At 61.5% G+C, this 228,851-nt stretch carries 204 protein-coding genes, 2 tRNA genes, 16 pseudogenes, 1 CRISPR repeat array and 2 riboswitches (2 of these 225 running past the window's edge); of the genes and pseudogenes, 107 read left to right on the forward strand and 115 right to left on the reverse strand.

The genetic code is table 11. From position 1 onward, the window contains the following. A protein-coding gene (locus MET49242_RS14395; RefSeq protein WP_144259633.1) for a lytic murein transglycosylase crosses the window boundary here: on the forward strand, positions 1–885 show its 3' portion. The gene continues 333 nt to the left of window position 1, outside the view; the window shows 885 of its 1,218 coding nt (coding positions 334–1,218); the start codon falls outside the window, past its left edge; the stop codon is at positions 883–885. A gap of 3 nt (positions 886–888) precedes the next feature. Here the strand turns inward: MET49242_RS14395 and MET49242_RS14400 are convergent, their stop codons facing one another. Further along, a complete protein-coding gene (locus MET49242_RS14400; protein WP_036283877.1) occupies positions 889–1,410 on the reverse strand; it encodes a GNAT family N-acetyltransferase in 522 nt (173 codons plus the stop codon). 416 nt (positions 1,411–1,826) lie between these two features. On the opposite strand from MET49242_RS14400, the gene MET49242_RS14405 reads away from it, so the two are divergent. Further along, positions 1,827–3,398, forward strand: a complete 1,572-nt coding sequence (locus tag MET49242_RS14405; protein ID WP_036288201.1) for a 2-isopropylmalate synthase — start codon at positions 1,827–1,829, stop codon at positions 3,396–3,398. Positions 3,399–3,602: 204 nt separating this feature from the next. Here the strand turns inward: MET49242_RS14405 and MET49242_RS25110 are convergent, their stop codons facing one another. Both MET49242_RS25110 and MET49242_RS24340 read right to left on the reverse strand, forming a co-directional pair. Continuing rightward, positions 3,603–3,845, reverse strand: coding sequence for a hypothetical protein (locus MET49242_RS25110; RefSeq protein WP_144259634.1), 243 nt, complete (start codon positions 3,843–3,845; stop codon positions 3,603–3,605). Continuing rightward, positions 3,827–4,889 (reverse strand): annotated as a pseudogene (locus MET49242_RS24340) (IS630 family transposase). The gene MET49242_RS25110 and the pseudogene MET49242_RS24340 overlap by 19 nt, the downstream one beginning before the upstream one ends. A 669-nt stretch (positions 4,890–5,558) precedes the next feature. Here MET49242_RS24340 and MET49242_RS25115 point away from each other — a divergent pair. Beyond that, on the forward strand, positions 5,559–6,344 hold the full coding sequence (locus tag MET49242_RS25115) for a DUF4339 domain-containing protein (protein ID WP_158497308.1): 786 nt from the start codon (positions 5,559–5,561) through the stop codon (positions 6,342–6,344). A 305-nt stretch (positions 6,345–6,649) separates the two neighbouring features. Here MET49242_RS25115 and MET49242_RS14425 read toward each other — a convergent pair whose 3' ends face one another. Together MET49242_RS14425 and MET49242_RS26400 are read right to left on the reverse strand one after the other, a co-directional pair. Further along, the gene (locus MET49242_RS14425; protein WP_036283880.1) at positions 6,650–7,207 is read right to left on the reverse strand and encodes a nitroreductase family protein; all 558 of its coding nucleotides are present in this window, start codon (positions 7,205–7,207) and stop codon (positions 6,650–6,652) included. 308 nt (positions 7,208–7,515) lie between these two features. Further along, the gene (locus MET49242_RS26400) at positions 7,516–7,638 is read right to left on the reverse strand and encodes a hypothetical protein (RefSeq protein WP_256378585.1); all 123 of its coding nucleotides are present in this window, start codon (positions 7,636–7,638) and stop codon (positions 7,516–7,518) included. Positions 7,639–7,686: 48 nt separating this feature from the next. Here MET49242_RS26400 and MET49242_RS24345 point away from each other — a divergent pair, with 48 nt between their 5' ends. Then, a complete protein-coding gene (locus tag MET49242_RS24345) occupies positions 7,687–8,013 on the forward strand; it encodes a hypothetical protein (protein WP_202804166.1) in 327 nt (108 codons plus the stop codon). Between the two features lie 396 nt (positions 8,014–8,409). On the opposite strand, the gene MET49242_RS14435 is transcribed toward MET49242_RS24345, so the two are convergent. The 7 genes and pseudogenes from MET49242_RS14435 to MET49242_RS26195 all read right to left on the reverse strand — a co-directional run bounded on the left by MET49242_RS14435 (position 8,410) and on the right by MET49242_RS26195 (position 14,680). Then, on the reverse strand, positions 8,410–9,222 hold the full coding sequence (locus MET49242_RS14435) for an IS5 family transposase (protein WP_036283884.1): 813 nt from the start codon (positions 9,220–9,222) through the stop codon (positions 8,410–8,412). A gap of 60 nt (positions 9,223–9,282) precedes the next feature. Next, a pseudogene (locus tag MET49242_RS26185) lies at positions 9,283–9,420 on the reverse strand (IS630 family transposase); the annotation flags it as partial. 51 nt (positions 9,421–9,471) lie between these two features. Continuing rightward, positions 9,472–10,173 (reverse strand): hypothetical protein, encoded by a 702-nt coding sequence (locus tag MET49242_RS14440; protein WP_036283887.1) that lies wholly within the window; start codon positions 10,171–10,173, stop codon positions 9,472–9,474. An 86-nt stretch (positions 10,174–10,259) separates the two neighbouring features. Then, positions 10,260–11,453, reverse strand: coding sequence for an HlyD family secretion protein (locus MET49242_RS14445; RefSeq protein ID WP_036283890.1), 1,194 nt, complete (start codon positions 11,451–11,453; stop codon positions 10,260–10,262). A gap of 55 nt (positions 11,454–11,508) precedes the next feature. Continuing rightward, complete coding sequence (locus MET49242_RS14450; RefSeq protein WP_036283893.1) at positions 11,509–13,098, reverse strand: efflux transporter outer membrane subunit; 1,590 nt, start codon at positions 13,096–13,098, stop codon at positions 11,509–11,511. Beyond that, a complete protein-coding gene (locus MET49242_RS26190; protein WP_144259636.1) occupies positions 13,098–14,081 on the reverse strand; it encodes a hypothetical protein in 984 nt (327 codons plus the stop codon). Before MET49242_RS26190 ends, MET49242_RS14450 begins: the two co-directional genes overlap by 1 nt. Further along, positions 14,045–14,680, reverse strand: coding sequence for an MFS transporter (locus MET49242_RS26195; protein ID WP_051134216.1), 636 nt, complete (start codon positions 14,678–14,680; stop codon positions 14,045–14,047). The genes MET49242_RS26190 and MET49242_RS26195 overlap by 37 nt, the downstream gene beginning before the upstream one ends. Before the next feature lie 462 nt (positions 14,681–15,142). Between MET49242_RS26195 and MET49242_RS14460 the strand changes: the two genes are divergently transcribed. Further along, complete coding sequence (locus tag MET49242_RS14460; protein WP_244430820.1) at positions 15,143–15,949, forward strand: LysR family transcriptional regulator; 807 nt, start codon at positions 15,143–15,145, stop codon at positions 15,947–15,949. An 846-nt stretch (positions 15,950–16,795) separates the two neighbouring features. On the opposite strand, the gene MET49242_RS14470 is transcribed toward MET49242_RS14460, so the two are convergent. Further along, the gene (locus tag MET49242_RS14470) at positions 16,796–17,707 is read right to left on the reverse strand and encodes a LysR family transcriptional regulator (protein WP_036283897.1); all 912 of its coding nucleotides are present in this window, start codon (positions 17,705–17,707) and stop codon (positions 16,796–16,798) included. Positions 17,708–17,998: 291 nt separating this feature from the next. Between MET49242_RS14470 and ccrA the strand changes: the two genes are divergently transcribed. From ccrA to MET49242_RS14500, 5 genes and pseudogenes are all read left to right on the forward strand, one after another. Further along, the gene (gene ccrA / locus MET49242_RS14475) at positions 17,999–19,276 is read left to right on the forward strand and encodes a crotonyl-CoA carboxylase/reductase (protein ID WP_051134218.1); all 1,278 of its coding nucleotides are present in this window, start codon (positions 17,999–18,001) and stop codon (positions 19,274–19,276) included. Positions 19,277–19,407: 131 nt separating this feature from the next. Next, positions 19,408–20,310: a sulfate adenylyltransferase subunit CysD gene (gene cysD, locus MET49242_RS14480; protein ID WP_036288209.1), complete on the forward strand. Its 903-nt coding sequence runs from the start codon at positions 19,408–19,410 to the stop codon at positions 20,308–20,310. Between the two features lie 42 nt (positions 20,311–20,352). Beyond that, positions 20,353–20,721 (forward strand): hypothetical protein, encoded by a 369-nt coding sequence (locus MET49242_RS14485; protein ID WP_144259637.1) that lies wholly within the window; start codon positions 20,353–20,355, stop codon positions 20,719–20,721. 404 nt (positions 20,722–21,125) lie between these two features. Next, positions 21,126–23,970: pseudogene (gene fdhF / locus MET49242_RS14495) on the forward strand (formate dehydrogenase subunit alpha). Beyond that, positions 23,967–24,260 carry a formate dehydrogenase subunit delta gene (locus tag MET49242_RS14500; protein WP_051134219.1) on the forward strand — a complete coding sequence of 98 codons (294 nt, stop codon included), beginning with the start codon at positions 23,967–23,969 and terminating at the stop codon, positions 24,258–24,260. Before fdhF ends, MET49242_RS14500 begins: the two are co-directional and overlap by 4 nt. A gap of 198 nt (positions 24,261–24,458) precedes the next feature. Here the strand turns inward: MET49242_RS14500 and MET49242_RS26200 are convergent. Then, a pseudogene (locus MET49242_RS26200) lies at positions 24,459–24,810 on the reverse strand (IS481 family transposase); the annotation flags it as partial. Positions 24,811–24,903: 93 nt separating this feature from the next. Here MET49242_RS26200 and MET49242_RS24350 point away from each other — a divergent pair. Next, positions 24,904–25,852, forward strand: a protein-coding gene (locus MET49242_RS24350) for an IS630 family transposase (protein ID WP_144259640.1) whose coding sequence is annotated in 2 segments (ribosomal slippage) — positions 24,904–25,239 and positions 25,241–25,852 — 948 coding nt in all. Because the reading frame shifts where the segments join, the coding sequence is not laid out codon by codon here. Here MET49242_RS24350 and MET49242_RS14520 read toward each other — a convergent pair. After that, positions 25,852–26,231: pseudogene (locus MET49242_RS14520) on the reverse strand (IS481 family transposase); the annotation flags it as partial. The gene MET49242_RS24350 and the pseudogene MET49242_RS14520 sit on opposite strands and share 1 nt — an antisense overlap. Positions 26,232–26,266: 35 nt before the next feature. On the opposite strand from MET49242_RS14520, the gene MET49242_RS14525 reads away from it, so the two are divergent. Further along, entirely contained in the window at positions 26,267–26,866 is a 600-nt protein-coding gene (locus MET49242_RS14525; RefSeq protein ID WP_256378619.1) for a 2-oxo acid dehydrogenase subunit E2, read from the forward strand. Positions 26,867–26,960: 94 nt separating this feature from the next. Here the strand turns inward: MET49242_RS14525 and MET49242_RS14530 are convergent, their stop codons facing one another. After that, on the reverse strand, positions 26,961–27,722 hold the full coding sequence (locus MET49242_RS14530) for a class I SAM-dependent methyltransferase (RefSeq protein WP_036283906.1): 762 nt from the start codon (positions 27,720–27,722) through the stop codon (positions 26,961–26,963). Positions 27,723–28,124: 402 nt separating this feature from the next. Between MET49242_RS14530 and MET49242_RS14535 the strand changes: the two genes are divergently transcribed. The 3 genes and pseudogenes from MET49242_RS14535 to add form a co-directional block, all read left to right on the forward strand. Next, positions 28,125–28,448 (forward strand): hypothetical protein, encoded by a 324-nt coding sequence (locus MET49242_RS14535; RefSeq protein ID WP_036283907.1) that lies wholly within the window; start codon positions 28,125–28,127, stop codon positions 28,446–28,448. Between the two features lie 66 nt (positions 28,449–28,514). Next, a protein-coding gene (locus tag MET49242_RS24355; protein WP_144259444.1) for an IS5 family transposase occupies positions 28,515–29,350 on the forward strand; the annotation gives its coding sequence in 2 pieces (ribosomal slippage) (positions 28,515–28,899 and positions 28,899–29,350; 837 coding nt in all). A gap of 27 nt (positions 29,351–29,377) precedes the next feature. Then, positions 29,378–30,088: pseudogene (gene add, locus MET49242_RS14550) on the forward strand (adenosine deaminase); the annotation flags it as partial. A 44-nt stretch (positions 30,089–30,132) separates the two neighbouring features. Here add and MET49242_RS14555 read toward each other — a convergent pair. Beyond that, positions 30,133–31,491: an MBL fold metallo-hydrolase RNA specificity domain-containing protein gene (locus MET49242_RS14555; RefSeq protein WP_036283908.1), complete on the reverse strand. Its 1,359-nt coding sequence runs from the start codon at positions 31,489–31,491 to the stop codon at positions 30,133–30,135. Between the two features lie 53 nt (positions 31,492–31,544). Beyond that, positions 31,545–32,705, reverse strand: coding sequence for a CapA family protein (locus MET49242_RS14560; RefSeq protein ID WP_036283909.1), 1,161 nt, complete (start codon positions 32,703–32,705; stop codon positions 31,545–31,547). A gap of 174 nt (positions 32,706–32,879) precedes the next feature. Between MET49242_RS14560 and MET49242_RS14565 the strand changes: the two genes are divergently transcribed. Continuing rightward, positions 32,880–33,890, forward strand: coding sequence for an MBL fold metallo-hydrolase (locus MET49242_RS14565; RefSeq protein ID WP_036283910.1), 1,011 nt, complete (start codon positions 32,880–32,882; stop codon positions 33,888–33,890). Positions 33,891–33,968: 78 nt separating this feature from the next. Here the strand turns inward: MET49242_RS14565 and MET49242_RS14570 are convergent, their stop codons facing one another. Beyond that, positions 33,969–34,790 carry a hypothetical protein gene (locus MET49242_RS14570; protein WP_036283911.1) on the reverse strand — a complete coding sequence of 274 codons (822 nt, stop codon included), beginning with the start codon at positions 34,788–34,790 and terminating at the stop codon, positions 33,969–33,971. A 221-nt stretch (positions 34,791–35,011) separates the two neighbouring features. Here MET49242_RS14570 and MET49242_RS14575 point away from each other — a divergent pair, with 221 nt between their 5' ends. Continuing rightward, positions 35,012–35,824, forward strand: coding sequence for an IS5 family transposase (locus MET49242_RS14575; protein WP_036279258.1), 813 nt, complete (start codon positions 35,012–35,014; stop codon positions 35,822–35,824). Positions 35,825–35,830: 6 nt separating this feature from the next. On the opposite strand, the gene MET49242_RS14580 is transcribed toward MET49242_RS14575, so the two are convergent. Then, positions 35,831–36,754: a diacylglycerol kinase family protein gene (locus MET49242_RS14580; protein WP_051134222.1), complete on the reverse strand. Its 924-nt coding sequence runs from the start codon at positions 36,752–36,754 to the stop codon at positions 35,831–35,833. A gap of 396 nt (positions 36,755–37,150) precedes the next feature. Here MET49242_RS14580 and MET49242_RS14585 point away from each other — a divergent pair, with 396 nt between their 5' ends. From MET49242_RS14585 to MET49242_RS26205, 22 genes are all read left to right on the forward strand, one after another. Further along, positions 37,151–37,588, forward strand: a complete 438-nt coding sequence (locus MET49242_RS14585; protein ID WP_036283912.1) for a hydrogenase accessory protein — start codon at positions 37,151–37,153, stop codon at positions 37,586–37,588. Between the two features lie 4 nt (positions 37,589–37,592). Next, entirely contained in the window at positions 37,593–38,456 is an 864-nt protein-coding gene (locus MET49242_RS14590) for a hydrogenase expression/formation protein (protein ID WP_036288222.1), read from the forward strand. Beyond that, positions 38,453–38,668 carry a rubredoxin gene (locus MET49242_RS14595; RefSeq protein ID WP_036283914.1) on the forward strand — a complete coding sequence of 72 codons (216 nt, stop codon included), beginning with the start codon at positions 38,453–38,455 and terminating at the stop codon, positions 38,666–38,668. The genes MET49242_RS14590 and MET49242_RS14595 overlap by 4 nt, the downstream gene beginning before the upstream one ends. Next, positions 38,652–39,161 (forward strand): [NiFe]-hydrogenase assembly chaperone HybE, encoded by a 510-nt coding sequence (gene hybE / locus MET49242_RS14600; RefSeq protein WP_036288225.1) that lies wholly within the window; start codon positions 38,652–38,654, stop codon positions 39,159–39,161. Before MET49242_RS14595 ends, hybE begins: the two co-directional genes overlap by 17 nt. After that, positions 39,158–40,255 (forward strand): nickel-dependent hydrogenase large subunit, encoded by a 1,098-nt coding sequence (locus MET49242_RS14605; protein WP_036283915.1) that lies wholly within the window; start codon positions 39,158–39,160, stop codon positions 40,253–40,255. The genes hybE and MET49242_RS14605 overlap by 4 nt, the downstream gene beginning before the upstream one ends. Continuing rightward, entirely contained in the window at positions 40,248–40,589 is a 342-nt protein-coding gene (gene hypA, locus MET49242_RS14610) for a hydrogenase maturation nickel metallochaperone HypA (RefSeq protein WP_036283916.1), read from the forward strand. Before MET49242_RS14605 ends, hypA begins: the two co-directional genes overlap by 8 nt. After that, the gene (gene hypB, locus MET49242_RS14615) at positions 40,589–41,473 is read left to right on the forward strand and encodes a hydrogenase nickel incorporation protein HypB (protein ID WP_036283917.1); all 885 of its coding nucleotides are present in this window, start codon (positions 40,589–40,591) and stop codon (positions 41,471–41,473) included. Before hypA ends, hypB begins: the two co-directional genes overlap by 1 nt. Before the next feature lie 5 nt (positions 41,474–41,478). Next, entirely contained in the window at positions 41,479–43,764 is a 2,286-nt protein-coding gene (gene hypF, locus MET49242_RS14620; protein WP_036288228.1) for a carbamoyltransferase HypF, read from the forward strand. Then, entirely contained in the window at positions 43,755–43,988 is a 234-nt protein-coding gene (locus tag MET49242_RS14625) for a HypC/HybG/HupF family hydrogenase formation chaperone (RefSeq protein WP_036283918.1), read from the forward strand. Before hypF ends, MET49242_RS14625 begins: the two co-directional genes overlap by 10 nt. Further along, positions 43,985–45,133 carry a hydrogenase formation protein HypD gene (hypD, locus tag MET49242_RS14630; RefSeq protein ID WP_036283919.1) on the forward strand — a complete coding sequence of 383 codons (1,149 nt, stop codon included), beginning with the start codon at positions 43,985–43,987 and terminating at the stop codon, positions 45,131–45,133. Before MET49242_RS14625 ends, hypD begins: the two co-directional genes overlap by 4 nt. Continuing rightward, complete coding sequence (hypE, locus tag MET49242_RS14635; protein ID WP_036283921.1) at positions 45,130–46,182, forward strand: hydrogenase expression/formation protein HypE; 1,053 nt, start codon at positions 45,130–45,132, stop codon at positions 46,180–46,182. The genes hypD and hypE overlap by 4 nt, the downstream gene beginning before the upstream one ends. Positions 46,183–46,233: 51 nt before the next feature. Then, a complete protein-coding gene (locus MET49242_RS14640; RefSeq protein WP_036283922.1) occupies positions 46,234–47,679 on the forward strand; it encodes a sigma-54 dependent transcriptional regulator in 1,446 nt (481 codons plus the stop codon). After that, on the forward strand, positions 47,669–49,030 hold the full coding sequence (locus MET49242_RS14645) for a sensor histidine kinase (RefSeq protein ID WP_036283924.1): 1,362 nt from the start codon (positions 47,669–47,671) through the stop codon (positions 49,028–49,030). The genes MET49242_RS14640 and MET49242_RS14645 overlap by 11 nt, the downstream gene beginning before the upstream one ends. After that, the gene (locus MET49242_RS14650) at positions 49,027–50,034 is read left to right on the forward strand and encodes a HupU protein (protein ID WP_036283925.1); all 1,008 of its coding nucleotides are present in this window, start codon (positions 49,027–49,029) and stop codon (positions 50,032–50,034) included. Before MET49242_RS14645 ends, MET49242_RS14650 begins: the two co-directional genes overlap by 4 nt. Further along, the gene (locus MET49242_RS14655) at positions 50,031–51,482 is read left to right on the forward strand and encodes a nickel-dependent hydrogenase large subunit (RefSeq protein WP_036283928.1); all 1,452 of its coding nucleotides are present in this window, start codon (positions 50,031–50,033) and stop codon (positions 51,480–51,482) included. The genes MET49242_RS14650 and MET49242_RS14655 overlap by 4 nt, the downstream gene beginning before the upstream one ends. 225 nt (positions 51,483–51,707) lie before the next feature. Continuing rightward, the gene (locus tag MET49242_RS14660; protein WP_036283931.1) at positions 51,708–52,790 is read left to right on the forward strand and encodes a hydrogenase small subunit; all 1,083 of its coding nucleotides are present in this window, start codon (positions 51,708–51,710) and stop codon (positions 52,788–52,790) included. 32 nt (positions 52,791–52,822) lie between these two features. Next, positions 52,823–54,619: a nickel-dependent hydrogenase large subunit gene (locus MET49242_RS14665; RefSeq protein ID WP_036283932.1), complete on the forward strand. Its 1,797-nt coding sequence runs from the start codon at positions 52,823–52,825 to the stop codon at positions 54,617–54,619. A gap of 13 nt (positions 54,620–54,632) precedes the next feature. Next, entirely contained in the window at positions 54,633–55,355 is a 723-nt protein-coding gene (gene cybH, locus MET49242_RS14670) for a Ni/Fe-hydrogenase, b-type cytochrome subunit (RefSeq protein WP_036283934.1), read from the forward strand. A gap of 2 nt (positions 55,356–55,357) precedes the next feature. Next, the gene (locus MET49242_RS14675; RefSeq protein ID WP_036283936.1) at positions 55,358–55,966 is read left to right on the forward strand and encodes a HyaD/HybD family hydrogenase maturation endopeptidase; all 609 of its coding nucleotides are present in this window, start codon (positions 55,358–55,360) and stop codon (positions 55,964–55,966) included. Positions 55,967–55,970: 4 nt separating this feature from the next. After that, positions 55,971–56,204 (forward strand): hypothetical protein, encoded by a 234-nt coding sequence (locus MET49242_RS14680; RefSeq protein ID WP_036283938.1) that lies wholly within the window; start codon positions 55,971–55,973, stop codon positions 56,202–56,204. 179 nt (positions 56,205–56,383) lie between these two features. Beyond that, positions 56,384–56,686, forward strand: coding sequence for a HypC/HybG/HupF family hydrogenase formation chaperone (locus tag MET49242_RS14685; protein ID WP_036283939.1), 303 nt, complete (start codon positions 56,384–56,386; stop codon positions 56,684–56,686). A 310-nt stretch (positions 56,687–56,996) separates the two neighbouring features. After that, a complete protein-coding gene (locus tag MET49242_RS26205) occupies positions 56,997–57,824 on the forward strand; it encodes a L,D-transpeptidase (RefSeq protein WP_244430822.1) in 828 nt (275 codons plus the stop codon). A gap of 34 nt (positions 57,825–57,858) precedes the next feature. On the opposite strand, the gene MET49242_RS14695 is transcribed toward MET49242_RS26205, so the two are convergent. Together MET49242_RS14695 and MET49242_RS14700 are read right to left on the reverse strand one after the other, a co-directional pair. After that, the gene (locus MET49242_RS14695) at positions 57,859–58,806 is read right to left on the reverse strand and encodes an IS630 family transposase (protein WP_036281214.1); all 948 of its coding nucleotides are present in this window, start codon (positions 58,804–58,806) and stop codon (positions 57,859–57,861) included. 89 nt (positions 58,807–58,895) lie between these two features. Continuing rightward, positions 58,896–59,228, reverse strand: coding sequence for a NepR family anti-sigma factor (locus MET49242_RS14700; RefSeq protein ID WP_144259641.1), 333 nt, complete (start codon positions 59,226–59,228; stop codon positions 58,896–58,898). 398 nt (positions 59,229–59,626) lie between these two features. Between MET49242_RS14700 and MET49242_RS14705 the strand changes: the two genes are divergently transcribed. From MET49242_RS14705 to MET49242_RS14720, 4 genes are all read left to right on the forward strand, one after another. Next, entirely contained in the window at positions 59,627–60,823 is a 1,197-nt protein-coding gene (locus MET49242_RS14705) for a site-specific integrase (protein WP_036283942.1), read from the forward strand. Beyond that, entirely contained in the window at positions 60,816–61,823 is a 1,008-nt protein-coding gene (locus tag MET49242_RS14710) for a hypothetical protein (RefSeq protein WP_144259642.1), read from the forward strand. Before MET49242_RS14705 ends, MET49242_RS14710 begins: the two co-directional genes overlap by 8 nt. A gap of 91 nt (positions 61,824–61,914) precedes the next feature. Further along, positions 61,915–62,385, forward strand: a complete 471-nt coding sequence (locus tag MET49242_RS26210) for a nucleoside monophosphate kinase (protein ID WP_084679122.1) — start codon at positions 61,915–61,917, stop codon at positions 62,383–62,385. Between the two features lie 2 nt (positions 62,386–62,387). Next, positions 62,388–63,212, forward strand: coding sequence for a hypothetical protein (locus tag MET49242_RS14720; protein ID WP_036283945.1), 825 nt, complete (start codon positions 62,388–62,390; stop codon positions 63,210–63,212). A gap of 50 nt (positions 63,213–63,262) precedes the next feature. On the opposite strand, the gene MET49242_RS25140 is transcribed toward MET49242_RS14720, so the two are convergent. Continuing rightward, positions 63,263–63,694, reverse strand: coding sequence for a hypothetical protein (locus MET49242_RS25140; protein WP_144259643.1), 432 nt, complete (start codon positions 63,692–63,694; stop codon positions 63,263–63,265). Between the two features lie 428 nt (positions 63,695–64,122). Here MET49242_RS25140 and MET49242_RS23440 point away from each other — a divergent pair, with 428 nt between their 5' ends. The 4 genes from MET49242_RS23440 to MET49242_RS14745 all read left to right on the forward strand — a co-directional run bounded on the left by MET49242_RS23440 (position 64,123) and on the right by MET49242_RS14745 (position 66,924). Next, positions 64,123–65,130, forward strand: a complete 1,008-nt coding sequence (locus MET49242_RS23440) for a hypothetical protein (RefSeq protein WP_051134224.1) — start codon at positions 64,123–64,125, stop codon at positions 65,128–65,130. A gap of 314 nt (positions 65,131–65,444) precedes the next feature. Then, on the forward strand, positions 65,445–66,038 hold the full coding sequence (locus MET49242_RS14735) for a hypothetical protein (RefSeq protein WP_036283948.1): 594 nt from the start codon (positions 65,445–65,447) through the stop codon (positions 66,036–66,038). Between the two features lie 82 nt (positions 66,039–66,120). Then, positions 66,121–66,462 (forward strand): hypothetical protein, encoded by a 342-nt coding sequence (locus MET49242_RS14740; RefSeq protein WP_036283949.1) that lies wholly within the window; start codon positions 66,121–66,123, stop codon positions 66,460–66,462. Positions 66,463–66,576: 114 nt separating this feature from the next. Next, entirely contained in the window at positions 66,577–66,924 is a 348-nt protein-coding gene (locus MET49242_RS14745; RefSeq protein ID WP_036283951.1) for a DUF3768 domain-containing protein, read from the forward strand. A 160-nt stretch (positions 66,925–67,084) separates the two neighbouring features. Next, positions 67,085–70,949: a CRISPR direct-repeat array (repeat unit 36 nt; unit sequence GCCGTGGCTTCCCTACCGATTTCCCCGTGGTAGGCT). Positions 70,950–71,006: 57 nt separating this feature from the next. On the opposite strand, the gene cas2 is transcribed toward MET49242_RS14745, so the two are convergent. The 12 genes and pseudogenes from cas2 to MET49242_RS26655 form a co-directional block, all read right to left on the reverse strand. Then, positions 71,007–71,312, reverse strand: coding sequence for a CRISPR-associated endonuclease Cas2 (cas2, locus tag MET49242_RS14750; protein WP_244430823.1), 306 nt, complete (start codon positions 71,310–71,312; stop codon positions 71,007–71,009). Positions 71,313–71,332: 20 nt separating this feature from the next. Next, positions 71,333–72,238 carry a type II CRISPR-associated endonuclease Cas1 gene (cas1, locus tag MET49242_RS14755; RefSeq protein ID WP_036283954.1) on the reverse strand — a complete coding sequence of 302 codons (906 nt, stop codon included), beginning with the start codon at positions 72,236–72,238 and terminating at the stop codon, positions 71,333–71,335. Then, on the reverse strand, positions 72,214–75,456 hold the full coding sequence (cas9, locus tag MET49242_RS14760; protein ID WP_036283956.1) for a type II CRISPR RNA-guided endonuclease Cas9: 3,243 nt from the start codon (positions 75,454–75,456) through the stop codon (positions 72,214–72,216). The genes cas1 and cas9 overlap by 25 nt, the downstream gene beginning before the upstream one ends. 242 nt (positions 75,457–75,698) lie before the next feature. Continuing rightward, entirely contained in the window at positions 75,699–76,289 is a 591-nt protein-coding gene (locus tag MET49242_RS24370; RefSeq protein ID WP_084679126.1) for a recombinase family protein, read from the reverse strand. Between the two features lie 313 nt (positions 76,290–76,602). Beyond that, positions 76,603–77,158, reverse strand: a pseudogene (locus MET49242_RS14775) (IS66 family transposase zinc-finger binding domain-containing protein); the annotation flags it as partial. Between the two features lie 72 nt (positions 77,159–77,230). After that, positions 77,231–77,443: an IS66 family insertion sequence element accessory protein TnpB gene (tnpB, locus tag MET49242_RS26640; protein WP_371212530.1), complete on the reverse strand. Its 213-nt coding sequence runs from the start codon at positions 77,441–77,443 to the stop codon at positions 77,231–77,233. Continuing rightward, positions 77,400–77,516: an IS66 family insertion sequence element accessory protein TnpB gene (gene tnpB, locus MET49242_RS26645; protein WP_371212531.1), complete on the reverse strand. Its 117-nt coding sequence runs from the start codon at positions 77,514–77,516 to the stop codon at positions 77,400–77,402. Before tnpB (MET49242_RS26645) ends, tnpB (MET49242_RS26640) begins: the two co-directional genes overlap by 44 nt. Before the next feature lie 61 nt (positions 77,517–77,577). Next, positions 77,578–77,943, reverse strand: coding sequence for a transposase (locus tag MET49242_RS14785; protein ID WP_036283963.1), 366 nt, complete (start codon positions 77,941–77,943; stop codon positions 77,578–77,580). Positions 77,944–78,255: 312 nt separating this feature from the next. Continuing rightward, positions 78,256–79,653 carry a bifunctional 2-polyprenyl-6-hydroxyphenol methylase/3-demethylubiquinol 3-O-methyltransferase UbiG gene (locus tag MET49242_RS24375; protein WP_084679128.1) on the reverse strand — a complete coding sequence of 466 codons (1,398 nt, stop codon included), beginning with the start codon at positions 79,651–79,653 and terminating at the stop codon, positions 78,256–78,258. Between the two features lie 44 nt (positions 79,654–79,697). Further along, positions 79,698–81,404 carry a GSCFA domain-containing protein gene (locus tag MET49242_RS23450; protein ID WP_158497309.1) on the reverse strand — a complete coding sequence of 569 codons (1,707 nt, stop codon included), beginning with the start codon at positions 81,402–81,404 and terminating at the stop codon, positions 79,698–79,700. A gap of 405 nt (positions 81,405–81,809) precedes the next feature. After that, positions 81,810–82,026 (reverse strand): annotated as a pseudogene (locus MET49242_RS26650) (integrase core domain-containing protein); the annotation flags it as partial. A 179-nt stretch (positions 82,027–82,205) separates the two neighbouring features. After that, positions 82,206–82,352: pseudogene (locus MET49242_RS26655) on the reverse strand (leucine zipper domain-containing protein); the annotation flags it as partial. A 195-nt stretch (positions 82,353–82,547) separates the two neighbouring features. Here MET49242_RS26655 and MET49242_RS25145 point away from each other — a divergent pair. Beyond that, positions 82,548–84,788, forward strand: a complete 2,241-nt coding sequence (locus tag MET49242_RS25145) for a hypothetical protein (protein ID WP_144259644.1) — start codon at positions 82,548–82,550, stop codon at positions 84,786–84,788. A 235-nt stretch (positions 84,789–85,023) separates the two neighbouring features. Here MET49242_RS25145 and MET49242_RS14815 read toward each other — a convergent pair. Next, positions 85,024–85,909, reverse strand: a protein-coding gene (locus MET49242_RS14815) for an IS630 family transposase (protein ID WP_144259645.1) whose coding sequence is annotated in 2 segments (ribosomal slippage) — positions 85,024–85,630 and positions 85,629–85,909 — 888 coding nt in all. Because the reading frame shifts where the segments join, the coding sequence is not laid out codon by codon here. 501 nt (positions 85,910–86,410) lie between these two features. On the opposite strand from MET49242_RS14815, the pseudogene MET49242_RS14820 reads away from it, so the two are divergent. Further along, positions 86,411–86,722, forward strand: a pseudogene (locus MET49242_RS14820) (transposase); the annotation flags it as partial. A gap of 253 nt (positions 86,723–86,975) precedes the next feature. Here the strand turns inward: MET49242_RS14820 and MET49242_RS14825 are convergent. Next, positions 86,976–87,065, reverse strand: a tRNA-Ser gene (locus tag MET49242_RS14825). 339 nt (positions 87,066–87,404) lie between these two features. Here MET49242_RS14825 and MET49242_RS14830 point away from each other — a divergent pair. Next, positions 87,405–87,494 (forward strand) — tRNA-Ser (locus MET49242_RS14830). A 576-nt stretch (positions 87,495–88,070) separates the two neighbouring features. Here the strand turns inward: MET49242_RS14830 and MET49242_RS26660 are convergent. From MET49242_RS26660 to MET49242_RS14850, 5 genes and pseudogenes are all read right to left on the reverse strand, one after another. Continuing rightward, positions 88,071–89,111 (reverse strand): annotated as a pseudogene (locus MET49242_RS26660) (recombinase family protein); the annotation flags it as partial. Further along, positions 89,108–89,497 carry a helix-turn-helix domain-containing protein gene (locus tag MET49242_RS14840; protein ID WP_036283971.1) on the reverse strand — a complete coding sequence of 130 codons (390 nt, stop codon included), beginning with the start codon at positions 89,495–89,497 and terminating at the stop codon, positions 89,108–89,110. The pseudogene MET49242_RS26660 and the gene MET49242_RS14840, both read right to left, overlap by 4 nt. Then, on the reverse strand, positions 89,494–89,847 hold the full coding sequence (locus MET49242_RS14845) for a DUF6516 family protein (RefSeq protein ID WP_036283973.1): 354 nt from the start codon (positions 89,845–89,847) through the stop codon (positions 89,494–89,496). Before MET49242_RS14845 ends, MET49242_RS14840 begins: the two co-directional genes overlap by 4 nt. Then, positions 89,847–90,164 carry a hypothetical protein gene (locus MET49242_RS23460; protein WP_051134230.1) on the reverse strand — a complete coding sequence of 106 codons (318 nt, stop codon included), beginning with the start codon at positions 90,162–90,164 and terminating at the stop codon, positions 89,847–89,849. The genes MET49242_RS14845 and MET49242_RS23460 overlap by 1 nt, the downstream gene beginning before the upstream one ends. A 201-nt stretch (positions 90,165–90,365) precedes the next feature. Further along, positions 90,366–91,133 (reverse strand): hypothetical protein, encoded by a 768-nt coding sequence (locus tag MET49242_RS14850; RefSeq protein ID WP_036283975.1) that lies wholly within the window; start codon positions 91,131–91,133, stop codon positions 90,366–90,368. Between the two features lie 168 nt (positions 91,134–91,301). On the opposite strand from MET49242_RS14850, the gene MET49242_RS14855 reads away from it, so the two are divergent. After that, positions 91,302–91,766 carry a hypothetical protein gene (locus MET49242_RS14855; protein WP_144259647.1) on the forward strand — a complete coding sequence of 155 codons (465 nt, stop codon included), beginning with the start codon at positions 91,302–91,304 and terminating at the stop codon, positions 91,764–91,766. Between the two features lie 35 nt (positions 91,767–91,801). Here MET49242_RS14855 and MET49242_RS14860 read toward each other — a convergent pair whose 3' ends face one another. Genes MET49242_RS14860 through trbB form a run of 11 tightly spaced genes read right to left on the reverse strand, consistent with a single transcriptional unit; the run spans position 91,802 to position 101,381 of the window. Continuing rightward, entirely contained in the window at positions 91,802–92,023 is a 222-nt protein-coding gene (locus MET49242_RS14860) for a DUF2274 domain-containing protein (RefSeq protein ID WP_036283977.1), read from the reverse strand. A gap of 2 nt (positions 92,024–92,025) precedes the next feature. Further along, the gene (locus MET49242_RS14865; protein WP_036283979.1) at positions 92,026–93,156 is read right to left on the reverse strand and encodes a TrbI/VirB10 family protein; all 1,131 of its coding nucleotides are present in this window, start codon (positions 93,154–93,156) and stop codon (positions 92,026–92,028) included. Beyond that, on the reverse strand, positions 93,153–94,148 hold the full coding sequence (gene trbG / locus MET49242_RS14870; protein ID WP_036283981.1) for a P-type conjugative transfer protein TrbG: 996 nt from the start codon (positions 94,146–94,148) through the stop codon (positions 93,153–93,155). The genes MET49242_RS14865 and trbG overlap by 4 nt, the downstream gene beginning before the upstream one ends. Next, on the reverse strand, positions 94,145–94,834 hold the full coding sequence (trbF, locus tag MET49242_RS14875; RefSeq protein WP_036283983.1) for a conjugal transfer protein TrbF: 690 nt from the start codon (positions 94,832–94,834) through the stop codon (positions 94,145–94,147). The genes trbG and trbF overlap by 4 nt, the downstream gene beginning before the upstream one ends. Beyond that, entirely contained in the window at positions 94,831–96,216 is a 1,386-nt protein-coding gene (trbL, locus tag MET49242_RS14880) for a P-type conjugative transfer protein TrbL (protein ID WP_036283985.1), read from the reverse strand. Before trbL ends, trbF begins: the two co-directional genes overlap by 4 nt. Before the next feature lie 2 nt (positions 96,217–96,218). Then, on the reverse strand, positions 96,219–96,506 hold the full coding sequence (trbK-alt, locus tag MET49242_RS14885) for a putative entry exclusion protein TrbK-alt (RefSeq protein WP_036283987.1): 288 nt from the start codon (positions 96,504–96,506) through the stop codon (positions 96,219–96,221). A gap of 14 nt (positions 96,507–96,520) precedes the next feature. After that, positions 96,521–97,285: a P-type conjugative transfer protein TrbJ gene (trbJ, locus tag MET49242_RS14890; protein WP_036283989.1), complete on the reverse strand. Its 765-nt coding sequence runs from the start codon at positions 97,283–97,285 to the stop codon at positions 96,521–96,523. Next, positions 97,282–99,774 (reverse strand): conjugal transfer protein TrbE, encoded by a 2,493-nt coding sequence (gene trbE, locus MET49242_RS14895; protein ID WP_036283990.1) that lies wholly within the window; start codon positions 99,772–99,774, stop codon positions 97,282–97,284. Before trbE ends, trbJ begins: the two co-directional genes overlap by 4 nt. A 13-nt stretch (positions 99,775–99,787) precedes the next feature. Continuing rightward, positions 99,788–100,069, reverse strand: a complete 282-nt coding sequence (locus tag MET49242_RS14900; RefSeq protein ID WP_036283992.1) for a VirB3 family type IV secretion system protein — start codon at positions 100,067–100,069, stop codon at positions 99,788–99,790. Further along, positions 100,069–100,401, reverse strand: coding sequence for a TrbC/VirB2 family protein (locus MET49242_RS14905; protein WP_036283994.1), 333 nt, complete (start codon positions 100,399–100,401; stop codon positions 100,069–100,071). Before MET49242_RS14905 ends, MET49242_RS14900 begins: the two co-directional genes overlap by 1 nt. Beyond that, the gene (gene trbB / locus MET49242_RS14910; protein WP_036283996.1) at positions 100,398–101,381 is read right to left on the reverse strand and encodes a P-type conjugative transfer ATPase TrbB; all 984 of its coding nucleotides are present in this window, start codon (positions 101,379–101,381) and stop codon (positions 100,398–100,400) included. Before trbB ends, MET49242_RS14905 begins: the two co-directional genes overlap by 4 nt. A 418-nt stretch (positions 101,382–101,799) precedes the next feature. Between trbB and MET49242_RS14915 the strand changes: the two genes are divergently transcribed. Continuing rightward, entirely contained in the window at positions 101,800–102,057 is a 258-nt protein-coding gene (locus tag MET49242_RS14915) for a YjhX family toxin (protein ID WP_036283998.1), read from the forward strand. 9 nt (positions 102,058–102,066) lie between these two features. Next, a complete protein-coding gene (locus MET49242_RS14920) occupies positions 102,067–102,567 on the forward strand; it encodes a GNAT family N-acetyltransferase (protein WP_036284000.1) in 501 nt (166 codons plus the stop codon). A gap of 56 nt (positions 102,568–102,623) precedes the next feature. Here MET49242_RS14920 and MET49242_RS14925 read toward each other — a convergent pair whose 3' ends face one another. The 6 genes and pseudogenes from MET49242_RS14925 to MET49242_RS26665 all read right to left on the reverse strand — a co-directional run. Beyond that, the gene (locus MET49242_RS14925) at positions 102,624–103,106 is read right to left on the reverse strand and encodes a hypothetical protein (protein ID WP_036284002.1); all 483 of its coding nucleotides are present in this window, start codon (positions 103,104–103,106) and stop codon (positions 102,624–102,626) included. A 10-nt stretch (positions 103,107–103,116) separates the two neighbouring features. Then, positions 103,117–105,105, reverse strand: coding sequence for a conjugal transfer protein TraG (locus MET49242_RS14930; RefSeq protein WP_036284004.1), 1,989 nt, complete (start codon positions 105,103–105,105; stop codon positions 103,117–103,119). Positions 105,106–105,211: 106 nt separating this feature from the next. Then, the gene (locus MET49242_RS14935) at positions 105,212–106,024 is read right to left on the reverse strand and encodes an IS5 family transposase (RefSeq protein ID WP_036279258.1); all 813 of its coding nucleotides are present in this window, start codon (positions 106,022–106,024) and stop codon (positions 105,212–105,214) included. Between the two features lie 98 nt (positions 106,025–106,122). Next, positions 106,123–107,040: a LysR family transcriptional regulator gene (locus MET49242_RS14940; RefSeq protein ID WP_051134232.1), complete on the reverse strand. Its 918-nt coding sequence runs from the start codon at positions 107,038–107,040 to the stop codon at positions 106,123–106,125. Positions 107,041–107,520: 480 nt separating this feature from the next. Next, a complete protein-coding gene (locus tag MET49242_RS26215; protein WP_371212554.1) occupies positions 107,521–108,753 on the reverse strand; it encodes a DUF3363 domain-containing protein in 1,233 nt (410 codons plus the stop codon). A gap of 174 nt (positions 108,754–108,927) precedes the next feature. After that, positions 108,928–109,428: pseudogene (locus tag MET49242_RS26665) on the reverse strand (relaxase/mobilization nuclease domain-containing protein); the annotation flags it as partial. A gap of 27 nt (positions 109,429–109,455) precedes the next feature. On the opposite strand from MET49242_RS26665, the gene MET49242_RS25790 reads away from it, so the two are divergent. Then, a complete protein-coding gene (locus MET49242_RS25790; RefSeq protein ID WP_192815633.1) occupies positions 109,456–109,845 on the forward strand; it encodes a hypothetical protein in 390 nt (129 codons plus the stop codon). 43 nt (positions 109,846–109,888) lie between these two features. On the opposite strand, the gene MET49242_RS14955 is transcribed toward MET49242_RS25790, so the two are convergent. The 6 genes from MET49242_RS14955 to MET49242_RS14980 form a co-directional block, all read right to left on the reverse strand. Beyond that, positions 109,889–110,821, reverse strand: a complete 933-nt coding sequence (locus tag MET49242_RS14955) for a lytic transglycosylase domain-containing protein (RefSeq protein ID WP_051134233.1) — start codon at positions 110,819–110,821, stop codon at positions 109,889–109,891. After that, complete coding sequence (locus MET49242_RS14960) at positions 110,818–111,210, reverse strand: DUF736 domain-containing protein (RefSeq protein WP_244430824.1); 393 nt, start codon at positions 111,208–111,210, stop codon at positions 110,818–110,820. Before MET49242_RS14960 ends, MET49242_RS14955 begins: the two co-directional genes overlap by 4 nt. Next, the gene (locus tag MET49242_RS14965; protein WP_036284011.1) at positions 111,189–111,734 is read right to left on the reverse strand and encodes a S26 family signal peptidase; all 546 of its coding nucleotides are present in this window, start codon (positions 111,732–111,734) and stop codon (positions 111,189–111,191) included. Before MET49242_RS14965 ends, MET49242_RS14960 begins: the two co-directional genes overlap by 22 nt. Then, positions 111,731–112,249 carry a DUF2840 domain-containing protein gene (locus MET49242_RS14970; RefSeq protein ID WP_036284013.1) on the reverse strand — a complete coding sequence of 173 codons (519 nt, stop codon included), beginning with the start codon at positions 112,247–112,249 and terminating at the stop codon, positions 111,731–111,733. The genes MET49242_RS14965 and MET49242_RS14970 overlap by 4 nt, the downstream gene beginning before the upstream one ends. Positions 112,250–112,310: 61 nt before the next feature. Next, positions 112,311–113,387 carry a replication initiator protein A gene (locus MET49242_RS14975; protein WP_036284015.1) on the reverse strand — a complete coding sequence of 359 codons (1,077 nt, stop codon included), beginning with the start codon at positions 113,385–113,387 and terminating at the stop codon, positions 112,311–112,313. Then, a complete protein-coding gene (locus MET49242_RS14980; RefSeq protein ID WP_036284017.1) occupies positions 113,388–113,657 on the reverse strand; it encodes an AlpA family transcriptional regulator in 270 nt (89 codons plus the stop codon). Positions 113,658–114,118: 461 nt separating this feature from the next. On the opposite strand from MET49242_RS14980, the gene MET49242_RS14985 reads away from it, so the two are divergent. Further along, on the forward strand, positions 114,119–114,406 hold the full coding sequence (locus MET49242_RS14985; protein WP_036284019.1) for a DNA -binding domain-containing protein: 288 nt from the start codon (positions 114,119–114,121) through the stop codon (positions 114,404–114,406). A gap of 108 nt (positions 114,407–114,514) precedes the next feature. Continuing rightward, positions 114,515–115,261: a cyclopropane-fatty-acyl-phospholipid synthase family protein gene (locus MET49242_RS14990; protein WP_036284021.1), complete on the forward strand. Its 747-nt coding sequence runs from the start codon at positions 114,515–114,517 to the stop codon at positions 115,259–115,261. A gap of 47 nt (positions 115,262–115,308) precedes the next feature. Here MET49242_RS14990 and MET49242_RS14995 read toward each other — a convergent pair whose 3' ends face one another. The 5 genes and pseudogenes from MET49242_RS14995 to MET49242_RS15015 form a co-directional block, all read right to left on the reverse strand. Continuing rightward, complete coding sequence (locus tag MET49242_RS14995; protein ID WP_036284023.1) at positions 115,309–115,830, reverse strand: DUF2285 domain-containing protein; 522 nt, start codon at positions 115,828–115,830, stop codon at positions 115,309–115,311. 46 nt (positions 115,831–115,876) lie between these two features. Beyond that, positions 115,877–116,092 (reverse strand): transcriptional regulator domain-containing protein, encoded by a 216-nt coding sequence (locus tag MET49242_RS15000; RefSeq protein ID WP_036284025.1) that lies wholly within the window; start codon positions 116,090–116,092, stop codon positions 115,877–115,879. 112 nt (positions 116,093–116,204) lie between these two features. Continuing rightward, entirely contained in the window at positions 116,205–117,017 is an 813-nt protein-coding gene (locus MET49242_RS15005; RefSeq protein ID WP_036279258.1) for an IS5 family transposase, read from the reverse strand. 160 nt (positions 117,018–117,177) lie between these two features. Then, a complete protein-coding gene (locus MET49242_RS15010) occupies positions 117,178–117,570 on the reverse strand; it encodes an antirestriction protein ArdA (RefSeq protein WP_084679132.1) in 393 nt (130 codons plus the stop codon). A 242-nt stretch (positions 117,571–117,812) separates the two neighbouring features. Beyond that, positions 117,813–118,133, reverse strand: a pseudogene (locus MET49242_RS15015) (IS21 family transposase); the annotation flags it as partial. A gap of 202 nt (positions 118,134–118,335) precedes the next feature. Between MET49242_RS15015 and MET49242_RS15020 the strand changes: the two are divergent. Further along, positions 118,336–119,448 carry an IS110 family transposase gene (locus MET49242_RS15020; RefSeq protein WP_036279363.1) on the forward strand — a complete coding sequence of 371 codons (1,113 nt, stop codon included), beginning with the start codon at positions 118,336–118,338 and terminating at the stop codon, positions 119,446–119,448. Positions 119,449–119,726: 278 nt separating this feature from the next. On the opposite strand, the pseudogene MET49242_RS24390 reads toward MET49242_RS15020, so the two are convergent. The 4 genes and pseudogenes from MET49242_RS24390 to MET49242_RS15040 form a co-directional block, all read right to left on the reverse strand. Then, positions 119,727–120,352: pseudogene (locus MET49242_RS24390) on the reverse strand (IS3 family transposase); the annotation flags it as partial. An 18-nt stretch (positions 120,353–120,370) separates the two neighbouring features. Beyond that, entirely contained in the window at positions 120,371–120,562 is a 192-nt protein-coding gene (locus tag MET49242_RS26220; RefSeq protein WP_084679133.1) for a transcriptional regulator domain-containing protein, read from the reverse strand. Positions 120,563–120,675: 113 nt separating this feature from the next. Further along, complete coding sequence (locus tag MET49242_RS15035) at positions 120,676–121,488, reverse strand: IS5 family transposase (RefSeq protein ID WP_036279258.1); 813 nt, start codon at positions 121,486–121,488, stop codon at positions 120,676–120,678. A 119-nt stretch (positions 121,489–121,607) separates the two neighbouring features. Continuing rightward, entirely contained in the window at positions 121,608–122,135 is a 528-nt protein-coding gene (locus MET49242_RS15040) for an antirestriction protein ArdA (RefSeq protein ID WP_036284029.1), read from the reverse strand. Positions 122,136–122,610: 475 nt separating this feature from the next. On the opposite strand from MET49242_RS15040, the gene MET49242_RS15045 reads away from it, so the two are divergent. Both MET49242_RS15045 and MET49242_RS15050 read left to right on the forward strand, forming a co-directional pair. Next, positions 122,611–123,945, forward strand: coding sequence for a DUF4365 domain-containing protein (locus MET49242_RS15045; protein WP_036284031.1), 1,335 nt, complete (start codon positions 122,611–122,613; stop codon positions 123,943–123,945). Continuing rightward, on the forward strand, positions 123,942–125,390 hold the full coding sequence (locus tag MET49242_RS15050; RefSeq protein ID WP_036284033.1) for a hypothetical protein: 1,449 nt from the start codon (positions 123,942–123,944) through the stop codon (positions 125,388–125,390). Before MET49242_RS15045 ends, MET49242_RS15050 begins: the two co-directional genes overlap by 4 nt. A 40-nt stretch (positions 125,391–125,430) precedes the next feature. On the opposite strand, the gene MET49242_RS15055 is transcribed toward MET49242_RS15050, so the two are convergent. Genes MET49242_RS15055 through MET49242_RS15070 form a run of 4 tightly spaced genes read right to left on the reverse strand, consistent with a single transcriptional unit; the run spans position 125,431 to position 132,752 of the window. Then, entirely contained in the window at positions 125,431–128,049 is a 2,619-nt protein-coding gene (locus MET49242_RS15055) for an AAA family ATPase (RefSeq protein ID WP_036284035.1), read from the reverse strand. After that, positions 128,046–130,199 carry an N-6 DNA methylase gene (locus tag MET49242_RS15060; RefSeq protein WP_244430825.1) on the reverse strand — a complete coding sequence of 718 codons (2,154 nt, stop codon included), beginning with the start codon at positions 130,197–130,199 and terminating at the stop codon, positions 128,046–128,048. The genes MET49242_RS15055 and MET49242_RS15060 overlap by 4 nt, the downstream gene beginning before the upstream one ends. Next, on the reverse strand, positions 130,186–132,558 hold the full coding sequence (gene hsdR / locus MET49242_RS15065; RefSeq protein WP_036284038.1) for an EcoAI/FtnUII family type I restriction enzme subunit R: 2,373 nt from the start codon (positions 132,556–132,558) through the stop codon (positions 130,186–130,188). The genes MET49242_RS15060 and hsdR overlap by 14 nt, the downstream gene beginning before the upstream one ends. Beyond that, positions 132,555–132,752: a helix-turn-helix domain-containing protein gene (locus tag MET49242_RS15070; RefSeq protein ID WP_026606172.1), complete on the reverse strand. Its 198-nt coding sequence runs from the start codon at positions 132,750–132,752 to the stop codon at positions 132,555–132,557. The genes hsdR and MET49242_RS15070 overlap by 4 nt, the downstream gene beginning before the upstream one ends. Before the next feature lie 722 nt (positions 132,753–133,474). Here MET49242_RS15070 and MET49242_RS15075 point away from each other — a divergent pair. From MET49242_RS15075 to MET49242_RS15085, 3 genes are all read left to right on the forward strand, one after another. Next, complete coding sequence (locus tag MET49242_RS15075) at positions 133,475–135,667, forward strand: ATP-binding protein (RefSeq protein WP_084679135.1); 2,193 nt, start codon at positions 133,475–133,477, stop codon at positions 135,665–135,667. Between the two features lie 23 nt (positions 135,668–135,690). Continuing rightward, on the forward strand, positions 135,691–137,283 hold the full coding sequence (locus tag MET49242_RS15080) for an RNA-directed DNA polymerase (protein WP_036284042.1): 1,593 nt from the start codon (positions 135,691–135,693) through the stop codon (positions 137,281–137,283). 226 nt (positions 137,284–137,509) lie between these two features. Further along, positions 137,510–138,244 carry a nucleotidyl transferase AbiEii/AbiGii toxin family protein gene (locus MET49242_RS15085; protein ID WP_036284043.1) on the forward strand — a complete coding sequence of 245 codons (735 nt, stop codon included), beginning with the start codon at positions 137,510–137,512 and terminating at the stop codon, positions 138,242–138,244. Between the two features lie 15 nt (positions 138,245–138,259). Here the strand turns inward: MET49242_RS15085 and MET49242_RS15090 are convergent. Next, a protein-coding gene (locus tag MET49242_RS15090; RefSeq protein ID WP_144259649.1) for an IS3 family transposase occupies positions 138,260–139,446 on the reverse strand; the annotation gives its coding sequence in 2 pieces (ribosomal slippage) (positions 138,260–139,194 and positions 139,194–139,446; 1,188 coding nt in all). A 52-nt stretch (positions 139,447–139,498) separates the two neighbouring features. On the opposite strand from MET49242_RS15090, the gene MET49242_RS25155 reads away from it, so the two are divergent. The 4 genes from MET49242_RS25155 (at position 139,499) to MET49242_RS15115 (ending at position 142,332) form a co-directional block, all read left to right on the forward strand. After that, positions 139,499–139,900 (forward strand): hypothetical protein, encoded by a 402-nt coding sequence (locus MET49242_RS25155; protein ID WP_144259650.1) that lies wholly within the window; start codon positions 139,499–139,501, stop codon positions 139,898–139,900. Positions 139,901–139,980: 80 nt separating this feature from the next. Further along, positions 139,981–140,424: a transposase gene (locus MET49242_RS15105; RefSeq protein ID WP_051134531.1), complete on the forward strand. Its 444-nt coding sequence runs from the start codon at positions 139,981–139,983 to the stop codon at positions 140,422–140,424. Further along, entirely contained in the window at positions 140,421–140,777 is a 357-nt protein-coding gene (tnpB, locus tag MET49242_RS15110; protein ID WP_036284049.1) for an IS66 family insertion sequence element accessory protein TnpB, read from the forward strand. Before MET49242_RS15105 ends, tnpB (MET49242_RS15110) begins: the two co-directional genes overlap by 4 nt. 31 nt (positions 140,778–140,808) lie before the next feature. Then, the gene (locus MET49242_RS15115) at positions 140,809–142,332 is read left to right on the forward strand and encodes an IS66 family transposase (protein WP_036284050.1); all 1,524 of its coding nucleotides are present in this window, start codon (positions 140,809–140,811) and stop codon (positions 142,330–142,332) included. A 907-nt stretch (positions 142,333–143,239) separates the two neighbouring features. On the opposite strand, the gene MET49242_RS25160 is transcribed toward MET49242_RS15115, so the two are convergent. Further along, entirely contained in the window at positions 143,240–143,500 is a 261-nt protein-coding gene (locus MET49242_RS25160; protein ID WP_144259651.1) for a hypothetical protein, read from the reverse strand. Between the two features lie 295 nt (positions 143,501–143,795). After that, positions 143,796–144,692 (reverse strand): hypothetical protein, encoded by an 897-nt coding sequence (locus tag MET49242_RS15125; RefSeq protein WP_244430826.1) that lies wholly within the window; start codon positions 144,690–144,692, stop codon positions 143,796–143,798. Positions 144,693–144,781: 89 nt separating this feature from the next. Between MET49242_RS15125 and MET49242_RS15130 the strand changes: the two genes are divergently transcribed. Beyond that, positions 144,782–145,594 carry an IS5 family transposase gene (locus MET49242_RS15130; RefSeq protein ID WP_036279258.1) on the forward strand — a complete coding sequence of 271 codons (813 nt, stop codon included), beginning with the start codon at positions 144,782–144,784 and terminating at the stop codon, positions 145,592–145,594. Here the strand turns inward: MET49242_RS15130 and MET49242_RS15135 are convergent. The 9 genes from MET49242_RS15135 to MET49242_RS15170 all read right to left on the reverse strand — a co-directional run bounded on the left by MET49242_RS15135 (position 145,575) and on the right by MET49242_RS15170 (position 153,608). Beyond that, a complete protein-coding gene (locus tag MET49242_RS15135) occupies positions 145,575–147,128 on the reverse strand; it encodes a DUF927 domain-containing protein (RefSeq protein WP_051134236.1) in 1,554 nt (517 codons plus the stop codon). The two genes, MET49242_RS15130 and MET49242_RS15135, sit on opposite strands and share 20 nt — an antisense overlap. Further along, on the reverse strand, positions 147,121–147,435 hold the full coding sequence (locus tag MET49242_RS15140; RefSeq protein ID WP_036284052.1) for a hypothetical protein: 315 nt from the start codon (positions 147,433–147,435) through the stop codon (positions 147,121–147,123). The genes MET49242_RS15135 and MET49242_RS15140 overlap by 8 nt, the downstream gene beginning before the upstream one ends. Next, positions 147,432–147,719 (reverse strand): hypothetical protein, encoded by a 288-nt coding sequence (locus tag MET49242_RS15145; RefSeq protein WP_036284053.1) that lies wholly within the window; start codon positions 147,717–147,719, stop codon positions 147,432–147,434. The genes MET49242_RS15140 and MET49242_RS15145 overlap by 4 nt, the downstream gene beginning before the upstream one ends. Continuing rightward, entirely contained in the window at positions 147,719–147,919 is a 201-nt protein-coding gene (locus MET49242_RS15150; RefSeq protein ID WP_036284054.1) for a hypothetical protein, read from the reverse strand. The genes MET49242_RS15145 and MET49242_RS15150 overlap by 1 nt, the downstream gene beginning before the upstream one ends. 54 nt (positions 147,920–147,973) lie before the next feature. Then, complete coding sequence (locus tag MET49242_RS15155; RefSeq protein ID WP_036284056.1) at positions 147,974–148,516, reverse strand: hypothetical protein; 543 nt, start codon at positions 148,514–148,516, stop codon at positions 147,974–147,976. 65 nt (positions 148,517–148,581) lie between these two features. Continuing rightward, the gene (locus MET49242_RS15160) at positions 148,582–149,394 is read right to left on the reverse strand and encodes an IS5 family transposase (protein WP_036279258.1); all 813 of its coding nucleotides are present in this window, start codon (positions 149,392–149,394) and stop codon (positions 148,582–148,584) included. A gap of 334 nt (positions 149,395–149,728) precedes the next feature. Then, on the reverse strand, positions 149,729–150,175 hold the full coding sequence (locus tag MET49242_RS25165; protein ID WP_144259653.1) for a hypothetical protein: 447 nt from the start codon (positions 150,173–150,175) through the stop codon (positions 149,729–149,731). Between the two features lie 37 nt (positions 150,176–150,212). Then, positions 150,213–151,433: a site-specific integrase gene (locus tag MET49242_RS15165; RefSeq protein WP_036284057.1), complete on the reverse strand. Its 1,221-nt coding sequence runs from the start codon at positions 151,431–151,433 to the stop codon at positions 150,213–150,215. Positions 151,434–151,883: 450 nt separating this feature from the next. After that, positions 151,884–153,608, reverse strand: coding sequence for a hypothetical protein (locus MET49242_RS15170; RefSeq protein WP_036284058.1), 1,725 nt, complete (start codon positions 153,606–153,608; stop codon positions 151,884–151,886). Positions 153,609–153,793: 185 nt separating this feature from the next. On the opposite strand from MET49242_RS15170, the gene istA reads away from it, so the two are divergent. Beyond that, positions 153,794–155,332, forward strand: a complete 1,539-nt coding sequence (gene istA / locus MET49242_RS15175; RefSeq protein WP_051134237.1) for an IS21 family transposase — start codon at positions 153,794–153,796, stop codon at positions 155,330–155,332. Further along, positions 155,329–156,170 (forward strand): annotated as a pseudogene (gene istB, locus MET49242_RS15180) (IS21-like element helper ATPase IstB). Before istA ends, istB begins: the two are co-directional and overlap by 4 nt. 463 nt (positions 156,171–156,633) lie before the next feature. On the opposite strand, the gene MET49242_RS15185 reads toward istB, so the two are convergent. Next, positions 156,634–157,497, reverse strand: a complete 864-nt coding sequence (locus MET49242_RS15185) for a hypothetical protein (protein WP_144259654.1) — start codon at positions 157,495–157,497, stop codon at positions 156,634–156,636. A gap of 605 nt (positions 157,498–158,102) precedes the next feature. Here MET49242_RS15185 and MET49242_RS15190 point away from each other — a divergent pair. The 3 genes from MET49242_RS15190 to MET49242_RS15200 all read left to right on the forward strand — a co-directional run bounded on the left by MET49242_RS15190 (position 158,103) and on the right by MET49242_RS15200 (position 162,843). Next, positions 158,103–159,278 carry an efflux RND transporter periplasmic adaptor subunit gene (locus MET49242_RS15190; protein WP_036288271.1) on the forward strand — a complete coding sequence of 392 codons (1,176 nt, stop codon included), beginning with the start codon at positions 158,103–158,105 and terminating at the stop codon, positions 159,276–159,278. 16 nt (positions 159,279–159,294) lie between these two features. Then, positions 159,295–162,438, forward strand: coding sequence for an efflux RND transporter permease subunit (locus MET49242_RS15195; protein ID WP_036284059.1), 3,144 nt, complete (start codon positions 159,295–159,297; stop codon positions 162,436–162,438). A gap of 96 nt (positions 162,439–162,534) precedes the next feature. After that, a complete protein-coding gene (locus tag MET49242_RS15200) occupies positions 162,535–162,843 on the forward strand; it encodes a DUF2513 domain-containing protein (RefSeq protein WP_036284060.1) in 309 nt (102 codons plus the stop codon). Here MET49242_RS15200 and MET49242_RS15205 read toward each other — a convergent pair. Both MET49242_RS15205 and MET49242_RS15210 read right to left on the reverse strand, forming a co-directional pair. Next, positions 162,819–163,811: a hypothetical protein gene (locus tag MET49242_RS15205; protein ID WP_036284061.1), complete on the reverse strand. Its 993-nt coding sequence runs from the start codon at positions 163,809–163,811 to the stop codon at positions 162,819–162,821. The two genes, MET49242_RS15200 and MET49242_RS15205, sit on opposite strands and share 25 nt — an antisense overlap. After that, positions 163,808–164,989, reverse strand: a complete 1,182-nt coding sequence (locus MET49242_RS15210) for a class I SAM-dependent methyltransferase (protein WP_084679138.1) — start codon at positions 164,987–164,989, stop codon at positions 163,808–163,810. Before MET49242_RS15210 ends, MET49242_RS15205 begins: the two co-directional genes overlap by 4 nt. Before the next feature lie 195 nt (positions 164,990–165,184). On the opposite strand from MET49242_RS15210, the gene MET49242_RS15215 reads away from it, so the two are divergent. From MET49242_RS15215 to MET49242_RS15225, 3 genes are read left to right on the forward strand one after another with little or no spacing between them, the layout of a single operon-like run. Continuing rightward, positions 165,185–165,451 carry a hypothetical protein gene (locus MET49242_RS15215; protein ID WP_036284062.1) on the forward strand — a complete coding sequence of 89 codons (267 nt, stop codon included), beginning with the start codon at positions 165,185–165,187 and terminating at the stop codon, positions 165,449–165,451. Next, a complete protein-coding gene (locus MET49242_RS15220; protein WP_036284063.1) occupies positions 165,448–166,200 on the forward strand; it encodes a hypothetical protein in 753 nt (250 codons plus the stop codon). The genes MET49242_RS15215 and MET49242_RS15220 overlap by 4 nt, the downstream gene beginning before the upstream one ends. A gap of 19 nt (positions 166,201–166,219) precedes the next feature. Further along, positions 166,220–167,389, forward strand: a complete 1,170-nt coding sequence (locus MET49242_RS15225; protein ID WP_051134239.1) for a GSCFA domain-containing protein — start codon at positions 166,220–166,222, stop codon at positions 167,387–167,389. A gap of 37 nt (positions 167,390–167,426) precedes the next feature. Here MET49242_RS15225 and MET49242_RS15230 read toward each other — a convergent pair whose 3' ends face one another. The 3 genes from MET49242_RS15230 to cysD (MET49242_RS15240) all read right to left on the reverse strand — a co-directional run bounded on the left by MET49242_RS15230 (position 167,427) and on the right by cysD (MET49242_RS15240) (position 171,129). Further along, positions 167,427–168,245 (reverse strand): ABC transporter permease, encoded by an 819-nt coding sequence (locus tag MET49242_RS15230; RefSeq protein WP_036284064.1) that lies wholly within the window; start codon positions 168,243–168,245, stop codon positions 167,427–167,429. A gap of 86 nt (positions 168,246–168,331) precedes the next feature. Next, entirely contained in the window at positions 168,332–170,227 is a 1,896-nt protein-coding gene (cysN, locus tag MET49242_RS15235) for a sulfate adenylyltransferase subunit CysN (protein WP_051134240.1), read from the reverse strand. Further along, complete coding sequence (gene cysD, locus MET49242_RS15240; protein WP_036288280.1) at positions 170,227–171,129, reverse strand: sulfate adenylyltransferase subunit CysD; 903 nt, start codon at positions 171,127–171,129, stop codon at positions 170,227–170,229. Before cysD (MET49242_RS15240) ends, cysN begins: the two co-directional genes overlap by 1 nt. 757 nt (positions 171,130–171,886) lie before the next feature. Here cysD (MET49242_RS15240) and MET49242_RS25565 point away from each other — a divergent pair. From MET49242_RS25565 to rfbA, 10 genes are all read left to right on the forward strand, one after another. Next, positions 171,887–173,227, forward strand: a complete 1,341-nt coding sequence (locus MET49242_RS25565; RefSeq protein ID WP_158497310.1) for a methyltransferase domain-containing protein — start codon at positions 171,887–171,889, stop codon at positions 173,225–173,227. Positions 173,228–173,598: 371 nt separating this feature from the next. Then, complete coding sequence (locus MET49242_RS15250) at positions 173,599–176,319, forward strand: glycosyltransferase (protein ID WP_051134242.1); 2,721 nt, start codon at positions 173,599–173,601, stop codon at positions 176,317–176,319. Positions 176,320–176,515: 196 nt separating this feature from the next. Further along, a complete protein-coding gene (locus tag MET49242_RS15255; protein ID WP_144259655.1) occupies positions 176,516–177,271 on the forward strand; it encodes a hypothetical protein in 756 nt (251 codons plus the stop codon). Then, the gene (locus MET49242_RS15260) at positions 177,268–178,005 is read left to right on the forward strand and encodes a class I SAM-dependent methyltransferase (protein WP_036284066.1); all 738 of its coding nucleotides are present in this window, start codon (positions 177,268–177,270) and stop codon (positions 178,003–178,005) included. The genes MET49242_RS15255 and MET49242_RS15260 overlap by 4 nt, the downstream gene beginning before the upstream one ends. Positions 178,006–178,041: 36 nt before the next feature. Next, complete coding sequence (locus tag MET49242_RS15265; protein WP_036284068.1) at positions 178,042–178,794, forward strand: bifunctional 2-polyprenyl-6-hydroxyphenol methylase/3-demethylubiquinol 3-O-methyltransferase UbiG; 753 nt, start codon at positions 178,042–178,044, stop codon at positions 178,792–178,794. A gap of 108 nt (positions 178,795–178,902) precedes the next feature. Next, on the forward strand, positions 178,903–179,637 hold the full coding sequence (locus MET49242_RS15270; protein ID WP_036284070.1) for a cyclopropane-fatty-acyl-phospholipid synthase family protein: 735 nt from the start codon (positions 178,903–178,905) through the stop codon (positions 179,635–179,637). A 929-nt stretch (positions 179,638–180,566) separates the two neighbouring features. Next, positions 180,567–181,613 (forward strand): dTDP-glucose 4,6-dehydratase, encoded by a 1,047-nt coding sequence (rfbB, locus tag MET49242_RS15275; protein WP_084679319.1) that lies wholly within the window; start codon positions 180,567–180,569, stop codon positions 181,611–181,613. 40 nt (positions 181,614–181,653) lie between these two features. Further along, on the forward strand, positions 181,654–182,205 hold the full coding sequence (gene rfbC / locus MET49242_RS15280; protein WP_036284072.1) for a dTDP-4-dehydrorhamnose 3,5-epimerase: 552 nt from the start codon (positions 181,654–181,656) through the stop codon (positions 182,203–182,205). Further along, on the forward strand, positions 182,202–183,101 hold the full coding sequence (gene rfbD, locus MET49242_RS15285; protein WP_036284073.1) for a dTDP-4-dehydrorhamnose reductase: 900 nt from the start codon (positions 182,202–182,204) through the stop codon (positions 183,099–183,101). The genes rfbC and rfbD overlap by 4 nt, the downstream gene beginning before the upstream one ends. Positions 183,102–183,110: 9 nt before the next feature. After that, positions 183,111–183,980 (forward strand): glucose-1-phosphate thymidylyltransferase RfbA, encoded by an 870-nt coding sequence (gene rfbA, locus MET49242_RS15290; protein ID WP_036284075.1) that lies wholly within the window; start codon positions 183,111–183,113, stop codon positions 183,978–183,980. A gap of 9 nt (positions 183,981–183,989) precedes the next feature. Here the strand turns inward: rfbA and MET49242_RS15295 are convergent, their stop codons facing one another. Beyond that, the gene (locus tag MET49242_RS15295; RefSeq protein ID WP_036284077.1) at positions 183,990–186,428 is read right to left on the reverse strand and encodes a rhamnan synthesis F family protein; all 2,439 of its coding nucleotides are present in this window, start codon (positions 186,426–186,428) and stop codon (positions 183,990–183,992) included. Between the two features lie 156 nt (positions 186,429–186,584). Here MET49242_RS15295 and MET49242_RS15300 point away from each other — a divergent pair, with 156 nt between their 5' ends. Together MET49242_RS15300 and MET49242_RS15305 are read left to right on the forward strand one after the other, a co-directional pair. Continuing rightward, positions 186,585–187,238: an ABC transporter ATP-binding protein gene (locus tag MET49242_RS15300; protein WP_036284079.1), complete on the forward strand. Its 654-nt coding sequence runs from the start codon at positions 186,585–186,587 to the stop codon at positions 187,236–187,238. After that, a complete protein-coding gene (locus tag MET49242_RS15305; RefSeq protein WP_036284080.1) occupies positions 187,231–188,523 on the forward strand; it encodes a hypothetical protein in 1,293 nt (430 codons plus the stop codon). Before MET49242_RS15300 ends, MET49242_RS15305 begins: the two co-directional genes overlap by 8 nt. A 264-nt stretch (positions 188,524–188,787) precedes the next feature. On the opposite strand, the gene MET49242_RS15310 is transcribed toward MET49242_RS15305, so the two are convergent. Further along, positions 188,788–190,056: a hypothetical protein gene (locus tag MET49242_RS15310; RefSeq protein ID WP_244430827.1), complete on the reverse strand. Its 1,269-nt coding sequence runs from the start codon at positions 190,054–190,056 to the stop codon at positions 188,788–188,790. 211 nt (positions 190,057–190,267) lie between these two features. Beyond that, entirely contained in the window at positions 190,268–192,286 is a 2,019-nt protein-coding gene (locus tag MET49242_RS15315; RefSeq protein ID WP_158497311.1) for a glycosyltransferase family 2 protein, read from the reverse strand. 616 nt (positions 192,287–192,902) lie between these two features. On the opposite strand from MET49242_RS15315, the gene MET49242_RS25180 reads away from it, so the two are divergent. The 3 genes from MET49242_RS25180 (at position 192,903) to MET49242_RS15330 (ending at position 194,820) form a co-directional block, all read left to right on the forward strand. Then, positions 192,903–193,238 (forward strand): hypothetical protein, encoded by a 336-nt coding sequence (locus tag MET49242_RS25180; RefSeq protein ID WP_144259656.1) that lies wholly within the window; start codon positions 192,903–192,905, stop codon positions 193,236–193,238. A gap of 208 nt (positions 193,239–193,446) precedes the next feature. Further along, complete coding sequence (locus MET49242_RS15325) at positions 193,447–193,704, forward strand: hypothetical protein (protein WP_036284085.1); 258 nt, start codon at positions 193,447–193,449, stop codon at positions 193,702–193,704. A gap of 483 nt (positions 193,705–194,187) precedes the next feature. Continuing rightward, on the forward strand, positions 194,188–194,820 hold the full coding sequence (locus MET49242_RS15330) for a PilZ domain-containing protein (protein WP_144259657.1): 633 nt from the start codon (positions 194,188–194,190) through the stop codon (positions 194,818–194,820). Between the two features lie 9 nt (positions 194,821–194,829). Here MET49242_RS15330 and MET49242_RS15335 read toward each other — a convergent pair whose 3' ends face one another. From MET49242_RS15335 to MET49242_RS15360, 6 genes and pseudogenes are all read right to left on the reverse strand, one after another. Beyond that, positions 194,830–195,237 (reverse strand): VOC family protein, encoded by a 408-nt coding sequence (locus MET49242_RS15335; protein ID WP_036284086.1) that lies wholly within the window; start codon positions 195,235–195,237, stop codon positions 194,830–194,832. Then, positions 195,227–196,159 carry an SDR family oxidoreductase gene (locus tag MET49242_RS15340; RefSeq protein WP_036284088.1) on the reverse strand — a complete coding sequence of 311 codons (933 nt, stop codon included), beginning with the start codon at positions 196,157–196,159 and terminating at the stop codon, positions 195,227–195,229. The genes MET49242_RS15335 and MET49242_RS15340 overlap by 11 nt, the downstream gene beginning before the upstream one ends. 9 nt (positions 196,160–196,168) lie before the next feature. Then, positions 196,169–197,533: a thiamine phosphate synthase gene (locus MET49242_RS26670; protein ID WP_036288296.1), complete on the reverse strand. Its 1,365-nt coding sequence runs from the start codon at positions 197,531–197,533 to the stop codon at positions 196,169–196,171. A gap of 58 nt (positions 197,534–197,591) precedes the next feature. Then, positions 197,592–198,386, reverse strand: coding sequence for a thiazole synthase (locus MET49242_RS15350; protein ID WP_036284089.1), 795 nt, complete (start codon positions 198,384–198,386; stop codon positions 197,592–197,594). Further along, positions 198,386–198,583: a sulfur carrier protein ThiS gene (thiS, locus tag MET49242_RS15355; RefSeq protein ID WP_036284091.1), complete on the reverse strand. Its 198-nt coding sequence runs from the start codon at positions 198,581–198,583 to the stop codon at positions 198,386–198,388. Before thiS ends, MET49242_RS15350 begins: the two co-directional genes overlap by 1 nt. After that, positions 198,576–199,562, reverse strand: a pseudogene (locus tag MET49242_RS15360) (FAD-dependent oxidoreductase); the annotation flags it as partial. The gene thiS and the pseudogene MET49242_RS15360, both read right to left, overlap by 8 nt. Before the next feature lie 16 nt (positions 199,563–199,578). After that, positions 199,579–199,732: riboswitch (TPP riboswitch) on the reverse strand. Between the two features lie 165 nt (positions 199,733–199,897). Between MET49242_RS15360 and MET49242_RS15365 the strand changes: the two are divergent. Continuing rightward, positions 199,898–200,482 (forward strand): hypothetical protein, encoded by a 585-nt coding sequence (locus MET49242_RS15365; protein WP_036288299.1) that lies wholly within the window; start codon positions 199,898–199,900, stop codon positions 200,480–200,482. 77 nt (positions 200,483–200,559) lie between these two features. On the opposite strand, the gene MET49242_RS15370 is transcribed toward MET49242_RS15365, so the two are convergent. Both MET49242_RS15370 and MET49242_RS15375 read right to left on the reverse strand, forming a co-directional pair. Continuing rightward, the gene (locus MET49242_RS15370; RefSeq protein WP_036284098.1) at positions 200,560–200,943 is read right to left on the reverse strand and encodes a cell division protein ZapA; all 384 of its coding nucleotides are present in this window, start codon (positions 200,941–200,943) and stop codon (positions 200,560–200,562) included. 1 nt (position 200,944) lies between these two features. Next, positions 200,945–201,229 (reverse strand): DUF4164 family protein, encoded by a 285-nt coding sequence (locus MET49242_RS15375; RefSeq protein WP_036284101.1) that lies wholly within the window; start codon positions 201,227–201,229, stop codon positions 200,945–200,947. A 236-nt stretch (positions 201,230–201,465) separates the two neighbouring features. Here MET49242_RS15375 and gap point away from each other — a divergent pair, with 236 nt between their 5' ends. The 3 genes from gap (at position 201,466) to hspQ (ending at position 204,197) form a co-directional block, all read left to right on the forward strand. Next, positions 201,466–202,473, forward strand: a complete 1,008-nt coding sequence (gap, locus tag MET49242_RS15380; protein WP_036284102.1) for a type I glyceraldehyde-3-phosphate dehydrogenase — start codon at positions 201,466–201,468, stop codon at positions 202,471–202,473. Between the two features lie 76 nt (positions 202,474–202,549). Continuing rightward, on the forward strand, positions 202,550–203,746 hold the full coding sequence (pgk, locus tag MET49242_RS15385) for a phosphoglycerate kinase (protein WP_036284104.1): 1,197 nt from the start codon (positions 202,550–202,552) through the stop codon (positions 203,744–203,746). Positions 203,747–203,864: 118 nt separating this feature from the next. After that, positions 203,865–204,197, forward strand: a complete 333-nt coding sequence (gene hspQ, locus MET49242_RS15390) for a heat shock protein HspQ (RefSeq protein WP_036284111.1) — start codon at positions 203,865–203,867, stop codon at positions 204,195–204,197. Positions 204,198–204,291: 94 nt separating this feature from the next. On the opposite strand, the gene MET49242_RS15395 is transcribed toward hspQ, so the two are convergent. Then, positions 204,292–205,008: an invasion associated locus B family protein gene (locus MET49242_RS15395; protein WP_036288301.1), complete on the reverse strand. Its 717-nt coding sequence runs from the start codon at positions 205,006–205,008 to the stop codon at positions 204,292–204,294. A 332-nt stretch (positions 205,009–205,340) separates the two neighbouring features. Here MET49242_RS15395 and MET49242_RS15400 point away from each other — a divergent pair, with 332 nt between their 5' ends. The 7 genes from MET49242_RS15400 to msrA all read left to right on the forward strand — a co-directional run bounded on the left by MET49242_RS15400 (position 205,341) and on the right by msrA (position 212,957). Next, positions 205,341–207,170: an extracellular solute-binding protein gene (locus tag MET49242_RS15400; protein ID WP_036288303.1), complete on the forward strand. Its 1,830-nt coding sequence runs from the start codon at positions 205,341–205,343 to the stop codon at positions 207,168–207,170. Continuing rightward, on the forward strand, positions 207,167–208,252 hold the full coding sequence (locus MET49242_RS15405) for an AMP-binding protein (RefSeq protein WP_051134246.1): 1,086 nt from the start codon (positions 207,167–207,169) through the stop codon (positions 208,250–208,252). The genes MET49242_RS15400 and MET49242_RS15405 overlap by 4 nt, the downstream gene beginning before the upstream one ends. Positions 208,253–208,317: 65 nt before the next feature. Continuing rightward, a complete protein-coding gene (locus tag MET49242_RS15410) occupies positions 208,318–209,310 on the forward strand; it encodes an SPFH domain-containing protein (RefSeq protein ID WP_036288308.1) in 993 nt (330 codons plus the stop codon). 15 nt (positions 209,311–209,325) lie between these two features. Continuing rightward, positions 209,326–209,790: an NfeD family protein gene (locus MET49242_RS15415; RefSeq protein WP_036284121.1), complete on the forward strand. Its 465-nt coding sequence runs from the start codon at positions 209,326–209,328 to the stop codon at positions 209,788–209,790. A gap of 56 nt (positions 209,791–209,846) precedes the next feature. Continuing rightward, positions 209,847–211,643, forward strand: coding sequence for a DNA mismatch repair endonuclease MutL (mutL, locus tag MET49242_RS15420; protein WP_036288311.1), 1,797 nt, complete (start codon positions 209,847–209,849; stop codon positions 211,641–211,643). Positions 211,644–211,743: 100 nt separating this feature from the next. After that, entirely contained in the window at positions 211,744–212,286 is a 543-nt protein-coding gene (msrB, locus tag MET49242_RS15425) for a peptide-methionine (R)-S-oxide reductase MsrB (protein WP_036284126.1), read from the forward strand. Then, positions 212,283–212,957 carry a peptide-methionine (S)-S-oxide reductase MsrA gene (gene msrA, locus MET49242_RS15430; RefSeq protein WP_036284128.1) on the forward strand — a complete coding sequence of 225 codons (675 nt, stop codon included), beginning with the start codon at positions 212,283–212,285 and terminating at the stop codon, positions 212,955–212,957. The genes msrB and msrA overlap by 4 nt, the downstream gene beginning before the upstream one ends. Here the strand turns inward: msrA and MET49242_RS15435 are convergent. Then, positions 212,954–215,041, reverse strand: a complete 2,088-nt coding sequence (locus MET49242_RS15435) for a hypothetical protein (RefSeq protein WP_084679142.1) — start codon at positions 215,039–215,041, stop codon at positions 212,954–212,956. The two genes, msrA and MET49242_RS15435, sit on opposite strands and share 4 nt — an antisense overlap. Before the next feature lie 105 nt (positions 215,042–215,146). Next, positions 215,147–215,237, forward strand: a riboswitch (glycine riboswitch). A 174-nt stretch (positions 215,238–215,411) separates the two neighbouring features. Between MET49242_RS15435 and gcvT the strand changes: the two genes are divergently transcribed. The 4 genes from gcvT to gcvPB are packed head-to-tail and all read left to right on the forward strand — an operon-like array spanning position 215,412 to position 219,821. Further along, the gene (gcvT, locus tag MET49242_RS15440) at positions 215,412–216,563 is read left to right on the forward strand and encodes a glycine cleavage system aminomethyltransferase GcvT (RefSeq protein WP_036284130.1); all 1,152 of its coding nucleotides are present in this window, start codon (positions 215,412–215,414) and stop codon (positions 216,561–216,563) included. Continuing rightward, positions 216,560–216,934 (forward strand): glycine cleavage system protein GcvH, encoded by a 375-nt coding sequence (gcvH, locus tag MET49242_RS15445; RefSeq protein WP_036284131.1) that lies wholly within the window; start codon positions 216,560–216,562, stop codon positions 216,932–216,934. Before gcvT ends, gcvH begins: the two co-directional genes overlap by 4 nt. A gap of 20 nt (positions 216,935–216,954) precedes the next feature. Then, positions 216,955–218,295: an aminomethyl-transferring glycine dehydrogenase subunit GcvPA gene (gene gcvPA, locus MET49242_RS15450; RefSeq protein WP_036284133.1), complete on the forward strand. Its 1,341-nt coding sequence runs from the start codon at positions 216,955–216,957 to the stop codon at positions 218,293–218,295. Continuing rightward, entirely contained in the window at positions 218,295–219,821 is a 1,527-nt protein-coding gene (gene gcvPB, locus MET49242_RS15455; protein WP_036284135.1) for an aminomethyl-transferring glycine dehydrogenase subunit GcvPB, read from the forward strand. Before gcvPA ends, gcvPB begins: the two co-directional genes overlap by 1 nt. A gap of 53 nt (positions 219,822–219,874) precedes the next feature. On the opposite strand, the gene MET49242_RS15460 is transcribed toward gcvPB, so the two are convergent. After that, positions 219,875–220,951, reverse strand: coding sequence for a cytochrome-c peroxidase (locus tag MET49242_RS15460; protein WP_036284136.1), 1,077 nt, complete (start codon positions 220,949–220,951; stop codon positions 219,875–219,877). Between the two features lie 90 nt (positions 220,952–221,041). Next, complete coding sequence (locus MET49242_RS15465; protein ID WP_036284137.1) at positions 221,042–221,683, reverse strand: helix-turn-helix transcriptional regulator; 642 nt, start codon at positions 221,681–221,683, stop codon at positions 221,042–221,044. A 292-nt stretch (positions 221,684–221,975) separates the two neighbouring features. Here MET49242_RS15465 and MET49242_RS15470 point away from each other — a divergent pair, with 292 nt between their 5' ends. Further along, complete coding sequence (locus MET49242_RS15470) at positions 221,976–223,175, forward strand: anion transporter (protein ID WP_036288317.1); 1,200 nt, start codon at positions 221,976–221,978, stop codon at positions 223,173–223,175. Here MET49242_RS15470 and MET49242_RS15475 read toward each other — a convergent pair. From MET49242_RS15475 to MET49242_RS15490, 4 genes are all read right to left on the reverse strand, one after another. Next, positions 223,172–225,034, reverse strand: coding sequence for a cation:proton antiporter (locus MET49242_RS15475; RefSeq protein ID WP_036288320.1), 1,863 nt, complete (start codon positions 225,032–225,034; stop codon positions 223,172–223,174). The genes MET49242_RS15470 and MET49242_RS15475 overlap by 4 nt on opposite strands. A 189-nt stretch (positions 225,035–225,223) precedes the next feature. Continuing rightward, on the reverse strand, positions 225,224–225,994 hold the full coding sequence (locus MET49242_RS15480; RefSeq protein ID WP_036284138.1) for a carbonic anhydrase: 771 nt from the start codon (positions 225,992–225,994) through the stop codon (positions 225,224–225,226). 157 nt (positions 225,995–226,151) lie between these two features. After that, entirely contained in the window at positions 226,152–226,673 is a 522-nt protein-coding gene (locus MET49242_RS23465) for a DUF2147 domain-containing protein (RefSeq protein ID WP_051134248.1), read from the reverse strand. 183 nt (positions 226,674–226,856) lie between these two features. Next, positions 226,857–228,059 carry a glycosyltransferase family 4 protein gene (locus MET49242_RS15490; RefSeq protein ID WP_036284139.1) on the reverse strand — a complete coding sequence of 401 codons (1,203 nt, stop codon included), beginning with the start codon at positions 228,057–228,059 and terminating at the stop codon, positions 226,857–226,859. 157 nt (positions 228,060–228,216) lie between these two features. On the opposite strand from MET49242_RS15490, the gene MET49242_RS15495 reads away from it, so the two are divergent. Next, a protein-coding gene (locus MET49242_RS15495; protein WP_036288326.1) for a carboxylesterase crosses the window boundary here: on the forward strand, positions 228,217–228,851 show its 5' portion. Its footprint extends 199 nt past the window's final position; the window shows 635 of its 834 coding nt (coding positions 1–635); it begins with the start codon at positions 228,217–228,219; its stop codon lies off the right edge, out of view.

The following is a 228,851-nucleotide window of genomic DNA, read 5'->3' on the forward strand; positions in this document are numbered from 1 at the left end:
GCCGGCCCCCTGCGCCGGGCCAGCGCCCGCCATGGCGTTCAGCCCGAGATCATCGTCGCGATACTTGGCGTCGAGAGCAATTTCGGGACGGCGACGGGCGCCGCCGACGCGCTGCGCGTGCTGGCGACGCTCGCCTGGAAGGGTCATCGCGCCGAAACCTTTATCGAGGAATTCGTCGCCGCGCTGGTGATGCTGGAGAAGGGCTACGCGACGCGCGGCCAGCTTCGCGGCTCCTGGGCGGGCGCGATGGGCCAGCCGCAGTTCATGCCCTCCGCCTATCTGAAATACGCCGAGAGCGACGACGGATCGAGCGCGCCGGACATCTGGCGCTCGCACGCCGACGCAGTCGCCTCCATCGCCAATTTTCTGGCGAAATCCGGCTGGGTCGCGGGACTCCCGGCGGTGGTGGAGGCGCGGTTGCCGGAGAATTTCGACTACGCGGCGTTCGATCTCGACTTCGGGCGCTGGCGGGCGTTGGGCGTCACCCGCGCCGACGGCGACGCGCTGCCCACCGGCGGCGCGGCCAGCCTTTACCTCCCCGCGGGCGCGGCCGGCCCCGCCTTTCTCATCAGCGACAATTTCGAGGCGATCAGGCAGTACAACACCTCCGACGCCTATGCCATGTCGGTGGCGCTGCTGGCCGAGCGCATCGCCGGACGGGAGATTCCGCTCACTCCCTGGCCAAAGGTCGCGCCGCTCTCGACCGCGGAAGTGAAGTCGATGCAACAGCTTCTCGCCCAGCGCGGGCTCTATCACGGGACGCTGGACGGCAAGCTGGGGCGCACGAGCCGCAACGCCGTGCACGCCTTCCAGCTCAGCGAAGGGATTCAGCCCGCCGACGGTTTTGCGACCAGGGAAGTGCTGGCTCGGCTGAAGGGGCGCTGAGTCTCAGCGAACCGGCGCCGAAACGAAGCCGAAGGCGACGCGGGTGAGCATGTCGGAGCCGAAACGCTCTTCGGCCCGCCGTACGGTCTGGCCGCCGAGACTGCGATAGAAATGGAGCGCCTTGTCATTATCGGCGAGCGCCCAGACGATCGTCGACAGATAGCCGTGTTCGGCAAGCTCCCGCCGCGCGGCGTTGAACAGCCGCCGTCCGAAACCGAGACCCTGGTGTTGAGGCGCGAGATAAAGCTCGAACACCTCGCCCGAATAGGGCATCGACGGCACGCGGTTGCGGCCATAGGTCGAATAGCCGACGATCTGGCTGTCGTAATCCAGCACCAGCAGGCCGGTGCCGCGCACGATCGCCGAATGCCACCAGCTCGGGCCGCGCCGCGCAATCATCCGCTCCAGCTCGACGCCGGGGATCACGCCGCGATAGGCGTCGCGCCAGGAAGCGTCGTGGACGCGCGCGATTTCCTCGGCGTCGCCGGGACGGGCGTGGCGAATGGAGACGGCGGTTTTGACCATGGGCGAATGTTAGGGCTCAATTCGCGGATTCGGCAAGAGGCGGATTTGGCCGGAAAGAAAAAAATAAGACCCCGCCGAGTGAACTTTTCTTAATCATTCGAAAGCACTGCCGATGTGACGACTGGTCCTTGCCACCTGCCGCCCATTTGCTTTATTCTGCGGCGTCTCGGCCGTGCGGCCGTCAATGCGAGGACAATCGCCCGTGGCCGTTATCGCCGCCACATATGGAGCCGGAACGACGCGCGCCAGAACGCGTGGCGCGATTTGCGTCGCCGCAGCCCCGCGCCGTCTCGCCGACCTGCTGCTTCTTCGTCGCCCCTGATCGCCCGCAGGGCTCCCGCCCAGGCTGTCAGGGGATGCGACGCGACCACGACAGGAGCCCGCAAACGGGCGCAGCAGAGCAGGAACTTATCGAGATGACCAATCAAAACGTCAAAGGCGCTCAGACTGGCGAGCGCGTCATGATTTTCGACACCACCCTGCGCGACGGCGAGCAGTCGCCCGGCGCCTCGATGACCTTCGAGGAGAAGCTGGAGGTCGCAGATCTGCTGGACCATCTGGGCGTCGACATTATCGAGGCCGGCTTTCCGATCGCCAGCCCGGGCGATTTCGACAGTGTGTGCGAAGTGGCGCGGCGCGTGAAGAACGCTTCCGTCGCGGGTCTGGCGCGCGCTTCCGAAAAAGACATCGACCGCTGCGCCGAGGCTCTGCGCGAGGCCAAGCGTCCACGCATCCACACCTTCATCTCCACCTCGCCCGTGCACATGAAATACAAGCTCCAGATGGAGCCCGAGCGGGTGCTGGAGCTGATCGCCTCGTCCGTGACCCGCGCGCGCAACCACGTGGCGGACGTCGAATGGTCGGCCGAGGACGGCACGCGCACGGAAATCGACTTCCTGTGCCGCTGCGTCGAAATCGCCATCAACGCCGGCGCGACGACGATCAATATTCCCGACACGGTAGGCTACATCACGCCGGCGGAATATGAGCAGCTGTTCCGCACCGTGCGGGAGCGCGTGCCCAATTCCGACAAGGCGATATTCTCGGTCCATTGCCACGACGATCTGGGTCTGGCGGTCGCGAATTCGCTGGCCGGCGTTCGCGGCGGCGCGCGGCAGATCGAATGCACGATCAACGGCATCGGCGAGCGCGCGGGCAACGCCGCGCTCGAGGAAGTCGTGATGGCGATGAAAACCCGCCACGACGCCCTGCCCTACTACACCAACATCGACGCGAAGCTGCTGACGCGCGCCGCGAAGCTGGTGTCGGCGGTCACGAGCTTCCCGGTGCAATACAACAAGGCGATCGTCGGCCGAAACGCCTTTGCGCATGAGAGCGGCATCCATCAGGACGGCATGCTCAAGAACGCGCACACCTATGAAATCATGACGCCAGAGAGCGTCGGCGTGTCCAAGACCTCGCTGGTAATGGGCAAGCATTCCGGCCGCCACGCCTTCCGCGAGAAGCTGAAGGAACTGGGCTATGATCTCGGCGAAAACGCCCTGCAAGATGCGTTCAACCGTTTCAAGGATTTGGCCGACCGCAAGAAATTCGTCTACGATGAAGACCTGATCGCGCTGGTCGACGACGAGATCGTCAACGCCCATGACCACATCAAGGTTCTGGCGTTGATGGTGATGGCAGGAACGCATGGTCCGCAGTCGGCGGCGCTGACGCTCGACATCGACGGCGACAAGGTCACGCATCAGGCGACCGGCAACGGCCCGGTGGACGCGATCTTCAACGCCATCAAGGCGCTGGCGCCGCATGAGGCGACGCTGGAGCTCTATCAGGTCCACGCCGTCACCGAAGGCACGGACGCACAGGCCGAGGTTTCGGTGCGGCTCTCCGAGGACGGCAAATCGGTGACCGGCCGCGGCGCGGACCCCGACACGCTGGTCGCCTCGGCCCGCGCCTATGTCTCCGCGCTCAACAAGCTGATGGTGAAGCGCGGTCGCGCGAAGCCGGAGGCGATGCAGGCCGTCTGAGGCCACTGCGTTACTTGAATTCGCAGACTATTTTAACTGAAAGCCCGGCCACGACGGTCGGGCTTTTTGCGTCGAAAGGCAATTGAAAGACGCAAAGTCCGGCGCGTCGCGGATCAGCGCCTGTCCGGCCCGCGCGCCCAGGAGAAAAAAGGCCGCTGACAATCAGCGGCCCAAGTCAAGGGAGGAATTGCCCAAGGAGAGCAATTATTCAAAGGGACGATCAATAAGTGGCGGAATTGTGATCCCGTGGCGGTATTTGGTCTTCAAACAACCAACCTGTCGCCTATATGCAACATCTTCTTCGATCTTCGCGCCATTATCGAAGAAGACGACATCGTTCTTGATCGCATCCATTTCTTGTTTTGCTTGGGACGGTTGACGCGCGATCTGGCTGACCGCGACAAACGAATGATACCAACCCGCACTGATCAGAACCGATATGCCCAATCACGCATGCCGATGGGCATGATGCGCCATGGCTGGTCGGTGAGATTTGTCCAAGCTGCGCAGCAGTGATCGACGATGTCGTCGTAGCCGGCGAACACACGGTTCGAGAGCCAATTGTCTCGCATGAACTGCCAGATGTTCTCCTGGGGGTTCAACTCTGGACATTTGGCCGGTAGCGGCAGGATCGTGACGTTGTGCGGAACGTCGAGCTTGTTCGTCATGTGCCATCCGGCCTGATCGAGCATCAGCACGGCATGGTTCCCGGGCGCGACGTGTCTGGCGATTTCGGCCAGGTGCAGGTTCATCGCATATGTGTCGCATTTGGGCAGGACGAGCGCCGCGCCCTTGCCCTCCTTCGGCGCGATCGCGGCGAAAATATAGGTCGACGCCGTGCGCTGATCTTTCGGGGCGCTGGGGCGCGAGCCGCGCTTCGCCCAGCGCCGCGTAATCTTGTTTTTCTGGCCGATGCGGGCTTCGTCGGCGAACCAGATTTCTATGCGGTCGGCGTCGACGCCTTTTTCGCGGCCGATCTCCTCCAGCCGCGCGGGGAAATTTTTTTGAACGCCTCGATCGCCCCGTCCTGTTGCGCGTGATGGCGCGGACGCGCCGAGAGCTTGCGATAACCCATTTTGCGCAGCTCGCGGCTCATGGTCGTTTCGGAGACAGACAGCCGGAACTCGTCGAACAGCCATTGGCAGAGATCGACGATCCGCCAGCGCACGACGCCATGGACAGCAGCGATCGGCCCGTCTTCGACGATGCGCGCCAGAGCGGTCCGGTGCGCGTCCTGCATCAGCGACGCCGGCCCCGGCGCCTTGCGGTCGAGGAGGCCATCCGGCCCATGGGCGTTGAAGCGCAAAACCCAGTCGCGCACGATTTGCAGCGTCACGCCGCCGATCCTGGCGGCTTCGCTGCGCGGCGCCCCTCGTAGATCGCCGCCAACGCCAGTAGCCGTCGCGCCTGCGGCCCGTCTTTCGCGCCGCGGGCCAGCGCCCGAAGCCGATTCGCATCGAAATCGCCCCGCAACCGCACCGCCGCAGCCATGACGAACCTCCATCGGTTCATCGCATGGATTCAGATATTTCCCGATTCGGGAACCCGCAGTGAGTCACGCCCCGCGCCGCTTGGTATGAATCTAACCACGCAAATTAGCGGACCCGCCGCCCGGACAGATCACGTTCGATCGAACCGAGCATGGCACCATCACAGCGGCGGGCAACCCCATCACCTTCTCGGCTCACTCCCCTCGTCAATAAGTGCGCAAATCCTTTTGTCGACATGGCGGCGTCACTTCAGCCCGCTCTGCACAGACCCGTACAGTTTTGCATTGGCATGACCTGAAGTCTCCGGATCAGAGATTTTTGAGGGCCGATTTACTCCCGGATGGCCTGCACAATTTTGCGACGCCGATCGTGCGGCCCCGCATCATCTGCGCTGACGGTTTTGCTGTCGGAGATTTTGCCGCGCCGGGAATGTGGCAAAGAAGGTCAACATGCGGCCATTGATCGAACTCGATCAATGACGCCCCGAACGCCCCGCCCCCGCGGCGACACGCGCCAGGGGATCGGCGGCGCGGCTTTGCCACATGACGCAAACAGAGTTAAGAATCGTTGCGCATTCTTTGACGCGACCAGGTCTGATGCGGTGCTAATTCCGGCCCGCGCCGCCCCGCGGGCCCCCAATACGTCTCGAGCCGCCACACGGAGCCGTACCATGCAGCATGAACAGCTAAAGCGTATTGGAGGTCGCGCGCTTGAAACCTCAAAGAAATTATTGGCGATAGCGTTATATATCTGGGTGTTGCTGACGCTTTTTGCTCTTCATAAAGCTCTCCTGCTTGGAGAGAGCAACCTTGGATATCATATCGGCTTCGCGTTCCTCAATGCGCTCGCTCTCGCGAAGGTCGTGTTTGTCGGACAGGAGTTGCGCATCGGCGATAAATTGAGAAACAGGCCGCTGATCGTGCCGATACTTTTCAAAGCCGCGATTTTTGCCGGGTTGCTATTTTTCTTTCGCGTCATCGAGGAAACCGTTCTAGACATGTGGCACGGCAAGAGCGCGGCGCAAGGCGTAGCCGCCTTCTTCTCGACGCTAGGGGGTGCAAAACTTACTGGCACCGTACTTGTTTGCACCATCATGTTTGTCGCATTGATCCCGTTTTTTGCCTATCTCGAAATAGAACAAGTCATAGGAGCACAAAAGCTGCGCTCGATCTTGTTCGGAGGCCAAAGAGAGAAACGCGCCCGGACACAGGATGAAGACGTCGCCGCCGCGCCGCTTTCCCAGCCGCACGAGGCAACGCCACAAGTCGAGGACGGCGCGTCTGCGGGCGTCTGGTATTATGAAAAAGCGGGTTCTGTCGTCGGTCCGATCACATGGCGCGAAATGCAGGCGCTCCTGAAATCGCGAGAGATCGACGGCGACACTCTCATTTACAATACATCGACAGGGGAGCAATGGCAGAGACTGCAGGACACATTTCTCGATCGCAGGGTCTGATATGCGCCACTGATCATTTAAAAGACGCGTGCAACGCAATCTGATGATGGCCTGTTAACGATCGTTCCGACAATCGCCGCCTTTTCCGGGACATTTCGGCCTTCTCTGTCGCCCCGACCATGTCCCACGTTGCGGAAGACAAGTGGCGCCCCTGCGTTAAATCGAATCTTTCGAGCCTGCGTCTTCAGGCATCGTTACCGGAAATCGTCATTTACTGACCAAAATATCGAAATAGGCTTTGATAACGGCCGTCTTATCAATCCTCATCCGCCTCTGAGGCCATGACCTTGGATGGGCAGGATTCACTATCCAATCCAGCGAAGCCGTGGCGGCTTGCGCGGCGGGTGGGGGGCAGACACGCGCGGGTAACCGACGACGATCGGCGCAAATGGCGTTTCAGTCTCGGGAAGACCAATCATCTGCTTTCCTTCCCGCGTCGAGAGAAAAGGTTGCGAAAGGCCGATCCAGCAAGTCCCCAGGCCACAAGCGTGCGCGGCAATCATGAGATTCTCCGCAGCAAGCGCGCAATCCTCTGCGATCCAGGGCCCCTTTGCTTCAGCCGCAACGACGATCAGCGCTGGCGCATGATAAAAAACATGGAAATTCGGATCGGCGAGCTTCTCGTATAGTTGCTCGGGTAGTTCAAGCGGCCGCGTGCTCGTCATGAACGCCTTGGCGCCGTCAGAGATCTTGTCGAGCAACGCGCGGTCTCGCACCACCAGAAACGACCAAGGTTGACGATTCACGGCGCTCGGCGCCTGGGTCGCGGCCTCTATGAGCGCCACGATCTTGTCCCTCGAAGGCGCCTCGGGCAAGAAATCTCGAATGGAGCGGCGGGTAGAGATTGCTTCGAGCACGTCCATGATCAACTCCTGAATCAACCTTTTGCAAGCGCCAGAGTAGCCGCGCGCGCCCGTACTCTGCAATGGATCGACGAGGGTGGAAGACCGGCTGTTCGAATTGTCGATCGGTGGAACCCCTGCTGAAGTCGCCAGCCGTCAATAAACCGCCAGCCATGCCTGTGGATGTGGCGTGGGCGACTGCCTTTTTCCATGCCGATCAACTCCACCCATTTTCAAACTGACCGTCTTTCCGGGCGGGATCATGAGCGAAAATCGCGCGCTGCCTGGCATGGATACTGGAGTCGCGCGACGGAAGGCCGTAGGCGCCGTCAATGATGCGCGGCTTTTTGCATGACGAGGCTCGCTACAGGAAATGCTGTCTCGGCGATCGTTACCTCACGGGTGATCTCGCGCGCCACGATAGCGACGGATATTTCTGGTTCGTCCGACACGCCCACTCCGTCATCAAATGATCAGGCCGTCTGATCGGCGCGTTCGAGGTGGAAAGCGCGCTGATAGAGCATCCCGCGGCGGCGGAGGTAGCCGTTATCGGCGAGCCGGACGCGATCGCCGGCGAGAGCGTCAACGCCTTCGTCGCCTTTGAGCTTGGTTTCGAAGCGGATGAAGCGATGCGCAAGACGCTGCTCGACCATGCACGCTGGTGTCTCGACGCCGTCGTCCAAGGAAACTGGGTTCCGCACAAATCTGTCCAATGTGCGCGAAGGCTTTCTGCCGGCGGGCGACATTTCGACACCGGAAAGCGACAAGCTATGAGCCAGAAGGTCCATCTCGATCAGCTCATTTGCTCTATCTACTGTGGGCGATGATCCACATCGGGCGATGCGAGGCGAATTGCTTCGCGTAGCATCAAGCGCAGTAGAAGCAAGGCTTCCGCCATCTCTGCGACGGCGAGGAGGCCGTTTCTGGGGTGTGCCGGAGACCTTGACGCCGAATGACGCCGTCGTCGAAAATCGAAAGAACGCGATCGAGGTTGCAGTCTTACGGAGTACGCCCTCTCCGAAACAAGAATTCCGGAAGGCGAGCGCGAGCCTGTCGAGACTGTGCTGCCGTTGATCGTGCCTCCCAGCGGCCCGCGGACGGACTGCCGATATCGGCGACAACATGTGTCGCAATGAGTTCAGCAACGCTTAAAAATACGCCCCACGCGGCAATTTACGGAGCTCTGAACTTGCCTCTCCCACTTTTACCGTTACTAGAGGGTGTTATGCACCTTGGATCATGAAATCTGCTGCGCGCTTGAGCATGAGACATGCGAAGGCGACGACGTGGAGTCCTGCGAGGGTCTGAGCATAGCGCTCGTAGTCTTTGACGAGCCGCCTGCATCGCGTCGCCCAGGCGAATGAACGCTCGACCACCCAGCGCTTGGGCAGCAACACGAAGCCTTTTTTGGCCTCGGCGAGTTTGACGACGCAAAGCTCGGCGCCCTGCGCCTTTGCGGCCTCGGACGCCTTTTCGCCGGTGTAGCCCTGATCGACATAAACGAGTTCGACGCTTTCGCCTGTCACATCCTGCACGGCTGCGATGAGCTTGCCGACCTCGGCGCGGTCATCGACATTCGCCGGCGTGACATGCAGCGCCAGCAAATGGCCCAATGCGTCGACTGCCATGTGCAGCTTCGAGCCGCGCTTTCGCTTCGCGCCGTCATAGCCCGCTCGTGGGCCGCTCTCAGGGGTCGAGCGCAAGGTGCGGCTGTCGATGATCGCCGCCGTCGGCTCCGCCGCCCGCCCGGAAGCGACGCGCAACTGGGCGCGCAGATCCTGCGCAAGCGCCTCGAACACGCCCGCCGACAGCCAGCGCTGCGATTGTTGATACACGGCGAACCATGGCGGCAGATCGTTGGGCATGGCGCGCCAGGCGATGCCGTAGCGCAGCACGTAACGCAGGCCGTTGAACAGCTCGCGCAGCGAATGTTGACGCTGCGGCGCGCCTTCGTCCATGAGCGTCAGATAAGGCGCAACCAGCGACCATTCTTCGTCGCTGACGTCAGACGGATAAGGTTTGCGAATCGGAGACATCCGATTCTACTAAGACAATCAATCACCAAAGTACATAACACCCTCTAGAGCGGATTCTTCTCAAAGCGGCTCACGAGCTGCAATGGCTAGTAAGTTTGCGCATTCTCGTGGCGTGGACTGGTTGAGAAAAGCGCCGATCCTGCTCCACAAGGCGTCGACATTGCGTTCGGCGGCTTTGCGCAGGAGCGCCTTCAGCTTTCGGCAGGAGATGCGCTTCGCATCGGAAATCAAGGACCACCATTGGCGTTGTCAAAATCTCGGCGGCGGTTGCGAATGTGGCTCTGGATCAACCCATTCTTCCGACTCGATCGCATAGGAAATGTTTTTCTCTGCGAGGAACTCGGTTACGCGCTGCTCGATCTCGTCTCCCAGCGGGAAGTCAGGTCTGTAGCGCAGGCGTCGCCAGGGAAGAATGGGCGGCTCCAACGTGATCGCGACGATGTATTCTTCTTTGCGCTCATCCACGTCGATGCTGCCGCTATGCGCGATGGCGACCCAGACCGGCGAGAAAGCTTTTTCCCGAACCCAGAAACCCCAGCCGTAATCTTCGCCGATCGGCTTGCTCAATGAAATGGGAGTGTCCTCATGCGCGGCAATGAAACGTCTTAGTTCGTCAGCCAGAATGCGACCGCGATGACCGTGAATATTTTCCGCGCCGCTCGGATCGTCGACATAGCGATCGGTTTTGGCTCGAATTATGCGACCGGCTTTTGCATCGCGGGACATGACCAGGGCAAGCCGGACGTTGGCCACGGAGATTAGTATGGCGATAAGGATGAAGGGAGCGAGAAGCTCCTCTTCGGGCACAAATTCGTACATCGCAAGCGATGGATTGAGTGCAGCCGACAGGCCCGTCAGAATTCCCAGCGGAACGAGCAGGATCAGCGCGGCAAGCACCGGCCCGGAAAGCAGGCCGAGCAGAATATTCTGAAGGTATTTCTTCCGCTCCATTCAGCTTACTCCGACGCCTGCAAAATAACGATCGGACCGGACACCCCGTGCGTTCCGCTCAAGGCAAAGCGTGGCGCCGCCGCAACTCATTTTTCGGCGACAACGCAGGGCTCGGCGCCGGTCGCCGCGCCAAGCAAATTCTCCTTGATCACGGCGTCGGCGCGCGCCCGCGCTTCGGCCAAATCCTTGTAGAATACCTCCGTCGTATATTCGCTGGTCGCCGTCTTGACGATCGAATCGTTTGGCGACACGGGCGTACTGTTCACATCGATCGATGTGATTGTCGAAAGCCCCGGGCGTAACGGCCGCTTTTTTAGTTCCTCCGGATCGATCGCAATTCGAACGGGGATACGCTGCACGATGCGGATAAAATTTCCGGTCGCATTGTCCGGCGGCAGTGTCGCAAAAACACTGCCGGAGCCGGGCACTACGCCTTCCACGGTGCCGTGATAGACCTCCTTGCCACCGTATAAATCGACGATGATTTCCGCCTTTTGTCCCGGCCGGATTCTCTCGAGACGGTTCTCCCAGAGGTTGGCCTCGACCCAGAGATGGTCGAGCGGGACAATATTCATGATCTGATCGCCGGGCTTCACGCGGAAGCCGACCTGCACGCGTCGCTTGGCGACATAGCCCGTCACCGGCGCGCGAATGTTCTGGCGCAGCGTCTCGACATATGCGTCATTGAAACGCGCCTTCGCCGCCTCGATATCGGGATGTCTTACGCGCGTCGCATTGACGAGTCGCGCGTCGAACGCCTCCAGCTCCGAACGCGTCTCGCGCAGATCAGCTTCCTGCGCCGCGAGCTGGTCCTCGGTGTTCTGCAGAATTTGGCGCGACGCCGCGCCGCTCGGCGCAGCCGAACGATAACGAGCGAGATCGTGCCGCGTCCTTTCGCGTATTGCCGTACGGGAGGCGAGCTTCTGGCATACCTGCTGCCGATTAGCGAAGAGCGCGCCGACGGCGCGCACGGCGCGGCCGAACTCTGCCTCGGCTTGTCCCAGCGCGGCGCGGGCGCGCTGGGCGTCGAGCCGAACCAGCACATCGCCCTTTTTTACGAACTGCGTTTCTTCGACATTCACAGAGGCGACGACGCCCGTGGCGTCGGCCATCACCGGAATAATGTTGCCAGTAACAAAGGCGTTGTCGGTCGTGACGCGATCACGATCATAAGTGAGCCATTTGAACAGCGCGAGGAACGCCGCGATCGCAATCCCCAGGAAGACGACCTTGAGAAGAAACGACCGCCTCGCACGAATGCTTTTTCTCGACAGAGACATCGGCTGATTACCCCACCGGTTGCCGCATGAAAAATATCTCCCGCGTGATCTCGCCTCAGCCGCCTGTCAACGACTGGATTCCTTCGACGACGGGAGTAATCGGATCGGTCTCGGGCGCGGGCTTCGGATAATCGGGCGCCGGCCCATTTGCAAAGCCGCCGCCGAGCGCCTGATAGAGATCGACAGCGGCGATGAGACGATCGCCTTCGAGTCCGCGCAGGGAAAAGATCGCATCGAGCAGGTCGGCGCTTTCCTGCAGGATTTCTCGCCGGTCGCGCAGGCCGTCGCGCAGCCGTACCTTCGACAACGCAAGTTCGGTTCGACGCGCTTGAACGAAGCGGCTATGCGAGTCAAATTCCGACCGCGCACGCCTGAGATTGGCGATCGCGTCGGCGACCTGCTGCGCGGCCTGCAGCAGCGTGTCGTTATAGGCATCGACCGCCTGATCATATTCCGCGCGCTGTATTTCAAGATTGCCGCTCAGGCGGCCGCCTTGGAAAACGGGCAATCGAATCGACGAAGCGGCGACATAGCCGAGCGCGGAAGGATTGAAGAGATAGCCTGAGAGCTTACTGATCTCCGTCGAGGTGACCGAGGCCTCGAACCCGCCTCCAAGCGCAAGATCGATGGAGGGCAGGAACAAAGTTTTCGCGGCGTGGATGCGCGCCGCCCAAGCCTCGGCCCGAGCGAGCGAGGCCGCCAGATCTGGACGCCGCCTCAATAATTCGATCGGGAGAGATTTCGGCAGCGCGGGTTGTGCTGGCGCTATGTTGCCACCCCCTTTGAAAACGGCGAGACCCGCGTCAGGCCCTTCGCCCATTAGCCGCGCAAGCGCATCCCGCTGCAGCGTGATCGCCGCCCTGACGGTCGCCTCGCGCCGGACGGCGGCCTCTTCATTGGTGCGGGCGATCTGAACGCCATCGAGCGTATCGAGGCCGGTCTGGTATCGGGTATCGGCAAGCGCGCGCAGCTCTCGGCGCATCCTCACCAACGTGGACGCGAGGCCCAATTGCTGTGTCAGCGCGTAGCCGCGCAAATATGCTCTCGCGACTCCCGTCGTAAGCAGAAGCCGGCTCTGTTCGGTTTCGCCCGCTTGCGCCGCAGCCTCACCGATCGCGGCGTCGAGGAGCGCGCGATTCTTCTGCCAGAAATCCAGCTCCCATGTCATTGCGAGGGGATTGAGGAAGGCCATGGTCTTTTCCAGGCCGCCCTGTTCCGGATTGTAGGAAGCGACGACGCCATTCTGAGGAATGCGCGACTGTCGCATACTGAAAAGCGAATTGATTTCCGGCAGGAGGCGCGCGCCGGAAATCCGAATGGCGGCGTCGGCCTCTCGCAGGGCGTCTTGCGCCTTTCGGTAGTTCTGATTGTCGGCCAAAGCCTTGTCGATGATCGCGTCGAGCTCGGCGCTGCGAAAGGCGCGCCACCATTCCTCGCGAGGCCAGGCCTTTTCGCCTTCGACAACTGAAAGTCCCGATTGCGATAGAGTGCGGGTCATTGTCGGCTGCTCGATGAATTGCGAGCGTTCAACCTGGTTGGTGGGCATGCAAGATGCAAGCAAAATGCAGGAGCATGCAGCGACACTGACGCGAGTGGCCTGCCCCAGTTTTGCTGGCAGCCAATGAATTATACGAATGAGAAGCATCAATGCTCCGCCATCGTCTGACCGGGCGGTGACGCCAGGGCGCCAACCGGTTTTGAGGAAGGTTTCTGGAGTTTCGCAAACCAGACGATGACGCCAAGAAGGAACATGATGAAGGCGCCGAGCAAAAATGCATCATCCATGGCGAGAATGCTCGCTTGTTGATGAATAGAACGTGCAATCACACGACGAGTGACCGATTCGGAAACTCCCAACGACTGCAACTGTTGGGTCAATGCGGCCAACGTGTCGAGCGAGGCAAAGCGGCGCCCGCCGAGATATTCGGATAGATTGAGCTGATGCCAAGGCGTCCGACGAAAGTAGATTACGCTCTGGAACGCGATGCCGAAGGCTCCGCCGACGAGTCGAAACAGCAGGAACTCTTCAGCCGCCCGCTTATAGAGCGGGCCCGACAACCCGTAAGTAGCAAGAGTCGATGTCGGCGCGGAGAGCGCTGCAACACAAAAGCCCAGGAAAACAACAGGTATGGTAAGCGTGTCATATGAGGCGTTCTTGTCGAAGAGCCCGATCCAGGTGAGCACGACAGACGAGCATATGCACATTAAGCAGATCACGAAACGCACATCGAGCTTTTTCGAAAGCTCGTACATAAAGCCCGCAAGCGGCAATCCCGCGACCATCATCGCGAGGTAGATGTGGCCTACGAGCGAAGACGTGTAGCCGAGCAGGAGCTGCATCTGCACCGAGAGCAACGACATCAGCCCCTGTATTACGAGAAAGCCGAGGAAGCCGCTGAGCACGCCAATGGCGTAACTCGAGCGCGAAAAAAGCCGGACATCGACGATCGGGTGACGTTCACCCCATTCCCAGATGATGAAGAGGGGTAGAGAGAATAACACGGTAAGCAATGCGAGCGACAAAAGCGGAGAGCCAAACCAATCGAAATCATTGCCGAGGCTCAACATCAACTGCGAAGCGATCAAGGTGATCACGAGCAGCACATAGCCCACGAGGTCGAAACGCACGATCTTGCGCTCGAATTCGCGACCAAAAACAACGCGCCAATGATCGCCGAGATGACAAACCCCAGCGTGGCGTTGGCGTAGAAGAGCCAACGCCAGGAAAAATACTCGGCCCAGAAACCGCCAAGAAAGACCGCCAGGGTATAAGGCAATATGCCGAGCGCGGCCCAATAGCCGAGTCCGATTTTGTATTGTCTTTCCGGCAATTCGCCGAGCGCCGCCGACTGACTGACGACCGCGAGAAAGCCGCCAAACACTCCAAAAACAAATCGCGTTGGGGCATACATGAAAACGCTAACGCTCGAGACACAAATCAGCGAGGTGATCGCGTAGCAGAGATAGCCGTAAGTCAACACGCGATATTCGCCGAAGCGACCGGAAAGAACCCTCGCCAGCGGCACGCCTAGCGCTACGCCAATAAGATAAAAAGTAGTTCCCCAGGCGCCGAAACTCGGCGTAACGCCTTCAAGCGATCCCGCCGAGTATGGCGTCAGCACGCTATGGCCGGAGACATTCGACAATACGTCGACATATCCGATCCCCAGCGTGACGAGAAACAGAAGCAGCTTGCCGCCGATCAGCCTGTCGAATGACGCTTTCATGCTGCCCGCAATCTGCGACGCAAAGACTTGCTGATCGCCGCTGGATCTATGGCCGCAAACGAAACTCGTCGTACGCTTCGATCAGATAAAAGATTCACTTTCGCCCGGGGGTGCCGATTTTGACCGCTTCGATCGGTAGCAGAAAGTCTGACGCGCAACAAATTCAAAAATACAAACATTACTTTGCTTTTTTCGATACGTTCGCGCCTCCATGCGCGCCTTGACACATCAGCTTCGAAATTACGTTTCGAGAGCTCTGTCTGATGAAAGCCCCTGTCTTCCTGCACCGGTGGCATACGGTTTACTCCGGTTAGATCGCAATGGAATGCGATACCGGATTCTGGCTCGAGCCGTCGCTGTCACATTTATTTAAAGAACCGAACGCCAGCTTCACAAATGCGAAATAGCCGCTCCCATGCCTGCAATGTATGAGATTCGAGAAACAAATGACGGGCTTTCATATTGGACCGGCTCAACTACCAACACCTGTATTACTTCTGGATGGTCGCCAAAACAGGCTCGATCAGGAGCGCCTGTGAAATTTTGCGGCTCGCACAGCCCACCATCAGCGGCCAACTGACCCTGTTCGAGAAGGCGATCGGCTCAAAGGTGTTCAGGAGGGAGGGCCGGAAACTCGTTCTGACCGAGAACGGTTGGCTTGTCTTCAGTTATGCGGATCAAATTTTCAGCATCGGCGACGAACTGACAAAATGGCTGGAAGGCGTGTCGGCGGAACAGAGCCGCACCCTCAAGATTGGCGTCTGCCAAGGCATCGACATGTCGATCGCGCTCCGGTCGCTGTCGCCAGCGCTAGACGGTCTGCATTCTCCGGCTTTTTATTGCGCCAGCAGCGATGCGGAACGCATGATACAGGATTTGCGACTGCGCACCTACGATCTTGCGATCTTGTCCGCTCTCTCGCCATGCTCGGAAATCAAAAACACAGTTAGTCACTTGCTTTCGACCATTGAAATATCGCTGTTCGGCCCATTCGGCAAAGTAAATAGGCATAGAAAGGGTTTCCCGCAGTCGCTTAATCGCGCGCCATTCGTGCTACCAATTCAAAAAAGCTCTTTACGACAGTCGCTAGATCATTGGTTCGAAACTCACGGAATTGAGCCGGACATCAAGTCCGAGATTGGGGACAGCGAACTACGAAAAAGGCGTCGCCGCGAGTTACGAGGCATTTACTTTTGCGCCCACCGATGCTCAGCAGGAAGTCCGACAGCGCTATGGAATGGAAGTTATCGGCGCGATCCACGGCGTTGACGAGCAAATTTTTGCGGTGACGACTCAAAGGAAAATAAAGAATCCCGCCATCGCCCGGATCCTCGGGATTGTTGACGCCGGTTAGCGCCTAATATCACTGGTCCGCGAGTCGCGATACGAGGCCGCGCGGTGAAACCTTCTGAAGCAACGCCGATCGTTTTGACTTCAGGTGAGCGCGTCGAAATCGAGTGCCTGGCGCGCTCTAGCGCGACGGAGCACCTCGCCCATTCGAAGACGAAAATTACACTAATAGCCGCCGGTTGCGCGGCGATGCGGGCGCGATCGATTGAGCGATTGGCACGGCACGAAGTGGCGTGCGCTATACGACCGACCGCATCGCCGACGTTTCGCAGCTGAGGATGCGGGGAAACGAAGCAAAATACGGGGTCGAGACGTACAGTCGCATGCTGGCGGCGCTCGACGCTCTATCTCTAGAGCGGCGAAGTTGTCGGTCGCCATTATAAAAGGACGCTGGCGCATCGAGGTTATCAACGTCATGAACCAGCTCGTCGCCATGTTTCGAAACGGGGAATCAATGTGATCCTCGACAATCTCCCAACCATGAGGCAAGACGCGATATGTTTTTGAAGTGCCACAGGAACGGGTATGCCGATTATACGCGGACCTATGTCTCTTGGCTCGATCCGTTCGAACTCCGCTCCTCGATTTTTGCCGGGAAGTTTTTCGTCGTAGCCTCCTTGAGCAGCGTCGAAAAACTCACCTCCCACTTGGACGCTTTCGTCGCCGATTGCAACCAAACCAGCAAGCCCTTTGTCTGAACAAACTCCGAGGCTCTCCTGAAACGGATCAACGAGGTTTCGAGCGCCAGATATTCCTGGTCTTAATTTACTTCATCGACGATCGCCGCCGCTCGGCCCCGAGAAGTTCTGTCAGCAGCGGGTTTTCGAAGCGGCTGTTTCGGGTAATGGCGTAGAATGACTCCTTTATCTGCTCAATGCGAACGAGCTCGACCAGCGCACCGGACGCGAGTTCGTCCTTAACCACGACCGGCGGCGCCAATGTTACGCTATGGCTTTCCCTGACGATCAGTCGCAGCATCGCCATGTCGTCGACCTCTGCGAGCACGATTGGTTCTATGCCCGCTTCTTCGATGATGCGGTCGAACGCCATCCTGATCGCTTCTCCGCGCCCGGGCAAAACAATCGGCACTCTTGTGAGATCGTTCGGAAAATTAAAAATTTCGCCTTTGCCTCTCGCTTTTTTCAATAACTCGGGATGTCCGATGATGCTGACCGGCTGTTCGGCGATGAGCAGGTTCTGCCATTCCGAATTCAGATCCATGGTCGCCGGCTGATTGGCGAGAACAAGATCGAGCACATGGGTTTCCAGCAGGTTGAGAAGCTCTCCGAACGCTCCCGTCTTCACGACCAGTTCTACGTCTTTGCGGTCGATCAGCGGCTTGAGAAACTCGATCTGGAAGTTGCGGGAGAGCGTCGCCACAGATCCAATGCGCATCCGACGATGGCCAAGACTCAAATTCTTGAACGTGCTCAGGAGCTCGTCGCCGGACTTGAAGACAATCTTGGCGTAGTCGAAGGCGATGCGCCCCGCTTCGGTGAGGCGCAGCGAGCGGCCATCACGCTCGAAAAGCGGCTGACCGAGTTGCTCTTCCAGGGCCTTCAGTTGGACCGACAGCGAAGAGGGCGATACGTTCAGCAATTTTGCCGCGCGCGTCAGTCCGCCTTCATTTGCTATCGCCCAGAAGTATCGGAGGTGATGATAGTTTAAAAAGCTCATAAATCATTCTGTGGATCGGGACAACTGGCCCCATCAAGGGAAATTTTTCGTTCCCGCGGCGTCGACTGTCGCGCTATCGATTCGAAAACGCCGGGGTCGCGGAATTTGAAAACCGCTTTCGCCTCTTCTACCCGTTTCCTCCCCTGTGATTGCGTCAAGCGATTCACCATCGTGCTCCTGCGCCGGCTTGACTTCCTCCGTTCGTATTTTCCGAAGGGTTCATTCTTAACTTCGAATTTCTCACAGACGACAGGTTTTTATAGTCTTTTCCGGCAATTGGATCAAGGAGAAATGATGCTGAAGGACCTCTATGAAATTGGTGAAATCCCTCCGCTTGGACATGTGCCGAAGAACATGTACGCCTGGGCGATCCGCCGCGAGCGCCAGGGGCCCCCGGAAAAGGCGATGCAGCTGGAGGTCGTGCCGACATGGGAGCTCGACAGCCACGACGTGCTGGTTCTCGTGATGGCGGCGGGCGTCAACTACAATGGCGTCTGGGCCTCGCTCGGCGAGCCGATCTCTCCGCTCGACGGCCACAAGCACCCCTATCATATCTGCGGCTCCGACGCCTCGGGCATAGTCTGGGCCGTCGGCTCCAAGGTGAAGCGCTGGAAGGTCGGCGACGAAGTCATCATCCACTGCAACCAGGATGACGGCGACGACGAGGAGTGCAACGGCGGCGACCCGATGTTCTCTACCTCTCAGCGCATTTGGGGATATGAAACGCCGGATGGCTCCTTCGCCCAGTTCTGCCGCGCGCAGGACCGCCAGCTCATGGAGCGCCCCAAGCATCTCAGCTGGGAAGAGGCTGCCTGCTATACGCTGACGCTCGCCACCGCCTACCGCATGCTATTCGGCCATGCGCCGCATCAGCTCAAGCCCGGCGACAATGTGCTGGTCTGGGGCGCCTCGGGCGGCCTCGGCGTCTTCGCCGTGCAGCTCTGCGCGGCCTCGGGCGCCAACGCCATCGGCGTCATCTCCGACGAGTCGAAGCGCGAATACGTCATGTCGCTCGGCGCCAAGGGCGTGATCAATCGCAAGGACTTCAAGTGCTGGGGCCAGCTCCCCAAGGTCAATTCGCCCGAATTCAACGAATGGACCAAGGAAGCGCGCAAATTCGGCAAGGCGATCTGGGACATCACTGGCAAGAAGGATGTCGACATCGTCTTCGAGCATCCGGGCGAGGCGACTTTCCCGGTGTCCTGCCTCGTCGCCAAGCGTGGCGGCATGGTGGTGTTCTGCGCCGGCACCTCCGGCTTCAATATCACCTTCGACGCCCGATATGTGTGGATGCGCCAGAAGCGCATCCAGGGCTCGCATTTCGCGCATCTGAAGCAGGCGTCGGCCGCCAACCGCTTCGTGCTCGATCGCCGCGTCGACCCCTGCATGTCGGAAGTCTTCTCCTGGGAGAAGATCCCGGAAGCGCACATGAAGATGTGGCGCAACGAACATGCGCCGGGCAACATGGCCGTGCTCGTCATGTCGCCGGAGCCGGGACTGCACACCGTCGAGGACGTAATCAGGTCTCAAAAGACAAACGCTGCAGGCCGCCTGGAATACGCTCGGTGATTTTCCTGCAAGCGATCGAGGCGGGAGCTGGGGTAAGTCAATTTTGGCGTATCCCAGCGCGCCGGACTCGTTTCATTTGCTACGCGACGCATCTGTGGCGTCGGGTTCCATAATCATGAGACATGATGGCCATGCGCAGCGTTGCTCATCTTGAATGGCTGGAATCAGAGTCTATCCACGTCATCCGCGAAGCAACGGCGGAAGCTGAACGACCCGTTATGCTCTTTTCGGCCGGGAAAGATTCTACCGTTCTTGCGCATCTCGCGCTTCGCGCCTTTTATCCAGGAAAGCCGCCATTTGCGCTGCTTCATATCGATTCGACTTGGGAATTCCGCTCTCTTCTTGAGTTTCGCGACGCCTTTGCACGTGAAAATGGCTTTTCACTGGTCGTTCATGCGAATGAGGAAGGGCGCGTCCAGGGCATCAACCCGTTCGACTATGGCGATCGATACACAATGGTAATGAGAACAGAACCCTTGAAGGAGGCTCTCAATCGAGGCGGGTATGATGTGATTTTCGGAGGCGCGCGGCGCGATGAGGAAAAATCCAGGGCGAAAGAACGCATCGTTTCAGTGAGGAACACTGGGCACGTCTGGGATCCACGTCAACAACGCCCTGAGTTTTGGCGACAATATAACTTGCGGCTTAGTAAAGGGCAGTCTGCCCGTGTGTTTCCACTTTCCAACTGGACGGAAAACGACATCTGGAGCTATGCCCTCTTGCGCAAGATCAATCTTGCGCCCCTCTATTTTGCCTTGCCCAAGCCAGTTGTTGAACGCAATGGAGCGTTCATCGTGGTCGACGATGAACTGAAAATGCGCTTTCAACCGGGAGATAAAATTGAGATGAAAACCGTTCGCTTCCGGACACTCGGGTGTTGGCCGGTCACTGGAGCTATCGAGTCGACGGCGAAGGACATTGACGCGGTTCTCGAAGAAACTCTTGCGGCAAAAATGTCAGAGCGGCAGGGAAGAATCAGTGATGGGGAAGACGGTGGTTCGCTCGAGCAAAAAAAGCGTGAAGGCTATTTCTGACAACACCGCTAATTAGTTATCGGCCAAGGCGAAACCGCGGATTTGACCACACGAACCGCTCAAGGCGGTTGGGTTGGGGCGCCGAAGGTAACCGATTTATTCACCGCCGAGTGGAGCCGCGTCGCCTCATCGTCAAAGGCTTCGCTGATCCAAGCATGGATCCTCTTGTTGCTGTTTGCGGAGATATTTCCGGATCGAATCGTCATTCCGACCGATTGTCGACGCCAGATGTTTGCGCTCAGGAATACCGCGGCGCGACATCGCGTTTGCGGTCCGGGCAAATGGTTTGGGTTCTTGCCACTGATATATCCGGCAATCAGCGGCGCCGGATATTTCGACGCTATGGTGATCATCATTTGGGCATGGATTGACGCCAGATGCCGTTCCTCGTTTTCGCCTCGTGATCAATAGACTATCTCTCCAGTCATGAAGTCTCGGGGCCAGCTCAGATCTTCCCCGCGAATTACAAATATCGCTGATGATTTTGCCAAAATGGAAGGGAATCTTCCATAATTCGAAATTGAGAGATATGCGAGTGTGACTAAATATCCTTCTGTTGTGATCTCTGCGGCGATTGAAGGCCTGACCTCATGATTCCTACAGCGAACGGCGTGGATCAGGACTTCACGCTTCTCGTGTCGCATGAAGTCTTGAACACGCGGCTCCCTACGAGAGGCTAATCAGTTGCATGAAATCAGCAGGTTGAGTCCGCGACAGATCGAACTAACTGAACAGGAAGGAGAGCCCGCGCGTTTCCATAGGGGCTTGCCTCCCGGAAAAGTAAGAAGAGCATCTTTGTCTTTGTGAGGTGGCAAATGTGGTCTGAACTGCGGGGATTGAAGGACGAGATTGATTTTGGCACACCGCCGCGAGATGGGCCACTCGTGACCCTCGAAATCGATGGGGTGGCGGTTAGCGTTCCTGCTGGAAGCTCCGTCATGCTCGCGGCAGTGAAGGCTGGCCGGCCGATTCCTAAACTTTGCGCAACCGATATGCTCAATGCCTTCGGCAGTTGCCGCGTGTGTCTTGTCGAGGTCGAAGGCCGTAGCGGATACCCGGCTAGCTGCACCACTCCCGCAGTCGAGGGCATGAAGGTCAGGACGCAGACCGAGACGTTGAGGCGTCTGCGCAAGGGCGTTTTGGAGCTCTACCTCTCTGATTTCCCCGAGAGTGAACTTGAGGGTGGTTGGAGCGAGCTCCATGAATCGCTGAAAGCAGAAGGGGTGGAAACCCATCCGTACGGTGGCGGCAAGAACCATTTTGACGCACCCGTCGACCAGTCGAACCCTTATTTCCTGTTTGACCCAGCCAAATGCATTGTCTGTAGCCGTTGCGTTCGCGCGTGCGCCGAGGTTCAGGGAACCTTCGCGATCACCATCGCGGGAAGAGGCTTCGAGTCGAAAGTCGTCGCCGGTCAGGAGCAGCCTTTCTTCGAATCCGAATGCGTCTCTTGCGGCGCCTGCGTGCAGGCTTGCCCCAGTCATGCTCTCGTGGAAAAGAGCCTTTTCGAAGGAGAATATGTGCATGCCGAACCCGTTGAAGCCTGAGAAATCGGTCGTCACGACCTGCGCCTACTGCGGCGTCGGCTGCGGATTCAAGGCCGAGACGCGCGGCGACAAAATCGTGCGCATGATCCCGTGGAAGGAAGGCAAGGCCAACCACGGCCATAGCTGCATCAAGGGGCGCTTCGCCTACGATTATTACAACTCGCCCGACCGTGTGCGCACGCCGATGATCCGCGCCTCGATCGACGATCCATGGACGCCCGTGAGCTGGGACGAGGCCTTTGCCTATGCCGCGAAGGAGTTCAAGCGCATCCAGGCGAAATATGGCGTGAAGTCGGTCGGCGCCGTCTCCAGCTCGCGCTGTACTAACGAGGAAATTTTTCTCACGCAGAAATTCGCGCGTGCGGTGCTCGGCAACAACAACATCGACAACTGCGCCCGCATCTGCCACTCGCCGACACAGTTCGGCCTGACGAACACCGTCGGCGCGGGCGCTGCGAGCCAGCACTTCGATTCGATTCTGCAGGCCGACGTCATCATGGTCGTCGGCGCCAATCCGACGGAAGGCCACCCGGTCTTCGGCTCGCTGATGAAGCGCCGCATCCGTCAAGGCGCGAAACTCATCGTCATCGACCCGCGTAAAACCGAGACCGTCGAATCCGCGCATATCAAGGCCGATGTGCATCTCGCGATCCGGCCCGGCACGAATGTCGCGGTCCTCGACAGCATCGCGCATGTCATCGTGCGCGAGAAGCTCTACAACGAAGCCTTCGTTCAGGCGCGTTGCGAGGTGAACGAGTTCGAGAACTGGAAGGCTCTAGTCGGCTCGGACAAATATTCGCCCGACGTCATCGGCCCACTCGCGGGCGTCGATTCCGAAGGCATCCGCAAGGCGGCGCGCATCTATGCAGGCGGCCCGAACAGCGCGATCTATTACGGGCTCGGCGTCACCGAACATTCGCAGGGTTCGACGGGCGTGATGTGCCTTGGCAATCTCGGCCTTTCCTGCGGCATGCTTGGCCGCGAGGGCGTCGGCGTGAACCCGCTGCGCGGCCAGGGCAATGTGCAGGGCGGAAGCTGTCTTGGCAGCTGGCCGCATGTGTTCAGCGGCTATCGCTTCGTTACGGATTACGCCACCCGCTCGAGCTTCGAAGCCGAATGGGGCGTGCCGCTCGACGCGGAGCCCGGCCTGCGCCTGCCCAACATGCTCGACGCCGCGGTCGCGGGATCGTTCAAGGGCATATACATCATGGGCGAAGACCCTGTGCAGAGCGACCCGAACCAGCACCACGTCATTACCGCGATGAAGAACATGGAGTGCGTCGTGCTCCACGATCTTTTCCTCAACGAGACCTCGAAATACGCCCATGTCTTCTTCCCCGGCTCTTCGTCGCTGGAGAAGGACGGCACCTTCACCAATGCGGAACGCCGCGTCTCGCGCGTGCGCAAGGTGATCGAGCCGCTCGCCGGCCTTCAGGACTGGCAGATCACGGTGAAGCTCATGAACGCCATGGGCTACAACGTCTCCTATTCCAACCCCGGCGAGGTTCTCGACGAGATCGCGCGGCTCTCGCCGAACTATCGTGGCATAAGCTTCGCGCTCATCGACCGCATCGGCTCGGCGCAATGGCCTTGTAACGAGGAGGCGCCCGAGGGCACGGAGGTCCTGCACCGCGAGAAGTTCCCGCGCGCCAACGGGCTCGGCACATTCATGCTCACCGAATATGTGCCGACGGCCGAGCGCACGAACGACAAATATCCGCTGCTGCTCACCACCGGCCGCATCCTGACGCAGTATAATGTCGGCACGCAGACCCGTCGCACGCCGAACTCGCTGTGGCATCCCGAGGATGTGCTGGAAATCAATGAACAGGATGCGATTTCGCGTGGCGTCAGGGACGGAGACTGGGTGAAGCTCTCGAGCCGCTTCGGCCAGACCGAATTGCGCGCGAAGATCTCGGAGCGCGTCAATCCGGGGGTCGTCTACACGACCTTCCACCACGCCAAATCCAAGGCCAACTCGGTCACGTCTGATCTCTCGGACTGGGCGACGAATTGCCCCGAATATAAGGTCACCGAGGTGGATGTCGTGCGCACAAACGGCCCCGAGCAGGACGCGGAGCCGGGTTCGAAAGCGCTGGAGGCCGCCGAATGAGCATGACGCATCAAGAGGCGGAGGGCGCCATTCCGGTGATGGCGCTCGACCGGATCGCGGCGATGGCCAACCAGATCGGCGACTTCTTCGCGCCCTATCCGCCGGAGCGGCGGGCGGAAGGGATTCGCAACCATCTGCGCACCTACTGGGACCCGCGAATGCGCGAGGAACTGCTGGCGCTGATCGATGCCGGCGGCGCGGGGCTCGCGCCGCATGTCATCGAGGGGGCAAAGTTGCTCCGCGAAGAAGCGCACGCCAAGCCAGGCTATTACGGGCCGCCGAAGGCTTGACCGAAGCTTTTGATTGGGGGGAGATTATCAACTTCGCCATTAACGCCGACGCCGCGAATAGAAAGGGCGGGCGCTCGCACGCCTTTTCTTGCTTATGCGCGATGTTTCGAGCCTTCATGATGGAATTTGAGCGTGGATCTTGTGGTCGGCCTGCGACTCGATCCATTTGAATGACCGATCCGATTGGCAAGAATTGGCGAGATGCTTTCGCAACTCGGACTGCGTTTCATAGAAGTAGCGCTTGACCGTCGCGTCCTTGATCGTGCGGTTCATGCGCTCGATCTTGCCATTCGTGCAAGGATGCTTGGACTTGGTCAGTCGATGGTCGCTATCGGCGCGGGCGCAGGCGAACTCGAAAGCATCCGCCCTGAAGGTCCGCCCTTCCGCCAGAATCGGTGAAGCGCGTTCCATTATCGTTGAGCACCGCGTGGATATTATAGGGAACGGCTTGTATCAGTGCGAACAGAAAGTCGGCGACTATTCTTGTCGCGGCCTTCTCATGCAACTTGACGAAGGCGAATTTCTACGTGCGATCGATCGCCACGAACATCTAGAGCATTTCCCTGTATTTCTGAATCGGGAGGGATTCCTGTTTTAGCAGGAGTGTGATTCAAGATGCTGGCTGGGCGGAGGCCAGCATCCAATGGTTCGACCTCTCTCCAATGATCGTCGAGAGCGTGTGGTTGCGTCGGTTTTGGCTGGCGAGAGTTGCCGCGCCGTGGCTTTGCGCTTTGGCGTGGCCGTGTCATCGGTCGTGAAGTGGTCGCAGCGCCAGCGCGAGACGGGCTCGGTCGCGCCGGCAAAAATGGGCGGCTATCGCAAGCGCGTGCTGGAGCCGCATCGCGCTTTCATTGTCGAGCGTCTGGCGCAGACGCCGCATTTGACGTTGCATGGCCTCAAGGACGAGCTGCTGGCGCGCGGGGTCAAGGTTTCGCACAACGCCATTTGGATGTTCCTGCGCCGCGAGGGGCTGCGGTTCAAAAAAAACGCTGCTGGCGCTCGAACAAGGCCGCGCTGACATTGCGCGACGGCGCAAGCGCTGGCAATCGCTGCAAGCGCGCCTCGATCCCAGGCGGCTGGTCTTCATCGACGAGACCTGGATCAAGACGAACATGACGCCGCTGCGCGGCTGGGGCCCCAAGGGCAAGCGCTTGCGCGGCCTCGCGCCGCACGGCCATTGGCGCACGTTGACCTTTCTCGGCGCGCTGCGCTGCGATCGTCTCGACGCGCCCTGCGTCTTCGACGGGCCAATCAACGGCGCGTGTTTCCGCGCCTATGTCGAACAACAACTCGTCCCCGCGCTTAAGCAGGGCGATATTGTCATTATGGACAATCTCGGCAGTCACAAGGGCGAGGCGGTGCGACGCGCGATCCGCTCCGCCGGAGCCAGACTGTGGTTTCTGCCACCCTATTCGCCCGACCTCAATCCAATCGAACAGACCTTTTCCAAGCTCAAACACTGGATGCGACAGGCGCAGCAGCGAACCATCGATGAAACCTGGCGACAGATCGGACGCCTCGCAAAAGACATCCAACCACAAGAATGCAGCAACTACTTCACAAACGCAGGATACGCTTCCGTCAAAATATGAAACGCTCTAGAGCTTGCCTTCGGCCGTGCGCACTTCGGCGATCGTGAGACGCCGTGGAGCTGAAGGCAGCGATGCAACGATGACCGAGGCAGGTGCGGGATTGTCTCCTGACGGGCGTACAGGCAATCGTCTAAAGGCAACAGCTGTGACGGCGGAAGGTGACGTTGATCCCCTCTTCTTCGATCGTCAGACCCATGGGTTTGGGGTCTTTCGGTCCCGTGCGCTCGTCGTAAACCAACGTCCGCCCCTTCCACCTGGCGATGGTCTTCGTGTTGACGCCGTACCGCCTGGCGAAGGCCCTCAGGCTCTCTTGACTATGCTGTATCGCTCGACGCACCGCCTCTGTCGTGCGGGCGCTTCCATGGAGAAGCTGGCCCATAGCGCATTCTTCCAATCGCTGGAAATGATTGCACCATCAAATCCTGGGATCAGACATATAACTTCGGCGACGAAGGCGCCGAAACCGTCATCGAGGTCATCTATTCTCCACAAGCATCTTTGGTCGGATTTGGTGGGATTATGACGCGCCCACGGGTTTCGGACGATCTGGTTACCGGTCGCGAAATCGTCATTGTGGGCCTTGCCAGGGACCATCGAGTGACCGACGATCATATAGGAGGCTTATATTTAGCCAGAACCGCGCCTCTCTTGCAGGAAGCGGAAAAGATTATCACGGACACAGAAGTCAGGGAGTCCACTCTTGACTTGATCGACGACCTCACGCCGGAAGCCGATCTGGCGTCGGCAATGGATACGGCCACCACAAGAGACGCCTTCGACGTCGATTCAACTGATTTTACGAACCTCATCGTTCTAATTCACAATCACGCAGAAATCGGTATTCCAGACGTCGACTACAAAAGATCGTTTACTTTAGGAAGAGCAATCGCCCACACAAGACAGGCTTGCGCGGACGAATCGAAGAGTTCGATCGCACGAAGAAACTCTCAATTACAATTCCCCTCCGCGAAGGCCCTTCCCAACTTGCGTGGCGCAGAGGTCAATCTCTTGTGAAAATTCAGACAAAATCGATTCGACCTTCGATAGCGCTCTTGCCGCAACAGGTTGATTTCGTGTATCTCGCCTGCCTATTCGTTGTAGACGCAAATCATGAACAGCGACCCGCGCGCATATGAAGCGGCGCTATGAGTGGAAGTGTGGGCGGCTCAGTCGCCCACGCCTTGCGTAATTCGCCGTCTACTATGGAAAGGGGATCCTTTCCCTGCTCCAATCGGAATTTCTTTACGGCCGACCATGTGCTCAAAAACTTCTGCAGATCGTCTGCATTCTCACCGATCGGTACATGAAACGGAGGATGATCGATCTCGATAAAAGGAAAGGGCAGATTTTCATAGCGCCCGAAGTAATAGGCTGAATTCTCTCCCCAAAAGGGGCCGAGAATCTCACATTTCAGTTTTTGCATGACGACATTCAAAGATGTCGAACTCGTCCAGGGCCAGTCGTAGGTCCAGACCGCAATAACTCCCCGAGGCTTCAGGGATCGTCTTGCAATCGCGTAAAATCGTGACAGATCAAACCAGTGTGCCGAACAGGCGCAGGTGATGAGATCCACCTCTCCCCTCAGACCAAGATCGGTCTCCGCGGCGGCGAGCGCGTATCGTATATTGGGTCTCACCGGAGCCATGTCGAGCTGACGCTGGTCTGGATCCGTGGCGAGCACCTGATTGAAATATTCCGCAAGCGCCACAGCTGATTGTCCGCTGCCTGTTCCGCAATCCCACGCCAGATCGCGAGCGGGCGCGGCCTCATTCAACAAAGCGAAAAGCGCTCGCGGATATTGGGGACGATACGAAAAATATTCCCCCGCATCCTGACCAAAAGACATGCCGATTGGATGACGGACCTGCATGAATGACTCTCACCTTCCGTTCATTTCCGTCTCGACGGCCTATAACGAAATGACGCGCGAATGCAATGTGCGCCACACGATAACCTAGCGCCAATTCTGACGCTTTCCTACCTGCGAAATCGGGCACGCTTCCTTTGAAATGAACCGCCCGAAGGAAGTCATTCGGTTGAACAAAACAGGACGCCTCGGCCAGCGCTCATTCCTGACCCGGGGGCATTCGTGTCTGGGAAACCTTATCTTTGAATCCGCCGAATTGTGACCGCGATAGCAATGATCCACGCAATTTTTCATGAGCCCGTCAGTTTTTCAAACCTGAGCGGCGTCGACGACTTTATGTATACTAAGCGCAGTTCGCGCTCGGGAGACGTAGACGAGCGCGGTCCATAGCGACGGAACATTCGAATGGCGCGCAACATTGCTCAATTTATCAACGACATCCCCAAGGCGGAGCTCCACCTTCATATCGAGGGAACGCTCGAACCCGAAATGGTCTTCAAGCTTGCCGAGCGCAATCGGATCCATCTCCCCTATCCCTCGGTCGAGGCGATGCGTCGAAGGTATAATTTTGAGAATTTGCAGGATTTTCTGAATCTCTATTATCAAACTACGCAAGTGCTGCGCACCGAGCATGACTTCTTCGATCTCACGAACGCCTATCTCGCTCGTGCACGGCGCGAGAACATCCGTCACTGCGAGATCTTCTTCGATCCTCAGTGTCCGTCCTGAAAGATGTTGAATCGAATGAATCTGTTGTGATGGATGGGAGGCGGTCTGATTCGTAGGAGGCCGTCGATGTGGACGAAGGCAAACCGGGCGAAATACAATCGCGACAGGTTACGTTATCCGAGTGATGTGACGGACGAGGAGTGGGGGCATGTGGCGCCGCTTATTCCTCCGGCCAAGCGTGGCGGGCGCAAGCGTGAAGTGGACATGCGGGCGGTGTTCAACGCCATCATGTATGTGCTGAGCACGGGATGCCAATGGCGGTACATTCCCAAGGATTTTCCCCCGAAGAGCACAGTGTATCGTTATTTTTGCGATTGGGCCTGGTGCGGCGTTCTGGATCGCATGCACGACGCGCTCTACGTCATGTGTCGCGAACGAGCGGAACGAGAGGCGAGCCCCACCGCGGCGATCATCGATAGTCAGAGCGTGAAGAGCGCGGAAAAAGGGGGGCGCGCATTGATCCGCATGGCTATGACGCCGGCAAAAAGATCAAAGGCAAGAAACGCCACGTACTCGTCGATACGCAAGGTTTGTTGATGGGCGCCGTCGTTCACGGCGCCGACATTCAGGACCGAGACGGCGGCGTCTTGCTGCTTTCGACGTTGCATGGGCGGTTTCCCTTTCTTGAAAAGCTGTTGGCTGACAGCGCCTATCAGGGACCGATCTTCGCCGACGCAACGGGCAAAATCCTACCGTGTCTCAAAATCGAGATTATAAAACGATCCGATCAGGCGAAGGGCTTCGTGAAATTGCCCATGCGCTGGATCGTCGAAAGATCAATCGCCTGGCTAAACCGCTGTAGAAGACTGGCCAAGGATTGGGAAAACCTCAATATCACAGCGCTCGTGTTCCTGCGTTTCGCGTCGATTCGGCTCATGCTACGAAAGCTCTGCAATTGTTGACTAACTTCTGGGACGGACTCTCAGGCTCACACCAAGCGTAATGTGCCATTCGGCGCCGTTGTCGAGGGGATCGCCGCCGCGCTCCGGGAGGCTGCGAAAGGCGACGGCCCGACAAGCAGATTGGTCATGTGCTTTCTGCGCGATCTTCCCGAAAGCGACGCCATGAAGACGCTCGAAGAGGCGTTTCCCTGGAGATCGCTTATCACTGGCGTCGGACTAGATTCAGCGGAGGTCGGCAATCCCCCTTCGAAGCACGCTAGTGTTTTCGCCCGCGCCCGAGCGCTTGGGTTTCAAACTGTAGCTCATGCTGGCGAGGAAGGGCCTCCCGCTTATATTTGGGAGGCGCTGGATATGCTGAAAGTGCAGCGCATCGACCATGGCGTGCGCGCAATCGAGGATTCCTCCCTGATTGCGCGCCTCGTGCGTCAGAAAATCCCGCTGACCGTTTGTCCACTATCAAATGTTCGTCTTCGCATATATGAGGACATGGCTCACCATCCGCTTCGGCGCCTGGCGGAAGCGGGCGTCCTGGTCACGATCAATTCGGACGATCCTGCGTATTTCGGCGGCTATGTGAACGCTAATTATTACGCTGTGCAGAAGGCTTTTGAATTGCGAGAGCCCGATCTTGCGACATTCGCCCTAAACTCTTTCGCGGCGTCATGGCTCAGTGATGACGACAAGCAAGCGAGAATGAATGAAGTGGATTCCTATCTCATCGCGCGTGCGGATGATTGAGCGAATGTCGCGAGGGTCAACTGCCAAATTCGCAATCGGACATCCTACTCCAATATTGACGTCTCCATCATTTCTGGGACATGGCATCTCCAGCCGAGCTCGTCCTGAATTCTGAGACGCAGCGTATCCGACGCTGTCGGCTCGCCATGCGTAAGAAAGGTCATTCGCGGCGGGCGTCTGAAATTTCCCAGCCATCGCATGAGTTCATTGGCGTCGGCATGCGCCGAGAGCATCGAAAGATTATCGACCTCGGCGCGCACCGGCACATATTCGCCATGTATCTTGACGCTCTGAGCCCCGCCCACCAATGCCGCGCCGCGCGTTCCGGCGGCCTGAAAACCGGCGAAAAGTATGGTGTTGCGCGGGTCAGGTGCAAATTTCTTCAGATGATGCAACACACGCCCGCCGGTCGCCATGCCACTGGCGGAAATGATGACCTTGGGAGCATCATCTTCATTTATGGCTTTCGATTCGTCTACGGACTCGACATATCTTGCGACCGAACAGGCGCGCCGCCATTCTTCTCTCGTCAGCCGTTGATCATCGGCGCGACGACATAGGGTTTCGGTTGCGTCGATTGCCATGGGACTGTTGAGATAGATCGGCACATCGACAAGCCTTCGCGAGCTTTTCAGGCGCTCGAGATGGAACAGCAAGGTCTGCGCGCGTCCGACCGCAAAGGCCGGAATGATCACTGTTCCGCCACGCGCCGCTGTTCTGTTGACAATGCTTGCCAACGCCTCCTCTGCGTCGCGGCGTTCGTGCGTTCGGTCTCCATAGGTCGATTCCATGACGAGATAATGGGCCTCCATTATCGCAGAAGGATCCATCATCGTGGGGTCGTCGTAGCGCCCGAGATCGCCGGAAAATATGATCTTTCTTCCGCTCCAGTCGATCTCGACGATCGCAGCGCCAGGGATATGGCCCGCGCGATGCAAGCGCAGCGAAAATCCCTCGGGAAAGGTCCGCCGCCTGTCGAAATGGAGCGGAGAAAGGCGCTTTAAGGCCCGTTCGGCGTCCGTTGCATTATAGAGTGGGAGCGCCGGCTTGTGTTTCGAGAAGCCGCGTCTGTTGGCGTATTCGGCGTCCTGCTCCAGCAGATGCGCGCTATCGGGCAGAAGTATTTCGCACAAATCGCGAGTCGCGTCGGAGCAGTAAACCGGTCCCTTGAATCCGTCTCTGACCAGCGCCGGCAAATAGCCGGAATGATCGAGATGGGCGTGTGTCAGCACCACGCAGGATATGTGTTTCGGAGGAGCAGGAAAAGGCGCCCAGTTACGTAGCCTGAGATTCTTCAGACCCTGAAACAGACCGCAGTCGATGAGCACTCGGACGCCATCGTTCTCGAGCAGATATCTCGATCCTGTGACTGTGCCGGCGGCGCCGAAGAAAGATAGTTTCATTGTCGAAAATCGCTCCATTTATTGATGGTTTCTTGCCATGACCGTCTCTCCGATCATGTTGCTGCTTGCGCCCATGATGCAATCAGGGATTCGTCGGACTGTTTCGACAGGCTGACGCCGTAGCGCGCGCTTTCCCGGTTCAATCTGTGCGCGAGCCACTCGGCATCCGCTGGTAGCGCACGCTCGAGGCGAAAGCAGCGGATCTGAAGCGGCGTCAATTCGAGACCGGCGAGTGAGCCGCTGCTCATGTCGATGTCGACGAAATACATCAGCGACAGATCGCCGCGATATTGCTCGTAGCCCGCAATCCCTTCGTAATCGTTGATGAAATCGCCGCATCCATAGAGGATCAGGCGGTTTTTGTATATTTCGAGCGCCTTGGCGTGGTGCGAGGAATGTCCGTGAATGATCGAAGCCGCGCCGCGATCGATCAGGGCGTGCGCAAAGCGTTGATGATCCTGCGGGATGTCGTAGCCCCAGTTCGGCCCCCAATGCAGCGACACGATCACGATATCGTCGCTCCGTCGGACATCTCTCAAAATCTCGCAAACAAGCTCGACGCTATGCTCGGAAAGGTCGGGAAGCAGGTTGACGCCGGGCCTTTCGCATGACGCGGCCCAATGGCGAGGCGCGCCGCTGCTCGGCAACGCGAAGGACGTTATGACGACCCTCGCTTTGCCGGCGACATCGATCGCCGCAGGACGCCGCGCTTCGTCGCGATTGCGCCCTGCGCCGGCAGTCCTGATTTGCAGCTTTCCCAGAATATCGAGAGTGTCGATCAGTCCGGCCTCACCCCAATCGAGGATATGATTGTTCGCCAGAACGCAACAATCTATCCCGGCGGCGCGCAATGTTTCCGCATTTTCCGGGCTTGCCCGATAATTGATTCCCTTCGGTTCGAAGGCCTCGCTACGCGTGAGGCTGGTTTCGAGATTGATGATCCGCAAGTCGGGATTTTTCTGGTAGAACGCGTCGAGCGCAGAGCCCCAAATATAGGAGGCGGGCGCCGGCCGCGGGATTGGTCCGCAAACACGTTCGGCCAAGCTTACGTAGCCGAGGGCGGAGGAGACATATTCTTCGTGCAATTCCGGAGGACATGGCGCGGGCAATATCTGATCTATGCCACGACCGATCATCACGTCGCCACACAGGAAAATGCGGATGGTTTTCGTTTCATCCGGAGCAGACGGAGAAGACTTTATGGAAGCGTTCATTTCGCGCTTCCCAATTGGAAGCTCCGGAAACGCGCTATAGTTGGTAAAGGAAGCGAGCCCTGCCGCCACGGAAGATTATCGGATGGAGTCCTGCGAAACATGGCGTCATGAAACTCCGTTTTTGCGCCCATTCGTCCGCCGCGGCGTCCACTCTCCTGCGAGATAGATGAAGGCATGCCGCGCCATTTCGACCCCGCGCTTGTCAATTATCCCTTCGACGATCCGGGGCTCTATGTGGATCTCGTTTTCGAAAAGCGCGCGCTGCTGTTCGACCTCGGCGACATCTCCCGGCTTTCGGCGCGAAAACTGCTCCGCGTCAGCAACGTTTTCGTCACCCATCTCCACATGGATCACTTTGCCGGCTTTGACCAGTTGCTGCGATGCGCCCTCGGCAGAGAGAAGACGCTGGGCGTCTATGGTCCCGCCGGAATCATAAATGCTGTCGAGCACAAGCTTTCCGCCTATAGCTGGAACCTGATCGACGGCTATGACGGCAATCTTACTTTTCTCGTCACCGAGCTCGACGAATTGGGTCGCCTCAAATCGGCGCGATTTTCCGGACGATCCCGGTTCGAACGGCGCGATGGTGACGAGAGCCGAGCCATAGAGGGACTGGTGCTCAAGGAGCCAGGGATTCAGGTTCGCGCAACCACCCTCGATCACGGCGTGCCGGTGCTGGCCTTCGCGCTCGAGGAGCGAGCGCAGATCAATGTGTGGCGCAACAAGGTGGAAGCCATGGGGCTCGCCGTCGGTCCCTGGTTACGCAATTTCAAGGCGGCGACGCTTCAGGGCGCGGACGATGCGACCCTCATACCGGTGACGTGGCGCGACGGCGGGGATGACAGGCCAGCGGCGCTTCCGCTCGGTTTTCTTAAGAAGGAGATCATGCAGATCACTTCCGGCCGCAAGATCGTCTATGTCGTCGATTGCGCTTACACCGACGCCAATATCGAAAAGATCGTCAGACTAGCGGAGCGCGCGGACATGCTGTTCATCGAGGCGACCTTCCTCGACGTCGACTCCGAGGCGGCGGCGAAGCGCCGTCATCTGACGGCGCGACAGGCGGGAACGCTTGCGCGCCGCGCCGGAGTCAAAAGGCTCGTGACGCTCCACTATTCTCCGCGCTACCGAGGACAAGGCGAGCGTCTCGCGCAGGAAGCGCAGGAGGCCTTTCTTGCTCGCTGAAGCGATGGGCCGCGTTTCCGGGCGGGACACGGCATGGACCAATCTCGCGCTCTTTGCTGTCGACGGCTTTCCTCTCCGTCACTTGCCGTTTCTGGAATGTGGCGTCGGCAGATATTCGACGCTCGGCATTTCGAGGATCGGCTGCGGATAGAGGGCCAAAAGTTCGAGCACCTCGCTCGGCATCCTGGTCTTGACCGGCAGACCCATGTCGCGCGCCTCCTCGGCCGTAATGGCGTAATCATGCGTCCACCGGCCGCTGGTGAGCGTCTTTGAGAGTTCAGAGGCGGCTGTCGCGCCCATGCTGCTCTTCAGAAGCTGCGCAACGGTCTGCTCCAGCTGGGTGAGCGCCTTTTGCGCAATGTCGGCCAGGACGAGCGTCTCGTCGTCGATCTCGGCGACAGGCTTCTGTTCGAGCACGCGAAGAAGCGAGACGGCCGGCAACCCCTCGACCTGCGGATCGAGCGGACCGAGCACAGAATGCGGACACATCATGATCTCGTCGGCGGCGAGCGCGATCAGCGTTCCGCCGGACATGGCGTAATGCGGCACGAACACCGTCACCTTGCCCTTGTGGCCGCCGAGCGCGCGCGCAATCTGCGTCGCCGCCAGATAAAGTCCTCCCGGCGTGTGCAGAACGATGTCCAGCGCCATATTCGGATCGGTCAGCTGAATTGCGCGCAGCACCTCTTCTGAATCATTCATGTCGAGGTAGCGGATGATCGGCAGCCCCAGCAGACTGACCCGCTCTTCGCGATGCACGAGCAGGATCACCCGCGACCCCCGCGCCCGCTCGATTTGGGAAATCCTTCGCCGGCGCATGCTCTCGAGAAAACGCTGCCGCAGGATCGGCTGCAGCACGGCGAAGACGACAAAGACCCAGAAGACGACGCTGAAATCCATGAAGCAACAAACTCCCGTTTCGAGCTCTTTTCGATCGGATCGCGATCATATGATTTATCGATGGACCCCAGCAAACGGGTCGGCGTTCGGGAAGCCGAACGCTGCTACTGCGGCGCCCGGCGCGACCTGGGGAGGTTCGTCGGAAACTTCGCTGTCCGAAACCATGCATATGGCTAGAGGGTGTTATGTACTTTGGTGATTGATTGTCTTAGTAGAATCGGATGTCTCCGATTCGCAAACCTTATCCGTCTGACGTCAGCGACGAAGAATGGTCGCTGGTTGCGCCTTATCTGACGCTCATGGACGAAGGCGCGCCGCAGCGTCAACATTCGCTGCGCGAGCTGTTCAACGGCCTGCGTTACGTGCTGCGCTACGGCATCGCCTGGCGCGCCATGCCCAACGATCTGCCGCCATGGTTCGCCGTGTATCAGCAATCGCAGCGCTGGCTGTCGGCGGGCGTGTTCGAGGCGCTTGCGCAGGATCTGCGCGCCCAGTTGCGCGTCGCTTCCGGGCGGGCGGCGGAGCCGACGGCGGCGATCATCGACAGCCGCACCTTGCGCTCGACCCCTGAGAGCGGCCCACGAGCGGGCTATGACGGCGCGAAGCGAAAGCGCGGCTCGAAGCTGCACATGGCAGTCGACACATTGGGCCATTTGCTGGCGTTGCATGTCACGCCGGCGAATGTCGATGACCGCGCCGAGGTCGGCAAGCTCATCGCAGCCGTGCAGGATGTGACAGGCGAAAGCGTCGAACTCGTTTATGTCGATCAGGGCTACACCGGCGAAAAGGCGTCCGAGGCCGCAAAGGCGCAGGGCGCCGAGCTTTGCGTCGTCAAACTCGCCGAGGCCAAAAAAGGCTTCGTGTTGCTGCCCAAGCGCTGGGTGGTCGAGCGTTCATTCGCCTGGGCGACGCGATGCAGGCGGCTCGTCAAAGACTACGAGCGCTATGCTCAGACCCTCGCAGGACTCCACGTCGTCGCCTTCGCATGTCTCATGCTCAAGCGCGCAGCAGATTTCATGATCCAAGGTGCATAACACCCTCTAAGCTTTCGGCGTCAATATATCGAGCGCCTCACATCCTTCCGACACGATGAGCGGCGTCACGCCCAGAACATCGCCGTCGATCTGCGTGGCGACGGTGTCGCGGGAGCGCAGGTAAACGGCCTTCACGCGCATTTTCCTGATCCCGGAAACATTGTCCAACCGCCCCGCCATGAGCGCCAGTCCAATCTTGCACAAGGCGAAAGGGCGAATGTCGCTTACGGCGACGAGGGTAAAGCCGGGATTGAATATGTCGGCGTCAGGGTCGAGAAGATAATTTCCGCCATAGCGCTTCGCCTTGCTGACGATGAAGAGCTTCGCCAGAATTCTCGTGTCGCCGATCGTCGCTTCGATGTCCTTCGCTTCTCGATTCAGCGTCCGCGCCGCGGCGACGATATAGGCGAGACCTCCGAGTTTCTTCTTCAGCGACAAATTGACGGAGCTGACGACCTCGGCGTCCAGTCCGGCCGACGCCATCAGCACGAAAGGGCGGCCGTTTGCGAGGCCCGGATGGAGCTTTCGGGTGTGGCCCGCCAGAAACACATTCGCGAGATCTTGCGCGCCGCGCGGCAATCCCAGTTCGTGGCCGAGAACATTCGCGGTGCCCTGAGGAATAACGCCGAACGCTGGCCGGGGACTCGCACGGTCCAGCAATCCGGCGACCGCTTCATTGATGGTCCCGTCGCCGCCCGCGGCAAGGACCATGTCTGCGGGAATAGCGCGAGCGATCTCGCGAATGCAGCCGGGACCCGCGCTTTCGGCGATCTCCACATGTCGCCCGTCGCGGCGAAGGATTTGTGCGATCGCGCCGATGCGGCTCCTGCGATATTTCCCGGCGACGGGATTTACGATGATCGCGATGCGTCGGGCGGATGCTCGCGGGGGGCCGTCCATCGCGACGCGCGCGTTGACGATCTCGGACAAGAAACGGCTTCTCCGCAATGCTCTGAGGATATTGGTCAAACGACGGACTTCGTCTGCGCAGTAACTTGTTCCGGGCCGGTCAGCAAGCAGTGAAAAAAGCCCCGCCAAGTGGAGATGAACGGAAATCGCGTGGTCGCCGCGCCGGACGATGGGCGCGCTCACAAAGAGGTTCCCCAAGGGGCCGGGAGCGAATATGAGCGCACCGGCGCGTGCTGGAAACTTGTTTTTCCTTACTGGAAAGATACTTGTTGCCGTCGGCGCGCCGCACTCCCCAAGCTACGGGAAAAAATTATTTAATATCATGTGTTTATAAAATGCACGCGGTTCTGGCGCGCCGCTTGCCTATCTTGCCGCGAGAGCGCAAAAATGCGCCGGAGATCCAGGGGAGGCTGATTAATGTCGCCAATCTTGCGCCAGCTCGTCGAGCAGCGCGGCCTGCCGATGGTTGACGCCGATCGCCTCGACCATTTCCTGGACGAGGCCGCCGCGGCCAAAACGCACGCCATCCTGTTTTTCGCAGGGGAAGCCGGCCAGCGGGCGGAAACGGCGGACGTCGCAGTGGTCCTCCCCGAACTCCTGCAATATTTCGCAGGTCGCCTGCGCGGCGCCCTGATCGCGCCTGCCGCGGAAGCCAAGTTGCGTCCTCGTCTTCACGCCTATGCGTCGCCTTGCCTCGTCGTGATGCGTCGGCGGGAAACCGTCGGCGTCCTCCCCAAGATATACGACTGGGCCGATTACATCGCCAGAATCGAGGCCTTTCTCGCACCCTCGGCGGCGCTCGTCGCCGGCCCGCAAGGGCCGAAGGTCGAGTTCACGCATGGCCGGGGAGCCTGAAGCCATGAAAGCGGGATTCTGGATGGCGCCCGCAGGCGCAGAGGCCGCAATGACAATCGCGCCGATTGGCGTCGACGAACTCGCGACGCCCGGTCGAACCGGCTCTGGCGCGGTTCACGGCCTTGCGCGCGCGGGCGTCGAGGGTCTCATCCAACGCTGCGAAAGGGTCGGCCGCCTTCTCCCCGAACTCGCCGACGCTCTCGCGCGGCAGAAAGCCGACGCGCCGGGAAGATTGGTGGACGTGACGGAATATGACGCGGATGAGCGCGAACTCCTCTCGCAGGCGCTGGGCTCCGGAGAAGTCAGCGGCGTGGTCGCGCTGCCGGATGGCGTCACGGCGCAGATTTCCGAGTCGACCATGGCGGGTCTGTGGCGCGTGCGCTTCAGCGACGCGGACGAGCGCGTCATCGGCGACTATCTGGAAATAGCGGCCATTCCTGAAGTGGTCCGGCGCGCGGCCGTCGCCAATGCGCGCGACGTCGCCTTCGGCGCGCCGCCGGAAAATGTAATGAATGTGATGCCGCTTCTTGCTGAAATCCGCGCGCGCGTCGACGCGTTCGAGCCCGGCGCCGAGTCACATATCGTCAATTTCTCGCTCTTTCCGATGACGCCGGAGGACATGGCGTTCCTGCAGCATACGCTTGGCGATGGCCCCGTTGGATTGCTGTCGCGCGGATATGGAAAATGCCGCATCCACGCGACGGCGACCCGCCATGTCTGGTCGGTGCAATATTTCAACGCCATGGACGAGATCGTTCTCGACACGCTCGAAATCGGGGATGTCCCCGTCGTCGGTCAGGCCGCCGTGGAGGATTTCCGGGACTCGAGCGAAAGGCTTCTCGAAATCCACGAGGCCTATTTCAAATGAGCTTCGAGAACTTCAGCCGGCGTGATCTGGATGCTGACGCCCGAATGGAATGCGGCGTGTGCTGGCAGGTCTATGATCCCGCGCAGGGCGACGACGTCTGGCAGATTCAGCCGGGCACAGCATTCTCAGACCTGCCCGTGGAATGGCGCTGTCCCAATTGCGACGCGCCGCGCGACAAGTTCATGAGGCTGGATGATGACGCCGGAAAGTGACAATCGCCGCGCGCGGGTCGCCGGCGACAGGCTCGCCCGGCATTACCGGGGCGTTTTCGAGACCGCAATGCGCGACGTCCCGATCTGCAATCTGCGGCTCGACGTCGAAGCGATCGGCTTTCGTTCCTTCGGCGAGGCGGCGATCGGGATCATCGTTACGCCCTGGTTCATGAATCTCGCGATCTGCGGCGTCGAAGGCTGCGATCTCCCGAAAGCTCCTTTCAGCACGACCGCGCAATGGCTGCTCCCGGCAGGCTGCATCGACTTCATCGTCGGACACGTAGAGAATTTCGGCCGCGTCGACGGCTGTTCGCTTTTTTCGCCAATGGACGACTTCGCCGACCATGAAATGGCCCGCGCGACGGCTGAGGCGGTCCTGTCTGCATTGTTGGATCCCGCTCCATCGCGGGAGCCTGAACGGTCGCCATCCCGATATGATCGGCGGGCGCTGCTCTTCGGCGCGCGCCAGTCCGAACCGGAAGCGATGCAATGACGGCGGCGGACAGTAATCCGGGAATCGGCCTTGCGGTGACCCTCGCCGACGGCCGAGTCACGGAAGTGACAATATCGCCGCGGCGTTTGCCGGATACGACCGCGCTGCTGAAAAACACGCCTGCCGTCAACGCTCCTTCTCTCGTCGGGACGCTGTTCACCCTTTGCGCAGCGTCGCAACGCATCGCCTCACAGGCCGCCCTCTCCGCCGCCATCGCACAACCGATAACGGAAACGATGCAGCGACGCTGGGCTCTCGCGCTCCATGCCGAGCGCATCGCCGAACATTTGCGCGCAGCCGTGCTGGACTGGCCTGGCGCCGGCGATTCAGCAGAACGTCGCGCCTTCGCGCCCGCCGTCCGCGCGGCGCTATCGGCCGCTCGCGAGGCTGGCGCGCCGGGCGTCGACATTTCGAAAATACGCGCCGACCTGATGGCGGCCGCGCGGGAAACGGGCGCGCCGACACAGGATTTCGAGCCGCCGTCGCAAGGCTGGTGGGGGCGCTTGTGGCGCGACGCATCGACATGCGCCGAGGCGGCGCCTTTCCCGCCGCAGGCCGACTTCCTGTCTGCGGCCGACGCGGGCGCTGTGCATCGCGCGTTACGTGCCCGATCAAGAGATTTCCTGTCCCGCCCGACGCTGCCGGGCCGCGCCGTCGAAACCGGCGCATTCGCTCGCCGCTTTGCGCAGTTGCGCCGCGATATCGGTCTCTTCGCCGCGCGGCTTCAGGCGCAGCTTCTCGACATCGTCGACTCCCTCGACGCCCTCCGCTCGCTCGAAAACTCCAGGGGATTACACAACCGCCTCGTCGCCGCCTGGTCGCATTCGCCCGGCGAAGGTTTCTCGCTCGTCGACTCGCCGCGAGGCCTTCTCTTTCATCGCATCGCGGTCGGCGCCGATGGCGGCGTGACGTCATACGACATACTGGCGCCCACCGAGTGGAATTTTCATCCGGCCGGGCCGTTGGCGCGCCTGCTCGCGACGCTCGATTTGTCCAGGCAGGCGCAGGCGCGGCTTTTCATCGCGCGCCTCATGGCCTTGTTCGATCCCTGCACATTCTGTACGATCGAGCTTCGCGAGGCGCGTCATGCATGAAATGTCTCTGATGGAAGCGCTTGTCGATCTTGCCGAAGAAGAAGCTCGCAAACATCAGGCGCAGCGCATCAACGTCATCCGGGTCGCCGTCGGCACCCTCAGCCATGTCGACCGCGAGGCGTTGCGCTTTTGCTTCGACGCCGTTACGCGCGGGACCATCTCCGATGGCGCGAGATTCGACATGATCGACATCGCCGGCGCGGGCTGGTGTCTCGACTGCGGCAAGGAAGTCGCGATCTCCGAACGCTTCGGGCCCTGTCCCGACTGCGGACATTACCGCGTGCAAATGACGCGCGGGGACGATTTTCGCCTGATCGAACTGGAGGTGGCGTGATGTGCGCCGTATGCGGATGCGGAACCACCGTGATCGAGAGACATTCCGACGACGACCACAAGCACGGGGGGCGCGGCCATCACCATGATGATCACGTTCATCATGACCATGATCACGATCATCATCACGACCACGCTCATCATGATCACCGCCATGCCGGCGACGTGATCGATTACGGCGCGGGGCTCGCCGGCGCGCACGCGCCCGGCCTCAGCCAGGAGCGCATCGTTCGCATCGAGCGCGACATTCTTTCCAAGAACGACGGTTTCGCGCGCGACAATCGCGCATGGCTCGCCGCCAACGGAAATCTGGCGTTGAATTTCGTCTCGAGCCCCGGCTCCGGCAAGACGACGCTACTGGCGCGCACGATCAACGATCTCAAGCCGCGTCACGAGGTCGTCGTGATCGAAGGCGACCAGCAAACCTCAAACGACGCCGAGCGCATCCGCGCGGCGGGCGCAAGGGCGCTGCAGATCAACACCGGCAAGGGATGTCATCTCGACGCGCATATGGTCGGCCATGCGCTGGAGACGCTTGCGCCGCCGAGGAACGGTCTGCTGTTCATCGAGAATGTCGGCAATCTCGTCTGTCCCGCCGCCTTCGACCTCGGAGAGGCGCACAAGGTCGTCGTGTTGTCGGTCACCGAGGGCGAGGACAAGCCGGTCAAATATCCCGACATGTTCGCCGCCGCCGATTTGATGTTGCTGAACAAGGCCGACTTGCTGCCGCATCTGGATTTCGATGTCGGCGCCTGCATTGCGGCGGCGCTGCGGGTGAATCCGAATTTGCAGACGCTGACCGTCTCTGCCCGCACGGGAGAGGGGATGCAAGCCTTCTATGCATGGATCGAGGGGCGCGCAGCGCGCGTCGCCGTCCGGGAGTAGCGGCCTTGTCCTATGCACGCCCCGCTAACACGCCCGCCGCGCGACGGTTACGCGTGCGCGTGCGCGGGGCCGTGCAGGGCGTTGGCTTTCGGCCCTTCGTTCATGATCTCGCGGCGCGCATGCGGCTGAAGGGCTTCGTGAAGAACCACGCTGAAGGCGTGTTGCTCGAGGTGCAGGGGACCGGCGTCAGCGCGTTTCTGGACGCGCTTTATCTCGAGACTCCGCCGCTCGCGCGCGTGGAAGCGCTGGAGATCGAGGAACTGCCGCCGCGTGAATGCGGCGATTTCGCCATCCTGGATTCGGTCGGCGGCAGGACGCAGACGCGCATCATCCCCGACGCGGCCGTCTGTGAAGCGTGCCTCAACGATCTATTCGATCCGACGAGCCGTTTCCATCGCTATCCGTTCGTCACCTGCACCCATTGCGGCCCGCGCTTCACGCTGACGCATCGACTGCCTTACGACCGTGCGCAGACCTCGATGGCGCCATTCGCGATGTGCGATGGTTGCGCGCGCGACTATCGCAACCCGTCCAACCGCCGCTTCCACGCCGAACCCGTCGCCTGCCCGGCCTGCGGCCCGACGCTTTCACTTGCGCCGGAAGAGATCGCCGCCGCGCTTCTCGCCGGCAAGATCGTCGCCGTGAAAGGCATCGGCGGTTTCCATCTGATGTGCGACGCGCGCAACGAATCCGCCGTCAATGAATTGCGACGCCGCAAGGCGCGCGATGCGAAGCCTTTCGCAATCATGGTCGCCAATGTCGCCTCCGTCGGGAAAGTGGCGGACGCGACGGACGCCGAAATGACGCTCTTGCAAACGGCCGCGCGTCCAATCGTGTTGATGAATCGGCGGGACGACGTCGCGCCGGGCGTCGCGCCGCGTCTCGGTCGCATCGGCGTCATGCTGGCCTATACGCCGCTGCATCATCTCATTTTCCATGCCGCCGCCGGCGCGCCGACAGGCAAAGAGTGGCGAGTAGCGCCGCACGACCTTGCCCTTGTCGCAACCAGCGCCAATGTCGGCGGCGATCCAATCGTCAAGGACAACGACGAAGCGCAGGCGCGTCTTGCGTCGATCGCCGACATCATCGTTACGCATGACCGTGAGATCGTGACGCGCGTCGACGACTCCGTCATGACCGTTGTCGACGGGGCGCCCGCCTTTCTGCGGCGCGCGCGCGGTTTCGTCCCGGAGCCGATTGACCTCGGCGCCGACGGCCCCTGTGTGGTCGGCGCCGGCGCGCATCTGAAGGCGACGGTGACGGTGACGCGGCGGCGAGAGGCTTTCGTGTCGCAACATATCGGCGATCTCAGCGCCGGCGCGGCCGCGCGCTACTATTACGAAACCACGCGACGGCTTCTCGATCTTCTTGACGTCGAACCGGAAATCCTCGCCTGCGATCTCCACCCCGATTATCTGTCGACGCGTTGGGCGGAGGAACAGGCGCGGCCGCTCATCCGAATACAGCATCACGCCGCCCATCTCGCGGCCGTTCTTGCGGAGCATCAAGTTACGGAGCCGGCGCTGGGGCTGGCGCTCGACGGGCATGGGCTCGGCGCCGACGGAGGATCGTGGGGCGGCGAGCTGATGCGGCTCGACGGTCATATCTGGCGGCGTCTCGGCGGCCTGTCGCCGCTCCCCGCGCCCGGCGGCGACCGCGCCGCGCGCGAACCCTGGCGTATGGGCGTCGGCGCGCTGGCGAAGCTCGGCCGGCTCGACGCCGTCCCGCGCATTTTTGCAGACGAACCCCGCGCATGCGAGATGGCGCAACTCATGAGCGCTGGCTATGCGCCGCCCGCGACCTCGAGCCTGGGCCGCCTCTTCGACGCCGCGGCGGCCTTGCTCGGCGTCTGCGCGCGCCAGAACTATGAAGCGCAGGCGGCCATGGAGATGGAATCGCTTGTCGCAACGCCGCGCGTGCTGGCAAACGGCTTTCGGCTGACGCGGACGGAACTGGACTTCACGCCGCTGCTCGACGCTTTCGCCTGCGGCCGCGTGGCGCAGCGCGAAGGGGCTGAGCTCTTTCACGGAACGATTGTCGAAGGTCTTGCGCAATTCGCGGCGGCGGCGGCGAGAAATCATTCGATCGACATCATCGCGCTCGGCGGGGGATGTATGATGAACCGCGTCCTGGCCGAAGGCGTCACGCAACGGCTGCGCGCCCTTGGTCTGCGCGCCCTGCTTGCGCGACAATTGCCGCCCAATGACGGCGGCCTGTCGTTCGGTCAGGCCGCGATGGCGCGCGCCGGGGTCACAAATTCTCCAAAGGCGGATCTCATCTCATGTGCCTAGCCATCCCCGCGCAGGTAACGGAACTCCTCGGTGAATATATGGCGCGCATCGACATGGGCGGCGTCTCCAAGGAAATCAACGTCGCGTTGATCGACGATCTGAAAGTTGGCGACTTCGTCGTCGTCCACGTCGGACATGCGCTGTCGAAGGTTGATCCGGCGGAGGCCGAGCGCACGCTCGATCTGTTGCGGGAGGCGATGGCCGCGATGGAAAACACATTATGAAATATGTCGACGAATATCGCGACGCGGAGCTCGCAAAAGCGCTCGCCGCCGCCATCGCTCGCGAGACGGACGCTGACAGGTCCTATCGCTTCATGGAATTCTGCGGCGGCCATACGCACGCTATCTCGCGCTATGGCGTCGAGGACATGCTGCCGGAAAATGTCCGCATGATCCACGGCCCGGGCTGCCCCGTCTGCGTGCTGCCGGTGGGTCGCATCGACGATGCGATAAGGCTGTCCGAGACGCCCGGCGTGACGCTGTGCACTTACGCCGATCTGATGCGCGTGCCGGCCTCGGGAGCAATGAGCCTCATGAAGGCGCGCGCCGCCGGCGCCGACATTCGCATGATCTATTCGACGATGGACGCGCTGCGCATCGCGCGAACAGAACCGCAGCGAGACGTCGTTTTCTTCGCCATCGGCTTCGAGACCACCACGCCGCCGACCGCACTCGCGGTGAAACAGGCGCAAGCCGAAGGGCTGCGCAATTTTTTCGTCTTCTGCAACCATGTTCTGACCCCCGCCGCGATGCGCAGCATACTCGACGGCGAAGACGCCTCGGGTCAGACATGTCTCGACGGAATTGTCGGGCCCGCGCATGTCAGCACGGTCATCGGCGCGCGACCCTATGAAACCGTCGCGCACAGCTATCGCAAGCCAATCGTCATCTCCGGGTTCGAGCCGCTGGACGTGATGCAATCCATCCTGATGCTGGCGCGGCAGGTGAACAGCGGCCGCTGCGAGGTCGAGAACCAATATATTCGCGCCGTATCGCGCGATGGCAATCTCAAGGCGCAAACGGAAATGGATGAGGTTTTCGAACTGCGTGAAAGTTTCGAATGGCGCGGCCTCGGCGCCGTGCCGCACAGCGCGTTGCGGCTGCGCGACGCCTATGCGGCATATGATGCGGAACAGCGTTTCGACATTCACACCAAAACCGCGGCCGACAATCCGGCCTGCGAATGCGGCGAAATCCTGCGCGGCGCGAAAAGGCCGACGGACTGCAAGCTGTTCGGCTCGCTTTGCACGCCGGAGACGCCGATGGGCTCCTGCATGGTGTCGTCGGAAGGCTCCTGCGCGGCGCATTACGCCTATGGCCGATTCCGTGACCGCGCCCGCGAGCAGATGCAAAAGGCAGCCTCATGAACGCGCCGTTGAAGCCCATCCGCCGCAAGCTCGACATCAGGAACGGGCGCGTCGATCTATCACATGGCTCGGGCGGCAGGGCCATGGCGCAGCTGATCGCCGATATTTTCCATGACGCCTTCGGTAACGAGTGGCTGCAACGCAATGACGATCAGGCCGCGCTCGGCGTCCTGCCCGGACGTCTAGTGATGACGACCGACGGCTATGTCGTCTCGCCGCTGTTTTTCCCTGGCGGCGACATCGGATCGCTCTCTGTCCATGGCACGATCAACGACATCGCCATGGCCGGCGCGGCGCCGAAATATCTCTCGGCGAGCTTCATCATCGAGGAAGGCTTTCCGCTCGCCGATCTCAAGCGCATTGCGCAAAGCATGGGCGAGGCGTCGCGCGCCGCCGGCGTGCCGATCGTGACCGGCGACACGAAGGTCGTGGAGCGCGGCAAGGCGGACGGCCTTTTCATCTCCACGGCCGGCATGGGCGTCGTCCCGGATGGCGTGAACCTTTCGAGCGACAAGGCGCGGCCCGGCGACGCGGTGCTGGTTTCGGGATCCATGGGCGACCATGGCGTCGCGATCATGTCGCGCCGATCCAATCTCGAGTTTGGCGTGGAGGTCCTTTCCGACTCCGCGGCGCTTCATGAGTTGACGGCGGAAATGACCGCAATCGCCGGCGGAAGCCTGCGCGTCATGCGAGACCCGACCCGCGGCGGCCTCGCGGCGGCGCTGAACGAGATAGCGCATCAATCGAATGTCGGTTTTCTGATCGACGAGGCGCGCATCCCCGTCAAACCTCAAGTGGCGGCAGCCTGCGAGTTTCTGGGGCTGGATCCACTCTATGTCGCCAATGAAGGCAAGCTTGTCGCCATCTGCGCGCCGGAAGCGGCGGAAGCGCTCCTCGCGCGCATGCGCGCCCATCCGCTCGGCAAGGACGCCGTGCTCATCGGCCATGTCATCGAAGATGACCAGAACTTCGTTCAAATGACGACCTCCTTTGGCGGCGGGCGCATCGTCGACTGGCTTTCGGGGGAGCAGCTCCCGCGCATATGTTAGGAGCGGCGCGGAATGAACCGGACACCGCGGCCTCCTGACCGGAATATCGTGATGACATCCTCGGCGACCGTGCTGGTGATCGACGACGAGCTTCGCTCGCGCGAGGCGCTGCACCGCGTGCTTTGCGACGACTTCGAAGTGATTTGCGCCGCGAACGCAAGCGAGGCGGAAGCGGTTCTCGAAGGGGAACTCGTTCAGGTCATTCTTTGCGATCAGAGAATGGCGGGAGAAAGCGGCGTCGACTTCCTGAAGCGCGCGCGCCTCATATGGCCGGACCCCATAAGAATAATTATCTCCGGCTACACCGAGTCGGAGGACATCATCGCCGGCGTCAATGAAGCCGGCATTTATCAATACATCACCAAGCCGTGGCGGCCCGAAAAGCTCATCGCGAGCGTGCGTGAGGCTGCGCAGCTTTATCGTTATCAAAAGGAGATCGGCGGGGCGGACGCAGACAACAAGCCCGCCAACGAAGTGCTCAGCCAGAAGATTGCGAGGAAACGGCGCGGAGAGCAACGCCTCTTCGAATTCGGCCGCATCGTCCATCGGCCGGACAGTCCCGTCACGCCCGTCATTGCCCTCGCGCGAAAGGCGACGGAATATGACATTTCGGTTCTCATCACCGGCGCCTCCGGAACCGGGAAGGAGTTGCTCGCGCGCGCGATCCATTATTGTTCGGACCGTGCTGACAAGCCTTTCGTCGTGCAGAACTGCGGCGCGCTGCCGGATGATCTGCTGGAAAGCGAACTCTTCGGCTGCAAGAAGGGCGCCTACACCGGCGCCTACCAGGATCGAATAGGCTTGTTCGAACTCGCCGACGGCGGCTCGATCTTTCTCGATGAAATCGGCGAAACCTCGGCCGCCTTCCAGGTGCGCCTGCTGCGCGTGCTTCAGGAGGGGGAAATCCGGCCGCTCGGCGCGCTACGCCCGCGCAAGGTCAATGTGCGTCTGATCGCCGCAACAAACAGAAGTCTTGAAGAGGAGATCGAGGCCGGGCGTTTTCGGCGCGATCTCTACTATCGCATCGCTGCCTTCCCCATTCACCTGCCGCCGCTGTGCGAAAGACCGTGCGACATCGAACTCATCGCCAATCACATTCTCGGCGAGGTCAACCGGAACTTCAAGCGCAACATTCAGGGCTTCGCGCCAGACACCGTGGAGCGCCTGAACTGCTATGCATGGCCGGGCAATGTGCGTGAATTGCATAATGAGATTCAGCGCATGGTGACCCTGTCGGAGAGCGACGCGCCATTGCCTCCGCAACTTCTTTCGCCACGGATTTTGGCGCCGGACAATGGCGGAGCCCCGCGCGAATCCGTTGGACGCACGCTGAAGGATCGGGTGGAAGCGCTGGAGCGCGACTTGATCGAGGAGGCGTTGCGCCGCTGCGGCGCCAATATCAGCCATGCGGCGGAGGAGCTCGGACTTTCTCGCGTCGGACTGCGCAACAAGATCGAGCGCTACAACATCAACCGGAACGGCTGCGATGACGACTAGAAAGATCTCGCGCCCGCGCAACATGCTCGATCTTCTTTCGGAAAGCGCCGGCCTTCCCGACAATGAGCAGACCGAAAACATGTGGCTCGAAGTCATCCACAGGGTCGACGAAGTCTATTCCGACCTCATCAAATATGAGTCCGACCTCGAGGCCAAGAACGCCGAGCTGGAAGAGACGCAGCAATTCATTTCGAGCGTCCTCGCCTCGGTCTCGGACATTCTGCTTGTCTGCGATGAGAGAGGCCGCATCATCCAGGTCAACGCCGCCTTCCTGCGCATGACCGGACTGTCCGAAGAAATGCTCGTTGGCGCGCCATTGGGCGATCATCTGGCCGAGGACAGCCGCGCGCGCGCGCTCGCCATGATCGCCGCAGGGGTCGAAGGCAAGGTCACCGAATGCGAACTACGTTTTCATACCGATCAGGGCGCTTCCGACCTGATGGCTGTGAATTGCTCGACGCGCTTCGATCACTCGGGCCGCAGGGTGGGCGCCGTTCTCACCGGCCGTCCCATCGGCGAATTGAAACGCGCCTATGAGGCGCTTCACCATGCGCATCTCGACTTGCAAAAGGCGCAGCGAAAACTCATCGAACAGGAAAAGATGGCGAGCCTCGGACGCCTTGTCGCCGGCGTCGCGCATGAACTCAACAATCCCATCAGTTTCGTCTACGGCAATATCCATACGCTCGACAAATACCGCCGTTCGCTTGCGGGCTATTTCGTCGAGCGGCGGCGCGACGCGGAAGATGACGACCTACGCCGCAAATTCAAGGTCGACGCCATCCTCGCCGATCTTCCCTCGCTGATCGAAGGGATGCTGGAAGGCGCCGTTCGAATCAGCGACATCGTGAAGAACCTGCGTCGCCTCTCATTCAGCCGAACGACGGAGACGCAGGAGGTCGAACTCGAACGCATTGCGCGAACGGCCGCCAACTGGGCGGCGCGCAGCAAGCGCGTACAGGCGGACGTCGTTTTCGAATGTGAACCAGGCCTGACCATCGAAGCGCATGAAGGTCAAATCCATCAGGTGCTCGTCAATCTAATCGACAATGCGTTCGACGCCACCCGCGACGTTGCGGCTCCGCGCATTCGCATTGGCATAAATAAGGCGGGCGATGAGGCGGAGATCAGCGTCACGGACAATGGCCGTGGGCTTTCCGACGTGCTTCTGGACAAGGTCTTCGAGCCTTTCTTCACTACCAAGGTTGTCGGCGAAGGAACCGGGCTCGGGCTCTGGATCAGCTATTCCATCGTCAAGGAGCATGGCGGCTCGATCGTCGCGGCCAACGGATGCAACGGCGGCGCGGTCTTTACCGTAAGGTTGCCTATGAACGGAGCCCAGACGGCATGAACGTCGAGCCATTCAACATGCTTTGGCTTCAGGCCGGCGGTTGCGGCGGCTGCACCATGGCGGTTATCGAACACGGCGCCGCCGGATGGTTCCGCGAACTTGTAACTGTTGGCGTCAATTTGCTCTGGCATCCGAGCGTGAGCGAGGAAACGGGCGAGGAAGCGCTCGACATTCTCGCGCGGGTCGAGAACGGCGAGACGCCGCTTCACGCGCTTTGCGTCGAGGGCGCAATACTGCACGGGCCTGATGGAACCGGCTTGTTCAACCGCCTCTCCGGTACGGGACGCACGATGCTGGACTGGACGCGCGCGCTTGCGCCGATGGCGGATTATTGCGTCGCCGTCGGCTCGTGCGCCGCATATGGCGGCGTTCCGGCGGGCGATCCCGATCCGACCGAGGCGACGGGGCTCCAGTTTCATCAGGCGGCGGCCGGCGGGGCGCTGGGCTCGGATTATCGTTCGCGCAAGGGATTGCCGGTCATCAATGTCGCCGGCTGCGCGCCGCATCCCGGCTGGATCATGGAGACGCTCGCGGCGCTGTCGCTCGGTGCGCTCACGGCGGACGATCTCGACGCGCTCGGCCGACCGAAATTCTTTTCCGATCATCTCGCCCATCACGGCTGCAGCCGCAACGAATTCTATGAATTCAAGGCGAGCGCCGAAGAACTGTCGCAACGCGGCTGCATGATGGAGCATCTCGGCTGCAAGGCGACGCAGGCGGTCGGCGACTGCAATCAGCGAGGCTGGAACGGCTCGGGCTCCTGCACCAATGGCGGCTTCGCCTGCATCGCCTGCACCTCGCCAGGCTTCGAGAATATTCACGCCTATCACGCGACGCCCAAGATCGGCGGCGTGCCGGTGGGATTGCCTCTCGACATGCCGAAGGCCTGGTTCATGGCTCTGGCGGCGCTGTCGAAATCTGCGACGCCACAGCGCGTGCGCAAGAATGCTTCCGCCGATCACGTCATCGTGCCGCCGCGCGCCGAACGAAAGCCGCAAACATGACCCGCCTCATCGTCGGCCCTTTCAACCGCGTGGAGGGCGATCTCGAAATAGCGCTCGACATCGCGGACGATGCGGTTGTTTCGGCGCGGGTGACGGTTCCGCTTTATCGCGGCTTCGAGCAGATCCTCGTCGGGCGACCGGCACCGGACGCGCTCGTCATCGCGCCGCGTATCTGCGGCATATGTTCCGTTTCCCAGTCGATGGCGGCCGCGGCGGCGCTGCGCGCGCTTTGCGGTTTGACGCCTGCACGCAATGGCTTGATCGCGGCCAATCTCGCCCATGCCGCCGAAAACATGGCCGACCATCTGACGCATTTCTATCTCTTCTTCATGCCGGACTTCGCGCGCGCGCAATATGCGCAAGAGTCCTGGTTCGTAGACGTCGAGCGGCGCTTCAAGGCGGTGAGCGGGTCAGCGGGCAATGAGGTCTTGCAGGCACGAAAGCGCCTTCTCGAAATCATGGGCGTCCTCGCCGGCAAATGGCCGCACAGTCTCGCATTTCAACCCGGCGGCACGACACGCGCGATCGATCTGGGGCTGAAGACGCAACTCATCGGCGTCACCCGCGATTTCCGACGCTTTCTCGAAACGGTCTTGTTCGCCGCGCCTCTGGGCGATGTTCTTGCCATCGAGACGCCCGAGCAATTGGAGAATTACGCCGAAAGCTCCGGCGCACGCGGAGATTTCCAGTCCTTCTTGCGCATTGCGCAAGCGCTCGATCTTGAGCGCCTCGGGGTCGCCGCCAACGCGCTTTTGAGTTACGGCGCCTATCGCGACGACGGAGGCGCATTTCTGAAGGAAGGGATATTCGATCCCGCGACGAGGACCCTCTCGCCGCTGGACGCGGCTGCAATACGAGAGGATGTCGCCCACGCCTGGATGCGGGATGGTTCGGATGATCCCGCAACCGCGAGAACGGAGCCATATGCGGAAAAACCCGACGCCTATTCCTGGGCGAAAGCCCCGCGGCTCATGGGACGGCCCGCGGAAGTCGGCGCCGTCGCGCGGCTTGCCGTTCACGGTCACCCGCTGATACGAGCTTTGCTCGCGCGCTCGCGCGGCTCGAATGTCTTGTCGCGCGTGACGGCGCGGCTCATCGAACTCGCGATTTTGGCCGATACGGCGGAGAACTGGGCGAAGGCGCTCGCGCTCGCCGAGCCGTTTTGCGTTCCGGCGCCCGCCGACGCCGAAGGTCAATCCTTCGGGCTCGTCGAGGCTGCGCGCGGTTCGCTCGGACATTGGATGAGCGCGCGCAAGGGCAAGATTCGCAACTATCAGATCATCGCGCCGACGACATGGAACTTCTCCCCGCGCGACGCGCGGGGCGTCGCCGGCCCTGTTGAACAGGCCCTCACGGGCTCGCCGCTCGCAGGGTTGGGCGCGCGAGCCGCAGCGGTCCAGCACGTCGTCCGCTCCTTCGATCCCTGCATGGTTTGCACGGCGCATTGAGGACTGGCGCTGGCAATCCCGTTTCCGGCGTATGAAAATTTCCTGGCCAGCGGCGCCTTGAAGTTTTCTTCCACGCTAACGCCGGCTTTCCAATAACTAATTGGTTTTTCTAAAGCTTGTATCTGCCTCGCAAGCCTGGCCCACGCCTTGCTATCTCCAGCCCAAACAATAACGGCGCGGCAAAAGACGCGACCGACTGCGAGGAAGCGATCTGGAGGAGCGGGCATGACCGCTATTGAGACCTTTTACGACGTCATTCGCCGTCAGGGCGTCACGCGGCGAAGCTTCGTGAAATTCTGCAGCCTGACCGCCGCAAGTCTCGGCATGGGTCCGGTGGGGGCCGCGAACATCGCCAAGGCGCTGGAAACGAAAGAACGTGTGCCGGTGATCTGGATGCACGGCCTCGAATGCACCTGCTGCTCCGAAAGCTTCATCCGCTCGGCGCATCCGCTGGTGAAGGACGTCGTGCTGTCGATGATCTCGCTCGACTATGACGACACGATCATGGCCGCAGCCGGCCATCAGGCCGAAGCGATCCTCGAAGAGACGAAGCAGAAATACAAAGGCAAATACATCCTCGCCGTGGAGGGCAACCCGCCGCTCAATGAAGATGGCATGTTCTGCATCGACGGGGGTCGGCCCTTCGTCGAAAAGCTGAAATGGATGTCCGAGGACGCGATGGCGATCATCGCCTGGGGCGCCTGCGCCTCATGGGGTTGCGTGCAGGCCGCAAAACCCAATCCAACGCAAGCGACGCCGATCGACAAGGTGATAAGGGACAAACCGATCATCAAGGTTCCCGGCTGCCCGCCGATCGCCGAGGTGATGACCGGCGTCGTCACCTACATCACGACCTTTGGGCGGCTGCCCGAGCTCGACCGCCAGGGCCGGCCGAAAATGTTTTACTCGCAGCGCATTCACGACAAATGCTATCGCCGTCCGCATTTCGACGCGGGCCAATTCGTCGAGCAGTGGGACGACGAAAGCGCGCGCAAGGGCTATTGCCTCTACAAGATGGGATGCAAGGGACCCACGACCTACAACGCCTGCTCGACAGTGCGCTGGAATGGCGGCGTCTCCTTTCCAATCCAGTCGGGCCATGGCTGCATTGGCTGTTCGGAAGACGGCTTCTGGGACAAGGGGCCGTTTTATGAACGGCTCACGAATATCCATCAGTTCGGCGTCGAGAAGAACGCGGACGAAATCGGCATGGCGGTTGCGGGAACGGTTGGCGCGGCAGTCGCTGTTCACGCCGCGGCGACGGCGATCAAGCGCGTCGTCACGAAGAACAATGATCACACGGCTTGAATCCGCTCGCGCGATTTTCGGGAAGACCACCCATGACGCAGATTTCGCAGACGCCCAACGGCTTCAACCTCGACAATAGCGGGAAACGCATCGTCGTCGATCCCGTGACGCGCATTGAAGGACATTTGCGCGTCGAGGTGAATGTCGATTCTGAAAATGTCATCCGCAATGCGGTTTCGACCGGCACCATGTGGCGCGGCATCGAGGTTATTTTGAAGAACCGCGACCCGCGCGACGCATGGGCCTTCACTGAGCGGATTTGCGGCGTGTGCACCGGGACCCATGCGCTCACTTCCGTGCGCGCGGTCGAAGACGCGCTCGGCGTCACGATCCCCGAGAACGCCAATTCGATTCGAAATCTGATGCAGCTCGCGTTGCAGGTGCACGATCATATCGTGCATTTTTATCATCTGCACGCGCTCGACTGGGTCGACGTCGTCTCGGCGCTCAGCGCCGATCCGAAATCGACGTCCTCACTCGCGCAGTCGATTTCCAGCTGGCCCTTGTCCTCCCCGGGCTATTACAAAGACCTGCAAATTCGGTTGAAAAAATTCGTCGAGTCGGGCCAGCTGGGACCCTTCAAGAACGGCTATTGGGGCAGCAAGGCCTATCGCCTGCCGCCCGAGGCCAATCTCATGGCGGTCGCGCATTATCTGGAGGCGCTCGATTTCCAGAAGGAAATCGTCAAGATCCATACCATCTTCGGCGGCAAGAATCCGCATCCGAACTGGCTCGTCGGCGGCGTTCCCTGCGCGATCAACGTCGACGGAACGGGCGCCGTCGGCGCCGTCAACATGGAGCGGCTCAATCTCGTCGACAGCATCATTGATCAGCTGATCGAATTCACCGACAAGGTGTACATCCCGGACGTCATGGCGATCGGCTCCTTTTACAAGGACTGGCTCCATGGCGGCGGGCTTTCGGGCAAATCCGTTCTCGCCTATGGCGACGTGCCAGAGAACGCCAACGACTACAGCGCCAGTAATCTACTGCTGCCGCAGGGCGCGATCATCAACGGCAAACTCGACGAAATCCACCCCGTCGATCTGCGCGATCCCAATGAAATACAGGAGTTCGTAGCGCACTCCTGGTATAAATACGGGGACGAGACCAAAGGCCTGCATCCGTGGGATGGCGTCACGGAGCCACATTTCGAACTTGGCCCCAACGCCAAGGGCACGAAGACGAATATCGTAGAGCTCGACGAAAGCGCGAAATATTCCTGGATCAAGGCGCCGCGCTGGAAGGGCCACGCCATGGAGGTCGGGCCGCTCGCCCGCTGGGTGATCGGCTATGCGCAGGGCAAGCCGCAATTCAAGGAGCCGGTCGAGAAAGTCCTGAAGGATCTCGATCTGCGGACGACAGCATTGTTCTCCACGCTCGGCCGCACCGCCGCGCGCGCGCTCGAGGCGCAATGGGCCGGCTATCAGATGCGCCACTTCTTCGACAAGCTGATCGGCAATATCAAGGCTGGCGATCTCTCGACCGCCAATGTCGAGAAATGGGAGCCGAAGACATGGCCGGCCGCCACGAAGGGCGTAGGCTTCACCGAGGCGCCGCGCGGCGCGCTCGCCCACTGGATCAAGATCAAGGACGGCAAGATCGATAATTACCAATGCGTCGTGCCGACGACATGGAACGGCTCGCCGCGCGATCCGGCTGGAAACATCGGCGCTTTCGAAGCCGCGCTGATGGATACGCCGATGATCGACCCTGCGCAGCCGCTCGAAATCCTGCGCACGCTGCACTCTTTCGATCCCTGCCTCGCCTGTTCGACGCATGTGATGAGCGATGACGGGCAGGAAATGACAAGGGTGCAGGTGCGCTAGGGAGGCGAAGCAGATGACCGATGTCTCACAAAATATCGGCGCCGCCGACGCGCTCGACGAAAAGCCGGTCGCCCGTCCGACCGTCTATGTGTACGAGGCGCCCGTTCGTCTCTGGCATTGGGTCAACGCCCTCGCCATCTTCGTGCTGATCGGGACGGGCTATTTCATCGGCTCTCCGCCGCCGACGGTGGCGGGAGAGGCGTCCCAGCACTTCGTCCTCGGCTATATCCGTTTCGCTCATTTCACGGCGGGACAGATCATGGCGGTTGGTTTCCTGTTGCGCGCATACTGGGCTTTCGTGGGCAATAATCACTCGCGCCAGATATTCCATCTTCCCGTCTGGCGTCGCGCCTATTGGAGCGAACTGGCGCACGAAATCCGCTGGTACGCCTTTCTGGAACAGGCGCCCAAGAAATATGTGGGCCACAATCCGCTCGCGCAAATGGCGATGTTCACCATGTACACGCTGGCGTCGCTTTTCATGATCGTCACCGGCTTCGCGCTGTATTCGGAAGGGGAAGGAGCCGACAGCTGGGAAGCGAAAGCTTTCGGATGGGTGTTTCTGATCTGCCCCAACAGTCAGGACGTTCACACCTATCATCATCTCGGCATGTGGCTGCTCGTCACCTTCATCATTGTGCATATCTATGCGGCCGTTCGCGAAGACATCATGTCGCGCCAGAGCATCATTTCCTCGATGATATCCGGTGAGCGCCATTTCAAGGACGAGGCGTGAAAATGAACGCCGCGCAAAACGCAGAGCCGCGCATTCTTGTCCTCGGCATCGGCAATATTCTCTGGGGCGACGAGGGTTTCGGCGTGCGGGCCGTCGAGGAATTCCACCAACGCTTTCGCCTGCCAGAAAATGTGACCATCCTCGATGGGGGAACGCAGGGCCTGTATCTCGTGCAGTTTGTGCGGGAAGCGGACTATCTACTGGTCTTCGACGCGATCGATTATGGCCTCGAGCCAGGCGCGCTGAAACTGGTGCGGGACGATCAGGTGCCAAAATTCACAGGCGCGAAGAAAATGAGCCTGCATCAGACCGGCTTTCAGGAAGTGCTCAGCGCCGCCGATCTGCTCGGGCAATATCCGGGAAAGCTCGCGCTGATCGGCTGCCAGCCTCTGGATCTCGAAAACTGGGGCGGCGCCCTCACCCGGCCGGTGCAGGGCGCGATTTCCGGCGCCGTCGAAACGGCGCGGCTGCTTCTCGAGGAGTGGGGCGTCACATGCGCGCGACGCCCCGGTTCGCCGGAGGCGGGCGAGCGCCTGCTGTCGAACGGGATCGACCACATTGGCTATGAACGCCGCGGCTTTGAAGCGGCGGCCATCCACGAGGGAGTCTAGCGACATGAAGAGATTCCGCACGCCTGTCGCGATCGTCGTGGCCTCAATGCTTCCCGGGTCCGCCTTCGGCCATCGCGGACCCCACCTGGAAGACCTCGGCGGCGCGCTACGCCACACATTTACCCAGCAGGACCATCTCCTCGCCATTGGCGTGTCAGCGACATGGCTGACAATCATTGCTTTGGCCGCGTTTCTTTTGGCGAGAGCGCTGCAGGCGCCGAACGACGGCTCCAACTAGAGCAAATTCGGCGAATTCGAATTCGCCGAATTTGTTCTCGCTTCGTATCTTGTCGCGCGTTCGAAGGGAAAACCACCTACACTTTTCCTGAACGCGCTTTAGCCGCCCGATCAAATCCCGTCACTTGCAGCGCGACGGGACGACCGTAGCTTCGCTTGACGACGCCGTGGAACTGAGAAATGTGCATCGGCTTTCCCATGACCGTGCTGGAGGGCGACGAACTCTCGGCGCTATGCGAGCGAAAGGGCGTCAGGGAAAGAATTTCCATGCTTCTTGTCGGCGAACAACCGAGTGGCGCACATGTCCTCGTGCATCTCGGCGCAGCGGTGCGAGTGCTCGACGACGACGAAGCCGCCATGATCGGCGCAGCGCTGGATGGACTTGGCGCGGCCGTGGCCGGGGACAATTTCGATCAATACTTCGCCGACCTCATCGGACGCGAACCGGAGTTGCCGGCGCATCTTCGACCGGACATGAAATAGCGTGGCTTGACTTTCTTGTCGCGCTCGAATCGCCCGTGAGCAAAAGCTCCTCTGGCGCTTGGCGGAAAGCCGTGCGCAAGCTTCCAGTGAAATGTCACGGTCCCGTCGTGAGCCGATAGGCGCCATTCGGGCGTGACCGACGCTCCCGTCGATCGACGATTTTCGTCCCCGCCTTTGCGCCAGATTCAGATGGCGCATGTGATGCGGTAAAATGGCCGATCCGGCCCGCCGCCGGCGGCCCGGGAATGTCCCATTTTTTGCCGCGATTGCTTTTCAAAAACGCTTTCCAGACCAGAATGGTGGATTGCCGATGCTGTGTTCACGAAAAGCGCTCGTCATGTTTCTGGCCGGCGGCCTGTCGGTGTTCGAACAGCCCGCGGCGATGGGACAGTATTACGGAGCGTATCCGGCTTACCCCTCCTCTCCCGTTCGCCCCTACGCCGATCAAGGCGGCGTCTACGGAGAAAGCGACCCGGATGACGGCTATTACGAGCCGCCAACACGCCGACCGCCCCGCGCCGACGCCTATGAACGAAATCTCGAAGATTACCCCGAGGACGCCGAGCCACGAGCCCGGGCGAAGCCGCGCGGCGCCGAAGGACGCCGGGCCCGCATCGCGGCGCTGCCGCCGGACGCCGATCCGGCCTATTCGACGCCGATCGACCTCGACGACCAGGTTGATCCGAATCAGTCGACGCGAACCCTGGTGGATGATCCCACAGGACAGCGCGCCGGCACGCTGACAATCGACACCGGCGCACGCAAACTTTATCTCTCGCTGGGAAATGGCGAGGCGCTCGAATATGGCGTGGGGGTCGGCCGCCAAGGCTTCGAGTGGAAGGGCGTGGCGCAGATTGGCCGAAAGGCCTATTGGCCAGGCTGGACGCCGCCGAGCGAAATGCTTTTGCGCCGCCCCGATCTGCCCGAACATATGGAAGGGGGCCTCGACAACCCGCTCGGCGCGCGCGCCCTCTATCTGTTCGAGGGCCCGAAGGATACGATGTTCCGGATCCACGGCACCAACGAACCCGATACGATCGGAAAGGCCGTGTCGTCCGGCTGCATACGCATGCTCAATGCGGATGTCATCGACCTTTACCGCCGCGTCGCCAAGGGGGCGCGCGTCGTCGTGAATTGAACCGAGCCGCCGGAGAGACGAAAGCTAGAGCGTTTCATATTTTGACGGAAGCGTATCCTGCGTTTGTGAAGTAGTTGCTGCATTCTTGTGGTTGGATGTCTTTTGCGAGGCGTCCGATCTGTCGCCAGGTTTCATCGATGGTTCGCTGCTGCGCCTGTCGCATCCAGTGTTTGAGCTTGGAAAAGGTCTGTTCGATTGGATTGAGGTCGGGCGAATAGGGCGGCAGAAACCACAGTCTGGCTCCGGCGGCGCGGATCGCGCGTCGCACCGCCTCGCCCTTGTGACTGCCGAGATTGTCCATAATGACAATATCGCCCTGCTTAAGCGCGGGGACGAGTTGTTGTTCGACATAGGCGCGGAAACACGCGCCGTTGATTGGCCCGTCGAAGACGCAGGGCGCGTCGAGACGATCGCAGCGCAGCGCGCCGAGAAAGGTCAACGTGCGCCAATGGCCGTGCGGCGCGAGGCCGCGCAAGCGCTTGCCCTTGGGGCCCCAGCCGCGCAGCGGCGTCATGTTCGTCTTGATCCAGGTCTCGTCGATGAAGACCAGCCGCCTGGGATCGAGGCGCGCTTGCAGCGATTGCCAGCGCTTGCGCCGTCGCGCAATGTCAGCGCGGCCTTGTTCGAGCGCCAGCAGCGTTTTTTTGAACCGCAGCCCCTCGCGGCGCAGGAACATCCAAATGGCGTTGTGCGAAACCTTGACCCCGCGCGCCAGCAGCTCGTCCTTGAGGCCATGCAACGTCAAATGCGGCGTCTGCGCCAGACGCTCGACAATGAAAGCGCGATGCGGCTCCAGCACGCGCTTGCGATAGCCGCCCATTTTCGCCGGCGCGACCGAGCCCGTCTCGCGCTGGCGCTGCGACCACTTCACGACCGATGACACGGCCACGCCAAAGCGCAAAGCCACGGCGCGGCAACTCTCGCCAGCCAAAACCGACGCAACCACACGCTCTCGAAGATCATTGGAGAGAGGTCGAACCATTGGATGCTGGCCTCCGCCCAGCCAGCATCTTGAATCACACTCCTGCTAAAACAGGAATCCCTCCCGATTCAGAAATACAGGGAAATGCTCTAGTGATTGCGCCGCGCCTCGAGATTGTTCAACAGCTCGACAAATCTTGCGGGGACCGGCTCGGCGAGGACGGATCGATACAGGTCTCGCAATTGCTTTCCGAGAATCTGCTCGACCCCGCCCCGGCGACGCGCGGACAGAAGCTTCGTTCCCGGGTCGCCTCGCGACGGCTGATTGGCCGCCGCTTTCCCCGACCGCCTCAGCATGGAAGAGCCGGCCAGATCGTCATATTTCAGGCGGGAGTTTGTCTTCCCCGCCGGCATGGACGTTCCCCGGCCCGAGGCGGCGGCGCGGCCGGATTCGGAGGGGCTATTGTTGGGGCTTTCTCTCATCTGCGCCTCGAGTCTCGCGCATCGGCGTTCCCACACACCGGAATCGGAATGCTCACGCGAATTCGAGCAGAAAGGAAAAGGATTAATTTACCGTAAAGCCGGCGCGGCCGCGTTTCGCCTGCGCGCCGGTTCGCTCGCCCGGTGGGGCGTTGCGCGGGAGATAGGGCACAACCTAAAACGCCCGGCAAAAATCGCGCAATTTCAGTCTGCTGCAGTCTGATTATGGCGGAGGGGGCGTCCGCCGAGTTGAAGTCCGATCCTGTCCGGTATTATCCAATAATACACTGATTTAAAGCTACTTTTGTCTTTGTTGTGGTCCAGCTCGGTCCGTTGCCCTCCCATCCAAGCTCGAATAATATGTGGGTGAAAATGTGGGGCAGACAAATTGGGCGGACGGTATGCCGAAGCGAGGGAAGCATCCTGAGAAGGCGCTGACGGCGATCCAAGTGAGGGCCCTGAAAGAACCGGGCCGATATGCCGACGGCAATGGCCTCTATCTTGTCGTCGACCCTTCTGGAGCTAAACGCTGGCTGCTGCGAACTGTCATTCAAGGGCGGCGTCGTGACATTGGGCTTGGTGGGGTCGCCCTCGTTTCGCTCGCTGAGGCGCGAGAAAAGGCGCTCAGCTACCGCAAGCTTGCGCGGCAGGGCGGAGACCCCCTAGCCGAAAAGCGGCGAACTGCAATCACCATCCCGACCTTTGACGAAGCCGCTCAGCGCGTCTTTGAAGAACATAAGCCTAGCTGGAGAAACAGCAAGCATGCAGCCCAGTGGATGAACACGCTGAGCCAATATGCTTTTCCGATCCTTGGGCAGATGCCAGTCCACCAGATAGACAGCCCCCATGTGCTACAAGTTCTCGCCCCGATCTGGCTGACCAAGCCAGAAACCGCCCGTCGTGTCCGCCAGAGGATTGGTACCGTCCTGAATTGGGCCAAGGCGGCGGGCTTTCGCACGGGCGATAACCCGGTTGAAGGTATAACCAAAGGTTTGCCTAGGCAGACGGACCGAGGCGAACATTATGCCGCGCTTGCCTACGCTGAGGTGCCATCTTTTCTGGCTCGCTTGCGCTCGGACCCAGGCATCAGTGAAAGTGCTCGGCTCGCGTTTGAATTCCTGATCCTGACGGCTTCTCGAACGAACGAAGTTCTTGGGGCCCGGTGGTCGGAATTCGACGTGACGAATAGGTTATGGGCTGTTCCCGCTGAGAGGATGAAAGCCGGCCGCGCCCACAGAGTCCCTTTGACGGACCAATGCCTCGTAATTCTCGAGCAGGCAAAAGCCGCAAGCGCCGGGAGCCCTTTCGTTTTCCCAGGCAGAAGCTCAGAGCGCCCGTTATCAAATATGGTCTTTCTCATGGCCCTAAGGCGCTTGAAATTGAAGACAACTGCCCATGGTTTTCGCTCTTCGTTCCGCGACTGGGCTGCTGAATGTACGAGCTTTCCCAGGGAGGTTGCAGAGGCGTCACTCGCTCACGCGGTCGAAAATAAGGTGGAGGCCGCCTACCGTCGAACAGACCTAGTTGAAAAAAGACGGGAGCTGTTGAAACTATGGGGGCAGCACTGCACGAGCGATATAGGAACAAAAAATGGCTAAGCCAGACCAGGTTACCTACCTAGTCAAATTGAAGTACCCCTATTATCGACATCAGATGCACCTATTTTTTAATTCAATTTCCCGCGCACAAGGCTGCTCGGATATTGCGCAATTCACTGATGAATCTATTCGAGAATTTTGTGACATGTTCCGCACCGAAGTTGAGCACTTTATAGAGGAAAATGAAGTTCAGGCCGACGATCGCATAGCAGTCGTTCGCCGACTTATTGTGGAAATGATCGCTTATCGGACAGAACTAGTGTCGCTCGCTGACAACGAGTTAATCCAGCTGTATAGGCAAGAGAAACTGGCCGAGCAGGCGCGCCGCGAAGCGCTTGGCTCACAGCAAGATAAGTGGCGCTTTTTCAACGAGCCTAAGGCTGATCCGAAGTTCGATTCCTGGGCCGTTTATGCGGCCTGGAGCGCTGAGGAAGCCGTCGCCCTGTCCCTTGGGAAAGAGCCGCGTATCGTGAATGCGCGCTCGCTTAAGCGTCTCGGGAAGGCATATTCACCCTTTGCAAATGAGTATGAGCAGCGCAAACAACGTGTGACTCGCGCAATTGCCGCGGGGCATCTCGATGAGCCATTGTCACCTGCAGTATTTCTTAAGTGGGCGAAGGAAGTTGGAATGTCATGCCCTTCCGAGTTGGTAAAACATGTTCGGCCCTCGAAACGCAACAGTGACCCGAACTACGTAAAGCTTCGGGACAAAATACGATCTCTGGAGAGCCAAAACAGAATCATGAAGCAACGACACGAGTTTGCGTTAAGACAAATAAAATCTGATGTTTCAACCAAAGAGAAATTCACGTTGTTGCGCATGATATTGGCAATGGCGATTGGAAGATTCGAGTTCCGAACAGATAGACGCAATTCCGCTGCAAAACAGATAGCAAGCTATGCTGAAGAGCACAACTTGAAGCTGAGCGAAGATACAGCAAAAAATTGGTTGAACAACGCAGTTGTAGATCTGGAATATTCTTCTCCTCCCGAGCGCTGAATAGCCGATTTCGGATCGTGCTTTCCGAAATCGGCCAAGTCACGTCCCCAGTTTGTCAAGATGTCTCCGATCTCAAAACGGAGGCAACCATATGGAAAAACAAACTCTCGACGGCTTCCCTCACACGAGCGCCCAAGCGGAGGCTCTCCCGGAGTCGCTGACTAAGAAGGGCATCAGCCGGGATGCGGTCGTGAAACTCGCCGAGGCTGAAGATGCTCTCGTCGACCGGGTGCGTAAGCGTGAAATATTTGCGGTCGGTCAACCGGTCAGCACAGACGATAATCGCGAAAACTTCACGACGCGCCTCGATACCTATCGCAAGCAAACGGCGTCCATAACGGCGCGGTGCGCCGAGTGGGACGTTTTCCTAAGGACAGGTTTCGTGCGACTCTCTTCTATCCTGGCGCCGAAAGGCCCGATCCCGGTGAGCCGGTCGACTTGGTGGGCTGGGGTGAAGGAGGGAAGGTTCCCCAAACCGCTAAAGCTTGGGCCCAGGACCACCGTTTGGTCGGTCGAGGATATCCGAGCGCTGATCGAGAAAATCAGTGGTGGGGAGGGCTGAGCATGAGCAGGTTGCAAGCCCAAAAGAAGAAAGCCCCCGAGCAGTCGGCGAAGTGCGGCGTTCAAAAGCCCGTCGCCACCCGAAAATCGCGTAAAGCGAAAAAGGGCACGCCGGCGCAGGCCATCGTTACGCCCGCGTCAGAGAGAATACTACCGAACGCGAGCACGCTAAAAACCGATTTTTTTGCGGTGCTGGACGACCTGAGGCGCGACGTCAAAAAGAGCGAGGAAGGCCATCGTCGCGCTATTAGGTCAGCCATCGCTCGGGGGTGCGCGGTCGCGTGCTTCCTGGAGAAACATATATGGCACTGGCGCAAATTCTGTAACGCTAACATGTGGAAATCTCGAAACAGAAAGCCCGACCCGAAAAAGCCTAGCCAAGCGCTGCGCTTCGTCTTGCTATGGATGTCGAAGGAAAAAAAACGAGCCAGCAAGTGGTACTGCGCGGTCGGCCCCCTAATGAAAATGGGCGTGGGACCTGCAGACATTCCCAAGGCTATCAAGCGGGCTGGAGGTATTGAAGCACTTGCCCGTAGGAACGCGAAGGAGAAGAGTTCCAGACGCAGCGAAAATATTCCGACGTTGCCTGCAACACATATGCCAACAGTGTCGAAGGCAACAGCAGATAACGCAGTGGTTCTAAAAGGGCCTCTCCGCCAGGGCGGGATTGGCATAACGCTAAAAGCGACATTGGAGGGAGAAGGGGAAAGATTGCTGAGCTTGCCGATCGGATCTCAACCCTTGCTCAAGATCAAAATCCTTGGGCGAACGGAGCGGGGTTTGAAGATAGCGGTTCTAAAAGTCAGTAGGGGGGCGGCCATAAAATAACCTGGCGCGTATCGCGAGGCAGCTTTAGATAGCTGCCTCGCGATCCTGTCCTATCTGCGGACGATTTCGCTGAGCGCCCGCGGAAGGATTAGCATTTCGTCATGCGAAACGCGACCGGTCTTGAAAGCCTTCATTGTGTAATCGGTCGCGCGCCCGATACTTTCAGTTATCGGCTTGGCGTGTGCCCGGATAAGGGGGAGTTTTCCCCGGACGTAGAAAGCCGCGTTTTCATCAAAATGCTCGTCCAGAGGCTGCGCGAGCCTTGATTTCGGCGGCATCAGACCGATGCCCTGAAAATGGATTCCGTCGTTCACCGTGACATCCCTTACGAGCTGTTTTTCCCGTTTCCAAACCGGGTAATCTGGGCAGACGATCCAAACCGGGTGCTTGCCTAAGCTGTGGGGCGAAGCAGGTCTCCGAACTACGCGTGTGAGCAAGGTCGCATAAACCCGCTCTACCTCTTTGCTCATTTCATCGATCATTCGCCGACGAGAGCCTCCTATCTGCCGATATTGGAAAGTGAGCAAGTACGGCGTCCAGCCATCATTTACTTGGTTCTCGATATAGCGACCCCAGTGAGTCACAATTTCCCGTCTACCTGCTGCCGACGCCCAACTGTTCGCGTGATCGTATCTATGGGTATGGCTGGTCGATTTGACTGTTGTATGTTGGTCTACCATCGTTCAATCACCTTTCGGGCATGGGGGTCCAACTACGAGTCCCGAATTTCACGGTCCCCGTATTGGTTAGTGCCGATGAGGTAGCTTCGACATGCGAGGCGCATCCACTGCCTGCCGGTTAGCTACGACTACAATTGGTATTTACGGCTCACGGTTTGACGTCGATCCGCGACACCCTTGACCCCTGCTATTCGGGCGATGCTACGAGCGTGCTCGAAAGGCGAAATTGAATGCGACGCTTCAATCCTGATTGGAGGTTCGTCCTTCACGTCACGCGCCCCGCGGTGTTACTGGCGCCACGCAGTTATCTCGACGAAATCGGGGCCGGTCTGCGCGAAGCGGGCGTTCAGCACGCGGTGAAGCAGCGCGATAGCCGGCCGATTTTCGATTGGCTGACGAGGCTGATCTCGCTCCAAGGGATCACCGACGCGGTTGCTTTCGGCTTCGACGCCCGGCATGGCGGCGTTCGATTTGCCGGCGTCGAAAGGGCGCTTCGCCACGTCCCGATCTGTCCGCGACTGCGCTGCTACTGGGCCTTCGGCTCTTGCGGCTATCGGAAGGGGGCGGGAACCTGCGCCGAGCCTGGCCTCCTGCCGTTTTGCCCGCTTCCCAAACATCCATTGCGGAAAGGCGCGCTGAACGTCGCCGCCTACAGCCTGTTCCTTTTCATGCGGGACGTTTGCGACGGCGATTTTGTCGGCTGGATTGACGAAAGGCTGGCGGCTGCCGACCCCGGCGTCGGCGTTTCAGGGCGCGCCGCGCTCATGCAAGCCTCTCTCCTCGATCCGCTGCGCCATATCGACGGCGTCGGCCCGAAGCTATGGAACATGATGCTGGCCGACCTTCTCCTCGCGGGCGACCCTGAGCGGGAACGATGGATGACGACCGGCGCAAACATGATCGCCATCGACACCCTCGTTCACAATTTCCTGCACAGGGCAGGCGTTCTGCGGCGGTTCAACGCCGAACACGCTTACGGTCCCGGCTGCTATGCGCCGAACGGCTGCGCCGAGATTATCATGGGCTTGGCGCAGCGCATCGACACCCGCGAATTCAACCCTGCAAATCCCGCGATCTTCCCGCGCTTCGTCCAGCACGCGCTTTGGGGCTTCTGCGCAGCCTGGGGTTGGGACATCTGCAACGGCAACCGGATCGACGACCGTCGTCGCTGCGAAAACACTCATTGTCCCTCCTTTGCCAATTGCGATCGCGTGCCGCTCAAGGACGCTCGCGATTAGGCCCGACCGAAAGGCGCGGGCTGTTGACGCCGGACAGCGCAAAGAGCTGTCCAGTTTCCCGGCCGTTTTGCTCGCCGACATTGCGCCGGTTTCAGACGATGGCGGGGCGGCGAAGATCGCCTTAAGCCTTGATCTTGACAATAGGAAAATAGTCCTATATAATGGCCGTGCCGGGCCATTGTGGCCACGGCTCAGCTTTTGGGAAAACTCATGACAAACCCTTGTCGGCCGCCGCTGCGGCCACCACACGCGCCATCGATCATTCAACCGAAACGGGGGCCTCTGGCCCCCTTCGTCGTTTCTGGGGGGTCACGATGAGCGCCAAGCCAAAACACTCAGCCCAAGACAATGGTGAGCCCGTACTCGTGGTCATGGGGCTGGACGACACCCGCAAGCCGCACGCCTCAATCTTCGACAAAGCCGACGCAAAATTGGCCAGCAAGGCGGCGGGGCTGATGGGCATGCGGGTGGTGAAGCTCGAAACGGCCGAGTTAAAGGCGCTTGCGGCCAAGCTGCCCCGGGGCAAGGTGTTCGCCAGCGGCCGGGCTTTCGTGCCCTTCGTCAAGGCCAGCCTGTATGCGTCGATCGTCGCCGCCGCCGGCTTACCAGCCAAAAGCCCCAAGCCCGCCCGTATGGCCACGGCAAGCCCGCTTGACGGCCATTCGGGGGCCGGGGGCGGCGACCAGCCGCCCGATACGGCCGAGGCAACGCCTGCCAAAGGCTGGGGCGATATCGGGGCGGGTAGCCTCGTGCTCGCCACCACCGGCCCGAACGAGGGCTGGTACGAGGCGGTCGTCATCGAGGTTCATGGCGACCTGCTGAAACTGCAGTGGTGGTCCTGGCCCGACGAACCGCTGTTCGCGCGGAAAATTTCGCAAGTCGGGTTGCTGCCGCACGACCCCGCATGAGCGAAGGGCCCGGGCGTTTCGCTGACGGCCGGGCCTCGCTCCCAGAAATTCACTGACAACGTTTTGACCGAGGGGACCTGAGATGGGCATCGCCAAGAAAATCTTGTTCGGTTTTGCGGCGCTCCTGCTGCTGATCTTTCTGATCGCGACGCGCGGCGGCGCGAAAGTCGGTTGTGGCCATCCAGCCGTTATCGCGCAAATCGAAAGCGGCCTTCGCGCCCTTCCTTTCACCGCCGAAATGTTCGGGACCGGATTCAAGGCGCGCGAGATCACGACCGTGAATGAAACCGGAAACCGATCATTGTGCCAATGCAGCATCGGCTCATCCAGCCAGACCGCCTTCACCCTCCCGGTTCGTTACATGGTGACGCGCTCGGATGATGAAAAAACGTTCCGGGTCGAAATCACCCAAATCGGCCGGTGACGATCGGCCGCGCGCTTGTCGCGCCGAGGGCTGGCGTTGTCCCGCAAATCTCGCCAAACCCCAACACAGGCAGCGTTGCTCGGCTTGCGCATGCGGAGCGACCGAGGAGCCCCCATGCCGACCCAAACCTATGAAGACCAGACCGATCGCATTCGCCACCTCAACGACGCCTTCAGGCGCCAAGGGAGCGTTGCTGGCAAATTCATGATGACCGCAGGCGTCGCCAGCCTGCCTTTGGGCGACCAAGCTGCGATCATGCGCAAGGTGATGAGCTTCAATGCCTTCACGCCCGAGAATGACCCGTACGGCGAGCACGATTTTGGGGCGTTCGAGCACAACCGTCGAAACCTCTTCTGGAAAATCGACTACTATTCGCTCGACATGGTGGGCGGCTCGGAGAATCCCGCCGACCCTGCGCAGACCGTTCGTGTCCTCACCATCATGTTTGCGGACGAATATTGATCTGCGCGATGGACAGCTCCTCACAGGGGCTGCCTGTTGGTTCGGCGTAGAGGCATGAGGCGGCGTCGAGCGCGTGAAGGAGCGGTTTGGCGTGACCGCCGCATGGGATGACGACTTTCTCGCAAGCCTGATCGCCGCTTAATCCTTCACCCGATTCCCCTGCGTGGCTTCCCTACCGATTTCCCCGTGGTAGGCTGGCTTTCCCCGCTGGAGCTTGGCGGGTCCAGCCGTGGCTTCCCTACCGATTTCCCCGTGGTAGGCTTGGCGAACAGCGACAGCCACTGGAGGTAAGGCCGTGGCTTCCCTACCGATTTCCCCGTGGTAGGCTAGACATGCACGAGCGCGACGGCCTATGCCAGCCGTGGCTTCCCTACTGATTTCCCCGTGGTAGGCTACCTGCGGCAGATCGGGTGTGCGCGTTCCTGCCGTGGCTTCCCTACCGATTTCCCCGTGGTAGGCTCAACCCATTGCACCATACCCGGACGGCGCAGCCGTGGCTTCCCTACCGATTTCCCCGTGGTAGGCTGCCGCGGTCTCCGGACCCTTCGCGATCGCCGCCGTGGCTTCCCTACCGATTTCCCCGTGGTAGGCTTGGCAGAACATGGTCAACGCCATCAACAATGCCGTGGCTTCCCTACCGATTTCCCCGTGGTAGGCTCAACGTGGTTAGGCGGTTCACCGTATGGGGGCCGTGGCTTCCCTACCGATTTCCCCGTGGTAGGCTCGCATGAAGACGATGCTGACCGTCGTTGAGGCCGTGGCTTCCCTACCGATTTCCCCGTGGTAGGCTTTGCTGACATCGCAGTGAGAGCGAGGCCGCGCCGTGGCTTCCCTACCGATTTCCCCGTGGTAGGCTCCGACCGCGGCGCCAGCGTCCGCCGTGAGCGCCGTGGCTTCCCTACCGATTTCCCCGTGGTAGGCTGCTGGAAAAGACGAGGCCCTCAAGGAACTTGCCGTGGCTTCCCTACCGATTTCCCCGTGGTAGGCTCGAAGGTTCGACGGACACATCGCCGATAGCGCCGTGGCTTCCCTACCGATTTCCCCGTGGTAGGCTACATCGGCCGGACCAGAGACTCGGAAAAGAGCCGTGGCTTCCCTACCGATTTCCCCGTGGTAGGCTGTTCGCCGCGCCCTTCAAAGAGGCGGCGAGGCCGTGGCTTCCCTACCGATTTCCCCGTGGTAGGCTCCCCGTTCGTCGATGGCGACGGGTTCAAGTGCCGTGGCTTCCCTACCGATTTCCCCGTGGTAGGCTCATGGAGCCGAAGTCGAGCACGTCGAAACTGCCGTGGCTTCCCTACCGATTTCCCCGTGGTAGGCTTGCGCGCGTGGCGACGACAAGGGCAACAAGGCCGTGGCTTCCCTACCGATTTCCCCGTGGTAGGCTCCGGCCGCCGTGCGCGACATTATCGCCGCTGCCGTGGCTTCCCTACCGATTTCCCCGTGGTAGGCTGACGGAAGTTTCGAGGACGCGGCCAAGGAAGCCGTGGCTTCCCTACCGATTTCCCCGTGGTAGGCTGCTTCGTTGTGAGACAGGTCGCCGTCTGGCGCCGTGGCTTCCCTACCGATTTCCCCGTGGTAGGCTCGCAGCACCACGCCATGCAGCCGTCAACGAGCCGTGGCTTCCCTACCGATTTCCCCGTGGTAGGCTCGCACTGCGGCGATATCATCGCACTTTTCAGCCGTGGCTTCCCTACCGATTTCCCCGTGGTAGGCTATCAATTTGACCGTTAGCGTCGAAGTCAGGGCCGTGGCTTCCCTACCGATTTCCCCGTGGTAGGCTGACGGAAGTTTCGAGGACGCGGCCAAGGAAGCCGTGGCTTCCCTACCGATTTCCCCGTGGTAGGCTGTCGGCGAAAGCACTCGCCGGTCCATGGTTGCCGTGGCTTCCCTACCGATTTCCCCGTGGTAGGCTGTGCGGGGCGTGTCACCGGAGCGCGTCTTGGCCGTGGCTTCCCTACCGATTTCCCCGTGGTAGGCTGTCCTTGCCGCCGGCACGATCATCGGGCTTGCCGTGGCTTCCCTACCGATTTCCCCGTGGTAGGCTTCCGGTCTGGAACGGGTCGAGCATTGACTTGCCGTGGCTTCCCTACCGATTTCCCCGTGGTAGGCTAGACCGGCCTTCAAGGCGACGTGCTCGAGCGCCGTGGCTTCCCTACCGATTTCCCCGTGGTAGGCTTTGCAACGGCCGGATGCGTCGCGCGGGAGTGCCGTGGCTTCCCTACCGATTTCCCCGTGGTAGGCTAGGCATCGGCAAGACCTCGCTCGCCGCGTCGCCGTGGCTTCCCTACCGATTTCCCCGTGGTAGGCTTCCACAGCGTCGGAAAGGTTCATGACCTTTGCCGTGGCTTCCCTACCGATTTCCCCGTGGTAGGCTCCAGCCGGCGCTTCATCGCGCGGACCTTTTGCCGTGGCTTCCCTACCGATTTCCCCGTGGTAGGCTACAGGCATAGAAATGGGGCGCGCAGATCAGGCCGTGGCTTCCCTACCGATTTCCCCGTGGTAGGCTTCGCCGCCGACACAAAGCAGGCAATGGACAGGCCGTGGCTTCCCTACCGATTTCCCCGTGGTAGGCTTTCGGCGGGCTTGGCGACCTGGCCATGCTGGCCGTGGCTTCCCTACCGATTTCCCCGTGGTAGGCTCGAGCCGCTGCATGAGCCGATACCAGGTGGGCCGTGGCTTCCCTACCGATTTCCCCGTGGTAGGCTTCGCGGCGGCCCACGCGGCGGCCCTCGCGGGCCGTGGCTTCCCTACCGATTTCCCCGTGGTAGGCTCGGGAGCGGCGCATTTCGATCCTCGATCGTGCCGTGGCTTCCCTACCGATTTCCCCGTGGTAGGCTCGCCGCGCTCGGCATGGACTGACCACTATGGCCGTGGCTTCCCTACCGATTTCCCCGTGGTAGGCTACATTCTTGTTTTTCGCGTTCTCGGCGCACGCCGTGGCTTCCCTACCGATTTCCCCGTGGTAGGCTCGCGCGAGACGCGCCTGATCGGATGACGTGGCCGTGGCTTCCCTACCGATTTCCCCGTGGTAGGCTCAAGGTGTTTCGTCTCCATCATGACGAGAGGCCGTGGCTTCCCTACCGATTTCCCCGTGGTAGGCTCGTCCTCCGAAAACGCCTGCGCCCGAGGCGGCCGTGGCTTCCCTACCGATTTCCCCGTGGTAGGCTTCGTCGTGGGGGAGCGCTTCGGCAGTGGTGGCCGTGGCTTCCCTACCGATTTCCCCGTGGTAGGCTGGCGCGATAACGGCGCCACGCGAAAACGGTGCCGTGGCTTCCCTACCGATTTCCCCGTGGTAGGCTCCAGCCGGCGCTTCATCGCGCGGACCTTTTGCCGTGGCTTCCCTACCGATTTCCCCGTGGTAGGCTGGGGTCGCCCTTCTCGCCGCGCTCGCCCTGGCCGTGGCTTCCCTACCGATTTCCCCGTGGTAGGCTAGCATGCTCAGTCCTCCTGCAGCAGCTCCTGCCGTGGCTTCCCTACCGATTTCCCCGTGGTAGGCTGGGTGAAATCATCAGGTGGGAGCCCGGCTGGCCGTGGCTTCCCTACCGATTTCCCCGTGGTAGGCTCCATCGCCGCCGCCATCCGCGCCGCTGGGGGCCGTGGCTTCCCTACCGATTTCCCCGTGGTAGGCTCGGACTTCGGTCAAAACGATGCAGAGACTCGCCGTGGCTTCCCTACCGATTTCCCCGTGGTAGGCTATCCGCCGCCGCCGGCTGCGCATTGGAAACGCCGTGGCTTCCCTACCGATTTCCCCGTGGTAGGCTTCGTTCTAAAAATCATATTCCTACGTTGACGCCGTGGCTTCCCTACCGATTTCCCCGTGGTAGGCTTCGCCGCCGACACGAAACAAGCGATGGACAGCCGTGGCTTCCCTACCGATTTCCCCGTGGTAGGCTCGCAGCGATCGCATCTTCGTCATCCATCGTGCCGTGGCTTCCCTACCGATTTCCCCGTGGTAGGCTGAGCCGAACGCGCGCACGCCCTGAACCTCTGCCGTGGCTTCCCTACCGATTTCCCCGTGGTAGGCTAGCTCGCGCACAAGCACCTGAAATGCGGATGATTTTCGCCTCTTGCCGGGACGGAAATCACAGCAGGACGAGTTGTTGCGGCGCGGCTTTTTCATTTTTTGTCGATTCGCCGATCAGGAGCTTCATGCGGGCGTATTGGCGCTCGGTGACGCTCAAAGTACGCACGCTCCCCTTGGGCGGAAGGTTCTTCGTGACCCTGGCGAGGTGCTTTTCCACAGCTTCTTCGCCGCGCATGACACGTGCATAAACGGAAAGCTGCAGCATCAGGAAGCCGTCGTCCTTCAGGAAATTGCGAAACCGCGTGGCGTTGCGCCGCTCGACTTTCGTGCCGACCGGCAGATCGAAGAAAACGAAGAGCCACATATATCGGACCTCCCCGGTTTTCATGGCGGCAACCCCTTTTTCGCCAAGAAGGCGGGCAGGCGGAGCAACGCCGCACTCGATCCTTCCATCGCCCGAACGAGACTCTCCGCCGCCTTTTCGCTCGCGACAAGCAGGCTCACCGTTTCCCTTCCGACAACCGCATCGGCGAGCAGAACACCCGCCATGGCGCGGCGATCCTCGATCGTCAGTTCGCTGTTCTTTTCACGGTCTTTCGCACGCAGCGATGCGCGTGCGTCGACGAAGGGGCGGAAAGGCTCAAGAATGTCGTCGACGAGATTGAAGGCGTTCGTCACGCTCGCGTGATGCACCCCGAAGGCCGGCAACAGGCCGAAGGCCACGAGCGCGCGCGCGACGCCCGCGCGCGCGACGGCATAGCCGTAATTCATCATCTTGTTGCGCAAGTCGCGAGCATCGTCGCGCGTGAAATCCTCATAAAGCGCGCGCCAATAGTTGCGAGCAGCGCGCGCCTCGACATTGTCGGGGTCGCCGGAGCCGACGAGCTTGGCCATGGCGCGCAACGCCTGCGCGTCGCGGCCGAGACTTTCGAGATGCGCCGCCTGATTCTCGATCTTGGCGACGATGATGCGCTGCCAGCAGCGTTTCTTGAAGGGCTCGCCGAGCGCGATTTGCATTGCGGCGACCCCCGCCTGACGGTGGTGAGAATGAAAGGGCAGCGTCACCCCGTTCGGCGTATGGCGTTGATCGACGCTGACGATGACGACGCCCGCGTCCATGCAGGCGGAGAGCAAGGTGGAGGTGAGCGTGGCGTGGGGCGCGTCGAGCACCACATAGGCGACGTCTTCCAGCGCCACGCGCACCTCGCCGTCGTCCTGCGCCACGACAATTTGATTATCGGCGATAGCGAGCCGCGCCGGTCGGCTCAGATGCAATCCTTTCCACGCCATGTTTCACCACGCCAAGTACGCAACTCACGCTCTACTTCGAAAATTTGACCGAGGCGATCGACATGAAGCTTCTTGAAGTCGATGAGCGTCCTTGTTCCTATCCCTTTCCTTGTCGCTGTCGAGTTTGCAATGCCCGAAACCGTAAGCGCTCCGGTATTGCGATCGAGGCTGCGGAAGTATGATCGTATGACTTCGCCATCCGGCTTTGTAAGTTCAAGTAGAGATAGCTGGTTAATCGACCACAGGAATTCGAACGTCGAATCGATCTCCGGCCATTTATCATCGTCGCCGCCGCCCTGCACCGCCCGCATCGGCGGCGTTTCCATCGTCGCAATTTCATGCGGATAAATCGGTACAAGATAATATTCGTATTTCCCCTTCCTGTTAGCCTTGCGGAAAACATCCACCCGCGCCATCTCGCCACGATCGACAGTTGCCAAGCGCTCGGGATTGCCGGTGTCGAGTGTGATGTTGACCTTGTTCTTGGTGACGAGCCGCACCTTCGAAACCGGATCGCCCTTCGGCGAGAGCGGCGGATTGTCCCTAGGGCTTCCCGCCTCGATCCATTTTCGCAGGTTCTCAATCAAGGGCGCGTTGCGCTCGGCGTCCTTCACGCGGATTAGATCGCCGAGTTTGATATCGCCGACTTTTTTGCGCTCATAGACCTTCGCTTCGTCGTCGCGCACGGCGATATGGCGGATTGTCGCGTCATGCGCCTTGCCGCGCGCCCGCCGCCGTTCAGCGCGTGCGACGAAGACTTTTTCGACCGCATCCAGCGCTTCGTCCGCGAACCCAGGCCATGGTTGCGTGATGTTTTTTGTCAGATCGTAATGAAGCCCTTTGCGCTCGATGTCCTGCACCTCTCGGGTGGCGCGAATAAGCAAGGACTCGGTGGTCGCAGCTACAATGATTGCGTCGAGCGCATGATGGCGATCGTCCGCGATGCGTTCGCCCTTTTCGCTCTTCTTTCTCCGCTGCAAACTCCAAGCACGGCGCAGACGATTGGTTAGCGCGCCCGGTCGCGTGAAGACGCGCCGCCGTTCCTTGCCGTCCTTGTCCTTTTCGCCCTTCGGGTAGAGCTGCTTCAGGGCCTCGGCGAGCAGCCGGCATGTCCAGCGCGTGTCATTGAGATTGCGGCTACGGAATTTTTCCGCCGCCTCTTCCGCATTCTTGAGCTTGTAGTTTCGTTTCTTCAGTCCCTTCATAAATTGAATGGATTCGACGCGGGCTACGAAGGCATCCCACTCGGCTTCGGGTTTATCCGCCCTGAACCATTCGTAAGGCGTGCGGCCCTTCTTATCCTGATTGGCCTTGGCCGTGCAGAGTGTCTTGTTGAGATAGGAGTCGTCGCCAAAGCGGCTCCAGGGTAGAATATGGTCCACCTGGACCGAATTGTCCGAGGCGACGAGCTGCTTCGGATTTATATATTCGTCGGTGTAGAGGCAGCGCCCCATTTGTTCATTCCACAATTCGAAACGAAGCAATTCCTCCTTTCCGCGCTCGCCGTCCTGTGGCAGGTGGCCGACCTCCTTACCGAAAAGTTCACGCAGCTTGTCCTTCTGTCGGCTGCGCTTTTCGATGCCGAAATGGATGTCGCGCCGCTCTTCAATGGACTTGCCGACATCGCGCGCCAGTTCGACATGGATGCGGTCGGGGACGCCGTATTTCTCGATGATGGCCTTGACCTGCTTGACCGCCTCGATCAGCGCCTTGCGCGCCGAGGGGCTGCCGACGAGTTCTCGGGAGATACGTTCTTCCTGAAGAATTTTCTTCAGCGCTTCCTTGCCGTGCATGCCGACATCGAAGGCGTCGCGTTCACGACTTGCCGTGTGGTCGTAGCCTGCGGCCGCGCAAGCCTTGTCATAGGTCATCCCGCGCATGAGGCCGGGAATGATGTTGCGCGCGGCTTTGGCGGAGATATGGCCGACGCCGGTGAAGGCGTCGAGCTTTCCGTCGGCTGCGGCTCGGACGATCGCCTCAATGAGCGGCGTGTCAAAACCCGCTTCAATCAGACCGGCGCGAATGCGGTCGAGATCGCTGCGGAAGGTGATGATCTCGGTGATCTTGTCGAGCCGTTCTGGCGCGCTGATCAGCGCGCCCCAGGCGAGTTCGCCGAGCGCGTCGATTACGACGCGCCGCAAACGCGCGGTTCCTGTGGCGGCCTCTCCAGAGCGCGCCACGACATCGAGCTTCTTTTCGTCGTCGGCCTTTATGCCGACAAAGATCGCAATATCCGGTAACGCCAACCTTTTTCGGAGCGTCGAGAAGGTGAATTTGGCGACTCCGCCGAAATCGGCCGCGGCCGTTCTGAGTTCTTCCACGGTGAGAGTTCGCTCTTCGCTCCCTTCGCGCAACGTCAGATGATTCAGTCGCGACAGAAAGCGGAACAACTCGAAAGAATAACCACGTTTCGGCGAACGCTTCTCGGCGGGCTCGAAGGGACAGGGGCCAACAAGCCTCTCGCTGTCTTGCAAGGGACGCTGGAAGAATGCGGCCTGCGTAAACTCCGCTTCAAGTTCCACCTTCGCGAAGGTAGATTGAAGCCTCGCCTGTGCGCGAAAAAGCGCACGGACTTCAGCCGCGAGATCATCGCGCAAGAGCGAGCGGGAATAGTCGCCGTCACGATTGCGGAAACGGCGCACGGTTTCAAGCGCACCACTTTTCAGTTTCGTTTGACGTAGCACGAACCCCTCGTCTTCGACGAGCAATTTCGCCGGCGAGCCGAAGCGGGCGAGCTTTTCGCGCGTTTCCCCCACCGCCTTTTTCATCCTGGAGCTCTCGGCGTCCAGATCGCTCGTCTTCGCGCCCTTGGAGTTCGATTTGAATCCGCGATGGCGCGCGATATGTCCAAGAGCAACTGCAAATTCGATGGGGCTCAGCAGACGATCAATCCCTTCGGCCCTGATCTTCCACGGGTCGAGCCCCGGCTGTTTCAACGCGTCGCGATTGTCGGAAGACAACAGGCCATGGCGATGCAGTATGCGGCGAACCTCATTCATGCGCTGGCGACGCCGTCTGATAACCCGGCGCTGGCCGCGAAAGATTCTTCGCAACTCTGATTTAAGTTTTGTGCCAGTCTGGCTTTTTTCTTCCGGAGCATCGAACATCCAGGCTCCAGTGTCGATAATGCGACCGTCCGAAGGCTCGTGATCTTCGAAAATTTCGATAAGCGCCCAGCCAATCGACGCGATGCCGCCGTCCAAACCCAGGACACGCATAAATGGCTCCCTTCAAATCGTCGGAACTCCATCAAAACCGATTGACGAAGATTCGCCAAGCTGCTTTAATATTTTGGGGAAATCGGAAGGGAAGCCACGGCAAGGTGGTTTCTTTAGAAACTATCGAAGGATCATCCCCGCTATGGCAACATGGCGGGGAAATTCCGTTTTGATCGAAGTATTTGGTGTCGGTTTTGCTCAGCTCAAATATTCAACTTAGCCATTCGGCCTCTGTCCTCGCCTCACCAACGATCTTTCGACTTACTCTCCAAAGCATTCTGGAGTGCGTCAGGTTCCGCCAGAATACGATATACGTGCATGCGCGAACAACCTAGCGCTTTCGCGATAGCGCCGACTCCTTGGCCGGCGCTGGCCATGGCGAGAAGCTGCACTCGATCAATGCGTCGTTTGCCTCCCCGATAGACGCCTTCAGCTTTGGCCTTTTCAATGCCTTCGCGCTGACGCTCTTTGATGAACCGCCGTTCCAACTGCGCCACCATGCCGAGCACCGTCATGACAATTCGGCCGGTTTCGCCACGCGTGGTCACGTGTGGGTCGAGAACGGTTACGAACGCCTGCCGTTGGTCGCATTCGTGGACAATATTGAGGACGTCGCGAGTGTCCCGACCCAGACGGTCAAGGCGTGTGACGATCAGTTCGTCACCGGGCCGCAGGAATTCAATAATCGTCATCAGTTCAGCGCGACCTTCGCGGCTGCCGCCAGAAGCTTTTTCCGAGCGAATGACGCCGCAACCTTCAGCTTTGAGCCGGGCTAGCTGGGTGTCGAGGTCCTGATCAATCGTGCTGACGCGGGCGTAACCAATGCGGGCCATGGCTGTCACCTCAGGGTTTAGGCCCGACCCTACATTGTCACAAATAGTCGCTGTCAACCCAGATGTTACATGACGATGCTGAGCCCGCGTGACGTCGCATCAGGGTATGCCCTGATATGACTCAGGTTGCGTCAGCTAGCTTGAACGTGGTCAAAATGTGAATTTTTCCGTGTGCGGGTAGCGCGCCCGTGGAATTTTTATCGTTCCATAAGTCCGTCGGGCCTTTTTTCGCCCGCCTTTTCCCGCCGCGCTGGTACGCGGCGGGAAAAGGCGGCTTGGGTGTGCTCCCGGATGATCTCGCGGTCGAACTCACCAGCAGGCTCGGACCCGCCCAGCCGCGCGCGACGACATGGAAAGGCGCCGGCGCCTGGGTGATCTTCTCGCAGTCGCGGCAGGTGAACTTTTCCCGCACGGTCTCGACGATCTTCCACTGACGCGGCGTCGTCTCGAGCGTCCGCGTCACATCCTCGCCGAGTTTGCGCAACCGCGCGCTGCCGCAGCAGGCGCTAGTCGCCGGAGCTTCGATCACGACCCGCTCGCGCGGCAGATGCTCGGGAAAGGTGTCGCGCTCCTGCGGCCGCTTGCGCTGGAAGCTGGCGATCGTCGTCGCTTTTAGCGACTGCGCGCTCCGCCGCGAGTTCGTCCTCGGTCGCGTTCGCTTCCAGCTCTTCGAGTTCGAGCGACAACTGATCGAGCAGCCTCGCCGAGCGCTCCGACTTCCGCTCGTAGATATGCCGTTGTAATTTGGTGACCTGGAGCTCTTGCGCCGCGATCAGCGCCATGTCTTCCGACGCCTTTGCAAGCGCGACGGCAAGCTGCGCTTTCAGCACCGCGTTTTCGTCGAGAAGGGCTTGGTTCACAGCGTCCATGAGGCGAAGTGAATCACAAATCGCGCGGTTTGTGGCGCCCCAAAATGCAGCCGACCCCAGCTTTTTTCGGCCTCACCCGGCGCTTTGCGGCCTCCGGGTGAGTTGCGGATTCCGCCAGTCGATCCCCTCGAGCATATAGGCCATCTGCCCGGCCGAGACCGACACCGCGCCCGCGCTCGCCGAGGGCCAGATGAACTTTCCGCGGTCGAGCCGCTTGGCGTAGAGCGACAGGCCGACGCCGTCATGCCACAGGATTTTGGCGAGATCGCCCAAGCCGGCGCCCACGGAAGATGTAGAGATCGCCCGCGTGCGGGTCACGCTTCAACTGCTCCTGCACCTGAAGCGCCAAGCCTTGCATCCGCGCCGCATGTCGGTGTGGCCGGTCGCGATCCAGACCCGGCAGCCCGCCGGCAGCGGGATCATCGCCGCAGCGCCTTCACGACCCGCGACAGCGCTGCTGTCTCGACATCGGACCACACGATGATCCGATCCCCCTCGGCGAGCACGATCTCCATCTGGGCGGTCGGCCCTGGAGGAGAACATTCTGTCGTCGTGTCCGGCGTGATCGTAACAGGCAGGGTCGGCGCGAGTTCCTGCGGTGCGGTCGGGACGACGCCGAACTGCTGACGCCAAGTGAAGAGCTGGTTGGTGTTGAGGTCGTAGCGTAGCGCGATCTCGGCGATCGAAGCGCCGTCCGTGAGGCACTCGTCGACGATCCGCCGCTTCTCATCGAGAGACAAGGACCGGTGCCGGCGAGCTGGCGGATCGTCATCGTTGCGGGACATCGGCGATAGTGTCCGCTTGTAATAGAAGTGGACACGATCATCGTGCCACCTGCCAGGCAGCTATCTCAAAAACTGCGATCAACGCCAGGCGGCCGCCGCCGGAGGAATACGGAAATCCTGACAGTCTCCCGGCTGCATTTCGCAACCGAGGACATGCTGGGTAGCGGAACTCGTTGATATTTATCCCGCCTCTGTTCGCCCGAAGAAGTCCCGGCGAGTAGAAGGACCGCACGAAGCGCGCCGACCTCGTTCAAGGCTGCGACCTTGCTTTATACAAATCGTTCCAGACCCGGGACATCCCCACTTTGAAATCTACTTCGTGGCCTTACGGTGACGCATAATCACGGCGTCTTGGTAACCGAAAACACAAGGTATGATGTCGACAATATCAATAATTCGCCCCCAGCGCCGTCGAGTATTTTCAGAACTCTGATTCGCCTGAATATAATACCCGTCGCCACCTATGTCGCGGTCATACTCAGAAGCCTGCTCATGTTCAACGAACCCTCGGTCACGCCAGGTATTGAGGTGCTTTCGCGATATCCAGCGACTACCGAAGGCAAGTGCACCACTGCCGCAAGTCGTGAGGATCAAGACACCATCCGGAGAGAGAATGCGCGCAAGCTCTCGAAGCCATGCTTCCTGCTGAGACTCGCGAATGTGAGTCATTACTGAGATGCCATAAATGAGATCGACACTTTGATCCGGCAAGTCAATTTTCGCGTCAAGGTCCGTCCTAATAGGCGTGATAGAAGGCAAGTGTTCGCGCATCCAATTCAAATTTAGATCATCAATCTCAGCTCCGAAGACTCGACTGTCGGGGAAATCTTTATGGAAATGTCGAACAACGCGCCCAAAACCGCACCCCCAATCCAGAACTCGGGTAGCTGATCCCAGATGAAGATAGCGAGATGCCAGATTAATCACTCGTCGATAGTCAGTGAAACCAGTGATCATTGCACCGATGGTCGAACTCAATTGTTGCACTCGTTTCACGCTGAAATCACTAGGAAAATTCTGAAATGAGCGCAAATCCTTCGGCAGGGAAATATTTCGCAATTTAGTCCGCGCCTCTTCTTCGCCTTTGACGCGAAAATAAAACTCGAAAAATGACGAAGGATCCGCGCTTTGGGCGAGGTTAATGTCGATGCGGAACCCTATGTAGGGAGAACCTGGGTAATACCAATAGAATTCTTCCGCGCTCGGCGTGTAAACTGGCCAATGCCATTTAAAAGCGACGCCATTTTGCCCTATGCACTCCAAATCCTGATACCGCCCATTCGGCGGTAGAACGATGCCCGAAATAGCAAGGATTCCTTGTTGGAACTCGAATCCATCCACGCCGCAAAATATATCCGAGCATAGATCTAGGATCTCGCCCGCCGGAATTGATTGACTATTGATAGCCAGTTTCTGCCTTTCCGCACCGCTCGCGATAATGGTCCCGTCTTCCGTCACGACATTAATTTTACCGAAAGCTGGTACCACCTCGCTTACGGGAACAGGAAGAACAAAACCACAGTATGGATGTGATGACTTTCCACTAGCCACAACATCTGGCCTAAACAGTTCAGCTCTTGCTACGCTCAAAATCCTCTTGTCGTCAACAAGACGAAGAATGACGGTCGTGTCGCCGTCATTCCGCGGAACAAAGCCGGATGCGCCAGTGCTATCAAAACGCTCCACAGAGACAGAAGGATCTTTCATCATTTTTTATGCTCTAAGTTTATTTTCGAAGGGATTGGGTGCCGGCTTTATTGTGACCCGGATGCAACTGGAACATCCTGTTCAATCCCTCTGTCGACAGGATCGGGATTTCTATCGCCCGAATTGCACGCAGCTGCCATCTGGCAAGTCGAAGCGAGTTGCAACAACCCGCCGTGCTCTGGGTTAGCCGCCACAAGACGCTCGACGAGCGACCTTGCATCTCGGATCCTGCCTAGAGTCAAAAGCTCGCTAACCAATGGGTGCAAATATTCGCTAGTGGATCCATCGGTAGCGAGCGATCGAAGCAATTGCATCCCTTCCGCACGGCATTCGCCTTCAATAAGGAGATGGGCCAACTTCAGCCTAGCATCTTCATGCAGCGGATCCTCTCTGAGCACCGTTCGTAGGAGACGCTCTTGATCTTTGCTCCGTCCCAGCTTTTCGTGGACGCTCGCGAGCATCCATGCTGTGGATACGTCTACCGGCATAACCTCCTCGGCTTTGTGAAGGAGCCAATCTAAATCGTCCACTCGACCCGAAACATCGAGTACATGTATCCAACTCGACAGACTGTCCGTCGATCGCGTACCTAGTTTCAGTGCCTCTTCCTGACGGCGCGACGCCAAGTCCTCCAATCCGACAGCTCGGAGTCCTTTAGAGAGTCGCAAATTTAAATCTGTATCGACATTTACAGCACGGGCATTCATGGCCCTGACCAAATCGACGTCCTGTCGCCGGGCAGCCAATTCAGCCGCACAGACAAAAAACTCAAGGGGTTGATCTGGCAAATTATCAATCGGCAATTTTTCGAAGACGGAACAAGCGTTTTCCCAATCCCCCGCGTTCGCCAGCGTTATTAGGCGATACATCTTTTCTATTAACGAAAAATCTCGCGCTGCGTCAGGAACGTAAGACTCGGTTACTCGCACCATTATAGAACCGACAAAGCTAGGATCGACGTGTATTAGATCGTCCATCCACACCTTACGTTCTTTAGTGAGCATGATGCTCTCGAACGATGGGAAATAGTCTACGTTCGGATTTGATTCTGAAACAGAACCCGCGACCGCCCTCAGGACACTCTTGGAATAGGTATTAGCAACTATTACGTCGTCACTTGTAAATGTTCGCGCCAGCGGAACGGGCGATGTTGTCAAAAGAATGTTCGTCGGATTATCCCTGTTTATAATTTCAATCGCATCTGTAATACACTGCAGTGCTTCATTATAATCGATCCGTCGAAATTGAAATCTTTCGGGGTTTCGAAGAACGCCTCTACTAAGGTCTACGTACATGCCTGTCTCTGTATCTTTCCAGCACTCGATATGGCCAAGCGTAATAACCACCGCATCGCAATCAAAAGCACTCTGATAAAGGCTATAGATCAAACGTCGTTCCGCCAATGCTTGCTCAAGTGTGATCCCATACTCTTTCGGTGTCAATCTGGATAGATCATAGACAAGGCCGCTTCCGGCATCTAAAAGCAGCGGTTCGATGTCATCGAGATGCACGGTGTCATCTCGGTCCATAATCTTGCGGGTCCATTCGAGCTCTTGAAAAATCGAAGGTGGCGTGTAGCGATTGAGCATGTTTATGCCGTTGCCGACAAATAGGTCCGGATGCTGGCCGTAGAAATCAAAGACTGGGATCTGGAATCCTAGATCGCACAACGCTCGCTCAATGCTGCGCGCGAAACAGCTACCGATTGTGAATACACGAGAACCAGGATCAAACTTAAATTTGGGCTGCAACACTGGCCAGCATTGGGGCTCCAAACGATTCGGCCCATTTCTAGATGGCCACAAAGCACGGCCTTTGTCCGACGCGTTCGATATCGCCTGTCTAACGTCCAAATCCATCATTGCACCCGATTGCGACCATCTTTTCCCGCGCAACCCAAAATGTAGTAGGCGGGCCAGCGACACTACAGATAACCCATGAAGCCTTTCAGCGTTCGCTCCAGAAACAGCACTCGTGCCCAGTTACACCGCGTTTCAATCACGGAGATTTATCCGGCCGCTCAAGTGCAATTGCTAAAAACACGCTGACCGCTGCGGATGGTAACACAATTTATGTCGCTGTAAATCTTGAGCCGAACTGATTGATCGAATCGACGGGGAATCCTCCTACCGAATCAGAAAATCACGAGCGCGCTCTGGCTATGAAGCCTCAGCAGGTTGTCCTCGGAAAGACCGAGGGGGGCTGATTGGCGTTTGATATTTTATTCCGCCATGCGTGCGATGCCGGTTGTAACTGTGCATCCAGACGGGAAGCTCATCGACGCGGCGATCGAATGACGCATAGGCGGGTCGCATAAGCGCATTCGTGTGAGGCAGTTTGAATGAAACGCTCGGCGTTGCCGTTGGTCCTGGGCGTGTTTGAGAACGCGGCTTGGTGTTGCCGCGCTGACGACTGAGACCTTGGCGATATGCTTTTCCGGTGAAGCGCTGACAGTGCAGCGCCACGATCTCATCGATCCCGGCGTGCGGCGTGGGTTTCCGTAGCCGTTGCAGGCGCGACGAACGATCGGACAGCCCTTCCGCGCAGGCCTGCTTGAGCCGCTCGGTCCATTTGCGGGCGTTGTTGGCGTAAACGTGAAAGGCGTTGGTGACTTGCGAAATCGATTGGTCGCCGTCCAGCAAACGGTACGCCAATTCCGCTCTACCAAGCGGCGTCAAACGGGCATGCTTGAAGATATACATCCCGACCTCCGCGAAAAATCAAGCTTTGCAGCGCGGCTTTGCTTGGTCTGGGCCGGAAGGACAACCTATAGAAAGCTCACCTCTAACCGATAGGGTCTGGCGTATCAGTTGAGTTCGACCACAGGTGACATTATCCGTATAACATTGTAAATGTCATAAGGCATCGCGGCGACAGGCAGATAGAGAAATCTTGAGATGCATAATCGATTAAGCGTCAATAAATTGGATCCAGCAGCTTGTGAAAACATCTCCGACGGCCAGCCAAAGGAATGCGCGATTGGATCAAACCCCCTAATGCCTATGGTCGCGTTCGAAGCAGACGAGTCGGCTGCGCGTGTCGATCCGTTCGACGCACGGGAAGAATGCAACGTGATCGGATTGGAGCCGGCGCGATCCCAAGGGGCTCTCGGCGAAGACGAATTGCAAAGGCAAATTGAAATACTGGAGCGCGCACTTATCACTCGGGATGAAGAGATCGAGCGACTGACGCGCCATACAGTGATGATCGATCAGTCAGTGTCGAGCATGGTTGCAGGCGTACTTTCTTATCTGATGCCCAGAAGGCAGCGCAAGAGCGTCAACCCACTATTTAACGAGCCGTGGTACTTTAGTACCTACCCCGAGATTCGCGAACTTGGCCTTGACCCGTACTTTCACTATTTACGAATTGGGGGGTTTAGCGGCTATAATCCTAACCCTCTCTTCGACTCGGCTTGGTATTTACGCGAATATGCCGATGTTCGCGCGAGTCTGATAAATCCATTAGAACATTACTATCTCTCTGGAGTTACAGAAGGTAGAGATCCTTCCCCCTCCTTTGGAGACGATCCAGGCATCCCTGATTTTTTTTATAATTCATATCACCGCTTACTCTCACGGCCAGATATTGACCCGGCATGCCCACTCGGAATTATACGCAAAGAATTCGATAAGCAATTTTACATCGCTCGCTACTTAAATGCTCCTGAAAATAGGAAATGGCGTGCCTGGCCTTTTTTGCATTATTTCTACATTGGAGCACGACACGGCTACTCGCCAAATGACTCGTTCTCGGAGGAGTTTTATGTCAACCTTTACAAGGATGTGCGCGAGGCCATCGCTCGTAAGGAAATCCGTAGCGGGTTTTGGCATTATCTTGCCACCGGGAAGAAAGAGGGCAGATCCTGTCGGCACAAGCTTTCGGAAGCGCTTGAGTGGGCGCTTCCGGGGGTTACACAACCCCTGCTGCGTGCTCGCGCAGCAGATATTGAGGCACGAATCAAGCCGGTGACTATGCGTAAACGGGAGGACGGACTTCGGAAACTTTTCGTCTTCATGCCCAATTTTAACCCTGATATAGCCTTTGGAGGTTATCGAGCATTGTTTGAGTTGTTGCGTGGGCTAACGCGTTATTGCGAAAAGTTGAATTTGATAATCGAAATCGTTGTTACTGCAGAATTGGCAGCTAATAAGCAATATTTCCTATGGCGAACGGAAGGCAGTCATTTACAAGAGCTGTTTATCGACGTTGATGTTTATGGGCTTAGAGAGAGGAGTTATCTATCGTTGGGTCCCAGAGATCGGTTCCTGTGTTATTCGAGCCTCGATGCTATGATCGCTTCCCCTTTGGCCGCATTGACTGATGAACCAAGGGTCCTTGCACTCGTACAGGAATATGAACCAATTTTCCATGAACATTCCGCAATATATGCGCTCTGTAGCTCAGGCTTCGATGTGCCCTCGTACCCCGTGTTCAATTCGTCTGCGCTTGCATCGTACTTTCGAAGCCACAAATTGGGGATATTCAAACACAAAGCCAATGCAGTTGAGAAAAAAGACTTTGCTGTATTTGAGCATGTCTTGAATTGTCTTCCGAGGCAGTCACTTGATTCCATGCGGGCACGGAAGGAACGTCTGTGTGTGGTCTATGCTCGCCCCGAGGCGCATGCCGCTCGCAATCTCTATGAATTTATCGAAATTACGCTGAAGCAACTTTGCCAGGCCGGGCACTTCGGAGCGAACTGGCGATTTGTAGGTTTGGGATGCCTATCGCCCTTACAACCGGTAGAGTTGGGCGGCGGCCATCATCTGGAGTTTATCGAAAAAATGCCCGAGGACGAATACAAGCGTTTCGCTTCGACGATCGATCTAGGGATTAGTCTGATGCTAGCCCCCCATCCAAGCGTCGTTCCATTTGAATTGGCTACGACCGGAGCCGTGGTGGTAACAAATACCTACGATAATCGACCGAAAGAGTTTTTCACTGCAATTTCGACGAATATTATCTCTGTTGAACCGACCTTACGAGGACTGTCAGCTGGAATTATTTATGCACTTGAAAAGGTTGAGAATTTTCAGTCGCGATGGAACAATACTTACATTCCCAAGACGCATACGTGGGCATCGCTGTTCGACGAAACATTTATCTCGTCTACCATCGCAAGAATCTTGGAGTAAGGTAGGCTTATTGGGAAGTTCTGCCCGAAAGCCGAGTTTACTGACGACGAAATAAAAGCTGTCGTCGACGAGCTTGATGCTGGGGGACCTTTTCCTGCTCCCACAGGCAGTAGTAATGGCTGCTCGATCTTCCAGGAGCGAAATGTGTTGCTCATGGACAAGCAGAATCACAAGCGCTCTCGCCGCGCCTCCAAAATTAAAGATTTCTCCGACACGCTCCTAGAGCGGTTTCCACTCAAAGCGGCTCATATCCTGCAGCGGCGAAGAAGTTGGCGCATTCGGTTGGCGTGAACTCATTGAGTAGAGCGCCGATCCTGTTCCACAAGGTGTCGACGTTGCGCTCGGCGGCTTTTCGCAGCAAGGCTTTGAGCTTGGAGAAGGCCTTTTCGATCGGGTTGAAGTCTGGGCTGTAGGGCGGCAGGTAAAGCAGCGTCGCGCCGGCGGCCTCGATCGCCTTTCGCACGCCAGCGCCTTTGTGACTCCCAAGATTGTCCATCACAACGATGTCGCCCGGTGAGAGCGTCGGGACGAGAACCTGGTCGACATAGGCCTGAAACCATTGGCCGTTGATCGGCCCATCGAGAACCATCGGTGCCGTCAGGCCACAGAGGCGCAGACCGGCGACGAAGGTTGTCGTTTTCCAATGTCCGTGCGGAACGCTAGAGCGCAGCCGCTCGCCTCTCGGGGCGCGTCCGTTCTTGCGGGCCATGTTTGTACTCGCCCAAGTCGCGTCGATGAAGACGAGCTTTGAGGGATCGAGGTCGAGCTGGCTGTCGAACCAGTCCTCCCGGCGCTTCACGATGTCCGGGCGGTCCTGCTCGCTCGCATGGGCGGTCTTTTTTCCAGGTGATGCCGTGGCGATCGAAGAAGCGCCACAGTGCGCCGATGCTGAAGCGATGGCCGCGCTCGGCAAGTTGCGTCTGAAGCTCTTTCAGAGTGATGTCGCAGGTCTCCTCGACAAGCGACAGGATCAGGCTCTTATGCGCGTCGATCCGAGCCGACCAGCGGTCGCCGCCGCGCTTGTAGGAGGCCGGACTACCGGTCTCGTTCTGCCGTTGACACCATCGGATCGCGCTGGCCGCGGAGACGCCGAAGCGCTCCGCCGCCTGCCGCCGAGACATGCCGCCAGAGACAGCGGCCACGAAGATCGAGCGAAAGAGTCTTCTTCGACATGCCTGCCGGCCTCCTTCGCCAGCAGACAGTTTGAATCAGACCGACGCCGATTCGGGAATCCCTCGCGATTCAGTCAGACGAGAAACCACATCTAGCGAGCCGCCTGACACCGAACTGGATGGCGGCCAGCGTAACGAAGGTCGCGAGGGTTTCAGCGAGGTTTTCGCAATCCTTGGCAAAGGCGGCCCGCCGTGCAGAAGCGGGCGGAATAATTCAGCGGCTGTAGGGCGGTGTCCCTGCTCAAAACTCTGAAAGGTAAGCGAAGCTCTTTCCCCATGACGCTTTCAATGCAGGAGAAGCTTGCAATGCGTTGCGAGCAGGCATTGCAAGTCTTTGGTGCAAAGATTTGCAAGCGATTGGCGTCAAGCGGGTGAACTGATGGGGTGGATGCCCCCTCCACCCAGCATTGTGAGATGCTGGAGCGTCGCCGGAGGCGCAGTGAGGAGGACCTTGCCGAAATCGCCAGACACGTCGCGCCCGGCGGTCACGTCGTGCTGACGCTCGATCAGGCCGGATGGCACATGACGGACAAGCTCGACGTTCAACACAACGTCACGATCCTGCAGCTGCCGGCCAAATGTCCGGAGCTGAACCCGCAGGAGAACATCTGGCAGTTCATGCGCGACAACTGGCTCTCAAACCGCGTGTTCACCGGCTACGACGACATCGTCGGCCACTGCTGCGCAGCATGGACGAAACTCACCGATCAGCCATGGCGCATTATGTCCATCGGCATGCGTGATTGGGTATATCGGTTCTGATCCGTGCGGGTTGGTATCACTTGTTGATTTCATTGGTGCCGGTTGAGGGATTCGAACTCCCCGACCTACTGATAAAAAATCAGGACGGCAAACTCTTCCTCACCCGAAAGACAAGCGGGGCCCTTGAGGTCACCTCATCCAATCCGAACCAGCCAGAGCCGGTGCGATCCAATAAAAAATGTGGGGTGGATTGGTAGGCAGACTACCTATGCGTTATGAAAAGGCAATAAAATCAATGACTTACGCGTACTTCTGGCGGAGGGGGCGGGATTCGAACCCGCGATACGGTTTCCCGCATACACACTTTCCAGGCGTGCGCCTTCAACCACTCGGCCACCCCTCCGTTGGCGCGCAATATATTCAGCCGGGCGGAGAACGCAAACCCCTATGAAAATGTCGTGAAAGCCTGTGGAGAGCGTGGGTCGGAGAAATCTGAGACGACCGTGACGCCGCGTGAAATGGCGGTTTCGGCTCCGAAAATCGCGAATCAGCTGACACTAGGGCTAGGACAGACGTCACCGCACGGATAGTGGGCCGCCAACACGAACGGCGCAATTTTCCCCCGATTGAAGGAAGTCGACCCCGATGCGTCGACGCGCGCTTGATCCCTCACTCCCCCCCGTGCTATCTGGCGGCGCGCCACACAGAAGCCGACGGCCCCAGGGTCGATTCAGCGCACCGCGGAGAGGTGGCTGAGTGGTTGAAAGCACCGCACTCGAAATGCGGCATACGGGCAACTGTATCGGGGGTTCGAATCCCTCCCTCTCCGCCACTTCGGAACAAAACCGGGAACGCCGATTCCCGCCGATTTCCCTCCCTTGGTGGCTACCAGCGTCCTCAACAGAGTGCTTTTGCTACCTTTGATGTAGATCGCGTCGTCTGCGACCTCGACGCGCTGTGCGAAGGCCCGGACGTGTTCCCGCCGATAGCCGCCCTTTCCAAGCCGGAGCCGGGTGCGGGCTTCGCTCGCCAGTTCCCGCACGGCTGCCCCTGTGAGGCCCTGATGGGCAGAGCTTTTCAGCATGGCCTCGGTCCTCTCGGCGTCGGCGCGTGCCTGATCCCGTAGTGCGGTCAGCCCCGCGATCCGCTCGCCAAGGGCGGATTCGGCCGGGTCGAGCGAACCGGACTCGATAGCGTCGTAAAGCCGCTTGAGGCGCATGTCGGCCTCGGCCGCGCGCTGGTTCAATTCGGCGATGTGCTTGCCGCGCCGCTCTACGCTTTCCTGCCGGCGATCCAGAAGCGAGGCGAGCACTTCTTCGATCCGCTCGGGGTCGAGTAGCCTTTCCTCGATATGGCTGACCACGATACGGTCGAGCTTGTCCATGGGGATAGCTCGGCCCTTGCAGCCGGTTTCGCCCTGACGCGCCCGGATTGAGCAGGCATAATAGCGATAACGGCCGTTCTTGCCGGTGCGCAGCGTCATCGCGCCTCCGCAATTGCCGCAATGGCAAATGCCGGTCAGCAGGTTCGGGCCACTGACGACGCGCGGCGGCGTGACCTTCGGATTGTTGACCTTCAAGCGATTTTGCACGGCCTCGAATATCTCAAGGTCGATCAGCGGCGGCACCGCGACGGTTACAATTTCTTCCTCGGGTTTCAGCTCTCCCTTTTTGGAGCGGCTGTTGAACCGATGTTCGCCGATATAGGTGCGGCGGGTCAGGATACGGTGAAGCTGCCCGATGCCCCAACGCCCGCCGCTGCGGGTGAACATGCGGTTCCTGTTCAAGTGGCTGACGATGTTCTTGACGCCCATGGGGCCGGATGTGCCGTCGCCTTCCGTTGCAAGGCGGAAGATCAGGCGCACGGTGTCGGCGTGCAGCGGGTCGATTTCCAGCTTCTTCTTCATCTTCGCGCCACGCTGCTCCGCGTCGATGACTCGGTAGCCGATAGGCGGCAGCGAGCCGTTCCAGAAGCCTTGCCGAGCGTTCTCCTTCAAGGCGCGCAGAACGTGCTTGGCGTTCTCCTTGGACTGGTATTCGTCGAATAGCGCCATGATCTGCCGCATCATGACGTGCATGGGATCGTCGCCCATCTCTTGCGTGATGGAGACCAGCTTGACGCCGTTCTTGGCGAGCTTCCTGACGTTGAACTCCAGCTCGAAGTGATCGCGAAAGAAGCGCGAGAAGCTGTGAACAACCACCACGTCAAACGGTGCGGGCTTACTGGTGCCGGCCTCGATCAACCGCTGGAACTCGGGGCGGCGGTCGTTGGTCGCAGATGCGCCGGCCTCCACGAAAGTTTCGACAAGCTGGTAGCCGCGCGAGGCGCAGTAGGTTTCGCCCTGCTTTCGCTGGTCGGGGATCGACACGTCATGCTCGGCCTGCCGCGCCGTCGAGACGCGCAAATAGAGCGCGGCGCGCAGCGCGACATGGGGACTTTGCATATTCATAGCGCGCCTCCTTTCGCGGCCCGGCGTTCGATCAGCGGCAGCTCCAGCGCCACGCGGTCATGCAGCACCTTGGGCACGATCTTCTGGCCCTCGCCGGGGTCCATGCGGACAAGGCCGTAGTTCGCCATCGTCTTGAGGGTTCGGGACAGGCTGGGCTTCGACCGCCCGGTGATCCGCGACAGTTCCTCCAGCGAGCCGGGCGACTGCTCGTCGATGACGCGCAGCAGCTCGCGGTTCCCGCTGGACAGGATTTGCGCGAAGGATTCCGTGGACGTGAACCACACCTTCGGATCGCCAGACGCGGGCTTTTCCTCGCCGCGCGCGATCCGCATAGTGCGGGCCTTCATCTCGTCGTAGTCGGCAATCCCGACTTTCAATGTGGTCATGTTACGCCTCGCTCCTTCAACACCGCGTCCACCGCCTGCCAGAAGTCGGCCAGCAACGTGGCCGCGTCCTCGTAGGCGTAGGGCTTCACGGTCTGGAGGCGGTGCCGATGGTCCATCGACTCGCCCCTCCTGCCTCGGCCGACCGGATGGGCGTTATCGAAGCCGACCAGCCGTTCGCCCGAAGGCCCGTGAAGCGTGAGCGAGTAATCGAGGCCGTGCGGCTTTTCCGGCGATGCCGGAACGCGGGTGACGATGAACTTCACCCAATGGCCGCCCTCGGGATCGACAATGAGCACCTGTCCGTCGAGGTCCAGAAGCGTGTCGAGGCTCGGGTCACGATCCTCGCTCATCACTTACAGTTACCATCTGGTGTTAACTGTGGCAAGCCCTGATTGTCAGGATCGTCGATTGGGCCGAACAGCCGGTCGAGCACGTCGCCGAAATACCGCTCGAAGATTTGCAGTTCTTCCTCGGTGATCGGCACCTTCTCGGGCCAGTCGTCGATGACGGGCAACGACTCCACATCGACGATGCGAAGCGGCGACCTGCGGCGCTTCCAGCCGTCCGGCGTGGGTTCGTCGGCGTAGTCGAAAAGATCGTCGGGAAGTGTCTCGGGGACCGGCTGTCGAGGTCGCCCTTTACGGGCGCGGCGGCGCTCTGTGCACATGGAATCCTCCTTGGTTCTGGTGGATTCCGGGGCGCTCAAGGCCCCGGAATTATGCGAACCATGGAGGGCAGTCGGCGGTCTTGTAGCGTGCCGCATTTGCGTTGATGCGCTGGCGGCACCCCGCTGTCAGGGGCAGGTTTTGATCGAGATAGACACTTGCGAAACGAGGAGGCTTTGATTGCCGCCGCAATGTTATTGGAGCTATTCGAGGATCGTTCCGCCGCCGCGTTCCCAGACCATCGCCCAGAACTGCCGGCTCCAATCGGTTTGGTGTCCGTCGAGGTAACGAGACTTACCGAGCGCCAAGCCCAGCCGCGCCATCAGAGCGGTGAACTCTGCATCGGCAGGGTTCGCCGCCTGCCAAATTCGGCCGAGCACGTAAGAAAGCAAAGCGTGGAACAATGTGATGCGAGTTGCCTTCTGAGCATCATAGGCACGCGGCCGCATCTCGATGATCGCATGGGAGTCCGCGTTCGGCTCGTCCGCGTCTTGGAAGCGATGAAGTCGAAATTGCCATTGTGCGAGGCCGCGACCGTAGTGCGCGTAGGGTTGGACCGCGCCGGCAAACTCTCGCATGAATGTGAACCAAGGCTCGTTCCAAAGCCCTGATCCGTAACCCGGCCAAACGTGCGCTTGCAGCCATGCCCGCAGCTTGCCAGCCGTCAGTTCGTCCGCTTCCCATTTGAGCAACGTCGCTTCGGCGTCAGGATGGCCGCACACGCCCAGTTCGACAACACCGATTGCCTCAACGCATTGACGTGTTAGCGCGAGCGCGTTGGCGTGCATTCCATCGCGGTTCGCCTGGTTCGCCAGAAGAAGCGTATCGAGGATGAACCAGTGAGCCAGCATGGGCGCTGACTTTACTTGCAGGGTCATCTCGTTGGCCGATACGGCATCAGCGATGCGGCGCATGATCTGCGAAGTAGCTTCCTCGTTGAGCTTGAACCATTCTGGCGCTGATCGGGTCATCGTTTCAGCATAACGGCAGATGCGGCTTGTTTCATTGCTGTTCCTGTCGAATCGAGTTTCGCGCTATGTAACGACATGGAATATATCAGCATCCCCATATCGCTCGTATCGTTGGCGATCTCGCTCGGCACGTTCTGGCTCGCTTTCATGGATCGCGGGCGTCTGAGGATGACGAAGCCGACTATTGTGTTTTTCGGCTTCGACGAGGTTCCCAAGCCCACGCCAAAGGTATTCTTGCGGACGCTGCTATACAGCACGGCCACACGTGGACAGGTCGTTGAAGGCATGTATGCCAAAGTTCGTCGCGGCAAGGACGAGCGGATTTTCAGCTTCTGGGGCTATGGCGAAGCGGAAAAGCTATCGGCCGGTAGCGGACTACATATCAGCCGAACCGGCCTCGCCGCCAACCACCATTTCGTTCTGTCCGTTCATGAATCCGGCTACCGCTTCGAACCCGGCTCCTACGAGATTGACGTCATTGCCGATGTGGTTGGCCGAAAAAAGTCGATCAGGCTTGCGACAATAAATCTGTCGCTGTCTGACGAACTTGCGGCGGCGCTGCGGCGACAGGAAGGTGTGTTGTTCGAACGCAAGATCGGCGGCGAATATGAGGGCCATGCGAGAGAGCGATAGTCATCCGATTGTCAGTCCCGTTCAAAAACTCGGGTTCAGCCAGCCGAGCGCCGCGCCTTGGCGAAGCCGCGATCCGTGGCAATGAACCGCTCCAGCATCGGCACGATCAGTTTCACTGGATCGGCGGCGGGCTGGCCTGTTTCGCGGGCCAGCACCTCGGCATAGGTGACCAGATCGCGGTGGAGCGGCGCGGGCAGCTCCACCGTCACTTTCACGGGCTTGTCGTCGGGCAGCGGGCCGAGTTTCAGCTTGGTCATGGTCAACCTCCTGCCGGCTCGAACACAAGGTCGCGGGTCACGATGATGCGAACCGGGAAGCCCGGCCGGATGGTCAGCGTGGGCGCGACCTGCAACTGGCGCTGGACGATCTGCTGGCCCGCCTGATTGACGGTATCCTGTGCGCCGTCACGGATGGCGCGGATAAGCCGGTCCTCGTCACTCGTCGCCAGCTCCGTGCCGACTGCGAGCAGCGTGGACAGCCCTGCGGCCTTCATCACATCCCACCAATGATAATCGACGCCATCCTCAAGGCCGGCGTAACCGCTGGCGTCCGCGCCCGGCAGGCGCTCCAGAATGATGGAACGGCCGCCCGGCAGGATCAGGCGGTTCCACACCAGCAACACGCGGCGCTGGCCGAAGGTCACGCCGTCATCATACTGGCCGATGATGCGCGTTCCCTGCGGAATCAGGAGCAGCGAGCCGGTGGGACTGTCATAGACGTTCTCCGTCACCTGCGCGGTGATCTGGCCGGGCAGATCGGAACGGATGCCGGTAATGAGCGCGGCGGGAATCACGGCTCCGGCCTGAAGGATATAGGGCGAGGCTGGCGGCGTGACGCGATCCGGCGCGACCGTCTGTCGGTCCACCGGCCCCTTGAGAAACGCTGTATGCCGATTCTGTGTTGTGGGCTGTCCGCCGAGACCGGCAAGACCGGGCATGGCCGTTCCGGCTGGCGCTCCCGCGCGCGGGCCGGACTGAAAGAACACGGTGCTCAACCGCGCGGCTTCTTCCTCGGCGAGACGGCGCTGTTCCTCGGGATCGACGGCGGGTGTCGTCATGACGGGCGGCGCGACCGGCTGTCCCCGGTTCTGTGCATCGAGAATCGGACGGCCGAGGTCTCCGGGCAGCGCGGGGCCGAGCACCGGGCCGGTATAGTCGCGCGGCAGGCCGGACAGGCCATCCGCCGTGGGCCGGTTCTCGGTCGAATAAAGTTCTTCGCTGCCCTGTCCCCCGTCGCGGGTCTGGAGCGCGTAAATAAGCGCGCCGCCTATGCCGAGAAGCGCGACAGCGCCAACTCCTGCCAGCATCTTGCGGGACAGGCGGGTGACGCGGGGCGGCTCGGCGCGCAGGCGCATGGTCGGAGCAGTATCTGCGATAGTGTTGTCGGTCATGACGGGGTGTCTCCGGTCGCGCTGGCGGGCTGCGCGGCGGCGGCCTGCGTCGGGTTGATACGGACGATCCTGACCACCTGCTGTCGGTCGCCGCTGCCAAGGCGCAGCTCGGCCGCGCCGAACAGGCGGTCCACGATCAGGACGTTCTGGTGGACTCGGCTGTTGACGATCTGCGGTTCGCCGTTCGTGCCGAGCACGAAGATTGGCGGCATCTCGCCCTGCACGATCCCGGCCGGGAAGACGACATAGACGCGCCTGCCATCGTCGAAGACAGAAATGGGCCGCCATGGCGGGCTGTCGCCTGTCAGGCCGTAGCGGTAGTTCCTCGCGGCCTCGGCCGGGATGATCGGCGCAGCCGGGACGCTCTGGCGCTGGCCTACTCGCGGCGTTGGATAGGCCCACGCGACGGCCGGCATATAGAGCGATTCCCGCGCGCGCAGCTCGATCATGTAAGTGCGGTGGTCAGTGGTGACGACAAGGTTCGTGGAAATGTCCGGTCGCGTGGGTTTGACAAGGATATGGACGCGGCGGGTCGCACCGCTGCCGCTCTCGCTGTCGCCGATGATCCAGCGGGCGGTGTCACCGGCCGCGATCGGACCCGCGCCTGTCAGGCTCTCGCCCGGCTCAAGCGCAATGGTCGTGATCTGCCCGACAGCGGCATAGACCTGATAGAGCGCGCCTTCGCTCCACGGATATATCTGGATCGCATTGTAGTAGCCTTCCCGGCGTGGCTCGACGCGGGCGGCGGCATTGGCGTTCTCGACGCGGCCGGTCGGCGTGCCGGCAGCCGTGCCGCCGCGTGCGACGGTCCATGCCGGGGGCACATGCAACGGCCGGGGCTTGTTGTCGGCTGCTGTCGCCTGCACGGTCGGCAGCGGCGGCACGCTGGCATCGTAGCTGAATTGCGGCGTCCGGTTGGTGGCGCAGCCTGCGAGCATGGTGGCCGACAGCAGCACGGCCGCAATTGTCGGGGTGCGGGTGATCGTCCTCATTGGCTCATCTCCCGCGACCACGAAATTGCATTGACGTAGATTCCCAGCGGATTGGCGCGCAGACGCTCGGCGTCGCGCGGCGGTTGGATGACGATGGTGAGGATGGCCGTCCACCGTTCGGTAGTCGAAAGCTGGCCGTTCTCGAAATGGCGTTCGGTCCACGCCACCCGGAAGCTGTTCGGCGATGCGCGGATGACGCTCGAGACTTCGACGGCGACCTGCTGACGGCCGACCTTGGCGAAAGGATCATTGGCGCGGGCGTAATCGTTGAGCGCCGCCGCGCCGCGATCCGTGGTCCACTCATAGGCGCGAAGCCAGTTCTGGCGGACAATGATCGCGTCGGCCGGGATCGCGCGCACCTGCTCGATGAATCGGCCGAGATGGAAAGCAATCTGCGGATCGGTCGGCCGATAGTCGGCGTTGGCAGGCGCGACGGTCTGCGCCTGTCCTAGATTATCGACTTGCACCACCCACGGCACCACGGTCCCGCGTGCGGACTGCCAGACCAGCGCCGAGGCGAAGCCGGCCGAAAGGATCAGGGAGCCGAAGGCCATGAGCCGCCAGTTCCTCGCCTGCACGCGGGCCGAGCCGATACGCTCGTCCCATGCCTGCGCGGCCTTCTGATAGGGCGTCTCGGGTTCCGGCGATTTGCCGTAATGGGTTGTTGGTCGTTTGAAGATGCTCATGAGCGGTCACTTTCGGAAAGGTTGACGGAGGAACCGGAGCCGTGGCTGTCGCCGGAGCGGACGGCATGGGCGGTCATGGTGGTGCCGTGGTTGAGGGCCTGCCGGCGCTGCATCCGCTGCGCCCATGCCGGAGGGCTGCCCGCCGGGCCGGATGGAGCGGCTGCGGGATCGGCACTCGCACCGCCGACCGTGCCCATGGTCGAGCTGCCGCCAGTCGCGCCGAAGCCGGCCTTTGCGCCAGCGGAGAAGCTGGACTTGACGCTTTCGCCTGCTTGCGATGCTGCGCTGGAGGCCGCGCGCTTGAGCGGCGAGATAGCGGCCGAGCCTGCCGCTCGGGCGACACCGCCGAGGCCGGAAGCGACACCGGCCGCGCCGGTCTGGCCGAGCGAGCCGAGGCTATAGGCAGCGGTCGCTGCGCCCGCGGCCGTTGCGCCGCCGCGAACGGCCGCGGCTCCACCGGACAGGGCGGCAGCGCCACCCTTTGCGGCAAGCATGGCACCGCCACCGGCAGCCGCACCGCCCGCGAGCACCATGCCGCCGGCAGCGAGGCCGGTTCCTACTGCTGCGCCTGCGCCAAGCTGCGGGCCGCCCGAGACGATGCCGTTGGCGATGCCGGGGCCGAAGATGCCGAGGCCGAGCAGCGACAGCGCGGCGAGCACGATTGCCATGGCGTCGTCGATGGTCGGGGTCGCACCGCCGAAACCGGCCGTGAATTGCGAAAACAAGGTGCTGCCGATGCCGATGATGACGGCGAGCACCAGAACCTTGATGCCGGACGACACCACATTGCCCAAGACCTTCTCGGCCATGAAGGCGGTCTTGCCGAACAGGCCGAAGGGGATCAGGACGAAGCCGGCGAGCGTGGTCAGCTTGAACTCGATCAGCGTCACGAAAAGCTGGATGGCAAGGATGAAGAAGGCCAGCACCACCAGCGCCCATGCGAACAGCAGGCACGCGATCTGGATGAAGTTTTCAAAGAAGGCGATCCAGCCCATCAGGTCGGAAATGGATTCGAGCAGCGGCCGGCCGGCATCGAGGCCGGTCTGCGCCACGCGGCCCGGCCGCATCAGGTCGGTGACGGAAAAGCTGGTGCCCGACGCCATCAGGCCGAGACCGGCGAAGCTCTCGAAAACGATCCGGGCGAGATTGTTCCAATTGCCGATGATGTAGGCGAAGACGCCGATGAACAGCGTCTTTTTGACCAGCCGGGCGATAATGTCGTCATCCGCGCCCCATGCCCAAAAGAGCGCGGCGAGCGTCACGTCGATGACGATCAGGGTGGTGGCTATGAAGGCGACTTCGCCGCCGAGCAGGCCGAAACCGGAATCTATGTAGCTGGTGAAGACTCCGAGGAAATTGTCGATAACGCCCGTGTTCCCCATGGTCAGCGCCCCTCGCTGGACTGCGGCGCGGCCGGCGCTGACGTGCGGCCGAGAAAGCGGTCGCGGGATTCAGTCCAAGCGGCGAGGCAGTCGGCATCGCTCGCCGCCGCCTCGCCGAGCTGCTGACAACGGCGCAAGGTGGCGCGCAGCGGATCGGCCGGGGGCTGGAGGGCCGATGCGGGCCGTGGCGCGGAAGGTTCATCCTTCCGCACCATGTCGATTGCGGTCGCCGTGACGGCGATGGCGATGAATACAACGGCCCCGAGCCGCGCCAGCATCTTGCCGTCCATGGCGAGCCTCCCGGTCAGTTGTTGCCGTTGTTGAACATCTGCGCGTTGCCCGGCTGGTAGCCGCTGCCGGGTGTCAGGAACCGCTCACGCTGGATGCGTCCCTGTTCGGCGGCGGTTGCGCGCTCGGCCTCTGTCAGCGCGTCCGCACGGCCGTTCGCCGAGATGACCGCGATCAGGTCGGAAAGCTGCTGCGACTGGAGGGCCAACAGTTGATTGCCGGCCTGCGTGGCTTGCAGCGCGCCGGCTGCGCCTTGGCTCTGGCCGACAAGCGCCGCCATCTCGGCACGGTTGGCGTCGATGTTTCCGACTGCCCCCGCCTGAACGCGCATCGCGTCCTGCAAGCCGCCGACCGTGTTCTCCCAGCGACTGCGCGCGTCGGCGACCAGTTGGGCGTCGGTCGCCGAAAGCGAGACATTGCCATAACGCTGCTGAAACGCTTGGTCGATCTGTCCGACCTCGAAGGCGATGTTCTGCGCTTGCCCGAGAAGCTGCTGTGTGCGCCGGACGTTCTGTTGAAGCTGCTGGAGCGAGGAATATGGCAGGCTCGCCAGATTACGGGCCTGATTGATGAGCATTGTCGCCTCGTTCTGGAGGCTCTGAATCTGGTTGTTGATCTGCTCCAGCGTCCTTGCTGCCGTAAGCACGTTTTGGACGTAGTTGGTCGGGTCATAGACGATCCATTGCGCATGGGCCGGGCTTGCCAGCATGGGCGAAAGTGCGACGGGCACGGCGAGCGTCAGCGCGAGGGCCGAGGCCCCGACGATCTTGGAATAGGTCATGGATGAATCTCCTGCGTGGGGTGGCTATCGAGCCGGGCCGGCGCGGCGGATTCCGGTCGGTCGGCGAGATTGGTGAGGTTGGGGATCAGCTCGGCCGCCCAATCGACGCCGCGCGCCTGTAGCCATGCGGCGAGGAAGCCATCGCGGCCGTGTTCGGCGACGATCTGCGCGATGAGCGTCTGATCGGATTTGGCGGATGCGGTGCAGAGCGCGAGGCCGACTTCGGACAGGCCAAGCTCGAACAGGCGATTGCCCCTGCGGCTTTGGCAGTAGTAATCCCGTTTGGGCGTGGCCCCTGCGAGGATTTCGATCTGGCGGTCATTAAGGCCGAAGCGGCGATAGATGGCCGTGATCTGCGGTTCTATGGCCCGCTCGTTTGGCAGCAAGAGCCGCGTCGGGCAGCTCTCGATAATCGCGGGCGCGATGTTGTTGCCGTCGATGTCGGACAGGCTTTGCGTGGCGAAGATGACGCTGGCGTTTTTCTTGCGCAGCGTTTTCAGCCATTCGCGGAGCTGGCCGGCGAAACCCTCGTCGTCCAGCGCAAGCCAACCCTCGTCGATGATGAGCAGCGTCGGCCGCCCGTCGAGTCGGTCGCCGATGCGATGGAACAGATAGGCGAGCACGGCCGGGGCCGCGCCGGTCCCGACAAGGCCCTCGATCTCGAAGGCTTGCACATCGGCCGAGCCGAGATGTTCCGCCTCGGCGTCGAGCAGCCGGCCATAGGCACCGCCGACGCAGAACGGCCGGAGCGCCTGTTTCAGATCGTTGGATTGCAACAGCACCGCAAGGCCGGTGATCGTGCGTTCCTCGACCGGCGCGGAAGCGAGCGAAGTCAGCGCCGTCCAAAGATACTCTTTGACCTCGGGCGTGATGGCGATGCCTTCGCGCATGAGGATGGCGGCAATCCAGTCTGCCGCCCAAGCGCGTTCATAGGTGTCGTGGATGCGGGCAAGCGGCTGGAGCGAAACGGACGCCTCGTCCCCTTCCGTGAGGCCACCGCCCAAATCGTGCCAATCCCCGCCCATGGCGAGCGCGGCGGCGCGGATGCTGCCGCCGAAGTCGAAGGCGAAGACTTGGCTGGCCGCATAGCGCCGGAACTGCAAGGCCATGAGGGCGAGCAACACGGATTTGCCCGCGCCCGTGGGGCCGACGACAAGGGTGTGGCCTACGTCGCCGACATGGAGACTTAGCCGGAACGGGGTTGAGCCTACGGTCTTTCCAAAGAGCAAAGGGGGTGCACCGAAATGCTCGTCCCGTTCCGGCCCCGCCCACACCGCTGAAAGCGGGATCATGTGGGCGAGATTCAAAGTGCTGATGGGCGGCTGGCGGACATTGGCGTAGGCGTGTCCGGGCAGGCTACCGAGCCATGCGTCAACCGCGTTGACGGTCTCGGGCATGGCGGTGAAGTCGCGGCCCTGAACGATCTTCTCGACCAGGCGCAGCTTCTCGTCGGCAATGCGCGGGTCGGCATCCCAAACGGTAACAGTGGCCGTGACGTAGGCCATGCCCGCCACGTCCGCGCCGAGTTCCTGCAGGGCCATGTCGGCGTCGAGCGCCTTGTTCGCGGCGTCGGTGTCCACCAGCGCGGACGCCTCGTTGGTCATTACCTCCTTCAAGATCGCGGCGATTGACTTGCGTTTGGCAAACCATTGGCGGCGGATGCGGGTCAGCAGCCGCGTGGCGTCGGTCTTATCGAGCAGGATCGCCCGCGTGCTCCAGCGATACGGGAACGGCAGCCGGTTCATCTCGTCCAGCAGGCCGGGCGTCGTCGCGGTGGGGAATCCCACGATGGTCAGGACGCGCAGATGCGCGCCGCCAAGGCGCGGCTCCAGCCCGCCGGTCAACGGCTGGTCGGCGAGCAGCGCGTCGAGGTGCATCGGCACCTCGGGCACGCGCACGCGATGTCGGTTGGTCGAGATGGCGGAATGGAGATAGGTGAGCGTCGCGCCGTCATCCATCCAACGGCACTCGGGCATGAAACCGTCGAGCAAGGCCAGCACGCGGTCGGTGCGGTCGATGAAGCCGCGCAACAGCTCCCACGGGTCCACGCCGGTTTTCTCCCGGCCCTCGTAGAGCCATGTTTCGGCGCGTGCGGCTTCCTCGGCCGGGGGCAGATAGAGGAAGGTCAGGAAGTAGCCCGACACGAAATGCGCGTCCGCTTCCTCGAAACCTGCTTTGCGCTCTGCATCGACCAGCGCCGACGCGGCATCGGGAAATGTGCTGTCGGGATAGGTCGCAGCCTCGCTGCGCTGCGCCTCGACGAAGATGCTCCAGCCGGAGCCGAGACGGCGCACGGCGTTGTTGATGCGGCCGGCGACGGCGACCAGCTCGGCGGCGACGGCGGAATCCAGATCGGGACCGCGAAACTTCGCCGTCCTCTGAAAACTGCCGTCCTTGTTCAAGACGACGCCGGAGCCGACCAGCGCCGCCCATGGCAGATAGTCGGCGAGCCGGGTCGCGGTGCGGCGGTATTCGGCAAGGTTCATCATCGACGCGCCTCCCTCAAACCGCCAGATGGCCGGGGATGCGGAGATGCCGCCGCCCGACCTCGACAAAGAGGGGATCGCGCTTGGCGGCCCATACGGCCGCGAAATGGCCGATTGCCCAGATGGCGATGCCGACCAGCCAGAGGCGCAGGCCGAGGCCAACGGCCCCGGCCAGCGTTCCGTTCATGATGGCGATGGCGCGCGGTGCGCCGCCGAGCAGGATATGCTCGGTCAGCGCCCGGTGGACCGGGACGGAGAAGCCCGGCACCGCGTCGAGTTGTTCGAGGCTGCCCGCCATCAGATGAGCGCCCCGCCGCCGAACGAGAAGAACGACAGGAAGAAGCTGGACGCCGCGAACGCGATGCTGAGGCCGAACACGATCTGGATCAGCTTGCGGAAGCCGCCGCCCGTATCGCCGAACGCGAGGGTCAGGCCGGTCACGATGATGATGATGACGGCGATGATCTTGGCGACCGGCCCCTCGATGGACTGAAGGATGCTCTGGAGCGGGGCTTCCCACGGCATCGACGAACCGGACGCATGGGCGGCCGGAGCGAGCATGAGGCTGATGACAAGGGTGGATGCGGCAGTCGCCATGCGACGATAGCCACGCGAAAAAATGCGGATCATGAAGATTCTCCTGTGCTGGTTTGGATTGCGCGGTTGATGCGGTAGTCGCCGTCCGGCCCCAGCCCCTCGACGCGGGCAAGCTCGGCCAGCCGGCGCGCGGAACCGCGCCCGGAAAGAACGGCAACAAGGTCGATAGTCTCGGCGATCAGGGCGCGCGGGACCGTGACGACAGCCTCTTGGATGAGCTGTTCAAGGCGACGGAGCGCACCGATGCCGGTGCCGGCATGGATGGTGCCGATCCCGCCCGGATGGCCCGTGCCCCACGCTTTCAGAAGGTCGAGGGCTTCGGAACCGCGCACCTCGCCAATGGGGATGCGGTCGGGGCGCAGGCGCAGCGAGGACCGGACCAGATCGGAAAGCGTCGCCACCCCGTCTTTTGTCCGCATGGCAACAAGGTTGGACGCGGCGCATTGCAGCTCGCGCGTATCCTCGATGATGACGACGCGATCCTGCGTCTTCGCCACCTCGGCGAGCAGCGCGTTGGTCAGCGTGGTCTTGCCGGTGCTGGTGCCGCCCGCCACCAAGATATTGGCGCGGGCTGCAACGGCTTCACGCAGCGTTTCCGCCTGATCGCCGGACATAATGCCTGCTGCCACATAGTCGTCGAGGCTGAACACGATGCTGGCGGGCTTGCGGATGGCGAAGGTCGGGGCGGCAACCACGGGTGGCAACAGGCCCTCGAACCTCTCCCCGCTCTCCGGCAACTCGGCAGAGACACGCGGGCTGCGGGCATGAACCTCCGCGCCGACATGATGCGCGACCAGCCGCACGATGCGTTCGCCATCGGCGGCGGACAGCCGTTCGCCCGTGTCGGAAAGCCCTTCGGATAGCCGGTCCACCCAAAGGCGGCCGTCCGGGTTCAACATCACCTCGACCACGGCCGGGTCTTCGAGCAGCCGGGCAATGGCGGGGCCGAGCGCGGTGCGCAACATGCGCGCGCCGCGCTGGATCGCTTCCGATCTTTGATGGTTGGTGGTCATGTCGGCCCCGGCTTCTGGTGGGGACGCGACAGACGATCCCCGGATCGGGGTCGATTAAGAGAGGCCCAAATTGGGCCGGTTCAACAAGTATCTAGCTGCGTGCGGTGATCGGCGGCGAACGGCGGTAAATAGGATGGGTCAGCCTTTGCTTGTCGAGGCCATGGCAACCCGGCTCCGTGCTCGCGCGGCACTCCAAGCATGAATCGAATCGTGAGAAGTTGCTGTTGACGATACAGATGTTCGTGGTTTAGATCGCGGCCGTTCGGTCCATCCAAGCATGGAATTGTAGATGTTGGAGCTTGTGAAAACCTGCTGATTGTCTCGACTGGTCGAGGCATCTAGCTGCATCCTACCCACCACGATGCGCGTCATCGTGAGCTGCGAGGGTGCATAGGTGTATTTTTCGCAGGCTTAATCCATGAACATCTCACGCAGCGAACAGCGCGTTCTACACGTGCTGGCGCAGGGCGGTTGTATCCGTCATCAACGTGCCGACAACGGCCGCATCATTGAAGTCCTCTGCTTTACGCGCGACGGTCATGTGCTGACTGATTGCACGCCAGAGGTCTTCGCCAAACTCCGACGCAAGCGCCTGATAGAATCCAAAGCGTCCAGCCCCTATCGAATTTCGGATAGGGGCCGGCGCTCCGTTCGCGCTCAACTCGACAACCGCTAAGGAAGCTACATGCTGATCCGTAACGAAACTATCGATGACATACCGGCAATTAGCCGCGTCGTCACCGAAGCCCTAAAGATACTTGCGCAATCCACCGGAACCGAGGCAGGCATCGTTGAAAGGCTAAGAGCGGAGGGGGCACTTACCCTCTCGCTTGTCGCCGAGGATGAAGGCAAAGTGATTGGTTATCTCGCCGGCTCTGCGGCACGGATCGGGTCGCAAGATGGTTGGGGTCTGATCGGCCCGCTTGCTGTTCTGCCTACAAGGCATCGTCAGGGTATCGGCACGGCTCTGATGGCCGAAGCACTCAAGCGACTGCGGGCGACGAGCAAGGGCGCAGCGCTGGTGGGCGATCCCGCCTACTATAGCCGGTTCGGCTTTCGGGCCTTCCCCGAATTGGGCGTAGCTGGCGTTCCACCCGAGGTCGTCCAAGCCTTACCATTCGACGGCAATGAGCCTCGCGGCGAACTGATCCATCATCCGGCATTCGGTCTGGATCAACAGGGATAAAAAGGCCGGGCTGTTTTCAAACAGGTGCAGCCCGGCCTATTCCTAATGATGGCGGGCTAAAGCTGTGTTTTGCTCGCATCGGTAATTTCAGGTTGGGCAGGATCACGGTCAAAAACCTCGGCGTCGCGCGACAGCTCCTTGAGGAACCTGTCTCCCGTCGCCAGACGCTTGCCGAGGGTCTGCATGAAGCCCTCGAACCGCTCTGCGCCTTTCGCGCGGGCGGCGGATTGTGCGGCTCCCGTGAGCGGCGGCGTGATGGTCATCCAGAAATGGATGAACTGCGCGACCGTCTCGCCGAGAACGGCGAGATCTAGGTCGAGCGTGTCGATCTGCCGGCCGAGCTTGTCCAAGCGGCGCGACATGGCCGCTTCAAGCTGGTCGTCGGCATCGCCGGACAGGTAGGACATGACCGCCGCCTCCACGATGGCGGATTTCGAGACATTGCGGCGCAGCGCCACCGAGCGGCGCAGCGCCATCGCCTCGATCTGTGGAATGAGCGCGGGGTCGAAATAGAGATTCAGGCGGGTTCTGGTTGCCATGGGCGTGTCCTCAAAGGTCGATTCCATCATCGGGGTTCATCGCCACCTGCCGCGCCACCATCCTCATGCGCTGGCGCATGGCGCGGGCCTTGGCCGCGTCAACGTCCGGCTCGTCGTCCAGAAACTCGAACTCCTGTTCGGGCGATGGCAGCGGCGTGACGATTTCCTCATGCTCCGGCAAATCCGGCTCGCGGCGGATGCCGGCATTGGCCGGATCGCCCTCGGCCGCGTCTGCGGCGACCGTTGCCCAACGGCTTTCCGCCGTGACCGCGCGGCCAGACCAGTCATCGGTCGATGGGCTGGGCGCCAGCGGAGCGGCGACCAGATCGGGCGGGGTCAGGATGCGTTCCTGAAACCGCGCGTCCTCGAAATAGCGGGCCTTGGTCGCGCGGATCGGCGGCGTGCCCGCGACCATGACGATTTCGTCCGTAGGCGGAAGCTGCATGATTTCGCCCGGCGTGAGCAGCGGCCGGGCCGTCTCCTGCCGCGACACCATCAAATGCCCAAGCCATGGTGCTAGGCGATGGCCGGCGTAGTTGGTGGAATCGCGCAGCTCGGTTGCGGTGCCGAGCGCGTCGCTCACCCGCTTGGCGGTGCGCTCGTCGTTTGTGGCGAAGCTGACGCGCACATGGCAGTTGTCGAGGATCGCGTTGTTCGGCCCATAGGCGCGCTCGATCTGGTTGAGACTCTGCGCGATCAGAAAGCCCTTGAGGCCGTAGCCCGCCATGAAGGCCAAGGCGGACTCGAAAAAATCCAACCTGCCCAATGCCGGAAACTCATCGAGCATCAACAGCAGGCGATGGCGCTTGCCGGAGGTGGTCAATTCCTCCGTCAACCGCCTGCCGATTTGGTTGAGGATGAGGCGGATGAGCGGCTTGGTGCGGTTTATGTCGGACGGCGGCACGACCAGATAGAGCGTGACAGGCTGGCGACTGCCGACCAGATCGGCAATGCGCCAGTCGCAACGCGCTGTCACCCGCGCCACCACGGGATCGCGGTAGAGGCCGAGAAACGACATGGCGGTGGAGAGCACGCCCGACCGCTCGTTCTCGGATTTGTTCAACAGTTCGCGGGCCGACGACGCGATGACGGGATGAACGCCCGCCTCGCCGAGATGCGGCGTGTCCATCATGGCGCGCAAGGTCGCCTCGACCGGGCGGCGGGGATCGGACAGGAAGTTGGCGACGCCGGCCAGCGTCTTGTCCTTCTCCGCATAGAGAACATGCAGGATCGCACCGACCAGCAAGCTATGGCTGGTCTTTTCCCAATGGTTGCGCTTGTCGAGACTGCCTTCGGGATCGACCAGAATATCCGCGATATTCTGCACGTCCCTGACTTCCCATTCCCCTTGCCTGACCTCCAGCAGCGGGTTGTAGGCCGACGATCTGGCATTGGTCGGATCGAACAGCAACACCCGGCCATGTTTCGCGCGGAAGCCGGCTGTCAGCGTCCAGTTCTCGCCCTTTATGTCGTGGACAATGGCGGATGCCGGCCATGTCAGCAGCGTCGGCACCACCAGCCCGACGCCCTTGCCGCTGCGCGTTGGGGCGAAGCATAGGACATGCTCGGGACCGTCATGGCGCAGATACTCCCGGTCGTATCGGCCGAGCAGGACGCCATCGGGGCCGAGCAATCCGGCCGCGCGGATTTCTCGATCCTCGGCCCATCGTGCCGATCCGTAGGTGGCGACGTTGCGCGCTTCCCGCGCCCGGATGATCGACATGAGGATGGCGGTGGCGATTGCGAGGAAGCCGCCCGATACGGCGATGATGCCGCCCTCGACGAAGATCGCGGGCGCATAGGCGTCGAACGAGAACCACCACCAGAAGAAGGCCGGCGGATAATAGACCGGCAGGCCAACCAGCTCGAACCACGGATTGCCAAGCTGGGGCTGGAAGCCAAGGCGGAACGCTACCCATTGGGTCGCGGCCCACGTCATCACCAGAACTATGGTGAAGACGACAGCGATCTGACCCCAAAGGATTCGGCCTCCGCGCAATGCAGGCTCCAGTCGGCAAAAGAGACGGAGCCGATCAGAGAGTAGGCAATTATGCGACAGGCAACCTGAAAGAGGATGCGGGAGGGCTACCGGATACTAGAGGGTGTTATGCACCTTGGATCATGAAATCTGCTGCGCGCTTGAGCATGAGACATGCGAAGGCGACGACGTGGAGTCCTGCGAGGGTCTGAGCATAGCGCTCGTAGTCTTTGACGAGCCGCCTGCATCGCGTCGCCCAGGCGAATGAACGCTCGACCACCCAGCGCTTGGGCAGCAACACGAAGCCTTTTTTGGCCTCGGCGAGTTTGACGACGCAAAGCTCGGCGCCCTGCGCCTTTGCGGCCTCGGACGCCTTTTCGCCGGTGTAGCCCTGATCGACATAAACGAGTTCGACGCTTTCGCCTGTCACATCCTGCACGGCTGCGATGAGCTTGCCGACCTCGGCGCGGTCATCGACATTCGCCGGCGTGACATGCAACGCCAGCAAATGGCCCAATGTGTCGACTGCCATGTGCAGCTTCGAGCCGCGCTTTCGCTTCGCGCCGTCATAGCCCGCTCGTGGGCCGCTCTCAGGGGTCGAGCGCAAGGTGCGGCTGTCGATGATCGCCGCCGTCGGCTCCGCCGCCCGCCCGGAAGCGACGCGCAACTGGGCGCGCAGATCCTGCGCAAGCGCCTCGAACACGCCCGCCGACAGCCAGCGCTGCGATTGCTGATACACGGCGAACCATGGCGGCAGATCGTTGGGCATGGCGCGCCAGGCGATGCCGTAGCGCAGCACGTAACGCAGGCCGTTGAACAGCTCGCGCAGCGAATGTTGACGCTGCGGCGCGCCTTCGTCCATGAGCGTCAGATAAGGCGCAACCAGCGACCATTCTTCGTCGCTGACGTCAGACGGATAAGGTTTGCGAATCGGAGACATCCGATTCTACTAAGACAATCAATCACCAAAGTACATAACACCCTCTAGCGGCGGCAAATAGGACGGGTAGCCCCGTGCCCTCCCACACTGTTGCTTCTCTACTCTAGTCGAGACGAATCAGGAATCTTCTCCGCTCGGATCGACCGCCCCATCTCGTTTGCGAGACTGAGCAGGTTTCGCAGCGCCGCACCCCGATTGAACGGCGACCATACAGCCGAGAAAGGAATTGCCTCTGGCTCGTCCGCAATTGGGAGGAAGACCACGCCCGAAGTTGGCAACAACGATGTAGCCGCTCCAGCGATGGTTATGCCAAAGCCTTGTCCGACCATTGATAGCAACGTGCCGCGTTCAACATCGAAGCGTTGAATCGACGATGCGGGCCAGCGTCCGGCAAGACGTAGGACAACATGATCGTGCACCTGCGGGCCTGTGCCACCGACGCGAACAAGGAACGTCTCGCCTGCTAGATCAGGCCAAGTGACAGCAGGCCGTGAGGCTAGCCTATGCCGATCTGGCAACGCTGCGATGATTGGTTCAGTCCATATCTGCCGAGAATGGCAGTCGGGAGGCTCCGGCGAGCCGGCCACAAATGCGATATCGAGACGGTCGGCACGAAGCTGCATAATTGCATCGCGCGCCGTTCCCTCTGTCATCTCGACCTCGATACCGGGATAGTCCTCCCGGTATCGCCCGATTAGTTCCGCGAGGAAGCTGTGAGGAATCAGAGCGTGGACGCCAATGCGGAGGCGACCGCATTCCCCTGACGCTGCTAGGCCGGCTGCCTTCACCGCATGGTCGAGTTGGTCCACGCCGGCCGCCACACGTTCGACGAAATGGAGTCCGGCCTCTGTCAGACGGACGCCTCGCGCATGGCGCTCAAATAGGAGAACACCAAGGTCTTCCTCAAGCATCTTTACCCGTGCGCTCATACTCGACGGGCTAACGCCAAGCGCCTTCGCAGCATGGCGAAAGTTCAAAAATTCAGCAACAGCGAGAGTCTGAATTAGTGACACCATGGGTATTCGCAACCCGAGGGAAGTTTTCCATTCTTGGCGAGAATCTGTCCTAGAGCGCCGCATGATGGTGCTCCGACAGATAAGAAAAAGTCGAACTGGCTGAAATGACGTTGGCGACTAGCGCCCAAGCCAATCGCGCGGATCGAATGGCAAAATGGCGGTTTCGGTAGGCGGTGAACTGGCCTGAATGGATGCGTCCGCCCCGCAACGAGGCGTGCAGCATATGCCGCGTATTTTCTGGATTGTGCATTGGAGAAGCCTTGCAAGCGTCGCAATAGCTTGCCGCTCCGCAATCGCTTATCCGATCACGGACCCAAACCGACAAGCACGAAGCCGCTCACTGTCAGCGCGAACGGCTAGCGACGTGCCACAATCTCCAACACAAGCCTCTCCATCGTAGGTAGGGAAAGGATAGTCATCGGCGTGCCTTATCGTCAACGCCGGAGAATTTGATGGCGATACAACCGAGGCAGGTTTGATTCACACACCAAGACCTCGTGTTTTGCCGAGTTGCCACGACACTGATCCGCCTTGCACGACGCCCATGACCTCGCGGCCGAGCTGGCGGTCGATGACCGGCCGCCACGGGACAAGCGTGAACTCATGGGATTTCTCGACCACGGCGAACTTGCCGCTCGATAGCTGCACGGTGCCGGTGAACTTGCCGCTGACGTTCTCGCCGTCCGTGGCGGCGCGGAACGGCAGGCCCTTGCTCTCTGCCATCTCCGCGCCGACGCGGGCAACCTCGCGCTCGCGCAGGGTGGCGAGAAGGCTGCTTCGGTAGAAGATGCGGCCGTTCCGCGCTCGGGTGGCATCGCCCTGTTCGATATGATGTTCGCGCCGCTGGTCCATGGCCTCGCGCACCTGCTGGCCGAAGCCGGCCGGCGCGAGGTCGGCTGTCTCGCCATGAACCAATCGTCGGTCCAGCCAGGTCGCGCCATCCGATCCGATCTGCTTGCCTAGATCGAGCGGAGAAAGGACGCGCACGCTGGCCTGCCGGTCGCGGCCGGCGTCATAGGTCGCGGCGCGGCTGAGCAGATCATCGGGGATGCGCCATTGGTCGGCGTCGATGCGCTCGACGATTCCGGCGCGGCGCAACGTCTCCAGCCGGCGCACATGGGCATCGACATAACCCTCATAGTCGCCGCCCGGAACGCGACCCTCGAATTTCGCCTGCTCCAGATGGCGGCTCGGTCGATAGATGCCGTCTTCGGCGATGGTCGTGATGGTGCGGTCGGACGGCCGGGCCGCCACCTCTGCCGGGCCGATCTGGATCACGCTGCCGATGCGGGCGTCCTCCAACCGCTCGGGTGCAATGCCGGCGATATGGTGGGTGCGGCCGTCGATGCTGTCCACCACGATTGTCAGGTTCTCGCCCAGCTCGTCGGAAAGGTGCTTGTCCACGACGCGGCCGACGATGGGTGTCTCTGGCGCTCCGTCATGGATTTGGAAGCTCATGGGATCACGTTCGCCACCCTGCGGGCCGAGCGCCTTCTGCATGGTGCGGATAATGTCGCCGCGCTCGCCCAACTCGCGCAGGGCCGGCTCCATGTCCTTGCTCAATTCCCAAACGCCGGGCGCGTGCTCGGTCGCCAGCTCCATCTTCTCCAGCTTGCCGAGACGGCGCAGACGCAGCGTCCGCTCGAACTGTCGTCTCGGCGCTGCCGGCTCATGGCGCAGATCAAGGAAACGGGCATCGGCTTCCTCGGCCATGGCGCGGTCGATCCGGGTGAAACGGTCTTGATCGATTTCGGCGGACAGCTTGCGGGTCTGCTCGATCTCGGTGACGGGGCCGAGTTCCAGACTCGCAAGCTCGCTGGCCCGTTCGCGCAGGCCGGCGGAAAGATAGTCGCCGTTGATGACTAGATCCCCGCCTATGTCGTCGCGGCCGTTGATGATGACATGCACATGGGGATGGCCGGTGTTGTAGTGATTGACGGCAACCCAATCGAGTTTCGTGCCGAGGTCCGCTTCCACCTGTTTCATGAAATCGCGGGTGTAGGCCGTGAGGTCCGACAGCTCCGCGCCGTCCTCGGGTGAGACGATGAATCTGAATTGGTGGCGGTCGTCCTTGCCGCGATCAAGGAAGGCGTCGCCATCGGCGCGGTCCTCGGTCGCCGAATAGAGCCGGCCGCGCTCGCCGTCGCGTGACGTGCCGTCGCGCTGGACATAGCGCAGATGCGCGCGGGCGCGACCGCCCTTCCATGCGGCCCGGACGCTGCGCTGCTTGACGATCACGCGGCGGCTGCCCGGTTGGCGATGATGCCAATGGCCGGAGATGTTGCGGGCGCGCACGAAGCTCGCGCCTCGGCCGCGCTTCACGCCCTTGCCGCTGGCGACTGTGGCGCGGGACCGCCCCGGCGATGACGGGCGGGCTGATGACGGCATGGAAGGATCGCGGGAGGCTGCCGCCTGATGCTGGCGGGTGATCTTCTTGACCTGCGTGAAAAAGCTCTTGGTGTTGCCGGCCTTCGGCGTGTCGGATCGGATGCGGCCGGGCTTCGGGCGGAAACGGTTTTCATCGTCGGCGCTCAAGGGCGCGACTCCAGCCAAAACCGCCGAAAACAGGCCGATATGGGCCTATGGTGCCGCTCGAAACTCTGCAAAGCCAAGGCTTTGCGCAAAATCGCGGCACGCGGCCCCTCAAAACCATGGTGCCGGAATCGGCCACCTAAACAGTGTGCAGACAACAACAATTTCCAGAAGCGGCCCGACATGGTGCCGTCTTCTTTAATCTTGCCCTCCGCCCTTTCTGCCTTTTCTGCCCCTCCTGCCGGGAATCCAGCCGGGCAAAAACGTGCCTGACTGGATGCTGAAACCAGCGTTGCCGAGCGCGGGAACGCCGCCCTCATGGCGTTTCCTCGTCGCTGGCGCTCGCCACGAAAATGCTGCCGTCCTGCGACTCCGCACGGGCGGGATCGCGCGCCGGGACGGCAGCGCGAGCGTCGCCTGATTGCACCTCGGATGGCGGCGCGGCGACAGCCCGCGTGTCGGCCGGACGCATAACGAACAGCGGTGCCTCGCGCCAGTCGGGCGGCGGTGCCGGTGGTTGCAACGGCGCATCCGATGGGGCCGCGCCGCCAAGGTTCGGGGCGAGCGCGGCGACATAGGCGCGCGTCTCGGCGGGAAGCGGTCGGCCCGTCGCGCGGTGCTCGTCGTAGCGGCCGGGACCGGCATTGTAAGCCGCCAGCATCGCCGCGACATTGCCATAACGGTCGAACATTTCGCGCAGGTAGGCGGTGCCGGCGAGGATGTTGTCGCGTGGGTCGTAGGGATCGCGGCCGAGGCCATGGCGGACGCGCAGGCCCGCCCATGTGTCGGGCATCACCTGCATCAATCCCATTGCTCCGGCCATTGAGACCGCGCGCACATCGCCCGTACTCTCGGCGCGCAGCACGGCGCGAATCCAGTGCTCGGGGATGCCGAAACGCTGCGACGCCTCGGCGATGTGGGCCGCATAAGGATGGGTAGCGGCCGGGCGCTCGACCGACGCGGATTGCGCGACAGCGACGCCCGATCCGGCGCAGACGGAAAGCGCGCCGGCCAATATCAGGACGGCATAATGTCGTGCAGCCCTGTCTCCGCTTCGACACCAGCCTGCCAGCGTGCTCGCTGCGGTCAAGGGCGAGGCGCAAGCGCCGGCCGATGGCCGCCCCTGACCTTCGCTGCGCGCGCCGGCAGGCTGGTGGCCGAGCGGGACGGAGGGATGAGACGGCTTTTCCGCGAACAAAGGGATGACGATCTTGGACCGGATAGCGGGCCGGACGCGCGCGGCCATCATTCCTCGTCCTCGACTTTCCGGGGGTGCTTCCAACGCAGCGTCCAGACCGAAGGATCGTCGTTGGACTGGAACAGTTTGGCCCGGATCGGGAACGGGAAGATTGGTCCCTCCAATCGCATCGACACGAACTCGCCGGCATTTTCGCTGGAGTCTTTCCATGCGGGTCCGGCGTCCGGGCCGTCCTCGCTATCGAGGCGCACGCGATAGTCGGGCGCGTTTTTCACGTCGCTCGGCTTGGCCGGGACGATGAACAGCTTTTCGTGGAGGCCGAACGAATGAAGCTCTCCGGCATAGCCGGTTTCGGTGCGGGTGAAGGTGCCTATCTCTGCCATGGAAATCTCCTGTGATTGGCTTTCGGGGGATGGTTTCAGTGTGTCGGCGCGCGCCACTCGTAGCGGCCGACGCCTTCCTCATCGGTCCAGAGCGGGACCGCTCGGCCGATGACGGAAGCTGCGGGGATGGGTCCGAAATAACGGCCGTCGAGGCTGTCGCTGACCTCCCAATTCATGAGGAAAAGCTGATTGTCGCCGACGACGCGGCAGCCCTGCCAGACGGGCAGATCGCGGCCGAGGCTGTCGCGCTCCAGCGCCTCGCCCATCTCGATCCCATTCACCGTGATCGTGGATCGCAAGCGGCAAACCCGCTGTCCCGGCAAGCCGAGCACGCGCTTCAAGAGCGGGACGCCTCGCGCGATATAGCCGCGCTCGACCATGAAGCTGGCGAGCGGTTCGGGCGGCATGAGGACGACCAGCTCGGGCACGTCGAGCGCGTCGGCCGGCTCGACCGTGTAGAAGCCGACCGGCGCGCTGGCCGTGGCGTTCCAGATGAGTTTTGCGGGCCAATCGACGGCGCTGGTGGCGACGATGCCGATGACTGACAGCGCCGCCACCGTGAGGATGCGGCGGCGCGTCATGGGTCGATCCTTCGGCGATGAAGCCACGCAGCATGTCGCTCGGGGGTGTAGGCGTGTGGCTCCAGATTGGCGGTCAAACGGTTGTGGACGTGCCGCCAGTGCTCCGGCGAGGCGTCGGCCGGATCGAGGCCGAGCGATTCCACGGCGTCGATGGCGGCAAGCGCGCGCTGCACCTTCGGCCAGCCGTCGAGGCGCAACAGGATTTCGCCGCCGGGGCGCACGAACGGCAATGTCTGGAACGGCTCGCCCCTGCCGATGGCCCGCACAATGTCGATGCGGGAAACGACAGTGCCATGGTTGCCGCTCGCCCATCGGACGAAGGCGAAGACGCTGCCGGGCGCGAAGCCGACGACGCTTCGGCGGCGGTCGATGATCTGTTCGTAGCTCTTGCGGCCGAACCTTATCCAATGCTCGACCTTGCGTTTCTCGAAGGTCAGCTCGACCAATGTTGTGAAGGGCGCAGGCCCGTCCGGCAGCGGACGGCCGTGCGCGCTGCGATGGGCGCGACGGGTCATTGGTCGTCTCCGGCGATGTGCTGGTGGGAGTTGCGCGCGTGCGCTGCGTCAACGGCGGGCGTCATGGCTCGCCCCTTCGGGCAGAACCGGCACCACGCTTCGCCTGCGCGCGCGTCAAAGAAAAAGAGTTAGATTCTCTGTTAGATAAGTTAGCGGTCGGATTCCGCGTTTCAGGCCAAAGCGTTAGCTGCGGTTCGTGCGCCTGATGTGCCGATAGTGTTGCGCCTGATGTGCCGATACCCCGTGCGCCTGATGTGCCGATGGCATTAACAGGGTTATCAACAGTGCCTGCTGATAAGTTTTCGGGGCGGATGCGCAGCAGCTCGCGGCCGTTTTCCCGCTCGATCTGGAGCAGGTAGCCGGGGAGTTGCTGGCGGGCCGCGATCCGGCGCAGGTCGAGCGCGAAGTCGGACGGCCGGGCGAGGCTGCCGGATTTCTGGTGAAGGTGCGCAACCTCGAAAATCCAGCCGTGGCGCTGGCGCCCGGCGTGTTTTCGGGCGACGCGGTAAAGCCATCGCTCGATGCCGCCAGTCAGCCGGAAATAGGCCGGGTCGATGGTCAGGACCAGCGAGCGGTCGATGACGCTATTGTAGAACCATTCGGGCAGGACGAACTCCATGCCCTCGATGCGGCCGGCGCGCGTCGTCATTTCTTCCCACTCGTTGATCCATGAGAATTGCCGGCGACGCCAATGCGGGCCGTTGCGAATGGTTGTGGCGATGACGGTCGATTGCAGCCGCGCCAGCGCGGCTTTCAGAAGCCGGTATTGGTGATTGCCGGTCGGGCGTCCGATGGCGCGCAACAGGTGGTAGGGCGTGAAGCGGACGAAGCGCGAAGTCGTGAGGCCGTTGTTCTCGGCCGCGACGATCTGCGAGGCTGCCCATATGAGCACATCGGCATCCCATATCGTCGCCATGCCGTGCTCGGGTATCCCGAACACCTGCACCTCTATGTCGGCGGCCTTGTAGAGAATCGGCTTGGTGCGCGGGGTCTTCGCCAGCGAGAAGAACGGCCGTTCCATCAAGTCGCGCTGGTCGCGCGGCGGCGCATCGCCCGTTGCGACCACGAAGGGGTCTAGGCGGCTGCGCTCGCTGTCGTCGCTCGGCGGCGCGGGGGCGTGATCGTCCTCGCGCAGCATCTAGCACTCGTCCCGTTCTTCGGGCGTGAGTGGACGCGCGGGAAACACCGTGCCGGCGGTCTTGTCGCGGGTGGATTTGCGTTCACCCGCCGCGCTCCAGTCCTCCAGATCGCGGACGGTGTAGAGGACGCGACCGCCGACCTTGCGATAGGTCGGGCCGGTGCCGTAGGTGCGATGTTTCTCAAGGGTGCGGATGGATATGCCGAGGAATCGCGCGGCTTCCTTGGTGCGCAACAGGCGCGGCGGCAGGCCCGCAAGCGGGTTTGGCATGGATCACCTCCAGTCGGGATTGGGCTGCCGGAGGGCGGCAGCGGACTGTGGCGAACCATGGCGAGGGATCGGCGGCGCGTAGCGTGCCGCATTTGCGCCTATGCGCTGGCGGCACCCCCCTTCGGGGTGCTGCGCGCCGATAGGTGAGGGATTTCAGCGGCTCGTTGCCTGTTGCGCCGAATAGGCAAAGACATTCGCGCGCGGTTCAGCTAAGAACGTGGGTAGAGCAGACGCGCTGCTCCGGGGCGTCGAAACCCCTCACGAATGGCTGGTGCTGGCCAGAACTGCACCAACTCCTTGACCTATGGTCGGGGAGCCTGTGGCGTATACAACAGGCTTTCCGAGCTAAAGGCCATGGGGCCGTTTCGTGACGGTTTCGAACTCCCCGATCACCAAGAGTCAGAGAGAATCGTTTGCGGGGGCGCACCGCAGACAGTCTCTCTTGGATGTGGGGAACGGCTATGCGGGTTCACGTCGAACTCGATCCCGATGTGGATGACGAAGCGCCGACCGGCGACATCATAACCGTTTATGACGAGCGGCATTACGTCACCTATCTGCGGTTGCTGGATGCGAAGGCCGAGGGCGCAGACTGGAGTGAAGTCGCCCGGATCGTGCTGCACCGCGATCCGGCTGCCGAGGAACTTCGGACCTATCGTTGCTGGCAAAGCCATCTCGAACGCGCGCAATGGCTTTCGCGTGAAGGCTATCGAAAGATTCTGGAACAGGCAGCAGCAAACAAGGCGTGAAAATTAGCGGGCTGCAAGCTGGCTTCCAGCCGGCTTTCTGTTGCGGATTTTAGAGCCGCTAAGAACATCAACCCCCATCTTCCTAGTCATGAGAAAGGATTTTCTAAGTTGGATATTCCTCGGATTTTTAACATCACCGAAAGTGCGCACCGTATCCATAATCCGTTTACAGCCGACAAGTTCGCCACTCTTGGCGCAGCGTTGCGTTTGGAACCAGCAACCCATGTTCTGGACCTCGGTAGCGGTTCGGGCGAGATGCTGTGCACTTGGGCACGCGACTATAGGATTAGCGGCACAGGTATCGACATGAGCCAGTTGTTCACCGAGCAAGCGAAACTGCGTGCCGCAGAACTCGGGGTCGCCGATCAGGTGGAGTTCATTCACGATGACGCTACCGGCTATGTTGCTGACGAAAAGGCCGGAGTGGCGGCCTGCGTCGGTGCTACGTGGATCGGTGGGGGAGTCGCCGGCACCATTGAACTTCTGGCCAAGAGCCTCCACCCCGGAGGGATTATCCTCATTGGCGAGCCGTATTGGCTGCGGTTGCCGCCGACGGAGGAAATTGCAAAGGGATGCGGTGCCAGTGCGATCACCGATTTTCTGACGCTTCCCGAGCTTGTCGCGTCTTTTGATGGCTTGGACTATGACGTTGTGGAAATGGTTCTGGCAAATCAGGATGGCTGGGACAGGTATGAGGCGGCCAAGTGGCTAACCATGCGTCGATGGCTGGAAGCAAATCCCGAGGACGACTTCGCGAAAGACGTTCGAGCCCGGCTGACATCCGAACCCAAACGCTATACTGCCTACACGCGCGAATACCTCGGCTGGGGCGTGTTCGCGCTGATGGCTCGGTGATGCCCAGCATTGCGGCGTAATGTAAACAGATGCCGCTGGGCCGACCATCAACGCTTGTTGGGCTTGATTGGATAGCGAAGTAGCAAGCGATAGCCGCCGCGCATCATCTTGATGCCGTGTGCGACCAGCCGGCGGGCCTTGTTCTTGCGCGGGTCGCTCTCAAAATCCTCCTTGGAGCCACGAAAGCCAAGCAGGACTTCGGCGATGGTGCGATAGCTCTCACCGCGAAGCCGGGCGTCGAGCGCGCGCAGGGATAGGATATGCCATTGCCGGAGTTGGGCGGGAACGGCTCGGAAATCGGGACCAGGTGCGCGGCCGTTGAGGGACCGCCAAACACGGCGGGCGGCGTGGGCGCGCAGCTCCAGAAAGGAATCCATCGGTAGGATGGCGGCGTAGAAGGCCGCCGCGTCCGGCATCGCCTCGGGTAGCCAAAATTGATGTGCGACGCCATCCACCTGCCAGATGCCATGCCAGCCATCGGAAGCGCGGCGTAGGTCGAGGCCGTCAAGATGTGCCAGCGTCAATATCGGTTCAGTGTCACTGTCATTGCGCTCAACCGGGGACAGCATCACCGCTTGCGGTAGAAGGTTCGGACTCCAGATCGGCGCTTGCCCATCATGCGGCGCGTCGGGATCGCATGGGAAATCGCAACCCCCAGCGATCCGCAAACACTTCAAGCTCGCGGCCGGGCAGTTGTTGGTTCAATGCGATGGCGTGGTAGTCCTGACGGTAATCGTCATTTCGGCGCAGATATTCCCAAGCGAAACCGGCGACCGGGATATGCTTTGCGTGCCGATAGGCCACAGGCAAACGCCAATCGATAGTAAGCATGACGCACCCTCTCTACTCAAGGGCGCAAACCGCGCCCGGAGTGAGAGCTTCCAAGACAGTCAATTTTAGAAAAAGATGGGATTATCTGACACGTTGTCCGCCCTAGAGGGTGTTATGCACCTTGGATCATGAAATCTGCTGCGCGCTTGAGCATGAGACATGCGAAGGCGACGACGTGGAGTCCTGCGAGGGTCTGAGCATAGCGCTCGTAGTCTTTGACGAGCCGCCTGCATCGCGTCGCCCAGGCGAATGAACGCTCGACCACCCAGCGCTTGGGCAGCAACACGAAGCCTTTTTTGGCCTCGGCGAGTTTGACGACGCAAAGCTCGGCGCCCTGCGCCTTTGCGGCCTCGGACGCCTTTTCGCCGGTGTAGCCCTGATCGACATAAACGAGTTCGACGCTTTCGCCTGTCACATCCTGCACGGCTGCGATGAGCTTGCCGACCTCGGCGCGGTCATCGACATTCGCCGGCGTGACATGCAACGCCAGCAAATGGCCCAATGTGTCGACTGCCATGTGCAGCTTCGAGCCGCGCTTTCGCTTCGCGCCGTCATAGCCCGCTCGTGGGCCGCTCTCAGGGGTCGAGCGCAAGGTGCGGCTGTCGATGATCGCCGCCGTCGGCTCCGCCGCCCGCCCGGAAGCGACGCGCAACTGGGCGCGCAGATCCTGCGCAAGCGCCTCGAACACGCCCGCCGACAGCCAGCGCTGCGATTGCTGATACACGGCGAACCATGGCGGCAGATCGTTGGGCATGGCGCGCCAGGCGATGCCGTAGCGCAGCACGTAACGCAGGCCGTTGAACAGCTCGCGCAGCGAATGTTGACGCTGCGGCGCGCCTTCGTCCATGAGCGTCAGATAAGGCGCAACCAGCGACCATTCTTCGTCGCTGACGTCAGACGGATAAGGTTTGCGAATCGGAGACATCCGATTCTACTAAGACAATCAATCACCAAAGTACATAACACCCTCTAGGAGAACAGTTATATTATGTTTTTATTAACGATGTTTTTAATGGTATTCTAGACTTCAGAAATTCTGATCGTTGAACAGTGTCTTCGCCCGGATATGCAGGCGAAACCACTTACTACCTACTCGAAAACAGATGCACCTCGTCGCGTGCAGTTTCCACCGTGAAGAACTCGCCATTCATCTCGGCATCGCGTGCCATCGCGTCCCAATCGACATAGTAGCGCAGGGCCTCGGGGATCGTGACGCTCTCGGTGGTCAGCTCCTCCATGTAGTCGGCGAGGCTGGCGAACTGACCATGATAGCAGTCCTGCAAGGTGGTTTCGGCTTGGTCCATGTCGCCACCGAATTGCTCCAGCAGGCCCGCGCCTAGTGCGCCGTGCTCTGCGATGAAAGCGCCCATCCGCGCCACGTTGTCGATGCCGGCATATTCGCTGATGGTGACGCCCTCGAAACCCTCATAGTCATGGATGGCGTATTGGCCCCGTGCCGTGCGCAAAGTGCGGGACAACGCTTTCCAGAACGGAGTCGCTGTCGGTCGAAGTCAGACGCAATTGGAGTCTGGGCGCACTCGCCATGAGCGAGCGCAACTCGTCATTGGCCGCGCCAACGATCTCGGAGAGTCCCGGCTGGTCCTCAAGCCGCGTCCCTTCGGGCGGAGTCCAGAGACGCGCGCGTTCGGCCCGGACGGCCTGCGCGGGCATGTCCCCGCGCGTCGCCACCACGCGGCGGAACAACTCGGACGAAAAGGAAAGCCGCATAGCGTCGGACCGCGTCGTAGCCGCCGTCATATCCGAGGGCCCTGAGCTCTTCGAAAATCCGGATGCGGGTCAGCCGCTCGCGCTTCGGCTTGCGCGCATTCGCCGCCAGCATCTCGTCGAGCTTGCCTTTCCAGGGACCGATCTTCGGCTGCGGTTGGACGGTTCGCTCGTAAGTCATCTCCGTTGCGCCGGACCGGATCACCTTCCGAACCGTGTTCCGCGATACCCGCAGCTCTCGGCAGATATGCTTGATCGACTTCTTGTCCTGGAAATACGCCCGGCGGATCTTCGCAATCGTCTCCACAACCAGCATCCCACACTGTGCCCCCCGATAGCCTCGGAGGCATCATGACCATCAGCGTAAGGGGGGTCATTTTTGGAAGCCGATTACCCCGTTACGGGGTCAGACGATATGACCATGCGGGTGGGAGACGGGGTAGCCCGTCTCCACGATGTGCAATCAGCGAGGGTTACGCCATAAGCGCCTATCCTCATGCACAGGGAGACGGACCGCCATGGAGTTTAACAGCTACATCGGGCTCGATGTCCATAAGGAAACGATTGCCGTAGCCATCGCAGACGCAGGCCGAAATGGCGAAGTCAGATTCTTCGGAGAAATTGCCAACAACCCGGACGCGGTGGCGAACTTGCTGAAGAAACTTGGTGGCCGGCGCAGCAAGTTACACTTCGTCTATGAGGCCGGACCGTGCGGCTATGGTCTCTACCGCCAGATCCTCGCCGCCGGTCATGCCTGCGATGTCATCTCACCGGCCCACACACCGAAGCGCGCCGGCGATCACGTTAAAACCGATCGACGCGACGCGGCCATGTTGGCGCGCCTGTCCCGCGCCGGCGAACTCACATCGGTCTGGGTTCCGGACGAGACACACGAAGCGATGCGGGATCTCATTCGAGCTCGCGAGGTCACGACGAAGGATGTGCGTCAGGCGCGTCAGCGCATCCAGGGTTTTCTCCTCCGTTACGGTCGCCGCTATGTCGGCGCCGTATGGAAAAAGCGGCATAGAGTCTGGCTCGCCAATCAGAGCTTCGATCACCCTGCACAGCAGATCGCCTTTCAAACCTATCTGAACGCCATGGATCAGGCGATCGCCCGCAAGGATCTCGTCGAAGCGCAGATCGAAGCTCTCGTGCCGGAATGGTCCCTCGGTCCGGTCGTCGAGGCTCTCCAGGCGTTGCGCGGCGTCGCGCTCGTGGTCGCCGCCGGCGTGGTGGCCGAAATCGGCGACATGCGGCGCTTCGACAATCCCCGTCAGCTCATGGCGTTCGTCGGCCTCGTCCCCGGAGAGCATTCGAGTGGAAACAGACGCAAATTGACCGGCATCACCAAAGCAGGCAGCGTCGTCGCGCGGCGACTGATCGTAGAATCCGCCTGGGCCTATCGCATGCCGGCGAAGATCGGTCAGGCGATGCTGCTGCGGCAGCAATCGATCGCCGTCCCGATCCGTGAAATCGCATGGAAGGCGCAGATCCGACTGTGTGGCCGATATCGGCGCATGCTGGCGCGCGGCAAAAAGGCGCCGATCGTCATCACCGCAATCGCTCGGGAACTCCTCGGCTTCATTTGGGCAATCGCGCGGCAGGTCGAACCAAAGACGATCGCCGCGTAACGCGCGACAGCATCGAGGCAACGGCCAGGGCGCCGGCGCCGGTCAAGGGATCCTCCGGCAATTTTAGGAGCGGCACGACCGATCTCCGTGAGTCAGACCGAGGCTCCCCTACGACGAAAGCTCCGTATGCGGTAGCCAATCCGCGCATGAGAAACGGCTCAACCGTCGAAATCACGCCGGCGTCCTGACCTCTGCCTCGCCGAACATTTTGTGCTCCTTGCCGGACAGGCACGGGATCGCTGGCGCACGCAGATTGCGCTTGAAAATGGTCATAAGAATTTTGCACGCCGGTTCACACACGATCCATCATTGAGCCAGAGCCTGCCTCGCTTCGGTTGCTTCTGGGGAACCTTCAGCCCCTCCCGCCGCCAGATCCGTTCGACCCGCTTGAGGTTCACCAGCCAGCCGGCCTCGCGCAGCAGCGCCGTGATCCGGCGGTAGCCGTAACGGCCGTACTGGCTGGCCAGCGCGATGATGTCGGCCGTCAGTGCCGCCTCATCCTCGGGTGTCTTCGGGTGCTTGCGCTGGGTGGAGCGATGCTGGCCGAGAACCCGGCAGGCGAACCGTTCGGAGACACCGAACTCGGCCCTCACATGCTCCACACAGGCCCGGCGACGGGCGGGGCTCAGTAGTTTCCCCGGGCCGCCTCCTTCAGGATCAGCTTCTCCAGGGTCAGGTCCGATACCGCTCGCCGTAGCCGGGCGTTCTCTGCCTCCAGCTCCTTCAGCCGCTTCACCTGGTCGCCCTTCAGGCCGCCATACTCTGACCGCCAGCGATAGTAGGTCACCTCCGTCACCCCGATCGCACGCACAGCCTCGGCCACCGGCCGCCCCTGTGCCATCAGCACGTCAACCTGCCGCAGCTTCGTGACGATCTCTTCCGCCGTGTGCCGCTTCCTTGCCATTCCAAGTCCTCCTCATGGTCAATAACCATACTTCAGGGAGGACCACTTCTCAGGGGGCAGACCAGCCGTCGGTTTCTTCGCGCGGGAAATTATCTGGAAGTCGCGATGGTAATCTCCATGGCGACGAAGATACTCCCATGCGAAACCAGCAGGGGGAATGCTCTTTGCGTGCCCGTAAGCTACCGGCGCACGCCAATTAATGCTTAGCATGGCGCACCCTCTCTACTCGGGCGTGCAAAGCAACGCCCGAGTAGAGAGTTTCCGAAACTGCCATATATAAAAGTAGCTGGAATTGCACGAAACGTCGTTCGCGCTAGAGGGTGTTATGCACCTTGGATCATGAAATCTGCTGCGCGCTTGAGCATGAGACATGCGAAGGCGACGACGTGGAGTCCTGCGAGGGTCTGAGCATAGCGCTCGTAGTCTTTGACGAGCCGCCTGCATCGCGTCGCCCAGGCGAATGAACGCTCGACCACCCAGCGCTTGGGCAGCAACACGAAGCCCTTCTTCGCTTCGGCAAGTTTGACGACGCACAGTTCGGCGCCTTGCGCCTTCGCCGCCTCGGACGCCTTTTCGCCGGTGTAGCCCTGATCGACATAAACGAGTTCGACGCTTTCGCCTGTCACATCCTGCACGGCTGCGATGAGCTTGCCGACCTCGGCGCGGTCATCGACATTCGCCGGCGTGACATGCAACGCCAGCAAATGGCCCAATGTGTCGACTGCCATGTGCAGCTTCGAGCCGCGCTTTCGCTTCGCGCCGTCATAGCCCGCTCGTGGGCCGCTCTCAGGGGTCGAGCGCAAGGTGCGGCTGTCGATGATCGCCGCCGTCGGCTCCGCCGCCCGCCCGGAAGCGACGCGCAACTGGGCGCGCAGATCCTGCGCAAGCGCCTCGAACACGCCCGCCGACAGCCAGCGCTGCGATTGCTGATACACGGCGAACCATGGCGGCAGATCGTTGGGCATGGCGCGCCAGGCGATGCCGTAGCGCAGCACGTAACGCAGGCCGTTGAACAGCTCGCGCAGCGAATGTTGACGCTGCGGCGCGCCTTCGTCCATGAGCGTCAGATAAGGCGCAACCAGCGACCATTCTTCGTCGCTGACGTCAGACGGATAAGGTTTGCGAATCGGAGACATCCGATTCTACTAAGACAATCAATCACCAAAGTACATAACACCCTCTAGACGCACGCTTCTTCTTAGCAATGATTCTGCGAGCTGGGTGGAGCCTCGCGTTGCTGCCCCAGGCGATGCGCTCACCTGTTGGAAAAGACATGCACTTCATCGTGCGCGGTCTCTATCGTGAAGAACTCGCCGCTCATTTCGGCATCGCGCGCCATCGCTTCCCAATCGACATAGTAGCGCACGGCGTCGGGGATCGTGACGCTCTCGGCGGTCACTTCCTCCATGAAATCGGCGAGGCTGGCGAACTGGCCATGATAGCAGTCCTGCAAGGCGGTTTCGGCTTGGTCCATGTCGCCGGCGAACTGTTCCAGCAAGCCCGCGCCTAGTGCGCCATGCTCTGCGATGAAAACACCCATCCGCGCCACGCTCTCGATGCTGGCATACTCCTTGATGGTGACGCCTTCGAAGCCCTCATAGTCATGGATGGCATATTCCTCCGCGTCTTTGATCGGTGAACGCGCGAGCATCGCGGCAATCTCGTCCCTGATCTCGTCCGCGTCCTGATCCGCGTCGATCCACGCTCCATGCAAATGGCCGTTGTTGTAGGCGGCAAGGCAGGCAACATAGATGCGGGGATTGCTGTCGGCTGCGCTGGTCATGTCTCTGTTCCTTCGGGTTTGGGGTTCAGAGCAGCGAAGCGCCGCTCCTGAACCCTTGCCCGTCGGCGAGACCGGGGTAGTAAGGTGCCAGACAACTCTTTGGCACCGTGGAATAAATGGAGGGGACCCGCTTGCGGGGAGCGGGCCGTTTATGCCGCGAAAGGCCAAAGAGTTTTCTTGCGCTGCGCGAGGGCAGCGCCCTTAGCAATCTCCACCGCTACAAGTAGATGACACGCGGCGGCAGCCGCGTCGGCCCGGAGGCGAACGCGCTTCGACATTGCGCCGGTGAACCGGAGGGCCACCAGTGACAAAGACCCGGCGCTTTAGCGCCGGGCCACGACCGAGAGCGATGAGCGCTACGTTTAGGCTATAGCCATCTGCGGCGCGCTGTAACATTTCCGATGGCATATCCCATGCGGAAACATAGCGAGAACATAGTTGTTCAGAATGCCCCCGAAACGCCATATGATGCGGCATGTCGAAGAGAATCACCGATAGCCAGGTTTTGGGCGAGTTGGGCGAGACAGCGATCAAAAAGATCGTTCTCGAAACCGGCTTTCTTTATGAACAGCGTGGGCGCCTCGAAGCGGGCACGGACGGCATCATCGAACTGCGCGATCCAAAGAGCGGTGCTCCGCTCGGCAAGCTGCTGGGTGTTCAGGTCAAATCCACCGACAGCGGCCAATACGTCCGCGAGAGCGACAACGGATTTGAATATCTCCTCAAGCCAAAAGATTTGAAATACTGGCGCACCTCAAACATCCCCGTCATCATAGTTCTTTGGCGGAAGTCCGATGAAACGGCGTATTGGAAGGACGTTAGCGATTGCGTCACGGGCGAGGAACGCCGCCTGAAGTTCGATAAAAGGGCCGACGCATTCGATCCGCGCTGCGCTGATCGCATTGGCGCGCTCACTATTGATCGTCGCACGCCGGGTGTTTTCCTGCCACCGCTCAATCAGGGCGAGGACGCCATAATCAACCTGCTGCGCGTCAAGTTGCCGGATGAAATCTTCATCTCAACGTCGCCGTTCGGCAGCGGGCGCGACGCCGTGCCCGAACTGGTCAAGCAGGGCAACATCCGGTTCGACTGGATAATCCGCAAGCGGCGCTTCGTCTCTTTCTTCGACCCCAGGGAGTACGGCACCCGCGCGATTGTCGATCTCGATCAGGTCGAGGCCGTTGATACCAAGCTCATCGCATTCAACGACGAACGTGACGACATCAACGACACGATGGATTTGTTGCGGCGCACCGTCGAGCGGCAGACGACGACACAGCTTTCCTTTCTCCGCAAAGACAGGCTGTTCCACTTCAAGGCGGTCGGCATCGGCAAGTCGCGCAGCTACCGCTACATGTCCAATGTCAATGAAACCTCCGCCAAGGTCGTGAGCGCCTATGCGAGCAAGAAGAAGGAGGGCCGTGGCTACGTTCGGCATCACGCGGCACGGCTGCGGTTCGAACGTCTTGCCGATGAATGGTTCGTGGTCATCGACCCGGATTTTTATTTCACCACGGACGGTTTTCAGCCGCACCGTTATCCAGAGGCGCTTTTGGCAGGCAAGAAGCGCCTGGAGCGCAATGCTGCGGTGCGCGGCCAGGTGATGATGTGGCAGCACCTGCTGGTCGAGAGCGGCAAACACGAGGTTGGCCTGTTCGATGCCGACAAACCTGCGCCATTGCTGCAATTCGAGCGCCTCCCGGTGATTCAGTTGTCTCAGGCGGTGCCGGAGTCCTCATGGAATCGGACCGATCCGCGCGCCAAGGAGATGGAAGCGCAGGACCTCTTTGAGGAAGGGGGCATCGGATGATTTTCAAGGCGCATGTCTTTGACGAACCGATGCTTGAATTCGGCGACGGCGGACAGCATTGCGATCCCCGTCAGGGCTTGCGCGAGCATGGGCCGCTGCAGCCGCGTTCGGGCGACGTTATCCGCGTCGGCGTCATCGGCACCGACGACACTGTTGCGGGGTTCACGGAATTCCTCGGTGAAACCGGACGCGGCATCGAAAGCGGAAACAAGCAGCTTATCAACCTCAACCCGGATTTTCCGGGTCTGGGTAATCAGAACCCGTTCCGCTGCAAATTCGAAGTGCCTGACGGGGCTACAGCCACTATTTCCCGGCGTCAGGTCAATGAAATCACAGGCATAGGCCGTCACGACGAAGCGGTCCGCCACGCCGTCGAATTGATCACGTCGCAGCTTTCGGCTCTGGTCGAAGGCAGCGCGAAGCCCGATGTCATCGTTCTGGCCCTGCCCATTCCGCTCATCGAAAAGCTCGTCAACGCCAAGAGCGAAGAGGAAGACAGCGACGACGACGATGACGGCGGCGACATGCTCAATTTCCGCGATCTTCTCAAGGCGAAGACGCTTCATCTGCCCGTCCCGACACAGATCGTCTGGCCGGATACGTGGGACGATGCCGCGAAAATCCCGCGCAAGGTCAAGCGCGACAGCAACCGCCAAACTCAGGTAAAGGCGACGCGCGCGTGGAATCTTCTCAACGCGCTCTTCTACAAGGCGGGCAAAGTGCCGTGGCGTTTGCTGCCCGATCAGGCGGAATACCGCACAAGTTTTCTGGGTATCGGGTTTTATCGTGACCTCGACGGTCAACAACTCTGGACCAGCACCGCCCAGATGTTCGATGAGCGTGGTCGCGGTCTCATTCTGCGCGGGGCGCGTGCGCAGACGGAGACACGGGGGCGTCATCCATATCTGACCGCCAAAGATGCGGAAGACCTCGTGGTGCAGTCCATCGCGGCGTACAAAGCGCATCACCGCCATGTGCCTGCGCGGCTGGTGGTCCTGAAGACCTCACGCTTCCGTCCTGAAGAGGCAGAGGGCATCGACGCCGCCCTTGGGAAGTCCGGCATCGAGATGTCTGACCTCGTATGGGTGCAGGAGAGTTCCCCAATCGCCATCTTCCGGGACGGCAATTATCCCGTTCTGCGCGGGACATTCGTCGATCTGGGCGGCAAAGGCCTGCTGTACACGCGCGGTAGCGTACCGTTCTACGGGACATTCCCCGGCCTGCGCGTACCGCGCCCTTTGCTCCTTGTGCCCCATGGGAATTCGGACAGCAAAATCCTTACGCTGGCGAAGGACGTGCTCGCGCTGACGAAGGTGAACTGGAATACGACGCAGTTCGATCAGAAGCTTCCGGCTCCCATCAAGGCAGCGCGGGAGGTCGGGCGCATTCTCAAGCACGTCGAGTTCGGGACAGCGGTTTCGTCGGACTTCCGCCGCTACACTTAGTATTACTCATTCTTTGGTCTCTATAAGAAGCGATGGCTTCTTAATTCAGCGCAGGCTTAACCGCATTCTTTTGGCGGTCACGGATAGACTGAATCCAATCTTCCAGCGCCTTGACCTCGTTAAGCAGGTCATCAAGCGATACCGCTTCGGGATTCAACGCCTGCGCCGCCGAATGAAGATCTTCGGACAATCTTCCCTGGGCAGCCATCACGCGCTTCACGTCGTCCTCGGTGAGAATGCCGAGCTTGAACATCGAGGTCGGCTTGACCTTGTTGTCGAACCTTTCAAGCACGGGGCGGATATAGTCGGAGATCGCCTGCTCCCAGGCATCGCGCAATTGACCAATAGTGCCTTTACAGAAGATGGTGCGCTGCGTATCGGTCAGCTTGTCAAAGCCCGGTTTTGCCGCTTTGAGCGATGACCGCAGTGCGTTGCACATCTCAAGCCCGGATTTCGCCTTGTCCGGCAATTCGTTTTCAATGTAGCCGGGCTTGTCCTGTTGCCGCCGGACATTGCGAAATGCGATTGGCCGGTTTGCCTTTTCCGCTTCGCGGCGAAGTTCGTATAGGAACACGAGGTCGTGCGTGAATACGATGACCTGCCGGTGCTCCGCTTCCTCCACCAACCGCGATGCAACCGCGCCCCTGTGGATGTGGTCGAGCGATGACATCGGATCATCGAAAACAATGCCGGAATAGCGTTGTGCTGTGACCAGTTCAGCAAGGAACGCAGCAAGCGCAACGCAGCGGTGCTCGCCTTCACTGAATATCTCGCCGACCTTGGCGTTCGGGTTCTCCACCAACGCAACGCGAAAATACGACACGGCCTGCCGATCTTTCTCCTTACGTAGCTCAACCGGCATTCTGGACAGCTTGAGCTTTCCGATCTCGCGCGCAAACCGACCGCGTAGCGCGTCCGTCACCATGCGATCCGAGAGTTCCTTGTTCTTGTCGGTGATCGGTTTCTTGGCGGTCGCCTTGAGCGCGGTGTTGATCGACTCTATTTCCTTGAGGCGCGCGATGTGCGCCTTGATGTCTGGGAGCAGCGGCGCAAGGGCCGCGCGCTCCTTGAGTTCAAGGTATTCGGATTTCAGTTTCTTGTAGTCGTCGCTCTGCGTATCGGCGGAAAGCTGCGCGGCGCGTGTTTTGAGATCGGCGGCAAGCGCCACAAGCGCTTGGAGCGGATCAGCGCCAAGCGGCTTGGGTTCGCCATGCGCTCTGACCATCGCCCGAAGCCGCCAGAGCACCACGACGAAGGCCCGGCGCACTTGCTGCGCAAGCGACGCATCGCCGATCTCGGTGGCGAGGAACTTTCTCGATTTCAGAATATCGCCAAGGCGGAACATCCGCCCTTTCAACTGCGTAAGTGCAGCGTCCAGATTCGCGCGCGCCGTCGCTTCGTCAGCCTTTGTCGAGCTTTTTACAAACGACTCGAATGTCTGCTGGCGCGCGATTGCATCCGCGCTGAGGGGTTGCTGGCAAAGCACGCAAAGCGTGTCCGGTTCGCTGGAAGGGAATGTCTTGCCGGGGTAGGCCACGGTGTCCGCGTAGGTGCGCGCGGCTTCCCATAGTTTTTGCCAGGCGGCTTGGCCCACCTCGGGCAGCGGCGATGCGCTGAATAGCTGCTGCGATGCAATCGACGCGGCTTCCACGGCATCGCCGTGGGTCTTTCGCAGCGTATTGATTTCCGCGAACGCTGTCGCGTTCGTAGCGTCAATAAGGGCTTGAAGGGTCGTCTGAATACGCTCCACTTCCGCGCGCTGATTATCAAGCCGCGCCACGGCGCGCTTGGGGTCTTGAGCGAAGTCGGTTTCCAACGTGGCAAGGCGAGCAGTTTCCTGATCGGTAAATGCGGCGAGCTTATCAAGCTGCGGAATGTTGGATTTCGCGCTCAACCCGAAGACGTAGCTGCCGGCAGCCGTTTCCCTGCTCAGAGAGGGGTTTGAAATCGCAAGCGGAACCTGACCTTTGAGCGTTGCGATCCTGCCATCGAGTGCTGTTTTGATACGGTCAGAAGCGTCGGCCAGCGCCTCCAGCAACCGCATTGGCCGGGGGATATAGGCCACCTCATTGGTGCTTTCGACGTGGATGCTTGCGCTGCGGGAATCGAAAATGCTAACCGATGGAAGGTCGCCGTGCGGTTCTCCGTCAGGCGTCCAATTGAATTGGTCGGTGTTCGCGCCGCGCGCAAAGCGTATCTCGGCAGACTGCGGCGTGTCGGTCTTGTCCTCCAAATCCCTGTGGATTGCGAACTTCTCATCCCGCGACCGACATGCGTGTTTCAGGACACGGACATAGCCCGATTTTCCCGAACCGTTATCGCCGTAAATCACCGTCAGTCCGGCAGGTTCAAAGGATAGCTCCTGCTGGCTGGCAAGCGCGTTGATCGCGGTAGGATTCTTTATCGAAACAAGGGAGATCGGCTCTGCTGCGCTAGTTTCGGCCACGATGTGCGATTGCGAAATCGGCGTATGGGTGCGCGTGGGATCGAGGCAAAGCTCCGTAAGTTCTGCAATCGCCTGATCGTCGAGCGTTTCGCCTGTGACCAGCCGGCGAAGCGCATCTCTCTGCCAAGCAGGCCGTTTCTCCGCCCATGCCACAAGGTCCGCAAGAGCGGCCTTTTCGGTCAGAGGCGCGGATGGCGTGGCCGCGACGCTCATGCCGCCCGGCTCCCCGGTGAAGTGTTTGAAGGCTTGCCGCTTTCAAGGAGAAAGCCGGAGCGCGTGGCCGCGTTAAGACAATCTGTCGCCGACGAAGCGGCGGCATTGAGCATCTTCTTCAGGCCCTCAAGCCTGTTACAGGCATTTACAAACCGCTGCTGAGTCTCAATGTCTTTTGGCACGGGTATTTTAATCTTAGATAGCTGTTCGAAATATAATCTGAACCGTACCGACCCCTTGGTTTTCAGGTTGATTTCGTGACGACCCGCCTCACTTCTCAAATAGTGATATACGTATTCAGGCAACAGGTCTGGTCCACAGTAGAAGACGACGTAGTCAGGGCTCGTGATACCTTGCTGCGTATCGTCACGAACGACGCCGATAGACCCGATATTGATACGCATGGGGTTGTAGGCAAGGTAATGCGTCCGTAGCACCTTGTATCGTTCAGGCGATTTGCCGATAGCCGTCTTCGGATTGGTAATCCCTTCTTCGGCAGAGACGCCCAGGAGTTGCAGTTCGGGTGAATAGTCCTCACCGATCCGCTCGTCCGATTCATACGTGTGGCTACCAAGCAATTCCCACGGCGATTGCCTTATCAATTCCGTGACCTGCGCCAGTTCGGCTTTAATGGCATCGGCCTCGTCGGCATACGAGCGCATTTGCGCAGAGAGGGTTTCAAGGTCTCCCCGGTCAGCCAAAGAATTGAGTTTTCGGCGAGGGTTCTTGATGTCGAGATTGAGATTTTCGTCGAGGTCATCCCGCCGAACAAGCCAAGAGGTATCTGTTTCCTGCCTCGACGCTATGAGCTTCTTGAGCGGCTCCATCCATTCGTAAAGCAAGGGCTTGGTCTTGCTGAGCGAGTAGCCGAGCGGAAGGGACGGCTCGCAATAGAGGATTGATTGCGTTGGTTCGCCGCGCTCAAAAAATATGACGTTCGATTGTATGTCAGTGTACGGGGCAAAAACATTGTGAGGCAGGCGCACTATCGCAGTGATATTGAAATCGCCAAGCAGCGTTTCGCGGATGCGCTTGGCAACACCTGGGGATGAAAGGCTGCCATGCGGCACGACGACGGCCGCGCGCGCCGGGCGACCGGCGAGAGTCGGCTGGCGCTTGAGCTTGCGCATGATGAGTTGCAGGAACAAAAGCGCCGTTTCCGCCGTCTGGCGGTCTTCCGGGAAATTGCCCTGGATACCCTTCTCCTCCTCCCCGCCGAAGGGCGGATTGGTGAGGATCACATCGACGCGCTCTTTCTCGCCGATCTCGGAGAGCTTGAAACGAAGCGCGTTGCCGGGGTCGATCTGTGGCGCGTCCAGCCCGTGCAGCAGCAGGTTCATCTGGCAGAGCAGATAAGGCAGGGATTTGGGTTCGCAGCCGGAGATGGTGTCGTTTTGCAGACGCTTGCGGTCGGCGACGGTCTTCACCTGTTTTTCAAGGTGGTTATACGCCTCCACCAGAAAGCCGCCCGTGCCGCTGGCCGGGTCGAGGACGGTTTCGCCAAGGCGCGGGTCGGTGACTTCCACCATGAAGCGGACGACGGCGCGCGGCGTATAGAACTCGCCGGAATCGCCCGCCGCGTCGCGCATTTCGCGGAGCATGGATTCATAGAGTGCGCCAAGGGTGTGAAGTTCGTCCGACGACGTGAAATGAATCCCGCCGACCTTGTTAACGATGTCGCGAAGCAGATAGCCGCTCTTCATGCGGTTATCGACGCCCTTGAACACGGTGGCTATCACGTCGCGTCGGTTGTCGCCATTGGAGCTTGAGAGCGAGCGCAGATAAGCGAACAGGCCAGGGCCTTTCTGGCCGTCGGCACGCACAGCCTCTTCGGCATTGATGAATGAAAGTAGTTCATCACCCGTAATCCCCTGCGGATCGGCAGCCCAATCGCGCCAGCGATACGGGGCCTCGATGGCGGCCTTGAACTTCTTGCCGGACAGCGCGGCTTCCTCCTCGCGCTGCTGCTCAAGGTCGTCGAGGAATTTGAGGAACATGATCCATGTCAGCAGCGGCAAACGGTCGAGGTCGCCGTTCAGCCCCTTGTCCTTGCGCATGATTTTGCGCGCGGAGTTCAGCAGACTCCCAAGCATCTGGGAGGTCGTCATCGGTGCGGCGTCTGCGCCGTTCTTTTTCTTAGTTCGTGCCATAGAGCAATCCTTGCAGGTCGTTCACGGCCCGGCGAAGCTCATCGGGGCCGCCGAATAGCTTGATGATTTCGGCAGGCTGGCCGTGGGTTGAGATGGGCGGAACCTTGAGCACGTCCGGCAGGACAAACTGCGCGTCGCCGTGTTCCGCATATTTTTCCAGAAGCTCGTCGAGCACCTGACGCGCCTCGGGGGAGAACTTCTCGAAATAGTCCTTGCGCTCGGCTTTGAGGCGCTGCCCTCGCTCGCGCCGGGTGCGAAGCGGCGCGTTGAAGGCCAGATGGCAAAGCAGGTCGAAGGGGTCGGCATCGGTCTGACCCGTCTGTTCGGCCAGCACGTCAAAGTCGATGCCGCGCTCGGCCAGCGCGGCGATAATCTCGCTGCGCTGGCCTGCGTCCGCCCATCGTTTGCGAAGCTCGGCGGAGGTCGGCGCAAGCGAGCGAACGCTTTCGGCGGCATAGTCGGTGTATTTGACGACGCGAAGCTGCTTGCCGTTCGGATCTAGCTCGTGGACCAGATGGGCCACGACTTCGACCTGCCCCCCGTCGAAATAGAATTTGCGCGGCTCGCCGGTCGGCGGTTCGATCACGCCGGGCTCGCCTTCCTCCGGCGCGGCAGGCTCCGGTTCCTGCCCTTCGGGGACCGTTTCCGTCGTCGCGGTGGTTTCCCCGGCGTCGTTCACTTCTTCTTCCGTGATCCGGGCCGGATCGCCGTCGAAGTCCGGGTCGGCGAACATGCGGGTCGCCGACCCGGTGTAGTCGAGGATGTTGAACCACAGCTTGCCGTAATCATCGCGCAGGCGCGTCCCGCGCCCGATGATCTGCTTGAACTCGCTCATGGACCCGACGACGCGCGCCAGAACGACATTCTTGCAGGTCGGCGCATCGACGCCGGTCGTCAGAAGCTGCGACGACGTGAGGATGACCGGCGTTTTGGTTTCGAGGTCCTGGAACTTGGACAGGTGGCCGCGCCCGATTGCGCCCTCGTCGGCGGTGACGCGAGCCACATAGTCGGGATACTGCGCCACAAGGTCGGCATTGAGGTTGACCAGGGCCTGCCGCATTTCCGAGGCGTGTTCCTGATCGACGCAGAACACGATGGTCTTGGCGAAGCGGTCAGTCTTTTTGAGGAAGCTGGTCAGGTGGCGGGCGATGGCCTCCGTCCGGGCGCGCAAGGCGATGGTCCGCTCGAAGTCCTTGGTCTGGTATTCGTCATCGGGGATCGCGCGGCCGAAGCGGTCAACCTCGTCCTTGCTCGGACGCCAGCCCGCCGCGTCCCATTGGGTGACGACGCGATGCACGCGATAGGGCGCGAGAAAGCCGTCGTCGATGCCCTGGCGCAGGCTGTATTCGTAGATCGGATTGCCGAAATAGAGGTAGGTGTCGCGGTTGTCCTCGCGCAGCGGCGTGGCCGTCATGCCAAGCTGGTAGGCGGGCTTGAAATGCTCAAGGATGACGCGCCATGAACTGTCGTCCCGCGCGCTTCCCCGGTGACATTCATCGACGATGATGAGGTCGAAGAAGTCCGGCGGATAGTCCCGGAAAAGCCCCGCGCGGCGCTCGTCCTCGGCAAGCGCCTGATAGATGGCGAAATATATTTCCCGGCTTTTGACAATCTCACCTGATTCGATCTTGTGGCGCGCGTCCCCGAAGGGGGTGAAGGTCTTGTCCTTCGGGTCGTCAATGAGGATGTTGCGATCCGCGAGGAACAGGATGCGCGGCTTGCGATGCTCTCCGGTTCTGTTCCAGCGGCTCGACCAGAGCTTCCAACAAATCTGGAAGGCTACGATGGTCTTGCCCGTTCCCGTCGCCATGGTGAGAAGCAGGCGCTTCTTTCCGGCGAGGATGGATTCGACCGTCCGGTTGATGGCGATCTGCTGGTAGTATCGGGGAGGTTTGCCGCCGACGATATTGTAGGGAGCGATCAGGTGTTCCACGCGCTCGGGCGTGTCGATTCCGCTGCCTGCTTGATAGCGCCGCCAAAGCTCATCGGGTGCAGGGAAGTCGGCAACGCGCGTTTCCGTCCCCTTGAAGTAGTCGATCTCAATGATCTCGGCGCCGTTGGTGGCGTAGGCGTATTTGATGTCGAGGATTTCCGCATAGTTGCGAGCCTGCTGCACGGCATCTGTCGCGGATTTGTAGCTGGCCTTGGCCTCGACCACGGCAAGCGGAAAATCCCGCGTGTAACGCAGCAGATAGTCCACCCGCTTGGGCGGCTTGCGGACAAACCCCTTGCCCACGGGAATGACGCGGCCGTCCGTGATGGTGCGCTGTTCGGCGATGGAATGGGGGTCGTTATCCCAACCGGCGGATTGCAGCTTGGGCACGACAAATTTCCGGCATGTGTCGGCCTCGTTCGTCATGCTCCCCCGCTACCCCCCTGTTGCTCTTCTACCTTGCGCTTTATCCAGTTTGCGATTTCCTGCCGCTGGAACCGCCATGAGCCGCCGACTTTGAAGCCAGGAATCTTGCCTGCCGAGGCGAGCTTGTAGGCGGTCTTCTCATTGATCTTGAGAAGTTCCGCCACCTCTCGGATCGTCAGGATTTCGTCGGTCATGCGCCCGCCGTGACTCATGGCGGGAAGTATATAGAAGATCGGAGAAAATTAGGGAAGATAGCGGGTGGCTGCCTTCCTGAGGTCGAGCAACGCCGGCAGGGACCGAAGCCGGGCGTGCCGCCCCCAGTACGCCACGGTGGGAGCGTCATCGAATACGAAGCGGGCGGAACTTGACGGACGCGACTGGAAACCTGCTGTGATTGCAGCGGGTTCCGGTGAATTTTCATGCGTCATTTTGGAGGGCTATAGCGTAAACGTAGTTCTCCGATTCATCGCTCTCGGCCCGCCAAACACCGCCGATTGCCGCACAAATTGGCCGGCTATCTCTTTAATTATCAAACGGATAGCGTTTTAAGGGGCGATTGCCCTACGGCAGGGGGTTCTCGCACGCCCTACCAACCAGATAACCTTGGGAATATAACCGCCGATAACGCGCTAAAATGCCCTTCGCTTGTATCAGCGAACAGAGTGGGCATGACCGGATTTGGCTGTCTTCCGATCGCCCGCTTTTAGAATAGGATTATAGTATCGGCCAATCCAACCGCGCCGCATCTATAGCGTTCGGGTAGAGAGACATCAGCTCGAAATAGGCGCGTATGGTGCCAAATCTAGGTAATCGACTCGACAGGGGCTATCTTCTACCTTCCCGATAGCGGCAAAATGCACGAGGGGGGATCGTGGAAGCGACAAGACGACAGACGCGACATAGGGTCGCCAGCCTGATGATTTATGCCGCTTTGCTGGCCGTGGTCCAGTATTTGGTAGTTTTGACGGGCTTCACTCCCAACGAGAATGCCATCTGGCTGTATAGCGGATTCGCCAGTCTCCTGTTTGGTAGTCGCCTGCTCAATCCTCACTTCACGCCTCCTGCCGATGCAGCAACGAACGCATTCATGGCGCTGGCGGCTCTAATCGCCGGGTCGCTCGTCGTTGCACCAGATAGCGCCGATGCCGCGCTGTTGTGGAGCGTTGTTGCGCTCTGCGCCACCATTTGCGTTGTGTCGGTCTTGGTCCTGCTCATCAGGCCTCCGGTCGGCGCGGAAACTCGCCCCCTCGCCCGCATAGCGGACAAGGCGGTTCGCGGGCTGGGGAGCCCCGTCGTAATCTTCACGATCGTCATCCTGCTGTGCGTCTGGCTCTTTCACCGAACGCGCGCGGACGAGGTCGCGGCCATTCTCAGTGCCTGGGCTGTGATCGTCGTACTGCGGCCGGTGGAGTCGATCCTCGGCTTCATCGACTGGGGCAGAGAACAATGGGGCGCGATCAGAGCCGATCAGTTGATCGGCGCAATAGCAGCCTATCAGTCGCCCGGAATCGTACTGGTGCGGCAGCTCGGCGATAACAGCGTGCCGCGCGGCACGCCCATGGTGGTTGCCGACAATAACGGACCGTGGATGCTGGGCGTCGCCCTGAACTATGTCGGGCGCGACGAAGGCAATCTACTCCGTGTGCTAACCGTGCGGCTGCCGGAAGGTCTCAAAAGCCGTATCAGCAAGCTGCCGGAGACAAGGGGCACAGGTATCGCGCTTGCCCTATCCGCCACGCCGGAAGAACTAGCCGATGTGCCCGCGATCCAATGGATCAATCGTCTTTGTGGCGTTGTCGTCAGCGACACAAATCTCGATTACGTGCTGTTTGAAGTAACGGAAGACAGGGACCTTGCGGAGGGGCGGCTAGTGGAAGCCCGCATTGGCGACCATCACGTCATTTTTCAGATCATCGACGGACTGACGCGCGAAGACATTGTGCAGCAGAAAAACACATACGGCTATGCGCGGGCCAAGGCCCGGAAGATCGGCCGGTGGGATACGGATGCCGGAAAATTCGTGCCGGTGAAATGGCTGCCCCGGATCAATGCGCCCGTCTTTCTACTCGAATCCGATCAGCATGCCGTCTCTCCCGGTGCGGTCGGACATTTTCCAAGCACGATTTTCGGTGTTGGCCTGAATATCTCGGACGCGGTGACGCATAACACCGCAATCCTCGGCATTCTCGGTATCGGAAAGAGCTATCTGTCGATCGAACTGGTCGAGCGAATGGTCGCTAACGGGATCAAGGTGATCTGCCTCGATCTCACCAATCAATATGCCGAGTTGCTGTCGGAGTTCATCGATCCGGCCTATGAAGAAGCGCGTCAGCAGGAGTTGGCAGCAGCAGGACAGGGTGGCGTTCCGAACCAGAATCAGGAACAGGGCGGAAGCCATTTGGCGTTTCGAGGACAGGTCACGGAACAGCTCCGTGCTTTCATCAATCCAGGCGAACAACGGCGGCTGCGTATCTTCAATCCAGCTCAGTTTGAGGTCACGCGGCAGGCAAGCGGTATGTATCAGGGAAACGCAAACATGGCGACCCTTACCCCCACGGAGATTACGGCGATCATATCGGATGCCGCTCTTACGGTGTGCCAGGAACTTGGCATGATCGACCGCGCGCGGGTCTGCCTCGTCTATGAAGAAGCGCACTCTCTCGTCCCCGAATGGAACTCAGTGGTCGCCGAAGGAGACAAGGCGGCGACGGCACGAAGCGCGCGGGCGATCCTGCAAGGCCGCAAATACGGCCTCGGCTGCCTACTCATCACGCAACGCACGGCCAATGTGACAAAGACCATCCTCAATCAATGCAATACGATCTTCGCCATGAGGACGTTCGACGATACCGGAAAGGAATTCCTGTCCAACTATATCGGCAGGGACTATGCTGGCGTGCTTCCCAGTCTTGAGGCGCAGCATGCTGTGATTTTCGGCAAAGCCTCATCCTGTGAGAACCCCGTGCTGGTGCGATTGAACAATCGCGAACACTTTCTTGAGGCGTTCCGAGCAGTACATCCAGTCCAACCGCCTCCTGCTGCGGAAGTTCAAGAGCCGCCGGAACTTCCTGCGCAAGTCAACGAAATCGGCGATCAAATTCCTTTTTAAATCAGACGGTAAGGTAGATAGTGGTGGGGTTTAAGCTATCCGTTTCATCACTTGATAAGTCGATCAAGCATCTTTGCAAATATGGGGACACCGATGTGTTCCCGCATCTGCCAGAGCTTGCTTTCTTTCGAGACGAGAGCGCAGCCATCATCACTGAGCTCAAGGAGCTTGACCTTGATTCCTACAACCCAGGTGGGGCGTTCGAGGCTCTTGCGCCGAAGAGTCGTTTCGGCTTCAGGATTACTCATCAGTTAAGTGCCGTAGACACGGTCCTGCTTCTGGCTGCGGTGATAGAGATCGGATCTTTGATTGAGGCAAGGCGACCTGATGCGAAGGGCCTTGAGGCGTTTTCGTATCGTTTCGACAGCACGACCGATGGGTCACTATTCCTCCCGAACCGTACATTTAAGGACTGGCTACATGCACAGCAAAATCGCATTCAGGGCAACCTCAAGATCAAGCAGGTGGTGCTGACAGATATCTCGGACTTCTACGCCCGCATAAACTTCCACCGCTTGGAAAACCTGCTCGATGAGGCCGCCCCCGCGAACGGCGCCGCGAGATACATCAAGAAGGTGATTAAGGTCATCCGGGCGAAGCAGTCGTTTGGGCTACCAGTTGGCGGCACCGCAGCGAGACTGTTAGCTGAACTGTCCCTTTCCGACACCGATAGGGCGCTCATAGACCACGGCATCATAGCCACGCGGTTTGTCGACGATTTTCGCATCTTTTTGAACGCAGGAGATAATCCATACGATGTCCTGAGCTTTCTTGCCCAGCAGCTCAGCATAAACGAGGGCTTATCGCTCAACGCTGCAAAGACCAGGGTAATGTCGCGGGGCGCGTATCTGGATGTGCTTAAGGGGCTGACAAGCGACATATCGGAGGAAGCCGAGGGCGAGGCACTCGAAACCTTAACTGCGGATATTTATTTCGAGGAGTCGCCGGACCCTGAGGATATAGAGGCCCTCAAAGCGCTTAATTTGCTTGGATTTCTTCAGGAGGAGATCGGCAAAGAGGACTATGATGTTGGCCGGATCAAAGTGATTTTCCGCGCCCTTAAAATCGCGAGGCCCCCAGATGCCATCGAATACATCATATCGAACTTTTCGGAGTTGGTAGTATTCGCCAAGGAAGTCAGTCTTCTGATGCAGGCGCTGGAGGAGGAAACTCCCGACTGCTTCAACGATCTCACGGACAGCGTTGTTTCAGCGATTTTGGAGCCTCCGGCATCCAGCGTTCAAGTCATCCGAACATGGCTGCTCGAACTGTTCGTGCGCGGCACCGTGCCGATAAAAGGTGTACAGTTCAAGAAGATCGAGAACCTATCGTCGCTGCTGGACAAGAGACAGCTTCACATCATCCGGAGCAGGACGAACAACAAAAATTTCTTCCGCATGCACAAAGCCGCTGTCGGGCAAATTCCACCCTTCGAGCAGCCCGCATTCATTTCTGGTGCGGTCTGCTTACCGAAGGACGAATATGAAAACTGGCTCGTCACTCTCAAGCCGATCTTCTCAGGACCGACTTGCCACCTTTTCCTAAAATGGGTGAAGTCAAACAAAGAAAAACTAATTGCGAAGCTAGGCGCCTCCGTAGATGACCAGGTTGAATAGCGCGCTGCGAATTGCAACAGAGGCTTCACTATTGATTAGCAACCCCGTTGATCTCAACCTTGCCACTGGTGATGGCTGCTATCGTCATACCCAAAGAGCCCCGTATGGCTTCTAGCGGCGCGTAGCAGACATGCAAACGGATCAAACCGGAACATTTACTCGCGCTTAACGACGGCTATGGCTTCGGCTACATTTGTGCTCCCGAGATATGGCATAAGCTGGCTCTATGATCGAACGGGAAGAAATTGAGGCTCAAAGTAAGCACCTCGATGTGCATATCCCCAATGTCGAGCGGGATTACGTTTTTGGTTGGTTGCTGAAAGCCTTTTTCGAGCATCCGTGGCTGGGACATACCCTCGTCTTCAAAGGCGGGAACTGCATGCGTAAGGCGTATTATCCGGCGACCCGCTTCTCTTCTGATCTCGATTTCAGCGTTATGTCGGCGATCGATGTGGAACGCTTCAGGAAGGCTGTAAACGAGGCCTGCCTGAGCGCGCAGGATGCTTGTGGCGTCGTGTTCGAGACGGACAAGAACACGTTTGAGACCGACCGCATGATCGATACGCAGCGGCAGGCATTCAAGGGCAAGGTCTACTTCAGAGATTTCTATGGCCGGGATAGCAATCTCACCATCAGCGTGAAGCTGGATGTGACGGAGTTTGATCGGCTGTTACTGCCTGCTGCCCGGCGCCCGCTCATCCACCCCTATTCTGATGCGGCGCAGTGCCAAGTGGACGTGCAGTGCATGGCCCTGGAAGAGTTGCTGGCCAACAAGTTGAAGTGCCTCCTTCAGCGTCGGCACTCGTTCGACCTTTATGATCTTGTCTATGCAGCGTTCTTTGAGCGATCGATCGAGGTGGATCGCAGCTTGGTGCTGAGCACATTCCTACGAAAAACCATTTTTGAGCGCAGCCCTGGTTCTGCCAAGCAAATCCTGCTTGGGCTACCCATGGCCTTTTGACCTGCCACCGAGATGTCATCCAGCGGCGATTAGAGCCTCGGTGGGTTTTACGCCTTGCGGCGCAGTGGGAGCAACGTGCGATCGGCGAAGCTGGTCGGGGTTGCGCAGCCGATCGCCCGTTGCGGTGAAGTTGGCGGCATAGGCCGCCGGCGTGAGGTATCCGAGCGCCGAATGAGGGCGCGCGGTGTTGAAGTCGAGTACCCAAGCCGCGATCTTGGCGCGGGCGTCGTCGAGATCGAAGAATAGCGTCTCGTTGAGAAGTTCGTCGCGCATGCGCCCGTTGAAGCTCTCGACGAAGCCGTTTTGCATCGGCTTCCCTGGGGCGATGAGGTGCCAGTCCACCCCGTTGTCCCGGCACCAGGCCAGCATCGCGTTGCAGGTGTATTCGGTGCCGTGATCGCTGACGATCATGCCCGGCTTGCCATGCCGCTCGATGATCGCGGTCAGCTCACGCGCCACGCGTCGGCCCGAGATCGAAGTGTCCGGGATCGCACCAAGGCACTGCTTCGTCACGTCGTCGACGATGTTTAGGATGCGGAAGCGGCGCCCGTTCGCGAACTGGTCGTGGACGAAGTCCGTGGACCAGCGCGCATTCGGTTTTGCCTCGACCAGGATCGGCGCACGCGCACCCACGGCCTTGCGGCGGGCGCGGCGCTTGCGCACCGAGAGCCCTTCCTCGCGATAAAGTCGGTGGATGCGATTGACGCCCGACGGCTCGCCCTCACGCCTGAGCAGGATGAACAGCCGCCGATAGCCAAAGCGGCGCCGCTCGTTGGCGAGATCGCGCAGCCGGGCACGAAGCTCCGTGTCCGGCGGACGACGCGAGCGGTATCGGACCGTCTTCCGATCCGCGCCGACAATGCTGCAGGCCCGACGTTCCGACAGGCCCATGACGGCCTGCAGATGCGCGACGGCGTCGCGCTGCACGGCGGGCCCTACCATTTTTTTGATAGAAGCTCACGCATTGCGGCAGCATCCAGCATCTGCTCGGCCAGCAACTTCTTCAGCTTGGCGTTCTCGTCCTCGAGCGCCTTCAGCCGCTTCGCCTCGGAGACATCCATGCCGCCGAACTTGGCCTTCCAGTTGTAAAGGGTCGCCTCCGAGACGCCGTGCTTGCGGGCGAGGTCGGCGGTCTTAGCCCCGGCCTCATGCTCCCTCAGCACCGCAATGATCTGCTCCTCAGTGAACCTTGCTCGCTTCATCAGTCCGTCCTCATCAGGGCCGGACTCTAACTCCGCGTGGAGGAAAATCTCCGTGGCAGGTCACTTTTTCCAAGGGGTCTGGAACAAGTACATCGTCTGCCCTGCCGAGAGCCGGTTTGATTTCGATCGGGTGGCAGAAGGGTTCCGGTCAGCGATTGACCTAATATTTGGAGATGTGCAACCGAGGGGATTCGGGCCGGACCCGTTCTACCCAGCGGAATACCGCAATATGATCCTTGAGGCGGGTGCCGGTCGTCGCCTCATGAATATCACCTATGATGGCCACCAGCGAGTTATCGAACCCTACTCGCTGGCTTATAAAAGACGCCAAAACGGGCAGGCTTCCGAATATTTCTATGCTTGGGATCGCACCGGCGGACGCTCGTCGCCTCCTGGCATCAAGACATTCTTCCACCACAAAATTCAAAACCTCTCGCTCAGCGAAGAGCAGTAAGCGGAGCCACAACCCCACCTTGCGGGCTTGAAGGACAGCGTCGAGTCTGCGCCCCCTGATGGATGGAGGGCGTTGGTGCTATGACGATGCCATGTGATGATGCTGGCACGAGCGGGGTTCAGCGCTTCGAGGTCTTCACCGGCGCGGGTCGGCGAAGGGATTGGCCGCCCGAAGTGAAGGCAGCGATCCTCGCCGAGAGCTTTTCGGGTGCTGAGTCGGTCTGCTCTGTCGCCCGGCGGCATGGTTTGAGCCCGTCGCAACTGTTCACTTGGCGCCGCGCGCTGCGCAAGCAGCTCGAAGGCCAGGGCGCGGTGGCGCCGAAGGTGCCGATCTTTGTCCCGGCAGTGGTTGAGGCGGCCCCGATTGATGAGGCTGGTATACCGGTCCGGCGCCCAACGAAGCGCCGGCGCACCAAGGCAAGCGCGGTTGAGCTGGAGATCGACGGGGTGGCAGTGAAGATCAGCCGCGGTGCCGACGTAGGCACGATCACCGCCGTTATCGAAGCGCTCAGGGCCACGCGATGATCGGTCCTGGTGCGGGCGCACGCGTAATGGTCGCAACGCGTCCGGTGGATTTCCGCAAGGGGCCGGATGCGCTGGCCGCGCTAGTTGGCGCCGAGTACGGCGGCGATCCCTATTCCGGGGTGATCTACGTGTTCCGGGCAAAGCGCAGCGACCGGATCAAGCTGGTCTGGTGGGACGGTACGGGACTATGCCTGATGGCCAAGAAGCTGGAGACTGGCGGCTTCAAGTGGCCCGGCATCCAGGACGGTGTAATGCGTCTGACGGCGGCGCAACTGGGTGCCTTGCTGGAAGGTCTGGACTGGCGCCGGGTGCATGGTGGCCGCCGCCCGATTGCACCGCAGATTGCCGGTTGACTGAGCATTCTCCGACTGATTCAGTAGTACCATGCTTATGGAAGCGGACCTGCCCGACGACGTTGCAGCGCTGCGTGCGCTGGTCCTCGAACAGGCCCGCGAGCTCGACACGCTCAAGGTTTTTCGGGCCGAAGTTGAACGGCTGAAGGCGATCATCGATGCCTTGCAACGGCATCGCTTTGGCCGCCGGTCCGAGCAGCTCGATCCCGATCAGTTCGAGCTTGCCCTGGAAGAAGTCGAGACGGCGCTGGCCGAGGCCGAGCACGCTCGCGACAAGGCAAGCCGGGCTCCGTCCGAGCGGCCGCGCAAGATCAACCGCGGCTCGTTGCCGACGCATCTCGAGCGGATCGAACAGGTTGTCGATATTGAGGACAAGGCTTGCCCCTGCTGTGGCGGCGCGCTCCACCAGATCGGCGAGGATGTAGCCGAACGCCTCGATGTGGTGCCCACCACCTTCCGTGTGCTGGTCACCCGCCGGCCGCGCTACGGCTGCCGTTCGTGCGAGAGCGCCATCGTGCAGGCCCCGGCACCGGCGCGGATCGTCGAGGGCGGCATTCCCACTGAAGCGCTGATCGCCCAGGTGCTGGTCGCCAAGTACGCCGATCACCTGCCGCTGTACCGGCAGGCCCAGATCTACGCCCGCCAAGGCATCCAGCTCGACCGGTCCACCCTGGCTGACTGGGTCGGCCGGGCAGCCTGGTATCTGCGCCCCTTGCGTGATCACATTCTCGAACGATTACGACGATCAGAGCGTCTCTTCGTCGACGAGACGACCGCTCCGGTGCTCGATCCGGGGCGCGGGCGAACCAAGACCGGCCAGCTGTGGGCCTATGCCCGCGACGACCGACCCTGGGGCGGCAGTGATCCGCCAATGGTCGCCTATGTCTACGCCGCCGACCGCAAGGGCGAGCGCGCCGAAGCACATCTCGCCGACTTCGCAGGCGTGCTGCAGGTCGATGGCTATGGCGGCTATGCCGCGCTCGCCAGGCGACGCCAGCAGATAAAACTCGCCTTCTGCTGGGCACACGTCCGACGCAAGTTCTACGAGCTGGTCGACAACTCGCCGGTTGCAACCGAAGTGCTGCGCCGCATCGCCGAGCTCTACGCCATCGAGGCCGAGGCGCGAGGGCTGCTCGCCGAGCAGCGGCAACAGGTCCGCCACGAGCGCAGCCGGATCATCCTCGACGATCTTCGCCAGTATCTCGATGCCCGCAACCGCCAGGTCAGCGCCAAGAGCAAGCTCGGCGAGGCGATCCGCTATGCGCTCACTCGCTGGGATGGCCTCTCACGCTTCCTCGATGATGGCCGCGTCGACCTCGACAGCAACACGGTCGAGCGCTCGATCCGACCACTGGCGCTGAACCGCAAGAATGCCCTGTTCGCCGGCTCGGACGAAGGTGGCGACAACTGGGCCGTAATCGCCACGCTCATCGAGAACTGCAAGCTCTCCGGCATCAACCCGCACGCATGGCTGACCGATGCCCTGGCCAAACTGGCCAATGGTCATCCCGCGAACAGCGTCGGCAAACTCATGCCTTGGGCCGCGGTGGCCTGAGAACACCGCTTACGAAGAGCAGTTTGAACCGCGCTTTGAGATCGAGCTGTCAAAGGCTGGAGAGGCCGCACAGAAAGGGTATTTCGGGAAGCCGTTCGCGGGGAATGGGCGGGTGTCGGTATTCGGCCGTCCGGCTGTCGCCCAGACTCGGGCGCGGCGAAGCCCGTTTGCACAGACCTATACAGTCGAGTGTCCGTACTGCCAAAAGCGGTTTAAGCGGACCACGAACTCCACCGCCCTTAACGCCCACAAAGACAGCAACGGTTATCCTTGCCGATCACAGAGAGGGTATTTGGTATGATGGCTGAAAGGCAACGAGATGACAGCCCCTGTCTTCGACAAGAGCCGAGACTGCCAAGCGAATAACGGAGGCTGATAGCGCAAGCCGAAAGATCGATTTAATTTCAAGATACTACGGTTGAATTTCAATCTTCATTTTGGAGGGCTATAGCGTAGATGTAGTTCTCTGTTTCGTCGGCTTCGGCCCGCCATCTGATCTTCATAACCATTTGTTCTAACGCGATTTTCTTATTTTATGTCGCGCGCGGTATTACAATGGGTATTACAATCGAACGGCGCTTGGCCTCTTTTGGGGGTCCCGAACTTCCTGCGCCCGTGCATATCTCTCCCGACTTAAAATCTGTCTCAGCGGCCTTGTTCTCAGTGGCCGCCGGTATACCGGCGCGGACTATCCTTCCCGACAACATTCGCCGTCTCACTGATGAATGAACAAGTGGCCAAATTGGCCACACGGTCGGACCGGCGGTCCACGCCCAGATTTCCCCTGTAGGAACTGGCCACCGTTATTCGCCAATAAAAAACGGCTCCGCTATCGCCAGGTAGAAACCGGCTGCTGTCATATGCCCTAAAGAGCCTTCAATTCCCGTCATTCATCCCTATCGGCCTTTCAATTCCGCCTCGCCCTCCATTCCTCGAAGCACTCCCAGCACACCCAGCGCTCGCCCCTCGGGCGGCGGGCGTCGGATGTCGCGTATGTCGCCATCTCTCCGCAGTCGCATCGCGGGTCCGGCCCGCCGTCGCCATCGCCGGTCAGATCGAACCGATAGGAGCGGCCGAGCGGGATATCCCCAGCGGCGTCTTGTCGCCGCACCATGGCAATTATGTCGCCCGCGACGCGCCAAGCGTCATCGCCAGCGGGAATGGACATGACAACCTTGCGGACATCGCCCGGCGCGGAACCTGTCAAAACTTGCCCCGCCCCGTTGCCTTCGCGGATGGCGTCGCGGGGCTCAGGCGGACGCCGCAACGCCGACGCGACGCCCTCCGCTACGCCCAAATTTGCATCATTTTCCAAACCTGCGTTTTTGACACGTAGCGGGCGTAGCTGGCGTAGTTCCGGGCTTTTCGAGGCGTAGCGCGCTACGTCCGCTACGCCAGCTACGCCCGCTACGCCGTTTTTTGGAGTGATTTCCCCCCGAGCGATGGAGCGGAGGCGAACAAGGTCAATCGCCATTTCCAGCCCCCTCGAAGATGGTGGAGCGCACCACAAAGACGCGCGTGTTCCGCCCGTCCACTTTCCTCACCAACTGCCAGCCGTCGCCAGCCCGGTCCAACATGCCGCGCTCGCCCAACACCTTGGCGACAAACTTCGGGTCGAGCCCCGAGCAAATTTCAGTCTTCCAGATTTCTGGCGGAATGAACCATTGAGCGTCCGCCCCCGAGCCCTTGCGCCACCCGAGACGGGAGCCCATCGGCCGCCATCCATCGCCCGCGTCGATCGGCTCGAAGCGGCTTTCGCCATGTTGCTCGATGGCCAGCCGCACGGCCTCGATTGCTTGCCGCACCTCCGCCGGTTCCGTCCCGCCGCGTCCGTCAATCCATTGCCTGAGAGCCCATGCCGCCGCCGATCGCGCCGCGCCCTCCCGCCACGGCGTCACCCTCATCGCGGTCGCCAGTTCGCCAGCCGCCGCGATAACCCCTAGCCGTTGTGCGGCCCGGTCAATCTGTCCATCGGCCCCGGCTGGGATTTCCGCCGAAACGAAGCCCGCAACCACCTCCCGGACCGTCGCGCCGTCAACATTCTCGGCAATGAGCCGCCGCACGAACTCCGGCCCCGCCGTCCCGTATGCCGATCGCGCAGCACCCTTGATGGACTTGGCGAGCTTCCCCGCGTCGCCCTCCGGTCCGTCATTGTCGAAGGCCCCGAAGCCGAGCCCCCTATCGGCGGGAATGTCGAGCAAGCGCACCATCTGCCCCGCCCGCGCCCGCCGCCCTCGATCTTCCGCCAGCTTCGTCGCAATCGGGATTTCTCCCGTCGAGAGCAAAAGGACGCGCCAGCTTTTCGGCTCTCGCAACGAGCCATCGCGGGCCGCTCGCGCCTTGCCACTTCCGTTGCTCAACCCATACACAGCCGCCGCCGCGTCGCGGGCTTCAACTACGCCTAGAGGGTGTTATGTACTTTGGTGATTGATTGTCTTAGTAGAATCGGATGTCTCCGATTCGCAAACCTTATCCGTCTGACGTCAGCGACGAAGAATGGTCGCTGGTTGCGCCTTATCTGACGCTCATGGACGAAGGCGCGCCGCAGCGTCAACATTCGCTGCGCGAGCTGTTCAACGGCCTGCGTTACGTGCTGCGCTACGGCATCGCCTGGCGCGCCATGCCCAACGATCTGCCGCCATGGTTCGCCGTGTATCAGCAATCGCAGCGCTGGCTGTCGGCGGGCGTGTTCGAGGCGCTTGCGCAGGATCTGCGCGCCCAGTTGCGCGTCGCTTCCGGGCGGGCGGCGGAGCCGACGGCGGCGATCATCGACAGCCGCACCTTGCGCTCGACCCCTGAGAGCGGCCCACGAGCGGGCTATGACGGCGCGAAGCGAAAGCGCGGCTCGAAGCTGCACATGGCAGTCGACACATTGGGCCATTTGCTGGCGTTGCATGTCACGCCGGCGAATGTCGATGACCGCGCCGAGGTCGGCAAGCTCATCGCAGCCGTGCAGGATGTGACAGGCGAAAGCGTCGAACTCGTTTATGTCGATCAGGGCTACACCGGCGAAAAGGCGTCCGAGGCCGCAAAGGCGCAGGGCGCCGAGCTTTGCGTCGTCAAACTCGCCGAGGCCAAAAAAGGCTTCGTGTTGCTGCCCAAGCGCTGGGTGGTCGAGCGTTCATTCGCCTGGGCGACGCGATGCAGGCGGCTCGTCAAAGACTACGAGCGCTATGCTCAGACCCTCGCAGGACTCCACGTCGTCGCCTTCGCATGTCTCATGCTCAAGCGCGCAGCAGATTTCATGATCCAAGGTGCATAACACCCTCTAGTTCATCGAGCACGAGGCATGTATCTGTCGCAGACGCCGCCGCGCCCTCCAAGCCATTCGCTGTCGCGCGCCATGCACGGACATAGCCCGGAGCGTCGCCCTTGCCCCAGACGGAAGCCGCCGCTTGAAGGATGGTTGTCTTGCCTTTCGACGATGGGCCGAAGAAATTGAGCCCGCCGCCTTCCTGCCCGGCAATATGGAGCAACGGCCCCGCGAGCGCGGCTGATATGGCCAGCACTGCAAGAGCATGGTCCCCAGCGAGAGCGCCGACGCCTTCCTGCCAGTCCGCAAGAGAGCCCTTCGCCTCATAGGGGCCAGCCGCCGCCGCGTCGAGAATGACGTTTTCAGCGCCGCGCGGCCCGATGGTTTCATGCGGAAGGACAAAGACCGAGCGGCGGCCAATTTCGTGCCAGCCCGTGCGCGAAACGATCGTGACGCGGCCTTTGGTTTCGACGCCGCACAAGTATGTTGCCAGCGGCCTTTGATATGCTCGATTGATGCGCAATCCATCGCCCGCGAGCAATGCGGCAAGCGCCGCCGGATCGCCCTGCAAGGAGGCTTCCGTCACATGGCGAAGATGCTCGCGCCCATCGCCGTCGCGCCAGCGCAACCATTTTCCCCATTCCCGTCCGTTAGGGTCGCGCGTCGCCCCGAGCACCTCGAAGGGCGCAGCAATCCAAACCGTCTCTATCGTCTTGTTCTCGCCGCGCCCCTTCTCAACCTCTGTCGTCAATCCGTTCGCGTCCATCGTGAACGCGCCGCAAGAGACATAGTTCGGCCCGGTTTCGTGTTGCTTGGCGAAGTGGGCTGCGGCCGCCTTGCGCAGCGCCGCGATATCTGAACCCCATTCCGTCACAGCGTCCGCCGCGTCCCATCCCGCCCACGGTTCCCGCTTCCCGCCATCGGGACCCAAGGCAGCAAGCGCCATCGCGTCCACGATCGACACGTCACAACCAATTCCAAGAAGGATCGCCGTAACCTCGCGCGCGTATTTCTTGCCAGGTTCGTCGGCGTCCGGCCATATCAGCACGCGCCGGCCGGCAAGAGGCGTCCAGTCAGCCTTGTTCGCACCCTGAGCGCCGCCCGGCGAAGTCGTGACGATGCTTCTGGGAAAGATGCGTGTCGCCGCGTCGGCCGATTTCTCGCCCTCGCAGATGACGACGGACGCACCCACCGCCGCCGCAAGCTTGTCGAGATTATAGAGCGGACGCGGGGCCGCAACGCCTTTCCACCGCCACCGCAATTCGCCTGAATGTTCGCGCCACAAGGACAGCGGGAGGATTTGCTTGCTCTCGCCGGGCGGGTCGAAGCGATGGATTTCGAACAGCCGCGCACCATCGGCGTTGCGATACTGCCAAACCATCGTCGCATTGCCGAAACGACGATGACGCGAAGGCGCGGGAGGCGCGTCGGGCGGAACCGGCGAGACCAATTCGCCGTCATCGTGCGCGGGAGGCGTGTCAATCGGCGTCGCCGACGATTCATCGGCCGAAAGGGGCGCGTATTTGTCGTCAAAATTATCCACGGCGCGCCCCCATATCCGTACCCAGCATTTGCGCCAGTAGACGCGCGGCGTCGCCTTGGGAGACGCCTTCAACATAGGCAACCAAGGACACGGGGTCGCCGCCCTTGTCGCCGGTGGCGAAGTCGCACCATTTGCAGTTGTAGCGATTGACCTTGAAGCTCCCGAGACTCCTGTCGCGGCGCCGCGGATTGAGCGCAACCCACTCCTTATGCACGGCCTTGCCGCTGGGCAGGATACGGGCGAGAACGGCGGGGAGCGCCGCCAGCGCGGCGCGATTGATGGCGTCGAAGTCGAGACGATTTTTCATGCGCGCCCCCCGTCGATAATAATCGCCGCGACGGCGGCATAGATCGCAGGATCAATCCGGGCGAAATCGGCGAGCGTCTCCGCAAAGTCGCGCCCGCGCGCCAAGTCGGCGATGAACTCGAAGGCGACACGAGGGCCGCAGGCGTGAAGCCGCTGCGCCACGCGCTGCAAATACGCCGGTTCAATTCCTCTCGCCGCCGTGGTATTAAAGGTCCTGCGATTGTTCTGCTTATGAGACTGCCCGGCGTTGGCGCGCCGGGCTTTTCGTTTGTTGGGAGCGCTCATTACTTCAAGCCCTCCGACGCGATGCGCAGCGCTTCGGCGTGCGGGACAAGCACGCGCCCGCCGATGCGGATGGTCTTGATCTTCCCCAGCCGGACGTATTTCCAGAACGTCGAAGCCGATATGCCGACGCAAGCGCAGAACGACTTCACGCGGTGCGCCCGGACTGTTTCGACGGATTGCGTTTCGATTTTTTCCGACATTAGAACCATCTCCTAGTTTCGAGATGGTCCGAACATGAACGTAGGTTAGCGGAATTAAGAGGGGGGCTTTTTTCCTTTTCGCGCCATTCGTGCGACTACCCGCTTGATAGCATCTGCATCGGAAGCGGTAGCCAAAAGCAATACAGCTCCCATTAAAATCTCCGCCGAAACACGAGGCCCCGTAATCTGCTCCCCGCGGGCAATTAAGTCGTTGCCAATCTGATCGATCAAATCTGCTCGGCTATTGAACGTCAATTGAGCTTGCTGGTCGGGCACTTTGCCTTTGAGGAAATGCTTTCGCCACGAAAGCATCAATCCCGCAAAATCTTTGGTATCCGGGGAAACCACGTCAGCAATAAAGCTAAAGTTCTTCGCAATCTGGTTCGCAGCTTCCCCAAGCTCCGCGTGAGGATCGCCTGCAATAACATCAAGAGCGATTGCAAACATCGCCTTTATTGACCAAATGTCGCCCGGGCTGGGCGCACGATTTTGGGCGGCGGTTGGTCGGAGAAAGCCTCGAACGATGCCTCGATCCAATTCTTCGAAAGCGCGCCCTAGCTCAATGAAGTTTTGGACCACCACCGGATGGAAATTCAACAGTCGTAGAACATGGCCCAGACGTGCAAAAGCGGCAATGTATCGCCATCTATCTCTAGAGGGTGTTATGCACCTTGGATCATGAAATCTGCTGCGCGCTTGAGCATGAGACATGCGAAGGCGACGACGTGGAGTCCTGCGAGGGTCTGAGCATAGCGCTCGTAGTCTTTGACGAGCCGCCTGCATCGCGTCGCCCAGGCGAATGAACGCTCGACCACCCAGCGCTTGGGCAGCAACACGAAGCCCTTCTTCGCTTCGGCAAGTTTGACGACGCACAGTTCGGCGCCTTGCGCCTTCGCCGCCTCGGACGCCTTTTCGCCGGTGTAGCCCTGATCGACATAAACGAGTTCGACGCTTTCGCCTGTCACATCCTGCACGGCTGCGATGAGCTTGCCGACCTCGGCGCGGTCATCGACATTCGCCGGCGTGACATGCAACGCCAGCAAATGGCCCAATGTGTCGACTGCCATGTGCAGCTTCGAGCCGCGCTTTCGCTTCGCGCCGTCATAGCCCGCTCGTGGGCCGCTCTCAGGGGTCGAGCGCAAGGTGCGGCTGTCGATGATCGCCGCCGTCGGCTCCGCCGCCCGCCCGGAAGCGACGCGCAACTGGGCGCGCAGATCCTGCGCAAGCGCCTCGAACACGCCCGCCGACAGCCAGCGCTGCGATTGCTGATACACGGCGAACCATGGCGGCAGATCGTTGGGCATGGCGCGCCAGGCGATGCCGTAGCGCAGCACGTAACGCAGGCCGTTGAACAGCTCGCGCAGCGAATGTTGACGCTGCGGCGCGCCTTCGTCCATGAGCGTCAGATAAGGCGCAACCAGCGACCATTCTTCGTCGCTGACGTCAGACGGATAAGGTTTGCGAATCGGAGACATCCGATTCTACTAAGACAATCAATCACCAAAGTACATAACACCCTCTAAGTGGGGTACCGGGTGCGCCTCGCGTAAAGAAAATCTCGACCAACTCACGGTTGAGCGGCCCCAACATCGTAGGAAGCCATCGTGGATCACCAAACTGGGCGGTTGCAGTTGTTCGAAACGAGTAATCAAAAATGTGTTCTCTATCGTCCATCGCGTGCATCTCGCGCGCATCGAAATGAACGCGGGGAAATCGGGCGATGCTTTCCCAACTTGTCGGCCCGTCGGCCTATCCCCGCGCGTTCGACATGGCCGCGCAGGCGCATTGCGAGGTTGTATTCGCGTAGGTTCAAGCCGTAATCTTAAACCCTCGGATGATCCAAGCAATCAAAAACCCGAAGAAATAAACCACTGCCGACGCAACAATCGAAACGCCACCGAATAAGAGAAAGGCGTCTTGAAACTCTCCTCGTCTGTGAGTGGCCATGGACTTGTCATATTGCTCCATCGAGAAAGGCGGCGGAGAAGGGTCATATTTCCGGTGCGTATATAGATGCCAGCAGCTTCCGCCCCGTTCAGAATAGGCGGGCTCTTTTAATTGAGGGAACGGACGATTGATATATTCAGAACAATTACCGCTAGCGAAGTCTTTCAATGTTGCTTCACGGTATTGATATTCTGACAGATTTACCCCATAAACCAGCGTGTATGGGTAAAACAGCCCGAATCCTAAGAATAACAGGCAGCTCGCAACAAGCCAAAGCCGTTGCCATCCGTTCAGCTTATTCAAATTCATTTGTTCTATTCCGCGATAGAATTCAGACGATTGAAAATCATACAGCGCTCCCGCCGCCCGATTTTCTCATTTTAATAACGTTGGAGGCCGGCGGCTCGCAATAGCTCGCCCAAGCGTCCATCAGCGCCCGGCGCTTCTCCAAGGCGTCGCCGCGCCGGTAGGCTTGTTCGGCCTTGTCCCCGATGACATGAGACAGCGCGGCCTCTGCGACCTCACGCGGGAAGCGCGTTTCGTTCCCCGCCCAGTCGCGGAAAGCGGACCGGAAACCGTGAACCGTCACGCCTTCGATCTTCATCCGGCGCAACACCATTTCCATTGCCATGTTGGACAGAGGCTTGCCCGCCCGCTGACCGGGGAAGACAAATTCGGCGGTTTTCCCTTCGGCGAGCTTTTCAAGGATCGACATCGCGCGGCCGGCAAGAGGTATCCGGTGCGGACGGCCGGGCTTGGTGCGTTCAGCCGGAACCGTCCAGACCTTGCCCGCCATGTCGATTTCAGACCATCGCGCGCCCAGCACCTCGCCGGTGCGCGTCGCCGTCAATATGCAGAACTCCAAGGCCATCGCCGCGAGGGCGTCGCGCTCCCGCAGACTGGCGACGAATCCGGGAACCTCCGCATAGGGCATGGCGGCGTGATGGCCCCGCGTCAATTTCTGGCGCTTGGGTAAGAGCTTGTCCAAATGGCCGCGCCAGCGGGCCGGGTTGGCTTCATTGCGCGGGATATGACCGCGCGCCCGCGCTGCGTCCAAGACGGCTTCGATCCGGCCCCGCAGTCGGGACGCGGTTTCCGGCTTCTCCAGCCACAAAGGTTGAAGCACGGAAAGAACCGCCTCAGTGTCGATTTCATCCACCGGCCTTGACCGGATAGCCCCGCAATACTCCCGCAGCGTCATCGTCCATTGCGCCCGATGCTTGGCGTTGCGCCATTCCGCCCCCTTGTTGTCAATGAACGCGTCCGCCATCGCGCCAAACGTCGGCTTTCCGGCTTCAGCCCGCTCTTGCTCGCGCCGCGCCTCGATGGGGTTGGAGCCGCTCGCCAGAAGCCGCCGGGCTTCATCTCGAAGACCCCGAGCCTCCGCGAGCGAGACAACATCGGCAGAGCCAAGGCCCATCATCCTGATCTTGCCCTGCCACGTGAAGCGGTAAACCCATTTCCGGCCGCCCGATGGTGAGACGACAAGATAGAGCCCGGCCCCGTCGCCATGGGTTCCGGGCTTGGTCGTCGCCGCCGATCGCGCCGTCAATTTGCCGCCTGCCATCTGTTCGCCTCACGCATCGGTATTACAATCGGTATTACATTCCGACACGGATTATGTCGCACAATCGCGGGCAATGGAAGATGCCTTTCGCGGCAAAGGCCCGGAAAATATGGGATTGCGCCGACAGCCTGAAATAACCTCGGGCAATAATTCGGCGGACTCCCTCTCCGCCAGTTAAGTCATAGCAAACCCTGCAGCCCAGTCCGAGAGCGCCGGAAAAATCATCATCTCTTCAACATGTTAGAAAAACTGGGCAAACGTGCGGTTTGAACTGACTCCCTCGCCCTCGGTCTCGTTAAAACCTGCGGTGGGCATACCGACGAGCATTCCTACGGGATGCAAAAATGCTCAGGCAGTCGCCGTAGCGGAAGCCATGCGGATCAATAACCGCGAGTATTCCACGAGAGCGACCCGGTGTTGAATGGGATATCGAGTCTGCTGTCTTACGCATTATCTCGGCCCAAAATCCCAGTAACCCACATCGAAAATCACGTCCGCGTGAGGCGAATAAATCTCTGATCCTCGGGTATCACATAAGTATAAGTATTTTGAGACCAGTTCTGGCACAAAGCTTTTCGCCAATTCGCCGGGGGGGATTGTCTCGGTCACAGATCTAACGCCCATGTCAAACTCGATCTGAGCTGAGAAGCTGAAAGCCATCGGCATATTTGGGTAGAGTGACAGGTGAAATGCCTCCCAAATTCCCCCAATGTTTAGAACTCCGGTCTGCACATGATCAACGTAAGATCTAAGCGCGGCTACTATCGCTTTGATCTTGTCGGGCTCTGGCGCCCGGAACAAAGTGCCGCCGTACCACAAAATTAGTCGGAAACCGTCTTCTAGCCGTTGCTGTTGCTCTTGGACTTGGGTTCGCCGACGAAAAGCACTGATCCGCTTCTCCTCAAGCTTCGGGGCGCGTTGGGCCGGGTCAGCGAGAAGCTCTACCGCCCCCTCGTCTTCCTCAAAGACGACATTGAAAGCCGGTTCGGCTCTCGCCTCGAGATTGGCTCGTGCAGTTTTTACAGCAAACGCGATGTCTGACTGACGCCCGACCAACTTTCCGCTCAAACCAATGGTGAACTGGGCCTTCAGCGGAGTTCGCACGTTGTTGGCCTCGCCAACATTCGCCCGGCTTACTCTGACGGTCGTGTCGGAGGGATATTGAACACGAATCGCGTCATAGATACCTTCAAGAGCTATCAGATAGTGGGTCTCGGATATGATGGGGTCGACCTCCCCTCTCGCTCCTCTCTTTACGCCTAACCACTCCGAAAAGCTTCTGAACTCCGGTTCAAGTCTCTCAGGCTTATTCACGAATGACGAGAGCTCTTCTAGTCCGCGCGCAATATCAGTCTGGGTTGGTCCCTCAGCATTGGCGTCGGCCGTAGCTACTGCAAAATTCCGCAGAAGTTCTTTGGGTGCCGGATCATTGTGCGGCTTGATCTCAAGTGCTCTGGAACCGTTCGCACTAATATTAAGAAACGCTGCTCGCTGTTTCTGTACGAACTGCAAGACCGCTCGATGGGGTTCGGGCAAGATACGCTTCACGCCCTCAGTGCTGATTCGGCCTTGTATTTTGCTCGATGTAAGATCCAAAACAGGCGTCCCGTCCATGATAGCGCTGTGACCATCTTTGTGCACACCCTGGTCCCGTTCCCAAACGCTAATGGGAATCAGGCTCACTATCGCCTTTCCAGCATGGGGCCGCCGAAACAACAGCAGCAATTCTTGCTCTAACTTGAGCTTTGCTTGCGCGAGGTCCTGCAAGCGTTTAATTCTTTCCATGATAGCAATGCTGTCCCAGTCAACCACGACCACGAGGTCAATGTCGCTTGTAAGTGCTTGAAATCTCTTTCCATCCTCGTTCACGGCGCTACCGAACAGATATCCGCTCGTGATCACGCCGGAATTGACGAGATCAACGACCCATTGGCTGACAACGCCGATTGTCGCGTCGAGTTGGGCGGGACGCTTTAGGCTCATGTTTTCCCCGGACACGCAGATTCGATTTTTTGCGTATTCTACCATCGGAAAGGGACGGTGCTTCAAGACGGCGCGGGGCTGGTCGTCGCATCCGACGCCGAAGTGGTCGACAGCGAGAATACGGATCCTTCCGCCAGCTACCTTTTGACTTTGACCCAGGCCAAAAGCTGTAAGCGGCTCACTTGATGCCATGGGAAACAGCTTTTAATTTTGAGCTCTAATGTGCCGTCGGGGATGTGATGACATGCGATATGAACAGCGGCGGCAAAGTGTACCACTGAACCGGCTTTGGGGGCTGCTTTGACGGCGGCGCAAAAGTGTACCGGTCCTGATAGGCCGAACTCGATGTCATCGACTGGCATGGAGAGGCCGAAAGGATGTTCACAGTGGAACTCTATGCCCGGGTGAGACGCGCGGTGATGGCGGAAGGGCTGAGCCGGCGGGAAGCGGCCAGGCGCTTCGGCGTGCACCGCAATACGATCACGAAGATGCTTCAATATTCGGTTCCGCCGGGGTATCGGCGTCGGGAGCGGCCGATCTCGAAGAAGCTGGGGCCGTATATGGCCTGGATCGACAAGGTCCTGGCGGATGATCGGCTTGTTCACGCCAAGCAGCGTCATACGGCACAGCGGATATTCGAACGGCTGCGGGACGAAGAAGGGTTTTCCGGCGGTTACACGATCGTCCGGGAATATGTCGCGCAGGCGCAGTTGCGGTCGCGCGAGATGTTTATTCCACTCAGCCATCGACCGGGGAATGCGCAGGCGGATTTTGGCGAGGCGGACGCCTATATCGCCGGCAGGAAGGTCCGCTTTCATTATTTTTGCATGGACCTGCCGCATTCGGACGGCTGCTTCGTCAAGGCCTATCCGGCGGAGACGGCGGAAGCCTTCTGCGACGGCCATGTCGCGGCCTTCGCCTTCTTTGGCGGCGTCCCCCAGTCCATTCTTTACGACAATACGCGTCTCGCGGTCGCCAGGATCGTGAAGGGTGGAGAGCGTCTGCGTTCGCAAATGTTTGCGGAACTCCAGAGCCATTACCTTTTTGCTGATCGCTTTGGCCGGCCCGGCAAGGGGAATGACAAGGGCAAGGTCGAGGGGCTTGTCGGCTATGTCCGGCGCAACTTCATGACGCCACTGCCCGTGGCGGAGAGTTTCGAGGCGCTGAACGCGAGGTTCCTGGACGCCTGCACGAAACGACGGCGGGCGATCCTGCGCGGCCAGTCGACGCCGATCGGCGAACGCATGCAGGCGGATATGGCGGCATTCCTGCCGGCGCCGCCGGCTCCCTATGACGCCTGTCACAAGGTCGCGACGCGCGTGTCGTCGATGGCGCTGGTGCGCTACCGCAACAACGATTACTCGGTCCCGACGCGCTTCGGCCATCGGGAGGCGCTGGCCAAGGGCTATGTCGATCGGGTCGAGATTGTCTGCGGCGGGGAGACCATCGCCGTGCATGCGCGCAGCTACGGCAAGGCCGAGTTCATCTACAACCCGCTGCATTATCTCGCCCTGCTCGAACACAAGAGCCGCGCGCTCGATCAGGCCGCGCCGCTCGACGACTGGCGGCTTGCCGACTGCGTGCATCGTCTGCGGCGGCTGATGGAGGCGCGCATGGGGAATAGCGGGCGCCGCGAGTTCATCCAGGTGCTGCGGCTGATGGAGGACTTTCATCAGCATCAGGTCGAACAGGCGGTCGCGGAGGCGCTGCGTCTTGGCGCGATCAGCTTTGACGCAGTGAAGATGCTGCTGCTGGCCAGGCTGGAGAACCGGCCCGCGCGGCTCGATCTGACATTCTACCCCTACCTGCCGGCGGCTACGGTCGGCGCGACGGATCCGCGCGCCTATCTCGGGCTCGTCGCCGGCGCGAGCGTCATCGCGGGCGTCATGGACTCGAACGCGGGGGGGCCGGCATGACCATCTCGCATGAGCCAGGTTCGCAGACGATCGTCGCGCCGCAGGTGCTGCTGGGTAATCATCTCAAGGCGCTGAAGCTTCCCACCTTCGCGCGCGAATATGAGAAGGTGGCGCTGGAGTCGGCGCAGGACCGCGCCGATTACCCGCGCTATCTGCTACGCCTGTGCGAACTGGAGCGCATTGATCGCGAGCGGCGCAATGTCGAGCGCCGCATCCGGCTGGCGCGCTTTACGCAGGTCAAAAGCCTCGACACATTTGACTTTACCGCCCAGCCTTCACTCAACAAGCCGCTCGTGCTGGAGCTGGCGCGGTGCGAATGGATCGAGAAGCGACAGAACTGCATCGCCCTTGGGCCAAGCGGAACGGGGAAGACCCACGTCGCGCTCGCCCTGGGGCTCGCCGCCTGCCAGAAGGGGTTCAGCGTCGCGTTCACGACCGCCGCGGCTCTTGTGCACGAACTGATGGAGGCGCGCGACGAGCGCCGCCTGCGCGCGCTGCAAAAGCATCTCAACACCGTCAAACTGCTGATCGTCGACGACTGGGCTATGCGCCGTTCACGACGGTCGGCTCAGAGCTGCTCTTCGAGGTCTTCAGCCAGCGCTATGAACGCGGTGCGACGCTGGTGACCAGCAATCTGCCCTTTGATGAATGGACGTCGGTGTTTGGCTCCGAGCGTCTCACCGGCGCATTGCTCGACCGGCTCACCCATCATGTCCACATTCTGGAAATGAACGGCGAGAGCTATCGGCTGGCGACCGCAAAGAAAGCGCAACGGCGAAACCGCGATCTCCCCGACGCGCCCGCAATCGACAAAGGAGGCGCCGACACGACGAACTGATCGCCGTCGCGCGCGTTGAACCGCGCTGCGCTACGCTCCGCGCGCCTCAACGCCCGCGTCAACTAAACTACAAGGGCCGTGCGGCCCTTTTCTCGAAACCAGACCGGTACACTTTTACCCCGCCTTCATGCACATTTTGTCCCCGCCATTGACAACGAGCCAAAATTGAAGACGATCCCTCGGAACCGAAATTGCTCCTGACAGACCCCGGGTTTGGCTATCGCTTTGTTGAAGCCGACTAAAGCCGAGGAAAGCTTTGTTCGCGCAACGAGCGCTTTATCTGCACTTAGTTGTGACCCTGCAACAGGTTGCCATCCGGACCGGACCTTGGAATGTGGAGTTGCGACGCCCCCTCCGCCAGGCATAGTTCTATGCCTGTGAAATAAGAAAATATTCCCGCCCTGTCCGGCCCGCCCGCATTTCAGACGATCAAAGTTCGAGGCGCAAAACGAGCCTGCTGGTTTCACAGATGAGCAATCATAGCGATTGCCTCGACGGCCTCGTCGATTCCCGTTGGCTCCAGCGGAGGCGCGGGTTCCTGAACCAATAATCCCCTCAATGCCGCTCCCAGCGCCTTATCGGCGCTCGCGTAAGGGAGCGAGCTGAAGCGGGAATTGCGCTCGGCCCATTCGACCAGAAAGGGCGTCTCCGGCCAGTCGGGACGCGTCAACATGAGCATTCGCGCTCCGTTGCAGGCCGCCTCGACGAGCGTGCTGTAACCATCCTTGGCGATCACGGCGTCGACCGAGGCCAGAATGTCGATGAAGGGTATGGGCAGGTCGGCCGCGCAAGCCGCGTTGGCGACCGTCGCCTCCCAGCGGTGTTGCACGATCCAGAAAATATCTGGATCCTGAGGCAGAGGCAGCGCATGTGCGCCCGGCACGCCGCCGAATGTGACGAGGACGAGGCGTTGTCCAGCGCCGAGCCCGAGGCGCGCGCGCATCTCATCGCCGCGTCGCGCGCCTATTCGCCCGATCGGACCGATCGAACGCCGGTTGCCGAGATATGTCATTGGCATATGCGGCGCAGGCTGAAGAAACACGGCGGCGGACTGATAGGCCGCCTCGATTTGTTCCGCGATCCTGTCGCCGCTGGCGCAATAGGCGGCGCGCATGTCGAGCCAGTTGAGACAGCACAGGCCGACCGCAGGAATCGACAGGCGCGCAGCGGCGGCGAGGCTCGCATAGGGTATGTTCGAGACCAGGAGATCGGGCCGCAGCGACGCAAGCGCGTCAGCGCGGGACGCCACATGTCTCTCCCAATCCGCGTGGAAATCCCGATAGGCTGCCGCAACTGCCTCGCGGTCGATCGCGAGCGGTCCCTTCATCAGAAGCGAAGGCTCCGCCGGCAGTGGGGCGCATTCGATCGGTTCGCCGATAAAATCCGCAACGACTTGCGGGGAATACGCCGTTCGCAAAATGATCTGCGCATCCCGATATCTCGCACGCAATCGCGCGAGGACCGTGGCTGTTTGTGACAAATGTCCGAGACCATGTCCCGAAACATCGACGACGATTCTTTTCACGTGCTCCGCCCGATTTTTTGTCGATACGCCCGCGCATGAGCCGCGCGGGCGCCGTGAAGCGTGACCATAAGAGCCTGCATGGCAAATATGATGAAAATGGAAATGTCATGTCGCCTGCCGACGGCGCGTCTCGTCTCCGCCACATTTTTCGCGAATGCAGGAACCCGTTTCTGCGAATGCGCTTCAGGAGCATATTGGAGAAGACAGACTGCGTGTCGCGAACCGAATGGATTTGCGACGGCCCGCTCGCGCGATCATTTTGGGCGACAGACGCGTTGGGCGACAGACGCGGCGCCTTGCGCCGCCACAGCCGCCGCGACGTAGACGTCGGTCGCCGACTGTCCTACGTTCCGGCAAATGATTCACTCGCCCCTCGCTGGCGCGTCCATTCTACGATGAGGACGCCGATGACACTTGCGCGCCTGAGAGCGTCTCCGCGCGTCGCCTGGCTTCTTACCGGCTTGTGCGGCGCCGCCGCGGCCGCCGCCTACGCCCTCTCGGGCGGCGCGCAGAACGGCGCTGCGCCGCCGCCGCCCCCGCCCGCGGTCACAACCGCGCATCCTGTATCCGAGACGGTTCCGCGCTGGGACGAATACACGGGGCGTTTCGAGGCGTCGCAGCGGGTCGAGGTGCGGCCGCGCGTCTCAGGCGCCATCGACAAGATCAATTTCACCGACGGTCAGCTCGTGAAGGCCGGCGATCTCCTCTTCACCATCGATCCGAGGCCTTATCAGATCGCCGTCGACAGCGCGCGCGCCGAGGTCGCCCGCTCCCAGGCGCAATCGGCGATGCTGTCCAAGGATCTCGCGCGCGGCGAATCTCTTGTTCCCGGCGGCGCCATCACCCGGCGCGACGTCGAGCAGCGCCGCGGCGGCTCGGACTCCGCCAGAGCGCAACTGCTCGGCGCGGAAGCCGCGCTGCGCAACGCCGAGCTCAACCTCGAATGGACCCAGCTGCGCGCGCCGATTTCCGGCCGCATCTCGGACCGGCGCATCGACATCGGCAATCTGGTTCAGGCGGGAACGAGCCTGCTCACCACGATCGTGAAGCTCGATCCTATCCATTTCGTTTTCGACATGTCGGAGGCCGACTATCTTCGCCACGCGCGCGCGAATGCGGAACGCCAGCGGGAGAAGCCGGGCGCGCCGACGCTCGCCTTCGTGCGCCTCGCTGACGAGACCGAATGGAAACGCGCGGGCGCCGTCGACTTCATGGACAATCAGCTCAATCCGCGCTCCGGCACCATCCGCGTCCGCGCCGTGCTCGACAACAAGGATTTGCTCCTTACCCCCGGCGCCTTCGGACGCGTTCGCGTCAGTGGCGGCGAGGTTGCGGCGCTGCTCGTGCCAGACGCCGCGATCGCCTCCGATCAGGTCAGCAAGATCGTCTTCGTCGTCACGCCGGATCTGAAAGTCGCTGCGAAGCCCGTGACGCTCGGGCAGCTGCACAAGGGCTTGCGCGTCGTGCTTTCGGGACTCGACGCAAACGATAACGTGATCATCGGCGGCGTCGCCAATCCGATGGTGAGGCCCGGCGCCTTGGTCGCGCCCACGCAGGGCGTCATCGCGTCGAAGACCAGATAAAGACGAAAGACGCGACATGCGCTTTCCGCATTTCTTCATCGAAAGACCGATCTTCGCCGCCGTGCTCTCGGTGCTGCTCACCATCGCCGGCGCAATCGCGCAACGTTCGTTGCCGGTTTCGGAATATCCGGAAATCGCGCCGCCGACGGTCAACATCACCGCCACCTATCCCGGCGCCTCGGCGGAGGTGATTGCGCAGACCGTCGCCTCGCCCATCGAGCAGGAGGTGAATGGCGTCGACGACATGCTCTATATCGCCTCGCAATCGACGGGCGACGGCCTGCTGTCGATAAACGTCGTGTTCAAAACCGGCGTCAACATCGACCTTGCGCAGGTGCTCGTGCAGAACCGCGTGGCCATTGCGACGCCGCGCCTGCCGGAAGAGGTGCAGCGGTTCGGCGTGGTGGTGAAGAAGGCGTCGCCCGACCTGATGATGGTCGTACATCTCGTTTCGCCCGACGGTTCGCGCAGCCAGCAGTATATTTCCAATTACGCCACGCTCTATGTGCGCGACATTCTCGCGCGCCTCGAAGGCGTCGGCGACGTTCGCGTCTTCGGCGCGCGCGATTACTCGATGCGCGTCTGGCTCGATCCCGAAAAAATCGCGGCGCGCGGGATGACGGCGGGAGAAGTGATCGCCGCTTTGCGCGCGGCCAATCTGCAGGTTGCGGCGGGCGCCATCAACCAGCCGCCGGCGGGGTCGGCTGGAGCCTTCCAGCTTTCGGTGCGCACGCTCGGGCGACTGACGGATGCGGCGGAGTTTTCCGACATCGTGCTGCGCGCCGACGCAGACGGCCAGGTGCGGCTGCGCGACGTCGCGCGCGTCGAGATCGGCGCGCAGGATTATACGGTCAACGCCTATCTGAACCGCGATCCCGCGACCGCCATGGCGATCTTTCAGAAGCCCGGCTCCAACGCGCTGGCGACCGCCGAGGCGGTCAAGGCGGCGATGATCGAGGCCAGGAAGCAGTTCCCGGCCGGGCTCGATTATTCGGTGGTCTACAATCCGACGGAATTCATCCAGCAGTCGGTCGACGAGGTTGTGCGCACGCTGGGCGAAGCGATCATCCTCGTGGTCTTCGTCGTCATACTGTTCCTTCAGACATGGCGCGCGGCGGTCATCCCGGTCATCGCCATTCCCGTCTCGCTGATCGGCAGTTTCGCGATCATGAAACTCGTCGGCCTGACCTTCAACACGCTCTCGCTCTTCGGATTGGTGCTCGCGATCGGCATCGTGGTGGACGACGCGATCGTCGTCGTCGAAAATGTCGAGCGCTATCTGGACCACGGCATGACGCCGAAGGAAGCCGCGCACAAGACGATGGACGAGGTCGGCGGCGCGTTGATCGCCATCGCGCTGGTGCTCTGCGCCGTGTTCATCCCCGTCGCCTACATCACCGGGCTGCAGGGCGCGTTCTACAAGCAGTTCGCCATCACCATCGCCACCGCGACGCTGATTTCCGCCTTCGTGTCGCTGACGCTTTCTCCGGCGATGGCCGCGGTCCTGCTGAAGCCGCGCAGCGAGGAAAAAGAGGCTACCGGTCGCCTCGCGGTCGTGATGCGCCCGATCGACGTGTTTTTCGAGCGTTTCAACCGCCTCTTCGAGAATCTCTCCAGCCGCTACGGCGAGTTCACGGCGCGGATGGTTCGCGTCGGCCTGGCCTCGCTCGTGATCTATGGCGCGTTGATTGGCGTCGCGATCGAGCTTCTGCGAATCACGCCGACGGGCCTCGTGCCGTCGCTCGATCGCGGCTATCTCATCGCGGCCTTTCAGCTGCCGCCCGGCGCGTCGCTGGAGCGCACGGACGCCGTGATCCGCGAGGCGACGGAAATCATCCTGAAGCGGCGGGGCGTCGCCGACAGCGTCGTCTTCGCAGGCTTCGACGGCGCGACCTTCACCAATGCGCCCAACGCCGGCGTGATTTTCGTGCGGCTCGACTCCTTCGAGGATCGGCGCAAGGCCGGCCTGACCTCGGAGGCGATCGAGGCGGATGTGCGCACGGCGCTTGCGCCGATCAAGGACGCCTTCGTCTTCGTGCTGGCCCCGCCTGCCGTGCCGGGGATCGGCACGGGCGGCGGACTCAAGGGCTATGTGCAGGACCGCGGCGGGCACAGTCTCGCGGAGCTGGAAGGCGCGACCTGGGCGCTCGCCGGACCGCTGATGCATACGCCCGGCGTCACACAGGCTTTCACGCTGTTCAACACGCATACGCCGCAGATTTTCGCCGACATCGACCGCACCAAGGCGGAAATGATCGGCGTGCCGATCTCGCGCGTCTTCGAGACCATGTCGATCTATCTCGGCTCGATCTTCGTCAATGACTTCAATATCCTTGGGCGCACCTATCGCGTGATGGCGCAGGCTGACAGCCCCTATCGGCTGACGCTGAGCGACATCGCCAATCTCAAGACGCGAAGCGCCTCGGGCGATATGACGCCGCTCGGCGCGATCGCGACCTTCCGCGACGCCACGGGGCCATTCCGCGTGCCGCGTTACAATCTCTATCCGGCGGCCGAGCTGCAGCTCGATCTTCAGCATGGCGTTTCTTCCGGCCAGGGCATCGCCATGGTGGAGAAGATCGCGGCTGAAAAATTGCCACAAGGTTACGGCTTCGAATGGACCGAGATCGCGTTGCAAGAGAAGCTCGCCGGCAACACGGCGGGCCTCGCTTTCGGCCTCGCCGTCGTTTTCGTCTTTCTGCTTCTCGCCGCGCTCTATGAAAGCGTGACGCTTCCGCTTGCGGTCATCCTCATCGTGCCGATGTGCGTTCTGGCGGCGATGACCGGCGTAACGATGCGTGGACTCGACCGCAACATTCTCGTCGAGATCGGCCTCGTCGTGCTCATTGGCCTCGCGGCGAAAAACGCCATTCTCATCGTCGAATTCGCGAGGCAGGGAGAGGAGGAAGGCAAGGACAGATTCACGGCCTCGATCGAGGCCGCGCGCACGCGCCTGCGCCCGATCCTGATGACGTCCCTCGCCTTCGTTCTCGGCGTTCTGCCGCTCGTCGTCTCGCATGGCGCTGGCGCGGAAATGCGCCAGTCGCTCGGCGTCGCCGTGTTCAGCGGCATGATCGGCGTCACCTTCTTCGGCCTGATCTTCACGCCGATCTTTTACGCGCTCGTTCGCGCGATCAAGCTTGAGCCGTGGCGGAAATAGGCCGCACGCGCTTCAGCGCCGCCTGAAATAGCTTGCGCGTGGCGATGTTTCGTTTTCTGATGCCGGCTCCCTCAACTGCAGCGCCAAAAGACTTTCATGAGCCGCGATGTGGATGTTTTGAGGCGGCTCCTTCTTGAACTTGAGAAAGAGCAGCGCTCGCCGCCCGAGCCGATCTTCGTGCCGCTCGACGATTTCGCACGTACGCTGGACAAATCCACCGATGAGGTCGGGGAAGCGCTCGATCTGCTTCTGGGTCTCGAGTTCATCGACGGACCCGGCGCCTACAAGGACGCCTGGCTCTTCCGCAAACTGACGCGTCGGGGCGTCCAGCTTCTCGACGCGATCCGGGACACGGACGAGTGGTCGAAGGTGAAGGACGCCTACAACGTCTTCCTGGAGCCCTGACGCCAAGCGTCCATTTTCGCGCGCCTCCAGGCGTCGAAGCGCTTGCGCCGGCCGCGCATGGCCTGTCGAATTTCAGTCCATCGCAGATTGAAGCGATCATTGGGCGGGAGCGCCATGTAACGCTCGGCGATCTGCGTGACGACGATGTCGGGCCGCGCGCGCCTGACGAAGCGCCAGTCGACATTGGCCGACCAGACGAATTCGAGTTCGGCGACGGTTTCGGCAAGAAGCGCGGTCAGCAGATAGGGTCCTGCGCTCGAGAATGAATCGCCGAAAAGCACGACCTTGCAGCGGTTCGCAGCCTGGGGATTTCGAAATGTCGCGTGACAGCCGACATGTATCTCACCGCCGAATTCGGGCGTTTCGAGCAGGCGCACCACTGCGTTTTCACGGACGCGGCTTGCGTCCTTGAGCCATGTGACCTCGCGAATGGCCTCCCACCTCTGCGGCGCGAGCTTCGAGCCGAGGTCCATCAATTTCTTGAAGTCGCGAAAGGGCCGCATGACCAGTTCGTCATTGCGCTGCAGGCCAATCGCTTCGCACAGCGTTTCATAAGCGAGCAGGCACCCGATCGGCGTCCAATGCGTGTCGGTTCGCCAGTAAAGATCGACCTTGTCGCGATATTCCCGCATGGGCGAAACGAGATCGACCCATCCAAAGGCGCCCGCTTCGCCTTCGAATAGCTGCGCGAGGCGAATGACGGGCGCAAGCTCCGGATCGACCAGCGGCTCCGCCTGCTTGTGTCCATAGATCGTCAGCTTCTCGGGCGCGACGACATGGGCAAATCGCGCGCCGAGTTCGTGGCTGCGACGTTCCCGCTCGATAATGGCGTCGCGCCACGGCAACAGCGCCTCGTCCGGCAGATGCCCGCCGTCCCGCTGGTAGAGCGTGGTGACGAAATTCGTGCCGCCGGTGAGGAACAGCCACCCTTCCCGGCCGCGATGGACGAGGAGACTTGCGTCGGTCATCGCGGGCCGCGAGGCTCCAGCGCCGCCGCTGGCGGATTTTCCGACGTCGACACGACCGCGCCCGCCATGGGCTTGCGCGCGTGAAGAATTGTCGCCGCAGCGAGTTCGAACTGTTTTTCCATCGGCAAATCGCGCGCCCAGGGTTTCTCCAGCATGGGCCCCGGAAAGGCGACGAGGTCCGACACGCGAAGACGCATGAATTCCTTGCGCAGGGCAGGCGAAAGACCTTCCGACCATGACCGCAGCTGCCAGGCGACGGCCCAGATCGGATGTGTGGCCGGCGTCACCTCCTGACGCTCGATCGTCAGGAGAGATTCGAACAGCGTGCGCAATCCCTCATGGGTCATGTTGAAATAATGGTGCGGGTAGCCATGGAGAGGCTGCAAAAATGGCACGCAGCATTTCAGCCAGGCCCCCGGCTTCAGAACGCGTGCGATTTCCCGCGCGCATTTGAACGGGTCCTTGACGTGTTCAAGGACCGCAATCGAAATGACGCCGTCAAAGGAAGAGTCCTTGAAGGGCAGTCGATCGGCGACGCCGATCACGTCGGTCGTCGGATAGTCCATGACCTCGAAATTGACGACATTGCTGTAGTAGACGGGCCGGTAGCCGGCGCCGACGTCGAGAATCAGACCGTCCTTATGGCGCCTGATCAACTCGATGGTTTCGTCGTCATAGCCGTTTTCGCTGACCGGAATGCAGTCGGTCAGATCCTCCCGCAGACGGGTCGCGTCATCCAGGAAGCAGAATTTTCCGCCCGAATCGAGCGGCGTTTGCGGATCGATGAGCAGCGGCCGCAAAGCGGCGAGTTTTTTTTCGCGAATCGCGGGCAGATCGCTTTCGCGTTTCTGGCGCCGGCCCTGCAGCCTCCCCAGATTTTCGAAATGCGCGCGGCCGGAGGCGAATTTCCCCTCCTCCAGCGCCCGGCGCGCGTCGCGATTGGCGGCGAGATAGCGTTTCTCGTCGAAATTTTCGGCGGTCGCCCTCTCTTCGTCGGAGACTTTCTGCCGCCGGCCCTCGACGCGCCCGAATTTCTTGAAATGCGCCCAGCCGGACCGGACTCTCCCGAGCTTCACCGCCTCGGCCACGTCTGGATTGGCGGCAAGGTAGCAGGCTTCGTCGAAGGTGTCGTCGGTCGGCGACTCCTGCAAAGGCGTCGCCCGGAAGGGATTGTTCATGAAAGGCGACCCATGGTTCGCAAGGGTGCGGTCTGATAACACATCTTGCCTGCGCGACGAAACGCCCGCTCAGGCGCCGCTCGAACACCGGAAGCGGGGCGGTGATGACGCTTGGCCTTTCGCGCCCGCAGGAATATTCTCGCGGTCGAGAGAATGGCGGCTGCGCCACATTCGACCTGTCGTGGAAAAGGACGCATGCTGGACGAAGAACCGATAAAGGTCGAAGCTTTTTACCATTACGGCTACAAGGGACGCGACATGATTGCGATCATCGCCCCTTATCCAATGTCCGCGGACGCGGCCGAGATCATCGGGCGCACTGTGCTGGTCGGCTCGCGCCCCTATGAGGTGGCGGCAGTCGCGCGGCAGATCTCCGGCCCCATCGCCAAAGGGGAGCCGATCGGCATAGAAGCGCGCGCGGTCGCGACTGGCGCGGATGCACGAGAGCCGCGCGCTCGATGAAGAAAGTGCTGGGCCTGGGACACAGCCATGTCGTCGCTATCGCGAAGGGCTGTTACGAATTGCAGAACAAGCGCGTCAGGATCGGCGGCGCGCCTTTCACCTCGCGCTTTCTTTATCTTTACGATCCCGAGATCATGCCGACGGTTATCGTGGAAAACGACCAGCCGCGGCTGAACGCCAAGCTCGCCGGGATCATCGAGGAGGAGCGTCCTTCGGTCATCTTTCTGTCGATCGGCGGCAATGAACATATCGCGGTTTCGGTGGTTCAATCGAGCGAACGGATCGACTTCATCCTTGGGGAAAATCCCGATCTTGCGCTGGAGCCCGGCGCCACCGTTCTGACGGAGGCCGCGGTCCGCGAAACGATGCGCGACAAAATGGAGCCGACGCTGTCGGCCATTTCCGCCATAAGGGAGGCGACCAACGCGCCGCTCGTCTGCCTAGAGCCGCCGCCGCCGCTGCCGGATTCGCAGATTCTGGCTTACCCTAAAGAGTTTTTCCGCAAGTCGTTCGATCCTGACAAGCTGTCCACGGAACTCTTCAGATACAAAATGTGGCGCGTGCAAAGCTGGCTCTACCGAGAGATTTGCGCGCGGCGCAAAATCATCTTCGTGCCCGCTCCCGATGAATTCATCACGCCGTCCGGCATGCTGGCGCAGGAGGCATGGGGCGGAGACGCGACACACGCAAATGTTTTGTTCGGGAAAGCCATGGTCGAACGGGCGATCCGCGTCCTCGGCGCTCAGTGAACATACGGCGAATGAGACGATGAAAACGACCCCCTACTCACGGCTGCCGCCTCAAGCCTATTGGCGTCGCGCCGTCACAGACGTCGCCGCCAATGAAATCGACCCTATAATCGAGCCGCCGTTTCGTTTCGGCCCGAGAGAAAAAATCGCCACTGCTGGAAGCTGCTTCGCGCAACATATCGGCCGCCACCTCAGAAGCGGCGGCTGCAACTATCTGATAACCGAAACGCCACATGCCTTTGTCACGCCAAAGGCGGCAATTGAGCTCAACTATGAGATCTACACGGCGCGCTACGGCAACATCTACACGAGCCGCCAGTTGTTGCAGCTTTTCGACCGCGCCTATGGCCGATTCACGCCACAGGAAAACTATTGGCGCGAGGGCGCCGGCGTGGTTATCGATCCCTTCAGGCCACAGATCCAGCCCGGGGGATTCAACTCGATCCGCGAACTGGACATGGATCGCGAGCGGCATTTCGCGGCGGTGCGCGAAGCTTTCGAGACGCTCGACGTTTTCGTGTTCACCCTTGGCCTGACCGAGGCCTGGCAGTCGCGCACGGACGGGGCGGTGTTCCCCCTTTGCCCCGGCGTCGCCGGCGGCGATTATGCGCCCGCCGCGCATGAATTCATCAATCTCGGCGTCGACGAGGTCGTGGCCGACATGACGGCGTTTCTCGATCGTCTGCAGAGCGTCAACCCTCGCGCGCGGGTCATTCTCACCGTCTCGCCCGTGCCGCTGGCGGCGACCGCCGAGCCGCGGCATGTGATGGTTTCGACCGTCTATTCCAAATCTGCGCTGCGCGTCGCATGCGACATTCTTGCCCGAAACACAAAGCGGGTAGCCTATTTCCCTTCCTACGAAATTATCGCGGGAGGCTTCTCGGGAGCCGACTATTTCGCGGCTGACAGGCGCAGCGTCACGCCGGAGGGCGTCGCGCATGTGATGCGCGTTTTCGATCGGCATTTCATCAAGCGCAGCGTCGCGGAAGAAGCCTTGCGACGAACTGTGCGCGCCTTTTCTCCCGGCCGCGCTGCGCCGGAGGTCGATCCTGTAACGGCTGCAATGAAGGTGATGTGCGACGAGGAGGCGCTGGAGCTCGCCTCGATCGCCGCTATTGCTTCCCCGGAAGAAACGGAAGCGGCGAACGAGTCGCCCGCTGCGACGGAGCCCCCACCCGACGAAGCGTAACGCCCTCGCCTCTTCCTCATTCTTGTCGGCGCCGCCTTCAGCGAAAGAACCTGCCCCTCACGTAGCGCTCGCCAACCAGCCCCAGCGCAAGACATATCCCGGCCACGTAAAGAACGAGAGGCTTGTTAATCAGCTCCGCGTCATAGCTGGTGTAATAAGCTGACCGCAGCCATTCGACCACATTCAGGAGGGGATTGTAGATCGCATATTCCCTCATCTGCTCCGGCATCATCCATGTAGGAATAAAGACGCCGGACATGAGATAGAGGCCAATCATCACCAATACAAAGAAGGTCATGAAAAAAGACCCGAAAATCGCGGTCAGGATCACGTTGAGAAATCCGAGCCCGATGCCGAGGAATACCGCCGCGCCGATCGCTTTGGCGGCCTCGACGAGATCATTGGGCATGATGTCGACGTCGAACATGTAAAGTACGAACAGAAACAGCGCGAGGACGACCATCGCGTTCAGAATTTCCAGGACGCATCTCGTCAGGAGGATATGAAACGGCTTCAGCACGGGAATATTGAGCAGTTGCCGATTCTGCGCAATCGCCAGCGCCATGGTTCGCGCGGGATAGAAGCAGAGGATATAGGGGACGACGCCCGTTGCGACGAACATAGTCGGGCTGTCGCCGACCGGCGCGACTTGCGTCCTGAGAAAATAGGCGGCCGTAATGAAGCCCATATGCGTGAGCGGCCAGGCGATGGCTATCAGATAGCCGAGATAGCTTGCTCCAAATCGGCTGCGCATGTCCTGCAGAAGAACGGCGCTGACCAGGTGCCGGAAATGAGCGAGTTTCGCTGCGAGCTGGGTGAGCGCGGACTGCGACGAGCGATCGGCGGCAAAACTCATCTTACCCTTTCCCTACGGTGGAGCCAGCGCGAAAGGTCTCACGTAACGGTGGCGTAAAAATGATCTTCCGCCGCCGCGCCATCGCCTCAATCGTGTACAATCCCCCTGCCGACGAGCTCTCGGACGATGTGATCCGCAATGTCGCTCGGCGTCTGGCTCGTGAAATTCACATGCAGTTCCGGTTCCTCGGGGCGTTCATAGACCTGGTCGACGCCAGTGAAGTTCTTGATCTCCCCGGCGAGCGCCCGTTTATACAAACCCTTGGGATCGCGCGCGATGCAGACTTCTAGCGGCGTGTCGAGAAAGATTTCGATAAATTCCCCGTCCTCGACCAGCGACCGCACCATGCGGCGCTCCGCCTTGAATGGCGAGATGAAGGCGCAAAGCACGATCAGCCCGGCGTCGACCATCAGCTTTGCAACCTCGCCGATGCGACGGATGTTCTCGACGCGGTCAGCGTCGGTGAAACCCAGATCCTTGTTCAGGCCATGCCGGATATTGTCGCCGTCCAGCATGATCGTATGCGCGTGTCGCTCGACGAGTTTCGTCTCGACGAGATTGGCGACGGTCGACTTGCCGGCGCCGGACAGCCCGGTGAACCACAAAATCGTGGGCTTCTGGTGCTTGACCCTGGAACGGACGGCTTTCGAGACCGACTGCTCCTGCAGATGGACATTGGTCGCGCGCCGCAGCGGAAAGGCGACGATGCCCGCCGCGGCCGTGGCGTTGGTGAACCGGTCGATGAGAATGAAGGCGCCCGTCGTCCGATTGGCCTCGTAGGGATCGATGGCGACGGACGCGGCCGAGGCGATATTGCAGAAGCCGATTTCATTCAGCGCCAGCGTCTTCGCTGCGATCTTGGCGCCGGTGTCGACGTCGAGCTTGTGCTTGATCTCGGTGACGGTCGAGGCGATCGTGCGGCCGTTGATCTTCATCAAATATGAGCGGCCGGGCAGCAGTTTATCGTCGCTCATCCAGATGAGATGGGCGGCGAACTGATCCACGACGTCGGGACGATGCTGCTTGTGGCACAGCACGTCGCCGCGCGAGGCGTCGATCTCATCGGCGAAGGTTACGGTAATGGAGTCGGGCGCCTCGGCCGAAGTCCGGTCGCCGTCCATTGTGACGATTCGCGCAACGCGCGTCGAACGGCCGGAGGCGGCGACGACGATTTCATCGCCGACGTTCAATCGTCCCGATGCAAGCGATCCGGCGAAACCGCGAAAATCGAGATGGGGGCGATTGACCCACTGAACCGGCATGCGCATCGGCTGATCGCCGAGCGCGCTTTCGACATCGACCGTCTCGAGGTAGGCGAGCAGGCAGTCGCCCGCGTACCATGGCATGTTGGTGGACGGCGAAATGACATTGTCGCCGAAGCGCGCCGACATCGGGATCGCGGCGATCGACTGATAATTCAGCGCAGCCGCGACCTGTTCGAAATCGGCGACAATCTTGTTGAAGACGACCGGATCATAGCCGACGAGATCCATCTTGTTGACCGCGAGCACGACATGGCGAACGCCCAGCAGCGACACGATGGTCGCGTGACGCCGCGTCTGGGTGAGCAAGCCTTTCCGCGCGTCGACGAGAAGAATGGCCAGATCGGCGTTCGAGGCGCCGGTCGCCATATTGCGAGTATATTGCTCGTGACCGGGCGAATCCGCCACGATGAAGGAACGGGCCGGCGTGGAAAAATAGCGGTAGGCGACGTCGATCGTGATTCCCTGCTCACGCTCCGCCTCGAGACCATCGACGAGCAGCGCGAAGTCAATATCCTCGCCGACCGTGCCGTGCTTTTTGGAATCCTTTTCCAGCGCGGCCAGCTGATCGTCGAAAATGAGCTGACGCTCGTAAAGCAGACGACCGACCAGCGTGGATTTGCCATCGTCGACGGAGCCGCAGGTGAGAAAGCGCAGGGTCGGTCGCGCAGGCATCGCGCCGCTCCCCGCGAGCCGCTCCATTTGAATCGCGTCGCTCATCAGAAATAGCCCTCGCGCTTCTTCTTTTCCATCGACGCAGCCTCGTCGAAATCGATCAGGCGGCCTTGTCGTTCGGATGTGGTGGAAAGACGCATTTCGGCGATGATCGCCTCGAGTGAGTCGGCGTCGGATTCGATGGCGCCGGTCAGCGGATAGCAGCCGAGCGTGCGAAAGCGGACGCGGCGAAGCACGGCGGTCTCATTCTCGCCGAGCGGCAACCGCTCGTCGTCCACCATGATCAGGGCGCCGTCACGCTGAACGATGGGACGATCCTTGGCGAGATAAAGCGGCACGACGGGGATGTTCTCCAGCGCGATATAGTCCCACACGTCCAGCTCGGTCCAGTTGGAGAGTGGAAAGACGCGCACCGATTCGTCCGGCCCGATGCGTGTGTTGAACACCCGCCACAATTCCGGCCGCTGTTTTTTGGGATCCCATGCGTGGGCGGACGTGCGGTGTGAGAAAATTCTTTCCTTGGCGCGGCTCTTTTCCTCGTCGCGACGCGCGCCGCCGAACGCAGCGTCGAACCTGTATCTGTCGAGCGCCTGACGCAGCGCCTCGGTCTTCATGACCTGGGTGTAGGCGGACGAGCCATGCGTGATCGGAGAGACGCCGCGCTCGGCGCCTTCGCGATTCGTATGGACGATGAGATCCATGCCGACGCGCGCCGCCGTCTCGTCGCGAAAGGCGATCATCTCGCGAAATTTCCATGTCGTATCGATATGGAGCAGCGGGAATGGCGGCTTGGCGGGATAGAAGGCCTTGAGAGCGAGATGTAGCATCACGCTCGAATCTTTCCCGATCGAATAGAGCATGACCGGGTTCTTGAATTCCGCGACGACCTCCCGAAGGATGTAGATGGCTTCAGACTCGAGACGACGCAAATGCGGTGGCAGGGACATTGAGTTCATCCAGACGGGCCGGCTTGATCGCGCTCCCGACGAAAAAGAGACGATGACACATCATAGTCGTCATCCAAGCGATTTGAAAGCTTGTCGAATTCATTTGCTAAAATGGGGCCGCAAGACGCCGCTTCCCCCTTGTTCCTCGCATCGCACACCACCCCGGACAAGCAGCGCTCCGGACCGAAGATGACGCGCCGAAGCGGACCTGGCGGCGAATGGCAAATCCACGCCGCTCTCTGCGGCCGTGTCGCAAGTTTGTTCAATGATGCAATTTTGAATTGTTTATTGCATAATATTACAACGCACGTGAACGGAGCGGCTAATCGAGGCATATTTGCGGCGGCTCGCCCCGATGAATCGCTTATTGTGAAATAATCGAACTCCCGATCTCCTGCGGAAAGGCGACCGCATTCTTGCCATAAAATATGTTGCGCGAGCCCAATTTTTCTAATCGGCGCCGAACAATTGTGCAAGCCTCGGAGGCGCGGCAGACGCGCTCTTTATCTTGTCGGCTCCAATGATCTTTACTCGCGCTGGTCGCTTGACGGGCCCGATGAATGGGGGTCAATTAGAGCCAAGTTTGCGCGGATTTAGAGAGTCATCTCCTGCGCCGAGGGGCGTCAGCGCAGGCGGTATTCGGGTTCGGCGCCATCCCCGCATCGGGGCCGGCGACGCCGGGACGCATTCAGCCAATGCGCGGGCTCTCCGGCCGAATCGCGCCCCGCATCGGGGGATGGACGAGAGAAGACATCCTGTGCACGCAAGTTCGCTCGAAAATATGCAACTCTGCTTTCGGCGCTTCATTCAGGGAGGGCCGCTCGAGACCGGCTGCAAGACGACGGTGCTCGATCTGGGCGCCGCAAATGTAAATGGCTCCTACCGGACGATTTTTCCGCACCCTCATTTCAACTACACGGGCGTCGATCTGGCGGCGGCGGATGGCGTCGACCTTGTGCTGGACGACCCATACGTCCTGCCTTTTGCGGACGAATCATTCGATATCGTGGTGTCCGGACAGGCGCTCGAACATGCCGAATTCTTCTGGCTGATCTTCGCCGAAATGGGGCGCGTGCTGAAACCGGGAGGCTTCATTTTTCTCATTGCGCCGTCGGCGGGACCAATCCACCGCTACCCCGTCGACTGCTATCGTTTTTATCCGGACGCCTATCACGCGCTCGCCAAATACGCGAAACTTCATCTCGTAGACTTATGGCGAGACGAACGCGGCCCATGGCAGGATCTGGTCGGGGTTTTTCAGCGACAGGAGACGCCTCTCGCGACGTTTCCGTGGCCAGTGGCGCGCGCGCGCTCGAGGGGCCCCGCCGGAGCGCCCTATTTCCGTGGCTCCCCCGACGAGGAGATCGTTCAGGGAAAACGTGGCTACCTCGAAGTGCTCGCCGATTTGCATCGGGGCCTCGCTCCCGGTTTTTACATTGAAATCGGCGTTCGTCACGGCGACAGCCTTGTCCTCGCCGAGTGTCCCGCGGTCGGCGTCGACCCCGAGCCTCAATTGAAACGGCCCATTTCCGCGACGACGGACGTCGTCGCGCTCACGAGCGACGATTTTTTTGCCGGTCCCCACAAGGGATGGTTGAGCGATTCCTTCGATCTGGCCTTCGTCGACGGAATGCATCTTTTCGAATTCGCCCTGCGCGACTTCATGAACCTCGAGCGTGCGGCGACGCCGGCGAGTCTCATTGTTTTCGACGATATCTTTCCGAATCACCCCGCCCAGGCCGAGCGCGTGCGGAGAACGGGCGCCTGGACCGGAGACGTCTGGAAGGTTCATCAAATCCTCAAGGCGCATCGACCGGATCTGGTTCTGCTTCCGATCGATTCGTCGCCGGCCGGGTCGCTGATCGTGTGCGGCCTGAACCCGACCAACAGGGTTCTCTGGGACAAATACAATCCTATCGTCGCCGCCTATGCCGCAAGTGACAGGGAGCCCCCCGCGGAGGTCATTGCCCGCGCGAACGCCCATCCCGGCGATGAAGCAACGCTGGCGGCGATCTGCGGCGTCCTGCGTAATGCGCGGGCGCGAGGACATTCCGGGACGCATATCGTCCAGTCCTTGCGCAGCGTCATCCGCTCGTAACAATATCGACACGCAAATATATGACATTTATTGTGTTTGAGAGTTTTTATATGTTTACAAAAGCTTCGGTTTTGCTTAGAGTTGCTCGGGTTAATGCTTAGAGTTGCTCGGGTTAAGGCGGCAGGATAAAGCCGATTTCGTCGATTCCACTCATGGCTGCTCGCCGAGGCCGGAGTGGGGCGTTGCGCCGTCAGAAAGCCGTGCGGCTCGGCGATGTTATCAAGCGCGAGCGTCGTCAGATCTTTCCGGAGGTTACTGATGATTTATCGACAGCACACGGGGTCAATTGGCGCAATCACGCTGCCGCCGTGGACATGATTCATATTTCATGTGTATGATTCATGTAATAATAACCAGGGTCAAAGATCTCGATGCGCCGCCTCATCTCGTACTTCTCACGCAAGCAAAATCAAGCGGTGGACGGCGTCGACGTCATCCGTCAGCACTTTGACGCCCAGTTTTATGTTTCCGCATATCCCGACGTGGCGGATTCTTCGATAGATCCGGCCGAGCATTACTTCGTCGTCGGCTGGCGTCATGGCCGCGACCCCTGCGCATGGTTTTCTACCGAGGAATATCTGAAGGCGAATGGCGACGTCGCGGAGGCGGACGTCAATCCATTTTACCACTATCTGACGCATGGCCGTGAAGAGGGGCGGGTTGTTGTCGCGTCTCGCCTTTCGGATTCCCGGGGAGGCGCCGCCTCCCACTCCGCCGGGACGGAGTCGAGCCGCCGGCCGCCCGAGGGCGCGCCGGGAATGTCGGAGGATGTCCTCGCGCAACAGAGGTCGGTCGTCGCGGGGGCGTTCGATACGAATTTCTATCGGTCCACCTACCCCGACCTCCATCCGTTGAATGACGATCAGCTCGTCGACCACTTCAATGAACATGGGTGGCGCGAACACCGGGACCCCTGCCCGTGGTTTTCGACGAACTATTATTTGAAACGTTATCCGGACATCGGGCGCAGTAGTATAAACCCATTGTACCATTATCTCGCGTATGGGCAAAGAGAAGGGCGGCTGCCGGATTATTATCACCGGCACAAGCGCAGCTCGGCGGCGCGTCCGCGCGTATCCGCAATCATCCCCAATTTCAACCACGCCCGATTCCTCGAGGAGAGAATCCAGTCGATCGTCGCGCAGGAATGGCTCCCCGAGGAGATCATCATACTTGACGACGCCTCCACCGACGATAGTCGCGAGGTCCTCGAGCGGATCGCAAAGACCATCGACATCCCTGTCAAAATCGTGCTCAACGACGAGAATTCCGGCAATGTTTTCCGGCAATGGGAAAAGGGCGTCTCGATGGCGAGCGCCGAGGTCTTGTGGATTTGCGAGAGCGACGATTTCTGCGACAGGAAATTTCTAAGCACGCTCGCGCCATATTTTTGCGATCCGAGCATAATGATCGCATTCGGCGCAATTCAATTTGCGTCGGCGGACGGCGCGCCCCTTGCGGGTCTCGACGAGTATCGGGAGAGCGCCGCGCGCGGCTTCTGGAATGAACCGCGCGTCGAGAGCGCGCCGGAGTGGTTCAAGGGCCCCTTCGGCCTGCGTAACGTCATTGCGAATGTGGGCGGATGCCTGATCCGGCGCCAGACGATAGAAAAGTCAATCTGGACGGAAGCGCAAAGCTATCGCGTCTGCGGCGACTGGTTTCTTTACATGCATCTTGCTCATGGCGGACGCATCGCTTTCGATCCGAGAGCGATCGCCTTTTTCCGGCAGCATGCGAAGAACACCTCCGTTTCGAGCTTTCGTTCGCTCTCGTTTTACGAAGAACATTTTCGCATCGCGCTCGAGCTGCAGCGAATGTATGGCGTAAGCGATGCAAACATTTGCAGGTTCTATCGGATCGTTCGCACACAGTTCCTGAAGGCGCTCGGCGATGAGCCAGGATCCAACCTCGACGCGGTATTTTGCCTCAACACACTGATAAATCAGGAAAGAGTGTGCCCTCATATCCTGATCATGATCCTCGGTTTCCTGACGGGCGGCGGCGAAATTTTCCCCATCAATTTGGCGAACGCGTTAGCCGAACGGGGATACGCCGTATCCGTCATGCCCTTGATGACGGCCGGCGAGAACGAAGAAATTCGCGGCCGCCTCGACTCCCGAATCGCTATCTACGAGCGCAATCTGATTGATGAAATTGGATTCGATCGTTTTCTCGAAAGCCAGCAGATCGATCTGGTTCACACGCATTACATCGCCGCCGACATTGACTACCATAAGGCGATCCGGGCCCGGCGCCTGCCCTATGTCGTCACGCATCACGGATCGTACGAGGTCACCGAGGTGGACTCCGCCACTCTGATGTCGATCATGTCCGCGGTCCAGCATTGGGTCTACATTTCCGACAAGAATCTGGAAAAGCTCGAAGCCCTCGGCCTCAATCGCGCCGCCACGACCAAATTGCCGAACGCCGTCCCTCTGCGTCACGCCACTTTCCCCTACACGCGCCAATCGCTGGGAATTGAAGAAAACGCATTCGTTTTCGGCGTCGCATCGCGCGCCATCCTGCCAAAGGGATGGGACATCGCCGCAAAGGCGCTCGAGAAGGTGCGCGCGGAAAACCATCGTCCGGTTTATGTCGTTTTTTGTGGAGAGGGGCCAGATTACGAGGAGCTTTACAACGCCCACAATGAAAAGGAGGGGATCATCTTTCTGGGTTACCAGCGCGAGATCATGGCCTTTTACGAAATGTGCGACTGCGCGCTTCTCCCCACGAGATTTCAGGGCGAGTCATATCCGCTGACGATCATCGAGGCGATCATCAAGAACATCCCCGTCATCGCGACCGATATCGGCGAACTCAAACATATGATCAAACCCGACGATATCGCCGCCGGCGTCCTCGTTCCGAACATAGAGGACGATGACGTCTTTATTGCAGAGGTGGCCGCGGCGATGAACAAAATGCTGAATGTTCATGAACATGCGAGATACGTTCGGGGCGCGAGGAAGATCGCCAAGCTATACGATTTCAATCATTTGGTTACGCAGTATGAGAAGGTGTATAAGGTTGCCGGTTTGAAGGGGGTCCCGACGAATGAAATCAAGGCTAACGATACACGCGGGCGTGAATAAGACCGGCAGCTCCGCGATACAACATTTTCTGCGAAACAATGTCGAGCAGCTCTCGTCGGAAGGCGTTGTCGTTCCGAATTTGTCCATGGAGATTCAGCCGCCCGTCGAGGGCCATCACGTATGGTATTTTCACGAAAGGCGAGGCGCGCCGCGGGAAATCGCGAAGCACGAAACAACACAAAAAATCAGGGATCTAATGACGCATCCCGGCGTCAAGCAGGTCATCGTCAGCGCCGAGAATCTCGGCAGCGTCGACAATGACTACGCATTCTGGTTCATCGACATTGCCAAAGAGTTCGAGGATGTCGAGGTCATCATGTATTTGCGCCGCCAGGATGACCTGCTCCTCTCATCCTGGCAGCAATGGCATGTAAAGACGGGTGAGGACCTCTGGTCGTGGATCGCGTCGTGCCTCGGCGGGCTCGGCAACTGGCGACGCGTCGTGGAGCGTTGGGAGGCGGTTCTTGGCCGCCATCGTGTGCGGCTGCGGCTCTTCGAACGCAACCGGCTGAAAAACGGCGACGTGGTCGACGATTTCTGCCAGTTTATCCTCGGAGATCACTCGGCTTTCGTGAATGATCGCAGCGTCGCCGTCAATCCGAGCTACAATGAAGCGATCGTCGACCTCGTCGCCGGCGGCGGTTTTTTCAAGGATGCGCACGATAATGAATTTTACAAGTTCCTCGAACATTACCTAGACGACGCAAGTCACAGACGCAGCCGGGAATCGCTGTTGACGATCGACCAGCGTCTGGCGATCATCGCACGATATGCGGCCTCCAATTCATGGGTTCGGGAACATTATTTCGCGTCGAGCGATACGCCGGAAACCCTTTTCGCGTTGCCGCGCGCATCGGATTACGACGTCGTGACTTCCGAAGATTTGCGTAAGGAGCAAGTGCAGATGCTCGCAAGAGTGCTGTTCGAGATGCATAAGAGAGGCAAGAAATGATCATCTGGCAGGCGGAAAACATCTTCGAGATCGACGGCGTCCAGTTCCGCATCGATTTCCGCGCCGGTAAAGACAGGGCGCTGTCGACTGTCGACTGTTTTACCTTCGTCAAGACAAGGAAGATGGTCAATCTTTACCGCCAACTGATACAGCGCAAACCCAAGCACATTCTGGAACTTGGCATGTTCCAGGGGGGCTCGAGCGTCTTTTACGAGAAGCTCTATAACCCCGAAAAGATCGTCGGCGTCGAACTCAACAAAAACCCTATTCCCGCGCTCGAAGCGCACATCGCGCGCGGCTCTGTGATAAAGCCCTATTATGGCGTATCGCAATCCGATCGCGAAAAGCTCGACGAGATCATTCCGAGGGAGTTTCCCGAGGGCCTCGACATCATCATCGATGACGCCTCACATCTCTATGAGTTTTCGAAACCATCGTTCGAAATCTGCTTCCCCTATCTCAAACCGGGCGGCCTTTATATTCTCGAAGACTGGGCGTGGAGTCACCGCCGCCAGTCGGCGGCGCCTACCCATCCGTGGTATCAGAAGCCCGCGCTGACCAACCTCATATTCGAATTCGTCGTTTCGGTGGCCGGCCCGAGTTCGATCGCAAAAGTCGAAATACATTCCGACGTTGCGATCATCACGAAAATCAATATCCCCGCCTACCAGAACCTGCCCGCGCTCAACGTCACGCCGGAGCGGCTTCGCGATCGGCCCCTTCCCCAGATTTAGCGCACATCGTCTCTTCAGCCCGGAGCCATAAAGTCCATGACATATGTAAATCCGTTCGAAGGCAAAACGCCTCGCCAGATATATGATCTGCTGACACAGCCGGAACTGAGCGGCGGAAAACTTCCCTGCTGGCCGAACGAGACCGTCCAGACGACCTACACGGGCGCCTACGGACCCCAGATCATTCAAAGCGGTCTGGAGTTTCTTGCCTTTCTCGAAAAGGACGGCGCCTTCAAGCCGGGATGGCGTGGGCTTGATTATGGTTGCGGTTTTGGGCGCTTCGCCTCGCTGCTGCTGGCGAAGGGCGGCCCCGAGCAGCTGGATCTCGTGGACGCCTGGTCGATCTCCATCGAAAATATCGCGAAAGGCGGCTTCAGGAACAAATGCTGGACCGTGTCCGAGCTTCTCGCGGACACTGATCTCGAGCCCTATGCTTATGACCTGATAACGACCTTTTCAGTGTTCACGCATTTTTCGAAGAAGGCGTTCCTGCACAACATAGAGCGCCTCCATCGGGCGCTGAAGACGAATGGCAAATTATATTTCACCGTGCGACACGACGAATTCATTCCGGTCAAATATCCCCAGCTCGCCGACGAAATTCAAAACGCGCTGGCGACCGACGGCATATGGTTCAAGGGAACGCCCGGCAATCTCGGTCAGGAGCCGATCTTCGGCGACACGATCGTATCGACTGAATTCATGGAGGAGCTCGGAAAGCGCTTCGGGCCGACGCGCCGGCTCGGCGCAATTCGCTATCAACATGTATGGGTGATGGACAAGAGCTGAACGGCCCGGACCGGGACCCAATCGCAAATGACCATGCTCCAACCCCCCGCGCCGATCGCGATGTCGCACATTGCGACCGGCAGACCGACAAGACAGGAGTAACAGACCGTGTCCGAGAATATTTACCAGCAACATTGGGATTATTACGCGAAGAACACGCAGCGATCAGGCGATTTCTGGCCGGGCGACGAATGGGGCACGCCCGAGAGCTGGGACCGCCTGTTCAAGAAATTGTTCCTCGACAATGGCGCCGCGGACTGGAAGACCGCTGTCGAGATTGGCCCGGGCTCGGGCAAATACACGATCCGCCTGCTTGAAAATTCGGGCGTCGAAGTCATCGCCGCCGACATCAGCTCAGGCTATCAGGAGCATTTCTGCAACCGCCTGAAGGAAGCCGGCCTCATCTCGCGCGTCACGCCGCTCCTGCTGAACACGCGCAGCGCGACCTTGCGGGAGACGATCGAGGCGAAGGGCTGGAAGGGCAAGCTCGACGCCGTCTATTCGATCGACGCGATGGTGCATGTCGATCTGCAATATCTGATCGCCTATCTGGTCACCGCCGCCTGCTGCCTCAAGCCGGGCGGCCGGCTCGTCATGACGCTGTCCAACGTCTGCAGCGACGGCGGCTTCGACAAGCTCATTCGCGACACGAAAACGATCTTCAGCCGCATGAACCTGCACACGGCGAAATTCGAATGGATGTCGCCGGATCAGGTTCGCTCTATTCTCCCGCGTCTGGGCTTCGAGATCGACATGCTGGACACGTCCGGCCGCGATATCCTGCTCGTCGCGACGCTGCGCCAGCCGCTCACCGACGAAAAAATCCTGTCGTGCATCGCGTGAGCCGGAAACAACTGGCCACGCCCGACGAAAACCTTATGTGACTGATGCAACCGATGCAGCGCCGGTCCTTGCAGGATAGCGCTGCATCGCTGTCCCCTCCCCCGGGGGGCGATTGCGCCGACAATGCCAGACGCTTTGCCGGCGCGAGCCGTGAAAATTCCCTCCCCCGGCAGGCCGCGCAGCGCAATCGCGGTCGAACTGCCTTGGGTGAAGCGAAGCCAATAAACACAAATCATGTTATCGCGGCGAAAGGCGTGCGAATCATAATTCCACCGTCCCGCCCGGCGATCGCACCGGATGTCGCCACGCCGCGCTTCGCCGTCCAACATGACCATGCTAATTGCCTCGCCGTCGATAATTTTGTGATTCTTTGCGTCCCGTAAGGCGCGCGTGTCGCCTCATCATGACCAGCGCGACAGCATGTCCGCCTGCCCGTGCGGCTGCGATCATGACGCCGGCGGGCCAAGCTACGCCGTAACGCGTTGACAAAATACGTGTTTTCTGAAAATTGACGAAGCGTCGTCCAACCGGGAGGAAATGAGCGGCCCGGAACCGGGCGCGGCGCGTAACGACCTGTGCGACTTTCCAAAATATACGGCTGGCCGCCTTGTTGCGAAGGCCCGCACAACTTTCACCAAGCGGCGTAGAAACCGAGATTTGGAAGTCAGACAGGAAAAAGATAGAACGTCATGATCGATCTGAATTTCGTCGCAGCGCCCATTCCAGACTTGAGCAAGCCGCGGCGGCGTACGCGTTCACCGGCGAGTGCGCAGCATCACATATCGGTCGTCGGGCGGCTGAGTCCGCTCCGATGAAGGCTGCAAGCTGACGTCAGGCCGCCGCCCCTGTCGGCGCGGGGGCGAAAGCCATGCGCCACGCGCCCCATTGAGGGCGAGGCGCCGAGCAACGGATTGGCACGCGAGGTCTTGATGAGAGTAATGATTACCGGGGGCGCCGGATTTATCGGTTCAGCGGTTTCGCGCGCCTTCATCCATAGCAGCGACGATCATATCCTCGTTCTCGACAAGCTCACTTACGCAGGCAATCTCGCCTCTCTTAAACCGGTCGCCGAGGATCCGCGCTTCTCCTTCCTGCAGGCCGACATCTGCGACCGCGCCGCCGTCGGTCGCGCCTATTCGGAATTTCAGCCCGACGTTGTCATGCATCTTGCCGCGGAGAGCCATGTCGATCGCTCGATCGACGGGCCGGCGGCCTTCATCGAGACCAATCTCGTCGGCACATTCGTGATGCTGGAGGCCGCGCTGGAATATTGGCGCGCCCTCCCCGCCGATCGGGCCAGGAATTTCCGCTTCCAGCACATCTCGACGGACGAGGTGTTCGGCTCGCTCGGCGCGGACGGCCTCTTCCGCGAGGACACTCCGTATGCGCCGACGTCGCCCTATTCCGCCTCCAAGGCGGGGTCGGACCATCTCGTGCGCGCCTGGCGTCACACTTACGGGCTGCCGACCATCGTCACCAATTGCTCGAACAATTACGGGCCGTATCACTTCCCGGAGAAACTCATCCCGCTGATGATCATCAACGCCATCGAGGGCAAACCTTTGCCGGTGTATGGCCGCGGGGAGAATGTTCGCGACTGGCTTTATGTCGAGGATCACGCGGCGGCGCTCATGCTCGTCGCGCGCGAGGGCGTCGTCGGCGACTCATATAATGTCGGCGGACGCAACGAATGGCGCAACATCGACGTCGTCCATGCGATCTGCGATCTGATGAACGAGTTTCGTCCGCGCGCCGGCGGCTATCGCGATCTCATCACCTTCGTGAACGATCGTCCGGGGCATGATCTGCGCTACGCGATCGACAGCTCCAAGATCGAGCGCGATCTCGGCTGGAAGCCGGCGGAGCGTTTCGAGACGGGCCTGCGCAAGACCGTGCAATGGTATCTCGACAATCAGGAATGGTGGCAGGCGATCAGGTCCGGAAAATATCGCGGCGAGCGGCTCGGCGTCCTCTGAGGCGGGGGTTTGCCGGAGCAACGACAGAGGATGGGCGGCCTTGTTCGAAGATCTGGAAATCGAGGGTTTGAAGCTTGTAACGCCGAAGAAATTCGGCGACGAGCGCGGGTTCTTCTCCGAGACGTATAACGCCTCGACCTGGGAGAAGGCGGGGCTTCACTATAAATTCGTCCAAGACAATCATTCCCTGTCGCGCGACGTCGGCACGGTGCGGGGGCTGCATTTCCAGACCGCGCCCTTCGCGCAGGACAAGCTCGTGCGCGTCGTGCAGGGACGCATTCTCGACGTCGCCGTCGATCTGCGGCGCTCCTCGCCAACCTTCGGACGCCATGTCGCCGTGGAGCTGTCCAAGGAAAACTGGCGGCAGCTCCTCGTGCCGATCGGCTTCGCGCATGGCTTCGTGACGCTCGAGCCCGACACCGAGGTTCTCTACAAGGTCACCAATTTCTATTCGCCGCAGCATGATTGCGGCCTCGCCTGGGACGATCCCGATCTCGGCGTCGCCTGGCCGGATGTGGCGAAAAACGCGGTTCTGTCGGCTAAGGATCAGAAATGGCCGCGGCTGCGCGATCTGCCCGAGGTGTTCCCATGAGCGCCGGCCGCCTTCGCCTCGCCGTCACCGGCCTCACCGGCCAGGTCGTCAGCGCCCTCATCGAGCGTGCGCCGAACGATGTGGAGATGATCGCGCTGGGCCGGCCGCAATTCGATCTCGGCGTGCGCGACGCCGTTCTCGCGACGCTGCGGCAGACGGGCTGCGACGCCATCGTCAATGCGGCCGCCTATACGGCGGTCGACAAGGCCGAAAGCGAGCCTGACGTCGCAATGCGCGTCAACGGCGAGGGCGCGGGCAATGTTGCGGAGGCCGCCGCCGAACTCGGCGTGCCGCTGCTGCACCTGTCGACGGATTACGTCTTCGACGGCGCGCGCGACCGCCCCTATCGCGAGGACGACCCCACCGGCCCGACCGGCGCCTATGGGCGCTCGAAGCTTGCGGGCGAGGAAAAAATCGCGGCCATCCATCCCAACCACGCCATTTTGCGCACCGCCTGGGTCTACAGCCCCTTCGGCGCGAATTTCGTCAAGACCATGCTGCGCCTTGGCGAGACGCGCGAGGAAGTCGGCGTCGTCGCCGATCAGCTTGGCAATCCCACCAATGCGATCGACATCGCCGACGCGCTCATCGTCATCGCCCGCCGCCTCGCCGCCGATCCATCGCCGGAGCTGCGCGGCGTCTTTCACATGACGGGTCAGGGCGAAGCGACCTGGGCGGATTTCGCGGAATCGACCTTCGCTATCGCCGAGCGTTTCGGGCGCAAGCCGGTGCGGGTCAAGCGGATCACCACCGCCGACTATCCGACGCCGGCGCGGCGACCCGCCAATTCGCGTCTCGACAACACGAAGCTCAACGAGCGCTTCGGCGTCGCGCTGCCGCTCTGGCGGGCGTCGCTGGAAAATTGCGTCGCGCGTCTCGTCACGCCATCAAGATAGGATCGTTTCATGCGGGGCATCATTCTGGCCGGGGGAAGCGGCACGCGGCTTCATCCCATGACGCTCGTCACCTCGAAGCAATTGCTTCCGGTCTATGACAAGCCGATGATCTATTATCCGCTGAGCACGCTGATGCTCGCCGGCGTGCGCGAGATCCTCATCATCTCCACGCCGGAGGATCTGCCTTCCTTCAAGCGCCTCCTCGGCTCCGGCGCGCAATGGGGCCTGTCGCTTTCCTACGCCGTGCAACCGAAGCCGGAAGGGCTTGCGCAGGCCTATATCATCGGCGCCGAGTTCGTCGAAGGCCGTCATTCGGTGCTGATCCTCGGCGACAATATCTTCTATGGCCACGGCCTGCCCGAGGCGTTGCAACTGTCGCCGCAAAGCTCCGCGACCGTGTTCGCCTATCACGTGCGCGATCCCGAACGTTACGGCGTGGTCGACTTCGACGCCTCCGGACGCGCGGTCTCGATCGAAGAGAAACCCGCGAAGCCTAAATCCAACTGGGCGGTCACGGGGCTTTATTTCTACGACACGCGCGCGGCGGAATTCGCGGCGCAACTGAAGCCCTCGCCGCGTGGCGAGCTGGAGATCACCGATCTCAACCGCATCTACATGGAGCTCGGCGAATTGAACGTGGTCCGGCTGGGTCGCGGCTTCGCATGGCTCGACACCGGCACGCCGGAATCGCTGCTGGAGGCCGGCGAATATGTCCGCGCGATCGAGCAGCGGCAGGGGCAGAGGGTCGCCTGTCTGGAGGAGATCGCCTATCGCGCCGGCTGGATCGACGAGGGCGCGGCGCGCGAAGCGGCGGCCGGCCTCGCAAAGAGCGGCTACGGGCAATATATCGCGCAGGTTTTGACCGAACTCGACCTTTGACGCTACGCCTTACGCGCGAATTGCGCGCAGTCGCTCCGCGAAAGCCGCGAGATCGAACAGCCTGGTTTCGTCGCGCGGCGGCGTCTTCGGCGTCGCGCGCGCGATGATCGAGCCGATGCGCGGCTCCATATCCGCGACGGCGGACTCGATCGCGTCGGCGAGCGATGCGGGATCGAGCCGCTCGAGCGACAAGATATTGTCGAAGCGCCGCTGAAGATTCTTCCCTTCAAATCCATTGGTGATCGTCGTCAGTCCCGCCTCCGCCATCTCCAGCGGCGGGTAGCTGGGATGCGGTGAAATCATGATCGAGACGCCGACGCTCGCGCGGCTGAGATGGTCGGCGTAGCCCTCCAGGCTCGCCTTGCCGCCGACCGACGCGTTCACCACGGGGTAGAGCAGAGTGTCGGGAAAATCCTCGCCGAGGAAGACAATGCGCCAGCGGCTGGCGCGGATCGGATCGCGCTGCTGCCAGCGAAAGAGCCCGTCGCAGATGAGTTCGAAGGCGTTTCGATTGACGGTCGGACGGCCATAGACGAGCAGCAGCCGCTCGCGCGGTTTCTCCGCGAGCGCCGCCGAAATACGGCGGTTGATCTCGTATGGAATGAAATAGGCTTCGCGGAAGGCGTATTTCCCGGTCATGACCGAGAACAGCTCTTCCGAATTGATGATCGCGATCATGCGCTCGCCGTGACGATAGGTCGCCTCGGCGAGCGCCGACCGCGAGCTGCGGCCGTTGAAATAGGTCTCGTCGTCCTGGATGAGATAAATGAAAGGCAGCTTCGAACCGAAAAGCCGCTCGCGATCGCGCTCGAGATCCGCCGCAAAGCCCGCCGTCCACCAGGCGGTGGCGATGAAGATGTCGTTGGCGCGCAGATCGAGTCTTCCGCCCTCGCGTTCATATGTGTCGACGAGCAGACGCGCGCCTTCGTCGAGGCTCGCCACGTAAGGAACCGGCGTGTAGTCCGAAAGCCTCGCATATGCCTCCGGCTCGATGTCCGCGTCGGTCGTGACGATGCGGCGGTCATATTCGGCGCCCAGCGCGTCGGCAATTTCCGTAAACAGTTTGATCGCCGTGGCGACGCCGCCGAAAATCTGCTGCGGGTTGACGGTCGGAATCAGCAGATTGAGCCGGGGCCGCACATTCCGCGACGGGTAGGACAGCAGCGGACGGACTTCCACAATGCCGCGGTCCTGCGGGCGCAGGATGATGTCGACATTGGAGAGGCAGGGCTGAAACACCTTGAGCCGGTGCTTCGCAAGCTCCTCCTTGCTGTGGACGGGCAGGAGCGTCTGCGGCATCGGATAGAGGTCGCGCCGCGCGACCTTCAGCCACTCGAAGCCCCGCGATTCGGCGATCATCAGAAGCGAGCGCTCGATGGCGTGAGCGAGCGTGCCGTCGACCTGACCGCCCTCCTGGGGGAAATCGTCGAAATCGATGTCGAGATCGAGAAGCGGCCTGAAGGCGGCGGAGCGGCCCCAGAACATCGAGCCGGAAGGAAATTCGAGCACGAGATTCTTGTCGATCTCGACGCCCATGCGCTTCATCAGCGCGCGCGCGTGATCGTAGTCATAGCCCCAGTTCAAAATCCCGCGCAGCTCGAAGAGATGCTGCGGGAAAACGACCCCGATCTTGGGATCGTCGAACAGCGACAGGATCGAATTCACGATCTCGGGCGAACCGAGAAGATTGTCGAAGAGATAGTCGCGCCAACGCGCCAGCGCGGCCCCGCCGTGAGGCGAGCGCTTGGTGTGGAGATGGATGAAAAGGTCGTAATCGGCGTAAACGTCGCGGAAGCCGAAGAATTTTGCCGCGATGTCGCGGCCCCGATTCGGACAGATGCGAATCTCGACCCGCCCCTTGGGCCAGTCGCGGCAGACATCTTCCAGGGCGTGTTTTTTCTCCTGCGTGTCGGTCGAGAAGAAAAGGTCGACCGGGCCGGTGACGTTCTTCAGCTTCTCCAGCACGAGCGGGGCGATTTCCGGATAGAAACCATGCACGATCGCGGCGATTGGACGCTCGCGCGCGGGCTTCGGCGCGAAAGCGAAGGGCGTCTCGAGGGCGAAGTCCATCTCATTGGCGGGCCGACGCGAGGGGACGACACCGTCCGGCTTGGTCAAATCATAAGAATAATAATAGTTTATCGCCTGCTCGCGGAGCGGGTCGTTGACCGGATTGCGGCGCCTGCCGAGCGGCGGATCATAGGTCGCCGCCGTCTGCCGCAGCATTGCGCCGATCGTCGCGCGCAACCCATGCTCCCGCAGGAAATGAGGACCGTCGCGAAAGACGTCGCGGGGCGCCAGAAAAACGCCGACCGGCGAATCGACGATTTTCGCCGCCTCGCGCATCGCCGCGCCATAAAGGGCCACGACGCCGCGCGTCGTCAGAATGACATAGCCGTTGCGCAGGTGACGGCGCACCCCTTGAAACGTTGTTTCCTTAGGCTTCATCCGACCTGTCTACTCCAGCTGCGTCCGAACCGGCCAGAGCAAATCCGAGGTCGAGCCCGCAGCGCCTGCCGAAACACGGTCATCGATTAGCCAGAAATCCCGAATAACCATCCGCCAAAGTGGAACGCCAGCCGCACTGCGGCCAAAAGACGCGACATGATACAGCTCGACAACGTTTTCAAATATTACAGGTCGAACGGACATCGGAAGATCGTCCTCAACCACGTCAGCCTCGATTTCATGGCGGGGCGCAGCTATGGGATTCTCGGCGTCAATGGCGCCGGAAAATCGACCCTGATGCGGCTTCTGGCGGGCACGGAACTGCCGAATGGCGGGCGCATCCGCCGCAACGGACGCATTTCATGGCCGCTCGGCTTCAGCGGCGGCCTGCATCCGAAACTCACCGGGCGCGAGAATGTGAAATTCGTCTCGCGCGTCTATGGTCAGGACGCACGCAAGGTGATCGACTTCGTCGAGGATTTCGCCGAGATCGGCGCCTATATGGACGTCGCGATCAGCACCTATTCCTCGGGCATGATCGCGCGGCTCGCCTTCGGACTCACGCTCGCGATCGAATTCGACTGCTATCTGATTGACGAGGTGACGGCGGTGGGCGACGCCCGCTTCGCCGCGAGGTGCAAGGAAGAATTTGGCAAGCGCAAGCAGAAGTCCGACGTGATCATGGTGTCGCACGGCATGTCGACGATCAAGGAATATTGTGATCGCGGAATTGTCCTGGCGGGCGGCCAGATGCATGTTTTCTCCAATGTCGACGACGCGATAGACCTGTATAAGAAGCTCAATGCCTGAGCCGAAAACCCCCAACCAGCCCCACAAGTCGGTCGCCGTCCCCGGTTCCCGGGAGGTGTTCGACCCGGAGCAGGCCGCCCGCGCAACGAAGGCGATTTCGCGCGCCCTGCGCCGGGCCGCGACCAAGTCTCGCGCGCCGACGCGCATCATTTCGGGCGGCGGCGGCTTCCAGGCGCGGCGCGGCGATCGTGTCTTTCGTCAGGCGCTTCTGGCGAGCTTCGGCATGTTCGTCGCCGTTCCGTTGCTCATCGCCTCGATCTACTGGGGCCTCGTCGCGAGCAAGCAATATGTGACCGAGACGAAATTCTCCCTGCGCTCGGGCGAGAATGCCTCGCTGACGATGATGACCGGCGGCGAAACGTCGGGAGGCGGCCAGCAAATGCAGGACGCGCAGGTCGTCGTGAAATATATCCTCAGCCGGGGGTTGATCGAAGCGCTCGACAGGAAAATCAACCTGAGAGAAAAATTCTCGCGTCCGGGCGTGGACTATTTTTCGCGCTTCGACGCCGATAGTCCCGTCGAGGATTTGGAGAGATACTGGAAGAAAAGGGTCGACGCGAGCGTCGACATCATGTCCGGCATCATCTCGGTCAGCGTCAGGGCCTTCACGCCCGAAGACTCTCTCCTCATCACACAGAATGTGATCGACCTCTCCGAAGCTCTCGTCAATGACCTGTCGACGCGCGCGCGACGAGACACGCTGAAGCAGATGCGCAGCGAACTGACCCGCGCGGAGGAACGCCTGAAGGCCGCGACGGCGGCGATGCGCGAAGCGCGCGACGCCGAGGGCGTTCTGGATGCGCCGGCTGCCGCCGAGGCGCTCAACAAGGTGATCACCGCGCTCAGGATGGAGCTTTCCACGACGGAAGAGAATCTCGCGCTGCAATCGGGTTCGGCGACGACCGATTCGCCGCAGGTGAGGCTGCTGAATGCGCGCGTGCGCAGCCTGAAAAACCAGATTGCCGAATATTCGGCCCAGATCGCCAGCACAGACGACAAAAACACCTCGCTGGCCGGACGTGCGGGCAAGCTGTCGCAGCATGAGGTCGAGACCGCTATCGCACAGCAACAATATGCGATGGCGGCCACGGCTTTCGAAAATGCGCGCATCGATCTCGAAAGCCAGCGAGCCTATCTGACGACATTCCTGCGGCCCACGCTTGCGGAGAAATCCATCTATCCGCTGCGCTGGCTGGAGTGGTCGATCATCGTCGCACCGGCCATTCTCGTCTGGACATTGCTCGTCGCCGTCGCCTTCCTCGTTCGCGACCACATGGCGAAATAGGCGCGTCTCGCGCGGGTCTCTCGGTCGACGACGGCTTGCGTCCCGACTCCGCGCCCATCGCGTGTCCAATTGTATTCGATCCGCGCAGGGCGGCTGGTTGGCGCCGATCGAACAGGCGTTAGGATAAGCGTTATCAAGAAAGGTTTTCCGGCTCGATCCGAGCCGGAGAGACGCCGCAGCGCGGTCGGGACGACGGACGCGCGATTTTCCTTGTCCCTGCGCGTAGCAAAATACGAAGCGAGCGAGCAGTACTCGTAATCCGCCCTACGTCATCTGGTCGTTGATGCTCGCGGCGATGAGCGTAACGACCGACCAGGCGACGAGCAATCCGGCGAAGATCATCACCGTATTGCCAATCACTTTTGGATACAGCGCCGACTCCGGGAGCGTCGGCGTCACCACCGTCACAAGGTAAAGCTGCTGTTTTTCGAGGTCCTGACGCGCCTTCTGATAGGAGTTTTGCGAGAGCGTGTACTGCTGTTCGGCGAAGGCCTCCTCGAGCTTCAGCCGCTCATAGGTCGCTATCTGCGACGAGACCGTATCCGCGCCCGGACCGCTGGTCAGCTTTTTCTTGAGCTCCGCAATCTGCTGGTCGATCACCGCGAGGCGCGCTTTCTGCAAGCGCTGGCTCGGCGCGTCCTCCGAGAGGGACGACGAGAAGGTCGAGAGGGCGTTGACGAGGTCGATGCGCTCCAGTGTGAGCTTGCCGATCTGGTCTCCGATGCTGACAGCGCGCGAACCGGGATCGATCAGGAAATTCTCGTTACGGAATCTGAGCGTCTTTTCCTTCGCGTCCGCGAGCATATGGCGCGTAAGATTGACTTCGAGCTCCGCCCGCTTGACCGCGTCCCGCCGGTTGCGCAGGGTGATCTTGTTGACGAGGTTTTCGCTTTCGCGAACGATATCCTGCGCAATATCCATCGCGTCCTGCGGACGGAAGGCGTCGACGCGCACGGTCAATATGCCCGACAGCGTATCCACGCTCGCGGCGACATGGCCGAGCCAATATTTCCATAGCTCCTCGATCGTCGAGCCTTTCGACAGGCGCGAAAAATAGTCCACGCCCGGCCCCGAGAATTTTCCCTCCATATATTCCCGGCCGCCGAGATCGACGAGGATCGCTCGGCTCTTCACATAATTGAGCACCATGTAGGAGTCCTGCGAACCGCCCCCGCCGCCGCCAGAGCCTCCGCCGGTCATCTTCGCCATGATCGAGGCGGCGTCGGAGCCGGATTTCTTCTCCTGCTGCGCCTGGCGAACGGTCAAACGGGTCTCCGACACGTAGCGGTTCGACTGCCACAGCGCCGAATATAGCCAGAAAATCACGGTCGGAAGCACAACCACCGCCAGAAAGCTGCGCCAGATCAGGCCGCCGCCGGATCCCGCCCGGGCGAGCGCGTCCGTGACGATGTCGACGCTGCGCCACGCCACCGCCGGCAATCTGCTTCCGCCCTCGCCGTCGGAACGCATCAGGGCGCGACCGGACGCGAGCCGCGAGGCGACGCTGTTGCGCGCCGTCGTCACGACTTCCATCAAATTCGGTATTTTCGAAGGCCGTTCCCTGTTCATCTGCCTTCAGTCGTTGATCGCGCGTCCCGCGCCGTTCTTGCATTGTCCGGCCGGCGTCCCGCCGGGCGCGGCTGACGATGCGCCGATCGCCGCTTTCCGGGGAAGGGCAAGTCCGTCGAGCCCCTTGCGAACCGCCCGTAAAATAGGCGCGCCGCCGGGTGGGCGCAAGCTACGCTTATGGAAGCGTTTCATCATGGGCGTAAAGTGAAAGACCGGGGTGAAAATAAGGATCGTCGCGGATCGCCGAGCGCCAGCGGTCGCAAAAATTGCTGCGTTCCTTTTCATAGACCCGCTGAAGCCGAAGCCCGCCGCCGCGACTGGCCGACTGATGATGGATCAGGACAACTTGAGAATTGCAGATGGTTCTCCAGCCGCGCTCGGCCAGGCGCAGACAGAGATCGACGTCATTCAGCTCGACGGGCAGGTTCACGGCGTCGAAACCGCCGATGGCGTCGAACTTGCGCCGCTCGACCATCAGGCAGGCGCCGGTCACTGCGGAGACCTCATGCGGAACCAGATTGCGCTGCGTCCAGCCCGGGTCGGTCGCACCGAGCCCCGCGCCGAAATGTCCGGCGACGCCGCCCATCCCGAGCAGAACGCCGACATGCTGCGTCAGCCTGTTGGGATAAAGCAGCTTCGCGCCGACGGCGCCGACCTCGGATTTTGCGGCAAAATGCAGCAGCCGCTCGATCCAGTCCGGCGTCAGAACCTCCGTGTCGTTATTGAGGAAAAGGAGATGATCACCCGCGATCGCTTGCGCGCCGGCGTTGCAGAGCGCGGAGAAATTGAACGCGCCGGGCGATTTCAGGATCGTCAGCCGATCATGGACGGCCTGTAAACGCTCGAATAGCGCGTGCGTGCGGGGCTCCACGCTCTCGTTGTCGACGACGACGACCCTGTAGTTCGAATAGCTCGTCTCCCTGAAGACGCTTTCGAGACAGGCGCCGAGAAGATCAGGGCGATCGCGCGTCGGGATGACGATTACGACTGGCGGCGCGTTCTCGCGATACACAGCCGGGACGTCCTCGCAACGCAGGTTCGTCTCGCGCGCCAGCGCGAAGAGGGGCCGATGAAGCGCGCCGACCTCGCTGGCCGAGGCGCGCGCGGCGAGCCCCGCGATCAGATCCTCCGGGGCCGCCGCGGTCCAGTCGGCGTCCGAGGCGACGAGGCTCGCGCGAAACAGCGCCGCCCGCCCGATGTAATTCACAGAGCGGTGGAGCGTCGGACTCCATGGCGGCTTGAACACGGGACGCAGGCCGGCGCCTTCGCCGCGCGTCGCGTCCGAATAGGCGAGCAATTGCTCGGGATGACGCGCGAAATGTTCGACAAAACAGGCGAAGGCATTCGGCTCCGGCCGATCGCCGGCTGAAAGGCGTCCGATCAGTTCGCCCGATTCGAAACGGATTTCGTCCGGAGCGAAGCGCGCAAATCCCGCCTCGCGCTCCCAGGCCGCCAGCCGCGCTTGCGCCCCGGCGTCCTGCGGCGAACCGATGAACAGAACGCGCCAATTCGGATAGCTCTGTCCCGCGACTGCGCGGCAACTGTCGTCGATCTCGGCTCCCGTGGCGCCATGGAGTTCGAGAAGCAGGCTCACGGTCGGGCCGACGCGCCAGTCGCTGCGCGGCAGATCAAGTCCCGTGACGGCGTGATCGCGTCGCGCCGCCCGCCAGGCGGGATAAGTCGACAGGGCCTCGCCGCCCAGCGCCCACCGCCAATTGAGCTCCGATTCCCGGCTCAAGCCCACCCACCCGGCGCAAACCGCGAAAAACAGTCGCTTCGGGACGCGCGCCGCCCGGCGCGCCACGCTGAGAAAGGACGCCGGCCGAACGTCGATCACCCGGAAATCGAAACGGCCCGGCCGATTGGTGGGGCTGAGCCAGACCTCGCTTCGTTCTTTCGGGACGCGACCCACCCAGAACCCGACGCCTTCGCAGGGCGCCGGGAGAATTTCATCCCGGAATTCCCCTCCGCCCCGCCAGAAGCGAAGCAGCGGCCGGACGGGCGAATCGAAAGGGCTCGACGCATAGCGGATTTCCACGAGCCGGCCCGGCCGAAACGCCTCGATCGAATGGAAACGGAGCCAGGGCTCGCCTGACGTGGCGCTCAGGGCGCCCGCCTGGAGCCGGACGTCTTTCGCAATCTCCAGAGGCGGCTCGTTGGCGTCGGCGGAAATTGTGGAAGTCGACGCTTGCAATACCGCCTCATCGTGACGTGGGGCCAAGTCCGGCCCCTTAACGGCGGCGCGCGGGCCGGTCATAGGCGATCGGGAAGAAGGAAAGCCACACGGCTCCCGATCAAACGTGGCAAGGATAATTTCTTGCGGGGACGTTACGCGCCCCGTTGCTCACGGTCAACGCGGCGTCTCCCGCGCGCCTTTTCATCTCGAAGTTTGACCGCACTGTGACGTCCCGAGGGCATTTTCGATCGGAGCGCGCCCTCTCCGCGCCGGGAAACGCCGCAGGGGGGCGATAGTCTCCTGTTCGATCAAAACCGGAGTGATCCCGGCGCTCGCGCGCGATCACGATGAAATGCGGCTCTCGGCCCGGCAAGGCTTCTCCGGCCGCCCATCGACGTCGTCATTCACCTCTCTCGTCGAATTCGGCGTGTACAGTTGGTTCATATTCCGGAGCGCCAGCATCGGAATGGCGAGACCGTCCTCGCGATCAGATTATCTCGCCTCATGTTTGATCCGGGGAATCGCCTGAAGCCAACTTCATTCTGTCGGAAGGCGTAATTCTTCGCCGCCATTCCCTGTTGAAGGAAACTGCATCGGCTGCAACGGCCTCGGGGGAATTACGTCTGATCCGATAATGCAAAATTTTAGTAACTTGCCAAATTCCTTCACAAAATCACTGCCGCAGCTTATCTCGCCGGTGGGCGTCTTACGTCGAATTCCCTCATGGTGGAACCAACGCCTCGCCGGCGATGTTTTCATGCGGCGAACGATTGATGTCTTCACCCATGCCGCCGATAGCGCATGGGCGCCGCTCGTTGACCAACTTTCGGATGAATTTCAAGGGAGGCTTAGTTTTACTGCGTCCTCAACACCCCAGTCGCCACGTCAGATCCCACTAGCGGCATTGATCCGCTTGTTGCAATCGGAAGAAAGAACGCAACTTGAAATTGAAATTACAGTTGCTATGTAAACGCGTTGTGCCGTAATATGCGTGTCGGACATGCACATGACATGCGCCAGTCAGTTTCTGATTGCTTCGGACATCCATGCAGTGTCGCCAAACTCCGGCGACGAAGGACGATGTCTGAGGAGTTGAGTTATTGACGTATTAAGTAACTGTTTATAAAACTCGTCTTTAACTCTGGCTTGACTTGCCAAACCCGTCTGCGAGGCTACTGATGACGCTTACCCCCAGGGAAATCGCCCAACTCAAGAAAATTATTGTAATCGCTCAGGATCTTATCGAGAAAGCCGGCGGGGCCAAAAAGTCGGGCCGAGCCAATGGAGGCGAGGGCGCGGTCAGGATTCGCCGGGCGGGAAAAGATCTGGCGGCGTTCCGCAAGATGTTGAAGGCTGAACGAAAGGCTGGCGTGCCCGTCTCGAAAATCGCGAAGAAACACGGGATCAGCGCTTCCTATATCTATCAACTAGGCTGACCGGAACCCCTGAAGAAAATTCCGGTCAATGGTGGCCGCGCCAATTTGCTAACGTGAATCGCGCGTTGAGAGGGGCGCAGTTCGTTAGTGCGTTCGGCGATCGTCCGCTGTTCTTATGGTGGCCGCGACCCTCGCCCGATAGCGCTCCCGGAACATTTCCACGCGTCCGGAATGAGCCCCTCGCCGCGGGTTTGTCGTTCCTGCAATGTTCCGGATCGCTAATGTGATCGACGATGGATCTTTCGAAAGTTCCATCGACTTTCGCAGCAAAGACTGACGAAAATCCGCGCCATCGCGGCGCGAAGCGTCTTTTTTCGCTAAAATGTCCTATTGTAATCAAGGCGCGGCACACTTCGTTCGAGTCGAATCCGTTCCAAAGAGCCGCATCCGTCTTTCTGCCTGCGGCCGCCTCGGCTAGGCTTTTCAAAATCCGGTCCGCCATCGACAATGCGCCGCGCGCCTTGCGATGGGGGATGAATTTGGATGAAATTATCTCCCCCGGTGTCGTTCATGGGCGTCAATCTTCTACACTCGATCGCACATTTCACGACGAACCGTTTCCGGTGCGTTCAGGTTTCATTGCATGGACGATACATGCTGAAATCGAGCGAGGAATATCCCTGTCACACTTTCGAAATCTCGCCCGGCGAGGCGTCGCTTTTCGCGCCGGTGAAAGCGATGCCCGGTGAAAAGGTGGTGCTTTACCTGAGAGACCTTGGACGCTTCGCGGGCCTCGCCACGCGGGCGACGGAGATCGGCTTCGAAATGAGCCTGCAGCTCTCGCCGAAGAAGCGCGAAAGACTCGCCGATCAGCTGACATGGTACGCGAATCGCTCCGCGCTGGCGGTCGATGAACGCAGACGGCACGAACGCATCGTTCCCCTGATGGAACTGACTGTCCTGCGTCTGGCGCGCGGCGACGAGCATATCGTCAGGATCAGGAGCCTGTCGCTCTCGGGCGTCGCCCTGGAGACCGAGCTGACCCCGCTGCTGGGCGAGCAGGTCGTGATCGGCAATACGCCGGCGACCGTCGTGCGCTTTTTCGACGACGGGCTCGCCTGCGAATTCGTGACGCATTTCAGGCCCGGCGAGATCGACGAAACGACGCGCCTGTAAGGCGCCGCCTCAGGTGCGCGCCGCCGCCGGCGGCTTCGGGGTCATCCACGCAACCACGCCGCCGCCGGGTTGCAGGATGACGCTGATGCGGCCGACCCCCGCGATGTCGTGCGGTTCGAGGCACATCGTCGCGCCGGCGGCGACCGCCTTCGCGACGCGCGCATCGACGTCGTCGACCGCAATATAGGTCAGCCAATGCTCGGGAACGCCCTCGAAGCGCGGGCCTTTCATCTCGAACATGCCGCCGACGCGCTTGTCGCCCGACACGATGATCCAATAGGTCATGTCGCCCATATACATGGGGTCGAAGCGCCAGCCGAGCGTTTCGGCATAGAATTTCTGGGCGCGCTTCACGTCATGGACGTTCAATTCGCTCCAGCAGACTGTCCCGTGCTGGATTTGCGCTTCATTGGCCATTTTCTCCTCCATCGGCGGTCGATTGCGATTGTAGCGCGTCGGCGCGAAGTTTCTTGCGCGTCTCGGAGAAGCCAAGTCGGCGCGCAGTGAGCCAGTCGACGAGCCGCGCCGGCAGCAGGCCGGGCAGCGTGTAGCCGAGAAATCTGTTGGCGACGACCGGAATGCGCGCAGGGGGGCGCGGCGACGTCAGCGCGCGCAACACGGCTTCCGCGACCTTCTCCGGCCCCGGCGCGGCGTGGCCGCCCTCGACAGCCCATTTCTGCACGCGCCGCGCCGCCGGCCCGTAGATCGTCCTGTCGAAATGGGTGAAGTCGGCGTTGTCAGCCTTGTCCCAGATCGGCGTCGCGATCATACCCGGTTCGATCACGATGACGTCGATCCCGTAAATCATGAGCTCGCGCCGCAGCGCGTCCGAAAAACCCTCGAGCCCGAATTTCGAGGCGTTGTACGCACCCAGAAAGGGCGTGGCGAAACGGCCGGCGACCGAACTCATGTTGACGATGCGGCCCGGCGGCCCGCCTTGCGGCGCGCGCGCGCCGAGCAGGGGCGCGAATGCCTGGACGACCTGCAGCTGGCCGACGAGATTGGTCTCGATCTGGCGGCGGAAATCCTCGACCGGCAGATGCAGCAGCGGCCCCGGCACGGCAATGCCCGCATTATTGACGAGCCCGGCGAGCGTCGCCCCGCCGAGGCTCGCCTCGACCTCCTGCGCCGCGCGCGCGACCGCCGAGGCATCGGTCACGTCGAACATGAGCGGCGCAAAATCGGCGCCGAAGCGCGCCTGAAGGCGCGCGGCGTCTTCGGTTCTGCGAACCGAGCCGAAGACGAAAAAGCCGCGGTCGATCAGCATTTCGACGCAGGCGGCACCGATTCCCGTCGAGGCTCCCGTGACGACCACGGCGCGTTTCGATTGTCTGGTCATGGAAGGTCCTCAGACCGCCAGAAGGCGGGTCAGAATGTCGAGCGTCGAAGCGTCGGCGCGCCCGTCGACGCGAGCGGGACGAAAATGCCGCTGAAAGGCGGCGACGGTCGCCGCGGTGTCTTCGTCATAGACGCCGGTTTCGACCATTTTATAGCCGAAATCCGCCAGCCTCCGCTGCAGTTGCGCAACATCCGGCCCGCCCGCGCCGGGCTCCAGCGCTGGCCCGTCGTCGGGCGGCGCCGGCGCGAGCCAGCGGCCGACGCCGCATCGGGCGAGCGTCTCCCAGGGAAAGAATTCGCCGGGATCGATCTTGCGGCGCGGGGCGATGTCGGAATGGGCCAGCACACGCTGCGGCGGAATGTTTCGCCGCGCGCAGATGTCGCGCGAAAGCGCGGCCACGGCCGCGATCTGGGGCTCGGGAAAGGGGCGCGGGTCGATATGGCCGGCGTGGACGATCTCGATCCCGATAGAAGCGGAGTTCATATCCGTCTCGCCGGCCCAGAAGCTCGCCCCGGCGTGCCAGGCGCGCCGCTCCTCCGGGACGAGCTGAAGCACGCGGCCGTTCTCCTCGACAAAATAGTGAGCCGAGACTTCCGCGATGGGGCTGCACAAAAGCTCCAGCGCGCTCTCGCCCGTCGGCATGCCGGTGTAATGCAGAATGAGCGCAGAGATTGGCTTCGCGCGCGGGCCGTGATTGGGCGAGGGAAAGACGCGGGCGCCGGAATGATCCGGCGCGAAGGGACGCGTCAGCTCCGGCTTGTCGCGCCAGGGAGCGGTCGCCATGAGCCATTCGATGGTGCGCGATTCGGGATCTCTGGCTCGCAAGACGTCGGTGACGACGCAGGCGCTGTCGGCGCCGGCGGCAAGCGCGAGACAGGCGCGGGCGGACGTCAGGCCGCCGATGGCGACGAGCGGAATGTCGCCGATGCGCCGCTTCCAGAGGCCGAGCCTGTCGAGCCCCTGGGGGGCGAATTTCATCGTTTTCAGCAGCGTCGGCCATACCGGCCCGAGCGCGACATAATCGGGCGCGAGCGACAGGGCGCGGTCGAGTTCGGCGTCGTCATGGGTCGAAACGCCGAAGCGCACGCCATGGCGGCGCAGCGCGTCGATGTCGGCCGTGTCGAGATCCTCCTGCCCGAGATGCACGAAGTCGCAGCCCGCGTCGATCGCGAGACGCCAGTAATCGTTGACGATGAGCTGCGCGCCGGCCGCGCGGCAAAGATCGCGGGCGCGGGCGATTTCCCCGCGCAGCTCCGGTTCGGGCCGATCCTTGACGCGCAGCTGCGCGAGCCTGACGCCCAGCGGCAGCAGGCGCGCGAGCCAGTCGGAATTTTCGACAATGAGATAGAAGGGATCCAGATTCAGCGCTGTCACCGGCGGCTCCTTGTCGCAACCAGCCATAGACGGGCGAAGCGCAAAGGGAAATAGGGGCTTATCCGAGCTTGTCGAAAGGCCGGCCGATGACGGGCGTCGAGGGCTCGGCCATGTCGCGCGGCGTCATGGGCTTGGCCAGAAAGGCCGCGCGGCCGGCCTCGACCGCGAGGCCGAAGGCGCGGGCCATGCCGACGGGATCGCCCGCGCGCGAGACGGCCGTGTTGAGCAGCGCCGCGTCATAGCCCGTCTCCAGCACGGCGGCGGCGTGGGACGGCGCGCCGAGCCCCGCGTCCACGATGAGCGGAACGTCGGGGAAATGCGCGCGCAACGCCCGCAGCGCGAAAGGATTGTTGAGGCCGCGCCCCGAGCCGATCGGCGCCGCCCAGGGCATGAGCAGTTCGCAGCCGGCGTCGAGCAGCTTTTCCGCAACGACCAGATCGTCGGTCGTATAGGGAAAGACCTTGAAGCCTTCCGCGGCGAGAGCCCGCGCCGCCTCCACGAGCCCGAAGACGTCCGGCTGCAGCGTGTCCTCCTCGCCGATGACTTCGAGCTTGATCCAGTCTGTCGCGAAAACCTCGCGCGCCATCTGCGCCGTGGCGATGGCTTCCCTGGCGGTCCGGCAACCCGCGGTGTTGGGAAGAACCCGCACGCCGAGATCGCGGATCAGGCCCCAGAAGCTCTCGCCCGCGCGGGAGCCCCCCGCCTCGCGGCGCAGCGACACTGTGACGATTTCGCATCCCGAGGCCCGAATGGCGTCGGCGAGAATCGCGGGCGAAGGATAGCGCGCCGTGCCGAGCAGCAGGCGCGAACGCAATGTCGCGTCGTAGAGCGTCAGGGGATCGACGGCGGTCATCACCCCCCCTGCCGCGGCGTGACGATCTCGACCGCGTCGCCCTCGTGCAGCACGGTGATTTCGCGATCCTTGTCGCGCACGAATTCGTGGTTGAGCGCCGTGCCGACCTTCTGGTCGCCATAGCCGAGTTCGGCGAGCAGGCTTTGCAACGTCGTCGCGCTCACCTCGAGCGGGCGGCCGTTCACTTCAATCTGCATCCATGACCTCCGGGAAACGAGCGTCATCGAGAATGACGCGGACCGCGCGACGCGCCAGCGCCGGCGCGAGCAGGAAACCGTGTCTGTAAAGTCCATTGATATAGAGAGTGCGCCCGCGTCTTGTAAGGCGCGGGAGATTGTCGGGGAAAGCCGGCCGGACATCGGAGCCCGTCTCGACGATCTCGGCCTCGGCGAAGGCGGGATGGATGGCGAAGGCGGAATTGACAAGCTCCACCACCGAGCGCGCCGTCACCCGCGCGCGCTCCTCATTCTCGATCATGGTCGCGCCGACCATGAAAAGCCCACCGCCGCGCGGCACGACATAGACGGGGCGGCGCGGATGCAGCATCCGCACGGGACGCGCAAGCGAAATCTCGTCGCTGCGCAGAATCAGCATCTCGCCTTTCACTCCGCGCAATCCGGGCAGCGCGTCGCGGGCGGCGAAGCCACGGCAATCGACGATCCAGTCGGGCTCCCCGGCGAGCGTCTCGACCTCGACGCCGAAATGCTGCGCAACATTTTGCATTGCAGCAAGGCGTGCGGCGAGCGCAGCGAGCGCAGCGCGCGGGTCGAGATGCGCCTCTTGCCGAAAATAGAGCGCCGCGTCGAAGCGCCCGGCGAGATCCGGCTCCAGCGCGGCGAGGCCGGCGGCGTCGAGCCGCTCGAACTGCTCGGTGCGGCGGGCGAAGTCGGCGAGTTCGGCGCGTTCGCGCGGCGGCGCCACGACGAGGCTGCCGGCGACCGCGGCGACGGGAACTTCGCGCGTCCAGAAGTCCAGCGCCTCTTCACCGAGCTTCGCGACGATCGGCTCGGCGCTCTCCAGCTCGCACCAGGGGGCGATCATGCCGCCGGCGTAGCGCGAGCAGCCCTGCCCCGGCGCGGCGGCGCGCTCGACCAGCTCCACCTCGACGCCGGCGCGCGCCAGCTCATGGACGGCGCACAGACCGGCGACGCCGGCGCCGATCACCCGCGCGCGCATGGCGCGCCTCTTTCCGTCGACAAGCGAAACACCATCCCTCCGCCAGCATTCAACTGGATCAGGTTCGAAGGGTCGCCACGCCCCGCGTCCGCCCTGGACGCGCTCCGCAGCCTCTCAGCCCCCTGGCGGCGCGACGACGGCCGCCGGGCGGGGCTCCCCCGGCTCTGGATGAGAGTCGCGCGAAACAGCCGGCGGCGTCAAGCGTCTGAATTGCGGAGAAAAGCGCGCCCGGGCGCGGCGCTTCGCTCTTGCCAGACAGGCGGCGATAGCCCACTTTGGCGACCAAGAAGCGCGTGAGCGACAAGAATCAGCGCGCATATCCGGGAGAAACATTCATGTTCGGCAACAAGAAAATGGCCGGCGTCCGCGCGACGCTCGCCGCGCTCGCCCTTTGCGGCGCCATCGGCTTTTCGGCCGCGCCCGCGCAGGCGGCGAAACTCGGCCCCTATTTTCCGATTCCCAACGGTTTCAACCTTACTGGCATCGCCCGCGACGCCCTGCTGAACATTCAGACGAGCTGGCTGCAGAACGGCCTCGACAATCTCGAGAAGGCGAAGAAGGAAACCGCGGAAGCCCTCGAAAAGGCGAAGGACGGCGCGCAGGATCAGGTCGCCGCGCTCGAGGAGAAGCTCAAGGGCCTCGACAAGATGATCGAGGACACCAAGGCGGAGCTCGAAATCGCCAAGGACACCAATCCCAGCCGCGAAGTGCAGGCCGAGCGCAAGAGCAAGCTGCTGCTCAACCTCAATCAATGGATCAACGAGCTGAACCATCTCGCGACCGAGCAGATGAAGATCGCCATCCTGAAGGACGGCGTCGAGGCGATGGCCGCGCAAAACCGCAATTATCAATTGTCCGAACAGGCGGACAATCTCGAAAAGGCCAAGCGCGACCCGAGCATCGAGAACTGGGGCAAGTAAAGGTCCGTCGTCGTCACGACAGCGAAAATCCCATGGCGGACCCATGGGATTTTTTTCGCGCGAATGCGCCGGGCGGGTTAGGGAAATTCGTCGCGCGGGGCTGCGGATTTCTGCAAATCGGCGTTGAGCCGCTCCAGCCGGCGCGCGGCGTCCTCCAGCGCGCCCGCGACGCGAGCCTCCATCGCGGCGCTCGCCTTTCGCGCGGCGTCGAGTTCCGCGCGCAGGGCGGCGATGTCCATCTCCATCGCCTGCGCCCTGCCGCGCGCGTCGGTCGCCTCGTCCGCGATGGCCAGCGCCGCCATCACCACGATGCGCTGGTCGCCGATTTCGCCGAAGCCCTCCCGCATCGAGAGGATCTTGCCTTCCACATAGCGCGCAAGCTGTTCGAGCCGCGGCTCCTCGCCGTCCTCGCAGGACATGCGATAGGTCCGCCCGGCGATGGTGACGACGACGGCGGCCATTTCAGCCTCTGTTCGTTCCGCCGAGCACGGCCGCGACGCCGGCGCCGGCGTCGTCGAGCCGGCGCAACACCTCGTCGCGGGCCTTCTCCAGCGCGCTGATCCGCGCGAGCGCGGCGTCGAGATCGAGCGCGAGCCGGGCGCGGTCATCCTGCATGATGGCGAGTTCCTCCTCCAGCTCGGCGCTGGACACGTCGTCCTCGAGCTTGAGGGAGACCGAGCGTTCGAGCTGGTCGAGCGCCGCGGTCAAGCGGGCCAGCGCGCCGTCGAGCTTTTCAGGATTCGTCATCGCCGAGCGTCGCCCAGTTCGGGAGGGGCAGGAGAGGTTTCGGCGCCGATTCGCCGCCAATCGTTTGGTAGCATGAATCGGACAAATCCCAAGCTGCCGGTCGCGACCGAAGGGCGCGTTGACAGGGGGGCGCGAGGTGCTATCACACCCTCGCCTCGAAAAGCCGGCGCGACGCGCCCGCGCCGCAGGCCAGAGCCGCCCATGAGCCAGCCGGCGGCGATAAGGAGTTTTGCCAAATGACCGTGAGAGTGGCGATCAACGGCTTCGGACGTATCGGCCGCAACATCCTCCGTTTCATCGTCGAATCCGGCCGCACGGACCTCGAGGTGGTCGCCATCAACGATCTCGGCTCGGTCGAGACGAACGCGCATCTCCTGCGCTACGACTCCGTCCACGGCCGCTTCCCGCAGGAAGTGAAGGTCGCGGGCGACACGATCGACGTCGGCCGCGGCCCGATCAAGGTCACCGCCATCAAGAACCCGGCCGAACTTCCCTACAAGGACCTCGGCGTCGATGTGGCGCTGGAATGCACGGGCCTCTTCACCGCGCGCGACAAGGCGAAGATGCTGCTCGACGCCGGCGCGAAGCGCGTGCTGGTCTCGGCCCCCGGCGACGGCGCGGACCTCACGGTCGTTTATGGCGTCAATCATCAGAAGCTGACGAAGGATCACCTCATCGTCTCCAACGCCTCCTGCACCACGAACTGCCTCGCGCCGGTCGCCAAGGTGCTGAACGACGCGATCGGGATCGAGAAGGGGATCATGACGACGATCCACTCCTACACTGGCGACCAGCCGACGCTCGACACCTTCCACAAGGATCTCTACCGCGCCCGCGCCGCGGCGCTCTCCATGATCCCGACATCGACGGGCGCCGCCAAGGCCGTCGGCCTCGTGCTGCCGGAGCTCAACGGCAAGCTCGACGGCTACGCCATTCGCGTGCCGACGCCCAACGTCTCGGCCGTGGACCTGAAATTCGTCGCCAAACGACCGACGACCAAGGACGAAATCCACGCCGCTATCATCGCGGCCGCCGACGGTCCGATGAAGGGCGTGCTCGCCTATACGACGGAGAAGCTCGTCTCCTGCGACTTCAACCATAATTCCGCGTCCTCGACGTTCCATCTCGACCAGACCAAGGTGATGGACGGCAATCTCGTCTCCATCCTGAGCTGGTACGACAATGAATGGGGCTTCTCGGGCCGCATGACGGACACCGCGGCGCTGATCGGCTCGCTGATCTGAGGACCGCCGCCTGACATTTCGACGCGGACCGCCCTGGTCCGCGTCGGCCTTTTTTGAAGAACGATTGGAGTGGCGAATGGCCTCCTTCCGCACCCTCGATAACGTCGACGTCAAAGGCAAGCGCGTGCTGCTGCGCGTCGATCTCAACGTGCCGATGGAGGAAACGCGCGTCACCGACGCGACCCGCATCGAGCGCATTCTGCCGACGATCAACGAGATCGCGGAGAAGGGCGGCAAGGTGATCCTGCTCTCCCATTTCGGGCGCCCCAAGGGTCAGCGCGTCGACGAGGATTCGCTGCGTCAGGTGCTGCCGACGCTCGAACATTATCTCAAGCGCAAGATCGCCTTCGCCGACGATTGCGTCGGCGCGCCTGCGTCCGCCGTCGTCGACGCGATGAAGGACGGCGACATCGCGCTTCTGGAGAACACCCGCTTCCAAAAGGGCGAGGAGAAGAACGACCCGGCCTTCGTCGAGGAAATCGCGAAGCTCGGCGACATTTTCGTGCATGACGCCTTCTCGGCCGCGCATCGCGCCCACGCCACGACGGAGGGCGTCGCTCACAGGCTCCCGGCCTATGCCGGCCGCACCATGCAGGCGGAGCTAGAGGCGCTGGAGTCGTCGCTCACCAATCCCGCGCGGCCGGTGATGGCCATCGTCGGCGGCGCCAAGGTTTCGACCAAGCTCGAGCTTCTCGGCAATCTCGTCTCCAAAGTGCAATATCTCGTCATCGGCGGCGGCATGGCCAACACTTTCCTCGCCGCGCAAGGCAAGGCGGTCGGCAAGTCGCTGTGCGAGCACGACCTCGCCGGCTCCGCCCGCGGCATTCTTGAAAAGGCGAAGGCGGCCAATTGCGTCGTGGTCCTGCCCGTCGACGCCACGGTGGCGCAGAAATTCGAGGAACATGCGCCCTCCCATATCGTCTCGGTCGACCATGTCGGCGAAAACGACATGATCCTCGACGTCGGGCCCAAGACCGTCGCCCATGTCGAGGCGCTGCTCGCGCAGTGCAGGACTCTGGTGTGGAACGGCCCCTTCGGCGCCTTCGAGCTGCCGCCCTTCGACGAGGGCACCAACGCCGTCGCGCAGACGGCGGCGCGTCTCACGGTCGAAGGCAAGCTGCTCTCGGTCGCGGGCGGCGGCGACACGGTCGCGGCGCTCAATCAGGCGCATGCGGGGCAGGAATTTTCCTACGTGTCCACGGCCGGCGGCGCCTTTCTGGAATGGCTGGAGGGCAAGACTCTGCCGGGCGTCGCGGCGCTGCAATCACAGTAGGCGTCCGACTTTTCCCCATAGCGCCGTCGCGGGCGCCCCGCGTGGCGCCGTTGACGACGCCCGCCGCCCTGCGCTACGAAAAAGCCGGAGTGAACACCGCGTAAAAGGCGTCGTAAGAATGCCGCGAGAGAGCATCGCAAAATTCGCGATCGGCCAGGTGGTCAAGCATCGCCGCTATCCGTTCCGCGGCGTGATCTATGACGTCGACCCGGTGTTCGCCAACACCGAGGAATGGTGGCTGTCGATCCCCGAGGAGCTGCGCCCGCGCAAGGACCAGCCCTTCTACCACCTCTTCGCCGAAAACGCCGAAACCGAATATGTCGCCTATGTGTCGGAGCAGAATCTCGTGCCCGACACCTCCGGCGACCCCGTGCGCCATCCGCAGGTCGAGGAGACCTTCGAGCGCGACGAGGAAGGCGTCTATCGCGTGCGCGCGCCGAAAAGGCATTGAGGTTCAATGGGCGGCTGCGCCGCCAGACCTTTCGATAGCAAGGGACAAAAAACGCCCGCGAAAAACTCGCGGGCGTTTCTGTTCTGCGACGAACTTACTTCTTCCCGGCCGGAGCCGGGGCGGCGGCGCCTTTCGCGGCCTCGAGCTTCTTGCGCTCTTCCTCGGCCTTCTTCTGGAGCTCTTCCTGCAGCTTTTTCTGCTGCTCCTCGAGCACCTTCGGGTCGACCGCCGGGCCGTCGAAGGCCTTGCCGAAATTGGTCAGCGGCAGGTAGAAGGTCACCTCGTTGTTGGCCTGGTTCTTGACGACGACCGTCATCTTCTCGGCCTTCTTCATGCCGTCGACGAGCGCCTTCTTCACCTTCGCCTCGGCGAAGCAGCCGTTCGGGAAGCAGATCTCGAAGGCGCCCGACTCCATCGAGCCCTTGTCGACCGCGAAGCGGAAGCCCGGCTTCAGCATCAGGCCCGGCGGCAGAAGGAGGCGGATGATCTTGGTGTCGTCGCCCTTGGGATCGTAAACGGCGAGGGCGAGCAGCGGCTGCGGCGGATCGCCTTCCTTGCCGACCGCGCCGAAGTCTCGGGTCGTGTAGCAGATTTCCTTCTTGGTCTGGGGGTCTGAGCCGCAGACCTTCGTCCAGTCGGGCTGCACCGGGGCGAGAGTGGCCGTGATCGGCCCCTGGGGCTGCGCCGCCTGCTGCTGGGGCTGCTGAGCGCCGCCGGCTGCGGGGGCCTGCTGGGCCTGCGCCGCTGCGCCGGCGAGCAACATGGCGCCGGCAAGGGCGATCGCGCAGGACCGCGGGAAGTAGATCGACATCGATAAGTCCCTTTCGATTGTCAGCTGGCCGGCGCCCAACGACGCCGGAAAGAAGTTTCAAGGTCGCGTCATCGCGGGGCCCGCCCGCACGCTGCGGCGCCAAAAACCCGACGCCGTGGAACCCTTGCCCCATACCGCGTTTCGGCCCGTCGCGCCCTGGCGGCGAGACGAACGTCAAGCTCATACATGGTCGCAGCGGCGATTTCCAGCCGTTCGACGGCGCTCCGGCGCCCCGCAGGGCGCGGTTTTCACGGAAAAAGCCAAAAAATGCGGCCGAATGAGGCATGGCCCCTGCTTCAAGCCGCCGGAGGTTGGACTATGGTCGAGGGATGATGACTTTAGCGATTCGCGCGCGCCGCGCCGGACTCCGCCCGTTCGTCGTCGCTTTTCTGGGCGTTTTACTCTCCGCGCCCGCAAGCGCCGCGGAACCGACTCACGGCCTCGCCATGCATGGCGCGCCGGCCCTGCCGCCCGACTTCGATCATTTCCCATACGCCGAGCCGCAGGCGAAGAAAGGCGGGAGGCTGCGCGTCGGCCTCGCCGGCACTTTCGACAGCCTCAATCCGTTCAACCTCAAATCGGGCTCGGCGGCGCAGGGGCTCGTCGGCAATGTCTTCCAGAGCCTGATGGCGCGCTCGCAGGACGAGCCTTTCACGCTCTATCCGCTGATCGCAAAATCGATCGACGTCGACGCCGCCCGCACGCGCGTGACCTTTCATCTCGACCCGCGCGCGCATTTTTCGGACGGCAAGCCGATTACCTCCGAGGACGTGCTGTTCTCCTTCAACCTGCTCAAGACGAAGGGCCGGCCGCAGCAGCGCATCGCCTACGGGCTGGTGAAATCCGTCGACGCGCCCGATGCGCAGACGGTGAAGTTCGACCTCTCCGGCATCGGCGACCGCGAGCTTCCGCTCATTCTCGCCATCATGCCGGTGCTGCCGAAACATGCGACGGACGTCGAGCGCTTCGCCGACGCGACGCTGGCGAAGCCGCTCGGCTCGGGTCCCTATGTGATCGACGACGCGAAAGCCGGCGCGCGGCTGCTGCTGCGACGCGATCAAAACTACTGGGGCGCGGATATTCCCAGCCAGCGCGGCTTCTACAATTTCGACGAAATCGACATCCAGTATTTCCGCGACGGCAATTCGCTGTTCGAGGCCTTCAAGGCGGGGCTTCTCGATTATCGCGAGGAAACGAGCACCACCCGCTGGTCGACGGGCTATGATTTCCCGGCGCTGCGCGAGGGGCGCGTCGTGAAGGAGGCGCTGAAGAACGATAACCCGAAGGGTCTCGAGGGTTTCGTCTTCAACACCCGCAAGCCCGTGTTCCGCGACATTCGCCTGCGCGAAGCGCTCGGCATGATGTTCGACTTCGAATGGGTCAACGCCAATCTATATTCGGGCCTCTACACGCGCACCAAAAGCTTCTTCGACGAGTCGGAGCTGTCCTCCTCGGGCCGTCCCGCCAGCGCGAAGGAGCGCGCGCTGCTCGCCCCCTTCCCCGACGCCGTGCGCCCCGACATTCTGGAAGGAACATGGCGCCCGCCGGTGAACGACGGCACAGGCCGCGACCGCGAGATGGCGAAACGCGCGCTCGAACTGCTCGCCTCCGCCGGCTATCGCGTCGAAGGCGACGCGCTGACGAAGGACGGCGAGCCCGTCGCCTTCGAGATCATGGTCAAGGACCGCAATCAGGAGAGGCTCGCGCTCAACTACGCCTCCTCGCTCCAGCGCATCGGCGTCGACGCGCGCGTGCGGCTCGTCGATGAAGTGCAGTATCAGCGCCGGCGCCAGAAATTCGACTTCGACATGATGATCGGCCAGTGGCTGGCCTCCGCCTCGCCGGGCAATGAGCAGCGCATGCGCTGGGGCTCCGCCAGCGCGACGCAAGAAGCGTCGTTCAATCTTGCAGGCGCGTCGTCGCCCGCGATCGACGCGCTGATCGCGGCGCTGCTCGCGGCGCAGAGCCATGAGGATTTCGTCACGGCGGTGCGCGCCTACGACCGCGTGCTGCTTTCGGGTTTTTATGTCGTGCCTTTGTATCACGCGTCCGAACAATGGATCGCGCATTCGACCGACATTGCGCGCCCCGCGAGACTGCCGCGCTATGCGCAGCCGCTGTTTGGTCCGACGCTGGAGAGCTGGTGGAGAAACAATCCATGACCTTTCGCGCCGCCGCGCAAGCCCTCGACGCTTCTCTCGCGCGGACGCATCCTCTGACGCAATTCGGCTTCGACGCCCTCGTCGCCGGCGCCGCGCGTCCGCGACCCGGCGCGCCCGCCTTCGTCGACCGGCACGGCGACTCGACGGACGACGTAAGTTACGCCGACCTCTATCAGCGCGTCGGCGCCTTCCTCGCGCGGCTGCGCGGCTTCGATTTCGCGCGCGGCGAGAAAATTCTCATCTGCTGTCCGCCAGGCGCGCAGGCCTTCGTGGCGCTCACCGCCGCCGTCGCCGCGGGACTCGATCCGGTGCTCGCGCCCCTGCCGCTGCCGATGCGGCGCGCGGCTGTGGCGAACGCCGCCCGCGCGCAGCGCGTCTGCGCGCTCTTCGCGCCCGCGCGTTTCTGCGGCGTGGATTTCGAGGAGCCTCTGCTGTCGATCGCCGCCGAGACGCCGTCGGTGCGCCTCATCGGCGCGCTTTCGGGAACGCTCGACGGCGCGGGCGATTTCTCGCCAGCCATGCTGGAGGCGCCGCTGTCGCCGCGCGCGCGGCTCGCCGACGACTGGAGCGCGGACGAGCGCGCGCTGGTCGGCGCGCTCGACGACGTCGGCGCCATCGACTTTTCCTCGCAGGGCGCCCTGCTCGCCGGGGCGCTCGACCTCGTGCGCCTCACCCGCGACGCAGGCGACGCGCCGATCCTGTCGCTTGCGGCGCCGAGTTCGCTCGGCGCCCTCATCGCCGGCCCGCTCGCAGCGCTTCTCGCCGGCGCGCCGCTGCACTATCTCTCGCCCTTCACGGCGGAGCGTTTCCTCGAAACGCTCGACGCCCTCGGCCCGACGCGGCTCGTCATTCCCGCGGTCGTGCTTCCCGACCTCGCGCGCGCGGGCCTGCTGACGAATGGCGCGCTCGTTTCGGTCTGCGCGCTATACCCCGGCGCGGCGACGGCGCCCGGGATCGACGCCGCCGACGCCTGCCCGATCGTGGAGCTGCGGCTCGACGGCGGGGCCGTTATCCTGCGCGACGCCGGCGCCTCCCATGCGCCGGCGCACGCCGAGCCGGCTCACGCCGCCCTAGATTATTAGCGGCGCCCGGTTCACCCGACCGACCGGCGTCGCATTCTTCGCGAACTGCCCCAATGGAGGCGTCAATGGGTTTTGCGCTTTTCGTCATCGGCGCCGGCGCGATCGGTCTTTTGATCCTGGATCGCAGCTTCAATCTCGGCCTGCCGATCGGCCTTTTCCACAATCCGCTGTTCTGGTTCGCCTATGTCGCGCTGCTGGCGCTCTCGACGATGGTGCGCTTCGTGCGCCAGCAGGAGGTGCTGGTCGTCGAACGCCTCGGCCAGTACAACCGCACGCTCACCGCCGGCATCAATTTCGTCTATCCGATCGTCGAGCGCGTGGCTTACGCTTTCGACATGCGCGAGCAGGTGATCGACGTGCCGGAGCAGGACGCGATCACCAAGGACAACGCCACCGTCACCATTGACGGCGTTCTCTATTACAAGATCGTCAACGCCAAGGACGCCGCCTATGGCGCGCAGGACATCCGCCGCGCCATCATCAATCTGGCGCAGACCAGCATGCGTTCGGCGATCGGCTCGATGGAGCTGGACAAGACCTTCGAGAACAGAAGCGAGATCAACGAGCGGGTGGTGCGCGCGGTTTCCGACGCGGCGCAGCTCTGGGGCGCGCATGTCACGCGTTACGAGATCAAGGACATCACAATGCCGGAGTCGCTGCGCCAGTCGATGGAGCGGCAGATGAAGGCCGAGCGCGACAAGCGCGCCGCCGTGCTGGAGTCCGAAGGCGTAAAGCAATCGGAGATCAACCGCGCCGAGGGCGAGAAACAGGCGGCGATCCTGCGCGCCGAAGGACAGGCGAAGGCGATCGAACTGGTGCGCACGCAGATCACGCAGCAAGGCGGCGATCAGGCCGTGCAGCTCGAAGTCGCGAAATCGGCGATCGAGCAATATGGCCGCCTCGCCAAGGCCGGCAATTCGCTGGTGCTGATGGGCGACGGCGCCGATCCCGCCGGCTGGATCGCGAAGGCCATGGCGGTGTTGAACACGGTGAACGCCGCCGAGACGCCGAAAGAGGCGTCGCGCCGCGCGCAGCAGCCCTGGCGCCAACCCGAGTGACAGCGGAGAGCATGAATGGAGCCGACGTTCTTCTATGATCCCGCAAACGCCAGCCTGATCGTTGGCCTCGCGCTGCTCGGCCTCGACATCGTCGTCATCGGCCTGTCGCCGGTGATGTTCTTCGCGCTCGGTTCGCTCGCGACGAGCGCGCTGCTCTTCGCGAGCGGCTGGCGGCCGTCGCTCATCGAAACGACGGCCATCGCCGCCGGCGCGAGCCTCCTCATCGCCATTCTCGGCAAGGGGCCGCTGCAGCGTTTCCAGCACGCGGACGTGCAGGAGGACCAGAGCAGCGACCTCATCGGCCGCGAACTGACGACGACGCATGAGGTGACGAAATCCGGCGGCCGCGTGCATTGGTCCGGCGTGACCTGGGAGGCGCGCCTCGCGGCGGGCGCGCCCGTCGAAACACTCGCGCCGGGCGCCCGCGCGCGGGTGACGCGGGTCGAGAATCTCGTGCTGGTGCTGGAGCCTGTAGCTTGACGGGCCGTCTCGAATAACGACGCGTCCACGACGCTCGGCATGCTATGAAGCGCCCCATGCCCGTTCGCCGCCTCGATCCCATCCTTGTCGACCGCATCGCCGCCGGCGAGGTGGTCGAGCGCCCGGCCTCCGCCGTGAAGGAACTGGTCGAGAATGCGCTCGACGCCGGCGCGACGCGCATCGACGTGGCGATCGAGGAAGGCGGCAGAAAGCTCATCCGCGTCATCGACGACGGCTGCGGCATGGATGAGAACGATCTCGCGCTCGCTGTCGAACGCCATGCGACCTCGAAGATCCCCGACGGCGATCTCACTCATATCGCCACGCTCGGCTTTCGCGGCGAGGCGCTGCCGTCCATCGCCGCTGTCGCCGATCTCACCATCGACACACGGGCGCAGAATGCGCCGCACGGCTTTTCGATCCGCGTCGAGGCGGGCGACAGGCGTGGTCTCACTGCGAGCAGCTGGCCGCGCGGCACGCGAATCGAGGCGCGCGCGCTCTTCGCCGCGACGCCGGCGCGTCTGAAATTCCTCAAGACCGAACGCACGGAGACGGCCGCCGTCGTCGATGTCGTGAAACGCCTCGCCATGGCGCATCCCGATGTGCGTTTCGGCTTTTCCGCCGACAATGGCGCGCTCTTCGATTACCCCGCCTGCGGCGACGACGCGGCGGGCCGGGCGCGGCGCATCGCGCAGGTGCTCGGCGAGGAGTTTCGCGCCAACGCCATAGAGATCGACGCCGAGCGGGCGGGCGTGCGCCTGACGGGACTGGCGAGCCTGCCGACCTACAATCGCGGCAATGCGCAGCTGCAATATGTCTATGTCAACGGACGCCCGGTCCGCGACAAGCTCTTCGCCGGCGCCATTCGCGCCGCCTATCTCGACTTCCTCAGCCCCGACCGTCATCCCGTCGTCGCGCTCTTCATCGGCTGCGACCCGCGAATCGTGGACGTCAACGTGCATCCCGCGAAAGCCGAGGTGCGCTTCGCCGACCCCGGCCTCGTGCGCGGCCTCGTTGTCGGCGCGCTGAAACAGGCGCTCGCGGAAAAGAGCCATCGCAGCGCCGACACGGCGCGCGCGGCGGTCGAGACATTCGCGCGCGCCAACGCCGCGCGACATGACGCGCCCTGGCGCGCGCCGCCACCCGCGAACTGGGACATTCGGCACTCTCCCCACGCGCCTTCGGGATTTGCGGAATCGCCGCAGGCGGCTTTCGACGTCGGCGCGCCGGCGGCGGACGCGCGCGTTCATGAAGCGCCGGCGCAGGATACGGACGCGCCGCTCGGCGCCGCGCGCGCGCAGTTGCATGAAACCTACATCATCGCGCAGACGCGCGACGGGCTCGTCATTGTCGATCAGCACGCCGCGCATGAACGCCTCGTCTATGAGAAGCTCAAGCGTCAGCGCGAGGAGACGGGCGTCGCGCGTCAGATGCTGCTGATCCCCGTCGTCGTCGATCTCGACGAATCGCGCATGAATGCGCTCGCCGGCGCCTTCGACGAACTCGCCGCGCTCGGACTCGCGCTCGAGCCCTTCGGTCCGGGCGCCGTGCTGGTGCGCGAGGCGCCGTCCATTCTGGGCGAGGTCGATCACAGGCGTCTTGTCGAGGACATCGCCGATCTTCTCGCCGAGGATGGCGACGCGCGCGGCCTCTCGCGCCGGCTCGACCATGTGCTTGCGACCTGCGCCTGTCATCATTCCGTGCGCGCGGGCCGACGCCTCGGCGCAGCGGAGATGAACGCTTTGCTGCGCGAAATGGAGACGACGCCCGGCGCCGGCCAGTGCAATCACGGCCGCCCGACCTATGTCGAATTGAAGCTCGCCGACATCGAGAAGCTCTTCGGGCGCAAGTAAGGTTGAGCCGCCGCGAACGGCGCCTATTTACGCTCCATGACGAAACAACGCCGCCATTGCATGCGCAGCGCAGCAATGCGGCAGGCGACAAGGGCGCTCCATGAACCGCCGCACCATTATGACCAGCGTTTACGCTCTCGCGTTTCTTCCGGCAAAAATCCGCGCCGCGCAGTCGGTGCAGATAGAAGCTTTCGACGCGGCGGGGAAAAGTCTCGGCGTCTCCAACGTCGACAAGGTCGTCAGGACCGAGGCGGAATGGCGCGCGCAACTGTCGCCGCTCGCCTTTGAGGTCACGCGCAGGGAAGGCACCGAGCGCGCCTTCACCGGCCCTTACTGGGACGCGCATGACGACGGGCTCTTCCGCTGCGTCTGCTGCGACACGGCGCTTTTCGACTCGAAAACCAAATATGATTCCGGCACAGGCTGGCCGAGCTTCTTTGCGCCTATCTCGAAGAACAACGTCATCGAGAGCGCGGACAATTCCTTCGGCATGCGGCGCGTCGCCGTCTCCTGCAAGCGCTGCGACGCGCATCTCGGCCATGTCTTCACCGACGGGCCGAAGCCTACGGGTCTGCGCTATTGCATGAACGGCGTCGCGCTGCGCTTCGTCGCGCGCGGAACGGCGCAGGGGCAGGCGCAATGAAACGCGTCGCTCTTTTCGCCGCCGCCATCGCCCTGCTCGCGACGCCGCTTCGCGCGGCGGAGCGCGCGGTGAGCCTGCCGCCCCCGGCCTATGATCCTGCGCCGGCGACCCCTGACGCACGGAAGCTCGTCGTCGCGGGCGGATGCTTCTGGGGCGTGCAGGGCGTGTTCCAGCATGTGAAGGGCGTCACGCGCGCGGTGTCCGGCTATGCTGGCGGCGCGAAGGAGACCGCGCATTACGAGAGGGTGGGACGCGGCGACACCGGCCACGCCGAGTCGGTCGAAATCACCTATGATCCCGGCAAGGTGAGCCTCGGCGAATTGCTGCGCGTCTATTTCTCTGTCGCGCATGATCCGACGCAGCTCGACAGGCAGGGGCCGGATGTCGGGACGCAATATCGCTCGGCGATCTTCGTCGCCGATGCGGAGCAGGAGAAAATGGCGCGCGAATATATCGCGCAACTTTCATCCGCGAAGGCGTTTCCCTCGCCCATCGTCACGCGCATCGAGCGCCTCGGGGCGTTCTATCCCGCCGAAGCCTATCACCAGGATTATCTCGTCCGCCATCCGGATGCGCCATATATCGTCTTCAACGATTTGCCGAAGATCGAGAATCTGAAACGGCTTTATCCCGCCATCTATCGGGGCGCGCCCGCGCTGACGAAGAATTAGCCGCCGAACAGGCGCCGGAAGAATCCCTTTGGCTTCTCGGGGGGCGGGGGCGACGGCGGCGGTGAGGGCGGCGGCGCGGCGGCGGCGGCCGTCATGCCGGCGGCGACGCGCGTCTGCGCCTCCTCGCGTTCGACGCCCGCGCGCGCGAGGAGCGCTGCAAGCGTCCTCGCATGTTCGGGCGGCGTCCATTCTCCAGCGCGACGCGCGTTCAGATAATCAGCGAGCCTCGCCGCCGTTTCGCCGTCGTGGCTTTGCTCGAAGTGGACGATCGCGAGCTCGACCGCCGATTCATCGGCAAGCTGACGCGCGGCGATCACGGCCGCGCGGCGAAGCCCTGCATCTGCTGCGAGACCAATGCGCGCCTCGCGCAAGGCGAGCGCGTCCTGCTCCTGCGTCAGCGCCCGCAAGGCGTCCGCCTGTCCGGCGGGGTCGAGTTCGGCGGGAGTTATCCCCTCGAGACCACAGGCCGCGACATAGCGCTGGAGCAGCGAGGGCGTTGCGCGCGCCTCGCTGCGAAACCTCGGACTCTGGGCCGCTTGCGCAAAAACGCCGCCGCGCGCAAGCGCCGCCGTCAGCGCGGGATCGACGCCATAGGCGGCGTAGCCGCCGAGATCCTCCAGATGCGAACGGGCCGGCGCCGAGGCGTCGGCGACGAGCGCCGCAAAGCTCGTCTGCGCCAGCGGCTCGAACACGTCCCACAGGCCCGCGGACTCGAAACGCGCCTTGAAACTCGCGCGCGCGAGCGCGTCGTTGAGCACGGCGACGAATTTCTCGCGGCGGCTCCTGAGACCTGCGGCGCGTTCGGCGACGATGCGGGCCGCCGGGCCGCTGGTCGTCGCCCGCGCGGCCGCCGCGGCGCGGCGCATCATGTCGTCGAGCAGCGGCTCGTCCTCGCCGATCCGGCGCGGGGTCAGCCCGTCGCCCTCGACGCGCAGCAGCCGCGCAAATGGCGGCCCGCCGGGGTCGGCCGGCGCGACGCCGATGTCGCCCGCCGCCGCCGTCGGACAGATCAGGCCGATATCGTCGCCGAGCGCCGCGCCATAGAAGTCGATCTCCACGGTCTCGCCGAGGCCCAACGGGTTTTTCTCGTCGCCGCGGCGAACGGTGACGCCATCGGCCTCGGCCCCTTCCGGATCGAGAATGAGATTGAGCAGATTGGCGACGACCACCGCGTCGCTCGACTCGACCGCGTCGGGATGCTCCCCCGGCTCGCCGGTCGCCTGGCGAATGTCCTCGAAACTCAGAGGATCGATCACCGGCTCTCCGGCCTGCTTCTGCTCCTGCATCCAGCCGCGCAGATGGCGGCGCTGCTGCAGGACGAGCGCGACCGAGGTCCGGCCGAGCAATGCGGCGCTCTCCTCCAGCGAATCGGGGATGCGCAGGCGCAGCGCGGCGCGTGGCGCGCCCTGTTCGCGCAGCCAGTGCTGCATGATGGCGAAAGGCGCCTCGCGCGTATCGGCGGCCGCCTCCGCCTCGAAGGGCATGGCTTCGAGCGTCAGCCGATTCTGAAAGGCGGGGAAGATGCGCCGCGCCGGCGCGAGCCGCGCGACGAGCGCGCCGCTCTCGCTTCGCTCCACGGCGCGGCGCTGGCCGATGGCCCAGACCAGCCGCGCCCCCGCCGAGGCCGTCTGCTCGCGCGCGAGGCGCTCCAGATCGCCGCGCGCCGGTAGCGGAACCAGCCGGAAGGAGACGGGGTCCGCGCTTTCCGCCTCGGGCAGGAGCGTCATCAGCAGGCGCCACTCGCCGCCCGGCGGCTGCTCGCGCTCGGAGCCCAGAACGAGGCGCAGTTCGGAGCCGTCGGCCGCGAAAAGACGCAGGAAGCGGTGATCGCTCGGAATATCCGAAATGACGATGCGCGCCCGCCAGCGCGCGGCGTCGATCACGTCGATGAGCGTGGGAGCGATCGAGAAGTCTTCGTCCCTCGCCGAGACGAGGGTCAATTGGGGGCGCGCGGCGATCGCCGCCGGGCTCTCGGCGCCGTCGAAGCAACCGATCACGAGCCGGCGTCGTCCGTCCCAGAAATAATCGAACTGTTCTCGCCACATCTGCCGCAGCGCCCGGATGATGCATGGCGCCGCAGCCATGCGAAGGAAAGGCGCCCAAAGAATAGCCGGGCCGGCCCCTGCCGCGCAAATCTCCGACGACGCCGCTTGACGCTGTTGCGAATCGCGCCCATCTTTCGAGGCGTAATCTTTCCAGCGGGAGAGTCCGGCGCGTCGCGCCGGCGCCGAAGGCGAAACCGCCCCGGAAACGCTCAGGCCAAAGGACCGCGGGAAGACGTAGGACTCTGGAAAGCGACGCGGCGCGCAAGCGCTTCGTCCACCGACGGGCGTAACCCGCAACGCAGGCTCGAAAGAGCGGCGTTCGGGGAAATCTCTCAGGTCACCGGACAGAGGGGGCGCGCAAGAGCGGCAGGCCCGCGTCTTGCGTCACACGCCCGCGCCGGAGAGTCCGATGACCGCCACGCCAGACGTCCACGCCGCGCCTCTCGCGCTTCTGCCGCTCGACCGCCTGCACCGAAGTCTCGGCGCGCGCATGGCGCCTTTCGCGGGCTACGACATGCCCGTGCAATACGCCTCGGGCATTGTCGCGGAGACTTTGCAGACGCGCGAGAAGGCGGGCTTGTTCGACGTTTCGCACATGGGTCAGGCGATTCTCGCCGGCGCGGGCGCCGCGCGGGCGCTGGAGAGCCTCACGCCCGCCGATCTCGCCGGCCTCGCCCCCGGCCGCACGCGCTACACGCAGCTTCTCGACGAAAGCGGCGGCATTCTCGACGACCTGCTCGTCACGCGCCTTCCCGGCGTCGAGGAGCGGCTGTTTCTCGTCGTCAACGCTTCCCGCAAGACGGCGGATTTCGCGCTGATCGCGGCGCGCCTTCCGCATTTCGACCTGAACATCCTCAACGACCGCGCGCTGATCGCCCTGCAGGGCCCGTGCGCGGCGTCGATCCTCGGCGCTCTGCTCCCCGGCGCCGAGGATCTTCCTTTCATGAGCTGGCGCGCTTTCGACTTCGATGGAGCGTCGTTCTTTGTTTCGCGCACCGGCTACACGGGCGAAGACGGGTTCGAAATCTCGCTGCGCGCCGATCGCGCGGAAGATTTCGTCATGCGCCTTCTGGCGCATGAGGACGTTGCGCCCGTCGGGCTCGGCGCGCGGGACGCCTTGCGTCTCGAAGCGGGGCTGCCGCTCTACGGCCATGACATCGACGAGACCACCGATCCGGTCGAAGCCGGCCTCGCCTGGTCGATCGGCAAGCGCCGCCGCGCGGAAGGCGGTTTTCCCGGCTTTGCGCGCATCAGCGCGGCTCTGGGAGACGGTCCGTCGCGCCTGCGCGTGGGCCTGCTTCCGCAGTCGAAAGCGCCGGTGCGCGACGGCGCGACCCTGCTTGCGCCTAACGGCGAAGAAATCGGCCTCGTGACGTCCGGCGGCTTCTCGCCGACGCTGCAACGGCCGATCGCGATGGGCTATGTCGCGCGCGGTCACGCCAGCCCGGGCGCGTCACTTTCGACGGACGTCCGCGGAAAGCGCGTCGACATGATCGTCACGCCGCTGCCCTTCGTCGCGCATCGCTACCACAAACCGAAAGACCAAGAGGACCAAACATGAGCGGACTGCGCTTCACGAAGGATCACGAATATGTCCGCCTCGACGGCGACGTCGCTGTCGTCGGCATTTCCGACTATGCGCAGGCGCAGCTTGGCGACATCGTTTTCGTCGATCTGCCCGCCGTCGGCAAGAAAGTCGCCAAGGGCAAGGAGCTCGCCGTAATCGAAAGCGTCAAGGCTGCGAGCGAAGTTTACGCGCCCGTGGGCGGCGAGGTGATCGAGGCGAACGCCGAACTTGGCGAAGCGCCTGCGCTCGTCAACGAAGACCCGCTCGCGCGCGGCTGGCTCGTGAAGCTGCGCGTGGAGAATGCGGCGGAAATCGACACGCTGATGGACGAAGCCGCCTACGCCGACTTCGTGAAAACATTGTAGCGGGGAGAGAGGATAAGAAGATGCGCTATCATCCGCTGTCCGAGGCCGACAGGAATTCCATGCTCGCGACGATCGGCGTCGAGAATATGGAGGAACTCTACGCCGACGCGCCCGCTTCGACGCTGCTGAAAGAACCGCTCGATCTGCCGCCACACAAGTCGGAGCTCGAGGTCGAGCGCATCTTTTCACGACTGTCCGCACGCAATACGCCCGCGGGCCGCGTTCCCTTCTTCGTCGGCGCCGGCGCCTACAAACATCATGTGCCGGCGGCCGTCGATCATCTGATCCAGCGCTCGGAATTTCTCACGAGCTACACGCCCTATCAGCCGGAGATTTCGCAGGGCACGCTGCAATATCTCTTCGAGTTCCAGACGCAGGTCGCGCTTCTCACCGGAATGGAGATCGCCAACGCCTCGATGTACGACGGCTCGACCGCGACCGCCGAAGCGGTGCTGATGGCGCATCGCCTGACAAAGCGGCGCAAGGCGCTTCTCTCCGGCGGGCTGCATCCGCATTACGCCGATGTCGTGCGCACGACGTCGCGCCTTGCGGGCGACGAAGTCGTGACGTCGCCGCCGGACGTTCGCGCGCGCGAAGACCTCATTTCGCAGATCGATGAAACGGTTTCCTGCGTCGTCGTTCAGACGCCCGATTTCTTCGGCAATCTGCGCGATCTGACAAAAATCGCCGAAGCCTGTCATCGCAATGGGGCGCTGCTGATCGCCGTCTTTACCGAAGCCGTGTCGCTCGGCCTTCTCACATCGCCCGGCGCCATGGGCGCGGATATTGTCGCCGGCGAGGGACAATCGATCGGCAATGCGCTGAATTTCGGCGGGCCCTATGTCGGTCTCTTCGCCACGCGTCACGATTACCTGCGGCAGACGCCGGGCCGTCTGGCGGGTGAAACGCATGACGCCGACGGGCGGCGCTCCTATGTGCTGACGCTTTCGACGCGCGAGCAGCACATACGCCGCGACAAGGCGACATCGAACATCTGCACCAATTCCGGCCTCTGCGCGCTTGCTTTCTCCATTCACCTCACGCTGCTCGGCGAAGCGGGGCTGACGCGGCTCGCGCGCCTCAATCACGCCAACGCCGCGCGGCTTGCGGACATGCTCTCGAATGTTCCGAACGTCGCGGTGCTGAACGACAGCTTCTTCAACGAATTCACGCTGCGCGTGAAAGCCGACGCGGCGACGCTCGTTGAAAAAATGGCGGCGCGCGGCGTTCTCGCGGGCGTTCCCGTCTCGCGGCTTCTGCCGAACGCGGGCCTCGACGACCTCCTCGTCGTCGCCAGCACGGAAGTGAATACGAACGAAGATCGCGCGGCCTTCGTCGCCGCGCTGAAAGGAGCGCTCTGATGCTCGACCGGCCTGCTCATATCGACGACATGGACGAGACGCCCGCAACCTTCACCGGCAATCGCGGACTCGATCAGGAAGAGCCCCTGCTCTTCGAGATCGGCCGCATCGACGCCACGGGCGTCGACGTCGATGAACCGCCGCCCGCGCAAACGCGCCTCGGCGGGCTCGAACGCAAGGGCGCGATCGGCCTTCCCGGTCTCACCGAACCCGAGACCATGCGTCATTACGTGCGCCTCTCGCGCAAGAATTATTCGATCGACGCGGGGCTTTATCCGCTCGGCTCCTGCACGATGAAGCATAATCCGCGTCTGAACGAGAAGGTCGCGCGGTTCGAGGGCTTCGCCGACGCGCATCCGCTGCAACCCGTTTCAACCGTGCAGGGCGCGCTCGAACTGATGCAGATGCTCTCGCATTGGTTGATGACGCTGACCAACATGCACGCCGTGGCGCTGTCGCCGAAGGCCGGCGCGCATGGCGAGCTGTGCGGGCTGATGGCGATCAAGACGGCGATTGCGGCGGTGGGGGAAAGCGAAACGCGCAATGTCGTGCTGATTCCCCAATCGGCGCATGGCACCAATCCCGCGAGCGCCGCCTTTCTGGGCTTTTCCGTGCGCGTCGTTCCCGCCGCGCCGGACGGAACGGTGCGCGCCGAAGCGGTGAAGGAAGTGATCGGCCCCGACGTCGCCGCGATCATGCTGACCAATCCCAACACCTGCGGTCTCTTCGAGCGCGACATCGTCGAGATCGCGCGCGTGGTGCACGAGGCGGGCGGCTATTTCTATTGCGACGGCGCCAATTTCAACGCCATCGCCGGCGTCTTGCGGCCGGGCGACTTCGGCATAGACGCGATGCATATCAATCTGCACAAGACCTTCTCGACGCCCCACGGCGGCGGCGGGCCGGGCGCCGGCCCGGTGGTTCTGTCGGAGCGCCTCGCGCCCTTCGCGCCGGTTCCCTTCATTCGCAGGGAAGGAGAAACGCTGCGCCTCGTCGAGCATGCGGAAGGAACGCAGAGCTTCGGCCGCATGACCGCCTTCCATGGCCAGATGGGCATGTTTGTGCGCGCGCTCGCCTATATGCTCGCGCATGGGGCCGATGGCGTCGCGCAGGCGTCGAAGGACGCGGTGCTCGCGGCGAATTACCTGCGCGCGTCCCTGCGCGACGTCATGAGCCAGCCTTTCGGCGACCGCGTCTGCATGCACGAGGTTCTCTTCGACGACGCCTGGCTGAAGGGAACCGGCGTTACGACGCTCGATTTCGCCAAGGCGATGATCGACGAGGGGTATCATCCCATGACGATCTATTTCCCGCTCGTCGTTCATGGCGCCATGCTGATCGAGCCGACGGAGTCGGAGTCGAAAGCCTCGCTCGACCTCTTCATCGCGACGCTTCGCGATCTCGCGAAAAGCGCGCATGAGGGCGACGCGCAGCGCTTTGCCCAGGCGCCGCGTCTCGCCCCGCGCCGGCGCGTGGACGAAACGCTCGCCGCGCGCAAACCGGTGCTGCGCTGGAGCGCCGCATAAAAAAGAGGAGGCGCCTTTCGGAGCCTCCTCTCATCTTCAGACTCGCGTCGAGATCATCGCGTGCGCGGCGGCAGGATCGGGAGCACGACTTCCGGCTGTTTCCCCGTCAGCGACTTCAGGAAGGCGACGATTTTCGTCGCCTCGTCGTCCGTGAGCTTCTGGCCGAGCTGCGTTTCGCCCATCACCGTCACAGCGTGCTTGAGGTCGAAGGTCGCGCCGGTGTGGAAATAGGGCGCGGTCAGTTCGACATTGCGCAGCGACGGAACCTTGAAGGCGTATTTGTCGGCGATGTTTTTCGTCACCGCAAAGCGGCCCCAGTCGTCCGCCGGCAGGTAATCCGCCGGCGGCGGCGCGACGACGCCGAATTTCGCAAAGGACGCGCCGCCGATGTTGACGCCGTTATGGCAGCCGGCGCAGCCCTTCTCCATGAAGAGCCTGGCGCCCGCCTTCTGATCGTCGGTCAGCGCCCCGTCGTCGCCCTTCAGCCAGCGGTCGAAGGGCGCGTCGGGCGTGATGAGCGTGGCTTCGAACAGCGCGATGGCGCGGCCGATGTTTTCATAGTTGAGCGGATCGGGCTGGTCGGGGAACGCCTTGCTGAAGGCGTCGACATAGCCGGGGATCGTCTTCAACTGCTCGATCGTGCGCTGCTTGGCGGCGGCGTGCTCGACCGGGTTGATCGCCATCGGGCCGCCGCGCGTCTTCAGCATCGCCTTGGGATTGGCCATGACCGAATTGACGACCTGGTCCTTGAGGTCCGTGTTGCGACCGTCCCAATACTGGGTCTTGTTGAAGACGGCGTTGAGAACCGTCTGCACCTCGCGGCCGGCGAGCTGGGCGTTGTGGCCGCCCGACAGCGCCCCGCCGTCGACGCCGCCCATGCTGAGATTGTGGCAGGCGGCGCAGCTCATGTCGCGCGTGTCGGAAAGGCGCGGCTCGAAAAACAGCATTTTGCCCAGCGCGAGCTTTTCCGGAGTCGCGGTCTCGCCGGGAAGCGCGGGCGGCGTCCGCGGCAGCGGCTCGAACAGCCCCTTCGCCTGGTCGCGAAGGGCGGCGTCCGCGAGGGCGGATCCGGCCGTGAGCGCCGGCATGGAAAGAGCTGCGACAAGAGAGGCGATCAACGAAAGACGCATGTTCGAGACCCGGTTTTCGGAGAGCGATCGAAGACGGAATCGATTTATAGCACGTCTCGCGCCGGGCGCGGCGCCAAACGCTGGCGCGACTTATTGGCTCGCCCAGAGGATTCGCGCAATCCAGCTCACCTCCTCGCGCGGGATCACGCGGTCCGGATAGGCGGGGTTGATCGACCGCAATTCGACCGTGCGGGCCGTCTGTCGTTTGAGCTCCTTGGCCATGATCTCGCCGTCGGTGGTCTTCACCACCACACGGTCGCCGCGGCGGACGGGGGCGGCGGGCGAGACGATCACCACATCGCCGTCGCGATAGAGCGGGAACATGGAATCGCCGGATATTTCCAGCGCATAGGAATGTTCGTCGGCGTCGGCGAGCACGTCGATCTCGTCCCAGCCGGCGCCGATGGCGAAGCCGGCGTCGTCGAAGAAGCCGCCCGCCCCGGCCTGGGCGAGGCCGATGAGCGGCCGCGTGTGCTTGCGGCAGGCGCTGCTGTTGGCCGAAACCAGCGCCATGAATTCGTCGAGGCTCGCGCCCGTCGCCTGCAAAACCTTGGCGATCGATTCGGTGGAGGGCCAGCGCTGGCGCCCGCTGGCCGTCTCGCGCTTGGAGCGGTTGAATGTCGTGGGATCGAGGCCCGCCTTGCGCGCAAGGCCCGAGGGCGTAAGACCGTAGCGCTCGCCGAGCGCGTCGAGGGCCGCCCAGATCTGGGCGTGGGAGAGAATGTCCGTCATCAGCGAGCTCAGGGTTGCAGCGGAAGGATTTCCTATGAATAGGAATATAACGGTTGACAAATGCGCACAATAGGAAACAAACGCGCCACCCTGACCGGGTTGCAGGTCTAAATTGCCGGAAGAGAAGCGTTTTTCCTCAGGCCGCCGACCTGGTGGCGGAAGAGAGCTGCGCGCCCTTCTCGCAACGGGGCTGACCGCCGCCGGCGCCGCGCTTGCCGCAGGGACGATCCTCGCGCCCGGCGAAGCCGCCGGCTTCCTGCGCGCCGTGACCGGAGACGACGGCGCGCGGCTCATGGCGCTCGTCATCTTCGCCGCGACCTATCTGGTGCTCGCGATCGGCAAGCTGCCCTTCTACCGGCTCGACCGCGCCGGCGCCGCGCTGCTCGGCGCGAGCCTGATGGTCGGGGTCGGCGCGCTCACGCTCGATCAGGCCTATCGCGCCATCGACCTCAACGCCATCACGCTGCTCCTCGGCATGATGATCGTCGTCGCCAATCTCCGGCTCTCCGGCGTCTTTCGCCTCGCCGCCGACTGGCTCGCGACCGCCGCGCGCCGGCCGATCTATCTCCTCTCGGCGATCGCCGTCGCGACAGGGCTGCTTTCGGCCTTTCTCGTCAATGACGCGATCTGCATCGTCATGCCGCCGCTCGTTCTGGATCTCCTGCGGCGCCTCGAGCGCGATCCGGTTCCCTATGTGCTGGCCATTCCGCTCGCCTCCAACATCGGCAGCGTGGCGACGATCACGGGCAATCCGCAGAACATGATCATCGGCGGCGCGTCGGGACTTTCCTACTCCGCCTTCGCGGGCGCGCTTTGGCCCGTGGCGGCGGCTGGCGTCGTTCTGACCATCGTCTTCATCGCCGCGGCCTTCCCGCGCGAGTTCTTGACGCGCGAGACGCTGGCGCCTCCCGGCGCGACGCGCGGCGCCTGGCATCCCGCGCTCGCCGGCAAGGCGCTGGCGACGACGGCGGCGATGGTGATTTTCTTTTTCGCCGGCGTTCCTGCCGCCAAGGTCGCGATCATCGCGGGCGCGCTTCTGCTGCTCACGCGGCGCGTCAAGTCGCAGAAAGTCTATCGCGAGATCGACTGGCCTCTGCTGCTGATGTTTTGCGGCCTTTTCATCGTCGTGGCCGGTTTCGAGGCCGCAGCCCTGACGCCCGAACGCGCGGCGGAGTTCGGCCGCCTCGCGCTCGAAAAGGCGCCGGCGCTGGCGCTCGTTGCGGCGACGCTTTCCAATCTCGTCAGCAATGTGCCGGCGGTGCTGGTTCTGAAACCCTTCGTCGCCAGCCTGTCCGACCCGCAGCACGCCTGGCTCGTCGTCGCCATGGCCTCGACGCTCGCCGGAAATTTCACGCTGGTCGGGTCGGTCGCCAATCTCATCGTCGTCGAGCGCGCGCGCGCAGCGGGCGTTTCGATCGGCTTCTGGACCTATTTCAGGATCGGCGCGCCGCTGACCCTTGTGACGATCCTCATCGGGCTCGCGATCCTTTAAGCGTTGGGCGCTTCCTCTTCCGCCTGCTCCGCGGCGCGGCCGGAGATTTTGCGCCGCACCCGCTCGCGTTTGAGCTCCTTGCGGCGCTGCACCTGGCGCTCGCGCGCCTCCTCCCCCGAAGGTTGCAGGATCTTGCGGAACTCGTCGCGCTTCTCATGGATGGACGCGATCACATAGCCCATGGGCACGCCGATATCGACGAGGACGGTCTCGGCGAGTTGCAGACTCGCCTCGATCGTTTCGGGAATGGCGTCGCTCGCGCCAAGACGATAGAGCGCCGTCGCGTGCCGGGCGTCGCGTGCGCGGGCGACGATGATGAGGTCGTTGCGAATCTCATGCGCGACCCGCACGATTTCTTCTGCGGCCGGGGCGTTCTCGACCGTGACGACCAGCGCACGCGCCTGCGCGACGCCGCAGCGCAGGAGAAACTCTCGCCTTGTCGCGTTGCCCCAGTAGATTTCAACGCCTTCTTCACGCCCCTTGGCGACGAGCGAGACGAGATCGTCGACCGCGACGAAGGGCACGTTGTGCCGCGTCAGCATGTCGCCGACGAGACTGCCGATGCGCCCGAAGCCGACGATCAGCACACGCCCTTCGGCAATCTGCGCCTCCGGCGCCAGATGGGCGTGTTGCTCATCCTCGGCCACGACGGCGCCGCCCTGCGCAATCTTGACGCCGACCCAGCCGAGGAAGGGAATGAAAAAGATGCTGAGCGTCACGACGACCATGGCGTCGGAGCCGAAGTGCCCGGGCAGAACGCCTGCGCCCATGGCCGAGGTGAGCAGGGCGAGGGCGAATTCCCCGCCCGGCGCGAGGAGCAGCGCCGCCTCGAGGGCGACGCGCCACTCGATGCGAAACAGAAGGGCGAGACCGAAGATCAGCGCGGCCTTCACGATTGTGAGCCCCACTGCGTTGAGCACGACAGGGCCGGGGTCGGCGACGACGGCGCCGATGTCGAGGCCTGCGCCGACCGAGACGAAGAAAAGGCCGAGCAACAGGCCCTTGAACGGCTCGATCGTAACCTCGATCTCGCGGCGAAACTCCGTTTCCGCCAGCAGCAGCCCGGCGATAAAGGCGCCAAGCCCCATCGAAAGGCCGGCCGCGGCGGTGATCAGCGCCTCGCCGATGACGACGAGGAGGCAGGCCGCCATGAACAGTTCGGTGAGCTGCGCCGAGGCCACGAGCCGGAACAGGGGGCGCAGCAGAAGCCGGCCGAAGACGATGAGACCGGCGAGCGCCAGAAAGGCCGGCAGGAACGCGGATGCGGCCTCGAAGGCGCTGAAGCCCTGCTTGGCGTTGGCGAGAACGGAGACAAAGAACAGCGCCGGCGCCACCATCAGATCCTGCAGCAGCAGAATTGAAAAGGCGACGCGGCCGGACGTCTTGGCGAGCCTTCGCCCCTCGGCCAGCACCGGCATGACGACCGCCGTCGAGGACATGGCGAGCGCGCCGCCCATCAGGATCGAGGGCGCCGGCTCGACATTGAACCAGAAGTGGCCGATCGCGGCGAGGACGGTCGTGGACACGGCGACCTGCGCCAGCCCGAGTCCGAAGACCAGACGCCGCAGTCTGACGAGGCGCTCCCAGGACAGTTCGAGCCCGATCATGAACAGCAGAAACACCAGGCCGAACTCGGCGAGGCTCGAAACGCCCTCGACATCGGTGATGGTGAACATCGACGCCCAGCTGTTCTCGCGCGCGAAGCGCCCGAGGCCGAAGGGGCCGAGCGCGGCGCCGGCAAGCAGAAAACCCAGAACGGGGCTGATCCTGAGACGATGGAACAGCGGCACGACGACGCCCGCTGTCGCAAGAAAAACCAATGCCTCGCGATAGGATTCCAGATGTACGGAATTCGTCATGCCGCCCTTTTCGTTCGCTGATTCCAGAGGTTGAATATACGGCGTGCGCAACTCATTGCGAGAAAAACAACGGCGATCCGGCGCCGGTTTCTTCAGCATCGAGGCGGAAGCGCCGACAAGAAAGACTGCGAGGCCGGCGCAGCAACGACCGGCCCCCGTTTTCGGCAATCAGATTGGCCAAGTTTCGAATCAGGCGAAGATTTCCACTGCTCCGTTTGCAAGACGGTAAATCCCGCCGACGATCCTGACCCGCTTCTCGTTGACGGCCGCGCTCAGAAGCGGCGTCGCGCTCTTGAGCGCCTCGACGCCGAGACGCACATTTTCCCGTGTCGCATTCTCCAGCTGATCGCCCGGCCGGCCCGCAACCGCTTTCACGGCGGGCGTAAGCGCCGCGACAAGCGACGGCAGATGACCGGGCAGCGTCGTCCCGTCCGAAATCGAGGACATCGCGGATTTGACCGCGCCGCAGGCTTCATGGCCGAGCACGAGCAGCAGCGGCGTCTTCAGGACCTCGACCGCAAATTCGAAACTCGCGACATTGTCGGGATTGACGAAATTGCCGGCGACGCGACAGACGAAGAGATCGCCGCGCGAACTGTCGAAAGCATATTCCGGCGCGATGCGCGAATCGGCGCAGCTGAGGATTCCCGCAAAAGGATTCTGTCCGCCGACGAGCGCCTCGCGTTCCGCGATGAAGTCGTGCCGCCGCGCGACTCCCGTCTGATAGCGCTTGTTGCCGTCCATCAGCCGCGCGAGCGCGTCATCCGGCGTCATCACATTTTCAGGCTTGGGCGGGGCGGAATGTGTCGGCCGCGCCTCTTTCCCGCGCGATTTTCGACCTTTCGCGTTCGCCTCGCCCGCAATCGTCAGCGCGGCCGCAGCGGCGGCGCCGAGCATGAAAGTCCGGCGAGGCGTTTTCCGGCCGTGAGCGATGTCGGGAAATCCACAGGACAGGCACATGATCAATCCCCCAAAGAATGACAAACTGCCTGGTTTCCGCCAGCTCAGGCTGCCCTCGATCATTAACCGTCGCACGGGGCCGAAGATAGGGCGCAAAAGAAACGCCGCCCCGAAGGGCGGCGTCCGGCGTGAGGATTAACGGAGCGGATTTCTCGATTTATTCCGTGGGAGCGGCCGCAACGGCGCGGGCGGGCTTCGCCGCCGGCCGGGCGGCGCTCGTCTGGGCCTTGACGGTGGCGTTGGCCGCCGGCGCCTGCGCCGCGGTCGCAACGCGCGTCCAGGTCTCGCCGCTGCACAGCACGCCCCAGAGGCAGCCTTTCAGGCTCAACTCATTCGCCGATTTGAGGCTGATGAAGCCGTCGTAGGTCTTGCCGTCTTCGGCGTTGAAGAGTTTGCCCTTCCATTCATTGGGGCCGGTCTTCGTCGCGCCGCGCAGGATCACGGTGCCGACGCCGCTCTGGTCCTCGGGGTTCTTCGCGGCGATCACCTTGGCGCAGAGCAGGCCGTCGCAGTCATAGAAGCTGAACTGCACGCCGCCTTCGGAACGCAGCCAGACGCCGCGGGGATCATTCGCGCTCACCGCGCCGGCGGGAGTCGCAAGGAGCGCGATGGCGGCGGCGGGAATCGACAGGCGCGAGAGAACGCGGACGAGGAGATCGAATACGGAGTTACGCTTCATTTCGATCGCTCCTTTGTTTGGCGATGTCGAATATTGTTGAACCTCATCTTGGCGAATCTTCGACCCTGAGCCGTTAATAAATTGACAACCATAAATCGTCTTCGACAACAGCAGGTTGAATCGTTTTGCTACACGCCGGACGTCGGCGTCCGGCGTGAGCCCGGCCGTAAAGTCGTCGCAATTTCAGGGCTGAAGCAGGCGCTTGTAGACCTCGAGCGTCGCGCGCTGCATTTCTTCGACCGAGAAGCGCGTCTGCACGTTTTTTCTCGCGCGAAGCGTCAATTCGTCGCGGGCCGAGGCTTTCATCGCCAGCGCTTCGAAGATCGCATGCGCGAGCGCCGAAGCGTCGCCCGGCGGCACGCGCCAGCCCGTCGCCAGTTGCGTGGACGTCTGCGGCGGCGCAAGAACGATCTCTGGCGAGGCGCCGATGTCCGAGACGATCACCGGCGCGCCCATCGCCTGCGCCTCGATCGCGATGCGCCCGAAGGCTTCGGGCTCGGTGGAGGGCGCGGCGATGACGGCCGCTGCGAGATAGGCCGCCGGCATGTCGTCGCAATAGCCGACGCTGCGCACGATTTCTCCAACGCCCGCGCGCGCGATCTGCGCCTCGACGCTGCGGCGGAAGGATTCGCTGTGCGCATCGCCGACAAAGAGGATGCGAAGATCGCGGGCGCCCTCGCTCATGAGCCGCCTGGCGGCCTCGATCATCACCGAATGGCCCTTGCGCGCCGAAAGCCGCGCGGGCAGCAGCACGATGCGCTCATGCGGCGCGACGCCCCATTCGGCCCGCAGCCGCTCGACCCGCGCCGGATCGACCACTGCGGGCGAAAAGGCGCGAAGGTCGGCGCCGCGCGGGATGACGACGATGCGGTCGCCCGTCAGCGGATGCAGCTCGCGAATGCGCTGCGCCGCGAATTGCGAATTGGCGATGACGAGATCGCCGGAGGCCATGATCGAATTGTAGCGAAGCTTGATCGGCGACACGCCGTAATAGGCGCTGTGATAGGTCGTGACGAAGCGCGCATTCGTCTGGCGCGTGGCGTAATAGGCGACCCAGGCCGGCGCGCGCGAACGGGCGTGGACGATGTCGACGCCCTCGTCGCGGATGATGCGGGCGAGCTGCACCGAATTGAGCGCCATCGCGATCGGGTTCTTCGTCGCCGCCGGAAAAGGCAGCCACTCGCCGCCCTTCGACTGCAATTCGCTGACCATCCGCCCGCCATGCGACGCGACGAGACAGCGCGCTCCCGCCTGGCTCAGCGCCTCGGCCATGTCGATGGTGGCGCGCTCCGCTCCTCCCGACTGAAGGTTCGGAACGATCTGCAGCACCGTTCGACCCGCCAGCGACTGGTCGGCGGAAGCGATGGAGGCGAGCGGATGAGCCATGGGAAGCTGCAAGGGCGAGCTGGCGGTGGACGGTTGCACGAGCACGCTCGCATTCTCTTTCGAGATTATTTACCAACTATGAGCGAATTGCGGAATTTCAAGCGTCGCGCAATTTTTGCCGCCGGGACTGCGGCGCAACCCCAATCGGGAGCCGACCGTGACCGAGCCCGACATCGATTTTCTCGACATCCCCAATCCCGCCGGCGGCGCCCCGTGGCGTATCGCGCGGCGCCTGCGGTCAGCGGTCGGCGCGGGGGCTCGGTCGCCCGGTCTCGTCTGGCTCGGCGGCTTCGCTTCCGACATGGCCTCGACCAAGGCGGGGTTCCTGGACGCATGGGCGCGGGAGCAGGGACGGGCGTTCCTGCGCTTCGACTACGCCGGCCACGGCGCCTCGGAAGGGAGCTTCGCAGACGGCTGTATCGGCGACTGGCTGGAGCAGACGGCCGCCGTCTTCGAACGCTCGACGACGGGGCCGCAGATCGTGATCGGCAGCTCCATGGGCGGCTGGATCGCGCTGCTGCTCGCCCGCCGCTTCGCCGAAAAAGGCGCGTCGGACCGGCTTGCCGGATTGATCCTGCTCGCGCCCGCAGTCGACTTCACGGAGGAGCTGATCTGGAAGGCGCTGCCCGAAGAAGCGCAGCGCGAGATCATGGAGAAGGGCGCCTGGATGCGAGCCTCGCAATATTCTCCGGACCCGACGCCGATCACCCGCAAGCTGATCGAGGATGGGCGCAATCATCTCCTGCTCGGAGGCGTTATTCGCGCGCATGCGCGCGTGCACATCCTGCAGGG

It is taken from the genome of Methylocystis sp. ATCC 49242 (assembly GCF_000188155.2).
GTDB lineage: Bacteria > Pseudomonadota > Alphaproteobacteria > Rhizobiales > Beijerinckiaceae > Methylocystis.

Bases quoted from the DNA above. Each gene is read 5' to 3' on its own strand.
- gap (WP_036284102.1), top strand. From the start codon at position 201,466: ATGACCGTGAGAGTGGCGATCAACGGCTTCGGACGTATCGGCCGCAAC.
- hsdR (WP_036284038.1), bottom strand. From the start codon at position 132,558: ATGACGAACGAGGCCGACACATGCCGGAAATTTGTCGTGCCCAAGCTG.
- MET49242_RS15075 (WP_084679135.1), top strand. From the start codon at position 133,475: ATGATTTATGCCGCTTTGCTGGCCGTGGTCCAGTATTTGGTAGTTTTG.
- rfbA (WP_036284075.1), top strand. From the start codon at position 183,111: ATGCGGGGCATCATTCTGGCCGGGGGAAGCGGCACGCGGCTTCATCCC.
- MET49242_RS15480 (WP_036284138.1), bottom strand. From the start codon at position 225,994: ATGTGCCTGTCCTGTGGATTTCCCGACATCGCTCACGGCCGGAAAACG.
- trbE (WP_036283990.1), bottom strand. From the start codon at position 99,774: ATGATGAACCTTGCCGAATACCGCCGCACCGCGACCCGGCTCGCCGAC.
- MET49242_RS14555 (WP_036283908.1), bottom strand. From the start codon at position 31,491: ATGAAACTATCTTTCTTCGGCGCCGCCGGCACAGTCACAGGATCGAGA.
- MET49242_RS25165 (WP_144259653.1), bottom strand. From the start codon at position 150,175: ATGAATTTGAATAAGCTGAACGGATGGCAACGGCTTTGGCTTGTTGCG.
- MET49242_RS15415 (WP_036284121.1), top strand. From the start codon at position 209,326: ATGGAGCCGACGTTCTTCTATGATCCCGCAAACGCCAGCCTGATCGTT.
- MET49242_RS25115 (WP_158497308.1), top strand. From the start codon at position 5,559: ATGCAGCATGAACAGCTAAAGCGTATTGGAGGTCGCGCGCTTGAAACC.
- MET49242_RS24375 (WP_084679128.1), bottom strand. From the start codon at position 79,653: ATGATGAAAGATCCTTCTGTCTCTGTGGAGCGTTTTGATAGCACTGGC.
- rfbB (WP_084679319.1), top strand. From the start codon at position 180,567: ATGAGAGTAATGATTACCGGGGGCGCCGGATTTATCGGTTCAGCGGTT.
- MET49242_RS26220 (WP_084679133.1), bottom strand. From the start codon at position 120,562: ATGCTAAGCATTAATTGGCGTGCGCCGGTAGCTTACGGGCACGCAAAG.
- MET49242_RS14985 (WP_036284019.1), top strand. From the start codon at position 114,119: ATGCGGGTTCACGTCGAACTCGATCCCGATGTGGATGACGAAGCGCCG.
- MET49242_RS15140 (WP_036284052.1), bottom strand. From the start codon at position 147,435: ATGAAAAATCGTCTCGACTTCGACGCCATCAATCGCGCCGCGCTGGCG.
- MET49242_RS15340 (WP_036284088.1), bottom strand. From the start codon at position 196,159: ATGACCAGACAATCGAAACGCGCCGTGGTCGTCACGGGAGCCTCGACG.
- MET49242_RS14625 (WP_036283918.1), top strand. From the start codon at position 43,755: ATGTGCCTAGCCATCCCCGCGCAGGTAACGGAACTCCTCGGTGAATAT.
- MET49242_RS15365 (WP_036288299.1), top strand. From the start codon at position 199,898: ATGTTCGGCAACAAGAAAATGGCCGGCGTCCGCGCGACGCTCGCCGCG.
- trbF (WP_036283983.1), bottom strand. From the start codon at position 94,834: ATGAGCATCTTCAAACGACCAACAACCCATTACGGCAAATCGCCGGAA.
- gcvPB (WP_036284135.1), top strand. From the start codon at position 218,295: ATGCTCGACCGGCCTGCTCATATCGACGACATGGACGAGACGCCCGCA.
- trbG (WP_036283981.1), bottom strand. From the start codon at position 94,148: ATGAGGACGATCACCCGCACCCCGACAATTGCGGCCGTGCTGCTGTCG.
- MET49242_RS14995 (WP_036284023.1), bottom strand. From the start codon at position 115,830: ATGCTGTCCCCGGTTGAGCGCAATGACAGTGACACTGAACCGATATTG.
- MET49242_RS14745 (WP_036283951.1), top strand. From the start codon at position 66,577: ATGCCGACCCAAACCTATGAAGACCAGACCGATCGCATTCGCCACCTC.
- MET49242_RS14405 (WP_036288201.1), top strand. From the start codon at position 1,827: ATGACCAATCAAAACGTCAAAGGCGCTCAGACTGGCGAGCGCGTCATG.
- MET49242_RS15490 (WP_036284139.1), bottom strand. From the start codon at position 228,059: ATGGCTCATCCGCTCGCCTCCATCGCTTCCGCCGACCAGTCGCTGGCG.
- MET49242_RS15310 (WP_244430827.1), bottom strand. From the start codon at position 190,056: ATGGAAGTCGTGACGACGGCGCGCAACAGCGTCGCCTCGCGGCTCGCG.
- MET49242_RS15185 (WP_144259654.1), bottom strand. From the start codon at position 157,497: ATGAAGGGACCGCTCGCGATCGACCGCGAGGCAGTTGCGGCAGCCTAT.
- MET49242_RS15335 (WP_036284086.1), bottom strand. From the start codon at position 195,237: ATGGCCAATGAAGCGCAAATCCAGCACGGGACAGTCTGCTGGAGCGAA.
- MET49242_RS14400 (WP_036283877.1), bottom strand. From the start codon at position 1,410: ATGGTCAAAACCGCCGTCTCCATTCGCCACGCCCGTCCCGGCGACGCC.
- MET49242_RS15150 (WP_036284054.1), bottom strand. From the start codon at position 147,919: ATGTCGGAAAAAATCGAAACGCAATCCGTCGAAACAGTCCGGGCGCAC.
- MET49242_RS14955 (WP_051134233.1), bottom strand. From the start codon at position 110,821: ATGATGGCCGCGCGCGTCCGGCCCGCTATCCGGTCCAAGATCGTCATC.
- MET49242_RS15470 (WP_036288317.1), top strand. From the start codon at position 221,976: ATGGCGCTCGTCATCTTCGCCGCGACCTATCTGGTGCTCGCGATCGGC.
- msrB (WP_036284126.1), top strand. From the start codon at position 211,744: ATGAACCGCCGCACCATTATGACCAGCGTTTACGCTCTCGCGTTTCTT.
- cysN (WP_051134240.1), bottom strand. From the start codon at position 170,227: ATGAGCGACGCGATTCAAATGGAGCGGCTCGCGGGGAGCGGCGCGATG.
- pgk (WP_036284104.1), top strand. From the start codon at position 202,550: ATGGCCTCCTTCCGCACCCTCGATAACGTCGACGTCAAAGGCAAGCGC.
- MET49242_RS15465 (WP_036284137.1), bottom strand. From the start codon at position 221,683: ATGACGGACATTCTCTCCCACGCCCAGATCTGGGCGGCCCTCGACGCG.
- cas1 (WP_036283954.1), bottom strand. From the start codon at position 72,238: ATGGCGTGGAAAGGATTGCATCTGAGCCGACCGGCGCGGCTCGCTATC.
- MET49242_RS14855 (WP_144259647.1), top strand. From the start codon at position 91,302: ATGACGAAGCCGACTATTGTGTTTTTCGGCTTCGACGAGGTTCCCAAG.
- MET49242_RS14440 (WP_036283887.1), bottom strand. From the start codon at position 10,173: ATGGAGCGGAAGAAATACCTTCAGAATATTCTGCTCGGCCTGCTTTCC.
- MET49242_RS14680 (WP_036283938.1), top strand. From the start codon at position 55,971: ATGAAGAGATTCCGCACGCCTGTCGCGATCGTCGTGGCCTCAATGCTT.
- cas2 (WP_244430823.1), bottom strand. From the start codon at position 71,312: ATGTGGCTCTTCGTTTTCTTCGATCTGCCGGTCGGCACGAAAGTCGAG.
- MET49242_RS14585 (WP_036283912.1), top strand. From the start codon at position 37,151: ATGTCGCCAATCTTGCGCCAGCTCGTCGAGCAGCGCGGCCTGCCGATG.
- MET49242_RS15130 (WP_036279258.1), top strand. From the start codon at position 144,782: ATGTCTCCGATTCGCAAACCTTATCCGTCTGACGTCAGCGACGAAGAA.
- MET49242_RS14940 (WP_051134232.1), bottom strand. From the start codon at position 107,040: ATGGTGTCACTAATTCAGACTCTCGCTGTTGCTGAATTTTTGAACTTT.
- MET49242_RS15045 (WP_036284031.1), top strand. From the start codon at position 122,611: ATGTCGAAGAGAATCACCGATAGCCAGGTTTTGGGCGAGTTGGGCGAG.
- cysD (WP_036288280.1), bottom strand. From the start codon at position 171,129: ATGTCCCTGCCACCGCATTTGCGTCGTCTCGAGTCTGAAGCCATCTAC.
- MET49242_RS15000 (WP_036284025.1), bottom strand. From the start codon at position 116,092: ATGCTTACTATCGATTGGCGTTTGCCTGTGGCCTATCGGCACGCAAAG.
- MET49242_RS14640 (WP_036283922.1), top strand. From the start codon at position 46,234: ATGACATCCTCGGCGACCGTGCTGGTGATCGACGACGAGCTTCGCTCG.
- MET49242_RS14965 (WP_036284011.1), bottom strand. From the start codon at position 111,734: ATGACGCGCCGCCGCATCCTCACGGTGGCGGCGCTGTCAGTCATCGGC.
- MET49242_RS14650 (WP_036283925.1), top strand. From the start codon at position 49,027: ATGAACGTCGAGCCATTCAACATGCTTTGGCTTCAGGCCGGCGGTTGC.
- MET49242_RS14720 (WP_036283945.1), top strand. From the start codon at position 62,388: ATGAGCAGGTTGCAAGCCCAAAAGAAGAAAGCCCCCGAGCAGTCGGCG.
- MET49242_RS25790 (WP_192815633.1), top strand. From the start codon at position 109,456: ATGCTGGCGGGTGATCTTCTTGACCTGCGTGAAAAAGCTCTTGGTGTT.
- MET49242_RS14710 (WP_144259642.1), top strand. From the start codon at position 60,816: ATGGCTAAGCCAGACCAGGTTACCTACCTAGTCAAATTGAAGTACCCC.
- MET49242_RS15055 (WP_036284035.1), bottom strand. From the start codon at position 128,049: ATGAGCGTCGCGGCCACGCCATCCGCGCCTCTGACCGAAAAGGCCGCT.
- MET49242_RS15295 (WP_036284077.1), bottom strand. From the start codon at position 186,428: ATGAAGCCTAAGGAAACAACGTTTCAAGGGGTGCGCCGTCACCTGCGC.
- MET49242_RS25160 (WP_144259651.1), bottom strand. From the start codon at position 143,500: ATGTCCATTCCCGCTGGCGATGACGCTTGGCGCGTCGCGGGCGACATA.
- cas9 (WP_036283956.1), bottom strand. From the start codon at position 75,456: ATGCGTGTCCTGGGTTTGGACGGCGGCATCGCGTCGATTGGCTGGGCG.
- MET49242_RS23440 (WP_051134224.1), top strand. From the start codon at position 64,123: ATGCGACGCTTCAATCCTGATTGGAGGTTCGTCCTTCACGTCACGCGC.
- MET49242_RS14840 (WP_036283971.1), bottom strand. From the start codon at position 89,497: ATGACCACATTGAAAGTCGGGATTGCCGACTACGACGAGATGAAGGCC.
- MET49242_RS14675 (WP_036283936.1), top strand. From the start codon at position 55,358: ATGAACGCCGCGCAAAACGCAGAGCCGCGCATTCTTGTCCTCGGCATC.
- MET49242_RS14980 (WP_036284017.1), bottom strand. From the start codon at position 113,657: ATGCCAAACCCGCTTGCGGGCCTGCCGCCGCGCCTGTTGCGCACCAAG.
- hspQ (WP_036284111.1), top strand. From the start codon at position 203,865: ATGCCGCGAGAGAGCATCGCAAAATTCGCGATCGGCCAGGTGGTCAAG.
- MET49242_RS15370 (WP_036284098.1), bottom strand. From the start codon at position 200,943: ATGGCCGCCGTCGTCGTCACCATCGCCGGGCGGACCTATCGCATGTCC.
- trbB (WP_036283996.1), bottom strand. From the start codon at position 101,381: ATGACCACCAACCATCAAAGATCGGAAGCGATCCAGCGCGGCGCGCGC.
- istA (WP_051134237.1), top strand. From the start codon at position 153,794: ATGTTCACAGTGGAACTCTATGCCCGGGTGAGACGCGCGGTGATGGCG.
- MET49242_RS15300 (WP_036284079.1), top strand. From the start codon at position 186,585: ATGATACAGCTCGACAACGTTTTCAAATATTACAGGTCGAACGGACAT.
- MET49242_RS14685 (WP_036283939.1), top strand. From the start codon at position 56,384: ATGTGCATCGGCTTTCCCATGACCGTGCTGGAGGGCGACGAACTCTCG.
- MET49242_RS15035 (WP_036279258.1), bottom strand. From the start codon at position 121,488: ATGTCTCCGATTCGCAAACCTTATCCGTCTGACGTCAGCGACGAAGAA.
- trbL (WP_036283985.1), bottom strand. From the start codon at position 96,216: ATGGGGAACACGGGCGTTATCGACAATTTCCTCGGAGTCTTCACCAGC.
- MET49242_RS15205 (WP_036284061.1), bottom strand. From the start codon at position 163,811: ATGACCGACGCAAGTCTCCTCGTCCATCGCGGCCGGGAAGGGTGGCTG.
- gcvH (WP_036284131.1), top strand. From the start codon at position 216,560: ATGAGCGGACTGCGCTTCACGAAGGATCACGAATATGTCCGCCTCGAC.
- MET49242_RS14435 (WP_036283884.1), bottom strand. From the start codon at position 9,222: ATGTCTCCGATTCGCAAACCTTATCCGTCTGACGTCAGCGACGAAGAA.
- tnpB (WP_036284049.1), top strand. From the start codon at position 140,421: ATGATCGGTCCTGGTGCGGGCGCACGCGTAATGGTCGCAACGCGTCCG.
- MET49242_RS15475 (WP_036288320.1), bottom strand. From the start codon at position 225,034: ATGACGAATTCCGTACATCTGGAATCCTATCGCGAGGCATTGGTTTTT.
- MET49242_RS25145 (WP_144259644.1), top strand. From the start codon at position 82,548: ATGCATAATCGATTAAGCGTCAATAAATTGGATCCAGCAGCTTGTGAA.
- MET49242_RS14740 (WP_036283949.1), top strand. From the start codon at position 66,121: ATGGGCATCGCCAAGAAAATCTTGTTCGGTTTTGCGGCGCTCCTGCTG.
- MET49242_RS15265 (WP_036284068.1), top strand. From the start codon at position 178,042: ATGACATATGTAAATCCGTTCGAAGGCAAAACGCCTCGCCAGATATAT.
- MET49242_RS15165 (WP_036284057.1), bottom strand. From the start codon at position 151,433: ATGGCAGGCGGCAAATTGACGGCGCGATCGGCGGCGACGACCAAGCCC.
- MET49242_RS15460 (WP_036284136.1), bottom strand. From the start codon at position 220,951: ATGCGTCTTTCGTTGATCGCCTCTCTTGTCGCAGCTCTTTCCATGCCG.
- hypA (WP_036283916.1), top strand. From the start codon at position 40,248: ATGCATGAAATGTCTCTGATGGAAGCGCTTGTCGATCTTGCCGAAGAA.
- MET49242_RS15105 (WP_051134531.1), top strand. From the start codon at position 139,981: ATGACGATGCCATGTGATGATGCTGGCACGAGCGGGGTTCAGCGCTTC.
- hypD (WP_036283919.1), top strand. From the start codon at position 43,985: ATGAAATATGTCGACGAATATCGCGACGCGGAGCTCGCAAAAGCGCTC.
- MET49242_RS15220 (WP_036284063.1), top strand. From the start codon at position 165,448: ATGAAGAAAGTGCTGGGCCTGGGACACAGCCATGTCGTCGCTATCGCG.
- MET49242_RS14845 (WP_036283973.1), bottom strand. From the start codon at position 89,847: ATGAGCGAGGATCGTGACCCGAGCCTCGACACGCTTCTGGACCTCGAC.
- MET49242_RS15050 (WP_036284033.1), top strand. From the start codon at position 123,942: ATGATTTTCAAGGCGCATGTCTTTGACGAACCGATGCTTGAATTCGGC.
- tnpB (WP_371212531.1), bottom strand. From the start codon at position 77,516: ATGCAAGGCTTGGCGCTTCAGGTGCAGGAGCAGTTGAAGCGTGACCCG.
- MET49242_RS14660 (WP_036283931.1), top strand. From the start codon at position 51,708: ATGACCGCTATTGAGACCTTTTACGACGTCATTCGCCGTCAGGGCGTC.
- MET49242_RS15060 (WP_244430825.1), bottom strand. From the start codon at position 130,199: ATGGCACGAACTAAGAAAAAGAACGGCGCAGACGCCGCACCGATGACG.
- MET49242_RS26205 (WP_244430822.1), top strand. From the start codon at position 56,997: ATGCTGTGTTCACGAAAAGCGCTCGTCATGTTTCTGGCCGGCGGCCTG.
- thiS (WP_036284091.1), bottom strand. From the start codon at position 198,583: ATGCAGATTGAAGTGAACGGCCGCCCGCTCGAGGTGAGCGCGACGACG.
- MET49242_RS14560 (WP_036283909.1), bottom strand. From the start codon at position 32,705: ATGAACGCTTCCATAAAGTCTTCTCCGTCTGCTCCGGATGAAACGAAA.
- MET49242_RS14645 (WP_036283924.1), top strand. From the start codon at position 47,669: ATGACGACTAGAAAGATCTCGCGCCCGCGCAACATGCTCGATCTTCTT.
- MET49242_RS14695 (WP_036281214.1), bottom strand. From the start codon at position 58,806: ATGGTTCGACCTCTCTCCAATGATCTTCGAGAGCGTGTGGTTGCGTCG.
- MET49242_RS14920 (WP_036284000.1), top strand. From the start codon at position 102,067: ATGCTGATCCGTAACGAAACTATCGATGACATACCGGCAATTAGCCGC.
- MET49242_RS14865 (WP_036283979.1), bottom strand. From the start codon at position 93,156: ATGACCGACAACACTATCGCAGATACTGCTCCGACCATGCGCCTGCGC.
- MET49242_RS15330 (WP_144259657.1), top strand. From the start codon at position 194,188: ATGAAATTATCTCCCCCGGTGTCGTTCATGGGCGTCAATCTTCTACAC.
- MET49242_RS14500 (WP_051134219.1), top strand. From the start codon at position 23,967: ATGAGCATGACGCATCAAGAGGCGGAGGGCGCCATTCCGGTGATGGCG.
- rfbD (WP_036284073.1), top strand. From the start codon at position 182,202: ATGAGCGCCGGCCGCCTTCGCCTCGCCGTCACCGGCCTCACCGGCCAG.
- gcvPA (WP_036284133.1), top strand. From the start codon at position 216,955: ATGCGCTATCATCCGCTGTCCGAGGCCGACAGGAATTCCATGCTCGCG.
- MET49242_RS25180 (WP_144259656.1), top strand. From the start codon at position 192,903: ATGCAAAATTTTAGTAACTTGCCAAATTCCTTCACAAAATCACTGCCG.
- MET49242_RS26215 (WP_371212554.1), bottom strand. From the start codon at position 108,753: ATGGCCGAGGAAGCCGATGCCCGTTTCCTTGATCTGCGCCATGAGCCG.
- MET49242_RS15260 (WP_036284066.1), top strand. From the start codon at position 177,268: ATGATCATCTGGCAGGCGGAAAACATCTTCGAGATCGACGGCGTCCAG.
- MET49242_RS14450 (WP_036283893.1), bottom strand. From the start codon at position 13,098: ATGCTTCTCATTCGTATAATTCATTGGCTGCCAGCAAAACTGGGGCAG.
- MET49242_RS15215 (WP_036284062.1), top strand. From the start codon at position 165,185: ATGCTGGACGAAGAACCGATAAAGGTCGAAGCTTTTTACCATTACGGC.
- MET49242_RS15200 (WP_036284060.1), top strand. From the start codon at position 162,535: ATGAGCCGCGATGTGGATGTTTTGAGGCGGCTCCTTCTTGAACTTGAG.
- msrA (WP_036284128.1), top strand. From the start codon at position 212,283: ATGAAACGCGTCGCTCTTTTCGCCGCCGCCATCGCCCTGCTCGCGACG.
- MET49242_RS23465 (WP_051134248.1), bottom strand. From the start codon at position 226,673: ATGAAGCGTAACTCCGTATTCGATCTCCTCGTCCGCGTTCTCTCGCGC.
- trbK-alt (WP_036283987.1), bottom strand. From the start codon at position 96,506: ATGGACGGCAAGATGCTGGCGCGGCTCGGGGCCGTTGTATTCATCGCC.
- MET49242_RS15255 (WP_144259655.1), top strand. From the start codon at position 176,516: ATGACGCATCCCGGCGTCAAGCAGGTCATCGTCAGCGCCGAGAATCTC.
- MET49242_RS15250 (WP_051134242.1), top strand. From the start codon at position 173,599: ATGCGCCGCCTCATCTCGTACTTCTCACGCAAGCAAAATCAAGCGGTG.
- MET49242_RS14590 (WP_036288222.1), top strand. From the start codon at position 37,593: ATGAAAGCGGGATTCTGGATGGCGCCCGCAGGCGCAGAGGCCGCAATG.
- cybH (WP_036283934.1), top strand. From the start codon at position 54,633: ATGACCGATGTCTCACAAAATATCGGCGCCGCCGACGCGCTCGACGAA.
- MET49242_RS25140 (WP_144259643.1), bottom strand. From the start codon at position 63,694: ATGATCGATGAAATGAGCAAAGAGGTAGAGCGGGTTTATGCGACCTTG.
- MET49242_RS14565 (WP_036283910.1), top strand. From the start codon at position 32,880: ATGCCGCGCCATTTCGACCCCGCGCTTGTCAATTATCCCTTCGACGAT.
- MET49242_RS15435 (WP_084679142.1), bottom strand. From the start codon at position 215,041: ATGGCTGCGGCGCCATGCATCATCCGGGCGCTGCGGCAGATGTGGCGA.
- MET49242_RS14925 (WP_036284002.1), bottom strand. From the start codon at position 103,106: ATGGCAACCAGAACCCGCCTGAATCTCTATTTCGACCCCGCGCTCATT.
- MET49242_RS23460 (WP_051134230.1), bottom strand. From the start codon at position 90,164: ATGTGCACAGAGCGCCGCCGCGCCCGTAAAGGGCGACCTCGACAGCCG.
- MET49242_RS15405 (WP_051134246.1), top strand. From the start codon at position 207,167: ATGACCTTTCGCGCCGCCGCGCAAGCCCTCGACGCTTCTCTCGCGCGG.
- hybE (WP_036288225.1), top strand. From the start codon at position 38,652: ATGACGCCGGAAAGTGACAATCGCCGCGCGCGGGTCGCCGGCGACAGG.
- MET49242_RS15190 (WP_036288271.1), top strand. From the start codon at position 158,103: ATGACACTTGCGCGCCTGAGAGCGTCTCCGCGCGTCGCCTGGCTTCTT.
- MET49242_RS14970 (WP_036284013.1), bottom strand. From the start codon at position 112,249: ATGACCCGTCGCGCCCATCGCAGCGCGCACGGCCGTCCGCTGCCGGAC.
- MET49242_RS15020 (WP_036279363.1), top strand. From the start codon at position 118,336: ATGGAGTTTAACAGCTACATCGGGCTCGATGTCCATAAGGAAACGATT.
- MET49242_RS15395 (WP_036288301.1), bottom strand. From the start codon at position 205,008: ATGTCGATCTACTTCCCGCGGTCCTGCGCGATCGCCCTTGCCGGCGCC.
- MET49242_RS15005 (WP_036279258.1), bottom strand. From the start codon at position 117,017: ATGTCTCCGATTCGCAAACCTTATCCGTCTGACGTCAGCGACGAAGAA.
- MET49242_RS15375 (WP_036284101.1), bottom strand. From the start codon at position 201,229: ATGACGAATCCTGAAAAGCTCGACGGCGCGCTGGCCCGCTTGACCGCG.
- MET49242_RS14700 (WP_144259641.1), bottom strand. From the start codon at position 59,228: ATGAGAGAAAGCCCCAACAATAGCCCCTCCGAATCCGGCCGCGCCGCC.
- MET49242_RS14975 (WP_036284015.1), bottom strand. From the start codon at position 113,387: ATGCTGCGCGAGGACGATCACGCCCCCGCGCCGCCGAGCGACGACAGC.
- MET49242_RS14900 (WP_036283992.1), bottom strand. From the start codon at position 100,069: ATGGCGGGCAGCCTCGAACAACTCGACGCGGTGCCGGGCTTCTCCGTC.
- MET49242_RS14425 (WP_036283880.1), bottom strand. From the start codon at position 7,207: ATGGACGTGCTCGAAGCAATCTCTACCCGCCGCTCCATTCGAGATTTC.
- MET49242_RS14905 (WP_036283994.1), bottom strand. From the start codon at position 100,401: ATGATCCGCATTTTTTCGCGTGGCTATCGTCGCATGGCGACTGCCGCA.
- MET49242_RS14705 (WP_036283942.1), top strand. From the start codon at position 59,627: ATGCCGAAGCGAGGGAAGCATCCTGAGAAGGCGCTGACGGCGATCCAA.
- MET49242_RS14850 (WP_036283975.1), bottom strand. From the start codon at position 91,133: ATGACCCGATCAGCGCCAGAATGGTTCAAGCTCAACGAGGAAGCTACT.
- MET49242_RS14605 (WP_036283915.1), top strand. From the start codon at position 39,158: ATGACGGCGGCGGACAGTAATCCGGGAATCGGCCTTGCGGTGACCCTC.
- MET49242_RS15325 (WP_036284085.1), top strand. From the start codon at position 193,447: ATGACGCTTACCCCCAGGGAAATCGCCCAACTCAAGAAAATTATTGTA.
- MET49242_RS26195 (WP_051134216.1), bottom strand. From the start codon at position 14,680: ATGAAAGCGTCATTCGACAGGCTGATCGGCGGCAAGCTGCTTCTGTTT.
- MET49242_RS14935 (WP_036279258.1), bottom strand. From the start codon at position 106,024: ATGTCTCCGATTCGCAAACCTTATCCGTCTGACGTCAGCGACGAAGAA.
- MET49242_RS14535 (WP_036283907.1), top strand. From the start codon at position 28,125: ATGGCGCGCAACATTGCTCAATTTATCAACGACATCCCCAAGGCGGAG.
- trbJ (WP_036283989.1), bottom strand. From the start codon at position 97,285: ATGACCTATTCCAAGATCGTCGGGGCCTCGGCCCTCGCGCTGACGCTC.
- MET49242_RS15230 (WP_036284064.1), bottom strand. From the start codon at position 168,245: ATGAGTTTTGCCGCCGATCGCTCGTCGCAGTCCGCGCTCACCCAGCTC.
- MET49242_RS15410 (WP_036288308.1), top strand. From the start codon at position 208,318: ATGGGTTTTGCGCTTTTCGTCATCGGCGCCGGCGCGATCGGTCTTTTG.
- MET49242_RS15115 (WP_036284050.1), top strand. From the start codon at position 140,809: ATGCTTATGGAAGCGGACCTGCCCGACGACGTTGCAGCGCTGCGTGCG.
- gcvT (WP_036284130.1), top strand. From the start codon at position 215,412: ATGACCGCCACGCCAGACGTCCACGCCGCGCCTCTCGCGCTTCTGCCG.
- MET49242_RS14445 (WP_036283890.1), bottom strand. From the start codon at position 11,453: ATGTCTCTGTCGAGAAAAAGCATTCGTGCGAGGCGGTCGTTTCTTCTC.
- MET49242_RS15085 (WP_036284043.1), top strand. From the start codon at position 137,510: ATGATCGAACGGGAAGAAATTGAGGCTCAAAGTAAGCACCTCGATGTG.
- hypB (WP_036283917.1), top strand. From the start codon at position 40,589: ATGTGCGCCGTATGCGGATGCGGAACCACCGTGATCGAGAGACATTCC.
- MET49242_RS26210 (WP_084679122.1), top strand. From the start codon at position 61,915: ATGGAAAAACAAACTCTCGACGGCTTCCCTCACACGAGCGCCCAAGCG.
- ccrA (WP_051134218.1), top strand. From the start codon at position 17,999: ATGATGCTGAAGGACCTCTATGAAATTGGTGAAATCCCTCCGCTTGGA.
- MET49242_RS14470 (WP_036283897.1), bottom strand. From the start codon at position 17,707: ATGAGCTTTTTAAACTATCATCACCTCCGATACTTCTGGGCGATAGCA.
- MET49242_RS15225 (WP_051134239.1), top strand. From the start codon at position 166,220: ATGAAAACGACCCCCTACTCACGGCTGCCGCCTCAAGCCTATTGGCGT.
- MET49242_RS15040 (WP_036284029.1), bottom strand. From the start codon at position 122,135: ATGACCAGCGCAGCCGACAGCAATCCCCGCATCTATGTTGCCTGCCTT.
- MET49242_RS14595 (WP_036283914.1), top strand. From the start codon at position 38,453: ATGAGCTTCGAGAACTTCAGCCGGCGTGATCTGGATGCTGACGCCCGA.
- hypE (WP_036283921.1), top strand. From the start codon at position 45,130: ATGAACGCGCCGTTGAAGCCCATCCGCCGCAAGCTCGACATCAGGAAC.
- MET49242_RS15210 (WP_084679138.1), bottom strand. From the start codon at position 164,989: ATGAACAATCCCTTCCGGGCGACGCCTTTGCAGGAGTCGCCGACCGAC.
- MET49242_RS15400 (WP_036288303.1), top strand. From the start codon at position 205,341: ATGACTTTAGCGATTCGCGCGCGCCGCGCCGGACTCCGCCCGTTCGTC.
- MET49242_RS14575 (WP_036279258.1), top strand. From the start codon at position 35,012: ATGTCTCCGATTCGCAAACCTTATCCGTCTGACGTCAGCGACGAAGAA.
- MET49242_RS14860 (WP_036283977.1), bottom strand. From the start codon at position 92,023: ATGACCAAGCTGAAACTCGGCCCGCTGCCCGACGACAAGCCCGTGAAA.
- MET49242_RS15145 (WP_036284053.1), bottom strand. From the start codon at position 147,719: ATGAGCGCTCCCAACAAACGAAAAGCCCGGCGCGCCAACGCCGGGCAG.
- MET49242_RS15160 (WP_036279258.1), bottom strand. From the start codon at position 149,394: ATGTCTCCGATTCGCAAACCTTATCCGTCTGACGTCAGCGACGAAGAA.
- cysD (WP_036288209.1), top strand. From the start codon at position 19,408: ATGCGCAGCGTTGCTCATCTTGAATGGCTGGAATCAGAGTCTATCCAC.
- MET49242_RS24370 (WP_084679126.1), bottom strand. From the start codon at position 76,289: ATGGCCCGCATTGGTTACGCCCGCGTCAGCACGATTGATCAGGACCTC.
- MET49242_RS15170 (WP_036284058.1), bottom strand. From the start codon at position 153,608: ATGGCATCAAGTGAGCCGCTTACAGCTTTTGGCCTGGGTCAAAGTCAA.
- MET49242_RS14570 (WP_036283911.1), bottom strand. From the start codon at position 34,790: ATGGATTTCAGCGTCGTCTTCTGGGTCTTTGTCGTCTTCGCCGTGCTG.
- MET49242_RS15305 (WP_036284080.1), top strand. From the start codon at position 187,231: ATGCCTGAGCCGAAAACCCCCAACCAGCCCCACAAGTCGGTCGCCGTC.
- MET49242_RS15195 (WP_036284059.1), top strand. From the start codon at position 159,295: ATGCGCTTTCCGCATTTCTTCATCGAAAGACCGATCTTCGCCGCCGTG.
- mutL (WP_036288311.1), top strand. From the start codon at position 209,847: ATGCCCGTTCGCCGCCTCGATCCCATCCTTGTCGACCGCATCGCCGCC.
- MET49242_RS14665 (WP_036283932.1), top strand. From the start codon at position 52,823: ATGACGCAGATTTCGCAGACGCCCAACGGCTTCAACCTCGACAATAGC.
- MET49242_RS15070 (WP_026606172.1), bottom strand. From the start codon at position 132,752: ATGACCGACGAAATCCTGACGATCCGAGAGGTGGCGGAACTTCTCAAG.
- MET49242_RS14655 (WP_036283928.1), top strand. From the start codon at position 50,031: ATGACCCGCCTCATCGTCGGCCCTTTCAACCGCGTGGAGGGCGATCTC.
- MET49242_RS14735 (WP_036283948.1), top strand. From the start codon at position 65,445: ATGAGCGCCAAGCCAAAACACTCAGCCCAAGACAATGGTGAGCCCGTA.
- MET49242_RS14915 (WP_036283998.1), top strand. From the start codon at position 101,800: ATGAACATCTCACGCAGCGAACAGCGCGTTCTACACGTGCTGGCGCAG.
- MET49242_RS14530 (WP_036283906.1), bottom strand. From the start codon at position 27,722: ATGCAGGTCCGTCATCCAATCGGCATGTCTTTTGGTCAGGATGCGGGG.
- MET49242_RS14785 (WP_036283963.1), bottom strand. From the start codon at position 77,943: ATGTCCCGCAACGATGACGATCCGCCAGCTCGCCGGCACCGGTCCTTG.
- MET49242_RS15350 (WP_036284089.1), bottom strand. From the start codon at position 198,386: ATGACCGCCGTCGATCCCCTGACGCTCTACGACGCGACATTGCGTTCG.